This window comes from Neobacillus sp. C211 (genome assembly GCF_051842875.1).
In the GTDB taxonomy this organism is placed as follows: Bacteria; Bacillota; Bacilli; order Bacillales; family Cytobacillaceae; genus Neobacillus.
Map to the genome: position 1 here is coordinate 1 of NZ_JBPXRO010000005.1, position 229,225 is coordinate 229,225.

Consider the following 229,225-nt stretch of genomic DNA (forward strand, 5'->3'; position numbering starts at 1 on the left):
TTCAATGAGGTCTTCTACGTCTTCTAGGCCTACTGAGATTCTTACTAGACCATCGGTAATCCCTAGTTCAGCTCGGCGCTCTGCTGGAATTGACGCATGGGTCATCCTTGCTGGTACTGAGATTAAGCTTTCAACTGCTCCAAGGCTTTCTGCCAAGGTAAAATATTTCACTTTACTAAGTAATTTGTCTGCATTTTCGGCACTCCCGACATCAAACGAAACCATACCGCCAAACCCTCTTGTTTGTTTTTTAGCGATCTGATGATTCGGATGTGTTTCAATTCCAGGGTAGTAAACTTTTTTTACATTTGTGTGCCCTTGGAGGAATTCCACAATTGCTTTCGTATTTGCTTCCATCTCTTCCAAGCGAATTCCGAGTGTTCTAATTCCGCGAATTAACAGCCATGAATCCTGCGGTCCCAAGATCCCACCGGTAGAATTTTGAACAAAATGGAGCTCCTCAGCAAGCTTTTCACTATTTACCACAGCTAAACCTGCGACTACATCACTGTGCCCGCCAAGGTATTTTGTGGCACTATGCAAGACAATATCCGCCCCAAGTTCGATAGGGTTTTGCCAATATGGCGTCGAAAATGTGTTATCAACAATAGTTAAAAGATTATGTTCTTTTGCAAGCTTTGCGACAGCTTCAATATCTGTAATCTTTAGAAGCGGGTTTGTAGGTGTTTCTAAATGAATGGCTCTTGTATTTGGTCGAATCGCGCTTAATATCGTTTCAGATTTACTTGTATCCACAAAGGTAGAGTCAATTCCCAATCGATTCAATACTTTCGTCATTACCCGAAACGAACCGCCGTAAACATCATCAGTTAAGATCACATGATCCCCACTGTTAAACAGCATCATCACAGCTGTCATGGCTGCCATTCCAGAGCCAAAGGCAAATCCAGCTTTGCCTCCTTCAAGCTCTTTGATCAATTCCTCAAGCGCATGTCTGGTCGGATTTCCTGTTCGTGAATATTCGAAGCCTTTATGCCCGCCGACACCTTCTTGCTTAAATGTACTCACTTGATAAATGGGAAAGGTAACTGCACCAGTAGCTGGATCGTTACTAATTCCTCCATGAATTAATTGCGTTTTTCTTTTCATGCTAAATCCCTCCTTCAAAAATCTTCTTACTTAAGTAACGCTCACTGCCGTCTGGAAAAATGACCACAATATTTGTTCTAGGGGTTGCCTTTTCTGCCTCTTTAAGTGCAGCATAAAAAGCGGCACCAGAAGAACTGCCGACTAGAAGTCCTTCCTTTACAACTAATTCCTTTACATGGTTGAAGGCTGTCGCATCCGGAACAGTATGGATTGCATCAAAGTAGTCCGGGTCCATATACCCTGGCAGGAATTCCATTCCGATGCCTTCTGTCCGATGCGGACCAGATTCCCCGCCATTTAGGATCGATCCTTCCGGTTCAACGATAACCGTTTTAACTGCTTTTTTATGGTCCTTTAAATACCGAGCAGTCCCCATAAATGTTCCGCCTGTACCTGCGCCAGCAACAAAGATATCAATATGACCGTCCATTTGATCCCAGAGTTCAGGGCCAAGCGTTTTATAATACGTAGCGGGGTTAGCAGGGTTGGCAAATTGCTGCGGGCAATAAGACCCTGGAATTTCTTTTAGAAGCTCCTCAGCCTTTGCAATCGCGCCCTTCATCCCCATTTCTGTTGGCGTGTGAACGATTTTGGCCCCTAGTGCTTTCATCAGCTCTTGCTTTTCGATACTAAATTTTTCCGGAACACATAATATTACTTGAATTCCTTTATTTATAGCCGCTAGCGCTAGGCCAATCCCGGTATTCCCTGCCGTTGGCTCAATAACTGTTCCGCCCGCCTGCAATTTCCCACTTGAAAAAGCTTCGTTTAATAGTTCGATCCCAAGGCGGTCTTTTACACTGCCTCCAGGGTTCATAAATTCTAGTTTTGCAAAAATACGAACTCCCTCAGACAAAGGAAATTGTGTAATTTCAACAATAGGTGTATGCCCAATTAGTTCATGTACATTTTTGTAAACCTTCATTTTTTCACCTCTTCTAACTATCGTAAAGCTGCCACCATTTTCATAACCAATGTCGCAGAATTAGTTGCCGCTTTATCGATAAATTGGTCAAAAGAAACTTCAGATTCTTTTCCAGCAATATCAGAAAGTGAGCGAATAATGACAAAAGGTACGCCAAAACGATGAGCCACTTGTGCGATTGCTGCTGCTTCCATTTCGACGGCTTGCAGGTCATGAAATTTTGACCGGACAAACTCGACACGTACAGGGTCCTCCATAAAAGAATCTCCAGTGACTATTAGGCCTTTGACAATTTGGAAGTTTTCAAGTTCTGATGCTGCTGCTTCTGCGACTGTAATTAATTTAGCGTCCGCCATAAAGGCAGCTGGCAACTGCGGAACCTGGCCATATTCATAACCAAAAGCAGTTACATCTACATCATGATGGCGAACCTCCGTTGAAATAACGGCATCACCTACATTTAGTGCAGGATTAAAGCCACCAGCAGACCCTGTATTGATGATGCAATCAGGCTTATATTTTTCAAGCAGAATAGTAGATGACATGGCAGCGTTGACTTTACCAATTCCAGAACGAAGCAGAATGACATTCACTTCATGCATTTTTCCAAAGGTAAATTCACAGCCTGCTATAGTTTCCTGTGTTTGATTGTCGATATTGTCTCTAAGTAAAGTTACTTCTTCTTCCATTGCTCCAATGATTGCGATTTTCATACTGTGACCTCTTTCTTGTATTCATAATTATTATCAGATTTACTGCTTATAATCTTCCTCGGAACCATACATTGTATCCGCAAACACTATTCTACCGCTTTTGTAATAAGCATGCTACAATGTGCTGCACCTTCTTACCTATTCACTCCTTATTGAATACATCAATCCTATGAGTATACTATGGGTTCGTGAAAAACCTGTTCCCAACTTATCATATTTTGCAAATTCGTCAATATTTTCGTTGTGAGAATGCCTCGAAATGTCTAAAATGCGCAAAAAACCTCTCGAGATTTCGAGAGGTTTTTTCAATATCGATTACTGATTTAATTCAGCCAGTTCTTCCACCTTGGTAGGTTTCCAACCTTGACCATCAACCCATTGGAGATATACATTAAACTTTTGCTGTTTATCTTTTGAAGCGACGGTTCCAAATGAGCCATTTGTGGTAGACCTATCTCTTCCCAGCCAATAAACGGTCATATTACCTTTGTCTAAACCAGTTGCATAAGAAATGGCATTCAACATTTCTTGCCAGTCAGCCGAAGACTCGTCATAAACTGGAGTATGCTCGCCTGATTGCGATGTACCAACAGGCTGCCAAGCAGGATTTTCAGTTGCTTTTATCACATTCGAATTGCCGTCTCCCTCTGTCACGACAGCCTGTGATTCATCTGCTTCCTCTGGTGTCGTAGTTTCCTCAGATGTGGAAGAATCCTCTGATGTCGCAGCATCTTCACTTAGTTCTTCTTCTTTGGCAGCAGGATCAGTTACACTGTCATCGTCATTTGTAGTGACAGTTTTAGACTCCTTTTGTTCATCTTTATTTTCCTTTTGCTCTGTTTTTGTACTTTCCTTTTTTGGTGATGCATTGTCATTTCCAGTAGCAAAGATATTATATGCGACAAAAATAATTAGTAAGAGCACAACGATGATTAAACTATTTAAGACAATATTGGTCTTTTTTCTTTTTGAGCGGTAACCTGAACGCGAATTAGAATTCAAATCATTAGTCAAATTAATTCCCTCCTAAAATAAAATACGGAAGCTCCCCTTGGTACAAGGAGCCAGACATTTATAGACTCTCAATATTCTAACATGATTTTATGAGAACTTGAAGGAAAAAACATTACCTATTGCATCCCATTATCTTTTTCATACAGCATTTTAACCATATCAGCAAACAACAAATTTACCCCGCCCTCTGAATCTAGTACATCCAAATTCACTGCCACAAGTACATATTTGGGATTCTCGTAAGGAAAATAACCAGCGAACCATTTATTATGCAACTGCCTGCCTGCTTCATATTTTCCTGTTTCCGCTGTGCCTGATTTTCCTGCTACCTCATAAGGCAAGTCCTTAAACCATCTTCCTGTGCCGTTCGGGTTCAAGACAACTTCCCGCAATAACTTTTGCAACTTCATCGCGGTATAGGGAGAAATGGTATCTCCCTTTAAGCTTTGCTCCGGAAAATTGACCATTGTCGTACCGTTTTTGTATTCAATTTTTGATACGGCCCTAACCATCTCTTTTTCACCACCCCTTGCAATCGTCGCCATCATATTAGCGACGGCTAAAGGGGTAGCCCGTACTTCATGTTGTCCAATCCCGGACATCGCGGCGAAATTAGCGTCCTTCCTTGCGTCCTCAGAAAGAAACACTCTTCCTTTGTCCTCATCCGCGAGCTGTTTAAAATCATTCGTATGATAGATATCCCCCTGCCAGCCAACCGAACCGGTAAGCGACAATTTTTCTGCATAATCTTCTAAAAGGTTGGGATTCATTTTTTGTAATTCACTAGCTAGCTCTCCAAAGGTACGATTACAACTCCTTGCAAAGCTATTCGTGAAATCCAACATTCCATAATTGTATTTTAACTCTGGTTTACCATTGATTTTCTTACTGCAATCAAATAGACGCTTCGGGTCATCAAGATTATGGTCTATGGCCGCAGCCGCTACAACCGTTTTGAAAACTGAGCCCATTATCTGTTGTTTCAACATCATATTTGTCATTCCAGCACCATTGTAGGGGTCATTTTTATTAATCGTTGGCCGCGAAACAAGTGACAACACGCTATTATCCTGAATATTAAGGAGAACCAAGCCCCCTTTTTTTATCTGATAGTGGTCAACTAAATTCTCCGCTTTTTGCTGAAGTGTCCTATCCAGGGTTGTCCGAATATTGACAGGATAAAACGGATTTGCCGGATCCACATATCTTACATTAATTCCAAAAAGCGGTGCACCACCGCCGTCTACATGATAAACCAGCTTTGATTTACCTTCAGGGAGCAGAAATTCATCAAAACTTTCTTCCAGCCCTGACACGCCAATTAAGGTTTTCTCCGACAATTCCTTACTCGGATATCGCTTCTTTAACTCTTTAGAATTTTCACCTGTCATCCCAAGCAACTGTTCCGCTGGTACTTGGGCACGTTCAAACTTTTTTTCTATCGCAAATACACCAGGTATTTTTAAGCTATTGATTCTTTCCATTTGTGAACTAGTAAGTTCATATGGTTCAGGGTCACCATAGGCAAAAGGCTTTTTTGCCCCTTCCACAGCCATCTTAAGGACAGTTATTGGTATTCCAGAAATACTTGAAACCTTGTCGGCCTCCCAATCCATTTTTTTTAAAAAGGGAAAAAGGACGAGAACTGCCACTTTTTTATGTGTGAGCATTGCACCATTTCGGTCAAGAAAGTTACCTCTGCCATTATCAATTACCAGTTCTTGAGTTCTTTGTTTGACACTTTCTTCGAGTAAATTTACGTTATGTTTAGAAAAGGTTTCTGTCTCAATTAACTGAATTTGCATTAAACGTACTAAAAGCAACAACAAACCTGTAATAGAAATAATAAGCCACCCAATGGCTCGTCTTCGCCACATAAAAAACACCTCGTCAAAAGTTTTGACGAGGATTTCTTATTTCAAACAATTATTTATATAATAGATTTTTATAATTTCATTGAACTTTGATTACTGTCTAGCTCCAGTGCCCAGCGACTAGTGTACTTCGCTCTCCTCCTACGATAAGTCAACATCGAATCGCTAACGCTCTTCGTGTTTCCTTTATCTCGTTCGGAGCGCTCCAGTCCATACGTCGCTAAACGGGCCCTTCCGCTTTTCTTATTTAATGCTGACGATACGGACGCTCATTTCACCGCCGGGAGTTTGAACCGAAACTTGGTCGCCTACTTTTTTACCTAAAAGGCTTTTGGCGATTGGTGAATCGTTTGATATCTTCCCTTCAAATGGATCAGCTTCAGCGCTTCCAACAATGGAATACGTTTCTTCATCCCCATCTGGGAGCTCAACAAATGTAACGGAACTTCCTAATGTTACAGAGTCACTCGCCATAGCGGCCTCTGCAATAATCTTCGCATTGCGAACCATATTTTCTAAAGTTGTTATACGCCCTTCAACAAAAGCCTGTTCTTCTTTCGCAGAATCATACTCAGAGTTTTCAGATAAATCCCCGAAACTTCTTGCGATTTTAATTCTTTCAACCACTTCTTTACGTTTCACTGATTTTAAGTATTCAAGTTCTTGGACAAGTTTTTCTTTACCTGCTTGTGTCATTGGAAATACTTTCTCTGTTGCCAAAACCCTCACTCCTTCTAGTCATTAAGAATTGTGTATGTAAAATATGTAATATTATGCCAACCGGCATAATAGATAGTAGCGCGTCCTTTAATAAAAGGGCGCGCAACAAAAATAATTTTTCCAGTCTGAATTTTTCTAATTAGACTTTTCTTTTGCTATTGTTTCATAAAATTGACTTTTGTTCAAGAATTGTTTGAATTTTTGTGACCATTAAATCAATCGCCACATGATTATGGCCGCCTTCAGGGATAATAATATCTGCATATCGTTTCGTAGGCTCAATAAATTGGTTATGCATCGGACGAACAACATTTAAGTATTGGTCAATGACAGAATCAAACGTCCGACCGCGATCTCTAATATCACGAGTCAAACGGCGGATTATTCTTAAATCAGCATCTGTATCAACGTACAATTTGATGTCCATTAAATTCCGTAGCCGCTCGTCCTCAAGTACTAAGATTCCCTCTAAAATAATAACATCTTGGGGTTGAACTGGAATCACTTTGTCAGAACGGGTGTGAATTGAATAATCATAAACCGGTTTTTGAATCGTCTCATAGCGTAAAAGCTTTTCGATATGTTCGATCAATAAGTCGTTATCAAAGGCAAGTGGATGATCGTAATTTGTTTTTAAACGTGCTTCAAATGGTAAATCACTCTGGTCCTTATAATAATAATCCTGTTCTAGCACCAAAATGGAATGATCTTTCAAACTTTCATAAATTGCTTTTGTTACACTGGTTTTTCCGGAGCCGGAGCCGCCGGTTACACCAATAACAACGGGTTTGCGCATCATGCTAGTTCTCCTTTCGCATCATGTTGTTAGGGTAGACCGGTTTGTCCACTTTAAATTGTACAATTTGAAGTGGATGTCTTGCTGCGTCCAATTCAATACCTTTTTCATCCCAGATTTTATCAATGACATGGGTAAAGTTTTGAATTTCAGGTCCGAAAAACTCTACTTCTTCCCCTGGTTTAAAATGATTACGTTGTTGAAGTGTAACCATTTTTGTTTCTTCGTTATAATCCAGTACAAGGCCTACAAATTCAAAATTTGTCTTCTTGCTATGATTACCAAACATTTGCTCTTTATACCCTGGCACACCTTCAAAAAATGCAGGAGCCGTTTCCCGGTTTGCACATTTGTCGAGTTCCAATAGCCAGTCTTTCTGAATGACAAAATTCTCAGGATCCGCGCAATAGGCATCGATCACTTTACGATAAACACTGACAACTGTTGCGATATAATGAATCGATTTCATTCGGCCTTCGATTTTCAAACTATCGATACCTAGTTCGATCATTTGTGGAATGGCTTGAATTAGATTAAGATCCTTCGGGCTCATTGCAAACGGTGCGTCACCTTCTTCATAAAGGGCAACTTCCTGGTTGCTGCCTTCTAACTTGTAAAGGTCATAATCCCAGCGGCATGATTGACAGCAGCCACCGCGGTTCGAATCCCTTGCAGTCATATGGTTGCTCAATGTACAACGTCCGGAATAGGCAATACACATCGCCCCATGAATAAAGGTTTCAATCTCAACATCGACCTTTTCTTTCATTTCTCTAATTTCTTCTGCACTTACTTCCCGTGCCAAGACAACACGTTCTGCCCCTGCCTCTTTCCAAAACTGGGCAGCTTTCCAGTTGGAGAGTGATTGCTGTGTGCTTATATGGATTTCAATTTCCGGAGCAAGACGGCGGCAAGTTTCAATTATTAACGGGTCAGCGACAATTATTCCCGCAATCCCAGTTTCTTTCAACCCAAGTATATATTCATCTAAACCGTCCAAATTTTCATTATGAGCGAAAATGTTGGTGGTCACGTAAATTCTTGCTCCGTATTCTCTCGCAAACTCCACGCCTTCCTTCATTTCTTCGAAGGTAAAGTTATCGGCATTTGAACGAAGTCCATATTCTTGGCCACCGATAAATACGGCATCTGCACCATAATGTACAGCAATTTTTAATTTTTCAAGATTACCTGCTGGAGCAAGGAGTTCCGGCTTCTTTACAATGACACGTTTTCCGTCGATAATTTCAGAAATCTTATCTTTAACTGTATTCACAGCTGAACCCCTCCTTAATACACCGTCTCTTTGAAATAAAATCCTGTATCTAATGAACGATTGGCCGGCTGAATTTCTTCAATTGCCGCTAACAACTCGTCCTTTTTATCTTCATAAGCATCCGGATCTTCGCTAAACAAATCAATTGCTTCACGGTAAGCCTTTGTTACTGCAAGAATATATTCAGAGCTTTTTAGGATTCCGTCGATTTTAAACGAGTCGACACCCGCTTCAAGCATCTCTTGAAGTTCATCAATGATACAAATATCATTTGGACTCATAATATGTGTACCGTTTTCGTCTTCAAAGATTGGATATTTATTTTCTCGTTCCTTATCATGTAAAAACATGTTTTCTTGCATATTTCGATTTTCAATTTCCATAACTTTTCCTTGATACTCATAATAATTTCCTAGCAGCGAACGTTTGGATTGGAACATACAGCTCATGCCGTGAACCTGTACTTCGATTTCCACTTCCGCATTTTCTTTCATTTCAACGATCGCATCCATATTAATTTCTCGTGCTAACACTGCCCGTTTCGCACCTTTTCTACCCCAATAATTGCAAGTGTACCAGTTTGTTCCTGTTGTTTCGGTGCTCCAGTGCAGTTTCATATCTGGGGCAACTTCTCTTGCCGTCATTAAAACGGCCGGATCACCAAAAATTATCGCATCAGCCTTTGCCGCTGATACAAATTGAATATAATCGCCGAGCTCTTCAATTTTTTCATTATGAAAAATCGCATTCATGGCTACATATACTTTTTTCCCTTTTGAGTGGGCTAGTTCGATCGCCTTTTGGACATCTTCTCGGTTAAATTCCCCTGCAAGTCGTAAGCCATACCGTTGTTCACCGACCACAAACGCGTCTGCACCAGCTTCACATAATGGCAAGATATCATTGACAGTCAAAGGAGTTACCAGTAATTCTGATTTTTTCATATCCTACCACCTCTCCTTTTGCTTATCGCAACCCCGTCCCCGACGGGTAATATAACAGAATCAAAATCCGGATGATTCATTAACCAGTGATTAAATTCATTAATCTTTTTGACGAGATTACGTATTCTTTTTGTTTCAATAACAGGTTCAGCAACCAGGCCTTTAAACAAAACATTATCGGTAATAATCATTCCATTATTCGTTAGATATTTAGAATAGATTTCAAAAAACTTTTTATATTGACCTTTCGCTGCATCAATAAAAATCGCGTCAAAAGAGGCATGTCCACTTACGGCATCCTCAACCTCTAGTGCATCACCCTTGATTATAGTGATTTGATGACTATGTTCCGAACGACTGATAAACTGTTCAGCCAAGTGTATACGGTCCACATCGCGCTCGATTGTAACAATTTGGGCATTTGGGAGCGCCTCTGCCATTCGTAAAGCAGAATAACCTATCGCTGTTCCCACCTCAAGTATTTTCTTTGAATCGTGAATTCGTAATAATTGCAGCATCGTTTCTATACCTGACAGTTCCATAATAGGAACATTATGAACACTCGCATAGTTTTCCATTTCTGTAAACAATAGATTTCGTTCAGAAATAAGACCTTCAATATAAGAATGCAGCTTCTCATTTAACAAGCTGCCCTCACCTCTATCCCTAATAAGAATTGCGCTTAGGCTAGCAATTCTCTAAGTCAAATACTTTTATTATCTCTATAGATAAAACTATTTAGACATGAAAAAATAGCGTTCACAGTAATCTTCAGCATTAACGGGTAGAATTCCGACATAATGCGTTCCAGGCAGCTATGGCCAGGTTACCTTACTGTGAGTTACGCTATGGATCATTTATTAAAACACTTGAACTATTTTAACATAGATCAGTATAATATTTCAATAGAAAAACGGAGGAATGATAACATTTCCTCCGTAATGCAATTAATTTTTACTTGTAATATGCTTTGCTTTTTCCTTATTATGCTCTTCCAGAGTTTTTGTAAAAATAACATCACCATCTGCCGTTGCCAAGAAATAATAATAGTCAGTCTTCTCAGGCTCAAGTGATGCTTCAATCGAAGATTTTCCGGCATTGGCAATTGGACCTGGAGGCAGACCCGTATTTTGGTATGTGTTATATGGTGAATCCACTTCAAGATCTTCATATAACACCCTTTCCTTGTGTTTCCCTTGAGCATAGAGAACGGTTGGATCGGTTTGCAGCATCATACCCTTTTCGATCCGATTATAAAAAACACTCGCAATCGTTTTACGGTCCGCTTTTTCGGTCGCTTCCTCTTCAACCAATGAGGCCATGGTTAATAGTTGATGAACAGATAGCTTTTTTTTCTTACTTTGCTCTGAATAGGCAGATACAATCGTCCGGGTTTTATCAAGCATAGCAGTGACCATTTCTTCAACAGAGGGATTATGTTTGTAGAACGGATAGGTCGCCGGGTATAAATAACCTTCCAGTGGATATTTTACTGAAGAATTTAAGATTTCCTCGGTTAAAATATCCGGATATTTTGCCATTAGCGTTTTAATAAATTCTTTGTCATTTAATTTATTAAAAACAACATCTTCCTTCTGTTTTGTTGCTTTCGCCATCATGGCCGCAATTTCTTTCAGTTGTTTTCCTTCAGGAATGGTAATTTTGAAACTAGCCTTAGCCAGTACCTTACCGGTTTTTAGACGGCTAACGATTTCGGGGACATCCATGGAAGGACTTAGTTGATACTCCCCTGCCATAAACCCGCCTTCATTCTTAAGCTTTACATAATATTTAAATACTTTTGCACTTTTTATGATCCCACTTGATTCTAACTTTTCGCCGATACCTGTGACTGATGAGCCAATCGGAATATCCACTGTTTTCAGTTTCTTACTACCTGCGTCAACAGGATTAAGTGCTGATTCTATGTACAAATATCCTCCACCACTAATTAAGACTATTAATAATAGCAAAAAAATTGAAATAATCAAAACAATTTTTCTGACAACTTTTGCTTCTTTTTGATGTTCAAGCATTTTTTTACGGATAACATCTTTTTTGTCTGTTGTCATTTGACTCCCCCTTCCCTTTATACCAACGCATATATAGGTTTTGTAAACTATTAATGTGTAACATTAAAAAAATAGACATCTTAATTATTTCAGCACATAGTACGAAAAATGTCAATTTAACAATAAATTTGTCAGTTTTTAATACAGTAAAGACAAAAAAAAACCGGCTATTAAATCAGCCGGTTTATCCATATTCTATTCTTCTTCCGCTTCTTGGTCCTCATTGAAGGTATTGAACACTTCTTCAACCATGTCCCATTCCTCGTCCGTTTCAATTTGCAATAACGGACCATATCCGCCATCTTCCGTAGGAATATAAGCGTAAACATGAATATCAACATCTTCTTCATCATCATCAAAAGATCCTACAGGATAAAAGAATACATAAGATTTTTCGAACTCATCAGAATCAAAAGTAAAAAGCACTTCATGTAATTGTTCGTTACCATTTTCGTCTACCAGTGTAATAAATTGTTCTTCATCATGTTCTTGTTCGTGATCGTGTGCCATTTCTTCACCTCATTAATTTTTACTATCCAGATAGCCTTGCAGGATCATCACTGCAGCCATCTTATCAATTACTTTCTTACGTTTTTTCCGACTCACATCGGCTTCAAGTAATACGCGCTCAGCTGCCATTGTTGTTAAACGCTCATCCCAAAGAACAGTTGGCACTGCAAATTTACTTTCAATTTCTTTTGCATATTGCATACTCGCTTCTGCGCGCGGTCCAATCGTCCCGTTCATGTTCTTAGGCAGACCGATGACAACCGTATCTACTTGATACTCTTTTATTAATTTACCAATTTCCTCAAAACCAAACACATTTTTTTCTTCATTGATTTTGAGAGTTGTAAGGCCTTGGGCAGTCCAGCCAAATTCATCGCTTAAAGCGACACCGACTGTTTTAGTGCCTACATCTAAACCCAATACGCGCATTCATTAACCCTCTCGCTGTTGTTTTAGATAGGATTTCACTAATTCTTCAATAATTTCATCTCGTTCAAGTTTGCGAATAATATTGCGGGCATCGCGATGACGCGGAATATAGGCAGGATCTCCTGATAAAAGATAACCAACAATTTGGTTGATCGGATTGTAGCCTTTTTCCTGCAAAGCTTCATAAACTTGAAGAAGAACGTCATTTATATCATGCTCAAACGGTTCTTCAGGAAAATTAAATCGCATCGTTTTGTCAAATGAGCTCATTGCATACACCTCGCTTTTTATTTGAGGAGAGAATTGTATTGTCTAGCGGAAGCGCCTGGGCACTTCCGCTTTTTAGCTTAGTTACCTACATTTTACACTACTTTGTTCTATTATCAAATGGATTTTACCCATTCATCAACGAATTGAAGTGCAGCATCCAATTTTTCCGGATCCTTACCACCTGCTTGAGCCATGTCAGGACGACCGCCGCCGCCGCCGCCGCAGCGAGAAGCAACTTCTTTGATTAACTTTCCAGCATGAAAACCTTTTTCAATTAAATCCTTGGTAACTGCTGCAATTAAGTTAACCTTTCCTTCATGGGCACTACCCAGAACAATTACGACCGAGCCCAGTTTTTGCTTCAAATCATCAGCCATATTTCTTAAATTATTCATATCAGCACCTTGAACATTTGCAGCTAACACTGTTACCCCATCAATTTCTTTCGCTTTTGATACGAGATTTCCGGCTTCAATATTCCCAAGTTTTGTTGAAAGAGATTCGTTTTCTCTGTGAAGTTGTTTGATTTCTAGCATTAAACTATCAATTCTATTCACAATTTCTTTCGGATTGGTTTTTAGTTTCTCAGCTGCATCCTTTAACAAGCTCACTTGCTCATTTAATGATTTGTAAGCTGATTCCCCGGTTACCGCTTCAATCCTTCTCGTTCCAGCACCAATTCCGCCTTCAGAAATAATTTTAAACAACCCAATCACAGATGTATTTGGAACATGGCAGCCGCCGCAAAGCTCTAGGCTATAATCGCCAACCCTTACTACACGGACAATATCACCATATTTTTCTCCAAAAAGAGCCATTGCCCCCATTTCTTTTGCTTCAGCAATTGGCTTTAAGCTGATATCAAGCTCGATGTTTCTCCAGATTTTTTCATTGACGATTTTCTCGACTTGTTCAAGTTCTTCTGGTTTAATTTGACCAAAATGCGAAAAGTCAAAGCGGAGACGATCTGGTTCTACAAGGGAACCAGCTTGGTTCACATGTTCGCCTAGAACGTCTTTTAAGGCTTGGTGTAACAAATGGGTTGCTGTATGGTTTTTAATAATCTTCACGCGGTTTTCAGCATCAACCTCAGCAGTCACCTTGTCGTTCGTTGATAAGGTTCCTGATTTAACTACTACTTGGTGAAGGTTTTGACCATTTGGTGCTTTTTGAACATCCTTAACCGTTATGCTAGAATCTACACCTGTTATCAAACCGCGGTCAGCAATTTGCCCGCCGCTCTCTGCATAAAACGGTGTCACATCTAGAATTAATTGTACTTCCTCGCCACTAGATGCTTTGTCGACAAGTTCACCATTTTTAATGATTGCTGCCACAGTAGAATTCGTTTTAAGTTCGTCATAGCCGACAAACTTACTTTCAACCTTAACATCTCTAAGGACACCGCCTTGGACCTGCATCGAGTCAACATCTTGTCTTGCTGCCCGGGCACGCTCACGCTGTTGCTCCATTTCTACTTCAAAGCCTTCATGATCAACCTTCATGCCCTCTTCTTCAGCATATTCCTCTGTTAATTCAACCGGGAACCCATATGTGTCATAAAGTCGGAAAATATCAGCACCAGTGATGGTTTCACTGCCTTTCTCTTTTTCCTTCTTAATCACAGTTGCTAAAATCGCTAAGCCTTCATGAAGTGTTTCATGGAAACGTTCTTCCTCACTTTTGATTACTTTTTGAATAAAATCAGTCTTGTCTTTCACTTCCGGATAGAAATCATCCATGATTGCGCCTACGACAGGAACAAGTTCGAACATAAATGGACGATTAATATTAATTTGTTTAGCATACCGAACAGCCCTGCGAAGCAAGCGGCGCAGTACATAGCCACGACCTTCATTTGAAGGCAATGCCCCATCGCCGACCGCAAAGGCAACCGTACGAATATGATCTGCAATTACTTTGAACGCAACATCGGTCTCTTTGTTCTGTCCGTATTTTTCGCCGGAAATCTCTTCTGTTGCCCGAATAATAGGGATAAATAAATCTGTATCAAAATTGGTAGGGACGTTTTGAACAACGGAAGCCATTCGTTCTAAGCCCATCCCCGTATCAATATTTTTCTTTGGCAGCGGTGTATAAGTACCATCCGGGTTATGGTTAAATTGAGAAAATACTAGGTTCCAGACTTCAAGATAACGGTCATTTTCTCCACCTGGGTAGAGTTCAGGATCCGTAGGATCATTTCCATACTCTGGACCGCGGTCATAGAAAATTTCTGTATTCGGACCGCTTGGACCTTCACCAATATCCCAGAAGTTCCCTTCAAGACGAATAATCCGCTCCTCTGGCAGACCAATGGTGTTATGCCAAATTTCATAGGCCTCGTGATCTTCAGGATGGATCGTAACTGAGAGAAGTTCTGGATCCCAGCCAATCCATTTCTCAGACGTTAAGAATTCCCATGCCCATTCAATAGCTTCTACTTTAAAATATTCACCGATTGAAAAGTTACCAAGCATTTCAAAGAATGTATGGTGGCGAGCTGTTTTTCCGACATTTTCAATGTCATTGGTTCTGATAGATTTCTGCGCATTTGTAATTCTAGGATTTTCAGGAACGACACGTCCATCAAAATACTTCTTTAAAGTTGCGACCCCACTATTAATCCATAATAGTGATGGATCATCATGCGGCACAAGTGATGCACTCGGTTCAATGGTGTGACCTTTTTCTTTACTAAAAAACTCTAAAAACATCGAACGAATTTGTGAACCTGTTAAATTTTTCATTAGTAGACCCTCCTTTTTTATAAAAAAGCATACAAAAAAGCCCTCATCCCAAAAACAGGGACGAGAGCTTGTCTCGCGGTACCACCCTGATTACGGATACAAAACACGTATCCATCTCTCAATAATCCCTTAACGCAGGAATACGGCAGTGGTTAGCTGCACTCCAGATTAGCTTTCTGTCGTCCTTCATCTAGAGCTTCTTTCAGCCAGGGAAGCTCCTCTCTTCTACGCAAATGCGTTACAGATGGTCTCTACAACATACTCAATCCTTCAACATTTTAATACAAATAATCATTCTATATCACGAATTATAGCTACCCGAAAAAAGTTTGTCAATCTATCACCCGCTTATGTGGAAGGTTCTTTTGCTTTCCTGCGAATAAAATGATTTTTCGCATGAATAATAGCCACTTTTATTACCACTAAAACAGGAACAGCCAGAATAAGTCCAAGTATTCCACCGACTTCTCCCCCAGCTGTTAACGCCATCATGATTATTAAGGGGTGCATATGAAGACTTTTACCTACAATCAATGGAGATAGGATGTTTCCTTCTAGAAATTGAAGCCCAAAAACAATCACCATTGTAATCACAACTAATTTTACGGACGATGTGGCAGCGATGATGACTGCTGGTACAGCTCCGATGATGGGTCCAAAATAGGGAATGACATTGGTCACTCCAACAATCAATCCTAAAATTAAAGAGTATTTTAGATGAAATATCCAAAACAAAAGGGCTGAGACACTGCCAATGATTACACATACCAGAAGTTGCCCTCTTATGTAACTGCCCAGCGATTCATCAACGTCTTTTAGGAAAAGTGTCCCCTTCTTCCGCCACTGTTTAGGGGTAATATACCATAGAGATCGTTTAATCAATTGAAAATCCTTTAGCATATAAAAGGCAATGAACGGAATGATCATCATTATTAAAGCAGAATTAAAAAAACTAATTAAAATATTTACAATGACTGACAAAAGAGAATCGAGCTTTTTTTCAAACGCATCAATACCATCATTAATTCTAGTTTGCAAGCCGTCGGGCCATTCTCTTGTGTGCGATTGAAGCTTATCAATCCATCCTCTGTATTGCTCTGCTAAAACTGGCGCGCTCTCGGAGAGGTCTTTTATTTGGTCGATCATCGCCGGAACTCCCTTATATACGCAAATACCCAGACCACCAAAAAATAAAATATAGATAAGAAAAATAGCGAGTCCTCGATGCATGCCTTTTTGGTGTAATTTTTCGACAATTGGATGCAGCAAATAGGTGATAAATCCTCCAATCACAAAAGGGAGGATAATAATTGTTGCTGCCCTAAAGACAGGCATCCAAACAAAGCGGATTTTTAGAAACACATAGATGGCAATTAATAAAAGGAGTAAAAACCCGATGCGGTAATACCATTTCATTTGAATCTCCACGTTTTATGCCTCCTTTTCATATTAGTTTTAGAGACACTTGGTGGAATTATGCATCAGAAAAGCGGTAGCGCATGTTAACAGGTATGAACCGAAACGCAAAAATCCCCCTCGAATTTGAGGGGGATTCAGTTCTAAAATATCGCGCGCCTTACTTTCTTTGTCATTCTTTTCATATTTCGGGCTGACATCATATTATTTCTTGAGGCCACAGAATAGGCAGCCATCCCAGCACCAATAGCAATCATCGTCGTCGTCATCATTTTATTCATACGTTTCACCTCTTTAATAGACGTTAAATAAGTTTACATGGTTAACTTTGATAACGGTCTAACACAAGCGCTTCCGCTTTTTTATCTTAAAGGGTGTAACGACGCTCTTCTTCTTCAAACAAATCATCTAAGGAACTAAGTGACCCGTCTTCTTCGACTTGATGGGTACTGATTAGGCCTTTGTTTACTGTAAGTTCAATAAAGCAATTCCAGCAATAATATTGGTTGATACCAATTTTACCGATATCCTTGCTTTGACAATTGGGACACTTAAACATGGAAAGACACCTCACGTATTATTTACATCTACGATAATGGCATCCTTTCCGATAGCTAAGGGCTTCCCGGATTGAATGACTTGTTTGCCTTCCGTAAGATCCGAAAAGAAGCCATCCGTGATTTCGTACCCTATGATTGTGCCCAATTCTTCCTGGAAATATACATCTTTTAACAATCCAAGCGATTCCCCGCTCTTAGATAGCATCATCATTCCATCTAGAGAATGTTGATGAGTAAGTGTATATTCTAGGTCATCTTTCAGTTTTATCAAATAGCCGTCGTCATCAATCATTATTCCATCTAAGCCGAAGGAAGCCACTTTCTCGATGTCCAGAAAAAAGGATTGTTTGAAAAAAACGCCTTTTTTAATCAGTAAGCCATTTACCTTACCGTTACTTGAGATACATAAATCACAAACCTCACCAATTTTCTGGCCGCTTTTTGTATTAAAAACAGGCTGTCCTTTCAGTAACGAAAATGTCCGCAAAGAGTGTCCCACCTCCTGTGAACATTTATAGTGTTAGTCATTTAACATAAAATCATAAGGTGAAACGTTTTCCATGCCAATCATTGGATCTTCCTGTATGAAAAGATCCTCGTAGGACAAGCCATCGGTAGAATTTTCACCTTCTACTGTTTTAGGAGCGATTGGTTCATGATTTTCTCCAGCATTTGGTCTAGCTGTAATTGATTCCTGGAGCTTTTGGCATAGGGTTGTTTGTCTAGAGAGTTCATCCGCTCTTTCAACGCCCAGTTTGAGTGCATCTACTTCTCCGCAAAGGATCAAGGATTGTTTACTTCTGGTAATCGCTGTGTAGATCAAATTTCTACGTAACATCCGATAATAACTTCTCGTCACTGGTAAGATGACAATCGGAAATTCACTGCCCTGCGATTTATGAACAGAACAGCAATATGCATGCGTGATTTGATTTAAGTCCTGCTTTGTATACTCGACTTCATTCCCTTCATAGGAAATATAAATCATATCCTGCTTTTCGGTATTTTCCTTCGCATAAATAATCGAGATGATTTCCCCAATATCCCCGTTAAAAACATTACTTTCTGGTTGATTTACAAGCTGTAGAACCTTATCACCGATCCGATACTTTACCTCACCAAAAGCAATTTCCTTCCGCTTGCCGTCAGGGTTTGGATTAAATATTTCTTGCAGCAATACATTTAAACGGTCGATTCCAGCAGGCCCTCTATACATGGGGGCTAATACTTGAATATCCTTTGCCGAATATCCTTTATTCTTGGCATTTAGAGCTACTTTTTCTACAACCTGAGATACCTGCGCTGTTGAACATTTGATAAATGAACGGTCTGCTTGCTTCACCGTAATATCGGCAGGTAAATAACCCTTTTTGATTTCATGGGCTAGCTCAATAATGGAAGAACCTTCTGCCTGGCGATAAATATCGGTTAGGCGGACCGTGGGAATCCGTTCAGATTCCAGCATATCCTTTAAAACCTGGCCTGGTCCTACGGAGGGCAATTGATCTTCATCCCCGACTAGAATGACTTGAATATTTTCAGGGAGTGCCTTAAACAGTTGATTAGCAAGCCAAATATCAAGCATCGACGTTTCATCGACAATGATAATTTTCCCTTCAAGCGGGCTCGCGTCCTCACGGTCAAATCCTTCCTGCCCATTAAATCCGAGGAGACGATGTATGGTTACCGCTGGAAGTCCCGTCGATTCACTCATTCTTTTTGCCGCTCTACCAGTCGGTGCTGCAAGCAAAAATGGGAATGGCTCCCCCTTTTTATGGTAATCCTTAGGCTCTAAGGTACAGCCATGCAATTCGGCATAAAGCTCAACAATCCCTTTAATAACAGTCGTTTTCCCTGTTCCAGGTCCACCTGTTAAAATCAACATCGGCGACATTAACGCCGTTTGGATGGCTTCTCGCTGCGTCGGTGCATATTGGACCCCAAGCCGTTCCTCTAAACTTCCTAACGATAGCAGAAACTCAGATTCGGGAAATTGATCTTTATATTCGGTTTGTTCAAGGATTCGGTGGATATTCGTCACAAGCCCTTTTTCTGCAAAATATAAAGAAGGCAAGTAAACGCGTTTTTCTTCCCCCATTAATTTACCCTCTTCTTGCAGCTTAATGACCTCATTGGATATATCTATGTAGTCGATTTGATCACGCTTGTTATCTTCTAATAATGCTTTTACTTGCTCCAATAAGTCTTCAGCATTTATGTATACATGCCCTGTTTGCATGCTTTCATTTTCAAGGATGTAGAGACAGGCTGCTTTGATCCGGTCAGGATGGTTTCCGGAAATACCCAGCTGGTAGCCAAGCTCATCGGCCCGGCCAAACCCGATTCCTTCAATATCCTCAACCAGTTGATAAGGATTTTTCTGCATAATGTCAAGTGTTTCATCTTTATAGGCTTGATAAATCCGCATAGAAATCTGCGGTCCAAATCCATATTGATTTAAAGCAACCATCACTTGCTCGAGTCCTTGATGCTCCATCAACGTATCGTAAAGTAATTTTGCTTTTTCAGGAGGAAGTTTTGGTATGGAGTCAAGCAATGACGGCTGATTGAGAATTTTGGAAATGGCGTCTTCTCCTAAGGTTTCTACAATGTTTTCAGCGGTCTTTTTTCCAATCCCCTTGAACATTTCTCCAGATAAATAGTTGATAACCCCTTGTTTCGTTTGGGGCATGTCCTTGCGAAAATGATTGGTATGAAATTGCATCCCAAACTTTGGATGATCCTTAAATTCTCCGAAAAAGATATAGGTCTCTTGTTCATGAATTTTCGGAAAATAACCGGTGACCACTGCTTCTTTGTCCTCATAAGGATGATTTGTTTCATCGACGCGAATCCTTAGCACGGTGTAAAGGTTTTGATCATTGTGAAAAATGGTCACAATCGGTCTTCCTTTTACGAATTTTCCTTGTTCAGTATATAAATCAAGTGTATCTTGCTTTTCCATTTGGCTCCCTCCTTTCTGAAAAAATAAGAAAAATTACTGGTTACCTTCGATTAACTTTTTCGCGTGACCAGCAAGTAAATGGTCTGGTTGAATTTCAAGTGCTTTATTAAACATTTCAACTGCTTTCACAGGATTTTCTTGAAAAGCGCAAGTGACACCTAAATTATAATAGGCATCGGAATGTTCCGGATCTAGTTCGATACATTTTTCAAATTGAATCAGCGCTTCAGAAATTAACTCAAGCTGCGCAAGACATAACCCATATTGAAAACGTGCTTCCGCATCATTTTCATTTAACTCGACGCTTCTTTGTAAATATGGAAGCGCAAATTTCCCTTGATCCAACTGAACAAGTGTCAGCCCCAACATGAAGTAATTGTCACTTGATTGCAGACCTTTTTTCATAGCTGTCTCAAACATATTCTTGGCTTCGTTGAAGAGGTCGTTACTAAATAACAAGGTTCCAATACTATAATAAGCCGCCGCAGCGTTTTCATCTATTTCAATTGCTTTTTGATAAAAATTAAGTGCCTTTTCGTCGTCCCCAACAGCGGAAAGTACATTTCCGAAATTAATATAGGCAACTGGGTCGTTTGGGTTTTCTTGAATGGCTTCATTAAAGGCCTTTGCCGCCTCTTCCAAATTGCCATCCTGCATGTATTGCACACCTAATTGGTTTTTATCCATTTAAATCAGCTCCAATCCTAAGTGAAAGTATATCATATTTTATTAAAAAAAAAGCCTGACTCCTAGAAAAGGAATCAGGGTCTTTATTAGCCAACATATGTTAATCGTTCACGATTTTTAAAGACGTGGTCAATTGTCCCTCCGCCCAGACATTCATCGCCATTGTAAAAAACAACGGCTTGTCCTGGAGTGATGGCACGAATCGGCTCATCAAAAACGACCTCAACTTGAGCATCTTCTAAAAGACGCACGGTTACTTTATGGTCTTCCTGACGATAGCGGAATTTTGCCGTGCATGTAAATTCAGCTGGCTTTTCTCGGTCCGATACCCAGCTTACGCCGACAGCAGAAATGGAATCTGAATATAGTTTTTCATGATGAAAACCTTGGCCCACATAAAGAACATTTCGTTCTAAGTCCTTACCGATGGCAAACCACGGTTCACCCGCTCCACCAATTCCTAAGCCATGTCTTTGACCGATCGTATGATACATTAACCCCTCGTGCTTGCCTTTGACCTCACCATCGAACGTCTCCATGTTTCCTGGCTGAGCCGGCAGATATTGACCTAGGAAATCTTTAAAATTTCGTTCCCCGATGAAACAAATCCCTGTGCTATCTTTCTTTGTAGCAGTGGCAAGATTCGCTTCTTTGGCAATTTCACGAACTTTTGGTTTTTCAAGATTACCTATCGGGAACATAACTTTACTAAGCTGCTCCTGCGTCAACTGGTTCAAGAAATAGGTTTGGTCCTTATTTTCGTCAAGACCGCGGAGCATCTTATATTCTCCATCACGATATTCAACTTGTGCATAATGACCAGTAGCCAGATAGTCCGCACCTAATTTCAATGCATGCTCTAAAAAGGCTTTAAATTTAATTTCCTTGTTACACATTACATCCGGATTAGGTGTCCTGCCTGCTTTATATTCTTCAAGGAAATAGGTAAATACCTTGTCCCAATATTGTTTTTCAAAATTTACCGCATAATAGGGGATCCCGATTTGATTACAAACGCGAATGACATCCTCATAGTCTTCGGTTGCCGTACAAAAACCGGTATCATCCGTGTCATCCCAGTTTTTCATAAAAATTCCGATGACATCGTAGCCTTGCTGCTTCAACAAAAGTGCTGCCACAGAAGAATCTACTCCCCCTGACATTCCAACAACAACCCTTGTGTTTTTTGGATCTTTTCTTTCCATTGATTTTCACCTCTCTTATGCTGCAAAGTCGTCGAAGATTTATTTTTTCAGACGAGTAACAACTTTAGCTGTTTCCTCAGCCGCCTTGATTACTTCCTCGGTAGTCGTATTAAAGCCAAAGCTGAAACGAATCGAATTAGTTAATCGCTCCGATTGTTTCCCAAACATGGCAACAAGCACGTGGGAAGGTTCAATTGAACCCGCAGTGCATGCCGAACCGCTCGAAACAGCAATTCCCGCTAAGTCGAGATTCACTAGCAACGCTTCCACACTTGTTCCAGGAAAGCTTAAGTTTAATACATGTGGCAATGAATATTCAAGCGATCCGTTTCTGTCAAATTCTACATCTAACTGACGGAGCCTTTCAATCAAGGTCTTTTTCAAATCAAAGAATCTATTACGCTTAGCTGTACGTTCTTCATTTGCAATCAACACAGCTTCATGAAATCCAACAATCGCCGAAATATTTTCCGTCCCAGCACGTCTTTTTCTTTCTTGCTCACCGCCGAAGGAACGAGGAGACAGCTTCACAATGGACCTGGAATAAAGAAATCCTGCTCCTTTAGGCCCGTTTATTTTATGGGCAGAGACAGATAACAAATCAATCTGGCTTTCATTGACATCAATGTTTTCGACACCGTAAGCCTGAACGGCATCGGTATGGAATATCGCTTGATGATCTTTTAATAACTGTCCAATCTCGGTAATTGGTTGGAGTGTGCCTACTTCATTATTACCATACATAATCGACACCAAAATGGTATCTTCCCTTAAGGCAGCACGAAGTTCAGTCATTGATATTCGCCCTGTTTCATCCACAGGTAAATACGTGACTTCAAAGTCCATTTTTTCTAACTTTTTGCAAGCATGAAGAACCGCATGATGCTCCGCTGCGGAGGTAATAATATGCCTGCCATTTTGCTGATAGGTTTCCGCAACCCCAAATAACGCCATATTATCTGCTTCGGTTCCTCCACTTGTAAAAATAATCTCGTTTACCTTTGCACCAATGCTGTCCGCTAGCACCGCTCGCGCTAAGTCAATCTGGTGCCGTGCTTCCCTGCCAAAAGAATGGATGCTTGAGGGATTTCCGAAAGTTGATTTCATCACCTCGAGCATTTTTTCAATAACCCTTGGATGCATGGGAGATGTGGCAGCATGGTCGAGATAGATTCGTTCCACATTTACACCTTCTATCAAAATAATTCTCCAATGTTACTTTTTACCCTAAATATAAAACATATAACCATCCGGCTCTTCATCATTACTATGATTTGCTAAATCTTCTAACGTAGTGTTTTCCAAAACATCTTTAATAGCATCCCGAATCCGAATCCACAGCTCCCGTTTGGCCGGTTCTTCATCTTCAATACCTTCAACAGGTGTGATCGGTCCTTCTAGGACACGAATGACATCCCCTGCCGTAATTTTAGATGGAATGTCTGTTAAGATATAGCCACCGTATGCACCCCTAATGCTTTTTACTAAACCTGCATTACGCAATGGGGCAATTAATTGTTCCAAATAATGTTCCGATAAATCATTTGCTTGCGCAATCGTTTTTAATGAAGTCGGGCCCTCACCATGTTTTTTAGCAAGTTCAATCATGATCGTCAGACCATAGCGACCCTTTGTTGAGATTTTCATACCGCACCTCTATTTCATATCTATATTAAAAATAAAAATCCTTAGTAATTTGATAGGCATTAAAATTATATCATATTCTTCTTTAATATGCTTTTTCAAGGAAAAATGATAATGTAAAGCTATACATAATCTAAATGACAATAGAAAAAACCTTTTTTTGGAGAGATGTAACATGCAGCAAAAGCCTTTAGCCTTTCGGATGCGTCCTCGAACGATTGATGAAGTTGTCGGACAAGAGCATCTGGTAGGAGCAGGAAAAATAATTTCAAGAATGGTGAAGGCCAAACAGCTGACCTCGATGATTTTGTATGGACCTCCTGGTATTGGCAAGACTTCCATTGCCAGTGCGATTGCCGGCAGCACAAAGTACGCCTTTCGAACACTGAACGCAGTGACGAATAATAAAAAAGATATGGAAATTGTTGCTGCTGAAGCAAAAATGTCAGGAAAAGTTATTCTGCTCCTCGACGAAGTCCATCGTTTAGATAAAGCAAAGCAAGACTTTTTATTACCTTATTTAGAAAATGGAATGATTGTATTAATCGGTGCTACGACTAGTAATCCCTACCATGCTATTAATCCTGCGATCCGGAGCCGCTGTCAGATTTTTGAGTTAAAGCCGCTAACTCCGGATGAAGTCAAGCAGGCCTTGATTCGCGCCCTTGAGGATGACGAACGCGGTTTTGGTAAATTAAAGGTTGAAATTGAGGATGCCGCGTTAATGCATTTTGCACAAGGTTCGAATGGTGATGTAAGGAGTTCTTTGAACGCACTAGAATTAGCAATCCTTTCAACAGATAAGGATGAATCTGATATCATCCTTATCAATGTCGAAACCGCCGAAGAATGTTTGCAAAAGAAAAGCCTTGTTGCCGATAAAGACGGGGATGGCCACTATGATGTCTTGTCAGCCTTTCAAAAGTCGATTCGGGGCAGCGACGTCAATGCTGCACTTCATTATCTAGGCCGATTAATTGAGGCCGGTGACCTGCCGAGTATCAACCGCAGATTGATTGTCATCGCCTATGAAGATATCGGACTAGCCAACCCACAAGCCGGCGCGCGCACGTTAGCGGCGATTGAAACCGCCGAAAGAATTGGTTTTCCAGAGGCAAGAATTCCACTTGCAAATGCCGTGATTGAACTATGTTTATCACCAAAATCTAACTCGGCTGTCTTAGCCATTCAGGCCGCGCTCGAAGATATTCAAAAAGGCATCGTCGGCGAAGTACCTGACCATCTAAAGGATGCCCATTATAAAGGGGCAAAAGAGCTTGGCAGAGGAATTGACTACAAATACCCACATGACTATGAAAACGGCTGGGTACCGCAACAATATTTACCCAACAAATTAAAACACAAACAATACTACCAACCAAAGAAAACCGGAAAATTCGAGCAGGCACTTGCGATTGTCTATGAAAAACTATCAAGGAAGAAATAATAATAAGGGTGTCAGGCACCATGTGAAAAATTCACATGGTGCCTGACACCCTTTTCTTTATCTAGGCAGCCACGTCTCGTTTTTTAAAGACAAGAAAGGCTAATAATTGGAATATTACAAAGTAGATGAGGAGCATGATGACTGAAAATGACATCGACATTCCTTCCATCATGGGTGTACCGTCCACATATTGCATTAAGTCGGTGTTGGCAAACAAGATGTATTTAGCCCAGCTAAATTTTATCGAAAGCAATACTGTAAATTGAGCCCCTGTGAATAACAAAAATAATGATAAGCCAATTGCTAGAGAACTGTTCCGGAAAACTGATGAAATCATAAACGCCATCGTCGCAAGCATTATCATGTCAATGGATCTAAACCCATAATAAATCATTAGATAAACAATGATATTTTGCTCCGTTACCTGCCCATTGGCATAACTCAAATACGGCACAGGATGGTCAGGCGTTCCAAACAGGATGGAACCAAGTAAAGTAGAGAATGCAAATAGGATGGCCAACATCATCAACGCAAACAACATAACGGTAAGATATTTGGATGCTAAGATTTTGCTGCGATTAATCGGCCGGATTAATAATAGCTTGATGGTACCCCAGTTGAATTCACTCGCAACAATCCCTGCCGAAATAATTATCGTAAATAATCCTGCTAGGATAATCAGTTGTGAAGCGTCTTTCACGAACGTCCAGACATTATATTTTTCATTATAGGGAATATGATGCTTTATTCGGTAGTCATTAATAGCAATTTCTTCCTTATAAAACTGCTTCTCCAGCTTCGAATTGCTTTGCTCCAACTGCTTTTTTAGTGCATCATTTTCCTGCTGTAATGTTTGTTCCCAGTTTTTATCGAGGTTGAAATCCTGTTCCTGGTACTTGTGAAAAATACCAAAAATAGAAATGATAACGATTAGGATCGCAATCATCACATACGTTCCAGGGCGTCTAAAAATTTTCATCCATTCATTTTTTATTAAATTAACCACGACTTGGCGCCCCCTTTTCGGTGGTCAGTTCAAGGAAGCGATCTTCTAAAGTCTTGGCTACTTCTTTGATCGCAAAAACTTGAATATCCTCTGAAACAAATGTTTTCACTAGATTCGGAATTTCTTCTTTTGGAAGCTCCACATTTATACCATTCCTTGAACGGTTTGCTCGAACATTGGGATAGTGGGTCTCCAAAAGAGCCAAAGCCTTATCACTAGGGGCCACTTCGAGTTCATAGGTCATTTCAGTTTCACCGTGGACTAGCTCATGAACAAGCTGCACATCGATCAAGCGCCCATTTTGAATAATCCCAATCCGGTCACACATCATTTCCATTTCTGAAAGCAAATGACTTGAAACGATCACGGCTAGGTTTTTTTCACGTGCCAGGAGGCGGACATAGTCACGAATTTCCCTTATTCCAGCAGGGTCTAAACCGTTGGTTGGTTCATCAAGGATTAACACCTGTGGATCATGCAATAGACACTGCGCTAACCCTAATCTTTGTCTCATACCCAGGGAGTAGGTTTTTACCTTGTCATTTATGCGGTCAGTTAATCCCACAAGTTCCACTGTTTCGGCAATCTTCTCCTTGGAAATTCCTTTTGACATTCTTGCATAGTGGACCAGATTTTGATAGCCAGTTAGAAATTTATACATTTCCGGATTTTCAACAATCGCACCAATATGCCGCACCGCGTCTTCAAAATCACTTTTAATACTTGAACCGCCAACACTGATATCACCTGCTGTTATACCCATTAAACCAACTATCATTCGAATAGTTGTAGTTTTCCCTGCTCCATTTGGACCTAAAAAACCAAATACCTCTCCTTTATTTACTTGAAAGCTAATATTATCTATTATTGTTCTTCCTTTAATTACTTTTGTAACATTTTTTAACTCAACGATTTTTTCCAACCTCTCACTCCTCTCAATGTATCCTCACCTAGTTTATCTTATTGCAGAAGTATTTACCTCATAATAAGGTTATTACCAAAAATGATTTCGGAAAATTTTAACAAAATATTCATATACTTTCCACTAAACGTACCCTCTATTTTGTAAAATAAGATTAGGTTCTCTTAAAATGAGAGGAAGTGGACTATGGCATTAAAGTCTCGTTGTGAGTCGAAGGAATTAAAATTCCTACGTTGCTTTTTCCATTTAGCCCGAGTTTAAGTAAGCCTTGTACCTACTTCGTAAAAAAAATAACCCTAAACCAATAAAAGTTTAGGGCCCCCATACAATTCTTATTTCTCATCAGATACTCGTTGGATTTTTATGCTGCTTAATAATTGTCCTACCACATAGCTTGCCATGATCAGACCTGCAGCAGATGGAACAAAGGCATTGGACGCTGGAGGCATCTGTGCTTTGCGGATAGGTGCATTTTCATTGCCGACTTCCTTTTTAATATCCTCACGAATAACTATCGGACTTTCATCGGAAAAAACAACCGGAATCCCTTTATGGATTCTTTCCTTGCGCAGCTTCGTGCGGATGACTTTTGCGATCGGATCCGTATGAGTTTTCGAAATATCAGCAATCTTAAAACGGGTTGGGTCCATTTTATTGGCTGCTCCCATACTTGAAATAATTGGGATATTTCTCTTCAAGCATTCCTTCATTAAATGAATTTTATAGACAATCGTGTCAGAAGCATCGACGACAAAATCCAAATTATGGCTAAAAATCTGTTCATATGTCTCTTCTGTATAAAACATTTTTAATGAAATGACTTCACAATCTGGATTGATATCTTTGATCCGCTCTTCCATAATCTCTACTTTAGGTCGACCAACAGTTGAAAGCAAAGCAATCAGCTGTCGGTTGATGTTGGTAATATCAACATCGTCTTTATCAATTAAAATTAACCGGCCAACGCCAGAACGGGCAAGAGCTTCAGCAGCAAAGGAGCCTACCCCGCCGATACCTAAAACAGCAACCGTGCTATTTTTCATAATATCAAGGCCTTCTTTGCCGATGGCAAGTTCATTACGTGAAAATTGATGCAGCATTATGTTCACTCCAATATATTAAATTCGTTAAGTTTCTTTTTCCCGATTAAAAATATATCATACACTCCATTAAAAACAAGTATCTTGATAGGAATAATAAAGTTGGAAAGCAAAATAAAACCTCCCGCAACGTTCAGGAGGTTGATTTTAAGCAAATAGAAAAGAGTCCCAATTATGCCGTCACTCTTAATTCCTTAGTTTTGATCCCGCCCTCAGCAGGTGGGTGTCCTGTTCTCGAAATTGTAAGTCCCCTTACCCGTATAAGGGTGAGGCATTTACGCAATCAGGAAACTCTAGACTCCCGTATAAATAATGTTCGGTCAAAACTTCAGGCAACGCAACGTACATTTCAGGACTCTTCTTTGATGCTTTTATAATAGCATATTAAAAATCGGTATTCAAGGTTTCATGAAAGCGATTTCCTGCTATTTTTTGACACTTAGTGACAAATTTAATTCCTTTAATTGCGCCTCAGAAACTTCACCAGGAGCGTTCGTTAACAAGCAGCTTGCACTTGCGGTTTTTGGAAAAGCAATCGTGTCCCTTAGATTCGTACTGCCAGCAAGCAGCATGACTAATCTATCAAGACCGAGCGCGATACCGCCGTGTGGAGGTGTCCCATATTCAAACGCATTTAACAAGAAACCAAATTGTTCCTTTGCTTCTTCAGGTGTAAACCCAAGTACGCTGAACATCTTTTCTTGGATATCACGTTCAAAAATCCGGAGTGACCCACCGCCTAGTTCATACCCGTTTAAGACAATGTCATACGCTTGGGCACGTACTTTTGAAGGATCTGAATCTAAATACTCTAGATCTTCCCTAAACGGCATGGTAAACGGATGATGGGCAGCGTAATAACGACCATCCTCTTCATCATACTCAAGAAGCGGCCAGTCTGTTACCCATAAGAAATTGAACAAACTTGGATCAATTAAATCTAAATCTCTTGCTAGCTTTTGTCGAAGTGCACCTAAAGCATCGGCGACAACCTTCCTCTTATCAGCAACAAACAGAAGCAAATCCCCTGCCGAAGCTTCAAGCGTACTCGTAAGTGCTTTTACGTCTTCCTCAGAGAAGAATTTTGCAATCGGACCTTTTAGTCCTTCAGCGTCCACCTTAAGCCAAGCCAGCCCCTTCGCGCCATACACAGCAACGAAGTCTGTTAAGGCATCAATGTCTTTACGAGAGTATTTCTCAGCCGCACCTTTTACATTGATCGCTTTTACTTGACCGCCATTTGCCACTGCCGAAGCGAATACTTTAAAGCCTGAGTCCTTGACGATTTCTGAAAGATCGACAAGCTCTAGTCCAAAACGAGTATCAGGTTTATCCGATCCAAACCGGCTCATTGCTTCGTCGTAAGTCATGCGTGGGAAGGCAGCAGGTACGTCTACTCCTTTTACTTCTTTCATTAACTTCGTCATCATTTTTTCCATGATACCCATGATATCTTCCTGGCTTAAAAAGCTGGTTTCAATATCGATTTGTGTGAATTCCGGCTGACGGTCGGCACGTAAGTCCTCATCACGGAAACAGCGCGCAATTTGATAATAGCGTTCAATTCCCCCCACCATAAGTAACTGTTTAAAAAGTTGGGGTGATTGTGGTAACGCATAGAATTCTCCCGGATGAACACGGCTTGGCACTAAATAATCACGTGCACCCTCAGGCGTACTTTTTGTCAAAATGGGTGTTTCAATATCTAAAAAGCCTTCACCGTCCAGGAAATCCCTGATCTGCTTTGTTACTTGGTGACGCATTTTTAAGGTTTCAAAAATCACCGGACGGCGGAAGTCTAGGTAACGGTATTTTAACCGAACATCCTCTGAGGCATCGGTTTTGTCAGAAATCATGAATGGCGGTGTTTTCGCTTCATTAATGATCGTTACTTTTTCCGCTTGCACTTCAATTTTACCTGTTTTCAAATTATCATTGAAGGTTGCCTCATCGCGGGCTACCACAGTACCCACAATATCTAAAACAAATTCGTTACGGATCTTTTCAGCAATTTGCAACGCTTCTTTAGATAAATCAGGGTTAAACACTACTTGAACAACTCCTGAACGGTCGCGAAGGTCGATAAAAATTAATCCGCCTAGGTCGCGTCTTTTTTGGACCCAGCCTTTCAGGGTTACTTTTTCACCAACTGCTGATTCAGGTATTTCCCCACAAAAATATGATCTGCCAAACATAAAATATCCTCCCCTTATTCCTGCAACTCTTGGAATTGTTTAATAAAAGTTGCTAAATCGATTTCTACTTGCTCACCAGTCGCCATATTTTTCACATTAATCTTATTATTTTTAAGCTCCTCATCGCCAAGAACCGCCACATATTTTGCTTTTAGACGATCGGCTGCTTTAAATTGAGCTTTAATTTTTCGATTTAAATAATCTCTTTCTGCTGAAAAGCCCGCCCTGCGCAGCTGCTGCAAAAGTCCGACTGTGTAATCCTTAGCTTCTTCCCCTAGTGCAGCGAGATAGCAATCAATGCTTTCGTTAATCTCCAGCTCGATTCCTTCTGCATTAAGAGCAGCAATAAAACGTTCGATACTTAAGGCAAAGCCGATTCCAGGAGTTTCAGGACCGCCAATTTCTTCTGCTAACCCGTTATAACGGCCGCCACCACAAAGCGTGGTAATTGCACCAAAGCCTTCCGCATTACTCATAATTTCGAATGCGGTGTGGTTATAATAATCCAACCCGCGTACTAAGTTGGCATCCACTTCAAAGGGAATATCTAGTTGGGTTAAGTAGCGCTGTAATTTTTCAAAATAATTCTTTGAAAAATCATTCAGAAACTCAAGAATCGATGGCGCTGTTTCCATTAATTCATGCTCACGGTCCACTTTACAATCCAGAATACGGAGCGGGTTTTTTTCAAGACGATTTTGGCAATCATGACAAAACTCGCCAATTCTTGGTTTAAAGTGATTGACTAACGCATCGCGGTGGGCGTTCCGACTTTCCTTATCACCCAAACTATTAATAATCAGCTTCAGCTTTTTTAAGCCCATTTCTTTATACAAGTTCATCGCGAGCGAAATAACTTCTGCATCGATGGCAGGGTCATTACTGCCTAAGGCTTCAATTCCAAACTGGACAAACTGGCGAAACCGTCCTGCTTGTGGGCGTTCATATCTAAACATGGGCCCCATATAATAAAGCTTTACAGGCTGATTAGGCAGCCCAAACATTTTTTTCTCAACATAGGAACGAACTACCGCTGCAGTTCCTTCTGGTCTAAGTGTGAGACTCCTTTTGCCCCTGTCTTCAAATGTGTACATTTCCTTTTGAACAATATCGGTGCTATCGCCAACGCCTCTTGAAAAAAGATCGGTATGTTCAAAAATTGGGGTGCGAATCTCCTTGTATTGATATTTCTCACAAAGTTCTCTCGCTTTTTCTTCAATCAGCTGCCACTTTTCAACCTCTCCGGGTAAAATGTCTTGCGTTCCCCGTGGAATGCTTATTGACATAGTGGAAAACCTCCTCATTTAATCAGTTATGTAAGTATTATGTTTAGCTCCATTAGAGTAATCTTCGAATTCGATACCTCGCACGATAGAAAACCGTTAGCTTTTCTGAAGATCGTCCAGCGTCTAATGAACTTCGCTAAACGGACGCTTCCGCTTTTCTTTTAAACAACAAAAAACTCCCATCCCTTGTATGAATACAAGGGACGAGAGTTATACTAATCCCGCGGTGCCACCCTAGTTGAAGGCATAGACTTCATGCACTTCCTCTTTAACAGTTAACGCCTGCTACGTTCTTCTCCTACTAGAGTTGATCCTTTTTCAGAGAGAAGCCTACGGAGTGTTTCTTCATTAAGTTCCATGTAGAAATGCTTTCAGCCTAGGGCATTTCCTCTCTTTTCATGACTGTGCTTAATTACTATGCTCCATCATTGGTTATGTCGCAATATGTCATTTTATTTTATTTATATTACGGAGCATCGAAGGTATTGTCAAGAGTGTTTTAAGATCTTTCTAAATGTTTTTTTAACTTTCTGACATCACCGATCGTTAATCCAAATTCAGATGCCAGTTCAAACGGGGTAGTATTCTGTTCCTTTTGAATAAAATCATGAAAATCAACGCCGAAAAGTCGTCCATCCATTGACTGGATGTTCATTCCTTTTTCACTTGCTCTCATTCTTAATCACCTCTGCCCTTTCTCCAATACTGATATTATTTCCACCATTCGTGAAAAACTTGCATAATCAATAAGTATTTCTCAATTTATTGGATTATATTAGCAATTTAGGAATGATTTTCAGCTTTTAATACGTTAAAATTGAATTAATAGAAAAGGAGGGTGTTATGGTCAAGAAGCATAGTTTATTGCTATTATCTTTTATTCTTATTTTTGGAGCCTTCCTGCCTCAAGGGAAAAGTGTAGCAGCTTCAGGTTCCATTACTATTTCCACCGATTTAGTCAATGTCCGCGGCGGCCCAGGCTTGAGTTATCCCCTTGTAAAAATAGTTAATCGGGGCGAGAAGTATCAAATTGTAAAGGAGCAAGGTGATTGGATTCAAATTCAATTATCATTTGGTCAAACTGGCTGGTTAGTTAATTGGCTAGTCGCAAAAGATAACGATTTCCAACAAGAAAGTAAACCAGAAAGTACTGCTACGAAAAATAATACAGGGATTGTCAATGGTGATACATTAAACATAAGACGTGAACCCTCCACATCGAGTCCCGTTATTGGGAAATTAACAGGTGGGACAAGCGTAACCATTTATTCTAAACAAAATAATTGGTTAGAGGTTGGCTTTTCTAATGTAAGGGGATGGGTCATTTCTGAGTTTATTGACAGCCAATCATCAAGTACTCAAAATGGCACGACTCAAAACGAAAAGACTGCCATTACCGTCACCGGAACCGTAACAGCGAATAGTCTTAGTGTTCGCTCAGCGGCCTCATTAAATTCAAACCTCATTGGAACTGTAACCTATGGTTTAAGTTATAAGATAGTAGAAGAGAAGAATAACTGGGCAAAAATAGAATACAAGACTGGTAGTTTCGGATGGGTTGCCGGATGGTATCTTGATAAAAAAACAGTGAAATCCCAATCTGGCCAAGCTGTGAAGGAAAGTATCATTACGATAATACATAACGGGACAAATATCCGAAAAGAACCAAACGTGCAGTCAGGTGTCCTCGAGCGTGCAAACAAGGGCAGTAATTATCCCGTTAAAAGGGTAATTAATGACTGGTATGAGATTAAGCTGAAGAACGGAAATGCAGGGTATGTTGCTGGCTGGCTTGTTTCCATTAACGGAACGAAACAACAGATTGAAAAGCCCGGAGCCGAATTATATCTTAAAAATAAAACCATTGTTCTGGACCCAGGACATGGAGGAGTGGATAAAGGGGCTACTGGTGCGAGCGGAACATATGAAAAAGAGCTTACACTTAGGACTTCCCAGCTTTTATCTAATAAATTAAAAGCCGCAGGAGCCAATGTCTACGTAACGAGAAAAAATGATTCTTACTTACAACTCGCTGCTCGAGTGAATATGGCAAGTAATTACAAGGCGGATGCTTTTATCAGCCTTCATTACGATAGTAATTTAGATCGCAGTGTTCGAGGAATGACTGGCTTTTATTATCATTCCTATCAAAAAGCCCTGGCTGAATCCATTTTTACATCAACCATTGGACAAACAAAATTGATAAACCGTGGGGTGCGTTTTGGCGATTTCCATGTGATCCGTGAGAATAGTCAAAAAGCCGTTTTAATAGAACTTGGCTATTTAAGTAACCCGGAAGAAGAAATGACGATAAAATCCAGTGGATTCCAAGAAAATGCCGCTTCTGGTTTGTTTATTGGATTAGCCAGATATTTTAAAGAGAATGAATAAGGACCCTGGCAGGTTTCTACAAATTCCTCGAACTAGCAAACGCCAAAATTATAGGTACTCCTAGGAGAAAAAAGATAAATATTTCCAAATCACTGTAAGGCACCCTTTGCTAACCGTTACTTTAAACTGCAAAAAAATAGTATAAGAAATACAAACAAGCACACGACAATAACGTGAGCTTGTTTTGTTGTGGGCTACCGAGGCTGCTCTCCACCCATAATTTGGATCGCCTATAGGCTCCATTACCCAGGTTCGTAAAACAATTAGAATGTTACTATAACATCACAGTAAAGCTGCTTAATCGATCTTCCATTTGTTTTTTAGCATCATTCATCATGCCGTCGAGCAGTTCTTTCACGGTTGGAATATGTTCAATGAGTCCGGCCACCTGCCCGCTATTCATGAAACCATTCTCAGCATCTCCCTGGATCGCACCAGCAATGTGATGGTCCTCTGATGTCATTTCGAGATATTGCTCTGAAGCCACTCCACTTCGTTCCGATTCGATAATGCTATCAGCATATGGTGCTTTTAAAACGCGTCTTACTTGTCCGACTGACCGGCCTAAAATAACGGTTTCGTTATCCCCAGCATCAAGAAGCCTTTGTTTATAGGTTGAATGAAATGGTGCTTCTTTCGTTGCTATCAAGCGGGTACCTAACTGTACACCAGCTGCTCCGAGCATCAAAGCCGCTGCCAGACCTTGACCATTTCCAATTCCACCCGCTGCCATAACCGGGATTGTGACATGGCGGCTTATTTGTGGAATGAGCGTAAATGTGGTTAATTCCATACTTGAATTAATACCGGCTGCTTCAAACCCTTCTGCCACCAATACATCTGCCCCTGCAGCCTCTGCCTTTTGAGCTTGTTTGACTGACGCGACAACCGCAATTACTTTTATTCCTTTTTCATGCAGGAGTGGAATAAAAGGAGCAGGATTGCCAGCCGATAATGAAACAATTGGTATTTCATGCTTAAACACAAGTTGAATCATTTCTTTTGTATAAGGACTAACATTAATTGGTATATTCAATGCAAAACTGTTATTCGTTTTATCTTTCGTTTCAAGAATAATGGCTTCGACCTGCTCAAGGGACATCGTTCCACATCCTATCGTACCAAGACCTCCAGCTTCAGATACAGCAGCCGTAAGTTGAGCATTGCTTATATTCCCCATTCCCCCCTGAATGATTGGATATTGAATAGAAAAAAGTTCGCAAATATATTTCATTTTTTCAACCCCCTATTAATTTCATGTTATACTATAATCAATAGAAAAACAATTCTGATTTTTTTAAAGGAGCGAAAGAAATGATCATCCCATTCAATGGCATAACCCCTTCCATTCATAAAACAGTTTTCGTGGCACCTGGTGCTCACTTAATTGGCGATATTACGATTAAAGAAGAATCTTCCATCTGGTTTAATGCTGTGTTACGAGGGGATGAGGATTCGATTATTATTGGCGCAAGGTGCAGTATTCAAGATAACTCTACCATTCATTTATTCGAAGGATGTCCTGTTATCATCGAAGACGAGGTTACAGTCGGGCACAACGTTATTCTGCACGGCTGCAAAGTGGGTAAACGTTCAATTATAGGTATGGGCTCTACCATATTAGACAACGTAGAAATTGGCGAAGAATGCATTATTGGTGCGAATACACTGATTGCCGCGGGCAAAAAGATACCGCCTCGCTCACTTGTCGTTGGATCACCGGGAAAAGTCGTCAGGGAATTAACCCATAAAGACCTAGAACTTATTCGCCTCTCTACTGATTCATATGTACAAAAAGGACGGGAATTTAAAGAGATCCTTAAATAGATAATTTAAGGTTTTAAGAACAAAAGGCGGAAGCCCCTTGGCGCTGAAGCTAGACAACACGGAGCTGCAGAACAAAAAAAACTGCCTCGAAAGTCTTCCATTAAAGACTTTTGGGGCAGCTTTTATTTTTTTGAATGAATAATTAAAGGATGATTTTTCGCGTCATAGGAATGATCCTTTCTGCGCAAATCATTATCCGCTTCAAAGACATTTTCAAAAAACCTGCTAGCTGGTTCCGCTAAAAGTTGATAATACTGACTAAACAGCAGCGCCGCATGATTACCACTCCACATTGGCGGTAAAAGTTCCTTTGGAAGACCTGGATCAATGAACAGAAATTTTCTGTATTCATGAACAAGATTTGTTCTCTCCACAAAGCACTCTGAGTCGGACATTTCTCCTTTGCTTAGCACACTTTGATGTACAATGAATTGCTTACTGTACTTTGAGATAAACTCCTCATACTTATTCTCGATTTCCTTAAGCGGCCAGCTTTTTTCCACAAGGGATTGACTATCTTTTGGCCCTTTATAGTCAGAGACGAAGAAATCAACGTATTCACTAGTATCATACTTTTCGATTAAAAGATTCACTTCTTTTTCAAGGTTATTCGGTGAAATCCAGCAGGCATTAGAGAAACTGCCAAATCCACTCCACAATAGTTCCTGTCGAAGCTCATCACGAATCTGCCGTTTTTCTTCCGGAATCGAATACATTAAAATACGCCATTTTCTGTCCCATTCATGCGGGTTCAGTTTAAAAATTCGGTTGGCGGCCTCATCCATCCGGGAAACACCTCGTTCAGTCAAAAAGTAAAAACTTTTGTTTCCCTGCTTTTCTGACTGAATCCACCCTTGCTTCACCATTCGCGAAACAGCGACACGAACGCCCTGTTCATTATGCCCAAACTCTTTCAATAAACGAACCAAGCTGCCAATCCAAATTTTATTTCCATAGTGACGTAAATAATCTCCATAAATGGTGAAAATCATCGATTGTGTGTTTGCACCCATAACCTCTTCACTCTTTCTTTTTCCCTGTCCATTACTAATTTTGAACGAGACGTTTTTTTCTATTATATCATAAACGTCAATATCATCTCCCTGAAAATTGAGGTATTCTCCGCTCACTAAATGCATCGAGCGCCTCGATTCGATCTTCTGTTGGAATCGTCAGTTCATACGCTTTCGCTTCAATTGCAAGCCCCGTCTGTAAATCTGTGTTCATTCCCTGAATAATCGCATATTTCGCCTGTTTTAATGCAACAGGCCCATTTTTCATCATGTTTGCCGCAAATTGTTTACACTCTTCAGAAAGCACATCACGCGGCACCACTTTTAATACAATACCAAGGTCGAGCGCCTCCTCAGCTGAGATTTTTTTCGCCGTTAAAATTAATTCTTTGGCCTTCATTTCTCCAATCAGTCGTGGAAGGCGCTGTGTTCCGCCTGCACCCGGAATGATTGCCCAGCTCGTTTCGGTCAACCCCATGGATACACCTTGTACCGCAATCGCAAAGTCACACGACAGTAGCCACTCAAATCCTCCGCCCAGCGCGTAACCATTAACCGCTGCGATTGTCGGCTGCGGCAAGCTGGCAATACTATTAAACAAATCACGAATCGCTTTCACATTTCTTCTTACCTCTGACTCATTTAAGGTTTTTCTTTCTTTCAAATCAGCACCGGCACTGAATGCTTTTTGGCCGGCTCCTGTAAAAATAACAACGCGTACCTCAGGATTTACATGAATGGAATCAACAGCCTCCTGCAGTTCACGAAGTGTATCATAGTTAAAACAATTCAATACGTCCGGTCGGTTTACTGTTACATATCCGATATGACCTTTCACTTCATATAATACGTTTCCCATGGCCATTCCCTCTCTTTTTTTTAAATAAAGGCCATCTCACATATTCGAGACAGCCTCTTTAGTTCTAGTCTATATTTTCAATAATCGCCGCTATCCCCTGACCGACTCCTACACACATTGTCGCCAGTCCATATTGAACATTTTGTTTTTTCATTTCATATAAAAGCGTCGTCAAAATACGGGCTCCACTTGCACCAAGTGGATGTCCAAACGCAATAGCACCGCCGTTTACATTGACCTTTTCCTGATCAAACTCAAGCTGGCGTATGCATTCCAGCGACTGTGAGGCAAAGGCTTCATTTAGTTCTACAAGACCGATATCGTTTACCGATAAGTTTGCCCGATCAAGCGCTTTTCTCGTTGCATAAATTGGACCAAGGCCCATAACCGCAGGCTCAAGACCGGCAACCGCTCCAACCACATATTTTGCAAGGGGCTTCAAACCAAGTTCTTTTGCTTTATCCGCACTCATTAATAACAAAGCGGATGCACCGTCATTTACTCCGGATGCATTACCAGCTGTTACTGTGCCGCCTCCAAAAATCGGACGCAGTTTAGCAAGTTTTTCAATCGTTGTATCTGGACGTGGATGCTCGTCTTGATTGAAGACAACCTCGTTTCCTTTCCGATCATGAAAACGAACGGGTACAATTTCTTCCGCAAAACGATTGGATTCCATTGCTTTTTTTGCCCGCTGCTGACTTTGAAGTGCAAACTGATCCTGATCTTCCCGTGAAATTGAGCAGCGTTGCGCCACATTTTCAGCTGTCTGAGGCATGGAATCTGCCCCATACATCTCTTCTAGCTTTTTATTCGTAAATCGCCATCCAATCGTTGTATCCTGAAGCTCCATCGATCCCCGAGGGAAGTCACTCTCAGGTTTTGCCATGACATATGGTGCTCTTGTCATACTTTCCGTTCCCCCTGCGATGTAAATATCGCCTTCCCCTACAGCTATAGATCGTGCAGCATACATAACCGCATCAAGTCCTGATCCGCACAAACGATTAATAGTAGTTCCACCAACGTTCACTGGAAGACCAGCTAAAAGTGCGGACATTCTCGCTACATCTCGGTTATCCTCTCCTGCCTGATTAGCATTTCCGAAGATGACATCTTCAATTTGTTCCGGCGGCAGCCCTGGATTCCGCTCTGTCAGCGCTTTAATGACAATTGCTCCGAGATCATCTGGACGTACACTTTTTAATGCTCCTTTATACTTCCCGATAGGTGTTCTTACCGCATCAACAATGACAACGTCCCTCATTTTCCCACCAGCTCTTCAATTTTTGTATAGTCGTACACACCTTTACCAGACTTACGGCCCAGCCTTCCCGCTTTTACATACTGTTCAAGCAGTGGGGCTGGACGGTATTTTTCACCAAGTTTTTCATGTAAATATTTTAAATTATTTAAACGGGCATCTAGTCCTACTAAATCCCCCAGCTCAAATGGGCCCATCGGATAATTCAATCCTAGCTTGATTGCTTTATCAATTTCTTCAGGTGTTCCTAACCCTTCTTGAAGCATATAGAATGCTTCATTCCCAACCAGGCAGCTGATCCGGCTTGTTACAAAACCAGGAAATTCGTTAATGACGACTGTCTCTTTCCCCATCTTCTCAGCAACCTGTTTTATGACTGCTGCTGTTTCATTACTCGTTTCGAGGCCGCGTACAATTTCGACTAGCGGCATTTTCTGTACAGGATTGAAGAAATGCATCGCAATCGTTTTTTCAGGACGCTTTCCATAAGAACCAATTTCTGTCGGGCTCATAGTGGAAGTATTAGTAGCAAAATAGCAGTGATCCTGTGCATGTTCTTCTATTGTTTCGAAAACAGCTTTTTTAACTTCTGCACGCTCTGGAACGGCCTCTATAATTAAATCAGCTTTAATAGCAGCTTCTTTTAAATTGGAAGAATATAATAATCGACTTTTTCCTGCATCCGCTTCTTCAGAAGTGATTTTTCCGTAACGTACACCTTTTTCAAAAATAATATCAATCTCTTTTTTCGCGCTATCTAATGCAGATGGATTCACATCTACTAATGTTATGTCAAATCCTCCAGTTGCTCCTACATAGGCGATCCCTCTGCCCATTACTCCAGAGCCTACGACTACTATGTTTGTAATCATCTAACTTTCTCCTTCCACATAATAGAGGCTGACTGCGATAGAATCAGATTTGCATCCAGCTATACCCGAATGACTTTTCTGAAATATGTTTCAGCCAGCCTTTATTCACTATTTTGTATCTCGGTTTAATATCCATCAACGGCAGGCCCCTGATAGAAGTCTCAACGTATTAAATGCCGAAAGGATTTAATGGGCGGCTTCCATAATAGGAAATAAAACTTTTCGTTTCAGTATAAAGATCTAATGTCTCAATACAAAGCTCCCGTCCGAAGCCTGATTGTTTATAACCGCCGAAAGGTGTTCCTGGGAAAGCTGAGAATGGGCAGTTTACCATGACAATCCCTGCTTGGATTTGGTTACCCACACGAGTTGCACGGGCACCATCTTTCGTCCAAAGAGCTGAACCAAGGCCGAACTCTGTGTCATTTGCTAGTTTAATTGCCTCTTTTTCATCTTTGAATTTCATGATTACAACAACTGGTCCAAAGATTTCTTCTTTCACTACTTTCATATTATGATTTACATTACCAATGACCGTCGGCTCATACCAATAACCGCCTTCGAATCCTTCAACTACTGCCGGCTTTCCACCCACTAAGATTTCAGCTCCATCTGCAATAGCTGATTGAACATAACTATCAACAACATCTAATTGACCTTGATCGATAACTGATCCAACATGTGTTTCTTTATCTAATGGATTTCCTAATTTAAGCTTTTTCGTTTTTTCTACGAATCTAGTAACAAATTCATCATAGATATCCTCGTGCACGTATAAGCGAGATCTCGCCTCACAAGATTGTCCTGTATTATAGAAAATACCGAATAGTGACCCATCTATAGCCGCTTCAATATCAGCATCCTCGAACACGATATTCGGAGATTTCCCGCCAAGCTCCAATGTTACACGCTTTAATGTTTTAGAAGCCTTACCCATGATATCTCTACCAATTGGTGTAGAACCTGTGAAAGCGACTTTATTTACATTCGGATGTTCAACAAGATAATTTCCAACGTCAGAACCAGAACCAGGAATAATATTAACAACTCCCGCAGGAACTCCTGCTTCAATACAAATTTCCCCTAAAACAATGGCAGTTAACGGAGTTAATGAAGCTGGTTTCACAATGACAGAACATCCAACCGCGATTGCAGGTGCAATCTTCCACGCCGCCATCATCAATGGGTAGTTCCAAGGAATAATTTGTGCACATACACCTACAGGTTCTTTCTCTGTATAGTTATGGAATTGACCTGCCATATTATTTACGGAGCCACTATGTCCTACAATGGCACCTGCATAAAATTCAAAAACTTCAACAGCTTGCATAACTTGACCTTGTGCCGCTGAAATGGATTTACCACTATTTAAGACTTCTAATTCAACTAATTCATTAAAACGGGAACGCATAATTGCCGCAATTTTATTTAAAATTCGAGAGCGTTTATTAACAGGTGATTTTTTCCATTTCCCGTTTTCGAAAGCTCCAAGAGCTGCTTGTACTGCTCTTTCAGCATCTTCTTGTGTAGCTTTTGCAACCCTGGCAATGATTTCACCAGTGGCAGGATTGTAAGCATCAATAGTGGCTCCATTAGAACTTTCCACTCTTTCACCATTAATAACTAGATGGTAATAATCACGCTTCATTTCTACTTTTTCAAAAGTTGCTGCTTCTTGTACTTTTACCATTTCATCCCACTCCCTTTTTTATGTTACTCACCAATAAATTGAGCTTTGCGTTTCTCTGTAAATGCCGTTACCCCTTCAACATAATCTTTCGTTAAGCCGGCAATTCGTTGTCCTTCCGCTTCTTCTTTCAAATATTCTTCAAAAGAAATATGGTAGGAGGCTTCTAAATATCTTTTGATTAAGCCGATTGCTTTCGTTGGTCTGCTGGCAATATTTTCTGCAAAAGCTGTCACTTGTTCGTTCCAGTCCTCTACTCCGATTACTTTTGTAGCAAGACCCATTTTTTCTGCCTCAGCAGCAGGTATTTTTTCTCCCAATACAGATAGCTCTAATGCCTTTGCATGACCCACAATTCGTGAAAGGAAATACAGATTACCCGAATCAGGAATTAACCCAATATTGACAAAGGCATTTAGAAAGCTTGCTTTCTCAGAGATAAGACGGAAATCGCAGGCTAATGCCAGACTGAAGCCTGCCCCTGCAGCCACACCGTTTACTGCTGCAATAATTGGTTTTTCACAACTGACGATTTCCTTCATCATCGGACCGTAATCGTCACGGAGCATTTGCCCTAAATTCATGCTGTCATCCACATCTGCTAAGTCTTGACCGGAACAAAAGGCCCTTCCTTCTCCGGTAATGACAATCGCACGCACCTCATGAGAGTTTGACGAGTGTTTAATTGCCTTTTGGATTTCTTTATTCATTTGTGATGTAAAAGCATTCAGTTTATCAGGTCGGTTTAGACTGAGCCAAGCTACCCCGTTTTCAATCCGAAAAGAAATTGTTTCGTACATAGCATAACTCCTTATCTGCCTGTAAAATTAGGCTTTCTTTTTTCTACAAACGCTTCCATGCCTTCCTTTTGATCTTCAGAAGCAAAGAGCAAGTAGAAATTCTTTCTTTCATATTGCATTCCTTCATATAAGGAGTAATCCACTGCCTTATTAACAGAGTCTTTAATTATTCTGACTGCTAAAGGCGGCTGTGCCGCAATCTTTCTTGCGAAGCCAATTGCTTCCTCCATCAATAATTCAGGTGCGACAATTTTATTAATAATGCCATATTTTAACGCTGTTTCTGCATTGATTCTTTCGGCGGTCAAGATCCATTCAAGTGCCTTTGTTTTACCCACTAGCTTCGTCAGTCTTTGTGTCCCTCCTGCTCCAGGCATAACTCCAAGTGTTACTTCTGGAAAGGAAAACAGTGTATCTCCAGCAGCTATAAGTAAGTCACATGATAAGGCAAGCTCAAAGCCACCGCCGAATACAAAGCTTTTGACTGCACCAATGATAGGCTTTTTAACGAAACTTAACCGGTCCCAATCAGCAAATTGATTCAACAATTCCAATCTAACAGGATTGTCATTGGCCATCTCATCAATATCCGCTCCAGCAGAAAATGCTTTTCCATGACCGGATAATAAGATTACTTTCACTTGGGTATCACGGTCGAATTCTTCTGCTGCAGAAACAATTTCACCGACCATCGTCCGGTTCAGCGCATTCAATTGTTTCGGTCGGTTCAAAGTGATAAAGCCTATCCCATCCCCAATTGATGTCTCAATAAATTGAAACTCGTTCATTTTATACTTCCTCACCGATCATCATGGTTACAAGTTTCCCAGCAAAACCCATCAAGTCTTTTCCTGATGCTTTTCCTTCAGGGGAACGCATACCTTGTTGAAGTGCTTCATGATTTTCATAATACATTTCGCATAGAATGTGATATTCAGAGTCTTTCCCCATTGGTGTTCCGACTATTTTCGTAACGACCATTTTTTGAAGACCTGGGATTTTTTCTGTGATAGGACCGTGAACACTGAAATAATGTTCATCAAATTCTTCTTTATTTTCCGGCTGCTTATATAGAGCAATTAACTTTACCATTTTATTCCCTCCGTATTTTACATAAATTTAATCATTGGTTTCATTGCTTCAAATGGGTTTTTACATGATTTGCAATATAAAATGCTGCGGCACGCTGTTGGTCCGAATATGTTTTCCATCGTGACATACGTGGATTCACAATACGGACAATCTATATGCCACGATCCATCTTCTTTCATTTGTCGAGGGGGAGGGGAGATTCCGAATACCTTTAGTCCCGCTTTCCCCTTTTCCGTAATCCGGTCAGATGTCCAGGATGGGGAACGTAGGAATTCTACGCTCACTCCTCCAACGCTTGGCAGCTGTTTAACGGCTGTTTCAACATTTTTTTGAATGATAGACAAAGCTGGACACCCTAGAAAGGTAGGCAGTATTTTTACTGAAACATCTGATCCTGATATCTCTACATTCTCCACCATTCCTAAATCTAGAATGCTGACTGTATTAATTTCAGGATCTTTTACGTTTTCCAGTAGTTTATATATTTCTTCTGATGTTAATAACACGGTAGACATAGTCCCCTCCCCCTTTTCCTCTTGTATTACCAGGAAGCCGCTTTATTACTAGCGTATACTTCACTTAAAGTTTCGAGTGCCTTCTCTAAATCCTCTGTGTGCTTCCCATTTCGTCCATCTCCTTGAGCCATTCCTACTTCAATGGTTCCTTGGAGCCCAACACTTTTCAATACAGGCGCAACGGCCTGATTCCACTTATTCAGTAAAACCGCTTCGCTTTCAATTAAACCTTGTTGCACGATTTTATTTCGATGTTCTCCAAGAGAAAAAACTCCTTGAAAATCTTGAAACGTTTTTTCAATAGCTGCTTTCATTCGGGAAACAGCTTCTTCATGACCTGAACCTAAAAGTTGAACGAACCATGTTTTCCAGTGCATTAAATGATAGTAAAGTTCCATTTGCACCTTTGCGGCAACTTCGGCCAGCGGCTCATATGAACTTGAATGTAGTGATTGAATCTTAATCATTTTAGCTTGGGTATAAAAATAATTTCGTACAACTGCAAAAGCCCAATCATAATCCGGTTCTTCCATATAATAGCCAGGTCCATTCACGAGTTCCAAGATAATCGCATTGCGCCTTGCATTCGCTGGACGGTCATGGGCCAGCTGATTTGCATTCCCTTCACCGAGTTCTTCTAACAATTGATAGAATATGGCCGCATGACCCATTGTATCTTGGGTGATGGATGAAGTTGCTACGTCTTCTTCAATGTGAGGAGCGAGACCCAGCCATTCAGATCCACGATAGGAATGGATAAAATCATCGTCTGCTAGTTGAAATAGCAACTCTTTAATTGCCGTATTCTCTACTGATGAATTATTTGCCATTTTTTACGCCTCCTGCCCAAGACAAAATTTCCTTCTCATCAAGCATTTCTTGTTCATATTTCCGCCATTTTTTCTTTAAATAGCCATACCCTTTTGTTGTGCGGTATTCTTTATTATCTAAACGTTGAAGCGTTTTCTTTTCTTCCGAAGTCATTTTACGTATATTCTGACGTTTCACAACCCAGATATCATCCACTGCTTCACGTCGCATAAAGTTTTCCTGTGCCATCAGGATCGCAATATCCTCATTTGGTGCGAGCAAGCTAAAATGATATTGTACTGGTGCAGTTGGGGTCTTGCGGCTAAATACTTCAAACTCTTCAAAATATGATTCTTGCCTAGTTTCCATGTTCCTTCCCCTCCCTTAGACAGTCTTTGGTGACAATGCTTCACGTACCCATTGGTTATTTTTGTAAGAAATTCTTCTAAGATTCAAGCGCTCTTGTGAACGAGGTCCTTCATTTCTAGCAATCTTCTTCAATTTATTCCAGTCAGGCTGTTTATAAATCCATTTTCCTGTTTCTTCATCAAATCGCAGCGTTTCATCCGGAATGGTAAAACCAAGTGAATGAATCCGCTTAATATACTTGCTAAAGAAAGATTGACGAAGTCCTTCATTCGTGCCTGTTCTGATTCTATACTTTAAGGTAACATCTTGTTTTGAAGCACCCATTTCATTCTTGCTTGGCGGTCCGAAGAAAAGCAGCAAAGATTCCCACCAATAATTAAGGGCATCTTGCACCATTTGTCTCTGTTCTTCTGTCCCTTCAGCTAAAGCCATAATAATGGCTTCTCCGTGTTGAGCGTGGAAAACCTCTTCTGCACAAATTCTGTGTAAGGCACGGGCATATGGACCGTAAGATGCACCAAGCATATCCGTTTGGGTGATAATGGCCGCTCCATCAACTAACCAGCCAATCAGCCCTGCATCTCCCCATGATTTAGCTTCCATATGGAAAACATTATGGAACTTTAAATCTCCAGTAAAAAGATCCTGCATCAGATCGTCCCGCTTTTTTCCATATGGTTTCAATAAATCTTCCGCCACACGAAGCAATAATTGTCCGTGTCCCATTTCGTCTTGTACCTTCGCCATAATCCCAAGTTTTCTATGCAAAGTAGGAGCTTTTGGTACCCATTCCTTTTCAGGAAGTGCTCCCATTATTTCGCTCATACCATGCATGGAAATTAATTTGATTAATGTATTCCGATATTCATCTGGCATCCAATCATCTGCTTCAATTTTATCTCCAGCTTCGATCCTAGCTATAAATTGCTCCAGCTTTTCCTGTTCTGTTATTTCATTTAAAAGAACGCTCATTTCAAATCCCCCTTTTCTAAAAGCAATATAACGTTTATTTAACGTAATTATATTTTATTGTTATATAAAAAGCAAGAATATTGCGTCATTTTTTTAAAATAAAAGAATGGGCGATACTCTCCTTTATTTCAACGATACTTTGAACCGTGACGACCTACTTTATCTTCGCTAAATCGTGGATGCGGTGCACGGGCACCAGAAATTTTTGGTTACAATGACAAGGGAATGGCATTTGTTCTTCTTGACGAAAATGAAGGAACAGCATGCACAATTCCCTGCTGGGATAATGACAGATTCATTATACGCTGATCATAGCACTTTTTCGCTTATCAACAATACGAATGGCCTTTCCTTCAGAACGCGGGATGCCTTTTGGAATGTTGACAACGATATCCATCGTCACTAGACATGTGTTTTTCATATGGTGCTGGACCGTCTTCTTCAATTTCTGAACATTGGCATGTGTTAAGTCTCCATCAATTCCAGTATAGAAATCGCTTTCAATTTCAACATGTAATTCAACACTGTCCATTGCACCTTTCTTAACAAGGTGAATCTGATAATGAGGAACGAGTCCCTTCACTTGCAACAATGCCCGTTCAATTTCAGAAGGGAAAACGTTTACACCTCTGACAATGAGCATGTCATCTGTTCTGCCTTTTACCCTGGACATTCTCGTTGTCGTACGTCCACATTTACATTTTTCTCGGGTAATAGCGGCAAGATCCCCAGTTCGATAACGAATAATTGGTAGGGCTTCCTTCGTTAAGCTAGTAAAAACAAGTTCTCCAACTTCTCCATCTGCTACCGGTTCGAGTGTATCTGGATTAATCACTTCAATCAGGAAGTGATCATCTGCGATATGAAGTCCATCCTGTGCTTCATGACATTCTATCGCAACACCCGGTCCCATAACTTCACTTAGGCCGTAAATATCAACCGCTTTCAATTTTAGTTTCTTTTCAAGTGTCGCTCTCATTTCTTCCGACCAAGGCTCAGCGCCAAAAATACCATATTCAATTCCATTATCAGCAGGGTCTATCCCCATTTCTTCCATCTTTTCAGCCATATTTAGAATATAAGATGGCGTTCCGCAAATACCTCTCGGTTTCAAATCATTAATAAGTGTAATTTGTCGATCTGTGTTTCCCCCCGAAATTGGTAATGTTGCAGCGCCTAGCTTTTCCGCTCCGTAATGAAGACCAAGCCCGCCTGTAAACAATCCATAGCCATAGGCATTATGAAAAATATCAGATTTCCGACCGCCTGCAGTGACAATTGCACGGGCAACCATTACTGACCAGTTTTCAATATCATTTTTTGTATATCCTACAATTGTCGGCTTTCCGCTCGTTCCAGATGATCCATGAACGCGGACAACCTCATCCATGGGAACTGCAAATAGACCGAATGGGTATTGCTCACGAAAATTCTGTTTTTTGGTAAATGGAAGCTTTGTCACATCGCTTAACTGTTGAATATCTTCTGGCGTAATACCCAGTTCATCAAATTTCTCTTTGTAAAATGGTACATTGTTAAATACATTTCTAACCGTTTTTTGAAGTCGTGCCAGCTGCAAACTTTCCATTTCAACACGGGTAGCAGTTTCAATTTCTGGATTGTACATTTTGTCAGTCCCCCTCATTTGCTTTTCATTGTTCCTGAAATTACATAACGGAATTAAAACGAAAATAAAAAATCTAGTAATATACTTTTTCAGATTAATACGACATTTCCACGTTGTCAATAGTGTTAACTTTGAATTTTAATAGAAAATATAAAATTTTATTAAATATTTTAATTTACTTAATATTCTAATTATGATAGCTTTAAAACGAGAGTGACATATATCACTTTTTATCATTACCGTTTTAAAATCGTTTTATTCAAGGAGGGGTTATTATGGAATCACCAGTAAAAAAAAGCTACTTAACCGAAGAACATGTCGAAAAGAAGCCCTATTATCAATTGGTTGAAACCGAAGATTTTAAGGATTTACTTCAAAAGAAAAAAGCATTTATTATCCCTGTCACCACTTTCTTCCTGACGTTCTATTTTGTTCTACCTGTGTTAGCTGCTTATACATATCTATTAAAAGGAGAAGCTTTTCTCGGTATAACATGGGCATGGGTTTATGCACTTCTTCAGTTCGTTGTGGTTTGGATCGGTGGAATTGTCTACCTTAAGAAATCAGAGAAGTATGACAAAATGGCCCAAAATATTTTAACTAAATACCGGAAGGAGCTTGGCTGATGAGTACATTATCTCTTATACTTTTTTTAGGCATTATCTTGTTAACGCTTACAATAACCTATTATTCTTCTAAGAAAACGAAAAACGCGAGCGATTTTTATACAGCTGGCGGCGGGTTGACTGCATGGCAAAATGGATTGGCTGTAGCTGGTGACTTTATGTCTGCCGCTTCTTTTCTCGGTATTACAGGGGCTATCGCTCTGATTGGTTTCGATGGATTTTATATGAGCATTGGCAATCTTGTCGCGTTCCTTGTCTTATTATACTTTGTTTCGGAGCCGCTTCGTAATCTTGGAAAATACACGTTAGCCGATATGATTTCTGCTCGGTTTAAGTCCAAAAAGGTACGTGGGATCGCTGCAGCGAACACTCTTGTCATTTCTATTTTTTATATGATTGCTCAACTTGTTGGTGCGGGCGGATTGATTAAACTTCTTCTCGGGATCGATTACGGTCTTTCCGTTCTTCTCGTTGGTGTATTAATGACAATTTATGTTATTTTCGGTGGGATGCGGGCGACAAGCTGGGTACAAATAACAAAAGCTGCGCTTTTACTGGGCGGTTCTTCCGTTTTGACGTTTATTGTATTTTCCCGATATAACTTTAACATCTCAGAAATGTTCCACCATGTTAAGACAGCAACACCCCTTGGTAATGACTTTTTAAATCCAGGTAATAAATACACGAATGGACTTGATATGATTTCATTTAATATGTCACTTGTCCTCGGCGCAGCAGGACTTCCGCATTTACTTGTCCGTTTCTTTACTGTAAAGGATGCGGCGACGGCACGAAAATCTGTTGTATATTCAACATGGTTTATTGGAGTATTTTTTATTATGACGATTTTCCTAGGGTTCGGTGCTGCTTCATTCGTCGGTTTTGACCGCATTGTTGAGGCTAACCCTGCTGGAAACATGGCCGCGCCGCTTCTCGCATTAACCGTAGGCGGTGAATTCTTGTTTGCATTCGTCTCAGCTGTCGCATTTGCCACTATTTTGGCGGTAGTATCCGGCCTTGTTTTAACGTCAGCATCCGCCTTTGCACATGACATTTATGGAGAAATTATTAAAGACGGAAAAATGACTGAAAAGCAGCAAGTTCTTGTAGCACGTATCTCGGCAATTAGTGTTGCGTCTATTTCAATCGTGCTAGCCTTGTTCGCACAGTCACTGAATGTTGCTTTCCTTTCGGTACTTGCATTAGGTATTGCAGCAAGCGCCAACTTGCCGGTTATTCTTTGCACAATTTACTGGAAACGATTTAATGCAATCGGAGCGATCACCGGCATGCTGTTTGGGTTAATCAGCTCTCTAGTTTTAGTTTTGCTTAGTCCGAATGTATGGAATCCCCAACCTGGAATGGGTATTTTCACAGGAGACCCTATTTTCACAATGAGCAACCCGACCATTTTCACCGTGCCTCTTGGCTTTATAGGTGCCTATATAGGTACAATGTTGTCTAAAGCAAAAGACGAAAATAAATTCGCAGAAGTATTGTTTAAATCAAACACTGGGTATGGCATTAGCTCAGCAAAAGATCATTAAGGAGAGGAAAATTCCATGACAATTCAATTAGATGATCAGGCAATTCACGATTTACATTACGATGAAATTAAGCAAGTTCTGAAAGACGAACCATTTGCATCTTTTCTTGGCATGAAGCTGACAAATCTCGGACCCGGCACAGCGGAAGCGGAATTAATTCCTGACGACCGGATGCTTAATGCACATGGAACAGTTCACGGTGCCATTATCTTTTCACTTGCAGATTACGTATTTGCCGCAGCGAGCAACTCATATGGCAAAACAGCTGTGGGTGTCACAACCAATGTTAACTTTATATCAGCTGGCAAACGTGGCAGGACCTTAACTGCAAATGCAAAAGAAATAAAGAAAAATCACAAACTCGCTTGGTACAAAATCGATGTCCAAAGTGAAAATGAACTAATCGCAACAATGGAAGCGATGGTTTACAGAAAGAGCCATTATTTTGTTAAACAGGATAAATAAAGCTTTTATTAACCGGACAAATCAATCGATTCGTCCGGTTAATTTTTACAATGGAAGTAATAAGTAAAAGCGAAATTAATGGTACTCAAATTAAAGACGAACGATTTGTGATTCATATGGTCTTATATTGTTTCTTGATTTTTTTCTACTTGAGTGTTGTAATTTGAAATAATGATTTCCCTGCCTTCAATTAAAAGGGCTTTTCCAATACAAAAACAAAAAAGACTTAGCACCTAATCGAAAGTGCCAAGCCTTTTTTATGATTTACTTTCAAGTATCAACGTCACGGGACCGTCATTGATGAGTTCGACATCCATCATCGCACCGAATATGCCGGTTTCAACACGAATCCCTTTTTCTAACAGCAAGCTGTTAAGTAACTCATATAGTTGAACAGCTTGGTCTGGCCGGGCCGCATCCATGAAGTTTGGCCTTCTCCCCTTTCGGCAATCACCGTAAAGAGTAAATTGCGAAACAGAAAGAATTTCACCGCCAACATCTAATAAAGATAGATTCATCTTTTCATCAGCATCCTCAAAAATACGGAGGTTGGCAATTTTATCGGCTAGGTAGATGGCATCCTCTTCCTTGTCAGCATGGGTGATACCGACAAGTAAGACAAGCCCCTTTGTTATTTGACCAGTTACTTCCCCGCCAACAGTTACGTTGGCACCTTTACTTCGTTGAACAACTACACGCATTTTTTGAAACTCCTTAATTCATCATTCGACGGACGGAATAAATATCGTGGATCTGTTTAATTCGTTCAACCACCTTTTGCAAATGGTTCACATTGTGTATGGCAATCGACATGCTAATCGTCGCCATTTTATTCCGATCCGATTTGCCTGAAACGGCAGAGATATTTGTTTTCGTTTCATTTACAGCTTGAAGTACTTCATTCAGAAGCCCTCTACGGTCATAACCGTTAATTTCAATATCAACATTATATTCTTTCCGATCATTTAAGGATGATTCCCACTCTACCGGGATTAACCTAGACTGAGCATCATTAGAATCAATGTTCGTACAGTCCGAACGATGTACAGAGACCCCGCGGCCTTTTGTAATAAAACCAACAATTTCATCGCCTGGAACCGGATTACAGCATCTTGATAACCGAATCAGTAAATTATCAATCCCGGAAACTCGGACACCGGATTCACGTTTTTTGGAAGATGGGAAGGTTTTTAGGTCCGTTATGGCATTGGTAATATTCGAACTCTGCTCCTGATCCCTCTTTTTGCGCCATTTCTCGGTTAATCGGTTGGCGACCTGTAAAGCCGTTACACCATTATAACCAACCGCTGCATACATATCTTCTTCACTGGAGAAATTAAACTTTTCAGCAACCTTTTTCAGATTGTCAGAGGTCAATATTTCTTTGATATCAAACTCCATATTACGAATTTCTTTTTCAACCATCTCTTTGCCTTTATCGACATTTTCATCGCGGCGCTGCTTCTTAAAGAAGGCCCGGATCTTGTTTTTCGCTTGCGATGTTTGCGCCAGCTTCAACCAATCCTGACTTGGACCGTATGAATGTTTCGATGTAAGGATTTCGATGATATCACCAGTTTTAAGCCGGTAGTCCAGCGTCACCATTTTGCCATTCACTTTTGCGCCTATCGTCTTATTGCCAATTTCGGAGTGAATTCGATAAGCAAAATCAATAGGAACAGAACCAGACGGCAACTCCATGACATCACCTTTTGGTGTAAACACAAAAACCATATCCGAAAATAAGTCAATTTTCAATGACTCCATAAACTCTTCCGCATTGGCGGTATCATTTTGGAACTCCAGTATTTCTCTGAACCAGGTTAATTTCTGTTCAAACGAAGTGCTCTCGTTAAGTGCTTCTTTGCCCTCTTTATAAGCCCAGTGTGCTGCCACCCCGAATTCAGCAATCCGATGCATCTCATACGTTCTAATTTGAACCTCAAGCGGATCTCCTTTTGGGCCGATTACGGTAGTATGCAAGGATTGATACATATTAGGCTTCGGCATCGCGATATAATCCTTGAAACGGCCGGGCATTGGTTTCCAGCAAGTGTGAATAATCCCTAAAACAGCATAGCAATCTTTAATACTGTTTACGACGATTCGAACAGCTAGCAAATCATAAATTTCACTGAACTGCTTGTTTTGCAAAGCCATTTTCCGATAAATGCTATAAATATGCTTCGGACGGCCAGAAAGCTCTGCTTTAATCGACACTTCACCCATTCGGTTCTTTACTTCTTCAATGACATCCACTAAATATTGCTCACGTTCAGCGCGCTTCTTTTTCATTAAGTTAACAATTCGATAATATTGCTGCGGATTTAAATACCTTAAGGCTGTATCTTCCAGTTCCCATTTAATCTTAGAAATACCAAGACGATGTGCCAAAGGCGCAAAAATTTCAAGTGTTTCATTTGAAATCCGACGCTGCTTTTCTAAAGGAAGATGTTTAAGTGTCCGCATATTATGCAAACGGTCGGCAAGCTTAATTAGGATGACCCGGATATCCTGGGCCATTGCCACAAACATTTTTCTGTGGTTCTCTGCCTGCTGTTCCTCGTGAGATTTATATTTAATTTTCCCTAATTTGGTTACGCCGTCGACAAGCATGGCCACTTCGTCATTAAAAGAAGACTCAATATCTTTTAAAGATATACTCGTATCTTCAACGACGTCATGAAGAAAACCAGCTGCAACCGTGGCAGGATCCATCTCCAAGTCAGCTAGAATGCCAGCAACCTGGATCGGATGAATAATGTACGGTTCGCCCGATTTTCTATATTGTTCACGATGAGCATGTTTTGCAAATTCGTATGCTTTTTCCAAAAATTTAACATGTTCATCATTTAAATAATTCCGAGTCTTGTCGATGACTTGGTCGGCTGTTAACACTAGATCATTCGCCATGAAATCACCTTTATTTTCGTCTCATTTTATTTATATAAATGTCATTCTCTAAAAATTTGTTCTAAATAGGAATGATTGTTATTATTATCGAAAAAAAAAGCCAAGATGTAAAGAGATTGAGAGTCTTTTTCCACACTATTCAGTAAAAATTATGCTAAACGGGCGCTTCCGCTTTTTTATATAAAGAGAGCACTCGCCCTGAGTGCCCTCTTTAATGGTTTAATAATGCATCAATGTTAAAACATCATAACCATCAAGTTTTTTTCTACCTTCTAAATAACTTAACTCAACTAAGAAAGCAATTCCTGCAACCACCCCGCCAAGTTGCTCCACTAATTGAATCGTCGCATCGATTGTTCCGCCTGTAGCCAATAAATCATCCGTGATTAAGACACGTTGGCCTGGATGGATGGCATCTTTATGGATGGTTAGAACATCTTTGCCATATTCAAGCCCGTAACCAACTTTAATCGTTTCCCGTGGAAGTTTACCTTCTTTACGGACTGGGGCAAAGCCTACGCCTAAGGCATATGCAACCGGACAGCCAATAATAAATCCTCGGGCTTCAGGTCCAACAATCAGATCAATTTGTCTTTCTTTTGCATAAGCAACGATTTGGTCTGTTGCATATTTATAGGCCTCACCATCATTCATTAAAGGGGTGATATCTTTAAATTTAATTCCTTCTTTTGGCCAGTCAGGTACGATTGTAATAAATTCTTTTAAGTCCATTCTTCAATTGCCTCCTCAGTTTCAACCGACTCTTTAATAACTTGATCGAACCAGGCTTTTAAATCCTGGAAGGATGAAAACAATAGTTCTCTTTCAAGTTCATATTGTGCTTGTTTTATTTGGTAGGTTCGAGAGTCAGTTAGGTCACGCTTTTGCGCTCCGGTGTTTAAAGTTATAAATCCATTGTTTATTGTAACAAAATCCAGGTCAGAAAACACCTTTGACATAAAGTTTATCGTTTCCTGCGACCAACCGCGATGCTTTGCGAGGTCACCCCCATGTCGTTTAAGATCGATAGGACCCTTTTTTAACAGAAAAGCATAAAACCATTTAAAATGGTCACGAGTCGGGACAGTACTAAAGAAATCACTGGATTCTTTATAAAAATAAGCATAAATCCTAGCTGGTTGTTTCCCTTTAAATAAAACCTTTAGGATTTCTTTTGATGAAGGAAAGTCAACCAGAACAATATTTGCCTTGTTCCCATCGAACGATTTTGCATCTTCCACATCTTTAATAAAAATGGTCTCATCGATTATATTAGGATTTATTTTTTCAAGGTGTTCTTGATTAAAAATAATAAATTTCCTGTTATCAGCTGGGACAGCATTTGAAAGGCTGTTGATCCGCTTTTGTCCGCGATAATCAAATAATTGCCATGACTCCACGGCAATATCGTGGATGAAAATTTGTGGTTTACGTATATTGTTCCATTCGTTAACAGATAATTCTCCAATTAACGAAATTTTTGATGCAGGTGATATATGATCCACTAAGGGTCCTAAACCAAAGCCTACCCCATCCAGATTAGCACCACTTTCATTCACTAATACCTTTAAGTGGTTTTGCTCACTGCCAATTTTTCTGATATTTGTAATATCGACATTGTTTATTAAAACCTTTGGTTTGGGGTTGTCCATTCCAAAAGGAGCAAGTAGACTCATTTCATCTAATGATGATAGATTCACATGTTGAAGTTTAATTTCCTCATCGAGAAATGTTACTGGAATTAAATCCTCAGGAGTCAGTTGTTCTTCTGCCAGTAAATTTAACCTTGTGCGGAGTTCCGCAACATTCTCTAGGTTTAAGGTCATCCCTGCTGCCATGGGGTGACCGCCAAAATGCGGCAAAATATCACGGCAGGTTGATAAATTTTTAAATAGGTCAAAACCTGCAATACTGCGGGCCGACCCCTTTGCCACTCCCTTATCCGGGTCAAAATTCAGTACAATCGTTGGCCGGTAATACTTTTCAACGAGTCTTGAGGCAACAATTCCGATGACTCCGGCATTCCAGCCTTCCTTACCGATGACTAGAACTTTATTAGACTCGATTGGGAAATTCTTTTCAACCTCTTCCATCGCCTCAGTCGTAATCGAATTAACAATCGACTGTCTTGACTTATTGAGAGCATCCATTTCTGATGCTAGGCTTTCTGCTTCAAGTGGATCATCGGTTAAGATCAGCTGAACGGCTAAGTCAGCATCTTCTAAACGCCCCACGGCATTAATCCTTGGCGCGAGGGTAAAGCCAATTGTTTCTTCATTTATCGACATGGGATCGACCCCTGCCAGCTTTAAAATGGCTCTAAGGCCAATATTATTCGTTGTTTTTAGTTTTTCAAGTCCTTTTTTAGCGATCAGGCGATTCTCATCCTTTAACGAGACTAAATCCGCAATCGTCCCAATCACAGCTATTTCTAACAAATGCTCCGGAACCTCCCCGTAAAGCGCATGGGCAAGTTTAAAGGCTACACCCACTCCTGCCAGTTCACGAAACGGATAGGTACTATCAGGAAGCTTGGGATGAATAATCGCAAGCGCCTCAGGTAATACCGGCCCAGGCTCATGGTGATCGGTAATGATGAGATCCATGCCTAGCTCTTTTGCAACGGATGCCTCATAGGTAGCTGATATTCCAGTATCCACAGTAATAATTAAATTTATTCCATTTTCTGCTGCACTCCGGAATGCGGCCTCATTCGGGCCATATCCTTCAGTAAAACGATTAGGGATGTAAAATTGAACATTTGCACCAAGGTCACGAAGCGTGATCATTAATACTGATGTGCTGCTTACTCCATCAGCGTCATAATCGCCGAATATGAGGATTGGCTCTTGGTTTTCGATGGCTTCACGAATTCTCGTAACTGCAATATCCATTCCTATTAGGAGAAAGGGATCGTGGAACTCTTCCTTTCCAAATAAAAAATACCGTGCAGACTCAACGGTATTAAAGCCACGGTTGACAAGCAGTGAAGCGACAAGAGGCGTTATTTTCAATTCAGTTTCTAGCTTTTTGATCAGTTGTTCATCGGATTTCCGAACAATCCATCTTGTTTTCGAACTTAACATGTGTATGTTCACCCCTCAGACCTTCTTATTATACAGGAGTAGGATACAGCTTTCAATCAAAAGAAAAACCGCAGGATATCTGCGGTTTCAACTAAATTTATACTTGTGGTTGATCAGAGTACTTTCTTTTCTCTTTTACCGTTTTAATAACGCCCTTCTTCTTCAACTCTTTACATTTCATCACATACCATAAAGAACCTGCGACAAAGACGGAGGAATATACCCCAATAATTAATCCAACGAATAAAGCGATAGAGAAATTGCGTATCGCCGGGCTTCCAAAAATCATTAAGCATACTGTCGTAATGAGCACTGTTAAAACGGTGTTAAACGACCGTGTTAAAGTTTGGCGAATACTAACATTTACCACTTCAGCAATATCCTGAACCGTTTTAAGCCGTTTTTTCTTTTGCATATTCTCGCGAACCCTATCGAAAGTAACAATCGTATCATGGTTTGAGTAACCAATAATGGTCAAAATCGCGGCGATAAAGTTTAAATCTACTTCAAGTCTTGTAATACTAAAAATAGCAATCATGAAAAATGCATCATGAAGGATCGCAGCAATCGCGGCGATTGCCATATAAGCTTCAAATCGAATCGAAACGTAGAGAATGATACCAATTGAGGCAATCAAGACGGCAAAAAAGGCATTTTTCGCTAGTTCTTTTCCAATCGTCGGAGAAACGGTACTAACATTCGGCTCATAGCCAAATTGCTTTTTAAAATCTGCTTTTAAAGTTGAAATCTCATCTTTTGACAGTACCCCAATCATTCGGACGGCACCAATTTGCTTTTTATCACCAGAAATGACGACATCATCTGGAGTTAAATGAAGTTTGTTAAAAGCATTTTCCACCTGGGTAGTGGTTAAAGGTGTTTTTGATTGAACCTCTACACGTGTTCCGCTTGAAAAATCAATTCCTAAATTCATACGGAAAATAGCGAGAATGATTACACCTGCAACTAGAAGAACACCGGATAGGATGAATACTTTATTCCTAAGTCTAACAAAATCAATTTTATCAAATCGAGTCGGAAGATCGATTGTATCTACATTATCGTTAATAGATTTAATTTGGGACTTGCGTACTGAAAACCAACCAGGTTTATTATTTAACAAACCGCTTTGGACCCATAGCCCCAGCAATAATCTTGCACCGTAAACATTTGTGAGGAAGCTCATCAGGACACTCACTATTAACATTGTCGCAAACCCTTTTACAGAGCTTGTCCCGTAAAAGAATAATACACAAGCTGTTAAGATTGTTGTTAAGTTTGCGTCAAGAATAGCTGTAAAAGCATGCTGCTCACCAGCTTGGAACGCTGATTTAATGCTTCTGCCTACCTTTAGTTCTTCTCTAATCCGTTCATAAGTAATAATGTTGGCGTCGACAGCCATTCCGATTCCGAGAATGATCGCGGCAATTCCCGGCAAGGTCAGAACCCCATTCATCCAATCGAAAATTAATAAGACGAGAAATATATAAATTGATAACGTAACAGTAGCAATGAAACCTGGAAAACGGTAATAGAAAAGCATGAAAAGATATATGATGACAACACCAATGATTCCAGCTAAGACCGTATCATGCAATGCCTGTTCCCCGAACTTAGCTCCGACGGAAGTTGAGTACACCTCTTTTAACTTAACCGGTAAGGAGCCTGCATTTAAAAGTGAAGCCAAGGTTTGAGATTCTTTTGCAGTAAAACTGCCAACAATCGAAACTGTATTTTGATTAAATATTTGCTTTACTGTTGGGGCTGATAAAAATTTTGGGTTCGCTTTTGTTACTTCCTTTTTAAAAGAGTCTTTTCCTTCTTCAAAATCCAGCCAAATAACTAGAACATTGTTTGGTGCCATTTTCATAATTTCTTCGGACACCTTGCGGAATTTATCGGCACTTTTTAATGTTAAAGAAACGCTTGGTGCACCATTTTCATCAAAAGTTTGCTTAGCTCCGCCTTGTTTTAGGTCAGAACCATCCATCATCAGACGGTCATTAGCATCACGGAAGGTTAGATTTGCTTGAGTAGATAAGATTTCGCGAGCTTTATTCTGGTCTGTTACCCCAGCAAGCTGCACACGAATCCGGTTCTTTCCTTCAATTTGAATACTAGGTTCACTCACCCCAAGGACATTGATCCGCTTGTCGAGTGCCTCAGCGGTACTTGCCAATACCTCTTTGTCAATCTTTTGACCTTTTTTCGCTTCCTTAACATCGTACAAAACCTCAAATCCACCTTGAAGGTCTAGTCCTAGCTTCATATTGTTTAAGATGTTCTTAGTTGTTGCTCCCATTGTGCTTCCTATAATTAGGACGACAAGAAAAAAAGCAACAATTCTACTGCGCTTTACCATTATGTATTGTTCCTCCTTAGTGCATGTGCATTAGCACTGTTCCGTATAATCCTTATATAAATTACCAAAAAGTCACTTCCTTCATTATGAAAGAAGTTAGATTGGCTGTCAATTTACAATAATATGAATTCATAAGGCATTTTTATTTTAAAAGCTCTTTCAATTCATCTTCATCATCAAATGAGAATTCGGTCGTTTTATATGCTTCAATCGTCGCGAAGCTGAGATAATCGCTCGCCTTAACAGACAGGATTTCTTGGATAATTTCGTACAGTTTCATTTCTTCCTTTACCTTTTTCCACTTTTTCTTAATTAAAAAATCCCAAAGTTCCTTCTCCGTTACAGAATCAATCCCTAGCAATTGAAACTCCGTGAGTTTACTTGCTACTGCTGGTTGGACCTGGGTGCGAAAATGTTCGAATCTGTGACTATTATCCATTATGACTGCCTCCTTGGGAGCTCTCCCAACTGAATTGAACTTTTCAAAAAGCTTTTACTACTTGTCATGCTTTGTCCACCATTAGGCATATAGATAATTGTATATGAATTCTTCTTATTTGAGAAGGTGGGAATCTGCATGTCGAAGTTTTTAAAGGGGACTTTTATCCTATTAATCGCAGGTCTTGTTACAAGAGTCCTTGGTTTTATTAATCGGATTGTAATAGCAAGGAGTATTGGGGAAGAAGGTGTTGGCTTATACATGATGGCGTTTCCTACATTCATCCTAGTAGTGACGCTAACTCAGTTAGGGCTCCCTGTTGCTATTTCAAAAAATATCGCGGAGGCAGAAGCAAAAGGAAATTTTGCAGAGATAAAAAAAATTCTTGTTGTATCCCTAGCGACGACTATTTCTTTATCACTTATATTTACGCCAGCGCTAATCTTACTTGCACCGATTCTATCAAAAACATTGTTTACTGACCCAAGAACCTTTTATCCTTTAATTGCAATAGCTCCTGTGGTTCCAGTAATTGCGATTTCCTCTGTGCTTCGGGGCTACTTTCAAGGCAGACAAAACATGCGTCCCTCGGCAATCTCACAAATTTTAGAACAATTTGTGCGAATTACTTTGATTGCTGTGATGACAAAAGCGTTCCTTCCTTATGGAATTGAATATGCCGCTGCAGCAGCAATGGTTTCATCTGTAATCGGCGAACTTGTCTCACTCATCTACTTAATGACTGCCTTTAAATTAAAAAAACGTTTTAGGCTTAGGAAAAATTTCTTTCAATTTGTCCACAGCGGGAAACAAACCTTCAAAGAACTCATGGATATCGCCTTACCGACAATGGGGAGCAGAATGATTGGATCTGTGGCATGGTTCTTTGAACCCATTGTTGTCGTCCATAGCTTAGCCCTTGCTGGTGTCATCACTGTAGAAGCTACCAAACAATACGGTGCCTTAACGGGTTTTGCGATGCCACTGTTAATGTTACCGTCTTTCATCACCTTTTCTTTAGCTACATCACTTGTGCCTGCGATTAGCGAAGCCAATACGCAGAACAACAAAAAATTGATTGAATACCGGTTACAGCAAGCATTGCGCTTTGCCTTTTTATCGGGTGGACTGGCCGTTGTCGTTCTATATGTGCTGGCTGACCCATTGATGGAACTCATGTATGGCTCAGCAAAGGGCTCTTATTTTATTAGATTAATGGCTCCCTTCTTTTTATTCTATTACTATCAAGGACCGTTACAAGCTGTGTTACAAGCATTAAATCTTGCACGAGCAGCGATGATTAATAGTCTTATTGGTGCCATCGTTAAGACAGCTGTGATTTTTTTACTGGCTTCGCAAGCCTCATTTGGAATTAACGGGGTGGCATTAGGAATTATCGTTGGCTTTGTATTAGTCACTGTTCTTCATTTTGCAACGGTATTAAAAAAGATTTCCTTCTCATTTTACGTTCGCGATTATCTGAAGGGACTTCTAGTCATGGGAGCTACAGGTTGGTTAGGCTATTGGTTATTTAAGAACACCTTCCTAACTGAACCGTTAACCATTAAGGTAATATTTTCGTTAATGGCCATGTCCATTTCCTATTTGATCATGATTATTTTGTTAGGTCTTATTAAAAAGGAAGAGCTAAAACGTATTCCCTGGCTTCGAAACTTGTTTGCCTAATTACTTTCTAAATAATAAGACACGCATTCTTAGCGTGTCTTTTGTTCATTCATCCTGTAGATCAATAAAGAATTTCCCATTTTCATAACTGCAAAAAGAAATCTTCTTCACATCGCGATAGCCCTGTTTTTTCAATTCCTGCCGAAGCCAGAGATTTGTTTTGTTAATTCTTTTTAAACTTTCTTCTTCAATGTTTCCATCTAGGATTAAAGGGATGGTAATATCGCCTAGTTCAGATTCATTATTATTATTCTTTAATTTTTCAATGACAGACAAACTTCCGGAGGATTCTAATATTGCAAACTCCACGTCTGCAATACTGCGAATGTTCTTTTCTCGGAGCTGGGTCATTAAATCATCAAAATTGTACCGCTGCTTCCGCATTGCGTTCTCATCTATTTTCCCCCTATTAATAATAATGCTTGGCTGCCCATCAATCAGATTACGAAATTTTTTACTTTTCAACGAAAAGATGGCTAAGGTTATTTGAATCAACATGAGCAACACCATTGGAACCACCGTATGGAACAAAGGTGTATGAATTCTTTCGATGGCCACAACTGCCATCTCACCAATCATAATAAAAACAACTAGATCTAAAATGCTTAATTCCCCAATTTCCCTTTTCCCCATGACTCGAAAAATGACAAGGATAACTGCATAAAATAAAAGCGTTCGAAATACAATCGTTAAATAATCCTCCACAACCGTCGCCCCTTTTTTTACGTTCAACGGTATTATTTGCAGAAATGGACAAAAAATTAGCGGAATAAAATACCAACCCGCTCTTACATTTGAAAAATTTACGGAAACTTATTCTACTTTCCGCCTTCTACGAATACGCTTGTACTAGGAGTGAAACATGTATCTAGGGTCTGGCGGTACTTTACATTTAGGCCTATTTGCCGGCCTGAAGGCGACTGAAGGGGGAGAGTTAAAATCGAATCGAAAAGCTTTGGTACTTCAATTCTGTACGGATTAATTTTTATTCTTGTATTTGCCGTGATATGCAGCATTATTTTTGCGTTTATTCTCAAATTTACGTCTGCTCGTGAAGTATCACTACAATATGTCGTCACGGCATTATCATTCATTGGGCTATTCGGAGGCGGTTTTCTATCTGGCGGGAAAAGAAAAGAAAAGGGTTGGCTTATTGGTGGACTAACTGGACTTATCTACTCGATCGTTGTCTTTTTATTCCAATACTTAGGATATGATCGCCTGTTTAACGCCGAACAAGTAATTTATCATACTTGCTATACCTTAATTGCGATGATGGGTGGAATTTTAGGGGTAAACATTTCTACCAACAATTCACGGAGATCCGCTTAACATCGAAAAGAGGAAGGGCTGGGGCTGCTTGGCGCTGGAGCTAGATAATTAATAAATTAAAGGAAGCCATACAGGACGGCTTCCTTTTCGTTTGTTCCTATTTTGTTAGATTGACGCTTCCTTCACTTGCATCCGCTGTGACTTCACGAATGGCATTACGGTCAAATGTAAGACGGCTTCCGTCACCACATTTAATTACGGCTTTATTCTCATCAATTGAATCTATAAAACCATGTAATCCACCAATCGTGACAACTTTATCACCCTTTTTTAAATCACTTTGCATTCTCTGAACCGCTTTCTGGCGCTTTTGCTGCGGGCGAATTAATAGGAAATAAAATAACACAAACATTAATATTAATGGAACAATGGTACCAATTCCTCCTGACATCTTGTTTCCCTCCTTTCAAAAATTATCTATTAGAAATTTTTCGCATTCGGTTTGTTAAAACCATATTGCTCAAAAAATTCTTCTCTAAAATCACCAAGCCGGTCTTCCATGATGGCTTGTCTGACTTTCTCCATTAATCTTAACAGAAAATAGAGATTATGGTAAGACGTTAAACGAATTCCAAATGTTTCGTCACATTTAATTAAGTGACGAATGTATGCACGGCTATAATTTCGGCAGGTATAACAATCGCAATTTTCATCCAGCGGGCCAAAATCTCTCGTAAATTGTGCATTTTTTACAACAAGTCGACCAGTGCTTGTCATCAATGTACCATTTCTGGCAATTCGTGTAGGCAGCACACAGTCGAACATATCAATTCCGCGAATCGAGCCATCAATTAATGAATCAGGTGATCCAACACCCATTAAATACCTTGGTTTATTTGTAGGTAAAAGTGGTGTCGTGTGTTCAAGCATGCGATTCATAATGTCCTTTGGTTCACCCACTGATAAACCGCCAACTGCATAGCCAGGGAAATCTAACGAAACAAGATCTTTCGCACTCTGCTTGCGAAGCTCCTCATATTCTCCCCCTTGGACGATTCCAAATAAGCCTTGGTCATTGGGGCGTCCATGTGCATTTAAACAGCGCTCCGCCCATCGTGATGTTCTCTCGACAGACTTCTGCATGTACTCATATGTTGCAGGGAATGGAGGGCATTCATCAAAGGCCATCATAATATCGGAACCAAGGGCATTTTGAATTTCCATCGCCTTTTCTGGTGATAAAAATAATTTTTCACCGCTCATATGGTTACGGAAATGGACTCCTTCTTCCTCAATTTTACGGAATTCACTTAAACTAAAAACTTGGAATCCGCCCGAATCTGTCAGGATAGCTCGATCCCAGTTCATAAATTTATGTAGTCCGCCTGCTTCTCTGATGATTTCGTGCCCCGGCCTGAGCCACAGGTGATAGGTATTACTTAAAATGATCCCCGCTCCCATTTCTTTTAAATCTTCGGGGGACATTGTTTTCACAGTTGCCAACGTTCCTACCGGCATAAATGCAGGGGTATCAAACGAACCGTGAGGAGTATGGACTCTGCCTAGCCTGGCCCCTGTTTGTTTACATGTCTTGATTAATTCATAACGAATCGCAGTCAAATTTTTTTCTCCTTCCTTATGTACCTCTTAGATGATGAACATTGCATCGCCAAAGCTAAAAAAACGATACCGCTCTGTAACGGCAGTTTGATAAGCATGTAAAACATGTTCTCTGCCTGCTAACGCACTGACGAGCATAATCAGGGTTGATTTTGGCAAATGAAAGTTCGTTATCATGCCATCAATGGCTTTAAATTCGTACCCTGGGTAAATAAAAATATTGGTCCAGCCGCTGCCCTCGATAAAACGGCCATCATTTGCGGAGGCAATCGTTTCAAGGGTTCGTGTTGAGGTAGTCCCAACGGTAATAATTCTGCCTCCATTGTTGCGTACCTCGTTAAGCAGACGTGCTGTCCCCTCAGTGACGATATAAAATTCGGAGTGCATATCGTGTTCCAATACATCATCTACACTTACAGGACGGAAGGTTCCGAGCCCTACATGAAGGGTAATAAACGCGATATGAACACCTTTTTCTTTAATCGCTTCTAATAAGCTGTCTGTAAAATGAAGCCCTGCCGTTGGTGCCGCGGCTGAACCAGGTTCACGGGCAAACACGGTCTGATACCTATCCCGGTCCTCGAGCTGCTCTTTTATGTAGGGAGGAAGCGGCATTTCACCTAATTGGTCAAGGACCTCATAAAAAATACCCTCATATTTAAAATCTAATATTCTCCCGCCATGGTCCGAGGTCCCAGTGCAAACGGCCGTAAGAAGACCATCACCGAAATCTATTTCCGTTCCTTCTTTTACTCTTTTTGCAGGCTTGATAAGTGTCTCCCATTGATCGCCTTCCAGCTGCTTCAAGAGTAAGACTTCGATTTTTGCACCTGTATCTTTTTTGACGCCAAAAAGACGTGCAGGAAGTACCTTGGTATCATTTAAAACAAGGCAATCTCCTTCACGCAAATAGTCGATAACATTTTTAAACACTTCATGCTTTATTCCGCCTGATTCCTTATCTAGAACCATTAATCTGCTATCCGTCCGATTTTGAAGCGGAACCTGTGCAATTAATTCCTCAGGCAAATGAAAATCAAACAAATCTACCTTCATATTATGACACCCTAATCTAAATTTAATAATCAATCAGTGGCAGGCGAATCCATCCCAAAATGGTGATAGACTAATGGGGTTACCACCCTGCCCCGTGGAGTTCTTTGCAAAAAGCCAATTTGTAATAAATATGGTTCATACACATCTTCAATCGTTTCGGCTTCTTCCCCAATCGATGCGGCAATCGTATCAAGGCCGACAGGGCCGCCGCGGAATCTTTCGATAATACCCTTCAGCAGTTTATGGTCGATATGGTCTAAACCAAGTCGATCAACTTGTAGGAGTTCGAGTGCTTCTCGTGCTAGGGCCAGCTCAATCGTCCCATTCCCTCTTACTTGGGCAAAATCTCTAACCCGGCGAAGAAGACGATTCGCAATTCTCGGGGTCCCTCTTGATCTCCTGGCTATTTCTCGCGCTGAAAGGTCATCGATTTCGGTACCGAACACTTCCGCTGTTCGAAGGACAATATTTTTTAATTGATCTTCCTTATAATACTCGAGTCGGCTTAAAACTCCAAACCGGTCTCTTAAAGGAGCTGATAGGGAGCCTGCCCTCGTAGTCGCTCCAACAAGCGTAAAGGGTGGGAGGTCGAGGCGGACTGATCTCGCACTTGGGCCTTTACCAATGACAATATCAAGACAAAAATCTTCCATCGCTGGGTAAAGTACCTCTTCAATCGTCCTTTGCAGGCGATGAATTTCATCAATAAATAAAACGTCCCCAGGTTCGAGTGCAGTAAGAATCGCAGCTAAATCACCAGGCCTTTCAATCGCAGGTCCTGATGTGGTGCGGATGTTCACACCCATTTCATTGGCGATAATCACAGCGAGTGTTGTTTTCCCTAATCCCGGCGGACCATAAAGGAGCACATGGTCTAACGTTTCCTTACGCATTTTTGCTGCCTTAATATAAATATCAAGATTTTCCTTTACTTGATCCTGTCCGATGTATTGTCTTAAGGTTTGCGGCCTAAGGCTTTGTTCTATGCTGATTTCACTTTCATTGACTTCACTCGAAATAATTCGGTCATCCATGAATCATCACCTATTTTAAAAGCCGCTGAAGGGCTATCTTAATGTATTGGTCCGTTGACATTTGTTCTTTTCTTAACTCAGGTGAAATCTTTTTGATTTCCTTTTCGGAATAACCCAATGCTTTCAGAGCAAGAATTGCTTCTTCCAAGTTCGAGTTGGTTGCTTGTGTATGTAAGTGAAGTTGGTCGGTATTAAATAAATTGGGGAAATAGTCGGGAACGATATCCTGCAATTTTCCTTTTAAGTCCAATATCATTTGCCGGGCTGTTTTTTTGCCGACCCCGGGGAATTTGACTAGGAAGCTTTCATCTTCATTTTCAACGGCAGTAACCACCTGTTGTACTTCACCGGAAGCAAGGATGGCTAACGCCCCTTTTGGACCGATTCCAGATACATTTAGTAATTTTGTAAAAAGCTTTTTCTCTTCTCTTGTTTCGAAGCCGTACAGGGCCATTACATCCTCACGAACGTAGTGGTAGGTATAGACTGTTACCATTGTTTCCATTTTACTAGCATAAATAAACGGATTGGGTGTAGATATCTGGTAGCCAATGCCGCTGTTCTCAACAACTATATATTCTGGTCCGACAAAATCGACGGTCCCTTTTATAAATTCGTACACTACATTCTCTCCCCTAGTTTTTCACTGTATTTTATTCTATCATACAATTTTAGGTTAGTTGTAGAAAATAGGCTGGTAGACGAAACATCAAACTATTCGGAATTCGGGATTCGCTGATAGAACTGTGGGATTCGCTGATAGAAGTTTGAGATCCGCTGATAGAACTGAGAAATTCGCTGATTGAAATTTGGGATTCGCTGATAGAACTGAGAAATTCGCTGATAGAAGTTTGAGATCCGCTGATAGAGTTGGATTCGCTCATTGAATGACGAAATTCGCTCATTAAACCTCAAAATTCGCCCATTGGACTGCGGAATTCGCCCATTAAACCTCAAAATTCGCCCATTAAACTCTATTTTCCGCTAATAAATCATTAAGATTCACAAAATTACGACTCGAACAAGGAGAATTCAAAAAAAACCAGGCTGAAGTGGCGGCATCAGTCTGATTCGGTGATATTACTATTCTTTTTTTAAAGAATAAGGCTTAAATGTCTCTAAAACTTCAACAAATCGATCTTTTGTTTTGATTGGTATACCTTGAAGAAGTTCTTCTTGCTTCGTACTTTCCAACTTCTTAATATCTATTTGAAAAAATGATTGAATAATTCTCAATTGGTCCGGTCTTCCATTAAAAATGCTCAAAACACCATCTTCTGTTATCCCAAAAAAGCCATTCGCTTTAAGCAATGGTGATATGTCATTGACCTGTCTCCGAAATACCATGGTCGAATCATCGATATCAGCCAGCTGCCATTGGTCATATTTTGCCCAGAAATTCTCGGCAGACCAGCAAGTCTCGTGGACTACTTCTTGACTTATTTCCCCATCTAAATAGACCCTTTCCAAAATAACGGTTACATGTAAAGGTTCAGTCTTTTTATGGGTATCCATTTGTGAAGCAGCGGCGATAATGGTCATTCCTTTGGCATTAAAAATAAACATGAAGAGAAGAACAGCGAATCCGGCGAGACTATACCGATACCATGCCATCCACTTATACCTCATGCTACTCACCTCTTATTGTTAAAAATTGAACAATCTATCCAGTACTAGTTTAGCCTTATTTTGCCTTTTTATCCTTCATGCAATATTAAAAGGGCAAAGCTCGAAAGCTTTACCCTCTACCATGGATGGAATTACCTTCCGCCCTTTTCGTGTTGATTATCTTTGTTGAAATTGCGGTCGCGGCCAAGGGTTCCTTCATCGGTTATGACCTTTACCGTTCTTCCGTTTGCGTAAGGCCTCACAGCTCTCTTAATTGCACTTTTTGTAACAGAGGCTTTATCTTGATCATTTAACACCACTGAAACAATGACAGTATTTCCATAAGCGACGGATCTTACGGTCTGTACGTTCGGAATCGCTTCTACTTTGTTTCTGACTTTATTAGTAAAATTATCCTGGAAGTCAGGATCCGTAACAACCCCGGCATTTCCATTTTTTACATTCAGATGACCATGATAGTTCATATCGCTTGTACTAAAACGATTATCGCGTTGGAAAAAATTACGGTCTTTGGAAGCTAAAGGTAATGATGGATTTTTTGGATTTCCATTTTCGTCTCGTGATTGAAGCTGCCTTCTTCTGTTTTCATTTGTAACTTGATCCTCATCCCCAAGAGAATGGTCCATCATTTCCGTTATTGCCCCGTCATCATCCCTAAATAAATCGTTATCTGAAGTTGGGTGGTTTTCATTGGAATAATATCCAACCGGGCTTAACGAGTTGTTATTGTTTTTATTAACACCCGCACGATTATTATCATTTACGCATCCAGCCAGCCCCAACATTAATGCGGCTGAAAGAGGAATCATCCACTGCTTCTTGTTCAAGCGAAAAACCCCCTCCATTAACATCCTGAGCATGAGCTTAACATGCTCATTAATAGGGTGTTATTTTCGAGGGGATTTCATTCAGACGGAAAATTCCAAAGCTGCTCAGTCCAATAACTCCCTTAGGTGGTCAATAAACTTTTTTCTTGCATAAAACTGACTAATGGTTAAGTCCATTACCTGTTTATATTTTGTATGATCTGTGTACGATTTTTCACGGATCATTCGATTCCATTCCCGAAAAATATCGGCGGGATAGGCTAAGGCAAATAAAAAAGCCTCTTCGTGTAAGTATTTTTTAATTTGTTTAAGGCTCGACAGTCTGTCAAATGACCAATCGATAAAAGGCAAAATTCGGTTTGCATATTGTAAATAATCAAATGATGCGGGCCCGATACTAATTAAATCAAAATCAATGAGATGTAACTGCCCCTCTGTATCCCTTAAAAAGTTATGATGGGCTACATCCCCATGCAATATGACGGTTGGTTCTTTTTGAAAAAAGACACGATTATTTTCCATACCTTCAAGTGACCATTTTGCCCAAGACAACATTTCCGAGATGAAGAGCTCATTGATAAAATACCCAAGATAGGGAAGATTATTGGAGAAAACATTTAACCTTTCTGTCCATTTTTCAATAAGGTGCCCTTTTGGCAGTAAGGTTCGATAGCGTGATTCAAACGAAGCTGTGGTTTGGTGAAATTGCTCTAATAACTCCATTCCTTCTTGGCGATTTTTATGAGTATGAAAAGAAAATACGTTTTTATTCGGCGGAATGTACTCCATACATCCGAAGTAAGTTCCCTCAAAAAAAAGCTGGTCTCTCACTGGGGATGTTAAAAACAAATATGTCTTTTTAAACCCTTCCTTTTTCAATGTTGCTGTAAAGGCTTCTTGGAGTCTAAGTCTACTGTTGGTATGATACCCTTTTATGACATAATCATTTTTATTCGTTCTTAAAAAAATAACGGATTTTCGAATCGGAATCATCTGAAGGATTCTATCATAGAACTTTGATTGAAAATAAGAGAGGAGACGATCAAAATAATCATCGTCTCCCTTTTTATTATTTGCTGTATTAAAGGCTCTCATCTTCGTAACCCGGCATACCGTAAGGACTTGTTCCAACCGGACCCATACCATATGGATTCATATAAGGAGGCTGTGCAGCATTAACAGGTCCTGTATATGGTGCGCTATAGATTGGCGGCGTTGGCGGTACAAAGTTTGGTGGCATGGCTGCTGGCTGCGGTGTGGCTTCCGGTCTAGGCATTCCAGCTGGTGCAGCTCCACAGCCGCAATCCCCCATCGCTCCGGTTCCTACTGGTAACCCCTGTGTTGGATTTGGCTGCTGCATGAATGGACCTGGTCCCTCCATTTCTGGTGTTCCAAAGCCTGCAGGTGCACTCATTGGACCACCCATATGCGGGTATCCGTATGGCATTTGGCCATATGGTGCACCCATTCCATACGGATTAGCCATTGCTGGATTTCCGAACGGGTTTCCAGGCATTACTGGATGTGGAGCAAAGTCAGTTGGGTTGTGTAGTGTCTCGAATCCTGAAGGGCTTTCCATTGGATAACCTGTTGGCATTTGACCATATCCTCCTGGCATTTGCTGCTCATAGCCCGCTGGCATTTGGCCATATCCTGCTGGCATTTGCTGACCAATGCCCGCTGGCATTTGACCATATCCTCCTGGTATTTGCTGACCAGTGCCCGCTGGCATTTGACCATACCCTGCTGGCATTTGCTGCTCATAGCCCGCTGGCATTTGACCATACCCTGCTGGCATTTGCTGCTCATAGCCCGCTGGCATTTGACCATAGCCTCCTGGCATTTGCTGCTCATAGCCCGCTGGCATTTGACCATATCCTCCTGGCCCTTGTTGGCCATATCCTGCTGGCATTTGACCATATTCTCCTGGCCCTTGTTGGCCATACCCTGCTGGCATTTGCTGCTCATAGCCCGCTGGCATTTGACCGTATCCTCCTGGCATTTGTTGTCCATAGTCCGCTGGCATTTGACCATAGCCCGGTGGCACTTGTTGGCCATAACTTTGTGGCATTTGACCATAGCCTGCTGGCATTTGTTGGCCATAACCTTGTGGCATTTGACCAAAAGCTGCTGGGGCCATTGAAGGGTAACCGATTGGCTGCTGTGGTGATTGCGCACCCATTACAGCACTCGGATTATACGCTGGGTTCATAACAGGTAGCTGCGGCATAAAGGATGATGATTCATCATCGAAATGCGGCGCTACAAACGATGCACCTGCAACTGACGGAGCATTACCAGGATACCCACTTGGCTGCATTGGCATCGACATACCACCATCTTGCATTTGTTGATAAGGCATTGGCATCGGCATACCACCATCTTGCATTTGTTGATAAGGCATTGGCATTGACATACCACCATCTTGCATTTGCGGGTAAGGTATTGGCATCGGCATACCCCCACCTTGCATTTGCGGGTAAGGCATGAATGGGTTCGGGTTCATTTCCATCGGGAAACCCACTCCAAATGGTGGACAGAATCCAGGGCCAGGCATAACTGGCGTAATAGGTACACAAAAATCTTGTTGCGGTGCCACTTCTACAGGTGCTTCCATGACTGGTGGTGGAGCATAAACAATATTCTCTTTTATTGGAGTCTCTTTTATTGGTACTTCTTTGATTGGTACTTCTTTGATTGGTACCTCTTTAATTGGTACTTCTTTTTTTGGTACTTCTTTTATCTCAGGAAGTATATTGGCAGGTTTAGGCGGCTGTTGAACAGTCATATTTTGCATGTTCATCATGTAATAATTGTTGATATCTATTTCTGGGACTATTTGTAGAGGCATTTTTGGAGTATAAGGTACTTTTGGTGCTTCCTTAATTGGAGCTTCCTTGATCGGTGCCTCCTTGATTGGCGCTTCTTTTATCGGTGCCTCCTTGATTGGAGCTTCTTTAATCGGTGCTTCTTTGATTGGCACTTCCTTAATCGGTGCTTCTTTTACGGGTTTCTCTTTGACTAACGGTTGCTCAGCAAGCGGCTTTTCTTTCTTAACTCCTAAGTTGATTGTAGTACCAGGTTTGGTCCCCATCGGTGCTTCTTTTTTTATCGTTCCACCTGAAGTTGGGACTTTTATTTTCATACCGGGCATAATCATATCAGGGTTGCTGAGCTGTGAATTCATCTTTTTCAGCTCTTCAAAATTCACGCCGTACTTCTTGGCAATCTTCCAAAGAGTATCCCCTTTCTGTACGATATGGATCTTCACTCTGATTTCCCCTCCTATGGCATAAGTCCATATAGTCTATGTGAAAATGGGCAAAGTGCTATCCTTCTTCACAAAAACTTATGCTATTTTTCAAAAGAATATGAATCCCCCCTAAAATATAAAAAAGATGCAATCTGGTAAATTGCATCTTTTTTAATATTAATTATGAATTTAATAACATCCGTTCAAGCGCTAATTTTGCATTTTCAGCAATCTCAGGACTTACTTTAATGATATTATTTGTCTCTTCTAGTGTATCTAGACTCCAAACTAAATGCGGCAGATCGATTCGGTTCATGGTTAGACATGGACACATATGCGGATTTAACGAGATGATCTTTTTATCCGGGTGATTTTTTATTAAGCGATTAACAAGATTCATCTCCGTTCCAATCGCCCAAGCTGTTCCGGGCTCAGCACTTTCAATCGCTTTGATAATATAGCTTGTTGATCCGGCCATATCCGCTAGCTCCACTACCTCACGGCGGCATTCCGGATGAACAATAATTTTCATATCAGGATATTGACTGCGTGTATCGCTAACATTTTGGACAGTGAAATTCTCATGAACCGAGCAATGCCCTTTCCAAAGGATTACTTTAATTTTTGAAAAATCACCCTCGTATTCCAACACATGATTAATTGGATTCCAAATCGCCATTTCGTCTAAACCTACGCCTAAATCAGCGGCAGTATTTCTGCCTAAATGCTGATCTGGTAAAAATAATATTCTTTCCTTCATTTCAAATGCCCACTTTACCATCGTCTCGGCATTGGATGAAGTGACCGTAGCCCCGCCATGTGCACCGACAAATGATTTAATTGCTGCGGTTGAATTGACATATGTTAATGGAAGAATCGTGTCTCCGAATATTTCCTGGAGCGTTTCCCATGCTCTTTCTGTTTGCTGGATATCCGCCATATCAGCCATCGAACAACCTGCGCGCATATCAGGCAAGATCACCTTTTGCTTTTCACTTGTTAAAATATCTGCCGTTTCTGCCATGAAATGTACACCACAGAAAACAATAAATTCAGCTTCTGTATTTTCAGCTGATAATTGTGCAAGCTGCAGGGAATCACCTGTCGCATCAGCAAACTGAACGACCTCGTCCTTTTGATAATGATGACCTGGAATAAACAGACGTGAACCGAGCTGTTTCTTTACCTCCGTCACACGGTTTTCAAGTTCTTCTCTCGTCATTTGCTTGTATTTTTCAGGAATCATGATATTTTTTTGTAATGTAGCCAAAATATTCATTTTACTCATCTCCCTTATTCCAAAGTACTTTTACACTGATGTCGAGTGCTTTATATGAATGAGTTAAGTACCCAAGTGAGATATAATCTACACCTGTATCCCGAAAATCAGCAATATTGGCTAATTGGATTCCGCCTGAGGCTTCGGTAATGATGTTAGCCGGGACTAATTTTATCAATTCCTTAATTTCATCAGGGGTCCGATTATCAAACATGATGACATCCGCCCCTGCATTTACGGCTTCAATCACCTGTGCTTCAGTCTCCGTTTCCACTTCGACCTTCACCATATGACCGGCATTTTTGCGAATCGCTTCTACCGCCTTGGTAATCGAGCCGGCAAACGAAATGTGGTTGTCTTTAATCATGACCCCATCGTATAATCCAAAACGGTGATTAAAACCGCCCCCAGTGCGAACAGCGTATTTTTCAAGCATTCGTAGTCCTGGCGTAGTTTTCCGAGTATCACAAACTTTTGTATGTCCACTATCAAGGGTGTGAACTGTTTGACGCGTTAAGGTAGCAATCCCGCACATTCTTTGAATAAGATTAAGGATGACTCTTTCCCCTTTTAATAAATCAGCTATTTTTCCAGAGACATGTGCTAACTTGTCGCCGTATTTGATTGACTGACCATCCTTCACAAACACTTGAGTTGAAATTTCGTTATTTAACAGCTGAAATCCAGTTTTGATAATTTCTTCTCCACAAAAAACACCATCATCTTTTGAAAGAAAAACAATTTCCCCATTTGTGCTATCACCAAAGATTAGATCGGTCGTAATATCCTGTTCCCCGATATCTTCCATAAAAAATTTCTCAAGTTGCGAGCGCAGTTTCAATGTGTTCATTGGACTTCTCCATTCCCTGATTATAGTTATGAATAATTGATTTCCTTAACCAACTGTGATTTTCTTCTTTCGGATAATCACTTCTGAAGTGACCGCCCCGACTCTCTGTCCGCTTCAATGCAGATTCTGTGATTAGATTGGCGATGATCAGCATAAAAACCTTGGTCATGTCTTGTGTTGAACAAGTATCTAAATGGATCTTTTCGGCCTTATATTGAGAAACCCAAGCTTGCTGCTTTTTCAGATTTGCTTTATTTCGGACAATTCCAACCCGTTCCATCATTAATGCTTTAATTTTTTCAATGGTTGGCAAATTCATTTTTTCTTCCTTCGTTGGATAATAAAAATAATCCTGCACGAAAACTTGTGTTTCTTTACCCGCTTCATTGATCCATTTCGACAACTGTTCCCCTTGAAATAATCCCTCTAATAATGAATTACTAGCTAAACGATTTGCACCGTGCAATCCGGTGCAGGAGGCCTCACCGATCGCATAAAGCCCATCAATCGAAGATCGTCCAATTAAATCGGTTTTAATTCCTCCCATTAGAAAATGACTTCCGGGTGCGACAGGGATTTTCCCATCCGAGATACGGATTCCATTGTCCTCACAAATAGAGGTAATCGAAGGAAATCTTTTACTAAATTCTTCAATTTTGCTTATATCTAAATAAATTTGTTTGCCTTTTTTTATAAATTCATAGATCTTTTGCGAGACCACATGCCTCGGGCCAAGATCTTTTAAGGGGTGGACACCCTCCATAATAGGAGTACCATCCTCGGTAACTAGGGTCGCCCCTTCTCCCCTAACGGCTTCAGAAATTAACCCCTTTGTTTCACCGTTTATAGATAAAAGCGTAGGGTGAAATTGAATAAATTCCATATCAACGATATCAGCACCGGCTAAATAAGCCATCGCAATTCCATCGCCGCTGACTGTTTTAGCGTTCGAAGTGTAGGTATATAATTGTCCGCAGCCGCCTGTCGCGATAATGACATGATTGCCGTAAAACCTTTGAATCGCACCTGTTGATGTTTTGGCTTTAACACCTATACAACGTTTCTGTTCGGAATTTAGCAGTAATTCATAGGCGAAGACATTCTCTTCGACCGTGATATTTTTCTTACGCTTAAGCTGACTGATCAGAAACTCCATGACGTTTTTGCCAGTGGCATCGCCACCGCCATGTACAATTCTCTTTTCGCTGTGAGCCCCTTCCATCCCAAGAAACAATTCCCCCGTTTGATCTTTATCAAATATATCCCCTTGGCAAGCAATGTTCTTGATCAGATCTGGTGCGGCATTAATGACTTGCTGAACAGCATCTCGATTGTTGTGAAATCTTCCCGCTTCCAGCGTATCGACAATATGTTTAGAAGGATGGTCATTTACACCCACCGCTGCCGCAATTCCACCTTGGGCCAGATACGAATTCGCCGTTCGTAATTTCCCCTTTGTGAGAACTCTCACATTCAATTCATTATTTAATTGTACAGCCAGCTGTAAAGCGGCTATTCCACTTCCAATAATTAATATATCGTCATTTGTCATCTAATAATCCTCCTGACCTAACAGGTGTCTTGACATATATATTTACATAGATTTAAACTAAAAACAAGTATTTTTATAGAAAAGTAGAAATCACAGTGTTAAACATGGCTGTTGATTGCAGCGAAGGGCGCTTCGATCAACGTATGCTTTAAAATCAACAATGACCTTTACCACAACCAAAAAAATTCGAGTATTGGAGATGTATGATGAAATATTTTGATTTTGCAGCAACAACTCCATTAGATCCTGAAGCAGCCGAAGTGTATTTGAAAGTTGCCACTGAATACTTTGGCAATTCCAGCAGCCTCCATGATATCGGAGGACAATCAGCTGCCTTACTTGAAAATTGCCGTGAAGAACTGGCTAATCTAGTTGGGGTTGATAAAAATGGAATATTCTTCACTAGTGGAGGATCAGAAGGGAATTTTTTAGCTATAGAAGCCTTGTTATCCTCCCCTAAAAAGAAAGGGAATCATATTATCGCAGGTATGGCGGAACATTCATCCATCCATGGGGCCCTTAACAGACTAAAGGAAGCTGGCTATGACATCACATTGCTTCCGTTAAATTCAAATGGTTTGATCAATCTTGAACAACTAGTAAAGTCGATTACACCAGAAACCATACTAATGACCCTGCAGCATGTTAATTCTGAGATTGGGACGATCCAGCCAATCACTGAAATCGCTAAAATTTGCCAGGATCACAATATTCATCTGCACAGCGATTTTGTTCAATCTTTTGGAAAAATGGATCTAAAATCAATTGCTCCGCATGTCAGCAGTTTTTCTTTTTCCGGGCATAAAATCTATGGACCCAAAGGGATTGGGGGCGTCTATGTTGATCCCCGTATTAAATGGCAGTCTTTTTTTCCAGGAACCTCTCATGAAAAAGGATTCCGTCCAGGCACGGTCAATGTCCCTGCAATTGCCGCGATGACAGTTGCCGCACAGAAAATAACCGGAATCTTGCAAGCGGATCATAATAAATATCGATTGCTGCGGAAGGCTTTTATGGATACGCTTGAGCCCATTAAGGAACAAGTGAAGATTTATCAAGGTGACGAAGGTTCGCAGCTCGCTAGTATTATCGGGCTTCGGATTTCCGGAATTGAGGGCCAATGGATGATGCTGGAATGCAATCGATTAGGGTTTGCGATTTCAACGGGCAGCGCCTGTCAGATTGGCATGCAGTCCCCGGCCAAAGTCACGCAGGGACTAGGACTATCGACTGAAGCAGCTAAAGAGTTTATCCGCATCTCTTTTGGCCAATCCACTAGCTTGGAGGATGTTATTCAACTTGGGGAAAGTATCGTTAAAATCGTGAATGCCTTCAAGGCTGCTTCCGTTATATAAAAAATTTAAACTATGCTAAAATAGGTAAACAGCAATAGGAATAGGAGGAATTATATGGTCGAGCAAAAAAAAATATTGGGAGAGGAAAGGAGGTCTTTAATTCTACAACAGTTAAAAGATAGCCCTGTCCCGCTGACAGGAAGTGAACTTGCCAATCGAACCAATGTAAGCAGACAGGTGATCGTCGGGGATATCACTCTTCTTAAAGCTAAAAATGAACCCATTATTGCAACCAGCCAAGGTTATATTTATTTAAAGCAAAACTCCAGCACTTATTCCTTTGAAAGAACAATCGCATGCAGACATTTACCGGAAGACACAGAAAGGGAGCTAAATCTGTTAGTTGACCATGGTGTGTTAGTGAAAGATGTAAGAATTGAACACACGGTTTACGGAGATTTGACCGCATCGATTATGGTTTCAAATCGCCAAGAAGTTAAACAATTCTTGGAAAACATGCAAAAAACCAAAGCTTCCTTATTATCTGAGTTAACGGAAGGAATCCACCTTCATACCATTTCAGCCTCAAGCACCCAAGTCTTAGATAAAGCCGAAGCAGCCCTTAAGGCAGAAGGTTTTATGATTGAATAGCGCCTTGATAGACAGAACAATAAAAGGACCCGAAATACTCGGGTCCTTTCGTTATTAATCCAATTTCACCATAACGGATGGATAGCTTCCTAATAATTTAACACTACAGCCTAATGCCTCTAGCTCTGCCATTGCTCCAGGTATCAATACCTCATCAAATTCCATTTCGATATCAATAATGAAAAAATAATTGCCAATTCCAGTTTTCATCGGCCGAGATTCAATTTTTGATAAGTTTAACTTTCTCCAGGCGAACGCTGATAACACCTGATGAAGGGCTCCCGCTTGGTCGTCCTCAGGCAATGTAACCATCAGTGTCGTTTTGTAATGGGATGAACCACTCATGGCCTGGAAATCAAATTTCTCTTTTGTTAGAACCACAAACCGCGTGTGATTATAGTCAAAATCATGGATGTTCCTTTGGACAATCGCCAACCCATATTCTTTTGCCGCTAATTCATTCGCAATCGCGGCCGCTTTTAAGGCAGGCTGCTCCATTACCATTTGCGCCGCTGCTGCAGTGGAAGACACACTCTCAAACGGCACTCCTTTTAATTGATTATGTAAAAATTTATGGCACTGAGCAATCGCATGAGAGTGGCTGTATACCTTACTCACATCACGCCAATTGTCCATATTATCAGGATGAACCATCAAATGCTGCTTAATAGGTAACGTAATTTCACCAATAATCGGAATCTGAACAACATGTGTTAAATAATCAAGTGTAATATTGACTGAGCCTTCCAAAGCGTTCTCAATTGGAACGACTGCAAGATCCACTTCTTTATCTACGATGGCATCGACACTTGCAGGAATCGTCTGATAGGGCACAAGTTCAAATCCTTGAAAAACCTTTTTCACGGCTAACTCTGTGAATGTAGCCTTTGGTCCTAAATATCCAACCTTCACTATTTCCCCACTCCTTATTTTTTTAAAAAGAAAGCTGAGAGCCGGTAGTAGTTTTTCACCTACACACCTGTTCCCAGCACTTCTACCTTCTCTACAAATTCGAGTTTCCTTAGTTCTTTAAGTAACTCATCTATTTCCATCGTAATGTTTGAAGTGTTTAATGAGAGAGTCACATTCGCCCTGCTTTGCAACGGAATCGTTTGGTGAAGGGTAACAATATTGCAGCCTGAATTGGCCACAACACTGAGCAATTTTGATAGCGTGCCTGAACGATCTTCTAGGTGAAAGAAAAGCGAGATAATCTTTTCCTTTTTAATGGACGAGAAAGGAAAAACAGTATCTCTATATTTATAAAAGGCACTTCTGCTTAAATCCGCTTTATGAACTGCATCTGCAATTGATTCTGCTTTACCTCTCTCAAGCATTTCCTTGACATCAAGCGTTTTTTTCATCGCTTCTGGCAACACATCTTCACGTACTAAGTAAAATTTTTTATCAGCGTTTTCCATTTTTATCACCCTACCTTGATCTCTTCAGGGCCTTTCCTTCTACTCAATAAACTCGAATTCAAACTCCATTAATTTCACAATATCCCCGTCTTTTGCTCCTCTTTCCCTTAACGCTTCATCAACACCAAGACCACGAAGTTGACGTGCAAAACGGCGGACGGATTCTTCTCTTGAGAAGTCTGTCATCTTAAAGAGCTTATCTGTTTTTTCACCAGAGACAACAAATGACCCATCAGGTTCTCTCGTAATTCTAAATGCTTCCGGCTCTGCTTCGTGCTTATAAAGAACACGATGGACACCTGTTATTTCCTCTTCTTCATGTTCAAGTGGAAATTCTGGTGTTTCCTCGATCTTATCAGCTACAGCAAACAATAGCTCACGCAGTCCTTTTCTTGTTACGGCTGAAATAGGGAAGATTGGATAATCCTCTTCCAGCTGCTCCTTAAACTTTTTCAAGTTTTCCTCAGCTTCAGGCATATCCATCTTATTTGCAACGATAACTTGTGGCCGTTCTGTCAAGCGCAGGTTGTACTCTTTTAATTCCTTGTTGATTGTAAGGTAGTCCTCATAGGGGTCTCTGCCTTCCATCGCTGCCATATCAATGACATGGACAATAACCCTTGTCCGTTCTATATGACGTAAGAATTGATGGCCGAGGCCAACCCCTTCACTTGCCCCTTCAATCAAACCTGGAAGGTCTGCCATAACAAAGCTTCTGCCGTCTTCCGTTTCTACCATACCAAGATTCGGAACAATTGTGGTAAAATGGTACTCGGCGATTTTCGGTCTTGCCGATGATACAACCGATAATAATGTCGACTTACCAACACTTGGAAAACCAACTAATCCGACATCAGCAAGCAGCTTCAATTCAAGAATGACTTCACGTTCTTGGCCCGGTTCTCCATTTTCAGATAGCTCTGGTGCTGGATTGGCCGGGGTTGCAAATCGTGAATTTCCACGTCCGCCACGGCCGCCTCTTGCAATAATTGCCTGCTGTCCATTCTCGACTAAATCAGCAATAACTTCCTTCGTTTTTTCATCAATGACCACTGTTCCAGGCGGTACCTTAACAATCATATCCTTTGCACCGGCACCGTGCTGGTTCTTGGACATGCCATGCTCGCCGCGCGGTGCTTTAAAGTGACGCTGATAACGGAAATCCATTAAAGTCCGCAAGCCTTCATTTACTTCAAAAACAACATTGGCACCTTTACCGCCATCACCACCGGCTGGACCGCCTTTTGGTATATATTTTTCCTTACGAAACGCAACCATACCATTTCCGCCATCTCCGGCTTTTACATAAATCTTCGTTTGATCAACAAACATCTTATTCCTCCAGTCTGCATATCGAATTAACTTTTGTCACGAAAAATATCTCAGCTTTAGCCTATTTTTTTTGAATAGGGATAAAAACTTCTACTGTAAGTTCGCTTTCTGAGAATTCCTTGACCACTACATCCAGTAGAATTTTGGAGTCTGCAAGGAATGCTTCAATTAATTCACTTTTTATTATTATCCCGCTAAAATCAAAAAAGAAACGAACTCCCTCTGATTGGGGATCAATTGATATTGATAAATGATTTTCTTGGAATGCTTCAATTGCCTCATTTAAACACTCAAAAAAAAGGTAAGTCCACTTTGTGATCTGTTCTTCATTAATTTGAAAGGATTCCGAATCTTGAAGAACTTCATATTCAAGCTTAAAAGAGGAATTCTCCCAATTAGACTTAAACAGCAGTGAGGCAAATAAAGGCATTTTTAAATTTGTTAGTTTTGACTCATGCTGTGCTTCAATAATAATTTCGTCAATAACCGCTTTTGCCCGGTCGATTCGATTTAAATCCAAGTTCCCCTTAATTAACTGAAGCCTATTTAACCAATCATGTCGAGAGTGCCGGAGCACCTCAACAATATCCCATTCTTTCTCCATACGTACACTCCCACATTAAGTGTCACAACACTATTTTGCTGATAGTATATCAAAAAAATAACCCTGAGTAAGCAATTTTATGTGATGAAAGATCATTAGAGGCAAAAAGAAGCATCTACGAAGTAGTTTTCCTGAAGAATATATGGAAGGAAAAATTCGTTAGCAAAAAGAAAACTCTAACCAAACAGGTTAGAGTTTTCGCTAGTTACCTTAAGCTTCTTGAGCTACTGGATAAACGCTCACTTTTTTGCGATCACGACCGAAACGTTCAAATTTCACAACGCCGTCAACTTTTGCAAAAAGAGTATCGTCTCCTCCACGGCCAACGTTTTCACCTGGATAAATCTTTGTACCGCGTTGACGGTATAGGATTGAACCACCAGATACAAATTGTCCGTCTGCACGCTTAGCACCAAGACGCTTAGCGTGTGAGTCACGACCGTTCCTTGTAGAACCTACACCTTTTTTAGATGCAAACAACTGAAGATCTAATTTTAATAACATTCATTCCACCTCCTACTTTTTGAAGGTAATCTTTATGTGCTTTCCGTATTCTTCTTCAATCGTACGCAATGAAACAGTCATACCTTCTAGAAGAAGTTGTACTTTCTCATAAATGTCTTCCGAAAGATGTTCCGGTACAACACAGCGGAGAAAGCCGCCCTCATGCTCAATCTCGGGCGTGACACCTGTTAGGGCGTGCACAGCGTTGATTGCTCCAATGGATACTGCAGATACGCCTGCACAGACGATATCCTTGCCTCGATTGGCGAAAAATGCATGACCACTTATTTCGAATGATTGAATAAATCCGGACTCTGTACGATTAATCGTAATTTGAATCATCTATGATTCAACACCTTACGCGTTGATTTTTTCGATGACTACTTTAGTGTAAGGTTGACGATGACCTTGCTTCTTGTGGTAGTTTTTCTTCGCTTTGTACTTGAAAACAGTAATTTTCTTTTGACGACCTTGCTTTTCAATTTTAGCTGTAACCGTAGCGCCTGCAACAACAGGGCTTCCTACTTTTACGTTTTCACCGCCAACGAAAAGAACTTTATCAAAAGTAACTGTTTCACCAGCTTCTGCATTAAGTTTTTCAATGTAGATAGCTTGGCCTTCTTCGACTTTCACTTGTTTACCACCAGTTTCAATAATTGCGTACATGAACTGCACCTCCTTATAAACTCAGACTCGCCATATACAGGCGCTTATGCTTTCACACAAATCTTACTACCTGTTCTGTGCGGTTGTAGCACGGGTGCTACAAACATAACATTAAAATCCTAACATAAAATAGGCAAAAGTGTCAATAGAAATTTAGGAACATGATTAGGAATCAAATGCTTTTTGTGAGATCTCACTCACATTGCCGAACTGCTTTAATATATAATAATGGCGGGCTGAAGGCTGAACTGAAAAATATAGTTTAATATGCATTAGCTCCTCTAATGCTTCCCGGTGGGCTTCATTCGGTCCTAACAATTCCTCTTTCACCGCTTGAGTTGTTTCGACCAAGACTGCCTCAAATTCCGAATAGCGGTGCTCTAACAGCTCCCGTTCAAGCCTAAAGCCAACCGTTTCAGGACTAAGGACTCTTCCCGTTCCATCACAAACAGGGCACTTCACCTCAAGTGCCTCAGAAAGAGTAACCTTTGTCTTCTTCCTAGTCAGTTGGAGAATGCCTAGCGGTGTAAAACCAATCATTTTTGTTCTTTTCTGATCCTTGGTTAATTCCGTTTCAATCAGCGAGAGAATCGATTGCTTGTCCTCAGCGCGTGTCATGTCAATGAAATCAATGAGAACAATTCCGCCAATATCACGCAGACGCAGTTGCCTTACCACTTCTTTTGCGGCCAACTGGTTTGTTTTTAATACCGTGTCTTGATAATTTGTCTTTCCGGAAAATTTCCCGGTATTCACATCAATAATCGTTAACGCTTCAGTTTCGTCAAAGATAAGGTAAGCACCATTATCAAGCCAGACAATACGCTTAAGGGCTTTATCAATTTCATGTTCCACTTTATGTATAGAAAAAATATTCTCTTTTCCATTGTAGTAAATGGATTTGAGTTGATCATTTTTTTCCTCAGCTAGCTTTTTTAGCGCTAAATCATCGACGATTACTTCCCCGCTAGTCATTCTAGCTACTTGGTCCATAATCATTTCGATAAAGGTATCTTTTTGAAAAATGATCCCTGGTTTTTTCATCGTGGCCACTTTTTGTAACAGTTCTTGATGGTTCTCGCGCAGGGTCATTAGTTCTGCAAGGATTTCATCCTCTGTACTCGTTATCGATGAGGTCCGGAAAATGATTCCCTCTTCCTCTGTTTTTAAACGACTGCCGCTCCGGCGAAGTTTTGCTTTTTGACCTTCGTCAGCGATTTTTTTAGAAACCGCCACATAGCGGCCTTTTGGCATGTAGATGAGATTGGGCCCTTGTATTTCAATAATTCCCGTCACGCGAGCACCTTTCGTCCCCGTTGCATCCTTATCGACCTGAACCAGCATTTTTTCACCTTGGTGGGCAAACGAGGTGACAGACTTTTGTTTTTCAGCAGATAAGAGATAGGAAGGAAGTACATCACGGTGTAAATACGCATTTTTCTCTTCCCCTATATCAATGAATACGGCATTCATCCCCGGCAATACTTTTGTCACAGTCCCAAAATAAATATTACCGACCAGTGATCGATGTTCTGGTCGGTCAAAAACGATATTTTCAACGCGGTTATCTTTCAGATAAGCAAATCGCTTTTCGCGTGAATTGTAATTAATAATAAGTGTTTCCAATCATGCGACCTCACTTTTTTCTTTTCATTATACCTTTTTAGTTAGGCTATGTGAAACATGCATGTTGATTTCCGCTCCAGGCGCTTCGCTTTCCGCGGGCGGTCTAGGGAGCCTCCTCGGCGCTCTACGCGCCTGCGGGATCTCCCCTGCCTCGTCCTCCCGCAGGAGTCTCGCGCCTTCCGCTCCAATCAACATAGGGTTTAATAAGAAAAAAGAAGGTCGCTGATTTTATCGGTTAGACGTTTTTCGGTAAAATAGGCGTGCAATAGTTCATTTTCATCTAACATCCCTTTTTCTTTGCCGTCTGCTTCGACGATGATTGGATGTTTACAGCCACGTTGAAATTTTTCTAGGACGTGAATAAGTAACTCCTGTTCATTGGCCTCAATTGGTTTCAAGGTCTGAAGACTGGATTTTTTCCCATAATAACGCTCAAGCAAGAATCTCATGAAAATATAACGCCGCTGCTTCCATTCATGGTAAAGCGAGAAATAAAGGAAGGCGATGATGACCCAGACATTGATATGTGTCGGGGCAGCGATCACAATCACCAGCGAAAAGATGGAAAGACTGACCAACGAAAGGATGAGCGTTTGGCGATGAGCGATCGGGAAGGAACTTTTTAATGAGAGCAGTAAGAATACAAGTTTCCCGCCATCCAGCGGCCAAATTGGAAAAAAATTAAAAACAAAAATCATGAGATTATAGCTTAAGAAGAGCTGAAAAAGGTCTTCAGGCATTAAATTGACGGTAACCAACCCATAGGCTAGGGCTACCATCCACACATGCTGAAGCGGCCCTGCAAGGATGACTATCGTCTCTTCCCTTAACGGCCGATTGCCATGCTCATCCATTTCGGCAACCCCGCCAAACGGGAGCAGGGTAATTTTCCTGATTCTCCATGAAAAAAAAGAAGCTGCAGCAGCATGCCCCATTTCATGAATAAAAATGATTCCAAGCAACAAGCAAACCTCAAGGAAATGAGCGGTCACAATTGAAAGTCCAATCACAATCCACAATAAGGGATGGATAGAGATAAGTTGGAATAAATTCATGGCTCTATTCAAAGCGTATCACCTGAATTGGGTCGATGAAATCATCGCCTTTTTTTATGGCAAAGTAATATTTTCCTTTGGTTTTATCTTCTCCTGCCGACACTGAGACCGTGCCAACTACTTTTCTTTTATCGATATATTCATATAAGTTAACCTTGATTTGGTCCAAATTACCGTACCAGGTTTCGGTCGCATCGGAATGCTGAATAATGACAGTTTTCCCTAATCCTTCCTTCACCCCTGCAAAAGTAACGATGCCATCATTAATGGTTTGGACGGACGCCCCTTTTCCTGTTTCAATCATGATACCTTGGCCATTTTTTTCAAAGTTTTCAAGGATTTTTCCCATTGCTGGTACGGAAAATTCCTTTTCAACTACTTCTTTTTTCCCAGTTTGATCTTTTTCAGAAAATGGCAGTAGGGCCAATGGTTTCCCAAACTTGCTTTCGTACCAGTTTGAAACGGTCGCAAATTTAAAATCCTTGTCCATTGTTTTCATGACCACGTCTCTTGCTGGCTCAAAAGTAGCGGAATGGTTCCTAAATAGTATCGCTATCACTAAAAACAGGAGGACAGAGGACAATATTTTGAAAAAAAATACTTCCTTCTTAAACAATGGATGCCCATCATCGCCATTACTGCTTCCTGATGAAGTAAACTGATTGAATCCATATTTTTCATCGTCACTAGGCCAATCAATTTGGCGGTCGGGACTTTTTACAGATGTTGTCCCAGTATCATTTTTCCGCTTTGCGATTCGCCGCCTAATTTCTTCCGGTGTAGACCGCGCCATCCCCATCACCCCTTTTCCCACTAATTTGTACAAGTCTATGAGGGAAAAGGGAAGAGTATGTCTGAAAAAAAAAGCCTGTCCACAAGTTAGTGGGCAGGCTGTTTGAAAAAAGTAGGCGCTTCCGCATTTCTAATTAACGAACGCCGAAGAATTTTTTAATTTTTTTGAAGACACCTTTATCTGCATCTTCGAGTGACTGGAGCGGGATGGATTCACCGAGAATCCGTCGGGCAATATTTCGATAAGCAATCGATGCTTTGTTATTCGGATTCAGGGCAATCGGTTCACCATGGTTAGAAGCTTTAATTACCTCGTCATCATCCGCTACAATTCCAATGAGCTCGATGGAAAGATGCTGGGTAACTTCATCAATCTCAAGCATATCACCAGTCTTCACCATATGATTTCGAATCCGGTTGATCACTAATTTGGGCGACTCCATATCGGGTTGTTTTTCGAGCAAGCCAATAATTCGGTCTGCATCGCGTACAGCAGATGCCTCTGGCGTTGTAACAACAATCGCTTTATCTGCTCCAGCAATGGCATTATGAAAACCCTGCTCAATTCCAGCAGGACAATCAATAATGATATAATCGTAGTCTTGCTTTAATTCTAAAATCAAATCTTTCATCTGTTCTGGCTTCACAGCGGATTTATCCACCGTTTGCGCAGCTGGCAGTAAGTATAATAACCCGTCAAATCGTTTGTCCTTCACAAGGGCTTGATGGATTTTGCATCTTTTTTCAACGACATCGACCAGATCATAAATGATTCTGTTTTCAAGTCCCATTACGACGTCCAAATTCCGAAGACCGATGTCTGTATCTACTAAACATACTTTTTTTCCTTGAAGGGCTAATGATGTGCCGATATTAGCAGAAGTTGTTGTTTTTCCTACTCCACCCTTACCGGATGTAATTACTATTGCTTCTCCCACTTTAATGTCCCCCTTCTAATCTTGTTAAATTAGGTCTTAATTGGATTAAAACTTGCAATCTATCAACAATGATTTGACGCTCATCATCTATATATGCACATTCCATTTCCCGTTTTTCATTGCTTTGGACACTGTCTGGTGCTCTATTTAAACAATCACTAATTCTAAGCTGGGATGGTTTCATATTTGACGCAGCAATGACTGCTTGCTCATTGCCATAGCAGCCGGCGTGGGCCATACCTTTTAATGTCCCCATGATAAAAATGTTACCGCCGGCCATCACCGTTCCACCTGGATTGACATCGCCAATTAATAGCAGGTCCCCAGGCACTTCGAGGACTTGTCCAGAACGAATGATTCTAGAAACCGTCATGACCTCTGTTTCGGCTATTAGACGCTCCGCTTCTTCCTTCGTGATTACGTTTGATACAATCTCATCAACCACAAAATTCTTCTTTTTGAGAATTAAGTTTTTTAGCTCTTCCCGTTGCGATTCCGTAATATAGCGGTTGCCGATTGCAACTTTGACAGAGGTTAACTGACGCTCATCCTGAGTCCTGGAGTTCGCTGAAAGCTTATGATCGAGTTCCCTTTTTAGTTCTTCATAGGAACAGGTATCATCAAGATGAAGGACGAGACCTTCCTTCGTTCCTTTTATTGTAACATTTTGCCGTTTTTTCATGGAGAAATTTTCACCTCATAATAAGAAAGCAATTTCGAAACAAGCAAAATTCGTTGTTTCAATGGGATTTGCAAGCCCTTATGCTTATTCCGAATCAAAAGTACATACTATCTTAATAAAAATTCGACACGATGCGTCCATTCTCCTCTTTTTATAAAAAAATCATTCATCCCTTAATGCTTCCGAATGTTTTTCAAATAGCCACTTTAATGGATAGGCGATAATTAGAGTAATAGCTGCATTTAATAAAAGGGTAGGGTAAAAACGCAAGTTAATAAAGCTAATAAAATCAAGGTCTGTTACATGGATTAAATAATTCATTTCATAAACACCCATCTCTAATAACGAGATACCGAGAAGGGCAGCAAGAAAAGCAGTGATTATATTTGATTGCAAAACCTGCAATAATTTATAAATAAGATAGGAGATAAATGGATATAGAAAAAAATAAATACCGATAATTTCGACATAAACAATGTCAAATAAAAGCCCCAAAATGGCCGCATAAATAATTCCGTGTTTTTTTCCGACAAAAATCGTTAAAAACAAAATGGCTGTAAACAGAAAGTGAGGGACAAATATTCGCTCAAAACCAAAAATCTTTGCAGGTAAAAACTCGACAAAAAGGCTTTCTACGATAAAAAGAAACAGAAATAAAAGAGGTAGAAGGAATTTTCTCAAAACTCCCTCACCTTCCCATCTGATAAATCACTTTTAACTGGCTGAGTCATTAATCTTTTTATGACAATCACATTTTCAATATCGTAAAAGTTCGCCCCTGGTTTCACTAAGGCCGTTTGATTTAAGCCATACTGATCGGGTTTAACATCAACCACTTTTCCAATCATCAGCCCTTTTGGAAAAACTCCGCCTAAACCGGAAGTAATCACGGTTTGGCCTTTTTCAATTTTTGAGCCAGATGGAATCGCCTTAATTAATAGTAATTTTTGTTTGTCATCAAAACCCTGTACAAATCCATAAACATCTTTTTTGCCTTGAACGACAGCAGAAATTCGATTCTTAGGATCCATTGCACTTAACAGTTGTACAGTAGAACTGAATTGTGTCACATTTTTTACTTTTCCAATGAGACCGGTTGCCGTAACGACAGCCATATTTTTTTCGATGCCATTTAGTTTGCCTTTGTCGATAATAATCATTTCATGCCAACGATCAGGGTTTCTGCCAATGACGGTAGCTGGTAATGGTTTAAAGTCTCTCAGGGTCTTTTTTTCACCGAGAATGTCACGCAATTCTTCATTGTCATTTTTCAACTCTTGGACTTGTGCTTCAAGATTGACAAGATTTTCGATCCGCGATTTTAATTCTTTATTCTCATCGTATGTATTTTGCAAATCCTGGAGATTTTCAAAAAAGCCTGCAACAAAATGGGTAGGCTTTGAAACCAGGGATTGAACCCAGCCGGTTGTATCTTTGACAAATTGCTCCGGCCAGGATAGTTTACTTCTCTCCCTTAAAGAAAACCCAATCAATGCCACGAGAACAATGATGCTGACAAGCAAAATAATCAGACGTTTATTCAGAAAGAACTGTGGCATGATTATACACCTCTATTTTCCTAGATAAAAAGTATAGTTTTAAGCTTTGATAGTTATCTTGCTCCAGCGGCTAACGGGCGCTGCCGCTATTCTTAGCGTGAATCTCTCGTTTTGTTTTTAAATAAATGAATATGATCGAGAGCTTTTCCTGTTCCAATCGCTACGCAATCGAGTGGATTCTCGGCAATCAGAACAGGCATTTTCGTTTCTTCACTAATCACTTTGTCTAAATTGCGGAGCAGTGCCCCCCCACCTGTTAGGACAATCCCGCGATCCATAATATCGGCAGCGAGTTCCGGCGGTGTTTTTTCTAACGTATTCTTGACCGCTTCCACAATCGCAGAAACCGTATCGCGTAATGCTCCAGCAATTTCTTTTGCGGAGATTTCGATTGTCTTTGGCAGACCCGTTAATAAATCCCGGCCGCGAATCTCCATATTGTCGACACCTTCAGGATCCCCTGCTGAGCCAATTTCCATTTTAATCGCTTCAGAAGTCCGGTCCCCGATCATCAAGTTATAATTTTTTCGAATATAAGAAACAATCGACTCGTCCATTTCATCGCCAGCAACACGGATTGAAATGCTTGTAACAATTCCACCTAACGAAATAATCGCCACTTCGGTCGTTCCCCCGCCAATATCGACGACCATGCTGCCAGTTGGTTCCCAAACAGGCAAATTGGCGCCTATCGCCGCAGCAAATGGCTCTTCAATGGTATAGGCATCCTTTGCCCCTGCTTGTCTAGTGGCATCGATCACCGCTCTTTCCTCGACCGCTGTAATCCCAGAAGGCACACAAACCATCACGTATGGATTACCCGTAAATACGTTCTTCCCTTTCTGTGCTTGACGAATATGGTACTTCATCATTGCCGCTGTGGTTTCAAAATCAGCGATGACTCCATCCTTCATCGGTCTTAAAGCGACGATATTCCCCGGCGTTCGTCCAATCATATTTTTCGCGTCGTTACCAACTGCGACAATATTCTTCGTATCTGTCTGCATCGCCACAACGGATGGCTCGCGTAAGACAATTCCTTTTCCTTTTACATATACAAGGGTATTTGCTGTCCCCAAGTCAATCCCAAGATCTCTAGCTCTTATTCCAAACATAATTTTGTAGCTCCCTTTCTGATACGTAATACAAAAACTCCAATAGGTTGGTAATTACTTTTATATCATGTCTTTTTTCTCAATATTTATCTAGTTAAGTCTTAAGCAGTCCTAAAAAACCATAAGCAATATTATAACTTAACGTCAAATAAAATCATAGTTATAAATACCCTTTTTCCTTGAGACTCACAAACTTGTTCTCCCCGATGATTAAATGATCGAGTAAATCGATGCCAATAATTTTTCCGCATTCGACCAGTCGCTTGGTTACCTCAATGTCCTCGCGGCTTGGTGCCGGGTCACCGCTCGGGTGATTATGCGCTGCAATAACGGAAGCAGCTGACCGCTTTAACGCCTCGCGGAACACCTCCCTTGGATGAACAATCGAGGCGTTTAAGCTGCCAATAAAAATCGTTTGTTTATGGATTACTTGATTCTTAGTGTTTAAATACATACAAACAAAATGCTCTTGTGATAAAAAGCGCATATCATTCATCAAATACTTCGCACCGTCTTCCGGCGAGCGGATGACATATCGGTCCTTGTAATCCAGGTTGGTAATCCTTCTGCCAATTTCGACAGCAGCAAGAATTTGAATGGCCTTAGCCGAACCAATCCCTTTTATCTCAGTCATTTCTTCTAACGTAGCCGCTTTTAATAGTCGTAACCCTTCAAAATGGGTCAGCAGTCGATTCGATAGTTGCAGAACCGATTCGTCCTTTGTTCCGGTTCGAAGTAAGATGGCAATCAATTCATGATTGGATAAGCTTTGTGGTCCATGCTGAATAAAGCGTTCTCTAGGCCTTTCATCTTGAGGGAAATCACGGATCATTAATGTATTGGTGGACACTTTTTTTCCTCCCTTTTTTAAGGGAGTTAATGAACTAAAAAAGTTTAATACGGCAACTGGTAGCCAGCCTTTTTCAATTCTCTTATTGTTCTTGAAACAGGCAGACCGACAACCGCAAAATAGTCTCCATTTATTTTTTTGACAAGCATACTTCCGAGCTGCTGAATGCCATATGCACCTGCTTTATCAAGCGGTTCACCACTTTTTACATACGCCCGTATTGAGTCGTCAGTTAACTCCCAAAACCAAACTTCTGTTCTTTCATAAAACGTTGTTGTACCTGTTGGAGACACAATCGAAACTCCAGTAAAGACATCATGCTGCTTTCCTGACAAGCTTTTTAACATCGTAAATGCTTCTGCTTCATCTGCAGGCTTTCCTAAAATTTGATTATCCGCCACAACTATTGTGTCCGAGCCAATCACAAAGGCGTTCTGGTTTTCTTTAAAAACCGCCTGGGCCTTTCGGTCGGCTAACTCCATCACTACTTCTTTAGGAGAGAGAGCTGGGTCAAAACTTTCATCAACTTCACTACTTGAAATCGCGAATGTTAAACGGAGAGTTTCTAGAAGTTCTTTTCGCCGTGGAGAAGAAGAGGCTAAAATGAGGTTCTGCATTCGATCACCTTACCTTTTGGTACGTATTAGGGAGATACAATTCAATCGTATCAGAAATTGTAGTAGCAAACAATTTTTATACGAAAAAAATTTTGATGGAATTTGTAAAATTATGCAGAATAATTCTTTTTATGACATATAAAAAGGCCTATCCAGATTCGATAGGCCTTATTTCCCGGAAAATATCGAGCTTTGTCAGATATTGATTACTTTGAAAAATACAACGACATGAAGTTTAGTAAGTGCTGTTGGGCATCACTAAGATTCCTTTCGGATTTTGATTCTTGAAATGCCTTTAGCTTCTCGTTCGCACTAACTAATTCTGCTTTTAGATCTTTTAACTTTTTGTTTTTAACACTACTCTTTAATTGTTCTTCAATCTCTAGGAGGGCCTTGCTGGAATCCTCAGAAAGCGACTTGGTCAGGAGAGCAGTCGAAGATGTAAGAGATAACGTTTGATACATGGTCGGTACAGCTTTTAAAAAGGTTTTTTCTTTTTCACTAACACCGGTAAACTTCTGTTCATCTAATAACAGCGGCTTGGCAAACACATCCTCAATTCCATTTTCTTTATATTGAGCCCCAAGTTCTTTAGCCGCTTCGATGGAATCCGCAACACCAAGGAATAAAAAGTACTTGCCATCCATTTCAACGGTTTGGGATGGTATGCCTTTCGAGTCTAAATTAGAAGATGTCTCCTTGGCACCAGCTTCCGATGAAAAAACTCCGCCCTGAATGACGTAAGCTGTTACTTGGGATATAGCTGCTGACGAGTTCTTGCCCTCCGTAGTTTTGGTTTCAGTGGTGCTAGCAGGCTTGTCAGTGACTACTGTAGGTTCGGTTACAACAGTCTTGTCAGTTGGAGTAGTTATCACTAACTTTAGCATCACAACCCCGATCGTGGTTCCGATAAGGATGGCGAAGACGGCAGAAATTAAAATGGTTCCTAACGGCCGGCCATTTTTCTTTTTTGAATTAGATGAACTGGATGAAAAGGTTGTTATTTTGGGAAGGGCAGATTTTTTGCCACCTTGACTTGGTACAATTTTAAACTCCTCTATGTCATTTTCGGAGGATTCAGGAATAATCCAATCAAAACTTTCGTCGACAGACTCTTGTGCTGCCGCTGTCTCCATTAAGTTATCCGATTCTGAGAGATTCGAATTTATTTTTATCACTTTAGGAATGGGGTCGATGCTGGCTTCGACTTCTTTTGGAGGAACATCCAGATGGGGCGGGTTTTCTCCATTTAATTTGATCTTGATTGTATTGCCTTTATTAGGCTTGTCCACTAAACCGTACTCCTCTCTCTACCACGGGTAATTTGTTCCATCCTATCATAAAGGCAAAAAAAAATAACAAGACTTTTGTCGTCTTGTTATCGTAGACTTTCGCCAAATTATTTACAGTTTACGATGGTGTTAATTATGGCTGCGCCCCGGTCGTGGCAGAAAACTGACTTAGTGGATTGTTTTTACCAGCTGGTGCGGGTGCATCAATTTTTGGAAGCTCTGCGGCTAAGTCTGTTAAACTCGGCATGTAGAAGGCAGAAATTGTCAGACTATAGGATAATGGCTCATCTTCTTGTTCTAAACTGGTGATCTCTTGCCCGCCTGAATAACTTATCGATTCAACCACGACAATGCGGTTTAAAGATTCTAATGTATCAATAAACTTCTCTAAATCTTCATAGCTTGGTGATTCCACACTCAACGAAACGGTAAGCTTCTTCAAACCCGCAATTTGGGCAGAAGCGGTTTGTTGTGCCGCTGTGTCCTGATTGGCAGTGGCTTGACTAGTATCAGCTTGATTCGTTGTAGTTTGTTGACCATTTGCATTTTCGGCAGTTGCTTGGTCAGCGGTAGTATTTACATCCGCGTCTTTTGAAAAACCCATCGAACTAATTTTACTTTTTGAAAGGTTTTCTGCCTTTTCTAAGTCTAAGATCAATTGTTCCTGTAACGGCTTGACAGGTAATTTCTTCTGTAATTCCCGCGTATCTACAGTCGTTTTTTTCGTATCTTCAGCCTTTTTCTGACTAACGATTTCCAACAGCTTTTGTTCGGACTCAAGCGACTGCTGCTTGTTCGCTAAATCTGATTTTAAAGGTGAGAGTTGAAAGAACTGAGCATAAACAAGGAATAAGACTACTAAAAGAGTTACGATCCCAATTATTAGGCTTTGTCTTTTTGAGAAACGGAGCTTCATGAACCAGTCACTCCTTCCTCATTCTTGTTGCTCTTTTTAATATTCTTTTTAACCACTTCTTTATCGAGTTTTATTTCAAACTGACCTGTATAGCGAGGAAGTATATTATCGCTTACCATTTTACTTTCGCTACTAGTTGAAGTCGTGGTTGAATTGTTGACAGTACCTGTAGTTGCTGTCGTGTTCGACGTATTGGTTTGAACACCAGTTCCAGTTGTTCCTGCAGCTGAATTCGTTTGACTATTCGTATTTGGAGTTGAACTTTGGTTAGTAATCGTTTGGTCCGAATTAGCTGTGTTGGTTTGGTTCGTTGTTTGAGTCGTTGAATTGGTTGCATTTGTTTGGCTAGTCGACGTTGTTGCACTAGCATTATTACCTGCCGATTCTGTGATTGAGGCTGCTGCTAGTGAGCTTAAGCTTGCTTCCTCGATCCATTTTGATTCATTTAGATTATCTAAAAAGTACGCAGCTTCTCTAGCACTATCAAATTGAACGGTTAACGAGATTGTCCCAGCTTCTGTATAGGCAAAGCTCTGGATAAAGCCACGCTCAGGTAATAATGAAGTCAGATGGCGCATGACAGGAATGGTCTGAATCGGATAATCGTTGGCCCAGTCAATTGCACTCTTTAATTGGCTAACAGAGCTAGTAGCATCAGCTGTTTCTGTACTTTTATTTTCTTTTTCAGCAATCTTTTTTGTCATCGAGATTTGTCTATCTAAAGACGCAATATTACTCTTAGCAGTATGGGTTTGCCAAATGTAATAGGCGCCAGTAAGTAACAATAAGGCAACTAAACACGATAAAGTTATAATAAAGCCGATTTTTTTCGGTTCCTTTTGGGGAAGCAGGTTAATTTCTACTAACATTATTGCACCCCTTTTAACGCGAGACCTAAAGGTAGTAATAGACTAGGAGGCAGACTATCTTTCTTTCCGGGTTCGAGAGAAATCATATCGACAGGGACGTCAAATCGCTCTTTCATTTCATCATAGATCACTGTAAGCATTGGATGGTCACCGTTCAATAAAAACTTGGTGATATCACTTTTTTCATTGTTAAGTGTATAGCGGTAAAAGTCGCTTAACTTATTAATTTCTCTAAAAATATCCTCAAATTGAATCCCTAACTCTTCTGTATTACCTGTATACTTAAATGCCAATTTGCCAGCCCTGTCAACCTTTACATCCCATAGATCAACATTAAATGGGATAGCAAATTGACGCATAACAAGGGGAACATTTTGTTCAAATATAGATAAATTGACACTCGTCAAATCAAATTGAACAGAGAAAAGGACTTCATTTGTACTAGTTTGATCAAGTTGATGATACAAGCGGTACAGTGCAAGCGGAGAAATATCTGCAGCAATCGGGTTAAGCTTTAGTTTAGAAAGTAAATTTACATACTCCATTACCTGCTGCTCCGGTGCTACAAATAAAAGTAAATCCCTTGTTTTGCCATTACTTTCTAATGAATAAAAATCAAAGACCGGTTCTTCAAACGGTAAGTGGATACTCGAACCAAGTTCTAAATACAGGTAGCCCTGAATTTCATCTTCCTGAATTTCAGCAGGAATCGAAACTTTCCGGATGATTACGAGCGGGTCTGGTACTAAAAAGCGAACTTTACGTCTTTGAATCTTCCATTCTCCAATACACTCTTCTAAAATATTTGCCAAGGAATCGATATCAGTAATTTTCCCATCACTTATAATGCCTGGTGGGAGGAAGCGTTCGCACCATCTTTGAGCAGCAGGTGGATTCGCCTGTTTTAATTCAAGCAGACGAATCGAATGATCATTCAAAACGAGATTAATTATTCGGTTTTTAGATGTAAACAGGGAAAAAGCCATATAAAAAACCCCTTAGTTAAAATACTTGATTAAGGAAATGTAGATACAAATTAATTAAATCCGATCCCCAATAATACGCTGTTAATGTTCCGGCAGCAATAAATGGTCCAAATGGAATAGGCTGTCGTCTTTTGACAATCCTAAAAAGTAATGCCAAACCGCCAATAACAGCACCGAACAATGTGGAAAGAAAGAAGGACAAAAGTACTAGTTTAAACCCTAATACCAATCCAAGTAAGGCATAGAGTTTAACGTCCCCCCCACCCATCCCACCATTGCTAACGACAGCAATGAGTAAAAGGAGGATGAAACCTGTGACTGCACCGAGAATACTGTCCCACCATGGGTTTAGCGGCCAAATGATCCGTTCCAATAAAAAAATCCCTGCAAACCAGATCAAAATTTTATCAGGGATAAGCATATAGTGAATATCTGAAACAACGATAATCATAAACAAGGAGATTAGTGTTAGTGCAACTACTAATTCTCCTGACCATCCAATAACTAATGGTGCAGTCATAAACAGTAATCCAGTAAGCAATTCAAAAAATGGATAGATTGGAGAAATCCGCGACTGACAGCCGCGGCATTTTCCCCTTTGTAGCAAGTATGAAATTACCGGAATAAGTTCATATGGTTTCAATTGATGACCGCATGCTGGACAAGAAGAGCGCGGTTTTACAATAGATTGTTTTAATGGAATTCTAATTCCTACGACGTTAAAAAATGAACCTAAAATTATGCCATAGATTATTAAAAAAAATTCTACTAACATTATTTTAGTGTTACATCGCCTCTCACAAGTGTAGATACATCTTTATAACTATTAGTGGCTCCAATATAGTCTGTAGGAGAATCTCCTTGTGAAACTAGGTAAATTTTATATACATTTTTATACTTTTTAGGATTAAAAGATGCATTGTTATTGCTACTATCTTTTAGCTCTACCCTTTCAACTGACACTTTTGAATTATCAAGGTTATAATTTTTACCACTCGGGTCCTTTATATCTTCTAAATATCCATTACTAATCAATTCTTGAACTGGGAAAGATATTAATGCTGAAATGTCTTTCTTTTCATCAGCAACGTAAATTTTAGCTGAATTAGCAATTTGTTGAGCATTTGCAATGTGAGCATCTTGTTTTGAATGGTCAATTATACTTAAAATTGACGGAACTGCAATTGCAGCGATAATCCCTAAAATAACGATAACTGCAAGTAATTCGATTAATGTAAAACCTTTTTGATCTTTAAACTTATTTTTTAAAATTTGAAACATTAATTTCATCTCCCTATATGGTTCTATGAACCTAGTAATATTGTCTCTTGTAGTATACATTAATTGACAAAGGAAAGAAAAGAATTTTTTGGTATTTTGTCCAATATCCTCAATATTTTTGTTTTCTTGTCATACTATTGATTCATCTGTTGAAATTGGTCGAACATGCTAAACATTGGAACCATGATAGACGTGACTATAGTCCCAACTAAACCTGCCAAAAAAACTATCATAATTGGTTCGATTAACGATTTTAACCGATCTGTACCATTCTCTACTTCTTTTTCATAGAATTCTGCAATTTTTGATAGCATCGCGTCAAGTGCTCCCGTTTCCTCCCCGATAGCAATCATTTGAGTAACTAAAGGCGGAAAGGCCCAGTGTCTTTGCATCGGATCCGTCATGGAACGACCTTTCTCTAGTGAATCACGTGACTCTCGAATGACCTTTGCTAGGACTTCATTTTCGACTACTTTCTCAACAATGGACATTGCTTGTAGAATTGGAACGGAGCTTGAGAACAATGAGCTGAGTGTTCTCATCATTCGAGCAAGCGCTGCTTTTTGTAGTAAATTACCAAATATCGGCATCTTCAATATAAAAAAATCAAAATAATATTTTGTTTGGTTATTTTTTTTAAGATACGTAACTAAAAAGACAATGGCAAAAATCATCAGTATTACAATCCACCAAAACGACTGCATAAAGCCACTTGCTGATAGGACGAATTTTGTAATTGCGGGCAGTTCCCCGCCCATATCGTCAAACATCGAAACAAATGTTGGTACAACGGCAACAAGTAAGAAAATTACTACAATGATAGCGATAATTCCAACTGCTATCGGATAGGAAAGAGCGGAAACTATTTTTTGCCGTGTGTAGTGTTGTTTTTCAAAATGCTCAGCCAAACGATCAAGCGTTTCGTCTAAATTCCCGCTGATTTCTCCTGCTTTAACTAGGTTAATAAACATTTGATTAAATATTTTCTTGTGTTTAGCCACAGCTTCTGAAAGAGGATTACCTTCCCGCATCTCCTGTTCCACATCTAGTAAAGCTTTCTTTAAGGCTTTGCTCTCGGTTTGTAAAGCTAAGATGGCTGTTGCATCGACAACAGTTACGCCAGCCTTAATTAAAGTCGAAAATTGTCTTAAGTAAATAACAAAATCCTGAAGTTTCACTGGAGTTCCAATTGTTAGATCCTTTGTCATTAGAGTCTCTGGCACTTGGGTCATTTCAATTACCCTAATTCCCTCTTCTTTCAGCTTTTCCATCGCTTCTCGCTTGGAAGCTGCGTTCACGGTGCCCTGCCGTTTTCCTTTTCGATCACGTCCAGCGTATTTAAATCTAGCCATTCATCATCATCTTTTCATGTAAGTACTGTGATGCCGCTTCTTTTTGAATTAGGTTACGCTCAAGAAGGTCCTTAATACTCATTTCAAGTGTATGCATCCCTTGGGCTCGGGAGGTTTGCATCGTGCTTTGAATTTGGTGTACCTTTTCATTTCTAATCAGGTTGGCAATTGCAGCATTGTTGACCAATATTTCAGTGGCTGCTTTTCTACCCTTTTTATCACTAGTAGGGAATAACCGTTGCGAAATTACCCCTACTAAGACAGACGCTAATTGAATTCGGATTTGAGACTGTTGTTCTGACGGGAACACATCGATAATCCGATTTATTGTTGTTGGTGCACTAGACGTATGAAGTGTTCCTAAGACAAGGTGCCCCGTTTCTGCTGCTGTAATTGCGATCGACATGGTTTCTAAGTCCCGCATTTCCCCTACAAGAATGACATCAGGGTCTTGACGAAGGGCAGCCTTTAAACCACTTGCGTAGTTATTTGTGTCAAAGCCGACTTCACGCTGATCAATAATTGAATTTCCATGTCGATGAAGATATTCAATTGGATCTTCTAAGGTAATAATATGTTTCCTCATCGTTCTGTTCATGTAATCAATCATCGAAGCTAAGGTAGTTGATTTCCCGCTTCCTGTTGGTCCTGTAACAAGTATAAGGCCTTGGGGTTTTTCGACCAATTTTGAAACAATATCTGGCAAGTTTAATTCCTCAATCGATGGAACCTTTGAAGCAACTACCCTTAGCGCAATTGACACGCTTTTCCGTTGATGGTAGGCGTTGACACGGAAACGAGAACTGCCTGGTACACCATAGGAGAAATCAAGTTCACCTTTTTCAATAAATAAATCCCACAAATGCTCTGGAATAATTGCTTTTGCCATACCTTCTGTATCAACAGGGAATAATTTCTCGGTTCCATACCTTCTTAAGTCACCATTGATCCGCATGACAGGAGGAACACCGACGGTTAAATGAACATCAGATGCTTTATATTCAATTGAAGCTCGTAATATTGCGTCAATTTTTTCTTTCATTTTAATGCTCTCCTACTCCAGAATTGCTACTTTTAATACTTCCTCGGTCGTAGTTAAACCTTGTTTTACTTTTAGTAAGCCATCATCAAGTAAAAAGATGGTTTTATTTTTATTAGCCAATTCCTTCATCTTTTGAAACGATTCGCCGTTCATCATTGCCCGGCTCATCTCGTCATTTATGACCAACACTTCTTGAAGAGCAAGCCTGCCCTTATAGCCTGTCATACTGCAGGATGAACACCCTTTTCCTCGTGTGATTTTGTCAATCTTCATCCCACGCTTGGCAAAAATCTCAATCTCACGCTTTGATGGTTCTTGAGTCTCCGCACAATCCCGACATACTTTTCGGACAAGGCGCTGAGCAACAATACCGCTTAAAGATGAAGCTAGTAAAAATGGTTCTACCCCCATATCAATCAGCCGGGTAACTGTCCCGATTGAATCATTTGTATGAAGGGTACTTAAAACTAAGTGACCCGTTAACGATGCACGTATCGCGACCTCAGCTGTTTCTTTATCACGGATTTCTCCAACCATGATAATGTTCGGGTCTTGACGAAGAATCGATCTAAGTCCGGCTGCAAAGGTCATGCCAACATTCGGGTTTACCTGAATTTGATTGATCCCTTCCAATTGATATTCAACTGGATCCTCAACCGTAATTATGTTAACTGCTTCACTGTTAAGCCTATTTAGCGCTGCATATAAGGTCGAAGATTTTCCTGACCCTGTTGGACCCGTAATGAGGACAATACCTGTTGGCTTTTCAATCATCTCAGAGAATCTCTTCATATTTAAGGAATTGAAACCAAGTTTGCTTAAATCATTTAAAGTCGATCCCATGTCTAAGAGACGCATAACGATCTTCTCACCGTAAACAGTTGGTAGCGTTGAAACACGGAGATCAACAGGATGAAAGTCGAGATTCAGCTTTATTCGTCCATCCTGAGGTACTCTATGCTCAGTGATATCAAGATTAGACATGATTTTAATTCTAGCGGTTAATACGCTTTGCATGTTACGTGGAAGGATTCGTTCATTCCGTAAGACACCATCCACTCGGTAACGGACAACTACCTTTGTCTCTTGTGGATCGATATGAATATCACTAGCTCTCTGAATGACAGCATTGATCAAAATTTGATTAACCAAACGAACAATCGGTGAATTTTGATCGGTTACATCCTCATTTCTGTCCCGATCATTAAGTGGAAGTTCGTCTAGTAATTCATCGAGTCCATCATCAACATCATAATATTTATTAATGGTACGGAGAATATCAGCCTTCGTAGCAATGGCGGGCTCAATATGAAAACCTGTCGACAAACGTAAATCGTCAATCACGATAAAGTCCATTGGATTTGCCATCGCTACAAAAAGTTTATTTCCATCCCTTTTTAACGGAATGATTAGATTCCTTTTTGCTGTTTCTTTTGTGATAAGTGAAAAAAGATTGGTATCAAATGGATAGTGAAACAGGCCGACATGTGGAATTCCAAGTTGATACTCAAGGACTTCAACTAATTGCTGTTCTGTTAAATATCCTCTTTGTAAAAGAGCATCTCCAAGTTTTTGAGCAGCATCTTTTTCATCTAAAGTGGTCTGGAGTTGCTCAGGAGTAATCAGTCCTTCTTCAATTAACAAATCACCAAGTTTTTTTCGTGCTTGCCTCATTTTACATCCCTGCTTTTATTTTGGTTGTTCATTTGGTTTTCCCCAGAGGTCATTATCTGTAGATTCCTGCTGGGTAATATCTGAAGTTGTCTTCGTTTGATTTGCATCAGGACTGGTTGTATCGACAATCTGGTTACTGTTATCAACCCGATTACCAGATGTATCAGTAGTTTGGGGAGTTTTTTGTACGCTTCCAGCAAGACCATGAATTTCAATCCGATAGGTTGGGGGATAATAATCCTCAGATACTAATTCGGTCTTTAGGGATTGGCCTCCTTGATAGACTTCCCGATAAACCTTAATAATTTGACCCTGTTCACCATTTGTTTGTACCTTTGTTTTTCCAGGTAGAAGCAAAGGGCTATATTGAATGATTGTTTTAGGTACTAACTTTTGTTCGTCCTTTGTGGTTATTTGATATTTATAAATTAACTTTTCTCCGGTCAAAGTAACCTTCAATTGTTTATTTTCTAAGGTAAGTTTAAGAATATACTTCGCCTTATTTGGATTTGCTATCACTAAATCGGCCTTTTTAGTTAAATTAACTTTAGCTTCGAATCCCAAACTCGAATAATTCGGCAAAGAGCTGCCAATGTTTCTTTCCACAATTTTAAAATTTGAAGGTAAGATCGCTTGATAAATTCCAGTGGCAATCACATTTAGTGAATCCGGATCTTCAATTTTTTGTTTTCCAGCAAAATCTAAAAGTGAAAAAGTCGATCCTTCTGAAATTTCAATTTTAGGGTTTTTATCAATTACAGTTTGCAAAGCAAACGGAACTTCATTCATGGTGATTACTGCTGTATTTAAGACAGCATCCTTATTGATATGACCTGCAAGTAAGAAGTCATGATGAAGGTCTAAGGTCTGTGAACGGGATTCGAATAGTCCAGCTGTTGAATTTAAGTTAGTCGTAAGCTTTTCTAAGTCAAAATCACTTGTTTTTAATTGAGGAAATAAAATCTCTAGTTGTTCTTCCACTTGTAATTTATCTATGGTAATAAAAGCAGAATTTTTTTCTCCACCCTTGATTGAATGGACTGTTTGCTCGGAATAAAGATGGAATTGGTTTAAATCAAAGGGAACTGTTTTTTCCCCATACTGCAGTTCAATGGATGTATCTTTAAGCCAAGAGACGTACTTTTCCTCTAACAAACTTTTTGCTTCATCTTCAGTCTTACCTGAAACATCTAATGCACCGATCGCAGTACCATCAGAGAATTTCCCGTCTGCATTTATTATTTTCTCAAATGCTTTAGCGCCATAATGGGAGAAACTAAATATAAATGCCGTACAAAAAAGTAAAACAACAAACAATTTGATCATTTGCTGATTCTTGCCCAAAATATCTGCCTCCCTTCAAACACACACATTATACTTCAACATGAAATCTATTATATTTAACAATTATTATTAGTTACTTTTGTAAACTAACCTTTTCCTTCGGTACAATTTCATCTAGGATATCATCTCGTTCTGAAGCTACTTCTTTTTGCGCGAGAAGAAAATCGAATAGAGAGTCATCTATTGGCTCTTCTTCCTCATCAAGTTGTACAGGGAATTTCTTTTCTACCTTGATAGGCGAAAGTTCATGAATTTCTTCAAGCAAATCCTCTTGCACCATTTTTTCTTCAATCTCCAGTAAACTCTCAATATCTAATACATAGTCGTTTTCCTTGTTGTTATCTTTATTTTGCTCGTATTCTTCTACTTCTGTATTTCTTTCTAAGAAAAATGAAAGATCCTCACCGATTGTTTCCGATTCATTAGCTGTTTTTTCTTCAATACCAGACATTACTGGAGAAGGAATTAATTCGCTCACTGCATCTTTTTCTTTATTAATATTTGATGAAATAGGTAACGCTAACTCTTCGTCAATTTTCACCAAATTAACATCTTTTAGACTTTCTATTTCGTAAACGGGTTTGTAATTCTCAAATTCCTCATCAAAAGCTTCACCAACGACAGAATTTTCATTGAAAATTAATGTCCCGATATGTTTATTCATAAAGTAAGATGCAAAAAAGATGAGAGCAAAAAGCATTAATGTTATCTCCCACAACGGTAAAATCGAAATAGCTGCAAGTCCACCAAGTGACAAGATAAAACTAGTTAAGACTAAAAGGAACTTCCCCTTAAAGGAGTAACCTAAAGGTAAAAAGGATATTATTAACATCAAAACAATCATAGAACTATTGGCCCATAAAATCATTTGCATTTATGCACTCCTCTTTATATAGTCTATTTATACTATTAAACTACATTTTTCATCAAGAAAGTAAGTTTTTTATTGATTTCTATAAAAATCAGACAAAATTCGCCTACTAAATATTGTATAATACTTTTAAGTCATTTAATAGAAGATGAAAAATATTTATGGGTAGAAATTACTAAATATTTTTAATTCTATTTGTACAAATTTGCTATCATTAAGGAACTGATCGAAATGAAATTTATTCAAAATGAAAAAGGTGTTACGCTTATAGAGGTTCTTGTATCCATTGTTCTTCTCTCAATAATCTTTTTATCTTTTATGAGTTTTTTCCCACAAATGGGCCTAATGAATAATCAAAATCAAGATAAAGCGAAAGCCATTAACATTGCTAAAGAAGTTCTTGTTAATTGGCAAGAATCGAGTGATGTGAAATGGTTTCTGGTTAAAACGGATCAAGTCACTGGTTTTACACCAACAGAACCGAAAGTGGCTTATAGCAGGTTCGCCTATGATGTTAACTATTATAATTTCGAAACAACTAAAGATAATTACGACGTTAATATTAAAATTAATAGGTTTCCTGAAACAAGTTCAAGATTATCAAGTATCAATTCGATTGTTGTTCAACTGTTAGATAAAAAGAATAGACATGTCGTTAGTGAAACATTCGGATATGTTAAAAGATAGGAAATGAGATATATGAAGAGAACAGAAAATGGTTTAACACTAATTGAAGTACTTGTTACTCTTTCAATTCTTTCCTTTATAGGTATTATTGCTTGGAGTGTTTTTTTTCAAGGCTATAATTTTTCGCAAAAAGCAATCTCAAAAAACTCAATGATTCAAGAAACCAATCTCTTAATCACCAACTTAAATAAGATTCACCAAACGATGATTAAGTACGAATTTAAAAGTGAAAATTGTGAAATCAAAGTTACAAATCTAAATTCTACTCCTCAACAAACTCAAATATTTAATCATTCAAATATATGCTTTAAAATACTTGAAATTAATGCAGTGCTAGGTCAGGGACCAAAAACAGTGGAACCAAATAAAACCGCAAATGATGTGTCTTTAAAAATTAGTGCAAGTGATAAGAACAATCCACAAAACAGCATAACTCAAGATACTTTTCTTTATCGAATGAAGGGTGCTGATTATCAATGAAGAATTTAATGAAGAATGAACGAGGATATGCACTTGTAACGGTATTATTAATCATAACCGTTTTTATGGTTGTTTTCCTCTCCTTCATGGGGCAAGCTTTTAGCAGTGTGAAACAAAATCAGGTTGTAGAGAAGAAATCTCGTTCGGTTGCCGCAGCTGAAGCGGGGATTTCGTATTACCAGGTTGATGTTCAAAAAACTTTTGAATCTAAACAGCAATTGGTAAGTGATTACATTAGGGATCGACCAGCGCTAATTCAGGACTTTAAAAAGGAAGCTGCTAAAAAAATGGCAGAAGTACTTCAAGGAACACCCATTGCCACTCCTACAAATGCACCATATCGTATGAGCAATTATGTTGTAACTGCAGACCCTGTTCAGAGCTCGAGTAAAGTAATTATTAGTTTCAATGTTGTAGGCAGCGATAACGGTAAAGAATCCACCCTTATTACAAAAATGACCATCGACTTTGCTTCTATCATTAATCTAGCAACACTGGATACCAATAACAATTACGTGTTGCCAACATTCGAGACGGTTAAACTCACATCAGGATGTACCACGTTAGCTTGTAATGAGGTATATATAAACGGTAATGGAGATTTTTCAGGTAATAATAATATAAACGATAACCAAACAATTTTCACTACAGGTACACTAACTTTTGATGGAAATGGTAACGAAAATAATATAACGAATGTTAAAATCCATTCTGATGGTGCATTTACTAATAACAAAAACATGAATAGCGCTGCCAATGTTATTATCGAAACAAAAGGTGATGCTAAATTCATGCAAAATGTAAAAATAAGTGGAACATCAAAAATACTAGTAAATAAAACATTGGATGTTGACCAAAATTTGGAGCTAGCGAATAATTCTTTTGTGTATGTTGGAGGTACAGATGCTCCGACAACTGATATTAATTATAAGATCGCAACCATTGATAATAACTTAAATATTTTCTCTTCCTCAAAGATGTGTGTAAAAGGAAATTTATCAGCTAAAATGATTGATGTTGCATCGTCAAGTAATCCGCCAAGTAAGTTATATGTATTAGGAAAAGTGTGGGAAGACGGTACGTTAAAAACTAATTATACAGTTGATATAGACACATTTACTAGAGAGTGTGGATCACTAATACCGCCAGAATTCAAAATTAAATGGGGTGACAATGTTAATACAATAATAAATTCAGTTGAATATAATTAAACCCAAATATAAGGTGTGACCGTAGTTGAAATAAACAACTCGACCACACCTTTTTTTAACAAGAAGAATACTCCGCCACCCGATTCCTACCAGCCCTTTTCGCCACCCATTGGATTAAAAAAATAAGCATCTCATTAATGACAATTGGCATGGATGCAACCACACAGGTTAATAACAAAAATGCAAAAATATCTAACAAATGTCCAGTGAAATTGGGAGGATATGCCTTATAGATGAACCAGGTTCCTGCAGGGACAAACAAGAGCTAGGCAAGAAAAATAGCATTCTTGAAGCTCGGTTTTACGTTCATGCTTATCCTCCTCTCAGTCTTATTTAAATATAATTATTTTACCATCATAAAAATTAACTTGTCATAAAGAATTTATCGTATTTTTCAAACAGTTAGTCAAAAATGGTTTTACCTCTGAAATAAAGTAGAGGGAACCCGTTATGACTAACATGCTGTTGTTATCTATATTTTGGATCTCTTCTATAAGAAAAGGACCCCAGTCATTGACTGCCAATTTGTTGGGTGATTGGCTAATTTTGAGTAATTCTTCCGCTTTTGCTGCACGTGGAAAATCGAAGCTGACAAAGGTAAGTTGGGAAGCCAATTGGTCCAGCTTGGCAATCATTTGATCAAGTTTTTTATCCGATAGCGCGGCAAACACGATCTGAATACTGCGATTTTGATATCTAGTACTTAATTCGTGTGTTAGAGCGGAAATTCCCTCGTCATTATGGGCCCCATCAATAATCACAAGTGGACTTTCAGAAACGATTTCAAATCTCCCTGGCCAGTACGCCTTTTTTAAGCCCGTACGAATAGATTTCTCTGTAATCAGGAATGAACCTTTTTGATTTAAAAATTGGGCGGCCATGACAGCAAGTGCGGCATTTTCTGTTTGATGCTGACCGATCATCCTGATTTCTAATTGGGCGATGGGTTGAGGTTGAGTGATGACATCAAACACTTCACCATTAGAAAGGGATTTATGAGCACTAATCGAAAATTCCTGATTTAAGCGGTAAAGAGGTGCTTTTTTCTTATTTGCTTGGTCCTCAATTACCTCGATCGCCCCTGGATGTTTGACAGCCGTAAAAATGGCGGTATGCTCTTTAATTATCCCTGCTTTTTCAAAAGCAATTTCCTCATAGGTGTTGCCGAGGATGTTCGTGTGATCAAGACCGATATTGGTAATGATCGAGGCTAATGGCTGGATGATATTCGTTGAATCAAATCGACCGCCTAGACCGACTTCAAAAATGACAACGTCAACCTTGTTCATAGTTGCGAAATAATGGAACGCCATCGCGGTGATGACTTCAAACTCAGTCGGCCCGCCAAGCTCTGTTTCTTCTAATTCGTCCGCCAATGGGCGAATGATATTTGCTAGTTGGAGCAGCTCCGCATCTGATATGGCTTTCCCATTTACACTAATCCGCTCATTGAACTGTTCAATATAGGGCGAGGTGAAGGTACCCACTGAATACCCACCTGCTTCAAGAATTGAACGCAGAAAAGTAACGGTGGAGCCTTTACCATTTGTACCGCCAATATGAACCGTCTTCATTTTCGTTTCTGGATTACCAAGCTTGTCCATCATCCATTCCATCCGCTTTAACCCCGGCTTGATTCCCAGCCTTAACCGCGCATGAATCCATTCTAGGGCTTCTTTATATGTAGCAAACATTCGTAACACCCCATCTATATTTTAATGTTTGATTAATATTTACTTCTAAAGTGGAATCTATTTTTTGATTCGCTGATAAAATCCAATTTTCGCTGATATATTAGACGTTTCCGCTGATATATTCCTGAAAACCGCTGATAAATTGTAATCTCTGGCATATTTGCATCAAACATGTTGATATTGTTTTCAATGTCTTAGTAATAAGGCGAGACGAATCCTCAGAGAATTCGCCTCGCCAAACTAATTATTACCCTCTTAATTCTTTAATTCGTGCTTCGACAATCGCTCTTTTTTCGCGATAATCATCTTCCTTGGCACGCTCTTCGGCTACAACACTATCAGGTGCCTTTTTCATGAAGCCTTCATTGCTTAGTTTCTTCTGAACTCTGTCGACTTCTTTATTTAAGCGTTCAAATTCTTTTTCCAGTCGGGCAATTTCTTCATCAATGTTAATCAAGCCTTCAAGCGGCAGGATGATTTCTAATCCAGTAATCACGGCAGTCATTGCTTTTTCAGGCGTATCAAGTTCAACACCCATTTGTAATTCTTCTGGATTACAGAAGCGTTCTATATAGCCGCGGTTATTCTCGATAGCTTTGAGAACTGTTTCATCCTTCGCTTTAACAAGCATTTTGATTTTCTTACTCATTGGTGTGTTTACTTCAGCACGAATATTCCGAACCGCGCGAATCATCTCGACGAGCAGTTTCATTTCTTGAGCTGCTTGGTCATCAGAATGAGCTGGATTTACTTCAGGCCAAGCTGCAGTCGTAATTGATTCACCTTGGTGAGGAAGGTTCTGCCAAATTTCCTCGGTGATAAATGGCATGAATGGATGCAATAATCGCATTGTTTGATCTAATACATGTGCCAGAATCGAACGAGTTGTTTTCTTCGCTGCTTCATCTTCACCATATAGCGGCAATTTCGCCATTTCAATATACCAATCACAGAAGTCATCCCAGATAAAGTTGTATAATGCACGGCCCACTTCACCAAATTCATAACGGTCAGATAGTCTTGTCACATGTTCAATCGTTTCATTTAAACGTGTTAAAATCCACTTGTCAGCAACCGATTTTTCCCCGCTAAAATCAATCTCTTCGTAGGTCATTCCGTCCATATTCATTAACGCGAAACGGGAGGCATTCCAAATTTTATTGGCAAAGTTCCAAGTTGACTCTACTTTTTCAAAGCTGAAGCGTAAATCTTGACCAGGTGAACTTCCTGTTGACAGGAAATAACGCAATGCATCAGCACCGTATTTTTCGATGACATCCATTGGATCGACACCGTTTCCAAGTGACTTACTCATTTTGCGTCCCTGTTCGTCACGAACGAGACCGTGGATGAGAACATCTTTAAATGGTCGTTCCCCTGTAAACTCGATGCTTTGGAAAATCATTCTGGATACCCAGAAGAAGATAATATCATAGCCTGTTACTAAAACATCGGTTGGGAAGTAGCGCTTGTAATCGTTCGCTTCAGTATCAGGCCAGCCCATGGTTGAAAAAGGCCATAGCGCGGAGCTGAACCATGTATCAAGTACGTCTTTATCCTGCTCCCAGTTCTCAGCGTCTGCCGGTGCTTCTGTACCAACGTATACTTCACCTGTTTGCTTGTGGTACCAAGCTGGAATTCGGTGACCCCACCAAAGCTGTCTCGAAATACACCAGTCGCGGATATTCTCCATCCAACGTAAGTAGGTCTTTTCAAACCGGTCTGGGACAAAGTTTACTTTTTCATCTTTACTTTGCAGGGCAATCGCTTCATCTGCGAGAGGCTGCATTTTAACAAACCACTGGGTGGAAAGATACGGTTCAACAACTGCACCGCTTCGTTCGGAGTGCCCTACGGAATGCGGATGCTCTTCAATTTTGAAAAGAACACCTTGTTCCTGCAAGTCCTTAACGATTTGCTTACGGCATTCAAAACGGTCGAGTCCTTTATACTTGCCAGCTCTATCATTCATCGAACCGTCTTCGTTCATTACGAGAACTCGCTCTAGATTATGACGATTACCCACTTCAAAATCGTTCGGGTCGTGTGCTGGCGTAATTTTTACCGCACCAGATCCGAATTCCATATCCACATAGTCATCACCAACGATTGGAATTTCACGGCCAACAATTGGGAGGATAACAGTTTTGCCAATCAGGTGCTTGTAGCGGTCGTCTTCTGGATGAACAGCAACCGCAGTATCACCAAGCATCGTCTCAGGACGGGTCGTAGCCACTTCAATCTGTCCAGAACCATCGGCAAGCGGATAACTCATATGATAAAAAGCACCTTGAACATCTTTATAAATGACTTCAATGTCGGATAGAGCTGTTTTAGTGGACGGATCCCAGTTAATAATATATTCACCGCGGTAAATGAGACCTTTTTTATAAAGGGTAACAAACACCTCTTTAACGGCATCAGATAAGCCTGCATCCAGCGTGAAACGCTCGCGGCTATAATCTAAGCCTAAGCCCAGTTTCGACCACTGCTGGCGGATATGGGAAGCATATTCTTCCTTCCACTTCCATGTTTCCTCAACGAACTTCTCTCTTCCTAGATCGTAGCGGCTTTTTCCTTCATTGCGAAGTTTTTCTTCTACTTTAGCTTGGGTAGCAATCCCAGCATGGTCCATCCCTGGCAACCAGAGAACGTCATACCCTTGCATCCGCTTCATCCGGGTCACGATGTCTTGAAGCGTTGTATCCCAGGCATGACCTAAATGAAGTTTCCCGGTAACGTTTGGCGGCGGAATAACAACTGTGTACGGCTCTTTGGCCTCATCGTTTTTTGCTTCGAAAAACTTACCCTTTAACCACCATTCATAACGGCCTTTTTCAATCGTTTGCGGATCGTATTTGGTAGGCATTGTTAGTTCCTTTGTTTCCATTGTAAAATTCCTCCTTTGATTCCTTTTCCACATAAAAAACCCCATTCGTCATAAAAGGACGAATGGAGTTTGCTTCGCGGTACCACCTTTTTTCCAATCCAAAAAACGGATTGGCACTTATGTAGATAACGGATTTAGTCCGTCTTCAACTATTAGGATTTTAAAAATCCGTTCGCAGAAGAAGCTCGTGGGCGACCTTCCGACTTTCTGCTTAGGAAAACTTCCAGCTAGTGATTTCCCTCTCTTGAAGCAGGTTTGTATCGTACTCTTCCCTGTCTTTGCTTATATAATTAAATTATATAGTTATACTACCGAAAAAAAGGGTTTGACGTCAATAATGATAACCACTTTTTTTATTTTTTATACTATATGCCGTTTTTTTGGAGAGTTCTCCGCACTTGTGGAATATACATAAAGAAAAATATATGCCAGATTTGTAAAGGGGGGTTGTCGATGAAAAGAAATTTCAATAAATTTAAATACCAACCCTGGTTTAGAACCTGTCGGAGAGTTTGCGCACAGTTAATTATTCCGTTTGTGATCTTCCAATTTATTCGAACACTCATCATTCCAACGTTTTTTGATATCTTATTATTAACAGTTTTTGTTGCCATAGCCGTGTCACTATATTTCGAAATCGTTTAAGGAGCCCATTTTGCAGATGATTACTGCGGCTGGGCTCCTTCTTTTGCTGCGGCGGCGGCTGCCTGCGCATCCATTTCGGTCATTCTCATGACGACATATTCGGAATTTTTCAAATGCCAGTAGCGGTGCTGCAGCTGACGGACATATTTTAATTCATTCTTTGGACGCGACTTTCGATAGTAGCTTTCTGCCACTTGAATGATTGGAATCGGAAGCGCTAAATAGCTGTAGAATAATAGCTTTTCATCTGCTTTAAATGGAAAGTATTTAAAGTAATGGTATACCCAGTCAATGGCTGTGTCGCTGCGCTTCGGGTTGGTATTTAAGGCACGTGATAAATAGGGAAGGAGATCGTGAATCGGTGAGCCGTAGTGAGCATTCTCAAAATTAATAAAATAACCGTACCCTTTATCATCATACAAGAAATGCTCGGGTGACAATTTTCCGTGCGTAATAACCATACGGGCCTTTTCATCGTCTTTCGTTTTTTCATACCATTCTTCAAATTTCGTTTTCGAAAATCGGAGCGCCTGGCTGATTTCATTGTAATAAAGGCAATATAACAATTCAAACGGCGACATATAGGTCTTTTTTTCACATTCGTCGATGAAGCCATCGAGAAATGCCTGTTGTTTTTCATGCTGTTGAATCGTCTTTTCATAGTGCTCAGTCCGCTCTTCTTTGTTCAAGGTAATTTCTTGGGCGGATAGGGTATGAAGACGAGCGAGTTCACGAAAAAGCTGTTGATCTTTTTGCTGCCGGTCTTCCTTGTGTTCATTCGACATCCACGGCATTAAGTAATAAAGATTGTTCTCGTGTAAGACCGCATACCTGCCGTCCATCGTAGGGTAAATGGGAACGATGCGATTATACCCTTTTTGGTAGAGAAGATGAACATGGCGAATGAAGTCGGTCCCGGTCGCAGGGTCGATTTTTTTTAAGGCAAACGTCCCTTTATTTGAATAAATCTTCTGAACGCTGCCGAAATCCTCTACAAAATGAGGCTCAACAAGGTAGTTTTTTAAGATGTGAGCAAATGTGTTTAGTTGATTCGGGTTACTCAAGAGTACTCAACTCACTTTCAAATATAAAAGCGTATGCGCCCGTTTAGCGGCGTATGGACTGGAGCACTTTGACTGTGTATGAAAAGAAGGTGAGCAGGTCAAAGTAACCCGCTCATCTTTTAATAATTATTTTTTTGTAAGGCTGCCGGGAATATATAATACTTGACCTTCAAATATGTCTTGGCTAAGTTCAAGATTGTTGATGCGCATGAGGTTTTGTACCGAAACATCATATCGATCTGCCACGCTGTTAACGGTATCACCCTTTTGGACGATACAAACTTTTACTTTCGCCTGGGCAGAACTTTCATCCTTCCTTGCAAAAAATTCAGTTAATGTCATGCTTTTCTTTTTTGGTGTTTTTTTCTTTTTTATATTCTTTGGTGGTGCTTCTTCATGTACGGAAGAGCTTTCCTCTGCTGGATTCACTTCTTCCTCAAACTGGACAGTTGAAGGTGGCGCTGGCTCTACTCCAACCACTTCTGGCTGGATGGTCTCAGCTGGCTGGCTAGCTTCACTTCTTGCTTCTTGGAAATTCCATGTAGGTTTGCTGGCTTCACTTCTTGTTTCTTCGAATTCCCAGGCTGGTTTGCTGGCTTCACTTCTTGCCTCTACGAAATCCAAGGATGGTTTATTGGCTTCACTCCTTGCCTCTACGAGATCCAAGGATGGTTTGCTGGCTTCACTTCTTGCCTCTACGAAATCCAAGGATGGTTGGTTAGCTTCTTCCTCAACGTCTTCCTGTGGTTGATAATTGAAGGTCGGAAACTTCGGTAAAATTTCCACACTCTCGTCTTCTTCTTGTGGTTTTCTTGCCTCAGCTTCAAACAAGAAGTTATCTTGGTAACTGCTATGAACTGATGCAAGTTCGTCTTCAATTTCCTCGTCATCTTCCTCAAAGAACTCAATTTCAGAGCGAGGGATAAGCTCAAGTTCAACTACTTCTTCCTGCGGTTGTTGTTGTTGCTTCTGTTGTTGCTCAATTCCGTATAAGCCGCTAATGGTCAGTTCAGCTGCTAGCTTGAGGCAGCTGCGCTCAGGAATCGAATAATCAAAGGATTCGACGAGGACATCGATATCATAGATACTTTGGATTCGATTATTGGGGATCGTGATATCGACAGGGAATCGATGTGAAAACTCACAGTTTCCTCCCTCTCGTGCATCGACCCTCTCTACAAACTTTTGCGATGTTACATTTTCATCTTCGTTTTCATTGGTAGGTTCGTAACTTTTATATTCGCCTGTGAGTTCTAGCGAACCTCTTATGGTTACGTACTGATCGTTTTCTTGGATGGTAATGTCTGGGTCTAGAGAAATGGAAACAAGCTCTTCGACTTCCTGTCCTTTTCTAAACCACAATGACTCCTCCAAAGAAAATCGTAGGCACGATTGATTCTCCTGAGACAAAGCGACTCCTCCTTTCGTTTCCTTCACTCAAAATCACTATGTCACTTACACTCTATGAACCAAGGCTTTTATTTATGATAAAAAAGAGAGTTTCGTCTGGAAAAGAATCGAAGTATTTAGGAATGGAGGGGGATTGGAGTTTTATTTAGGGGTGGGAGCTGGTTTGGGGTTTGGGTTTCGGATGGTGGGGGGGATGTATTGGGTGGATTCCGCCAAGTTGCGTTCGGATTCCGCTGAATTTCTGAATGATTCCGCCAAACTTGGACTTTATTCCGCCAACTTTAACAATAATTCCGCCAAAACTCGGATGATTTCCGCCAAACTGCTTTTTAGTTACCTATTTTTAGAGTACTCAGACCTTGATTTCTTTGATTTCCAGGGGATTGCTCTTCTTATAGTGAGGGCGGATTCCGCCAAGTTGCGTTTGGATTCCGCTGAATTTCTGAATGATTCCGCCAAACTCGGACTTTATTCCGCCAACTTTAACAATTATTCCGCCAAAACTCGGATGATTTCCGCCAAACCCCATTTTTGAGCTACTCTCGAATGTTATAAAAGCCGGTCCCCGAACTGCCTCAACTAATTAAGTTTCTAACTACACAAAAAAACACCCACCAAAAAAGTGGGTGCCGGGAACCATCTTATTTAAGCTTCGAAAAAGCAATCTCTGCTGCACGGATTGTCTTTTCAATATCCTCATCGGAATGCTCCGTAGATAAGAACAAACCTTCAAATTGTGAAGGCGGCAAGAAGATCCCTTGAAGAGCCATCTCGCGATAATAGGCTGCGAAGAATTCCAAATTGGATGATCTTGCTACCTCATAATTAATGACAGCTTCATTGGTAAAGAAGAAGCCAATCATCGAACCTGCACGGTTAAATGTTATTGGAATATCATATTTTTCAGCAGCAGCCTTAAAGCCTTTTTCCAGTAAGTCACCCTTACGGATAAACTCCTCATAATGTGCTGGTGTTAATTGGCTTAACGTTTCATAGCCAGCTGTCATTGCCAATGGGTTACCAGACAGGGTTCCTGCTTGATAAATCGGACCGCTTGGAGCAATTTGCTTCATGATTTCCGCTTTACCGCCATAAGCACCAACAGGAAGGCCGCCGCCGATTACTTTTCCAAGACATGTAATATCCGGAGTGATATTGAAATAGCCTTGTGCACAATTGTAGCCTACACGGAAGCCAGTCATTACTTCATCAAAAATAAGCAATGCGCCGTGATCGGAAGTAATTTCACGTAGACCTTCTAAGAATCCTGGCAGTGGTGGAACTAGTCCCATATTACCGGCCACAGGTTCAACGATAATACACGCGATATCGTCGCCAAATTGTTCGAAAGCAAACTTCACGCTCTCAAGGTCATTGTATGGCACTGTGATCGTATTTTTCGCTACACCTTCTGGAACACCAGGGCTGTCAGGTAAACCAAGTGTTGCCACGCCTGAGCCCGCCTTAATCAAAAGGGAGTCCCCATGACCATGGTAACAGCCTTCAAATTTCAAAATCTTATTCCGGCCCGTATAGCCTCTGGCTAAACGAAGCGCACTCATCGTTGCTTCTGTACCTGAAGATACCATCCGAATGACTTCGATTGATGGTACACGCTCAATGACAAGATTAGCTAGTTTATTTTCCATTAAAGTAGGTGCACCGAAACTTGTCCCAAGTTCTGCAACCTTTTTTAAGCCTTCTACCACACGGTCATTCGTATGGCCGAGGATAAGCGGCCCCCATGAAAGAACATAGTCAATGTATTCATTGCCATCTATATCATAGATTTTAGAACCTTTTCCTCTTTCCATAAAAATCGGGTCCATATTCACGGATTTAAATGCACGAACCGGGCTATTCACTCCGCCTGGCATGATGGTTTGGGCTTCTTTAAATGCTTCAATCGACTTCGTATAAGAACGCATTCTGTTCCCTCTTTTCAAATTATTGGTCTTCTTTTAACCAGCGAACTGCATCTTTGGCAGCATAAGTAATAATAAGGTCAGCACCTGCACGTTTCATACCCATTAACATTTCAAGAACCGTGTTTTTCTCATCAATCCAGCCGTTTTGGGCAGCGGCTTTAACCATTGCATATTCTCCGCTTACATTGTAAATAACAATCGGTAAATTAAAGGTATTTTTCATATCACGAACAATGTCAAGGTATGGCATACCCGGTTTCACGATTAGGAAATCGGCACCTTCCTCCACATCGGATTCTGCTTCTCTAAAGGCTTCCATCCGGTTAGCAGGGTCCATTTGATAGGTCTTGCGATCGCCAAATTGCGGCGCACCTTCCGCAGCTTCACGGAAAGGTCCGTAGAATGCCGATGCATATTTTACGGCATAAGACATGATCGGAATCTCTGTAAAGCCTGCTTCATCCAATCCCGCACGGATCGCCGCAACAAAGCCGTCCATCATGTTAGATGGCGCAATAATGTCTGCACCTGCTTTCGCTTGAGCAACTGCAGTTTTTACAAGCAATTCAAGTGACTGATCATTTAGAACCTTCTCCCCTTCAACTACTCCGCAGTGCCCATGGCTAGTATACTCACAAAGACATGTATCCGCAACGACAATGATCTCTGGGTATTTTTCTTTGATAAAACGGGTCGCCACCTGGACAATTCCATGGTCATGAAAGGCTTGCTCACCGCATGCATCTTTCGTTTTTGGAATCCCAAATAGGAGAACGGATTTAATTCCATGGGCAACAATATCTTCCATTTCAGCTTCCAAATGATCCATCGATACTTGGTATACTCCAGGCATGGATGAGACTTCCTTGCGAATATTCTCACCTTCATAAATAAATAACGGATAAATAAAGTCCTCCGCTTTTAAGTGATTTTCTCTAACAAGTGAGCGCATGCTCGCACTTGAGCGTAAGCGGCGATGACGTTTAAATTGAAGTTCCATTTATTATTCCTCCATATCTAAATAGGCAATCGTACTGTTAATCATTTCTTTTACGGTGTACTCTTTTGGTGAGGCATGGACCATTAATCCATAAGCACGTAATTTTTTCTCGGTAACCGGACCGATACAGCCAATGATGCAATTTTTCAGCTGCTCATCCAATCGATACTCCTTCACGACATCCATTAGATGGTCCACCGTTGAAGGGCTTGTAAACGTGAGGATATCCAGTTGGTTATCTGCTAGCATATTAGCCAGCCTCAGGCGGCTTTCGTCGGGCATATAGGTTTCGTAGATCACAACCTCATCGACCAAGGCACCGGCCCCTGTTAAGGATCTGGCGATATATTCTCGGGCAAGGTTTCCTTTTGGAACGAGCACCCGTGAACCCTTATCAATCAATGGGATAAATTCCTCTACAAACGTTTCCGCAACATAAGCTGACGGGACGAACGCTGGAGATAGCCCTCTTTCCATCAAAACCTCTGCTGTCTTTTTGCCAATAACAGCGATTTTCGGAAACGCTTCGCTAACCCCTTCCTCCTTTAAAAAAGAAAAGAAGGTTTCAACGGTTACGTTACTCGTAAAAATAATCCAGTCATATGTATCAAGAACCAGCAAAGCTTCGTGAAGGCGCTGATTTTTTTCTATCGGACGAAAGGCAATAAGAGGGATTTCGATTGGAATCCCTCCATACCTTTCTACAAGTTGTGAAAAGGATTTTGCTTGATTTTCTCCTCTTGGAATAAGAACGGTTTTATCAAGCAAAGGTAACGATTGGATCATTGACCTTCGAGCTCCCGCTTTACCTTATCAATTAGGTCTTTCCCACCTTTTTGAATTAGTAAGTCAGCCGCCTGAACACCAAGCTCTTTTGGATTTTGTCCTCTAACTTCTTCTTTAATGATTTCATGTCCTTCTGGTGAAGCCACTAAAACATTTAGGACAATTTCATCATTTTCAGCTACATAGGCGAAGCCGGCAATTGGTACCTGACACCCGCCTTCCATTTTTTGAAGGAAGGCACGCTCTGCACGAACTGCTCTTTCCGTTTTCTGGCAAGTGAATTTTTCAAAAAGTTCGAGAAGTTCTTTATCATCTTCACGGCATTCGATCGACAATGCTCCTTGACCGACAGCAGGAATGCATAGATCGGCATCGAGGAATTCGGTGACAACATCAGAAGCCCAGCCAAGACGGTAGAGGCCAGCTGCAGCTAAAATAATCGCATCGTATTCTTCTGTTTCTAATTTTGCTAATCTTGTATCCACATTCCCTCGGATCCATTTAATCTCTAAATCTGGACGGACTGCTAATAGCTGTGCACTGCGGCGAAGACTGCTTGTCCCGATAATTGCACCTGGTTTTAAATCTTTTAACTTCACATGACCTCTTGAAATTAGCGCATCACGGTGGTCCTCACGAAAAGGAATGCAGCCAATTGTAAGTCCTTCTGGTAAGACAGCTGGCATATCTTTCATACTATGAACGGCCATATCAATCTCTTTATCAAGCATTGCTTGCTCAATTTCTTTTACAAAAAGTCCTTTGCCGCCAACTTTCGAAAGGGTAACGTCAAGGATTTGGTCCCCTTTTGTGACGATTTCTTTTACTTCAAAATCAAAGCGAGGGTCCAACTTTTTTAGCTGATCCATCACCCAATTAGTTTGTGTTAATGCCAATTTGCTTCGCCTAGAACCTACAATTATTTTTCTCATGATTGCGACCTCCTGAGGTTATGCGCTACGCATACCATAAATGAAAAGATGATAATTGACCAAATAAGAAAAAGTTAATTAAAACAATTAAAAAGGCAGCTGTATTCCAAATTGCTAATTTTCTTCCCGATAGATTTTTCACAATTCGAAGATATAAAAGAATACTATAGACGGTTAATAACAGAAATGAACCGATGATTTTCATATCGTACCATGGCATCCCGGGTACCTTAAGAAAGGCCCACTGCAATCCTAAGATGAGACTGAGCAGAAGCATCGGAACACCGATTACGGCCAATATGTAGGATGATTTTTCAAGCTTATCTAAGTCGGCCAGTCGTAAGAGTCTAGTTCCCCATTTTTTCCTTTTTAATAAATCATATTGAAGCAGATATAATGTCGAAAAAACGAATGATAATGAAAAGGCCCCGTATGAGAGGATCGCCATCGTAATATGAATCAAAAGCAGTTCAGAAACAAGCTGCTTCGCCATGATATGCGAACCATATTGCATCGGGGCAAATGTATGAATCGCCATGACCGTAAAGCCAAGTATATTCGTGAAAAAGACGATAAAATCGACTCGTAATAAATGATTTATACCAATTGACAATGTGACTAATATCCAAGCATAAAAATAGAGTCCCTCAAAGATAGTTAACACAGGGAATCTGCCTGTTTTATACATATAGATTCCGAGAAAGACGGTTTGCAAAACCCATACAAATGCAAGTAACCAGAAAGCAATACGGTTTGCCTTCCGGTTATGATGTAGAAAATCGAAAAAATATAACAACACACTGAAGGCATATAGAACAACGGTTAATTCATGAAGCCTTGTCATAAAGACATTAAACATAGAACATACCCCTTATGACTGAAAGGAAGCCTGCGGTGTTGTAACCGGTATTTGATTGGTTTCGGCTGCTTTCGAATGTTGTTCTTCAACAAGCTCTTCAATATTAAAGATCTTCATGAAAAGGTCCATTGCTTGATTTGCATCAGGTCGCGCAGCCAATTCTTTCGCTTGTAATATAGGGTCTTTTAAGAGCTGGTTGATGATACTTTTTGTATGTTTATTTAACACTTTTAGATCACGCTCTGATAAATTTGGCAGCTTTCTCTCCAAACTAACCATGGTTTCCGATTGGATTACATGTGCTTTTTCTCTAAGCGCCGAGATAACCGGGACCACTCCAAGCATACCTAGCCATTGCTTGAACTCAACGATTTCTTTTTCAATCATGAGCATGATTTTTTCAGCCGCCTTCTTACGTTCTTGCAGGTTGGCCTCAACAATCCCCTCTAGATCATCGATATCGTATAAAAAAACATTTTCAAGTTCAGCTATTCTTGGATCCAAGTCGCGCGGTACTGCAATGTCCACCATAAATAACGGCTTACCCTTGCGCTTTTTCTCGACCTTGACCATCATTTCTTTTGAAATAACAAAGTCTTTTGCACCGGTTGAACTGATCAGGATATCTGCTTCCGCCAATGATTTCTCTAATTCAGCTAAGGATCTTGCTTTGCCGCTGAAACGATGAGCTAAGTCTTGTGCTTTTTCATAGGTCCGATTGATAACTGTAACTTTCTTCACACCGTTACCATGCAGGTTTTGGGCAGCCAATTCGCCCATTTTTCCTGCGCCAAAAATTAACACATGTTTATTAGCAAGTGAACCAAAAATCTTCTTCGCCAATTCCACTGCGGCATAGCTGACAGATACAGCATTCGCACCAATATCCGTTTCTGAATGCGCGCGTTTGGCAACGGTAACCGCTTGTTTAAATAAGTGGTTAAATACGGTCCCCGTAGTTCCAACTTCCTGCGCTAGTATAAAGCTCGTACGAACCTGGCCAAGGATTTGTGTTTCTCCTAAAACCATGGAATTAAGTCCACAAGTAACGTTAAATAAATGATCAACTGCGCCATCGTCTTCATACACAAATAAAAACGGAGAAAATTCTTTTTGTTCTATCCCGAACCATTCTGACAGAAATTCTTTAATATAATAGCGGCCTGTATGTAATTGATCCACAACCGCATAAATTTCCGTACGATTACATGTAGACAAGATGATATTTTCTAGGATGCTTTTTTTGGTATTTAATTTTTTTATGGCCTCCGCAAGATCAGCTTCATTAAATGACAACCGCTCACGAATTTCCACAGGGGCAGTTTTATAGTTAATACCGATCACTAATGTATGCATTTGAAAGGACACCCCCAATAGATATTGCAACTTAACTAGTATGATTATATCATGAGCAATTTCGACTTTTGCTCGAAAAATGTGAACAGAAAACGAAACTATATGGTAATATATTTAAGTAAAGTCGAGTAATGCTGATCCCGATAGGGACACATTAACAAAGTTTCCTTTAGACTTTCTTAATACCCATAACTATTTTTTTAAATACTTCCTTATGTACAGTACCAAAAAAATGGACGAGATTCAAGTGAACCTTACTGGAAGCGGTGTTTTTAATGAAGAATCAACGAATTTTTCCTGGGATCATTCTTATAGGCTTTGGAGCTTACTTCCTATTGCAGCAAACTGGGATCACTATTTTCCAACAATTTTTCACATGGCCGACCTTACTTATGATTGTTGGAATTGCCTTTTTAGGTCAAGGGTATTCTGCTAAAGAGTCTGAGGCAATACTTCCTGGGGTCATTATGGCTGGATTTGGACTTCACTTCCATCTTGTCGGTAAGGTGTCCTTTTGGCCTAGTAACAATATTGGTATGTTAATTTTAATCATTTCAATCGGTTTTTTTCTGCGATTTCAAAAGACGAATTCAGGATTGTTCCAAGCATTCCTCTTTCTTATTTTAGCAATCCTTCTGTTATTTTATGATAAAATTACTGCCTATTTTGATTTACTTCAAAATGGGATGAGTTTTGTGTGGAAATTTTGGCCCGCTCTTCTCATTGTGGTTGGTATTTATTTTCTCCTAAAGAAGAAAAAATAACGCCTGGCGCTTATGCCCAGGCGTTTATTTTTTACATAAAACTCTGTAGAACAGACCATGCTTCGTCTTTTCCTAAACCAGTTTCCGATGAGAAAAGAACCATTTGGTCATTTTTATCAAGATCTAAGGTTTCTCTTACTATTTTTAAATGCTTTTGCCATTTGCCTTTGGGGATTTTATCTGCCTTGGTAGCAATGATGACACAGGGAATTTCGTGATGCTTTAAAAAATCATACATCATGACATCATCCTTTGATGGTGGATGTCTAAGATCAACAATTTGAACCGCCGCTTTTAATTGCTCCCGCGATGTAAAATACGTTTCAATCATTCTTCCCCAAGCAGCCCGCTCAGATTTTGAAACCTTTGCGTATCCATAACCAGGAACATCGACAAAATGCAGCATTTCGTTAATTAAATAGAAATTAAGCGTTTGTGTTTTTCCTGGCTTGGAGGATATTCTCGCCAAACCTTTTCGGTTTAGCATTTTATTGATAAAAGAAGATTTACCGACATTGGAACGACCTGCAAGCGCAAATTCAGGTAAGTCTGTTTCCGGGTATTGTTCTGGCTTTACTGCACTGATGACTATCTCTGAGCTGACTACCTTCATTTCACTTCACCTTCCAACAGGGCATGCTTCAAGACTTCGTCCACATGGGAAACAAGGACAAAATCCAGTTCATTCCTAACGCTTTCAGGAATATCATCAATATCTTTTTCATTATCCTTTGGAAGAATAATTTTTGTTAAGCCCGCTCGATGGGCACTAAGTGTTTTTTCTTTTAAGCCGCCAATTGGAAGAACTCTTCCTCTTAAAGTAATCTCTCCGGTCATTCCTACTTCTCGGCGAATGGCTCTGCCCGACAAGGCTGATACAAGCGCCGTTGCTATGGTAATACCGGCCGATGGTCCATCCTTAGGAACTGCACCTTCTGGAACGTGAATGTGGATATCATATTTTTCATGGAAATCCTCATCAATCCCTAGTTCCTTAGCTTTGGATCGGATATAACTAAACGCCGCTTGTGCTGATTCCTTCATTACGTCGCCAAGCTTTCCAGTTAACACAAGTTTCCCTTTACCTGGTGCTAAAGAAACCTCAATCTGAAGAGTGTCTCCACCCACCGTTGTATAGGCTAACCCAGTTGCTACTCCAACTTGATCTTCTGACTCGGCCATCCCATAATGGAATCTTGTTTTTCCTAAAAACTCTTCAATATTCTTTTCGGTAATGATGACACGCTTCTTTTGACCGGAAACAATGATTTTTGCCGTTTTCCGGCAAAGTGTTGCCATCTGACGCTCTAAACTTCGAACGCCTGCTTCACGTGTGTAGTAACGAACCACTTTTAGAATCGCATCATCGCGGACCTTAAGAATTCCTTTGGAAAGACCATTTTCTTTAATCTGTTTTGGAAGTAAATGATCTCGGCAAATATGGACTTTTTCAAGTTCCGTGTAACCGGCAATCGTGATAATTTCCATTCGGTCCAAAAGCGGACCAGGAATTGTTGATAAGTTATTGGCTGTCGCTATAAACATGACCTTGGAAAGATCATAGGTTTCTTCTATATAATGGTCGCTAAAGTTACTATTTTGTTCAGGATCAAGTACTTCAAGCATGGCGCTTGATGGATCCCCGCGGAAATCGCTTGACATTTTATCGATTTCATCAAGTAAAAAGACCGGGTTAATCGTACCCGCCTTTTTCATTCCTTGGATGATTCGTCCTGGCATTGCACCCACATAGGTTCTGCGATGTCCACGAATTTCAGATTCATCACGAACACCGCCAAGTGAGATGCGGACAAAATTTCGATTGAGTGATGTCGCAATCGAGCGGGCAAGGCTTGTTTTCCCAACCCCTGGAGGTCCTGCAAGACAAAGGATTGGTCCTTTTAACGAATTCGTCAGCTTCTGAACAGCTAAATATTCGAGGACGCGCTCCTTTACTTTTTCAAGTCCGTAATGGTCCTGATTTAATATCTTTTCAGCACGGAGAATATCAATGTCATCCTCTGTTTTTTTCGACCAAGGGATGGAAATGAGCCAGTCGATATAATTGCGAATTACGGCACTTTCTGCCGAGCTTGCTGGCACCTTTTCATAACGTTCAAGTTCTTTTTGTGCGGCTTGAAGAACATGTTCAGGCATACCTGCTTGCTCAATTTTTTTGGTAAGTTCAGCAATTTCGCCAGTTTTGCCTTCCTTATCGCCTAATTCCTTTTGGATCGCCTTCATTTGCTCACGCAAATAATACTCTTTTTGCGTCCTTTCCATGGAACGCTTAACACGCTGACCAATCTTTTTTTCTAAATTCAGGACTTCTTTTTCGTTATGAATGGTATCAATTACTTTGTTTACTCTTTCTTTAATATCTGTCATTTCAAGGATTTCTTGCTTTTCCTTCAATTTGATTGGTAAATGGGAAGATATGATATCCGCCATTCTGCCAGGTTCTTCAATATCCGCAACTGAAGCATAGGTTTCTGCAGAGATCTTTTTCGATAATTTTATGTATTGCTCGAAATAATCAAGCATCGTTCTCATTAAGGCTTGGTCTTCGACATCTTTCGTATCCGGGTCTTCGTGGGTAATAATCGTAACTGCATAGTGGTCTTCTTCATCATGAAATGAAACAATTTCCCCGCGATTTAATCCTTCAACCAATACTCTTATCGTCCCGTTTGGCAGTTTAAGCATTTGTTTAACTTTCGTTAAGGTTCCAATCGTGTATAAATCCTCCTCAGAAGGGTCATCAATAGAAACTTCCTTTTGAGTGGTTAAGAATATTAAATGGTCATCTACCATTGCTTTTTCAAGTGCTTGTACTGATCTTTCACGTCCTACATCTAAATGAAGGACCATAGTCGGATAGACGAGCAATCCTCGAAGCGGCAGGAGGGGGACGATCAATTCGCTCTTTTTCGTCAAAATACTGCACCTCCACATGCAAATCATTTTTTTACTGCAAAATCAGAATGGTCTTTGTACAATTCTATCCTATTTATTTTTAAGTGTCTATTTTTAGAGATGGTGTATGAAACCTCATTTTCAGCATGAATTTATTTTCCCCAAACATAAAGAATTCTTTCTATGTTTCTGTTAGATTTCTCACATTAATTATTATGCAATAAAAAACTTCGGTTTGCCTATTGAACCACAAACCGAAGTTTTTCGTTAGATACTCTCTTTTTTTGATAGTTCAATCGATGCAGGGATCGCATCCATTTTCTGATAGTCATTTACTAGGGCAATCTCAAATACCTCGTGTAGATGGGTAACGGGAATAATATTGATTCCGTCAATTTCTTTAAGAATTGTTTGCATATTTTCTTCTGGGATGATCACCGTTTTTACTCCTGCTTTTTTCGCTGCCTTCACCTTTGGATAGACACCGCCAATCGGCTTTACATTTCCATGGATGCTTATTTCTCCTGTCATTGCCACGGTGTTATCGATTGGAATTTTATAAATAGCGGAATAAATTCCCGTCGCCATTGCGATTCCGGCCGATGGTCCGTCAATGGGAACACCACCTGGGAAATTCACATGGATATCATAGTCATTTGCTGGTACACCCATTGATCGCAAAACAGTGATAACGTTTTCAATCGAACCGCGCGCCATACTCTTCCGACGAATCGATTTCCCTTGTCCGCCAATACTTTCTTCATCTACGATTCCAGTAATATTGATCGATCCTTTATCTTTTGCTGGGATCACAGTCACTTCGATTTCTAGTAATGCACCTGAATTCGGACCATAGACTGCCAGTCCATTGATAAGTCCGACATGAGAAATATCATTAATCTTTCTTTCCATTCTTGGTGACATTTGACTAGCATGAATGACCCATTCAATATCTTCATCCTTGATAAAATTACGGTCTTCCGTAATCGCAAGTCCTGCAGCGATTTGAATCAAATTGACTGTTTCACGGCCATTTCTTGCATAGTTTGCGATGGTATTCACACCAAGTTCGCTTATTTGAAGGTTAACTTTTTTCGCGGCATTATTGGCAATTTCCACAATTTCTTCCTGATTTAAATCCCTGAAGAAAACCTCCATACAGCGCGATCGAATCGCAGGCGGGATCTCACTCGGCGTTCTTGTTGTCGCGCCGATTAAACGAAAATCAGCCGGAAGTCCATTTTTGAAAATATCATGGATATGCGTCGGGATTTGGTTATTTTCCTCGTGGTAATACGCACTTTCCAGGAAGACCTTGCGATCCTCTAATACTTTTAACAGCTTATTCATTTGAATCGGATGCAATTCGCCGATTTCATCGATAAACAAGACACCGCCATGGGCGTTGGTAACTGCCCCTTGTTTCGGCTGTGGAATTCCTGCTTGTCCCATCGCTCCCGCACCTTGATAGATTGGGTCATGAACGGAACCAATTAAGGGATCGGCAATACCTCTTTCATCAAATCGTGCCGTTGTTGCGTCTAGTTCAATAAACACGGATTCAGGTTTAAATGGTGATTTACGGTTTTTTTTAGCCTCTTCTAACACAAGCCGTGCAGCTGCTGTTTTTCCAATTCCTGGCGGTCCATAAATGATCACATGCTGCGGATTTGGTCCACATAGTGCTGCTTTTAATGATTTGATTCCATCTTCTTGGCCGACAATGTCTTGAAAACTTGTAGGACGAACTTTTTCAGCTAATGGTTCTGTAAGTGAAATGGATCTCATTTTGCGAAGCTGATCCATTTCCTTTCGGGATTCCCGATCAATGGATACTTTTTGTGTCCGCTGATTCCTCAGCAAATTCCAAAAATACAGCCCAATGATGATTCCGAAAAATAGCTGTATAAATAAGGCAATCCCCGTCCAACTCATACATTTCCCTCCTGCATTTCAACTTATTACTAAATATATATTAATAAGTATTTCCTGCAGTGGGGTGGAATAAACCACAAATTGTAAGAAACTGTTCGGAGGGACGATACAACTAGAAAAGACCCGGCCTAAGCCGAGTCTTCGTCAATTATTATGCAGATTTTTCTTCAGCAACAACAGTTCCATCTTCCAAAAGAAGTTTTGGAACACTATTGTTAATAACCGTTTCTTTAGTAATGACACACTTTGTAATGTCATCACGTGAAGGTAGGTCAAACATAACATCGAGCATAATTCCTTCGATAATCGAACGTAAACCACGGGCGCCGGTTTTGCGTTCAATTGCCTTTTTGGCAATTTCAGTCAATGCGCCTTCTTCAAATTGAAGTTCAACCTCATCGATTTCAAGCATTTTTTGATATTGTTTAACAAGTGCATTTTTTGGCTTTGTTAAAATTTCAATCAATGCTGCTTCGTCCAATTGCTCAAGACTTGCGATTACAGGAAGACGTCCGATAAATTCAGGAATTAATCCAAAGCGTAATAAGTCTTCAGGTAATACTTTGGAAAGAAGTTCTTTTTGTCCCACTTCCTGCTGCTTAATATCTGAACCAAAACCAATAACTTTTTGGCCTAAACGACGCTTAATAATCGGTTCAATCCCGTCAAATGCTCCGCCGCAGATAAATAAAATATTCGTTGTATCGATTTGGATAAATTCTTGATGCGGGTGTTTTCTTCCCCCTTGTGGTGGAACACTTGCAACCGTACCTTCAAGAATTTTTAATAATGCTTGTTGAACACCTTCACCAGAAACATCCCTTGTAATCGAAGGATTTTCGGATTTTCGTGCGATTTTATCAATTTCATCAATATAAATAATTCCTTTTTCTGCCTTTTCAACATCATAATCAGCAGATTGAATTAATTTTAATAAAATGTTCTCAACATCTTCCCCAACATATCCAGCTTCGGTAAGGGAAGTTGCATCTGCAATCGCAAAAGGTACATTCAGAATACGTGCCAGTGTTTGTGCTAGTAAAGTTTTACCGCTTCCTGTAGGTCCAATCATACAAATATTACTCTTTGCAAGCTCAACATCATCTATTTTGCTATTAGAATTGATGCGCTTATAGTGATTGTAAACTGCAACAGAAAGAGACTTCTTTGCTTGATCTTGACCAATAACATATTCATCAAGAATTTCACAAATTTCTTTTGGCTTTGGTACATCTTTAAATTCTACTTCTTCTTCCGTTCCAAGTTCTTCCTCAACGATTTCGGTGCAAAGTTCAATACATTCGTCACATATGTAAACTCCTGGCCCGGCAACCAGTTTACGAACTTGGTCCTGCGTTTTACCACAGAAGGAACACTTTAATTGTCCTTTTTCATCATTAAATTTAAACAATCCTTTCACCCCTTAAAACGTGTTAAAACCCTATTGTAACTTGCGAATCACACAACCAAAATTCGAGTCTTTTTCTAATAATTGAATAGTATGTATGTTGCATTGTAACACATAAAGCCAATGGACTGGAAATAAAAAGCTTAGGGTAAATATGTTTTTCAGAACTCTCATTTTGTTAGGTGTGATTCATTTTAAAAACTTATGTACTCATTAATCTTAACCATTATGAGGAAAATAAATCTCAAACCTGTCTGGAAATTATTTATTGTTTATTCGCTATGTCTAACTTGTTTTCCTGCCCATTGTTAAAAATGTTCCCACTTCTTATTATAATATGTAATTGAAAAAATGTATAAAACAAGGCACGATTCAAATCGTGCCTTGCAATATTTTAAACATTACTTCTTGTTTTCAACAATAAAGTCAACTGCTTTTTTAAGTTTAAGGTCTGATTTGATACCTTCAAGTCCGCCTAATGCTTGTTTAATGCTATCAACGGTCATGTTGTACATTCCAGCCATGTTCTCAAGTTCTGCATCAACTTCTTCTTCAGTTACTTCAAGGTTTTCAGCCTTAGCAATCGCTTCTAATGTTAAGTTCGTACGAACGCGAATTACAGCTTCTTCTTTCATTTGCTCACGTAAAGCATTTTCGTCTTGACCTGAGAATTGGAAGTAAAGTTCAAGGTTCATACCTTGCATTTGTAAGCGTTGTTCGAATTCTTGAAGCATACGATTTACTTCGCTGTTGACCATTACATCTGGAATTTCCACTTCTGCATTTGCAGCAGCTTTTTCAACAACTGTATCACGTAAATGATGCTCAGCTTCGTGCTTTTTGCTGTTTTCTAAACGAGTTTTGATTTTCTCTTTAAGTGCGTCTAATGTTTCAACTTCATCATCCACATCTTTAGCAAACTCGTCATCTAATGCAGGAAGTTCTTTACCTTTAATCTCATGAATCGTTACTTTGAATACTGCAGGTTTACCAGCAAGCTCAGCTGCATGATATTCTTCAGGGAATGTAACTTCCACGTCTTTGGATTCGCCAGTAGCTAAACCTACTAATTGCTCTTCAAAGCCAGGGATGAATGATCCTGAACCAATTTCAAGTGAATGGTTTTCAGCTTTTCCACCTTCGAACGCTTCGCCATCAACGAATCCCTCGAAATCTAGAACAACAGTATCACCATTTTCAATTGTGCCTTCTTCTTTAACTACAAGCTCAGCTTGACGCTCTTGAAGAGTTTTTAGTTCGTTAGCAACGTCTTCGTCAGTAACGTTTGTATCGAGTGCTTCTACTTCTAAGCCTTTGTATTCGCCTAATGTTACTTCAGGCTTTACTTGAACAGTAGCTTTGAAGATAAGTTCTTTGCCTTTTTCCATTTGCTCGATGTCGATATCTGGACGGTCGATTGGCTCGATGCCTGTTTCGTCAATTGCACTTCCGTATGCTTCTGGAAGAAGAATATCTAATGCATCTTGATAAAGTGATTCTACACCAAAACGCTTTTCAAACATTGGACGAGGCATTTTTCCTTTACGGAAGCCTGGAACATTTACTTGCTTAACAACTTTGTTAAAAGCCGCAGTTAGTCCTTCATTTACTTTTTCCGCACTTACTTCAACCGTAAGAACGCCGCGGTTACCTTCTAGTTTTTCCCATTTTGCTGACATACATTTTCCCTCCAACAATCTATTCTCATATCATTCGTAACGAATTTGAGTTTGGAAATAACTTGTCCATCAAGCTATTATCCTTCTTTTAAATGTGTTTTTTACACAATGCAACCACTACATTATAACATAGGTTTGTTTTCTTTCAACAGCGAAGCCTATATATTAGGATAAGAAATTTTCTCAATTACCTCAATCATTGCGATAGCTTCTTCTATTTCCTCCACCGGAACTTCATATTCTCCGGACAAGTGATGTATCTTTATGTCCATACCTAGGTAATATTCGGCCAAGTGGTGAAAGGCTGCAGCCCAAGCAGCAGTGCTTTTCGGCTGCAATTCGAAAGGATAGCTTATAAAAAAATTTCGCTCTGCCATTCTGAAGCTGTTTTCAAAAAGAACGGGGTCTTCACTTTCCAATTGAGCCTCTAATAAAGCCTTTACCTCTTTCAATCTTGGTTCTTCCCTAACTTCTGGAAGATGTGTTGGAATAACTTTTTTCTCCATCTCAAATTTCATGACAGATAATTCTCTATCAATTTCCTGTTCTTTTAAAAGAGATAACAGGATTGTTTTAAGGAATGGATGTCCAGCTTCTGCTGCCAAATATTCGGCAATCTCAGGGAGGTAGGGGCGAATGTTTTTCTCAGCCAAGCTCGAAACGAGGAGCATTTGTTCGTTTAGATTATCAATCGAAAAAAGGTTTAGTTCATGAACGTTTGTTTCCTCTGGGGTGATGTCATATGTAATTGATTCAGTTTCTGTTTCTGTGTCTGGTTGACGGTTTTCTGCCATTCTCCTGCTGAATTGCAGGATGGTTAAAAAGTGGTCATGTTTTTCAGGCGGAATCTCTTTTTCTTCTAATAAGACTTCAATTGTTGTTACAATTTCCTGGTATTCATGAAGCTGGATCAGGACCGTCAAATAGAGATCGACCATTTGCAAATAGTCCCCAATTCCTTTATGAAGCATTTCTTTGGCAAGTGCTTTTGCTTTTTGAAAAGAAGATGCTTCAAAATAGGCCAGAACCAAACCAATCAATATTTCGTCATTGTCAGGATCGTGCTCTCTGGCTTCTTCCAAAAGGTTTATCGCTTCATTGAATTTTTTCTTTTCAAGGTTTTCCAGACCTTTGTCAGTTAATCTTTTTTCAAGTCCGGGAAAAAAGATCACATTATCTATTCTTTTCACAGGTTCCCGTTTTTTCATAAAATCCGTCCTTATGATAGTCTTGGAACATAGTTTAGCATAAATAGAAGGCAAAAAAAACTCACTTATAAAAGTGAGTTTTTTTCTACCATGTAGTATAGCGTCCCAGGAGAGATTCGAACTCCCGACCCACGCCTTAGAAGGGCGTTGCTCTATCCAGCTGAGCTACTGGGACATATAAGTTGTTTAAGACAAGATTTATTATATTACCGTAATAACAAAAAGTCAACAGACTTTCGATTATTTTTTTAAAAAAATAAAAGGGAGAGGAAATCTCCCTCTCATTTATCGAGGGGTAAATTCACGAGCAAGCTCTGGAATTTCCCGTCCATCCGCTTCAAACACTGACATTTTAACTTTCTCATCCTGCAAATCAAGAATAACATAGGTTTTTTCTAAGCGTTCCCTTGGCAAACGAATGCTGCCTGGATTTAAAAATAAGGTACCATCGATCACTTCCGCACCAAGGACATGCGAGTGGCCAAAACAGACGATATCGGCGTTTACTTCCTGTGCTTTATATTTAATATTCATCAAAGAAGATTTTACTGAATAAAGATGCCCATGCGTAATGAAGAATTTCTTCCCCGCCTCCTCAGCCATCATCTCCAACGGATATCCGCTGCCGAAATCACAATTTCCCCTTACCGTTATATAACCAGATATCGCTTGATCATCAGGCATCAATTCCGAATCGCCACAATGAATCATTAAATCAACATCTTCAGAATGCCTTTCTCTTAACACTTGGAGTTCTTTCGTCAACCCATGGCTATCACTAACCACTAAAATCTTGCTCATTACTTCTCCGCTCTTTCTAAAATAGAATCCAAGACCACATCGAGCTTTTTCAACGCATTTGCACGGTGGCTGATTTTATTTTTTTCTTCTGATGATAATTCGGCCATGGCTAGACCTTTCTCAGGCACATAAAAAACAGGATCATAGCCAAATCCATTGGTACCTCTTTGTTCTTCAAGAATACGACCTTCACAGGTGCCTGACACTGTTATGGTTTCTTGACCTGGAACGGCGACAGCTAAAGCACAGTAGAATCGTGCGGATCGCTTTTCATCTGGAAGTGCTTTTAATTCTGACAGCACTTTATTTGTATTGTTCTGATCATTTTTTGGTTCCCCAGCATAGCGTGCTGAATAGATTCCTGGTCTTCCTTCAAGCGCGTCCACCATCAGGCCAGAATCGTCGCCTATCACCATTTTCCCAAGTGCTTGGGAGACAGCCTCCGCCTTCAAGATCGCATTTTCTTCAAAGGTCGTACCCGTTTCGTCTACGTCCGGGATTTCAGGAAAATCAAGCAAGGTTCGGACTTCGATCCCTCTTGATGCAAAGATATGCTCAAATTCCCGCGCCTTTCCAGGATTTTTCGTCGCAATAATAACTTCTTTCACTCATAACCGCCCCTTATTTTTGTCTTCGAGATTCTATTTTTCGGGTAATCTCTTCACCTAGAACCTCTTTTTGTCGTTCAAATAGGTCCATAAGCCCAGTTTGAGCAGCACTAAGCAGACCTTGAAGCTGCTCGTAGGAGAATGTTGATTCCTCGCCCGTTCCCTGCAGTTCAACAAATTCGCCATTTCCAGTCATGACTACATTCATATCGACCTGTGCCTTAGAATCCTCTGCATAATTTAAGTCAAGAACAGTTTGGTCATTTTGTAAAATCCCCACACTTGTTGCCGCTAAATAATCCGTAATCGGAAACCTTGCAAACGACTTTTTCTCTGCTAAAGAATTTAAAGCGAGGGTCATCGCCACAAATGCACCGGTGATCGAGGCTGTTCGTGTCCCGCCATCCGCTTGGATCACATCGCAATCGATCCAAACGGTTTTTTCACCCAACGCCCCTAAATCGACAACTGCTCTAAGGGCACGCCCGATTAACCGTTGAATTTCCATTGTCCGGCCAGAGACCTTCCCTTTTGACGATTCGCGAATGTTTCTTGTTTCTGTCGCCCTTGGCAGCATCGAATACTCGGCAGTAATCCAGCCTTTGCCTTCCCCTCTCATAAAATGAGGAACTCTCTCTTCAATACTTGCAGCACAAATTACTTTCGTATCACCAACAGAAATAAGGACAGAACCTTCAGGGTGCATTAAATAATTTGGTTCAATATGTATGGGCCTTAGTTGGAGCGGCTCTCTTCCATCAACACGCACAAATACTACCTCCTTCAACTTTGTAAAGCATTTTTAAATTGGTACATGAATTTTACTTATACCAAATAAAGAAGAGGCGGGCTTAAAGCCAACCTCTTTCTTGGTCACTATATAGTATAACAAATAATTTTTTTTAAAAACTACCTGTATTGACTTTTTCTGGTCGAGTTACTGGTTCAGTTAATTTTTTGCCATTGTCATTTTTGATGTCTGCCTTGCCATTTACTTGAACAGCCACTTTTTCAACACCCTCTTGTTCCGTTAAGGAAAGCACGAGTGCATCTAGTAAATGCTGTGAAATTTCCTTTTCTTCAAAGCTGCCAAAAATATTCTCATTAAAGTTCAAGGTTACTTGTCCGTCCTCGTACTTTGGCGCCTCTAGGAGTTTAACATCTGACATAAATTCAGATACGAGTGGTGATTTCCCACTAGGTCCTTTTATTAATTCATTGACGACTGCAACATAGGGATCTTTCTCAGTGTTGCTAACCCGGCGCGTCACAGGTACATAATAGTAGGAGCCTTCTTCACCGCCAATATAATAGACAGTTACTGGTTTGGTATTGGTGATATCAGTTACATCCGCTGTATCATAGTTAATACCGGTGGCTCTTGAAAGGTTTTCACTTATTGGTGTTCCATTAACAGGCATTTCCGTTAAATCATGACCGTTCATTTTTAGCTTAACGGTTTTAACATTATCAAACTGAGTCAGCGTCCAAGTGACCGATTGGAGGATCTTCATCTCATCTTCAGCTTGGTAATTCTTAAACTCTTTTGAAAAATTAACCGTGGCCACGCCATCTTTATCAATATTCACAGACAGATCCGTGTCCTCTGGGAGGACTGCTCGAAAATCATTTGGTAGTTGATCTGTAACAGGTCCATTCGCCACTAAATATTCAAGGGCTTGTTTAGCAACTGATGTTGTTTTCGGTAGGTCCAACGTTTGCGGTACAACATAGCCATCTTTATCAATCAGATAAAGCTCCGTTTTGACTGTGTCTTCTTGCTTAGCCGTTTCTTTAGCCGTCGGTTCCTTACTCGTTGTTTTTTCCGCAATCGTCGTACTCTTTGGTGGATCAATTTTCTTCTGTGTTTCCGACCCTAATAATCCACAACCTGACAGTAGAACTGTTGAAGTAAGCACAGTCGACAAAAGGATCTTTGCTTTATTTTTAGACATAACTATTTCCCCCTAAGACAGTTTGTACTAACATGTATACGAACCTAGAGAGAAATTAGACCGACTTACACAAGAAAAATAGAACAATATTTAAAAAAATAACATAAATAGTAACAATAGTAACAATGGTAAAATTGGTGTCAGGCACCACTCGTGTACAAATGTCCACGAGTGGTGGACGTTATCGTTTTTTCAGCAAAATAAAAACGAGCCTCTTATTTAAAGAAGGCTCGACTTATAGCTTGATCTTTTGCACATTGTTAATTGGATTCCCCAGCCATTGTGAGGCGATTTTTGAAAATATCCGCCTTGAACCGGTTGTGTAAAATTCATGCTCTGGTTCTTCTTCACACGAATCAAGTAACCCATTAAATTGGAGGATTGCACTTATTTCTCGAGCGGTCTCATCACCAGAGCTAATTACGCTTACAGACTCACCCATGACATTTTTTATGACAGGCTCAAGCAATGGGTAATGGGTGCAGCCTAAAATAAGGGTATCCAGGTTCTGATTCTGCATCGGCTTTAAAGCCTCGTCGACAATTCTTTCCGCAATCGATCCACCAAATTCATCACTCTCTACAAGAGGGACAAATTTTGGACAAGCATGTGCTTTGACAAAAAGCCGGCTATTTAATGATTTCAAGGCTCTTTCATAAGCACCACTTTTTACTGTACCCACTGTGCCGATAATTCCGACACGGTAGTTTTTTGTCTTTTTGATTGCCGCCCGTGCTCCAGGATTAATTACCCCTAAGACTGGGATGGACAATTCCTTACGAATCTCGTCTAGTGCCGCTGCTGTTGCCGTATTGCAGGCAATTACGAGCATCTTAATCTTCTTTTCTAATAAAAAAGAGGTCATTTCCCAAGTGAACCTCTTTACTTCCTTTGTTGTTCTCGGACCATATGGGCAACGTGCGGTATCCCCCAAATAGATGATTTTCTCATTTGGAAGCTGTCTGATTACCTCTTTGGCAACAGTTAATCCGCCAACGCCGGAATCAATAACACCAATTGCTTGTTTCAAACTTATCGCCTCTTTTAACGCATTTCCTGATGCAATTTCGTTAAGCTTTTTTGAAGAAGTTGAATTTCTTCAGATGAGAAATCGACCAACACTTCTTCTAAATAGACTTGACGCTTTTTAATCACTTCATCAATGATTCGCTTGCCCTCTTCAAGTAGATGAATTCTGACAACACGACGATCGTTTGGATTTTTTACCCGCTCTACGAGTAAATTTTTCTCCATTCGATCAACAAGATCTGTCGTCGTACTGCATGCCAAATACATCTTATTAGAGAGCTCCCCAATTGTCATATCACCATCTTCAAAGAGCCATTGCAATGCAATGAATTGCGGTGGAGTAATCGTATAATTACTTAGCATTTCTCTTCCTTTTTGCTTGATGATCCCAGAGATGTAGCGTAAATCCTTCTCAATGTTGGCAACAATGTCACCATTTGCTTCTTGTGAATTTTCGTGTTTCATCTCATAACACTCCTATAAAAAGCTTCTCTTCTCCTCAAGACCATATCTATTTAAACATATTGTTTAAAAGTTAAATATCTAAATACTTACCTTATTTTCTACTTTTTTCGCTAAAAATTCAAGTTGAAACTATTAGAAATATTAGTTTAAGACTCTTTGGAGTATAATAAAATAGAAATTAGAATAATCGACCAAAGGTGAGATAAGAATGGAAATTGTAATCAGCAAGACAGCACTAAAGTGGTTTAAAGACGAAGTAGAGTTAAAAACAGGAGATAAGGTGAAGTTTTATCCAAAGGTTTATGGAAACAGCCCTGTGCAAGAAGGTTTTTCGCTCGGTTTCACAGTAGATAACGAGCCAATCGATATGATAACTAAATTCGAAGCAGAGGGCATGTGGTTTTATGTTGAAGAAAGGGACTTGTGGTTTTTTAATGAACATGATTTACAGGTAAATTTCAATGAAAAAACAGATGAATTAGAATATAGTTATACCAAGTCACCGGAATAATAGAATACTCAACAAAAATAGGAAGGTTGTTCTCAGCCCTCCTATTTTAGTCTTTATTAAAACTCCTGCCTATTTTATTTACCATTTTTTCGAAAAAACTCTCCCCCTCTGTTTAGACCTTTCCATCTTATCTCCATTAATTGGCAGTATCACTTCGATTAGCGTTCCTTTTTCATCGCTCCAAAAATGAACGGTCCCATGGTGATTTTCTACAATTTGTTTGGAATTCATAATTCCTAATCCAGTGCCGCTCTCTTTTGTAGTAAAAAATGGTTCCCCTACTCGTTTTAATACATGGTGCGGCATTCCACTTCCTGTATCCTTAATTAGCATCTTTACTTGATTAAAACCGTGCTTCTTCAGCTCAATAGTGATCACCCCACCATTCGGCATCGCTTCAATCGCATTTTTTAGAAAATTTATAACCACTTGTTTTAGTTGATTTTTATCGCCGTTGATGATTAAATTTCCACAATCATTAACAAATTCAATCTGCACATTATTCATAATTGCCTGGGTATCAATCAGAGTTTTCACATCTTCAATCAATGCTTGTAAAAGCACAGGCTCAAACTTTAGATCTTGTGGTTTTGCGAGTATCAATAACTCACTGAGAATGAGTTCTATTCTATCAATTTCCGATTGGATAATATCAAAGTAAGATTTATGGTCATTTATCTTTGTTTCTATTAATTGAAGAAACCCTTTAATCGCAGTAAGTGGATTTCGTACTTCATGTGCAATCCCTGCTGCCAATTGGCCAGCTACATTTAATTTCTCAGCATTTAGTAATAGTTCTAGTGTTTTTTTTCGATCAGTTATATCCCTGATAATAACATGCCTTGCTGGTTTATTTTGAAATATCGTGGGAATTCCTTTTACTTCCGCCTCAAACACAGTGCCATCCAACCTGATCAATTTATATTCAAAAAAGTCTGTTGCATCCCCACGCGTTACTATTTCCACCCGTTCTTTAATACGCCCATGATAATCAGGATGGATGAGATCGACTATTTTCTTTTGTTGAATTTCTTCTTTGTTTGATGCTCCAAATAATCTTGCACCCGTTTCATTTATAAAAAGAATGTCATCTTCACAGGCAATGATTACGGCGTCAGGTGAATTGTCAACTAAATCCCGATAGGATTCTTCACGTTTTTCTAATTCTTCTTCTATATTCGTTTGAATTGATCCATTATAAGTTGCTTTTATTAAACTGCCCATCTCTATTTATCTATTCCTTCCCCCATAAAATAAAAGCCAAGATAGGAGTCATCCCATCCTGGCTTATGTCTAGCTCAATTGAAATTGTCTAGTTCACTTCCGCCTTTATGCTGTTGGTGATAATATTAGTACGATTACACTTTTATCGTGATAAAAATCCCAATCCACAAATATATCATTCACTTTCGTTTGTAGAATCGATTCAAAATTACCGCTATTATGTAATAATCGCTTCTCTAGATTCCTTTTCGCAATCCTTAATATCTCAAAATTCCCTAAACGAATTAACTCCTTCTCAATTGGCACAAGAATTCCATTTCGAATAACTACCAGCGTTCTTTCATTTAATAAATAGGAACCGACCTCTTCAGGCGTTTTTTCCGCTTGAAGGCTTATTCTATTAATTTCTTGGTGAAGAGATTCTTGACCATGATAATTACAGGTTTTTTCATTATTAATTTCGATTTCGGTCGAGGTAGAGCCAATACAAACAAATAATCCACTTTTATTATGTAGATCCCAATCATAATAAAACTCATTAACTTCCATACTTGTCAAAATTTTAATATAGGCTTTAAACTCAGGGATTAATTTTTGCATCAACAAATCTCTTGTTGTTTGGATCATCGCTTCTTGTTGCTGCCCTAACAAAACACTTTCAGAAGGCGAAATAAAGTTTCGTAAATAAACAGTCAGTATCGTGTGATTATAGGAAACATAAACAGATTCGGGACCTTTGCCGAAGTTTTCACGGAGTGTTCTCCCAATATAACCCGCCAGTTCTGTTTGCACTTGTTTGTATTCCAAGAAAAACATCCTTTGATGAGATAAAAGCATTATTTCTTTTATCCTAGGTTTATTTTAAATGTCTATAACTAGATTATCAATTTATTTATGAAGATTTATTCGCAATTTTTGTAACAAATTTACTTTTCGTTGACAATTTCGCACTGAATTCGTGGTTATTATCACACACAACCTGAATAAAATTATTTCCTAGATTAACAATAACCTTAGTGTTACTTTTTAACACGAATCTTCAATGTGGAGGGATATGCTTTGAATATTCTCTTTAGCTTATTCTCAACCTTAATTATTATGGGGGTTAGAGCAGCCTTCTTATTTAGTCATACCACTTCTCGGCTAATATTGTGGTTTAGAATGCCTGCTTTCAAGTAAGCATAAAAGTATTTTTCAAGTATCGCTGATCTGCATTGTAGACAAAAGGGTAAGCATTTTGTTTGCTTACCTTTTTTATGGCTATCTATTCAAAATTAAACCGGCCTCCCCAAGAGGATGCCGGTCATAATTAAAGTTCTAGCTCTCCCATTCGAAGGAGCTCTACAACTGCTTGTGAACGCCCCTTTACACCAAGCTTTTGCATGGCATTTGAAATGTGATTCCGAACCGTTTTTTCGCTTATAAATAATTCACCAGCGATTTCTTTCGTTGTTTTGTCTTGTACTAATAACTCGAATACTTCTCTTTCTCGTTTGGTGAGTAACGGCTTGTGATTATAAACATTCTCCTTCAAGTACTGTAACCCTCCTTGCCTTCGCCAGTATGAACACGGGGTGGGTATATATTTAGTCAACATATCTTATGTGAACAGTTCTAATGTAGTGACTATATTTACAAACAGATGATTGGTTTTTATAAAAAAAACTCCTAGCGATTAGGAGTTTTTGGGCTTTGCATAAATAATGTATCGTTTTGGGGCATTTCCTATATAACTAAACGGGTAACAAGTTGTTAAGATTAATTCCTCTTTATTATGTTGGAGCGTAATAATGCTCGTATCATCAGACTTAACAATTTTGGTATCAATTATTTCATAAGTATAGGATCCATACGGCATTTCCATCTTCAGTGAATCGCCAATCTCAAGTTCCCCTAATTTACGAAAAACGGTGTCTCGATGTCCTGAAAGAACAATTTGTCCTTGATCACCAGGATAATAGGCTCCTTTATAATGGCCGACACCTTTTTCGAGATCATCGGGGTCGGTTCCTTCGATGATTGCTAACTCTGCTTTGATTTTTGGAATGGCTAAAAGACCAACTGTCTCCCCCATTTTTGGCGGCTTGCTGTTTACTTCCCTCTTTTTAGAGGCATCTTCAGGCTGGTCTGCTATTAGTTCCTTAGCTTGCTTGAGTGAAGCATGTGTTTGCGTTTTCACATCTATAAATTGCCAAAGCCCAATACCTACTAATATTAATCCTGTAAGAATAATTAACAGCGGAAATTTAGATTTCACCTGTATGTACCTTCCTTTTTCAACGAACTAACGTTATTAATAAGAGTATAACAAATCACTACTGAAAGAACCATTGCAATTATAGCCCATAGACGACAAAAAACCTTCTTTTCAATGATAGAAAAGAAGGTTTTTTGAATCACATTTTAATTAAACGAAAAGTCTTCCGCCATTCTATGCGTGATCGCTTCCAAAGAAGCTTCTGAAGGCTTGAATGGTTGTATCACGATTTAATGCAGCAATTGAGGTAGTCAACGGAATACCTTTCGGACAAGATTGAACACAGTTCTGTGAGTTCCCACAGTTTGCAAGTCCGCCGTCGCCCATTATCGCTTCAAGTCTTTCTGCCTTATTCATTGCACCAGTTGGATGGGCATTGAAAAGACGAACTTGAGAAAGCGGCTGTGCCCCAATAAAGTTTGATTTGCTGTTTACGTTCGGGCATGCCTCAAGGCAAACCCCACATGTCATACATTTAGAAAGCTCATAAGCCCATTGACGCTTTGTCTCAGGCATACGTGGTCCTGGGCCCAAATCATAGGTACCATCGATTGGGATCCATGCTTTCACTTTCTTTAAGGCATCAAACATTCTACTCCGGTCAACCTGCAAGTCACGAACGACTGGGAAAGTTTTCATCGGAGCTAATCGAATCGGCTGCTCCAATTGGTCGACAAGTGCTGAACAGGCTTGACGAGGCTTCCCGTTGATCACCATGGAACATGCACCGCAAACTTCTTCAAGACAGTTCATATCCCATGCAACAGGACTAGAATCTTGTCCTGTTGCGTTTAATGGGTTCTTACGGATTTCCATTAACGCCGAGATGACATTCATATTCGGACGGTAAGGAACCTCAAATTCCTCCTGATAAGGAGTAGTATTTTCGTTATCTTGACGTGAAATAATAAATTTAACCATTTTAGTTTCAGACATTCTTCCTACTCCCCCTTAACTTTTTGCGTAATTGCGTTCGCGTGGCTTGATCAATGAAACATCAACATCTTCATAATGGAAAGCCGGTGCTGATGAACTGTCAACAAATTTCGCCATTGTTGTTTTTAAGAATTCCTCATCATTACGTGTAGGGAAGTCAGGCTTATAATGAGCGCCACGGCTCTCATTCCGGTTGTATGCACCAATTGTAATAACACGAGCCAATTGCAGCATGTTTTGAAGTTGACGAGTAAAGGCTGCCCCTTGGTTGCTCCATTTGGATGTATCATTAATATTGATGTTTTGGTAACGTTCTAGAAGTTCCTGAATTTTCTCATCTGTCTTTAATAGCCTGTCGTTATGACGAACAACCGTTACATTATCTGTCATCCATTCCCCAAGCTCTTTATGAAGAACATAAGCATTTTCATTTCCATTTAGGGACATAATTGAATTCCACTTATCTTCTTGTTCTTTCACATGTCGGTCAAATACGGTAGAAGAAACTGCATCGGAACTCTTCTCCAAGCCTTTGATATATTTAACTACGTTTGGACCTACAACCATTCCACCATAAATGGCTGAAAGCAAGGAATTGGCACCTAAACGGTTCGCACCATGCTGAGAATAATCACATTCACCCGCTGCAAATAGACCAGGGATGCTTGTCATTTGGTCATAATCAACCCAAAGTCCACCCATTGAATAGTGAACAGCAGGGAAGATTTTCATTGGAACTTTACGAGGATCATCACCCATAAATTTTTCATAAATTTCAATAATCCCGCCAAGTTTAATATCTAATTCATGTGGATCCTTATGAGAAAGATCGAGGTATACCATGTTTTCGCCATTGACTCCGAGTTTTTGATTAACACAAACGTCAAAAATTTCGCGAGTGGCGATATCACGTGGTACCAGGTTTCCGTAAGCAGGATATTTCTCCTCTAAGAAATACCATGGTTTCCCATCTTTATATGTCCAGATACGGCCGCCTTCACCACGAGCCGATTCACTCATGAGGCGAAGCTTATCATCACCAGGTATGGCCGTTGGATGGATTTGGATCATTTCCCCGTTAGCGTAATAAGCACCTTGCTGATACACAATCGATGCTGCTGAACCTGTATTAATAACTGAGTTTGTAGATTTTCCAAAGATAATACCAGGGCCGCCGGTAGCCATGATTACGGCATCCCCTGAGAACGATTTAATTTCCATGGTTTTTAAATTTTGAGCAACGATACCGCGGCACACACCATCGTCATCAACGACTGCACCTAGGAATTCCCAGCCTTCGTATTTGGTTACAAGACCGGCAACTTCCTCACGACGAACTTGTTCATCCAAAGCATAAAGTAACTGTTGACCAGTGGTCGCTCCTGCAAATGCTGTCCGGTGAAACTGTGTTCCCCCGAAACGACGGAAGTCCAATAGTCCTTCTGGAGTACGGTTAAACATAACTCCCATACGGTCCATTAAGTGAATAATACCAGGCGCTGCGTCACACATTGCTTTTACTGGAGGCTGGTTTGCTAAGAAGTCTCCGCCATAAACGGTGTCATCAAAGTGAATATATGTTGAATCGCCTTCACCTTTTGTATTTACAGCTCCATTAATACCACCCTGGGCACAAACAGAGTGAGAACGTTTAACGGGAACAAGAGAAAACAACTCTACAGGTGTTCCTGTTTCTGCAACCTTAATCGTTGCCATTAAGCCAGCTAAACCACCGCCGACAATAATTACCTTACCTTTACTCATTCGTGACTCACTCCCTTAATCCAAAATCCAATATTTTTCCGATCAATCATTAATTTGTTATACAAAAGCTAATAAAGTCGTTACTCCAACATAGGATAGAGCTAAGAAAATAACGATTGTCACGTATGTAGAAATAACTTGAGAACGTGGAGATACTGTGATGCCCCAGCTAACAAAGAATGACCACAATCCGTTTGCAAAGTGGAAAATTGCTGAAATAATCCCAATGACATAAAACGCAAACATAAACGGTGAGGAAAGAATATCTTGCATCATTTGAAAGTTAACTTCATTTCCAAACGCCGCTGCTACCCGTGTTTCCCATACATGCCATGTGATAAAAATAAGTGTAATCACACCAGACACACGTTGAAGCATAAACATCCAATTTCTAAAGAATCCATATTGGCTTGCATTGTTTTTGGCTGTAAAAGCAATATACAGCCCGTAGATTGCATGGAATAAAATTGGTAAATAAATAATTACAGTTTCTAACACGTAGCGAAAAGGAAGATTTCCCATAAAATTCGCAGCTTTGTTGAAGGATTCTACCCCAACTGTCGCATAGTGGTTCACAATCAGATGCTGGATGACAAAGATCCCGATTGGAATAACCCCTAGCAACGAATGCAATCTCCGATAAACAAACTCTCGATTACCTGCCATAAATTTACCCCCCTATAATGTTTAAAAAAATGATGTTCAGTTTCTAGCATTTAAGTTTCCTTATATGAAACCTAGCATCAGTGTGACAATAATGTGACATGTCCATTTTACTCCCATCATCTTAGAGCGTCAAGAAAACGGATACACATAACTCTCATAAAACTAAAATTTTTTAAATATATTGATATTATAATAATTTATATATTCTCGCTAAAAAAATGGGTTTTTTCTCAACATTTCTTGAATTCCTTCAATTAATTACCAAGAAATAACGGTTGTTATTATTTCTTTATCGGGAATGATAATTATCATGGAAAACAAGGTAAGATATTGCAAAATACTAAAAAAAATAAGCTATTTTTCATCCTATTTTCTAGAAAAACTGTACTGACACCTAACAAAAAGCGTATATAATAGAATGATAGAAAGAGGGGAAGCTTGTGAACGATAGTACAGTTGTTGTTGAGACTATAGATACCGATGAACCAAAAACCATATCTATTTTCGGGTATGAATTAATCAGAGAAATTCTTTTACCTGAGATTTTAGGAAAAGATACACCTGAAATTTTATATTGGGCCGGAAAACGCCTCGCACGTAAATTTCCACTAACTGATATTGCTCAGATTATGGATTTTTTCACCAAAGCCTCTTGGGGCCAACTTGAAATTAAAAAAGAAAATAAAACTGAGATCCAATTTGAACTAATGAGTCCAGTTATTGTCCCGCGTGTGAAATCAAAAGCTGAGCACTTTTTCCAACTCGAAGCGGGCTTCCTTGCCCAACAAATTGAACTTCAAAAAGAAGCCAATGCAGAAACCTTTGAACATCCTGTAAAGAAATCAAATAAAGTCCTTTTCACTGTTAAATGGGAAAAGAACTAAACGTGGGAATAGGGTGTCAGGCAACGCTTGGTGCCTGACACCCTTTTTTTATTTGTTTGCCAGTTCGAAGGCTTCGTGCAAGGCTTCTACTGCTTTTAACATATTTCTTTCTTCTACTACTGCTGATACTTTGATTTCGGATGTGCTGACCATTTTAATTTGGATGTTGTTAGCAGCGAGTACCTCAAACATTTTTGCTGCTACACCAGGATTAGAAATCATTCCTGAGCCAACAATTGACACCTTTGCTAATTTATTTTCTGCATCAAGCTGCTCATAAGCAAGCACTGCTTTATTATCTTCTAATACCTTTAATGTTTCTAATAAATCATTAGTATGGATAGAGAAAGACAAATTAGCCGTATCGCCCTCTGTAGTACTTTGAATAATAATGTCAACATTCAGGTGATTTTCCGCTAGTGTTGAAAAGATGGTAGATAGACTTGTTAATGAATTCGCCAATCCTAATACTGTTACTTTTGTTATTTCGTCTTCAAATGCGACACCGCGGACTACTAAGTTTTGTTCCATTGCTGCTTCCTCCTCAATAACTGTTCCTTCTACTCTCTCCATGCTCGAGCGTACCTCAAGCCGCACCTGATAGTTTTTAGCAAATTCTACTGCTCTTGGATGGAGCACACCAGCTCCTAAATTAGCTAACTCTAGCATTTCATCGTACGATACTGATAATAATTTGCGAGCATTCTTGATATATCTTGGATCCGTGGTGAAAACCCCAGTAACATCGGTATAAATATCGCATTTATCTGCCTTTAAGGCTGCCGCTAATGCCACAGCTGTCGTATCAGAACCACCACGACCGAGCGTCGTAATTGCGCCTTCTTCCGTGATTCCTTGGAATCCTGCCACAATGACAACCTTACCCGTTGCGAGCTCCGTTTCAATTGCAGACGTTTTAATATTCGAAATGCGGGCATTTCCATGGACAGGTTCTGTGATGATTCCTGCCTGCCAGCCTGTAAAAGAGACGGCGTCAAGCCCTTGCTGATTTAAAGCCATTGACAATAACGCAATGGTTACCTGTTCTCCTGTTGATAACAGCATGTCCATTTCCCGCTTATTTGGCTGTGCGGAAATTTCTTTTGCTAATCCGACCAGTGTATCCGTTGATTTTCCCATCGCAGAAACAACAACGACTACATTATTGCCACGGTCTGTCTCCTCTTTTACACAGGATGCAACATTTAGTATTCTTTCTACATTCGCAACGGAGGTGCCTCCGAATTTTTGTACAATAATCCCCATGTTTGTTTCTCCTTCTTTTAAGTGAATACCTTATTTATCCCCCAAAAAACAAAAAAGCAATGAGAAGGGCATCTCATTGCTCTAGAACACGAAAAAATATTCTCGCACCTACAATGTAAGATAGCTCTCCAAGACATTCGTCTTGACAATCCGGCATTTATTCAATACAGGACCAGCAAAGAAAGAAATGAGACTTTCTTTACTTCGGCGAACATTCCCTTTCATGATCCGTCTTAGAAGCTCATCCTTCTCAGAACCATTACTCTTGAAGCTCGCACCTCTACCTTCACTTTAATACGTAAAAGTGATAGTAAATTAAATTTTCACTTATTATAGCATGTTCTATTTTTTCTTACAATCACTAGGATTGAAGTTTTTTAATTAATTCTTCGGCTACATTCATAGGAATTCCGATATTTGTAAATTCCTCCATACTAGCCTCTTTCATTTTTTTCACAGAGCCAAATTGTTTTAGCAATAGCTTTTTCCGTTTCTCCCCGATTCCAGGAATATCGTCGAGCAAGGATTGAAAGGCACTTTTTCCACGAAGCTGACGATGAAATGTAATGGCAAAGCGATGGACCTCATCTTGAATTCTTTGCAGTAAATAAAACTCCTGGCTGTTTCGGCCTAATGGAACAATTCCCAAAGGATTGCCGTACAGCAATTGGGAAGTTTTGTGTTTATCATCTTTGACGAGTCCCGAGAGTGGAATATCCAGTCCTAGCTCATTTTCCAACACATCTCTTACGGCTTCAACATGACCTTTACCACCATCGATGATGATTAAATCAGGGAGGGGAAGTTCTTCTTTTAAGGCGCGTGAATACCTTCTTCTTGTCACTTCACGCATGGATTCATAATCATCAGGTCCTTGAACGGTTTTAATTTTATATTTCCGGTACTCCCGATGATTTGCCTTCCCATCAATGAAAACGACCATGGCTGATACTGGGTCTGTCCCTTGAATGTTGGAGTTATCAAATGCTTCAATCCGGTGCGGAGTATAGATTCCGAGTAATTCCCCCAAGTTCTCGACCGCCTTAATGGTGCGGTCTTCATCCTTTTCGATCAAGGAAAACTTTTCATTTAAGGCAATTTTTGCATTTTTGATTGCCAATTGGACAATATCCTTTTTCTGCCCCCGTTGTGGCTGGAGCACTTTTACTTCAAGCAGTTGTTCCGCCAGACTCAAATCGACTTCATCTTGAATCAGGATTTCCTTCGGCTTGAAGTGATTAGCTTTCGAATAAAATTGTCCGAGGAAAGTTAGTATTTCTTCCTCAGGCTCATTATAGAAGGGGAACATGGAGACGTCCCTCTCAATTAGTTTCCCTTGGCGGACAAAAAAGACTTGCACACACATCCAGCCTTTATCGACTGCATAGCCAAAAACATCACGATCCGTAAAATCGTTCATGGTAATTTTCTGTTTTTCCATGATGGTTTCGATATGAATGATTTTATCACGGAACTCCTTCGCTCGTTCGAAGTCTAACTCTTCAGCAGCAGCTGACATTTTTGCCTGAAGCTCTTTTTTTATTTCCTTATAACCGCCATTCAAAAAGCGGGTAATTTCATCCGTCATTTGTTTATACTGTTGTTCCTGAATTTCATTGACACATGGTGCCAGGCACTGCCCTAAATGGTAGTATAAGCAGACCCGATCAGGCAGGGTTGAGCATTTCCGCAGCGGATAAATTCGGTCAAGAAGCTTTTTGGTTTCATTGGCAGCCGTCGCATTTGGGTACGGACCAAAGTATTTACCTTTGTCCTTTTTTACTTTTCTTGTAATGATGAGTTTCGGATGCTTTTCAGCTGTCAGCTTAATAAATGGATAGGTTTTATCATCCTTGAGCATGATATTGTATTTTGGATCGTATTTTTTTATTAGGTTGAGTTCAAGTAGAAGTGCTTCAATATTTGAAGAGGTTACAATATATTCAAAGTCCTCAATCTCATTGACTAGTCTAAGCGTCTTTCCATCGTGTGACCCGGTGAAATAAGAACGTACGCGATTCTTTAATACTTTTGCCTTCCCCACATAAATAATCGTACCCTGACGGTCCTTCATTAAGTAGCAGCCAGGTTGATCCGGCAGCAGCGTCAGTTTTTGCTTGATTATTTCATTCATTCCGGCCACTTCACTCCCGTCTATATATATAGTGTCTGTTAAAATTTTAAAGGAAAAGGCTCATAAATGAAAGTGGTAGTCATTTGCAAAAAGAAAAACCTTAGCTGGATTGGCTCCAGCTAAGGTTTTGTCTTTCTATACTTACACGTGTTTTTCTAAAACACTTGCTAATGCATCTTTTGGTTGGAAGCCGACTACTTTGTCTACCACTTCGCCATTTTTCATTACTAATAATGTTGGAATGCTCATAACACCGAAATTTGCTGCAGTTTGCGGGTTATCATCCACATCAAGTTTAGTGATTTTAACTTTTTCGCCCATTTCTAAGTCAAGTTCTTCAAGAACTGGAGCTATCATTTTACAAGGTCCGCACCATGGTGCCCAAAAATCTACGAGAACAAGGCCTGAACCTGTTTCTGCAGAAAAGTTTTGATCTGTTAAGTGTGAAATTGCCATTTATATTGCCCTCCTAATGATTACTGAATTTCTTACCGAAAGTATAACATCGTTTGGAAAATCAAGCTAATAAATTGCTTCATCGATCATTTTCCCCCGATTTACTTCAATTTATCCTTAAATAAAGCGAGCGGAACCCTTCCGCTCGCCTTTATATTGTCTAGCTACAGCGCCTAGGGGCTCGAAGGTCTACAGCCAATCCTTCAAGAAGGTTAAAGAGCAACCTTCTCGCCGGCTCGTCTTATGCCTGTCGCCCCTGGACAAGGCGCTTCCGCTTTTCTTATTATGAGTGCACTTTCAGTTTTTTAAACTCTTCAGTTAGTAATGGCACCACTTCAAACAAGTCGCCTACGATTCCGTAATCAGCTACTTTGAAGATATTAGCCTCTGGATCTTTGTTAATGGCCACAATTACTTTTGAGTTAGACATGCCGGCTAAGTGCTGAATTGCTCCTGAAATACCACAAGCAATGTAAAGGTCTGGTGTAACTACCTTGCCAGTTTGACCAATTTGTAAAGAGTAATCGCAATAGTCGGCATCACAGGCACCACGTGAAGCTCCTACCGCTCCGCCAAGGACATTCGCAAGTTCTTTAAGCGGCTCAAAACCATCTGCACTCTTAACCCCGCGTCCTCCTGAGATAACCACTTTTGCTTCACTTAGGTCCACACCTTCGCTTGCTTTTCTAACCACTTCTTTAATAATGGCACGTAAGTCTTTGATCTCTATAGAAAGGGTAGAAACCTCGCCGCTTCTGCTTTCATCTTTTTCCAAAGGCGCAATATTATTTGGACGGACCGTTGCAAAAATTAAGCCATCCGTTACAATTTTCTTTTCAAATGCTTTCCCAGAATAGATGGGTCTTGTGAACACGACATTTCCACCTGCAACCTCAACAGCAGTCGCATCTGATATTAAACCTGATGCTAATTTTCCAGCAATTCTTGGAGATAGGTCTTTGCCTAGTGAGGTATGACCTAACACTAACCCTTCTGGTTTTTCCTGGTCAAGCACGGCTAACAGCGCCTGAGCGTATCCATCTGAAGTATATAGATTTAATTTTTCATCTTCAACAACTACTACGCGGTCGGCTCCGTTGTGGATCAACTCCGTACCTAAAGCGCTTACAGAAGCACCTACTAAAACACCAACCACTTCTCCGCCCTCAGCAACCGTTTTTGCTGCTGCAATCGCTTCGAAAGAAACATTACGTAATGACCCGTCACGAGCTTCTCCTAATACTAAAACTTTTCTTGACATTCCATATACCTCCTGAAAACATATTTGTAATAAGTCGATTAAATTACTTTTGCTTCGGTATGAAGTAGCTGAACAAGTTCTTTTACTTGATCATTCAAATCGCCGGCTAATACTCTGCCTGCTTCTTTTTTAGGCGGCAAATAAATTTCGATTGTTTTTGTTTTTGCTTCCACATCGTCTTCTTCAAGATCAAGGTCGTCTAATTCTAATTCCTCAAGCGGCTTTTTCTTTGCCTTCATGATCCCAGGTAATGAAGGATAGCGCGGCTCATTTAGACCTTGTTGTGCAGTTACTAATAGAGGAAGGCTCGTTTCTATAACTTCGGAATCGCCTTCAACATCTCTGGTAACGGTTACATTTGTACCGTCGATTTCTAACTTTGTGATTGTTGTTACGTAAGGGATGTTAAGTAGTTCCGCTACACGTGGTCCGACCTGACCTGTACCACCGTCAATCGCCACATTTCCACCAATGATTAAATCAGCATCTTTATCCTTTAAATATTCAGCAAGGATTTTTGCTGTAGTAAATTGATCCCCATTTTCCACATCATCTTCTATATTAATAAGGACGGCTTTGTCAGCGCCCATCGCAAGTGCTGTACGTAATTGCTTTTCAGACTCTTCCGTACCAACAGTAATGACAGTTACTTCTCCGCCCTTAGCATCGCGAACTTGGATGGCTTCTTCAATCGCATATTCGTCATAAGGATTGATAATAAATTCAGCACCGTCCTCATTGATTTTTCCGCCGCTAATCGTAATTTTTTCTTCAGTATCAAAGGTTCTTTTCAGTAATACATAAATATTCATGGTTTCCCTCCTAATAAAATTTCGAGCATTCGCTCAGTTTGAAAGATTAAGAAAATTTCCTAGAAAAAAAGGGCTTCCTTTACAATTATACTACAAAGATACGTTTATTCACCTTTAAATTGTGGTTCCCTTTTTTCAATAAAAGCTTGAATGCCTTCTTTACCATCGCTAGAGACAAAAACTTGACCAAATAACTCAGATTCTCTTTTCGAACCTTCATAGAACTCTTCTGTTTTTGCATAATTTAATAATTCGATGGCTGCTTTAATAGAGCCTGGACTTTTCTTAGCAATTTTTCCAGCGAGCTTATACGCCTGCTCTAATACTTCTGCCTCTACATAGGCATGATTCGCTAAGCCATATTTTACGGCCTCAATACCTGTAATTGTCTCGGATGTGAACAGCATTTCAGCAGCTCTTGCCACACCTACATATTTCGGCAGACGCTGCGAACCGGCAAATCCAGGAATTAAGCCCAGTTGCAGCTCCGGAAGACCGAGTTTTGCGGTTTCACTGACAAGGCGAATGTGACAAGCCATAGCAAGTTCGAGACCACCGCCAAGCGCCGCGCCATGGATTGCCGCAATGATCGGTTTTGGGAATTTTTCCATCCGGTCAAATAAATCCTGTCCAAACTTACCAAGATTAGAAAAACCTTCAGCTGAAGAAACCGTTGTAAATTCTTTAATATCTGCCCCAGCCGAGAAGAACCGCCCTTCCCCGTGAATGACAAGGACCCTAATTTCACGGTTTGGTTCGATTTCATCAAGCACTGTCGACAATTCCCTTAAAAGACCTGAAGAAAGGGCATTTGCCGGTGGACGATCAATCGTGATCGTGGCAATACTGTCTTGATAGGACCATTTTAAATATTCCAAAATAACTCCCCCCTATTTTAAATTCTACCGGCTTCCGCAGCCATTGATCAAGAGGCGTTGGACTGGAGACGCCAGTGCAAGCAAATCATACTTTTCCTCATTCATCACCCACGATGTAACGGTTTCATCAATTGTACCGAATATCATTTGCCGGGCCAGACGAATATCGAGGTCGATTGAGAACTCTCCTGTTTCTTTACCTTCAATAACAATCTTTTCGATTACCTTTAGGTAACCTTTTAGAACATCATTAATTCGGAGTCGCAATTCTATATTGGATTGCCGTAACTCCAATTGCGTTACGATCGCCATGTGATGGTCGTCAGAAAGCATACTAAAGTGAGCTTCTATCATCATTAATAATTTCTCTGCCGCCGTCCCTTTTCCTGCTATCATTGTATCTATTTTTTCAATGAAACTTCCCATTTTTTCTTCAAAGAGAGAGATAAGGATGTCTTCCTTGTTTTTAAAGTATAGATAAATGGTGCCATCAGCCACTCCTGCCTGTTTGGCAATTTTTGAAACCTGGGCTTGGTGATAGCCATTTTCTGCGATTACAATCACCGCAGCATCAATAATTTGCATGTATTTTGGTTTATTTTTTTTCAACTATATCCCTCCTTTGAAGAAAATTCTGTTAACGTTTATACTGTTGATCTTGACTAAATAAAAGAAAAATATGAATGAATAATCATTCATATTTTCATAATAATTATTATTCGTTTATCTGTCAAGATATACTCTATACCTTTTTCATATTCCCAACATTGGGACAGGCTTATTCTGTCAAAAAAAAGAGGAAGCAATTATGCGTGTTTTTGGTTTTCTTCTTCTATTTTTTGTTTTTCTTCTTCCACAAGCATTCTTCTTAAAATTTTCCCTACAGCTGTTTTAGGCAATTCTTTTCTAAATTCATATAATCTCGGGGCTTTATATGCAGCAAGATATTTTCTTGAAAATTGGTTCATTTCATCTGCGGTAACCGATGAACCTTCTTTTAAGACAATATATGCTTTTACCGTTTCTCCGCGGTACTGGTCAGGAATACCTGCTGCGACCGCTTCAAGAACATCTGGATGTTCATATAATACTTCCTCTATCTCTCTAGGATAAATATTGTAACCTCCTGCAATAATCATATCCTTTTTGCGGTCCACCACATAAAAGTATCCTTGTTCATCCATATAACCAAGGTCACCCGTATACAGCCATCCATCATGTAAGACTTCCTTAGTATCTTCTGGACGATTCCAATAACCTTTCATGATTTGCGGACCTTTTATGGCAAATTCGCCTATTTCCTTTACTGGGACGGGTTCACCTGTTTCGATCGATACGATCTTTACCTCAGTATCAGGCCAAGGCACACCAATACTTCCCTTCACCCTTGGTACGTCCCATAAAAAGTTCGAATGTGTTACAGGAGATGCTTCCGTTAAACCATAACCTTCAACTAATTTCCCTCCTGTTACGGCCTCAAACTGCTCTTGTACTTCAATTGGCAACGCAGCTGAACCACTTATACAAGAATGAATGGATGATAAATCATATTTTCTTAGATCAGGATAATTCAATATTCCAATATAAATCGTCGGTGCACCAGGAAACAGAGTCGGGCGCTGTTTTTGAATGGTTTTTAATGTGGTCTCAACATCAAATTTAGGTAATAATATCATTTTATTTGCCTGCATCACAGATAAAATAAGAACGGTTGTCATTCCATAGACGTGAAAAAACGGGATAATCCCGAGAACTGATTCCTCTCCTGGCTTGGATTTGTAAAGCCATGCCTGGCACATCTTTGTATTGGCTATTAAATTTTTATGTGTTAACATCACGCCTTTTGGAAATCCTGTTGTCCCTCCTGTATATTGGAGGAGTGCTACGTCTTCCTCAGGGTTGAAATCATAATTTCTTACTTTTTGAGGCTCCATTTTTAATATTTCCGAAAGTAAATGCGTGCTTCCTTTGTGTTGAACATTAACGACAATTCCATATTGTTTTTTCTGGATGTAGGGATAAATTAGATTTTTAGGGAATGGTAAGTAGCTCTTGATAGCGGTTACAATTACATGCTGTAAATCTGTTTGAGGCATCACTTTAGAAACGCGTGGGTAGAGGATGTCGAGTGTGATGATAGCCTTTGCTCCCGAATCTTTCATCTGGTATTCAAGTTCACGTTCCGTATATAATGGGTTGGTTTGAACGACAATTCCTCCTGCCATTAATATGGCAAAATAACTAATTACAGCCTGAGGTGTGTTTGGAAGCATAATAGCAACGCGGTCACCTTTTGAAATGCCTAGGTTTCCCTGTAAATAACCAGCAAAATTCATTACTTCATTATAAAGTTTCTTATAGGTAATTTCTTTCCCCATAAAATGAATGGCCACTTTTTCTGGATATTTTCGAACAGAATTAACTAAGTATTGCTGTACTGGCTCTGAGGAGTATTCCAGTGTGGCAGGAATTTCTTTTGGGTACAGAGCCAGCCACGGTTTTGATTCATACATAAGATCCCCCTTTTCTATATGGATAATTTTAAAAATTCACACTTTTCTTTTATTATAGTACAGTATTTTACAATTAACAATTGAAGTTGTAAGAAAAGCGAAGGACTTATTTGTACACTCTAGTTTGTCCTCCATCTAAAGACATCTGCGGACTTAACGCAATTGTTTAATCTTTATGTTCCATTTTCTGATATGCATACCTATTCAGTGGATAAATGTTTTAGATGTGACAGGAGTATACCAGAGGACTCCTTATAGAAAAATCCCCAATTTCGCAGTTGTAATCATGACAACTGCGAAATTGGGGATTAAGCCTTTTTGAGTTATTCTCTTGCTTTTGGATTAAAATAATAATTGTTAACTATGCTGATTGAACTTTATCTTTTTCAGATAATTGTTCTCCAAAGCTTCGTGTTAATAGACTTACAGCAATCGTAACAAACACGTTTAAAATGAGGGCAATAATTCCTGTGTTTAATTCTTGTACCCCTTGAGGCAAAGACGGGAACAACGTGCCAATTGATGCTTTGGTAAGTGTTATATACCCTACTACGAACATTCCGACAATCATACCGGCAGCGGCTCCTTGTTTCGTTACAAAGGTTTTCTTCACTAAACAAGCGAGTAGCGCCGGGAATATTTGTGTAACAAAACTATAGGCCATCAAGAGTAAAGTAACAATTCCCTCTCCGCCATTTAACGTAAAATATACTGAAATTAGTGCGATCACAGGGACTAACGATTTTGAAAGAGTTAATACTTGCTTATCCGTTGCTGATGGAATCATCACTTTATAAACATTTTTTGCTAGTGCACTAGAGGAAGTCATTAACATCATCGATCCAGGGACTAATGCTGTTAATAAACCCGCTGCCCCGATTACACCGACAAACCATGGATCAAATGTTTGAATAGAAACGCGGAGCAGAGCAAGATCGATTGCAGCTCCCTCTAAACCAGGAACTTGACCGATTGCGGCAAAACCGACTAAGAAAACGAAAAGCAGCATCACAACATAAAGCGGTGTGAATATAGCGTTCTTTCTAATGGCTTTTGCGCTCTTTGCCGAATACGCGGAAACGAATATATGAGGCCACATTATCGCACCAAATACAGTCATAATAACGGTAGAGATCAACCAATACATGCTTAATCCTTTATCAGGTATCGTTAAAAATCCTGGATTAGCCTCATTAATTTGCTCAAACATTGGCTGTATTCCTCCATAATAGTGAAAAGGAATATATAATCCGATAAAAATAACGATTCCAAAAATCATAATATCCTTAATAACAGCTGTCCAAGCTGAGCCGTGAATACCAGAAATCATTACATAAATGGTCACGGAAATTGCTGCAATCCAAATCGCAATAGTTGGAGAAATCGTTCCATATGAAGCTTCTGAAACAATAATCCCAAGCCCTTTTAACTGAAGGACGATATAAGGGATCATCGATATCACACCTATAAAAGTTACAAGTACTCCAAGATATTTACTTTTGTACTTACTAACAAAGTAGTCAGATTGCGAAACTAAATTATGGTCTTTTGCATATTTCCAAACGGTAGGAAATACCCAGTAGATTAAGACATATAAAAGACTTAAATAAGCGAGAATGTATAGAGCAGGCCCACCTTTCCCGTAGGCCCAAGAACTTGCACCAAGGAACGTAAAAGTCGTGAATGATTCACCCGCCATTAAAAGGAAGACAAAGATTGCACCAAAACCTCGTCCACCCACAGTCCACTGTTCAAGGTTCATTTCTTTTCCTTTCTTTGCCTTTATTCCTAAATAAAGTGCAAAAATTAAAAAACCAAAGATAACTAAAAGGGCAGAATTCATCCTATATCACCTTCCTTATTCGTAGGGTCAAGTTTATAAACGATTGCTAATATGATCGATGTCAAAATAACCCAGACCATAACCCAAAAAAATATAAATGGTAATCCTAAAATATATGGTTCTACCTTGTTTACAAATGGCAGAACCCCTAACATACCAATAAACGGAAGCAATGAAAGCAGCGCAATTACAGGCTTCATTAATATTCCCCCTCGTATAAAGTTGAACGCCGCTCCCTCCCCAGTATGCTTTAACCTAAGAGGGAGCACTTATAACTTTTTTGTTAATTTAATTTACATAGGATTTACCTTGATTTACATTTGAATGTTCAGATAAATAATCAAAAACAGCACTTATAAATAGTTTTCCAATATTAATCATAGCCCGTTCATCAACATCAAATCTTGGATGGTGATGTGGGTATGTCGCATTGATTTCGGGGTTTGCTCCGCCAACCCAAATAAAAGTTCCAGGTACTTCTTTTACATAGTAAGCGAAATCCTCCATTCCCATCATCGCTTCTATATGCTGAACATAGTTTTCTCCAAACAATGCTGTGGCTAATTTTTCAATTCGTTTCGTTTCCTCAGGATGGTTCCATACAGCTGGGTAGCCTCGAGTATATTTAAAGTCGGCAGCTGCTCCAACCCCTTTGCATGCATTTTCGACAACTTGTCCCATTTGTTCCTCAATCATATCCCTAACATCTTCATCAAATGTCCGAACTGTCCCAATAATTCTCGCTTTATCCGGGATCACATTAAAACCGCTGCCGCTATTAAATGCTCCAACTGTAACAACTGCTGTTTTAATAGGATCAACTCGTCTGCTTACAATTTGCTGCAAATTCATGACGATCTGGCTGCCAGTTACAATCGGATCAATCGTTAAATGAGGCGTCGCTCCATGACCGCCTCTACCTTGAATTTCAATTTCAAATGTATCTCCACAAGCGCAGATGTACCCTTCTTTAATACCAATTGATCCGTACGGATGCATAGAAGATACGTGTGCTCCGAAAATCACATCTACTCCATCTAAACAGCCATCCTCAATCATCGATTTCGCCCCGCCAGGTATCACCTCCTCGGCAAACTGATGAATAAACACAACATTTCCTTCTATTTCGTCTCTTACTTTACTTAGTACTTTTGCAACACCAAGTAAGGAGGCAGTGTGGATATCATGTCCACATGCATGCATTACACCTGGAACCTTAGATTTGTATTCAACATCTTTTTCGTCTTGAATCGGCAATGCGTCAAAATCAGCTCGCAAAGCAACAGTTTTCCCTGGCTTTCCTCCCCGAATCAATCCCGTAACACCTCTGCCGCCAATTCCTGTTTTCACTTCCAAACCTAAGTTAGTTAAAAACTCTGCTACTTTCTTCGGTGTATTCACCTCATGAAAAGATAGTTCAGGATGCATATGCAGATCTCTCCGAATTGCAACCATTTCTGAGTACAGTTTTTCCAAATCATCAAAAAGTTGTTGTTGCATTAGATAACCTCCTTTTATTGATAACAAAATATAAATTTTCTAACTTTTCTAATACTTGTAAAAATTATAAATTCACTATACAATTATTACAATGTAGGCTTTTACAATATATTGCCGAAATAATGTATGTTTTTACACTTAGGGGTTGTGATGGGACATGATAGAATCGGTCTTGTTTTTTTTAGAAAACAATTTCATTGATTCTTCTTTTCAAATTTGGGCAGGTCAGCAGCATGAGCAAAAACATATTTATAGTAGAGGCGTAAATGCTCCATTATCACCACCAAGTTTTTCACTTTTAAAACCACTTAAAACTTATAAGATTCATAGGCAAAATGGGATGACCTTCCTCTTTTTTTACTATCCGGAAGAGTTTCATATTTGTGTATGTATTTTCAAAGAAAATTTGCTAATTACCGATGAATCACTTGATCAGCTGCACTTTTTTTTCTATCCATTATATAGTCAGGAAATACTTCAAAAAAGAGATCATGAGTGGAAAATAGTGATGGAAACAACAAGATCCATTAATTCATCAATCAATACCGACGAGTTGTTAACGAATATCGTCCGAAATGCTATAAAGGTGATCCCTGCCGCAGATGCAGGGTATTTACAGCTATATGACGAGAATCGGGAACGACTTGTTCTAAAGGCCTCTGTTGGTTTCAATGAAAACATTAACTACTTCCAGCCAAAATGCGGCGAGTCCATTACCGGAATGACTTTTCTGGATGAAAAAACGAGAATTTACTATTCTAGAAAAGAAATATTGGATGCGATGAGCGAACAAAAGATTACGGAGGAAAATTACCGTTATATTATTTCTTCTATTGATGACCATTTTCTTAGAGGAGGTATTTGCGTAGCTGTTTCAATTGGAGAGAAACGAATTGGCGTCATGATGGTACACCAATTTTCCGCGAAAGGAAGGTTAACAAAGAGAGATATCATTTTACTACAAGGGTTTGCAGCACAGGCAGCGATTGCCATTCAAAATGCGGCTCTTTTTTCAGAAGTAAAGAAAAATGTAGCTGAGTTGACAGATCTAAGTAAGCAATTGAAAGAAAAGAATGCTGTGCTACAAATGCGTAATCAAGTTCATGAAACGTTAACGCAAATTTCACTAAAAAATAAAGGGGCAAAAACAATTATTTCAGAATTAAGCAAAATGATTGAAATCCCCATTTCTTTTTACGATTGTATCCAAGATGAGTTTTTCTGCAGCCACCAAAACCAGTATCATATTTTCAATACTGAAGAAGTGAGGAAAAGAATTAGTACGTATCAGTCCCCACAGTACGTTGAATTACATAAAGATAAGAATACCCATTATTATCTTTATCCAATCAAGAATGGAACAGCTTATTTCGGTTGCTTAATTGCTGCTACAAATCCGCTTAATAAAATGGATATTGTTACGATTGAACAAGGAGGGGCTGTCCTTGCATTAGAATTAGTAAAAAAACATACACTCACAGATATTTTTTATAAAAAAACGCATGAGTATTTTTCTGCACTCATTAAAAATACGAATCCACAATCGCTTTATCAACAAGGATCAGTTCTTGGGTTAATTCCAACGTCCTATATATGTGCTGGGGTATTTGAAATAAAAACATATCATGACTTGCAGCAGTTAGAGGCAAACATTCATCGCCTAGTATCGTTTATTAGAAAAAGCTTTTCAGCGACAAACTTATTAATCTATGGCTTTCATAATAAAGTCAATCTTCTCATCTCTTCTGATAATCCAATTACACAAACTAAAATAACAGAAAAACTCGGACATTTAATCACATTGTGGAAAAATAATGGAGGCCCGGATTTAACGGCTGGCATTGGTTTAACTTATAAAGGGATTGAAAATATTTCAAAGAGCTATGATGAAGCGGAAAAAGCGCTCGCCTATTTAAGGAATCGAAACAGTTCGAATATTATTCATTATGAAAACATTGGAGTAAACCGTTTATTTATCCACCAACAACCACAGGAAATCGATCAATTTTTACAGGAAACATTCGCACCGCTCTTGTCAGATAAGAACACTCGTGAACTCGAACATACACTCCTTACATTTATTCAATTGAACAGGTCAGCTGCTGAAACGGCAAAACAGCTTCATATTCATATTAATACCCTATACAAACGGTTAAAAAGGATTGAGGAACTATTATCGATAAGTTTTAACAACCCCGAAGATAACTTACAAATACAATTAGCATGCCATCTCAAAGGTTCATACAAAACAAATACTGCGTTTTAGGCCTAGTGACAGGGTTGCTGCTGCGATCCGCAAAGTATTTTACAATATATGGGGTGCTACCAGCGAAATTACTATAGACCGCAATCAGCGAATTAATACCTGTCAAATGCTTTTGATTTTGGTCAAGATTACTCTGGAAAACGATCTGAATGTACTTTCCAATAACCATCAAAGTGGTCCTTTAATATTTGTTTGATGATTCCACTCTTTTAAACGATAAAAAAATCACCGCTGATATATCTCAGCGTTGATTTTGAGTTAAGCAAAAAACAACATATAGATCAAGCCGATTAGCAAAAACAAGCCGCATAATCCAAGAAGTACTTTAGCTAAGGTCTCCACTTTTTTATTCTCCCTTTACGTAATTCCTGCACCGATTACAATCGATAAGCCAATAGAAATAACCATCGAAATAAAACCAACTGCGCGGTTATCCTTTTGGATTTCTTCGTCAATTTTGAATTTTGGCGTTAAAAATTCAAAGATAAAATAACCGACTATTAATAGTATAAAGCCATAGATTCCCCAACCAACCATTGCAAGCAGCGAATTATTCTGCTCAATTGTATAGCGAAAGATATTGGCGACGCCCAAAATTTTCCCTCCGGTTGCCATCGCCACAGCTACATTACCTTTTTTGATTTCTTCCCAATTTTTATATTTGGTTACCATTTCAAAAATCGCTAAAAAGACAACCAAGCATAAAATCACAACGCTATAATTAGCAGCTATTTGGATATATTCATTCTCCCAAAACTGGTCCATTGCCAAAACTCCCCGGACATTATTTAAACTCCACGATGGTTACGCCTGATCCACCTTCGCCGGCTTCCCCAAAGCGAATTTTTTTAACTTGACGATGGTTTCTTAAGTATTCCTGAACTCCCTGTCTTAATGCACCAGTCCCTTTCCCGTGGATAATCGAAACACGCGGATAACTGGATAGCAGGGCATCATCAATATATTTTTCCACCTTAAGAAGCGCATCTTCATACCTTTCCCCGCGTAGATCTAACTCCAGTTTAACAAATGAATCCCGACCTTTTACAATCGCCATCGGCTTGGTTTCTACTTGTTTCGGGGTACTCATATATTCGATGTCTTTTTCTTTTACTTTCATTTTGAGAATTCCGATTTGAACCTGCCATTCATTCGAAGAAACTCTGTCAACCAGCGTGCCTTTTTGACCAAAGGTAAGCACTTTCACCTCATCACCAGGCATATACGTATGTTTTTTCACTTTCTTATTTGCGAGCTTGGCTGATTTTGGGACTTCCGGTACTGCACCTTCTAGACGCCGCTTTGCATCAATTAATTCATGCTCCTTAATTTCTGCGTGCTTTTCTGTTCTCATTTTACGCAGGTCGCGGATTACCTTGTCGGCCTCACTTTTCGCCTCTTCCACGATTTCTCCAGCTTTTTCTGCTGCCTTTTCGAGCATAGAGTCTTTTTTCTCGTAAAACTCCATCAGTTGGTTTTGCAGGTCTTGATGAAGCTTTTCAGCAGATTTTAAATAATCGCGGGCTTCCTCCTGCTCTTTTTCTGCCAGCCGTTTGCTGTCTTCCAAGGATGCTATCATCTTATCGATTTGGTTCGTATCTTCACTCACATGGGAACGTGCAGCCAGAATGACCCGTTCATTTAAGCCCAGCCGTTTCGAGATTTCAAAGGCATTACTCCGGCCTGGGACTCCTAGCAGTAGTTTATATGTAGGGCTTAATGTTTCAACATTAAATTCAACACTCGCATTTAACACACCCTCACGATTATAACCATATGCCTTTAACTCCGGATAGTGGGTCGTAGCAATCACCCTTGCCCCGCGTTTGTGGACCTCATCTAATATCGAAATAGCTAAGGCAGCGCCTTCCTGTGGATCCGTTCCCGCACCTAGCTCGTCAAATAACACAAGGCTATTAAAATCCACTCTATTTAAGATTTCGACGATATTGACCATATGGGAGGAAAATGTACTTAAGCTTTGTTCAATCGACTGTTCATCGCCAATATCAGCATACACAGCATCAAAGACGGCAAGCTCAGATCCGTCATAGGCTGGAACCTGCAATCCCGCCTGAGCCATTAATGTACATAAGCCCAGTGTTTTTAAGGTAACTGTTTTACCGCCCGTATTCGGGCCAGTAATCACAATAGTAGTGAAGTCTTTCCCAAGCATGATATCGTTAGCAACCACTTCATCGATCGGAATGAGCGGGTGTCTTGCCTTATATAAAGCAATTCTCCCCTCATTATTCATAATCGGCATTGATGCTTTTATTCGTTTCCCATATCTTGCTTTTGCAAAAATAAAGTCCAAATTAGCCAGGACTTCCACGATCACTTTGAGTTCGCTCTCATGCTCGGCTGCTTCAGCTGATAGTGCTGTTAGAATTCGATCGATTTCCAGCTGTTCCTTGACACGAATATCCTGCAGCTGATTATTTAACTGGACAATGACCTGAGGCTCGATAAACAGTGTTTGTCCGGATGCACTCTGGTCATGAATAATTCCGCCGTAGTGACCGCGGTACTCCTGTTTAACAGGAATAACAAAGCGGTCATTACGAATGGTGACTATGGCATCGGAAAGCATTTTGCTGGCATTTGATGACCGAATCATACTTTCAAGTTTTTCCCGAACCCGTGACTCATTGGACCTGAGTTGATGCCTTAATGAACGAAGCAGGTCACTTGCGCTGTCTAACACCTCGCCGCTTTCATCAATCGCTTGTTTGATCGATTGCTCGAGATTGGTGAGCGGAATAATCCGCTCTGCTTGTTCAGATAAAATCGGAATTTCTGTTCTTTCGTCAGCGAAATCCTCAATAAATCGTTTCATTTGCCGGCTGGCATGGATGGTGCTAGCAATTTGGACCAGTTCATGCGGACTTAACACACCGCCAATTACGGAACGTTTGATGTGTGCAAGAATATCATGGACACCTGAGAGTGGAACATTTCCTTTTACACGAAACACGGTTGCCGCCTCATCTGTTTCTGCTTGAAGTTTGACCACTTCATCAAAATCAGTGGAGGGGACTAAGTCCTTTATTTTTTTTCTACCAAGTGACGATGCAGCATGTTCTAAAAGCTGCTCTTTTACTTTAGTAAATTCTAATACCTTTAAAGCTTTTTCTTGCATGGAGATAACCTCCTTATCCTCGATTATGCAAAAATTCTAGCAGGTCATTTTTATCTAGTGCATTTATTACGGATGATTTTTTGATCCAGCCCTTTTTGGCTGCAGAAACACCAATTTCCATATGCTTTAATGTATCCATTTTATGTGCATCGGTATTGATGAGAATTTTCACTCCTGCATCCTGTGCTCTTCGTAAATATTCAGCTGCAAGGTCAAGCCGGTTGGGATTGGCGTTTAATTCTAGCGCCGTATTGGTTTCTTTGGCGAGTTGGATAAGTAAATCAATATCGACATCGTACCCTTCGCGGCGGCCGATTTTTCTGCCGGTAGGATGGGCAATTAAATCCACATGAGCATTCGTCAACGCGTTTTTAAGACGCTCCATAATTTTTTCCTTTGATTGGGAAAAAGCAGAATGTATGGAGGCAATAACGAAATCCATATCAGCTAGAAATTCGTCGTCATAGTCGAGCGTGCCATCAGGAAGAATATCCATTTCCACACCGGCTAGGATAAGAAAATCGTCGTACTTTTCATTTAATTTTTTAATTTCTTCTCTTTGTTTTAAAAGTCTTTCACGAGTTAGACCATTCGCCACCTTTAAATACTGTGAATGGTCAGTGATCGCCATATATTGATAACCTCTAGCCCGGCAGACTTGAGCCATTTGTTCGATCGAATGGGCACCGTCACTCCAAGTGGAATGCATATGAAGGTCACCCTTGATATCTTCGAGCTCAATTAATTCCTCAGTAGCAGAGAACGTTTCCACTTCCCTACCGTCCTCTCTAATTTCCGGAGGAATGAATGGAAGATCAAAATGCTTGAAAAATTCTTCTTCAGAAGAAAACGTACGAATTTCCCCCGTCTCCACGTTTTCAACGCCATACTCACTGATTTTTTCACCGCGTTCCTTCGCTAATTGTCGCATCCGGACATTATGTTCTTTTGATCCGGTAAAGTGGTGCAAGGTGGTTGTAAATTCTTCCGGCTTAACCAGACGGAAATCAGCGGAAATATCATAATCATATCCAAAAACTACCGAAACCTTGGTATCGCCCGCACCAATCACTTCTTTTATATTTGGCAATTCCAATAGATGCCCGCGCACTCGTTCCGGTTCATTAGTGGCAATAATAAAATCAAGGTCTTTGATCGTCTCTCTCATCCGGCGCAAACTTCCGGCACGTGAAAACCGATGAATATCTGGTAATTCGGTTAAGGTTGCTTCAATTTGCTCTGCAATCGGAAGCATGTAAGCTAACGGCAATCGATCCGGTCTTGAGCCGACATTGGCAATTGCGCTTAGAATTTTTTCTTCTGTTTTTTTACCAAAACCAGCGAGCCCTTGTACTTGCCCTGCTTCACAAGCTTCTTTTAAACTGGAAACATCAACGACTTTTAATTCTTTGTATAGTTTAGCAATTTTCTTTCCGCCAAGCCCCGGAAGCTGCAATAACGGGATTAGACCTGTTGGGACTTCCTCCTTCAACTCCTTTAATACCGAAGAAGTACCATCCTTTATGTATTCATCAATGACAGCGGCCGTGCCTTTACCGATTCCAGAAAGAGCGGTAAAGTCTTCAATCTCCGTTACGTCGCGTTCGTCGGCTTCCAAAGCGTTAGCCGCTTTCCGAAAGGCTGAAACCTTGAAAGGGTTTTCCCCCTTTAACTCCATATAGACCGCAATCGTTTCTAGCAAACGAATGATTTCTTTTTTATTAACTTCCATTTAATTATCCACCTACCTATTATTTAGCATTTTCATTTTATCCTACTTTAAGGCATGAATAGAAAAACTTCTCTGCTACAGAGAAGTTAAAGCAGCTGTATATTCAATCCACATGCTCTTTATTTGCTGTGAAAGGATAGGAGTGTGATTCACAATTGCTTTTGCCATAATCGAATGATCCAAAGCATTTTGTAAAAATTCAATTGGTACCAGGGCTGAAATATATAATAAAATAAAAATAACTAAATATATTTCAATGAAACCAAAAAGGCCTCCTGCCCAAACATTTAACTGCCTAAGTACTGGCAAATGGGCAATAAAGTCAAGCATTGAACCAATAATTTGCAATAACACTTTTACAGCAACAAAGATAATAACAAAGGCAATCGCTCGGTAAAAAGCTGCCTCCATATTACTGCTATCAGTTAGAAGTTTTAATGTGGCAATATTTCCAAAGTTTGGATAAGGAATCCATAATGTTAACTTGGGGGCTAACTGTTCGTAGTATGAATTTGCCACTACATATGCAATAATAAAACCTATTAAATGAACAAGCTGCAGTATTAAGCCTCTTTTTAGGCCTACAAAGAATCCAATAATTAAAAAGATGATAATTGCTAAATCCAACATATTTTTTAGTCCTTTTCTTTTAGTATTTCTGATTGAAGCCGATCCAATTGGTCTTTCATTTTGAGATAATCATTGACTGCGTTTACGGCTGTTAAAACGGCGAGTTTACTTGCGTCTAAATTTGGATTCTTAGAACTGATTTCGCGCATTTTATTGTCAACTAATGAAGCCACATGCCGGATGTGGCTTGGACTTTCCGTGCCCATAATAACGTAAGCTTGACCGTATATATCTACGGTTGTTCTATTTTTTTGATTATTCGACAACGTCCTGCCTCCATTCAGAGAATCCTACTCTATATCATAACATGAACCGTTATCTGTGGAAAAGTTAAAGCATATTTTATATTATTTAGAAATGTGGTGTTTGTAGTATGGGTAATGTTGTATTGAATTTAGAAATGAATAAGATAATGGAAATGAGAAACTTTTACGGAAAAAATTTATTAGATAAAAACATCCCTGGAAGTGTGTTTGCAGCGAAAACGTCTGCTTGTATGATCACAGCTTATAAATCAGGTAAAGTTTTATTTCAGGGAAATGATAGTGAAAAAGAGGCAGGTCGATGGGGCAGTGCAAGCGCCTCCTCAAAGAAGCCGAGCTCTTCCCATTCGAAATCTGTTGCGAAGGGTGACCTTCCAACTGGCATCGGACAAATGTCTGCCATTGGTTCAGATGAAGTCGGTACGGGAGACTTCTTCGGGCCGATTACAGTGGTGGCAGCCTACGTGAAAAAGGAAAATATCCCTTTATTAAAAGAATTAGGTGTCCGCGACTCGAAGGATTTAAACGATGAAAAAATCATTGCGATCGCAAAGGTCATTAAAGATATTATTCCATTTAGTTTGATGACGTTAAAAAACGAAAAATATAATCAGGTTCAGCAGTCAGGCATGTCGCAAGGGAAAATGAAGGCAATTTTACATAATCAAGCGATCTTAAATGTGTTAGACAAAATTTCACCTGAGAAACCTGAGGCGATTCTCATCGACCAATTTGTTCAAGCTAGTACCTATTTTCAGCATTTAAAAAGCCAAAAAGCGATTGCCAAAGAGAATGTTTATTTTAGTACGAAAGCTGAAGGTATCCATTTGGCTGTCGCTGCTGCAAGTATTCTCGCCCGCTATGCCTTTATCCAATATATCGATAAACTTAGTGAGGCGGCCGGCTTTAAGATCCCAAAAGGTGCCGGGGCACAGGTGGATGTAGCAGCAGCCAAGCTGATTATGAGCAAAGGCCGCGACATCCTCCCATCTTTTGTTAAGCTCCACTTCGCTAATACCGACAAAGCGACGGCACTTGTTAATAAAAAACGAAAATGACATGTTTTTTGGAGTTGTTACGAATAGAATAGATATATAGAATCGGTTTTTGGAGGGATAGTGGTGGCAAATCGACTAAGTGAAGCGGAGATTACTTCCGCTGTTGCGGAATTATCAGGCTGGAAACTGGACGGAAAATTCATCGTGAAAAAGTACCGCTTCCGTGAGTTTTTACAAGGCGTGGCGTTCGTGAATGTCATTGCCCAGCTCTCGGAAGAAAAAAATCATCACCCATTTATTGCGATCGATTATAAATTAGTGACATTAAGACTAACCTCGTGGAATGCAGGCGGATTGACCGATTTAGACATGGTCTTAGCGAAAAACTATGACTCCATTTTTGAGAAAATATAATTTAATGCGGAATTTGAAGGAGGTTTTCCTTTGGTGCAACCTCTTTTTGTGATTTTTAGCGATTTTTTTTAATCCCTCAGAAATACAAAAAAGCCAGCCCGAAAATCTACACATCCGGGCTGGCTTCTATTAATTTAACCTCTTAGAACGGCTCCTGCCTTTTCTTTCAAGGTATTAAGCACTTTCTCATGAACCTTCGTTACCTCTTCATCAGTCAACGTACGCACTGGATCAACATATTTCAAAGAGAAAGCGATCGATTTCATGCCCTCTTCCATCTTGTCTCCCTCATATAAATCAAACACGTTAACCTCTTTCAAGAGCGGTGCACCAGTTGTTAATATAATTTCCTTTAGGGTGCCTGACACCGTTTCTCTGTTTACCACAAGGGCAATGTCTCTTGTGATTGACGGGAAGCGCGGGATGGCTTCGTATTGTAATGCCGGTGTTTCTGCTTCAAGTACTGCTTTTAATGAAAGTTCAAATACGTAGGTATCTTTCAAATCCAGCTCTTTTTGAACCGTTGGGTGGACTTGCCCGATAAAGCCGATTTTCTCACCGTTTAGGTGAATTTCCGCTGTACGGCCAGGGTGCATACCATCTATCTGTGCTTGAACAAATTGAACTTGTTCAAGTAAGCCAAGCTTAGCAAACATTCCTTCTAAAATGCCTTTAACAACGAAGAAGTCAACAGCCTTCTTCTCCCCTTGCCAAGAATGACTGGACCAAAGCCCGGTAACGGCTGCTGCTAAATGTTCTTTTTCAGTTGGAAGAGTGTCTGTGCCATTTGCTAAGAACACCGCACCTGTTTCATATACACCCAAACTATCGTTTTGGCGAGCACTGTTATATTTTAATACTTCCAAAAGTTGTGGCATGATGCTCAAACGAAGGATGCTGCGCTCTTCACTCATTGGCATCGCGAGACGGATTGTATCACGTTTCTCAAGTGCAAATTGGGCTGCCTTTTCCTCACTTGTCAGTGAATACGTAACAGCTTGGTATAAGCCTGCTCCCTCAAGATATTGACGAACCACACGGCGCTTTTTCTGATACTCAGACAAACCACCTGGTGTAGTTGATCCAATCGGCAACGTTTTTGGAATATTATCATAACCAAAAAGGCGAGCTACTTCTTCCAGTAAATCTTCTTCTATCTTAATATCTCCGCGGCGTGTCGGTGCCGTTACGGTGATGGTATCTTCTTCGATACTTACACCGAATTGAAGACGATCAAAGATTTCCTTCACGTCCTTCATCACAAGGTCTGTGCCAAGGACACGATTGATTTTTTCTAAAGTAATCGAAATAACTGCCGGCTCAACCGTCATTGTGTCTGCTTCAGCAGCACCTTCTAATACTTCACCGCCCGCGTATTTTGCCATTAGATAGGCGGCACGCTCTCCAGCAGCACGAACACGATTCGGGTCGACACCTTTTTCAAATCGAGCGCTCGCTTCACTTCTTAAACCATGATCTTTCGAAGCTTTTCTGATCGTAGCCCCGTTAAAGTAAGCTGATTCAAGTAAAACAGTCGTTGTGTCTGAAATTACTTCTGAATTTGCTCCCCCCATAACACCAGCTAGGGCAACAGGTTCAGTTCCATTTGTAATGACTAAATGATCAGCTGTAAGTGTGCGTTCTGCATCATCGAGCGTGACAAATTTCTCCCCATCTGCTGCACGGCGGACAAGGATTTCTTTTGAACCTAAGCGGTCATAATCAAACGCATGAAGCGGCTGACCGTATTCAAGAAGAATATAGTTAGTAATATCAACCACGTTATTGTGTGGACGAATTTCTGCTGACATCAAGCGCGTTTGCATCCATAAAGGTGATGGACCGATTTTTACATTTTTAATGATTTTTGCCACATATAATGGATTATCTTCTTTTGCCTCAACGACAATTTTCACATAATCAGATGCTTTTTCAGTTGCAGACTGAAGATTCGTTTCCGGAAGTTTAACCTCTCTCCCAAGGATCGCCGCCACTTCATAGGCAACTCCTAGCATGCTTAAGCAATCCGCACGATTTGGAGTCAAGCTCAGCTCAAGGATCTCATCGTCACGATTTAACATGGCAAGTGCATCAACACCCACTTCAGCATCCGCTGGAAAAACAAAGATTCCCTCAGAATATTCTTTCGGTACAACTTTTCCTTCCATCCCTAACTCAGTAAGCGAACAAATCATTCCGTTCGATTCTTCGCCGCGTAGTTTCGCCCGTTTAATTTTAAAATTACCTGGAAGAACTGCACCAACTGTGGCCACTGCAACCTTTTGACCTTGGGCCACATTCGGAGCACCGCAAATAATTTGGACCGGTTGTTCTCCGCCGACATCAACAAGACACTTACTTAATTTATCAGCATTTGGGTGCTGCTCGCGTTCAAGGACATGACCAACGACTACGCCTTGGATGCCGTCGTTAAGGATTTCTACTCCTTCGACCTCAATACCGCTTTTTGTAATTTTTTCAGCTAATTCAGATGCAGTTACTCCAGTTAAATCAATATAATCCTGGAGCCATTTATATGAAACGAACATGTCGTCATCCTCCTTTATTTTTATCAAGCTTCAACGGCTTGGGTTGAAGCATTCAGTTTCACTCGTGTTTTGAAAATTGTTTTAAGAAACGAACATCATTTGTATAGAAATGCCTGATATCATCCACACCGTACTTTAACATCGCAATCCGCTCTGGTCCCATACCGAAAGCAAAGCCAGTGTATTTTTTAGAGTCATATCCAGCCATCTCAAGAACGTTAGGATGGACCATACCGGCACCGAGAATTTCGATCCAGCCTGTTCGCTTACAAACGCTGCAGCCATGACCGCCGCAGATTTTACAAGAAATATCCATTTCTACTGAAGGTTCAGTAAATGGGAAAAAGCTTGGACGCAGGCGGATTTCACGATCTTCGCCGAACATTTTTTTCGCAAAAACTTCTAATGTTCCTTTTAGGTCACTCATGCGGATGTTCTCACCGACCACAAGACCTTCGATTTGCATAAATTGATGGGAGTGTGTCGCATCATCATTATCACGACGGTACACCTTTCCTGGGCAGATAATTTTGATAGGACCCTTGCCTTGGTGCTTTTCCATCGTACGAGCTTGAACAGGTGATGTATGGGTACGGAGCAGGATATCTTCTGTGATATAGAAAGAGTCCTGCATGTCGCGGGCCGGGTGCCCCTTCGGTAAATTTAGCGCTTCGAAGTTATAATAATCCTGCTCTACTTCAGGACCTTCCGCTACCTGATACCCCATGCCAATGAATAAATCCTCAATTTCTTCGATGATTCTTGTCAGTGGATGGTGGTTTCCAACCTTAACTGGTCGTCCTGGGAGGGTAACATCGATGCTTTCAGAAGCTAATTTTTCTAAAACAGCCGCCTCTTCTAACCCCGTATGTTTGGCTTCAATTTTAACGGCAATCGCTTCACGGACTTCGTTTGCTAATGCCCCCATAACTGGACGCTCCTCAGCAGAAAGCTTTCCCATTCCGCGTAGTACTTCCGTGATTGGGCCCTTTTTACCTAGGTAGGCAACACGAATGTCATTTAATTCTTTTAAGCTTACCGACTTTTCAATTTTTTGAATAGCCTCTTCCTGCAATTCCTTTAAACGTTCTTGCATGTCAATTCCTCCTTAATATTAATCAGTTGATCGGTGTCAGGCACCAATGAAAAAACAAAAAAACCCCATCCCTGGAAAGGGACGAGGTTTATAGTTCGCGGTACCACCCTTGTAAACACGTTATGTAAAGAAACATTGTGTTCGCTTCATTCGGATAACGGCATCTGCCGGTGCATCTTTACACGAAAAGCGGAAGCGCCCTGGTCAGCCCCGACAAGCATAAGACAAGCGCTTCGGAAGGCGTGCATTTTGCCTTCCGTAGTGATTGGCTTATGACCTCGAGGGGCTGGGCGCTGTAGCTGGACAGTAATCTACTCTCAAGCTATTGCTATTTATTGTGGTCCCGATGCCAACTCAGGAGGTGAACTTCGCTTATCCTTTCCATAAAAGTGCTTTCAGTCGCGGCACTTTCTCCCTAAATGGTCACTAAATAAGGTACTTTTCTCCGTCATCGTTCTTTAATATTCAATATTGTTCATTATTATATAATAATTTCCCTGTAAAGGTCAAACTAGTTTCCGCCTATTTTTTCAAATAATAGAGCAGAATCCCTGTTGCAACGGCAACATTCAAGGATTCACTTTTGCCGTAAATCGGGATATACAGGTTGGCTGTGGTGCTTGAGAGTATGTCTTTCCCGACGCCATTCCCTTCGTTTCCAACGATCAGGGCAAACGAATCACCTGTGGAAATGTCAGTATATTCAGATGCCCCTTCAAGTGCTGTACCGTATACAGGAATATTTTTTTCCTGAAGTTTGTCCATCCATTCATGAAGGTCGCCGCTTATAATCGGAAGGTGAAAATGGCTTCCTTGTGCCGACCTAAGGACCTTTGAGTTGTAAATATCCACACTTCCCCGTCCTACCACAACGGCGTCGATCCCTGCTGCATCTGCTGTGCGAATCATTGTTCCGAGATTTCCTGGGTCCTGAACGGCATCAATAAATAGGAAGGTCTTGGCATCTACCACTTCAGCATTTGCTATTTGGCAAACCCCATAAACTCCTTGTGGTGCCTCTGTATCTGTTAATGCATTCGATATCTCTTCCGTGACTTGTATTACTGGCGTCGAACCAGTATCGAAGCGGGAAGGTAAATCTACTTTTTCAGAAACGATGATTTCTACAATTTGCTCTCCTTGTTTTAGCGCTTCCTCCACTAAATGAAAGCCTTCAACTAAAAATGTTCCTGACTTATCCCGTTCTTTTTTGGTTAAAAGCTTTTTCCACTGTTTTACTTTAGGGTTATTTATTGATTCAATATATTTCAAAGCCCGCTCTCCTTTTAAAATTACGATGATTTTTTAATTATAGCCTAATAAAAATACATAATAAAACCAAAAGTAGAAAAACTATTTAAGAAATACAGGATAAAAAGGAGTGCATATACATGAATTTAAATTTACGTAATGCCATTGTTCACAATGTTTCGGGAAATACACAAGATCAATTAGAAGATACCATTGTTGATGCCATTCAAAATGGGGAAGAAAAAATGCTCCCAGGTCTTGGTGTTTTATTTGAAATCATTTGGAAAAATTCATCCGAAGATGAGAAAAAGGAAATGCTTACAACCCTTGAAAGCGGGTTAAAGTAATCATTTGTTGAAGCTGCCGATTACCCATCGGCAGTTTTTTATTTAAAAAAATCCCCGGCAAAGTTCATCCGGGGACCCCACAAAAAGTTATTCAAACGTAATTTTATCAACAGTCTCTCGGTCTAAGCGCTTAATAACTTCGACAATCAACTTCACTGCGTTTTCATAATCATCACGATGGAGCATAGCCGCATGTGAATGAATATAGCGCGTCGCAATCGTAATCGGAAGCGCCGGAACCCCATGATGTGTCAAGTGGATTGACCCTGCATCTGTACCACCGCCAGGAATGGACTCGAATTGATAAGGGATGTTCAATTCATCGGCTGTATCGGTCACTAAATCACGTAAACCTTTATGCGCTACTAGTGAGGCATCATAGATAACAACTTGTGGTCCCTTCCCCATCTTACTCATTGCTTCTCTTTCCGAAATTCCAGGTGTATCTCCGGCAATACCGACATCAACAGCAAAGCCGATATCCGGTTTGATTTTTGCAGTGGCTGTCTTAGCACCGCGCAACCCTACCTCTTCTTGAACATTACCTACCCCATAAACAACGTTCGGATGATTTACAACCTTTAATTGTTTCAGGACATCAATGGCAATTGCACAGCCAATCCGGTTATCCCAAGCCTTGGCTAATAGCATTTTTTCATTGTTCATCACTGTAAATTCAAAATATGGCACAACCATATCGCCCGGACGAACGCCCCATTCAGCGGCTTCCTCACGGCTAGATGCACCAATATCAATAAACATGTCTTTAATTTCAACCGGTTTCTTGCGAGCTTCCGGTGATAAAATATGCGGAGGCTTAGAACCGATAATCCCGGTTAAATCTCCTTTTCTTGTAACAATCGTCACACGCTGTGCAAGCATTACCTGCCCCCACCAGCCGCCAACCGTTTGAAAACGAAGGAAACCTTTGTCATCGATTTGAGTAATCATAAACCCGACTTCATCTAAGTGACCAGCTACCATGATTTTTGGGCCGCCCTCTTTACCTACCTTTTGAGCAATCAAACTGCCAAGTCCATCGGTTGTGATTTCATCAGCGAATGGAGCTATGTATTTTTCCATGACCTCGCGAACTTCACGCTCATTGCCGGGAATCCCCTTGGCATCAGTTAACTCTTTTAACATCGTCAAGGTTTCATCTAGTTTTTCCATTATTTCGCCCCCTTTGTATAGGTACAATTTTATTATACAGAAGTAAATTGTAAAGTTACAAATTTCGCTCTGATTGGTTTAAATAACTCAGCATCCTTTGATTCTTTAAGAGGTTCACGGAATCTAGTCTTCATGGATAACATGTATCTTTATGGAGAATATTAAGTAAAAAGGAATACTTTGTTAAGGACGGGTTTGCTTTTGTATGTCATAAGCCTTTTTTACTGCAAAAGGGAGATAAATTAATGATTAAGGAAAAAATCAGTGCAATCCAGCTTTTTTATTTAATGGCAGGCTATGTATTAGGCACCGCGATGATTTTGGGATTAGGGGCAGACACGAAGCAGGATGCATGGATCTATATCTTAATCGGAATGGTATCCAGTCTATTATTAATGGTTGTTTATACGCAATTATCAACCTATTATTCAGTGGATACACTCGTTCAGATGCTTCCAAAGATAATCGGAAGGTTTCTTTCCTATCCCATTATCCTGCTTTATATTGCGCATTTTACCTATTCTGCTGCAAGAGCGTGCAGAGAATTGGGGGATCTGATTGTCTCAACCATCCTAACTGAAACCCCAATCTTAGTGATAATAGGAAGCTTTATGGTGTTAATGATATATTGCTTGTTGGGCGGAGTAGAGACTTTGGGGCGAATGGCCGAAATCGTCTTTCCTATATATATTTTTGCACTTATCCTGATTTGGCTTCTATTACTAAGTGTTGATCCATTTGATGTAAAAAATCTAACTCCTGTATTAGGTAATGGTGTAACGCCCCTATTGAAAAAAGCAGTTCCAAAAGCCATAAACTTCGCATTTGGCGAAACCGTTGTTATTATGATGTTTTTTCCTTTTCTAAGTAATAAACAAAATATAAGAAAGATAGGATTGTTCAGTCTAGTTATCGGAGGAATCCTGTTAACAGTTAATTCTATTATGATGATTTCTACATTAGGACCGGAAATTTACAGCCAGGACCTTTTTACACTGCTTGCTGCAACTCAAATGGTTTCTGTTGCAGACTTTCTTGAGCGGTTTGATGCCCTTGTTATTTTAATGATGGTAGCAGGAGTATTTTTTAAGGTGGGAGGATTTACATTGAAGTCCCAAAGGAAAAAGGCGGGGGAAATATTAGTTTTGATATTATTAGATCAAAAACCAAAATTCTTCCCCATCTTGAACATGGACAAATGAAACTTACTGTAAATGTTACTTCAGAACTGAGTGCAATTGAAAATTCTTCAAAGCTAGTATTATTTAATCCAAAAGTAATCGAAGATACCCAAAAAAAAATTGAAAAGGAGATTAAAGCTCGAATTCAATTGGTAGTAAATGGGGCTCAAAAAGACTTTCAATCAGACATATTTGGATTTGGCCAAGCCGTTTACAGAGAATATCCAAAAGCATGGAATACGTTTTATAAGAAGAATTGGAACCAGGAGTTTTCACAAGTAGACGTAACCATCCATTCAAAAGTTTTTATAAGAAGAATTGGCTTAAGTAAGTGAAGAAATACTTCATAAAAAAAATAGAAAATGTTCTAATCTTTTTTGGTATAAAAGGGGAACCATACCTATTTTTATTCTCAGAAGATTATCGATTAAAATAGTATGAAAAGGGACATTCTCACCTTATTAAAGAAATTTGATGCTGCAAAGCCCAAATTCTAATTAAGGAACGAATGTCCAATAATACTTTTATTTACCGGAAGAACCGAATCCACCTTCTGATCTACCCGTATCCGATAATATTTCTGTTTCTATAAGGTTAACTTTTAATACTGGGGCAATAACCATTTGGGCAATTCTCATTTGTTTTTCAATTGTAAAATCCTCTTTCCCATGATTAATAAGGATAATTTTTATTTCCCCTCGGTACCCTTCATCAATAGTCCCAGGACTATTAAGCACAGTTATGGAGTGATTTAAGGCTAGACCGCTTCTAGGCCTAATCTGCGCCTCGGTTCCTTTAGGTAATTCAATTTGTATACCCGTTCTTATTAAACCAGCTTCCCCTGCTTTGATTATTTTTTCCTCTATAGAAAATAAATCTAATCCAGCATCACCTTCATGTGCTCGATAGGGTAATAAAGCATCATCGTTTATTAATTTAACTTTCAATTTATATTCCATTTCGAACCTCGTTTCAAGAAATTTTTATGTAGCTTAATTGTTGATTAATATATTGTCTTTTTTTTACTATTGTTTAATAATCAAGCCCGCCAATTTCTATAAATGATAAAAGTGAAACTTTTTTCCTGATGAATCGTATTAGAAGGAAAAAAGGTGTAGGAGGCTTAGCCATGATATGGTTGCTGCGCTTCGTATTGTTGTTTTTCCTATTCTTCTTATTTAGCTATGTGTTAAAATCCCTTTTTACATCGAAACGAAAACTAGAAGCTGCCCGTAAACATAACCGTTTTTTATTAATTGATGATCAGGATGTCAGAAAAAATTTCTTACTTACTTATAAAGGTGCTATATTTGCTGGTGAGAAATACATGGGTGCTGCTGACAACACCTTTGACGTCGTCTCGATCATCATCTCTCCTGAAAATGAAGTCTCGCTAAAAGGGCTAGTTAAGGATGACTTCTTTTATATGGATAAAAAAATCCTTGAGTGTTATCCGAATGCTGAAATCCATTGGAAAAGTCCGGTGAAGGAATTTTTGCAGGATTAGCCGCCATTCATGCTCTTTTTAGAGCAGAAACTTAATGAGAAGAACGAGTTCGATTACTGCTAGGACAGGAAAACCAATCTTAAACGATGTATGCTTCGTTTTATGGCGGTAAAGCTGCATCCCTGCCGTCGTACCGACAGCGCCCCCAAATAATGCCACCAGCCACAAGGTCCTCTCTCGGATTCGGTACTCATGTTTTTTTGCCCGCTTCTTATCCTCCCACATAATCACGAGTCCTGCGATATTCATGATTAGATAGGCCAATAACCATATTTTCATATCCAATACCCCCTTATAGAAAAAGCCATCCTCATCTAAGAGAATGGCCTTTACATATGTCTAGCTCCAGCGCCTAAGGGCGCTTTTAGCTTTTCTAATTACTTGTTAATGTTTTGTTTTGCAGCGTTTGCTAATTCAGCAAATGCGTTTGCATCGCTTACTGCTAATTCAGCAAGCATCTTGCGGTTTACTTCGATACCAGCAAGCTTTAAGCCATGCATTAAACGGCTGTAAGAAAGACCGTTGATACGAGCTGCTGCATTGATACGAGTAATCCATAATTTACGGAAGTCGCGTTTTTTCTGACGACGATCGCGGAAAGCATACATTAATGATTTCATAACCTGTTGGTTAGCAACTTTGTATAATGTATGTTTTGAACCGTAATAACCTTTTGCTAATTTAAGAACTTTTTTACGACGCTTGCGCGTAACTGTACCGCCTTTTACACGTGGCATGTAATTTCCCTCCAATATATAAATCGATCACTAAATTTTTACTTCATGTAAGTTAACATTTGACGAATGCGTTTGAAATCACCTTTAGAAACAAGGGATGCTTTGCGAAGCTTACGCTTTGCTTTTGTAGATTTGTTAGCAAATAAGTGGCTTGTATAAGCGTGGTCACGTTTAAGTTGACCTGAACCAGTTTTCTTGAAACGCTTTGCAGCGCCACGGTGAGTTTTCATTTTTGGCATTTGGGATATCCTCCTTATTACTTGTCGATTTTAGGTGCTAAAACCAGGAACATGCTCCGGCCATCCATTTTAGGATGGGATTCGATCGTTGCAACTTCCTTGCACGCTTCTGAAAAACGGTCTAACACACGTTGACCAATTTCTTTATGGGTAATCGCCCGGCCCTTGAAACGGATTGAAGCTTTTACCTTGTCGCCTTTTTCCAAGAACTTAATCGCATTACGTAACTTTGTATTAAAGTCATGCTCATCAATCGTTGGGCTGAGACGAACTTCTTTAGTAGTAATGATTTTTTGATTCTTCCGAGCTTCTTTTTCTTTCTTTTGCTGTTCGAATTTAAACTTGCCATAGTCCATAATTCTGCCGACTGGAGGCTTTGCATTTGGTGCTACTAGTACCAAATCAAGATTCACTCTTCCAGCAATCTCTAAGGCTTCAGTTTTGGTTTTAATCCCTAACTGTTCGCCATTTTGATCAATTAGGCGGATTTCGCGAGCGCGAATGCCCTCATTTAACAACATGTCTTTGCTAATAATTAGCCACCTCCAAGGTTTTATCACGAATACAACGTTTTGGTCAAGAAAATCATAAGGAACCCTTTTCAACCTAAACGTCTGACACCCTATTGAATCAACAGGTAGTAAAGCTTTTTAGCAGTGCTATTAAGTGAACAAACAAAAAAGTGCGGATGAATGCACCCACACTTTACAGAACATAAGTAATAAAACCAAAAAGTTCACGTAAACCTGCCAACTGCCAATTGCGTCAATCAGGTGAGAAGCGGGTGCTTCTTCTTTTCCCAAAAACAAGTATTCAATTTTTCACCTTAGTTAATATAACATAAGCAAAGACGTAATGTCAAACAAACTATTTCTTTGACAACGAAATTTATTTTAGCAAGAAACTGAAAATTATTCAATATATTTTTTTATTTTAAAAAAAGAAAGAGAGATTACTCCCTCTTCCGAATAAAAATTATCCTCTTTTCACTTCAGCAACGATTGCTGCTAAAAACTCTGAAAATGGCTTTGTTTCTGAGTTTTGTTCACCATATTTACGGACATTGACAGCTTGGTCTTCGACTTCTTTATCACCAACAACCAGCATATATGGTATTTTTTGCATTTGAGCTTCGCGAATTTTATAGCCGATTTTTTCATCACGGCCATCCAATTCGACACGTAATCCTTCATTTTGAAGTTGCTCCTGTACTTGCTTAGCATAATCATAATGTGCACCAGGAGATACTGGAATAACCTGTACCTGTACTGGAGCCAGCCAAGTAGGGAAAGCGCCTTTGTATTCTTCAATTAAGAAGGCAACAAATCGTTCCATTGTTGACACAACGCCACGGTGGATAACAACTGGACGATGCTGCTTGCCGTCCTCACCAACATATGTTAAATCAAAACGTTCCGGTAATAAGAAGTCTAATTGAACAGTGGAAAGTGTTTCTTCTTTCCCTAGAGCTGTCTTAACTTGAACGTCAAGCTTAGGACCGTAGAATGCTGCTTCTCCTTCTGCCTCATAGTAGTTAAGACCAAGATCATCCATGGCATCCTTCAGCATCGATTGTGCTTTTTCCCACATCGCGTCATCGTCAAAATACTTTTCAGTATCTTGCGGGTCACGGTAAGATAAACGGAAGGAATAGTCATTAATATCAAAGTCTTTATAGACTGCTAAGATTAGGTTAACAACCCGTTTGAATTCATCTTTAATTTGATCAGGACGAACAAAAATATGTGCATCATTTAAAGTCATTCCACGAACACGCTGTAGTCCTGAAAGGGCACCAGACATTTCATAGCGATGCATTGTTCCAAGTTCGGCAATTCGAATTGGAAGTTCACGATAGCTGTGAATGCTGTTCTTGTACACCATCATATGATGTGGACAGTTCATTGGACGAAGAACTAATTGTTCATTGTCCATTTCCATGATTGGGAACATATCTTCCTGGTAATGATCCCAGTGACCTGAAGTCTTATATAAATCAACACTGCCCATGACCGGTGTGTATACATGGTCATAACCTAGACGCTGTTCTTTATCAACAATATATCGTTCAACCACACGACGAATTGTTGCGCCTTTCGGAAGCCATAACGGTAATCCCTGTCCTACCAATTGGTTACTAGTGAAAAGGTTTAACTCTTTACCAATTTTACGGTGGTCACGTTCTTTCGCTTCTTCAAGCAAGCGAAGATGCTCAGCTAAATCCTCTTTCTTAAAAAAGGCTGTTCCGTAAATACGTTGTAACATTTTATTTTTGCTGTCACCGCGCCAGTATGCACCCGCAATGCTTAACAATTTAAATTCTTTAATTTTTCCTGTCGATGGAACATGGACACCACGGCAAAGGTCAAAAAAGTCACCTTGCTCATAGATTGTCACTGTTTCCTCATCAGGAATGGCCTCGATTAGTTCCAGCTTATAAGGGTCACCCGCTTCTTTAAATTGCTGAACAGCGTCCGCACGGCTTACTTCCTTGCGAACAATTTCAATATTTTCATTGACGATTTTCGCCATTTCCTTTTCAATCCTTGGCAGATCTTCTGGAGTTAATGATTCCTCAAGGTCCATATCATAATAAAAACCACCCTCAATAACAGGACCAACTCCTAAATTCACACCAGGATAAAGCCTTTTAACAGCCTGTGCCATTAAGTGTGCTGTACTGTGCCGTAAAATCTCTAAAGCATCATTGGAATCAGGGACGACGATTTCTATTGAACCGTCTTCATTAATTGGACGGCGAAGATCATAAAGTTGACCGTTCCATTTACCGGCAATCGCTTTTTTCTTTAGGCCGGGGCTGATGGAAGCGGCGATATCTTCCGTTGTTGTTCCACGTGGGAACTCCTTTACTGCCCCATCTGGAAACGAAATCTTAACAACGTCTGACATGGTAATTCCTCCTTTGTAATTAGAAAAGCGGAAGCGCCTTGGTCAGGGGCGACAAGCATATGACGAGCCGGCGGGAAGGTTGTTCTTTAACCTTCTCGACGGATTGGCTTATGACCTCGAGCCCCTAGGCGCTGCAGCTAGACATTTTTCCAAGTTTTTTTGAAAAATAAAAAAACCCGTCCCTGGAATAGGGACGAGTTTTGATAAACACGTGGTTCCACCCAATTTTTCATTTTCGAATGACACACATTGAAAATGACTTTGGTCAGTTAACGGCTGTGGCCGTCAACAATTACTGACTTCATGGAAACATGAAGTGTTCACTGCTGAAGTTTAAAGGTGGTAAGTATTATTTTCGTGTTAGGAGGCTTTCAGCCCTGTCCTCCCTCTCTAGAAACCGTAAAAAATACTGTTATCCTTATCATTACTTTTGCTATGAATATTCTATGTACGTTATTATAATGACTAATTTCCTAAAAATCAAGGGACATCAACCTACAAAAACAAATTATTACAAAAATTCTTGTATCTCAAGCATGGTTTTCCGAATTATTATCTGCCGCCCATTTTTTAACTTCACGGAGGGACGCAAACGATTTCACAGTTACTCTTTCTTCAAAGATGTTTTTGATTGTTCGAACTAAGGGTTCTTCTGGGTCTTTTGTATACAGAAATATAGTTGTAGGCGCAAGTGATAAAAGTGGTGCAATGGAAGCAGAATCGACATAAACAGGATGATTAACAAGTAACTTTCGGTCAATCAATCTAATTAATTCAGCTCTTTTCATCTCTACAAACTGGTCGTTATAAAAAGTAATTTCCTCGTCAAACAATAAATGAAGAACGTCCATTTTGGGTTCCCTGTTCATTAAAAAGTCCCTGAGCATTTGCACAAACATTTGATACTCCTGCTCCATTTTATATTCATCAATGGCAATCTCAACATAACCTTCCAGTAACTGGAGGTATGGCCGCAAACGAAATTTATGAAAGGAGTCAAACGAAAAAGAAATATCATCCTGAAAGATATACTCGATGGCTGCTCTAATATTAGGCTCTTCATTTGTATCCTTCAAAAAGACAATCAGATCTTCTCTTTGACCTTCAAGAATGGAATAAATAATTTCCATTATTTGTTGCTGCACTTCTAGATCCTCATAAAAATAACGGTTTTTTAATATTTCCCTGAACCAATCGTCACGTTTTATGTTCGTAATAAATTCGTAAAATGCATTTTTAACCATAGTAGAAATTTCAATGGATAAGAAGCTACCTAAAAATTTTACTATATGTTGATCTTCTATTAGAAGAATAGTTTCTTTATCATAATTATTTGGTAAGTACTCCAGCAAGTGGTAATAAAACTTTTGAGCATCCAGCTTGCTTTGGAAGATGATTTCCGCCAACCAAATCCCCCCTTTAAGCCAATCTTTGTTAATATATATGGGGGACTTGGCTAAAATAGAAGTTAGCTGACAGTTGCTTTTGTTATTTACAGAAAAAAATCCAAAAAAAAGACTGCTGACCTGTTTCAGCAATCCGGAAAACACGTTTTATTCCCGTCTGTTTGGACCATCGACCATCACTGGCACACTCAGGGAGCGGATTCTCTCCATGATTCTTCGGGCTTTCATTTTCTCTTCTTCGCCCCGCTGGCTGTAGGTTAAATGATGCTCTAGCTCCCCAAAATTAAAGTTTGAGGTAAAAAATGTCGGCAGGCTTTCAAGCATACGGAACTGTAAAATTGGCCCTAAAACTTCATCCCTTGTCCAACTTGAGACAGCTTCTGCGCCAATATCATCAAGCATTAGGATCGGTTCTCTTTTTAATGCTTCAATTTTTTCATTCAAAGTCGAATCAGCAATCGAACTTTTCATTTCCCTTAATAGTTCAGGGACATAGACAATCATCGAAGAAATCTGTTTTTTTGCCAATTCATTGGCGATTGCCCCTAATAGATAGGACTTTCCGACACCGAATTTCCCGTAAAGAAAGAGGCCCTTTGGTTTTTTACCTGCCTCATAATTCATTAAAAAGGTTGCAGCCTTATCTCCAGCATCCAGCCTGCCTGAGTCTCCTTCAAAGTCTTCAAAGGTGGCCTCAAGTATGTCTCTTGGCACATATAGACTTTTGATTAGTTTTTCATTTTTCTTTTTTTCATCTGCCATGATTTTTCGAGGACAGCGTTTATAAACAACATCAATGGAGTTTCGGGATAATACCAATTCTGGGTGATATCCCTTCATGAAATTGATGCAGCTATCCAGACTTTCACATTTGTGGCATTCTTTGCTTTGGTTCGTATACTCGTACAGTTTACTCATGCTTTTATCAATCATGGATTGATCAATCTCATTTTGATGTTTTGCTAAAAAGGCTTGAATATCCGGATTTTCAAGGACTTGCCTGCGTTGTTGCTCATATCGCTTTTGAAAGCTTTCATTAGAAGCTAATCTTTTCAATGTTCGATTGATTTTTTCCAATTTTGGTCACCCCCTATTTGCGAAACGCTTTTAACTTTTCTTCAATCGCACGCTTTTTCGCTTCAACTTCACTGTTGTTTCCTTGCACGTGATCTTTGCCCGCATCTTTCGTACTTTCATCAAACCATTCAGGAATTAACTCTGTCCGAATTGGTTTTTTATTAGACGATCTTGTAGTTTTTTTGCTTTCTGTTACCTTGTGTTCCTCATTCTTCGCGAGCTCCATCGCTTCTTTCACCGTTTTCACTTGTTTCCTTGCCCAATGACTAGCGATTGACTCGACAAAACCCTTTGTAAATTTCATGTCCGTTTTTCTCATAACCACTTCAATTAGGACATTTACCACACCTGGGGGAAGTTTATATTTAATCATGATCTCTTCTAAGGTTTTCAAATTGGCATTCGAAGGTTCAACACCGCCTGAGATTTCTTTAAAAACGATGAGTGGCGGGGTCGTCTCATACGAGCGAATTAATTTTTCTTCCTGTGTTTTAGGTTCGGTGATTTGAGTTTGATGAACAATTGGTTGTGTTCGGTTAATAAGACTAGGAAGTTGGTCGTAATTGACAAATTGATACCAATCACGAGCCCCCTTTCTCAAGTCCTCTATATCAATTTCTTCATGCTCATTAATAGCACCTAAGATGAAATTTTTCATTTCGATTGCATCAATTTGGTACAGAAATGCAAGATTACTAATTACACTTTTTACTTTTGGCGTTAGCGCTTTTTTGGGAACAAGTGATTCATTCAGCCCTGCAGTTAACAAATCAAAATCAAACGTGTCCACACCAATTTGGATCGGACTCGGCTCATTTCGACCGATAAACTGTTGATTTTCTTCCTCTTGTAATTCTTCGGAAAGGGCTTGAATATATTGCATACTGCCAGGGGCTGCTGATGCAAACACGTCCTGAAAGGCTCTCGTAACATCTACATACTCGTCTTCCCTTGGCTTTTGTTGATCACTAAAAAAGCGCTTCAGACGAGAGAAATGGTTTTTTCCAATTTTTCGATAAAGATAAATATTTAACATCCCATCTAAAAAGAATTGCTCAGGACTTAAAGGTGGATGCAGTTCATAGATGAAGGACCGTCCCCCTTCATCTGTTTTGACACGAGTCTTTAATAAACCAATGCCTTCTAGCTTCAATCTGGCTTCGTAAATATCCTTTAAGTTCATCTCTAAGAGATTCATCAATAAATGATGAGTGGAAGACTCAGACCAGAGCCGATTTTCCTCTAACTCCGCCCAGAGCGTCATATACAAACTAAAGCAAGTTGACCCAATCAAGGGCTGATATAAAAACGTCAGCACTTTACGGTCATACTCATGCAGCAGCCCATCAGCCGCAACTATATAACGGTCGATAGGGAGAATTTCCTGCCAATGCTGCACCATATCACTCCAACCTTTCTTGTTATAAAATCAAAAAGAGCCAAAAACTCTTTAGCTCTTAAGATTTTTCTTTTTTGATTAATTCTTTTAATTCATCAATAAAAACATTAATATCTTTAAACTGACGGTAAACGGATGCAAACCGTACATAGGCGACTTCGTCCACGTGTGCCAGCCTGTCCATGACCATTTCACCGACTGCTTCACTTTTTATTTCAGAAATCCCCTGACTCCGTAGATCCTTTTCAACACCATGCGTTATATCTTCTAATTCCTTTAAGGCTACCGGCCGCTTCTCACATGCCTTAATCAAGCCACGTAATATTTTATCACGGCTAAACTCTTCTCGGGTCCCTTCTTTCTTGACTACAATCAGTGGAATCTCTTCAATCTTCTCAAACGTAGTAAAACGATACCCACATTCTTCACATTCGCGTCTCCTCCGTGTTGCTCGACCTTCATCAACTGGGCGAGAGTCGAGGACGCGTGTACCATAATTTTGACAAGATGGGCATTTCATTGTAATCAACTCCAAATCTACACTTTACTCCCGAACAAAAACGCTTACTTTCATCTTATAAAAAAGACTATCTTTATACAAGTAGTAGTACTAGGAGTTTTTTATTCCTATAAAGGTATGTAATTGATTAATTCGCTCGTAATAAGAATTAATCCGCTTTTTTAAATCGGGATAGGTGCCGAGTAAGGAAAATTTTTCAGATGAAATATTAAAGTCTACCGCTGTTTCCATTGGCTTTACTCCCACAATTGTAACAATTAGAAAGCAGGGGATGGGTTTACTGATTTCAACAGCAATTTCTCCATGTTCTTTAGAAACCGTGGTGACCCGGCAATCAGCATCTTCATGGAATAACTTTTCAACAGATGCAAATAATTGATTAAACATCGCCTTATAATAATGCGTTTTTAAGGAATCATCCTTAATCTGATCTGAAGTCTCAATTTGCTTTTTAAAACGAACAAATAGGTTACCTAACATAGCCATACTATTCCTCCCATGATGTAGCTTTGTTCTTATTGTACAACATTAGTCTAGAAAATATAAAAAGAGGTGTATGTATAAATACACCTCTACGTTGATTATTTTTATAGTGATTATAAAACCTTTGCCTGTTTTACATGAACAGGACCCATGCCACGCGGAATTTCAATATTTTCACGTGTTTGTGCATTTAATGCCTCAGCAATATAATCGGCCGCAACATTAGGATTCAAATCGCCGCAAGTGTATACATCTATGCTAGCATATCCATGTTCAGGGAAGCTGTGAATGGTAAGATGTGATTCAGAGATAATAACCACACCACTTACACCTTGTGGGGCAAATTTATGAAATGCTACTTCACGGATTTCCGCACCTGATCTAAGAGCTGCTTCAACAAAAGTTGTTTCAATAAAATTCATATCATTTAATTTTTCAAAGTCGCATCCCCAAAGCTCAGAGATTACGTGACGTCCCATTGTTTCCATATTCATTTTTCCCCCTCTAACCTTTTATGTTCTTTCTTGAAATCCTGTTATTGACGGTATCCGAGTAACTACCACGGGGGAAAGTTAGTCCAGAGAGGTCCTAACCCTTTAAGTAATTAATAGCTACCTGATTTCAAGAAGTTCACGATGACTAGTATACTTTGTTTATATTTTTTTTGCAACCTATCAATATAAAAAACTTTATATGTTAATTTTGTAACAAGGTTAATGGGCATGTTCCATTTTTCATTCGATAAAAAAACACTAAATCAAAGCTATTTTATGCAAAAAACACCCAAATGGCTCAAGAAAGGCAAAAAAAATGCTGTCTATCGACAGCATTTTATCCAACCTTTATTTGTGATGATTTTGCTATTTCCTCTGCAACATACATGGTGAGATCCACGACACGTGAAGAATACCCCCACTCATTATCATACCATGCTAAAACCTTTACTTTTCTTGTTCCCATCACCATTGTGGAAAGACCATCAATGATGGCAGAATGTTCATTAGTATTAAAGTCAACGGATACTAATGGTTCCATCGTCAAATCTAAAATGCCTTTTAATGGGCCATTTGCCGCTTCAATAAATGCGTTATTGACATCATCAAGGGTCACATCTTGATTAAGATCAACTACTAAGTCAACAAGTGAAACGTTTGGTGTTGGCACACGAAGTGACATCCCATGTAATTTACCTTTTAAGTGCGGTAATACAAGTGAAATTGCCTTGGCCGCTCCTGTTGTTGTTGGTATGATAGATTGTCCACATGCACGAGCCCTTCGTAAATCTTTATGAGGGTTATCGATATTTTTTTGATCATTTGTATAGGCATGAATCGTTGTCATTAATCCGCTTTCAATGCCAAATTTTTCATCTAACACCTTTGCAACAGGTGCAAGGCAGTTGGTGGTACATGATGCATTTGAGATAATGTCATGATGATTGATATCAAGCATTTCTTCATTAACACCCATTACAATTGTGACATCCTCATTTTTCCCTGGTGCAGTTAAGATCACTTTCCTGGCTCCTGCTTCTAAGTGCAGTGCAGCCGCTTCACGAGCATTAAACTTTCCTGTCGCCTCTATAACAATATCAATACCAAACTCTCTCCAGGGAAGCTCCTCTGGATTACGACTGCTTAATAGTTTAATTCTTTTGCCATTGACGATTAACTCATCATCTAAAGGGATAACTTCTCCCTGAAATGGTCCATGATTTGTATCATATTTAAGTAAATGTGCTAAAGTTTCCGCTGGATAGCTTGCATTTATGGCAACAACCTCAAGCTTATTTTCAAGGATCGCTTTTCTAAAAACCATCCTGCCAATTCTCCCAAATCCGTTTATTGCAACTCTCGTCTTCATTTTACATCCCCTTTTTGTATTAATGTCATACTTAATACTTGTATTGTTGTAATTAGTATAACATATTTAGGTTTAATTGTGATGAATAAAATGCGGATTTTTAAAATGTTTTATAATTCAGGCAACTTAGAAACAGAAAAAAAGAGAAGGTTGCCCTTCTCTCCCATTACTTATGATTATTTATATCGATGCCAAACTGGGCTAAACATTCAAGAAGTTGTTTTTTTGTATCTGCGATCGAACCATTATTATCAATTACAGCATCCGCAAGCTTTATTTTTTCAGACAGGGGCATCTGAGAACGAATCCTTGCTTCGGCATCCTCAGCTGATAGATTATTTCTCTCGATTAATCTTTTTAATTGTGTTTCATCGTCAACATAAACAAGTAACGTTTTATCCACCATATACGAAAGTTTACTTTCAAATAATAAAGGGATATCAAGAACAACCACTTCTTTACTGTTTTTTATTGCCTGATCGACTTGATCCCTCATTCTTTTTCTAACCTCAGGGTGGACGATTTCGTTTAAAATTTGCCGTTTTTCAGCGTGGTGGAAAATAATTGCGCCAAGCTTTTGCCTGTCAATTTCATCATCTTCCAATAAAATATCACGGCCAAACTCTTCAATAATCTTAAAATAAGCGGATTCACCTTGCATTACCGCTAGGCGTGATTCTATATCAGCATCGACTACAGTGATATCCATTTCTTTGAAAAAGTTTGAGACTGTGCTTTTTCCACTGGCGATTCCGCCTGTTAAACCGATAACTAATGACATGATCTTTTCCTTTCTAGATTCATAACTTCCATATTCCAATTATGATTAATAAAATCCCTGGCAAAAACGTGAACTTTTGGATCCAATCAAACTTATGAAAAAAAGTTCCGCTTTTTATCCCTAATAGAACAAATAATGAGCTCATAATCGCGACAGTAAATGCTAAATAAAAAGGAGAGAAACCAAGCATCGCTGCACCAATCCCGGCTCCAAAGGCATCTAGCGACAAAGCAAAGCCTAACATTAAAGCTTCGATCCCCGTAATCGTACCCGATTGGTCAAAGTCAGCCGACATCGGCTTTTTCAAGATGTTGATGGCTAATCCTAGGGATTTAATTTCAAAATTTACGATTGTTTTTTCATGTTCTAGTACGTCTTTTTCCTTTTCTGGTTTGAAATATTGAAACAAAACCCATGCACCAAGAGCAATTAGAATGATTCCCCCTAGGCTTGCCGTAATACTTGGAGATAGAACTTTTTCAAGTCCATGCCCAATTGACACGGCAATCATTAAAGAAATAGCCGAGCAACTTGCAATAATAATCACTGATCGGATCGGCATGACCATTTTCCTTAGTCCATAGGTAAAACCCACGCTAAAGCTATCAAGGCTGAGAGCAAAAGCAAGTATGAGAAGTGAGAACAACTGAACCATGATGTCTAGGGCTCCTTCCTCCAAAATCATTACGATAGTATATGGCAGGAGCCTATCAAAGGTTAATATTATTCAATTCTCACTTTTTCTACTTTTTTTCCCACTTAAATCTTTTGGCACTGCGGGCAGTAATGGGTCCCTCTGCCCCCTACGGTCGTTTTTTCTAATGGTGTTCCACATCGTTTACACTCTTCCCCTTTACGACCATAAGCGTATAATTCAAGCTGAAACATACCTATTTCCCCTTGGGAGTTAACATATGAGCGGATCGTACTTCCGCCCTTTTTGACGGCTTCGCTTAAGGTCGCAACAATTTCACGGTGAAGTAGGGCAAGTTCATTTTTATTTAATGTATTAGCAATACGTTCTGGGTGTATACCTGCCCGAAAAAGTGCCTCATCCACATAGATATTACCGAGCCCCACAAAAAGTTTTTGGTCCAATAGAGCTGTTTTAATTTTTCGATTCGTTTTTTCAACCTTCTTAGTCAAGTACTCTACCGTAAATTCCTCTGAAAAAGGTTCAGGACCAAGCCCTATGAGCGGTTCCGTTAAGAATTCGTCCCCTTTTTTGTATAAGTGCATCGTTCCAAATTTCCGAACGTCCCTATACCTTAATTCTGTTCCATCTGTAAAGTGAAAGAGTACATGTGTATGTTTATCAAAGGGTTCTTCCTTTGGATAAAGCCCGTACTTTCCCTCCATTCTCAAATGCGATACTAACGCGAAATGATCCGTATAAATGATTAAAAATTTCCCTCTTCTGCCTACATCAACAATGGTCTCCCCTGCTAAAGCATCAACAAATTGTTCCACTTCAAGTGGGCTTTTAATGATTTTTGGCCAAAAGACGGTTATATCTTTGATGGTTTTATTGAAAACTAATCTTTTTAACGTTTTCCTTATGGTTTCTACTTCTGGAAGCTCCGGCATTGCTGAGGGGTCCCCCTTTTATTTGGCGTCAAACCATGTTGGTCCATAGGCATAGTCCACTTTCAACGGCACCTTTAATTCGAGGGCATTTTCCATCACGCCTGGGACTAACTTCTTTAAAATTTCCAATTCGTCCTCAGGTGCTTCAAATATCAATTCATCGTGCACTTGAAGTAAGAGGCGCGTCTTTAAACCCTTGTCCTTTAAAGCATCGTCCATATCAATCATTGCTTTTTTTATGATATCAGCGGCACTGCCCTGAATTGGTGTATTCATGGCTGTCCTTTCTGCAAAGCTTCTGATGTTAAAATTACGAGCTGTAATTTCAGGAAGGTATCTTCTTCGCTGCATCAAAGTGGAGACATAGCCCTTTTGTTTTGCCGAGTGAATAATATCATCCATGTATTCTTTGACACCTGGATAGGTATCTAGATAACGATTAATGAATTGACCAGCTTCCTTCCTTGTAATTCCTAAGGATTGGGACAGACCATAATCACTGATTCCATAAACAATTCCAAAGTTAACAGCCTTGGCCTGACGCCTCATATTGGAAGTTACCTCATCTTTATTGACATGAAAAACTTCCATTGCTGTTTTTGTATGAATATCCATATCTTCTTTGAAGGCCTGAATCAGCTTTTCATCACCAGCAATATCCGCAAGGACACGCAGTTCGATCTGTGAATAGTCGGCTGCAAAAATGATCCAGCCTTCCTCTGATGGAACAAAGGCTTGGCGGATTTTACGTCCCTCTTCAAGGCGAATCGGTATATTTTGCAAATTAGGATCAATTGAACTTAATCTGCCAGTCGCAGTTAAAGTTTGTTGATACCTGGTATGGACTTTTCCCGTTTTAGGATTAATAACCTTCAGTAATCCTTCTATATAGGTGGATTGAAGCTTACCTAATTGTCTGTATAGAAGAATATGCTCGATGATTTCATGATCTTCTGCTAATTTTTCCAATACATCTGCTGAAGTTGAATGACCTGTTTTCGTTTTCTTAAGCGAAGGAAGGTTTAATTTTTCAAATAAAATTACACCTAGTTGCTTCGGTGAATTGATATTAAACTTTTCACCTGCTAATTCACAAATCTTCTCTTCAATCTCGACGAGTCTATCATTTAGCTCCTTACCCATTGCCTGAAGACGTTCCTGTTCCACCTTGATCCCGCACGATTCCATATCAGCCAAAATCAGCGATAAAGGCATTTCAAGCTCAGTAAATAATTCATATTGTTCATTTTTTCGTAATTCATCTTCTAGTTTTTCTTTAATATCAGACATTGCAAGGCTTTTCCGAACTAGATGTTCAGCGAGCTTAGACACTTCGGGGACTTTTCGTTTCGCCCCTTTCCCATAAAACGATTCATCAGATTGAATATTATGTAGATCGAATCTTTTCGTTATTGCAGCGAGGTCTTCAATGTTTTCTGAAGGATTTATGATATAGGAAGCCATTAGAATATCAAAATTGGCCCCTTTTAGATGAATATCATGTCTTCTTAATGAAACTTCAGATCGCTTGGCATCATAAACTATTTTCGTTTTACTCTCATCTTCCGCCCATTTTTTAAAAGCTTCTGACTGTAATACCAAGTCAGTTGGCAAGTAGAAATGTCCTATTTCATTGACAAGAGAGAAACCGATAATCTCTGCATAATGATAATTATCATCCAGCATTTCAACGTAAAAATAATTAGTGTCTGCAAACAGTTCTTCTGTTATTTCAGTTGGAATTTGAAAATCAATATCTTCAAGTTCCTGCTCTTCAATAGTATCTGGACCTTCTCCAAGCTTGCCCAATAATGAATGAAAGCCTAATTCTTTAAATAAGGCTACTAATTTTTCCCGCGTAAAGCCCTCGTATGCGACGTTTTCTAAATCCACTTCGACAGGTGCTTGTCTTTCAATCGTAGCAAGTTCTTTACTCATTAATGCTTGGTTCTTAAATTCTTCTAGCTTCTCTTTCAACTTGTTTCCAGTTACTTGTTCAACGGAGTTTAATAAATTTTCGAGGGTTGAAAACTCCTTCAACAATTTGATCGCTGTCTTTTCACCTACCCCAGGAACACCAGGAATATTATCGGAAGGGTCCCCCATTAGCCCTTTCATATCAATGATTTGTTCTGGTGTTAGTCCATATTTTTCAGCTACATGTTCAGGGGTATATTCTTCAATATCCGTAATTCCTTTTCGAGTAATTCCGACGGTTGTAGTGGCGGAAGAGAGTTGGGTTAAATCTTTGTCTCCTGAAATCACTTTTACTTCGTACCCATCCTTTTCTGCAGTTAATGAAAGGGTACCTATGATATCATCGGCCTCATAATTTTCAAGCTCATATCTGGAAATCCCATAAGCATCAAGAAGGTCACGGATAAACGGAAATTGTTCGGATAGTTCGGGTGGGGTTTTTTGCCTTCCACCTTTATACTCACTAAAGGTTTTATGGCGAAAAGTAGTTTTTCCAGCATCAAATGCGACAAGTATATGTGTTGGCTTTTCATCTTCAAGAATTTTCATCAACATCATCGTAAAGCCATATACCGCATTCGTGTGGATTCCTTTATCGTTATTAAGCAGGGGTAATGCAAAAAATGCTCGGTAAGCAATACTATTACCGTCAATCAGGACAAGTTTCTTTTTTTCCATTTATATCCACCTTCCAAAAATCACATCAAATATTTATGTAGTTCAATAATAAAGTCGCTTCCTTCACCCAAATTACTTCTAACACTTATGTTACCATGATGCGCTTCTATTAAGTGTTTTACGATTGCTAATCCAAGGCCTGTCCCACCCGAGTTACGACTTCTGGCACGGTCCACTCGGTAAAATCGTTCAAAAATACGTGGAATCTCTTCTTTACTAATTCCTACCCCTGAGTCTTTTACATGGATCCGTACGTTCTCACCATGTTTGAGAAGGATAATTTTCACGTCCCCTTCTGGCGGGGTATAATTAATTGCGTTGCCGATTAAATTGATAAATACTTGTTTTAAACGGTCCGAATCGCCATTGATTAACACTTGATTTTGCTTGCTGTAAAGTTCAAGTTTGATATTCTTTGCTTCTGCTTTTCCTGTAAGAATCGTGATTACTTCTTTTAATAACATATGCAAATCTATTTCTTGAATGTTTAATCTGAAGCCTTGCTGCTCTATTTTTGAAAGCTCTAACAGGTCTTGTATAAGTGTTTGCAGGCGATCACTCTCTTTTAAAATGATCGAAAGAAACGCTTCTAATGTTTCTTTATTGTTCATGGCACCGTCCAGCAATGTTTCAGTAAATCCTTTAATAGAAGTTACTGGGGTTTTTAATTCATGCGAAACATTGGCGACAAAATCCTTCCGCATTTGCTCGAGTTTTTTTATTTCGGTGATATCATGAAAAACAAGCAGTACCCCTTTCCAAACATTATTTGTTCCAATTATCGGGACACCATACACAACAAAATACCTTCGTTCGATCAAGAAAGGCACAAGTAATTGTTCACTAACCTTCTTTTCAGTCCGAAAAACCTCTGCTACTAAATGACAAATTTCTTCATATTCAATCACTTCATAGTAGAGTTTATTTAAATAATCAGTTGGATTCACCTGAAAAATATCAATAAACCCTTTATTAATGAGATTAATGTAACCGCGACTGTCTATTAAGATTAATCCTGCTCCCATATTTTCAATTAAAGCACTTAACCGGTCCTGTTGCATTTCTTGTGCTTTAACAAGTTCTTGGAGGTTTTCGGCCAGCATATTGATCGATGACCCAAGCATGCCGGTTTCATCCAATCGATCTACTTTTGTTCGTGCCCGGTAGTTTCCGTTTGCCAGTTCAATCGCTACATTTGTGGCAGCTTCAATTGGTTTTGTATACTTTGAGGTGATTCTAATGGATAGAAAAATAATTATTATTATTGCAATCCCTAGACAGATAGAAAGGACCCAAAAGATTTCAACTTTAAAATGTTCATTTAGAGACTCTAAGTAATAGCTTTTAAAAAATTGGCCCAGCAATATTCCTAATCCAACTAAAACCGCCATAATCAATAAGATTAGTGTAATTAGCAGACCTTTTCGGTATTTGGTCATTCTCCTTTCGGCTCCTCCAATTTATAGCCCAAGCCCCGTAACGTTTTAATATAGGCCGGCTTTTTCGTATCCACTTCAACTTTCTCTCTTAAATGTGATATGTGTACATCCACAATTCTAGTATCTCCAGCAAAGTCATAATTCCAAACAGCACTAAGTAATTGATCACGAGTCAAGACGCGGCCTTTATTTTGCGCGAGATAGAGAAGTAATTCAAATTCCTTTAAGGTTAACTCCAAAAGTTGGTCGTTAAAATAAGCCTCATATTTTTCAGGATCGATTCTTAAATTAGCGATCACTAGTTGCCCTGTCTCTTTTTCACTTACGTCAATTGCCTCCGTTTGGACTTGTGTCCTCCTAAGAATTGCTTTCACGCGAGCGATCACTTCTCTAGGACTAAAGGGCTTCACCATATAATCATCTGCACCAAGCTCTAAACCTAATATTTTATCGAGCTCATCATCTTTTGCAGTTAACATTAAAATTGGTGTCATTATACTCTTTTGACGGAGCTGCTTACATACTTCCATTCCATCCAACTTCGGTAACATGAGGTCTAATACAATGATATCAGGGCCTTGTGTCTCTGCAAGATGTTTCCCCTCTTCACCATCCATTGCAGTGATCACTTCATACCCGGCCTGCTCCAAATTATATTGAAGCAAAGTAACAATTGACTGTTCATCATCGACAACAAGTATTTTATTTTTCATAATATCCCCCACTAAATTAGTTACTTCCATTATAATAATAAACATTACATATTATCTAGTTTTACAAAAATTTAACATTAAAGGATGTTCACATACCCATCGAAATGAGTTTGAATTTTTTTAAAATAATTAACAAAATATCCACTTTTGGTGTCAAATTTCGCCATAATTTTTTATAAAATTAACTATGAAAGGGAGTGGAATATGGATGTGAGTGCTTCATTTTAAACGATCTGCTGCTTGAGGTTAACAATTCTAAATTCCAAATTGATACCACTATTATTTTTCAAGAAACGATTTACCCTTTTGAGGTAAAAAATTATGAAGGCGACTTCATTTTCAAACCTGACAGGCTTGAGAGGATTTCCGGTAAAGATTATAAAAATCCACTAGACCAATTGAAACGCACCAAATTCATGCTCCGCCAGTTACTGCAAAATCTAGGATATAATATCCCCATTGAGGGAACCGTTGTGTTTATTAACCCCGAGTTTACATTATATCAAGCGCCCCTAAACGAACCCATTGTTTATCATTCACAACTACATCGATTCATGAAAAAATTAGATATGCAGCGCTCAAAACTAACTAGTCGGCATAAGAAGCTAGCTGACAAGCTTATTTCCTTACATCAAGTTGAATCACCTTATAAGAGGCTACCACCTTATAAGTATGAGCATCTAAGAAAGGGGGTTACTTGTGCGAAATGTAATTCATTTTCACTTTTTGTAAATGGAAAGCATTTAGCGTGTAACCAATGTGGGCACCAGGAAGGGATAGAGTCGGCGGTTTTGTGCAGCATGGGGGAAATTAAACTACTATTTCCGGAAAAGAAGATTTCCACCAATTGTGTTTATGATTGGTGTGGGGAGGTTGTGTCTAAAAAGAAAATCAATAGGATATTAACAAGATATTATAAAAGAATGGGGCAAGGTAGGTTTTCTTACTATGTTGATAAATGAATGTAAGCGACTAGACCCACTAGTTTTCCTTTAGGGTTATGTTTTTTTAATTAATTACAACTCATGAGGACAACTTTGGCTCTTCTCTTGCGGTTTTTGTCCTCATGAACCCCTCATGAGGACAACTTTAGCTCTTCTCTTGCGGTTTTTGTCCTCATGAACTCCTCATGAGAAAAATTTTAGCTCTTCTCTTACATTTTTTGTCCTCATGAACCCCTCATGAGGACAACTTTAGCTCTTTCCAAACCTTTTTTGTCCTCATGGACCACTATTGAACACAGGTATTACTTAGTGATCCAGTTTTCCAGCATCATTTCAGTAAAAATACTGGATCCTTATCAACTTTATTAAAAATTATCCAGAGTCCTACCATGTATTTCCTCCAAACGATGTGGAGGACAAACTTTAACCCTTCCCAGTATGACAGTTTCATTTTTTTCATTCATTCCAATGACACTGATTACAATGGTATGCTCATCTCTTACAACCTCAATCACTTCAAACAAAAACTCGACGGTTCCATAATGATATACCGGCTTAGGAAACTCAATTTCTTGGCTTAAGATATGGCTCCCAGGACCGGGTAAATATTTTGAGATGGCAGAGGTTATCATTCCCGTAAGCATAATGCTAGGAACGATTGGTTTTTCAAAAGGAGTCTGTGAAGCATAATCATGTTGAATATAGAGAGGGTTGGCATCGTCTGTTAATCCTAAATAAAGAAGGATATCCTTGTCTTCTATCTTTTCAGACATAGACAATTTTTCACCGACAGTAATTTCTTCAATCCTTCTGCCTAACTTTCTTTTTTTACCTAAAAGCATATAACTCCACCCCTGTTGTAAACGATTTCATTTGAATGCAAAGAAATTCGGGGAAATCCTTGCAGCCCCGAATTTCTCTATTATAATATTTTATGCTAATACTTGCATTACATTGCGAACGGATTCCGCTGATTTATCTAATGCTGCTTTTTCGTCAGCCGTTAACTCAAGCTCAATTATTTTTTCAATACCATTTGCACCAAGGATCGTTGGTACTCCGAGGTAAATGCCATCGTAACCAAATTCGCCTTCAAGATAAGCAATGGAAGGAATCACTCGACGTTGATCTTTGAGGATTGCTTCACACATTTCTACTAAAGAAGCTGCAGGCGCATAATAAGCACTTCCATTACCTAGAAGGTTTACAATTTCACCGCCGCCTTTTCTTGTGCGTTCTACAATTGCTTCTAGACGGTCTTTAGGAATTAATGTTTCTAATGGAATACCACCAGCATAGGAGTAGCGTACAAGAGGAACCATGTCATCTCCATGTCCACCCAATACAAATCCTGTAATGTCTTTAACAGAAAGATTTAATTCTTGAGCAACAAATGTGCGGAAACGAGCACTATCTAGAACCCCAGATTGACCAATTACACGGTTTTTAGGGAATCCTGATTCTTTAAATACAGTATATGTCATTGCATCTACTGGGTTGGTTAGAACAAGAATCGTACAGTTTGGAGAATACTTTACAATCTCCTGTGTAACACTTCTCATTACCTTTTGGTTTGTCTGGACTAAATCATCGCGGCTCATTCCAGGTTTACGGGCAATACCAGCAGTGATAACGACAATATCAGAATCACGAGTATCTTCATAATTTGAAGTACCTGTAATATTAGAATCAAAACCTTGTACTGGACTCGCTTCAAGCATATCTAACGCTTTACCTTTTGTTGGGTTTTCCATTTGTGGGATATCAACTAGAACTACATCGCCAAGTTCCTTTTGTGCCAGTAAAAATGCAGTGGTTGCTCCTGTAAATCCGCCGCCGATAACAGATACCTTTTTACGTTTTAATGACATTTTAATTCTCCCCCTTGAACTTTTTAATGTTTCACTTGAATCTAGAAAAGGCAGAAAGGACTATTTTTATTAACAGCCCTCATCTGCTCTTTACTTTCCCTTCTTATTCCATGTTCTTAATTAGCTCGTCACCGAATTCAGAAGTTTTTACTTCAGTTGCTCCGTCCATTAAACGAGCAAAATCATAAGTTACAACTTTAGAAGCAATTGTTTTTTCAACAGATTTAATAACCATTGTAGCCGCTTCATTCCAGCCTAAGTGCTCAAGTAATAACACTCCTGATAAAATGACAGAAGAAGGGTTTACTTTATCAAGACCCGCATACTTAGGTGCAGTACCATGTGTTGCTTCAAAAATTGCATGTCCTGTTTCATAGTTGATGTTGGCGCCTGGAGCAATACCAATACCGCCTACTTGCGCTGCAAGTGCATCAGAAATGAAATCTCCGTTCAAGTTCATTGTTGCAACCACATCAAACTCACGTGGACGTGTAAGGATTTGCTGTAAGAAGATATCAGCAATAGCATCTTTTACGATGATTTTGCCTGAAGCTTCTGCATCAGTCTGAGCCTTATTAGCAGCTTCAGAACCTTGTTCCGCTTTAATGCGGTCATACTGTAACCATGTAAATACTTTGTCGCCGAATTCCTTCTCAGCAAGCTCATAACCCCAGTTTTTAAACGCGCCTTCAGTGAATTTCATGATATTTCCTTTATGCACGAGTGTAACGGATTTACGGCCTTCTTTAATAGCATAATTGATCGCTGCACGTACTAGACGGCTTGTTCCTTCTTCCGAAACTGGTTTAATACCGATACCTGAAGTTTCAGGGAATCTGATTTTCTTAACACCCATTTCGTTTTGTAGGAAGTCAATAACCTTTTTAACTGCTTCAGTACCTTTTTCATATTCAATACCCGCATAAATATCTTCAGTGTTTTCACGGAAAATAACCATATCCGTATCTTGTGGGCGCTTAACAGGGGAAGGAACACCTTCGAACCATCTAACTGGACGTAAGCAGACAAACAAATCTAATTCTTGTCTAAGAGCAACATTTAATGAACGAATTCCTCCGCCAACAGGAGTGGTTAATGGACCTTTAATGGCAATTAAATACTCTCTGATCACGTCAAGCGTTTCACTTGGAAGCCATTCACCTGTTTTGTTAAATGCCTTTTCTCCAGCTAAAACTTCTTTCCAAATCAATTTACGCTCGCCTTTATAGGCTTTTTCAACTGCTGCATTTAAAACTCGCTCGGAAGCTGCCCAAATATCTGGACCGATACCGTCACCTTCAATAAATGGGATAATTGGATTATTTGGTACATTTAATACTCCGTTTGTAACCGTGATTTTTTCGCCTGACATAGTTGATTCACCCTCCTATTATGTAAAAGAAAACTAAAAAACTTACACCCTTTGTCTTATCAAAGGTTAGAGAGGTTAGTCTCTAACCTTTTCATACATATCTATTAGACCAATTATTCTAACAAAAGTAAAATATTAGCCTCGTTGCTCGATTGGAACATATTTTTGCATTCCTGGACCAATATAATCTGCACGCGGTCGAATTAACCGGTTGTTCTCATATTGTTCAAGAATATGTGCAAGCCATCCTGATACCCTGCTGACAGCAAAGATTGGTGTCATTAAGTCATGATCAATCCCTAAACTGTGATAAACAGAGGCTGAATAGAAATCCACGTTAGGTGGCAAATTCTTTTCACCTGTGACAATGCTTTCAATTTTTTCAGACATATCATACCAATGTGGTTCGCCCGTTAGTTCAGTTAACTTTTTAGACATTGCTCTTAAGTGCTTGGCACGTGGGTCACCTTGTCGATATACACGGTGGCCAAAGCCCATGATTTTTTCTTTCTTCTCAAGTTTACCACGGACGAATGGCTCTACATTTTCAAGCGTGCCAATTTCTTTTAGCATTTTCATTACAGCTTCATTTGCCCCACCGTGTAGTGGTCCTTTTAGGGCTCCAATTGCGGCAGTTACTCCAGAATAAACATCTGATAACGTAGCTACACAAACACGTGCTGTGAATGTAGATGCATTCAATTCATGGTCCGCATGTAATACGAGCGCTTTATTTATTGCTTCTTCAGCAATTGGTTCTGGTTCCTTGCCAGTTAGCATGTATAAGAAATTCGCTGCAAAGCTTAATTCCTTTTTAGGAGGAATTGGCTCAAGTCCTTTTCTAACACGTGCAAATGTTGCAACAATGGCTGGCATTTTTGCTTGAAGGCGAATTGCTTTTCGGTAATTTGATTCTGTGTCCATTAAATCAGCTTCTTCGTCATATAAACCTAAAAGGGAAACGGCTGAACGAAGGGCTGCCATTGGGTGGACCTTTTGGATTGGGTACATTTTAAAATGCTCAATTACTTCCTGTGGAAGTGCTGCATTCTCAGAAAGTTGTTTTTTCAATTCTGTTAACTGCTCTGCATTTGGAAGCTTTAAGTGCCATAATAAATAAATTACCTCTTCAAAACTAGCATTCACAGCTAGATCATCAATGTCATAGCCAACATATGTTAGCGTGTCATCAATAATTGAACTGATTGAGGAAGTTGTTGCCACTACCCCTTCTAAACCGCGTGTTACTGTCATAGTATATCTCTCCTTCACATTCTAAATTTCCCCACACCTTTTTAAAAAATTATTCCCTTTATTCCATCCTTTAAATTGACTGAGCGATTGCTCGGGTAAAAAGCAAATAGTTAAAATGAGATTCCTTTTAGAGGCACAAATTGATTTATAAACAATTCAGCACATCTATGTGGTTTATGTAAAAAAGGATACGCTTACAAGCCTATTATAAACAATTATCAGATTTTTGTGAATGAAAAGGAACCGAAAAATGCAAAAAAATATTATTTTACAAAAAATCTAGGTAAAAAAACTAAAAATTCTCATTGCTGTATAGGCAATTCCAGCTCCAATTAGAGGGCCAACTGCGACCCCTTTAAAAATTGACACAGATAAAATAGTGCCAAGAATTAGTGCTGTTGTAATCTGTGGATCATCTGCTAGTAACTTAACCCCTCCTTTTGCCAGCATAGCGACAATCATGCCCGAGATCAGGGCAATCCAAGCATATGATGATTTAAATGCTCCTGTTAAGTCTTTAAAACCAATTTCTCCACTTGCAATCGGGACTAATACCGCAATTGTAATAATTGTGACACCCCAATTAATACCTTTGGACTGTATAAATGAGAATGCCTTTGTATCCAATCCTACTACCTTTAAGGTAATGAGCACTGCAATGGCAACCAGTAAGGAACTGTTTTTCGCAATAAAACCAATAACGAGCAATAATAGTAAAAATAAAAATGACTCATTTAGCATGTTCTCACCATCCCATATCCAAATTATCGTAACATAATACCTGCTAAAGCATGAAATTAATGATTACAATAAGTTTCTGTTCAATCTCCTTGCGAATCCTTCAAATAAAATGTTCGTAATATTTTTAAGACTATTATATTTACCTGGAAAAGTTATGCAGTTTATTTCATAAAATGTTAAACTAGAACTACCAAACATACATATAAAGGAGGTTTGTCTTTGAATCTAAAGTACTTATACCGGACAATACGATTCTTAATTGTAATAGGTGCTATTGTTTTGGCGCTTTACTCTTTTTACTTTCTGTCAAAAGTGACCTATCCATTTTTAATTGGACTAATTATTGCGTTTATGATTAATCCACTTGTAGATATTTTTGAAAAAAAGGCTAGAATGCCTCGTGTATTAGCTGTTTTTATTGCACTTATTCTTATTTTTGCCTTATTTGCAGCTTTAATTACACTACTAATAGCCGAGATTGTCTCTGGTGCAAATTATTTGTCTACGGTAGTCCCCGAACATCTAGATACGTTAATTGAATATATAGAGAAATATTTTACTGCTCAAATTCTTCCGATATATGATCAATTAACAAGTGTGTTTAATAAACTTGAATCAGGGCAGCAGGATACGATTATTGGAAATATACAGAATGTTGGGACGAGAATTGGCTCAACCGTTGGCAATTTTATTCAGAACCTATTTGGTATTATCCCAAATATCATCGCTTGGCTTCCCAATGCAGCTACCGTATTAATCTTTTCCTTATTGGCTACTTTTTTTATCAGTAAGGATTGGTACCGTTTATCGACATTGGGCGGCAGACTCTTACCTGAGAAAGCAAAAACAAGCAGCCGGTCAGTTTTTGTTGATTTAAAAAAGGCGCTGTTTGGTTTTATTAAAGCCCAATTAACACTGATATCGATTACCACGGTTATTATTCTAATTGGCCTACTTATTCTTCGTGTTGATTACGCGATTACTATCGCTTTAGTAACAGGAGTAGTGGATGTTATTCCTTACCTGGGTACGGGTGCTGTTTTTGTCCCATGGATTATTTATGTGGCGATTGGAGGCAATACAGGTCTTGCCATTGGCTTAGGGGTTCTTTATATTGTTGTCATCGTTCAACGGCAAGTCATGGAGCCCAAAATCCTTTCTTCTAATATTGGACTTGATCCATTAGCCACACTAATTGCGTTATTTGTCGGTTTTAAATTGATTGGTCTTTTAGGATTAATTGTTGGCCCCGTCACCCTTGTCATTATTAGCACCTTGTATCGTGCGAATGTTTTTCATGATTTATGGGTTTTTATTAAAGGAAAAGAGGTTTGAGACTTCTTAATAAGAAAAGTCAGCCCCAATTGGATGCTGACTTTTCTTATTTTATGATTTTAATATTTCCTTTATTAATCCGTCTTCGCCACGCTTTGAGGATTAGAAATTTTATCGGCTTTCTGGTTGGCGGGAAAAGAAATAGGAACCCAGTAACATCAGTGATAAATCCTGGCGTTAATAAAAGTGTTCCGCCAATTAAGATACAAATTCCATCTAAAAGAGCTTCGCCTGGAATCTGACCGTAGCTTAGTTGTTCCTGCACCCTTCTAATTGTCTGGAGTCCCTCTCTTTTAGCTAAATACGCCCCAATGATTCCTGTTAATAAAATTAGGGCAATGGTTGGCCAAACACCGATAGCTTTACCTGAAAAAAGTAAAACACCAATATCCATAGCAGGAATTACAATGATCAATAAAAATAAATAACGCATAGATTGTCCCCTTTCAAACGGCTTATTCTTATGATATTACCAATGGGGATGATTTTGTGGTTATTAAAAAAAGAAGGGGTCTCCCCTTCTTTTTTCCTTATCTCTTATAAGACACTAGCATGACCGTTGTAGATAACTCCACTAGTAGCATCTACGGTTATTTCTTGGCCATCTTTAAACAATTCTAAGGCATTATCTACCCCAACAACAACTGGGATGCTTAGGTTTAGTCCAACCACTGCTGCATGGCTCGTTAATCCACCCTCTTGGGTAATAACGGCCGCACATTTTTCAAGTGCTGGCACCATATCACGGTCCGTACCAATTGTCACAAGAATCGAACCTTGCTTTACTTTTTCTAAAGCTTCTTTCGCATCATGGGCAACTACCACTTTCCCAAAGGCTGACCTACGGCCAATTCCTTGCGCTTTTGTAATAATATCGCCGACAACATGGATTTTCATTAGGTTTGTTGTACCGGCTTCACCCACTGGCACACCAGCTGTAATGACAACTAAATCACCACGGTTAACGATACCGCTATTTAAGCTTTCTTCAACGGCAATATCTAACATTTCGTCTATTGAGGTAGCGACTCTCCCAAATTGCGGGTAAACACCCCAAACAAGGGATAAACGGCGGCATACATGTTCAACGGAAGTTACCGCAACGATGGAAGCTTTTGGACGATATTTAGAAATCATTCTAGCAGTATGGCCGCTTTCAGTAGGGGTAATAATTGATTTTACTTCAAGATTTAAAGCAGTATGTGCAACAGATTGTCCAATCGCATCTGTAAGATTATGTTCTGTATCTTTACTGCGGCTTGAGAGTATTTCTTTATGATCTAAAGCTGATTCTGCTCTGGAAGCAATATTGTGCATCGTTTGGACTGCTTCAACAGGATATTGTCCAGCAGCAGTTTCACCAGAAAGCATAATTGCGTCAGTCCCATCAAAAATCGCATTCGCTACATCACTAGCTTCTGCACGAGTTGGTCTAGGATTTCTCTGCATGGAATCAAGCATTTGAGTCGCAGTAATAACTGGTTTGCCCTGCGCATTACATTTCTTAATTAACATCTTTTGGACAAGTGGAACCTCTTCAGCAGGAATTTCTACGCCAAGATCTCCACGAGCAACCATTAAGCCATCAGAAATTTCTAAGATTTCGTCAATGTTATCGACGCCTTCCTGGTTTTCAATCTTAGGAATAATATGGATATGTGCAGCATTATTTTCTTCTAATAACTGACGGATTTCTAAAACATCCTTTGCACGTCGAACGAAAGAGGCAGCAATAAAATCAACACCTTGTTCAATTCCGAAAAGAATATCTTGAGTATCTTTTTCTGTAATTCCAGGCAGGTTCACTGATACACCTGGAACGTTAACGCCTTTTTTATTTTTCAATGTACCGCTATTTAAAATTTTGGTATGGATTTCATTTGCCGATTTATCCACATTCGTTACTTCTAAGCCAATTAAGCCATCATCTAAAAGAATCTTTGAGCCTACATGGACATCTTCAATTAGCCCTGGATATGTAACTGAAAACTTTTGAAGCGTTCCTTCTACTTCGGTCATGGAAACGATAATATTTTCTCCAGCCGTTAGCTCAAGTGCACCGTTTTCCATGTTGTTTGTCCGAATTTCAGGACCTTTTGTATCTAATAGGATAGCAACGATTTTGCCAGTTTGTCCGGATGCTTCGCGAATATTTTGGATTCGTGCACCATGTTCTGCAAAATCTCCATGTGAAAAATTTAATCGAGCTACGTTCATACCCGAATTGATTAATTGTGTTAATTTTTCAACGCTCTCACTAGCTGGACCAATCGTACAAACGATTTTTGTTTTTCGTAACATTCTTATTTTTCCTCCCGTATTAGAAAAGCAATTTTGCCATTTCTTAAATTCATAATTCCTTAAATCGATAATTCCATAGAAAGTTTGTAAAGATCATGATCTAAAGTATGGTGTCGGCCAAGCGCTTCAATAATGTCATAATCTACAAGCTGATTCTTTTCAATCCCTACTGCTCGGCCGCCTTTCCCTTCAATAAGAAGCTCAACTGCTCTTGCTCCTAATCTGCTTGCAAGAACTCTGTCAGCTGCAGTTGGTGAGCCGCCGCGTTGAATATGACCTAAGACAGAAACTCTCGTATCAAAGTTTGTTGCCTCCTGAACTTGCTTCCCAAGCTCAACACCACTGCACACACCTTCAGCAACAACAATAATACTATGCTTTTTACCGCGTTCCTGCCCTTTTCGAAGTTTTTCAACGATATCATTCATGTCATAGCCTTCTTCAGGTATTAATATCGTTTCTGCGCCGCCAGCAAGTCCTGCCCAAAGAGCAATGTCCCCAGCGTTTCGCCCCATTACTTCAATAATAAAAGTTCTTTCATGAGAAGTCGCAGTGTCACGAATTTTATCTAATGAATCTATAACTGTATTTAAAGCTGTGTCAAACCCAATCGTAAGTTCTGTCCCTGGAATATCATTATCAATCGTACCCGGAACCCCAACGCACGGATAGCCATGTTCTGTTAACGCTTTTGCCCCACGGTAAGAACCATCTCCACCGATAACCACTAGGCCTTCAATTCCATGTGCTTTTAGCTGCTCGATCCCCTTTTGCTGTCCTTCTTTTGTTTTAAATTCTGGGCAGCGTGCCGATTGGAGCATTGTCCCGCCGCGCTGAATAATATCTCCGACAGAACCAAGTTCAAGCTTTTTAATATTTCCAGAAATTAATCCCGTATAACCACCATAAATACCATAAACCTCAAGATTGTGATAAATTGCTTTCCGAACCACAGCACGAATGGCTGGATTCATCCCTGGGGAATCTCCACCACTTGTAAGTACTCCTATTTTTTTCATGGTTACCACCTCAATTTTTAATTTAAAAAAATATGTATATCCTCATTTGAAAGAGAAAATAAAGTTACGATCTTATTAAAAATTACTTCTTTTATTATTTACTTAAAACCCTCGAATATTTATAAAATAACATGAAGAAATAACTATAACAACCTTCTGGTATTAGTATTTATAATAGGCAGAATAGTCTATCAACTGGAAACGCTTTATTCACTCTTGTAAGCGTCATCAGCAAACTTTTTATGGATTTCTGGTGAACATTTTGTGAATTAAACAAAAAAAGTGCCCATCGTAATGAGCACGTTAAATTAATTAACCCCGATGTATTCATTGACAATTGCAAATTCACCAATAGTCCTGAAACGGTTGTAACGATCAGCAATTAATTCATCTTCTGAAAGCTTAAGCAGCTGCTGCAACGCTGTCTTAAGTACATTATCAATTTCTTCTGCTTGCTTGATTGCGTCTCTTTGGGCACCGCCCTTAATTTCGGGAATGATCCCGTCAATGACGCCTAGTACTTTTAAGTCCGGTGCGGTTATTTTCATTGTTTCGGCTGCATTTTTAGCCAGAGCTGCATCTTTCCATAATATTGCCGCAGCACCCTCCGGTGAAATAACCGAGTAGGTTGAATTCTCCAGCATATAGATACGATTACCAACTCCAAGTGCAAGAGCGCCGCCACTCCCGCCTTCACCAATCACTATACAAACCACCGGAACCCTAAGACCAGCCATTTCAAACAAATTACGAGCAATTGCTTCACTTTGCCCGCGTTCTTCTGCTGCCTTTCCAGGATAGGCACCCTTTGTATCAATGAAACAGATAATCGGTCGATTAAATTTATCTGCTTGTTTCATTAATCGAAGTGCTTTTCTGTAGCCTTCTGGATGTGGCATTCCAAAGTTTCTGCGAATATTCTCTTTCGTGTCTCTTCCGCGCTGATGGCCAATCACTGTTACAGGTAATCCTTTATATTTAGCAATTCCGCCCACTATTGCCTCATCATCAGCAAAGGTTCGGTCGCCATGACATTCAAAGAAATTCTCAAACAGATAGGGAATATAATCTAGCGTTGTCGGCCTGTTCGGAAGACGAGCAATTTGTACCCGATCCCAAGGCTTAATGTTTTCATAGATACTCTGCTCAAGCTTTTCAAGCCTAGTCTCTAATTTGCTAATTTCTGAACTTAAGTCAACATCAGCGGTTTTGGTGAACTCTTTTAAATCAGTGATTTTCTTTCTCAGCTCGATGACCGGGCGTTCAAATTCTAATTCTCCTACCATCTGAGCACACCTCCAGGTTGATGGATTTCTAGAATGTTTGTGACTTTCTCAACTAAGTCATTTCGAACGATAATTGCATCCAACTGACCGTGTTTTAACAGAAACTCTGACGTTTGAAAATCCTCAGGCAATTCTTCGCGGATGGATTGTTCAATAACTCTCCGTCCAGCAAATGCAATGAGCGCACCTGGTTCAGCTAGGTTGAAATCTCCCAATGATGCGAAGCTCGCAGATACACCACCAGTTGTCGGATGCGTCATAATCGAAATGATTAATCCACCATTATTACTAAACCTTTTTAAGGCAACACTTGTTTTTGCCATTTGCATTAAGCTTAAGGCACCCTCTTGCATCCTCGCTCCACCTGATGCGGTAAAAATAATAAACGGAACATTTAACTCATCCGCTTTTTCAATAGCTAGCGTAATTTTTTCGCCAACAACTGAGCCCATGCTTCCCATTCGGAACGATGCATCCATAATGGCGAGAACAATTTTATGACCGTTAACTGTTCCAATTCCAGTGACAACAGCCTCGTTCAATTTACTCTTTTGTCGGTCTTTTTCAAGCTTTTCAAGGTAGTCAGGAAAGTTTAATGGATTTTTTGAAATCATATTATCATTCATTTCCACGAAACTTCCTTCATCTATGAAAGTGTCAATCCGTTCTTTTGAGTTCATTGGAAAATGATGACCGCAATGCAAACATATTTTTAAATTTTTCATTAATTCTTTTGTATACATAATCTTCTTACATGAAGGGCACTTTGACATAATTCCTTCGGGAACATCATTTTTTGCAGTTTCAGTCGGTATTTGAGCATATTTCTTCTTTTTTGTAGGATTTTTTGAAAAAAGATCTTTTAGCGCCAAAAATTAAACCTCCCTTGTGTTACGATAACTCTGGCAAGTTTCTCCAATTAATACTATTTAGAAGTTTTTCTATTCATACTAAACTTCATACATCCATTGTGGTCAGACCACCATTGAAATAAAAATACCCTATCTTAGGGCTTGGTTAACCTACACTATAAATTAAAATGGGTTCAAAATCTGTTAGTATTTGTCGTTAAAAAACAGACAAATTCCGTAGATCGTAATATGCAGATAGTGTTTTGACTTCATTCTTTTCAGACAGGGCCTCAATTAGTAATAGATAGTCTTGACGAGGATTGACGATTTTTTTTGATTCAAGCGAATGGTAATACTCTTTTAAAATAGACCAAATTCTAGAGAAAAGATGGTTATCTGCGATCTCAATAATTTGATAAAAAAACTCATCATCATTTACGCTGTTATCTTGATTTGCCCATTCTTTCAAATTCACTATATTTTTGTTATCTATTTTTTGCAAAGCTAATCTTAGGCAGTCCATCTCAATATAACACTTTGTCTCAAATACATCACGTTTCGCTTTTTCATCCTGTAAAATAAATGTACTAAGAAGCTGGACGAGATGATTGCCCCGAAAGTCGCGAATAAACGTCCCTTCGCCCCTCCGTGTTTCAATTAACCCAAGCAATTCTAATGCCCTAAGTGCCTCTCTAACGGAAGAGCGCCCGAAATTCAGGCGCTCCGACAACTCTCGTTCAGATGGGATCTTATCTCCGGATTGTAATCCATCGATTGTAATCATTTCTCGTAACTGCTTAACAATCTCTAAATATACCTTAGTATTGTTTCCCACTAACGTATCACTCACTTTTGCCAATAATTGCGAGCCTCTTTGTTTTTTCCTTTATTTCTTCAGGATCAACCTTAATGCGGGCAACCCCGGTTTCCATTGCTGCTTTTGCGACTGCTGCTGCAACATCTGGAGCAACTCTCGGGTCAAAAGGTCCGGGAATGACATAGTCGGCATTCAGCTCATCTGGACTGATTAAGTTGGCAATAGCTTCTACAGCCGCGACTTTCATTTTTTCATTTATATGGGTGGCACGAACATCGAGTGCCCCACGGAAAATTCCTGGGAATGCGAGAACATTGTTCACTTGGTTTGGAAAATCTGAACGGCCTGTTCCAACCACTTTTGCTCCTGCTGCTTTTGCCTCATCAGGCATAATTTCAGGGTCCGGATTGGCCATAGCAAAAATAATAGAATCTGGATTCATTGATGCTACCATTTCTTTTGTAAGTGCACCTGCAACTGAAACTCCGATAAAAACATCCGCACCCTTAATTACATCTGCAAGGCTGCCTGTTAGGTTATCTCGGTTTGTATATTTCGCTACTTCAGCTTTAACTGCATTCATACCCTGTGGACGCCCTTCGTAGATGGCGCCTTTTGTATCACACATAATTATGTCCCTAACACCGTAACTATATAACAATTTAATAATGGCAATTCCCGCTGCACCAGCACCGTTTGCGACCACTTTAATTTCTGTCATTTTTTTGCCGATAAGCTTAAGTGCATTGACAAGACCTGCAACCGTAACAATTGCTGTCCCATGCTGATCATCATGAAATATTGGAATATTTGCTTCCTTTTTTAATCTTTCCTCAATCACGAAACAATTTGGAGCAGCAATATCTTCAAGATTTACGCCTCCAAAAGTAGGTTCAAGTAATTTTACAGTTTCAACAATTTTGTCAACATCAGTTGTGTTCAAACAGATGGGAAAAGCATCAACACCAGCAAAGCTTTTAAATAGTACTGCTTTACCTTCCATAACAGGGAGAGCTGCCTCAGGTCCAATATTACCAAGTCCAAGAACAGCGGTGCCATCCGATACAACTGCAACCATGTTCCCTTTCATGGTATATTCGTAAACCAATTCTGGTTTCTCATAAATATCTTTGCATGGCTCTGCAACACCTGGTGAATAAGCTAAACTTAAATCATGTGCATTTCGGACTAAAACTTTTGATTTCGACTCTAACTTTCCCTTATTAATTCGATGCATATGTAATGCTTCTTCCCGTAAAGTCAAGATAGTTCCCCCTCAAATTTTCACAAAAAATTATTTAACATCCCGCTATATGTAGTCCTATTTTTTTGGTGGTCAGACCACACTTGTCTCATTATCACTATAACATATCTTCGAAAGTTGTAAAGAATTATTCCTTCAAAACAACATTTTTTGCACCTAGCACATTTCTTAATAATTGCAGTAATTTTGGGGTAGGATTGATATTATTTTCTGACCCCAGTCTAATTGTTTTCCGGTTTTTTTCATAGTGTAAGATCACCGCTGCTGTTCCTTGATATTCTTTTAGCAGCTGATTTAATTGCTGAAGAGAAGATTCATCCTGTTTATCCTCAACTATTTTCAAATATAAGACTGACTGTTTAACAGTTTTAGTTTGTAACCACTCTTCTAAGTTTGAAACTTGTTGAATGATAAATTGCTGCTTCCCTTCACGTTCTTCTATTTTCCCTTCAATCAATAAAAATTTCCCGTGCCCTAATAGATGCGAATATTTTTTGTATACATTCGGAAATGCCACTGCTTCCATTTCGCCGCTTGCATCACTTACCGTTAAAAAGGCCATTGAATCGCCTTTCCTGGTACGAATGGATTTCATAGAGGTGATATAAACGCCTGATGAAATCCTTTGGGTTTGATTTTTGATCCCAAAAAGGGCGTGTGCCCCTGCATGTTTGAGTTGCTCTTCATAAATAGAGACCGGATGGTCCGATAAATAAAAGCCAAGTGCTTCTTTTTCAAATGTCAGCTTATTCTCCAGACTTATGGGATCGACTTGCATATAGTTAGGCTTTGGTATGAATTCTTCTTCAAATAAATCAAATTGGTTATTTTCAGATGGTTTAAATATTTGTGCATGCTCCATCGCTACATCTAAACTAGCGAGCAGAACGGCACGATCCTCTCCAAATTCATCAAAGCAGCCAGAATGGACCAGGAACTCAAGTGTTTTTCGATTGATGGCTTTTGAGGAAACCCGAATGCAAAAATCAAATAAGTCTACAAATCTTTTCTTTTTCCTTGCCTGAAAGATCTCTTTTAAGGCGGCAGCCCCTACGCTTTTAATGGCCGCTAAGCTGTAACGTATTCCTTCCTGTTCTACTTGAAAGGAGTAACCACTATTATTGATGGATGGAGGCAGGACCTTGATGTCCTTTTGTTTTGTTTCCATGATGTATTGAGCTATTTTCGTATCATTTCCGATTGCCGATGTAAGAAGGCCGGCCATAAAATAAACCGGATAATTTGCTTTTAAAAAAGCTAACTGGTATGCAATCATACTATAGGCAACAGCGTGGCTTCGGTTAAAGCCATAATTAGCAAAACGAACAATTAAATCGTAGATGTCATTGGCTAGTATTTGTTCATACCCTTTTCTTAGCGCTCCCTGGACAAAATGACTCCGCTCTTTATCAAGAATCTCCTTTTTCTTTTTCCCGACCGCTCTTCTTAAAAGGTCGGCTTCACCAAGTGAAAAACCAGCCATTTTCGAAGCAATTTGCATGATTTGCTCTTGGTAAACAATGACGCCATATGTATTCTCAAGGATAGGCTCCAAATCAGGGTGTGGATATTCTACTTTCTTTACGCCGTGTTTTCTATCAATAAAGAGTGGGATATTTTCCATTGGTCCTGGACGGTACAAGGCATTGACTGCCACAATATCTTCAAATCGGGAAGGTTTTAAGCGGGTTAGAACTTTGCGCATCCCTTCAGATTCCAGCTGAAATATACCTGTCGTTTCTCCGTCTGCTAACAGGTTGAAGGTCACAGTGTCCTCTAATGGAATCGAGTTGATGTTTACTTTCTTACCAGTTTTCCGATAGATAGAAGATAAAATTGAATCGATTAATGTAAGGTTCCGTAAGCCTAGAAAGTCCATTTTCAAAAGGCCGATCTCTTCGAGATGTTCCATTGAAAATTGCGTTAAATATACCTGGTTAGACCCGCGTTGAATGGGGATTAAATCAATTAGCTGCTTCTCACTTATGACCACACCAGCTGCATGGGTGGAAGTGTGGCGCGGTAGACCTTCTAGTTTTAAAGCCGTTTCAAAAAGCCGTTGATTCATCGGGCTTTCCTTAATAAATCTTCTAAGTGGTTCCGATTCTTTATAGGCTCCTTGCAGGTTTATTCCTAATCGCGACGGAATCGTCCTTGATAAATGTTCTAGTTCCTTTGAATTTAACCCGAATACCTTACCGACATCCCTTAATGCAGCTTTTGCTGCGAGGGTTCCAAATGTTACGATTTGCGCGACATGTAGTTCACCGTATTTCGCCGAAACGTAATTAATCACCTCATCGCGCCGATGATCTGGAAAATCAATATCAATATCTGGCATCGAAATTCGCTCAGGATTTAGAAATCGTTCAAACAATAGATTATGCTTTAATGGGTCCACATCAGTTATGTATAAAACATAAGCAACAAGCGATCCTGCTGCCGAGCCCCTTCCTGGACCTGTTAGAATTCCCTGCGCGCGGGCATATCTCATAAAATCCCAAACAATTAAAAAGTAGTTGCTAAATTCCATTCGCTTAATAACTGATAGTTCATAGGACAAACGATCAAAATATTCCTGAGATGGGGCAGAAAAACGTTCGCTTAATCCCTGTTTGCATAACAATTCCAAATACTCCGAAGCTTGCATTCCATTCTCCGTTGGGAATGCTGGCAGATAAGTCTTATTTAGTTCAATGTTAAAGTCGCATCTGTTTGCAATCCTGAGTGTATTTTCTAATGCATCCGGGACATCAGAAAAGCGATCCACCATTTCACTTGCAGTTTTTAAATAGAACTGATCGTTTTCCAACTTTTCTCTGTGATCGTCCTGCAATTTATCGCCATTTTTTATGGCTAATAAACACTCTTGGGCAAACATATCTTCTTTTTCTAAATAATAGACCTGATTTGTCGCTGCCAGCGGGACATTCATTTCTTTTGAAATCAAGTTAAACTGATTTCTGATGGTTGTTTCTTGTTCGAGTTGATGATTTTGAATCGCTAGAAAAAAGCAGTCTCTGCCGAAGATGGAATCTAGTTTTCTTATTATATTTCTGGCAATTTCTTCTTCACCATTTAAGATGGACTGCTCAATTTCACCTTCTAGTCCAGGTGTAATTGCTATAAGCCCTTCCGAATAATGTTTCAACCATCTGAGCGGAATCCCATGATCCGTTTTTGTTTGAACCGTACTAGATATCTTTAATAGATTTTTATAGCCATGATCATTTTCTGCGAGTAAGACCAATGGATAAGACTCGTTATTGTTGTTTTCACTTTCTACATCCACAGTTAACCCGATGATGGGTTTAAGATTATTTTTCTTACACAACTTATAAAATTCAATTGTTCCGTACATGACGTTTCTGTCGGTTAAGGCGATCGCAGAAAAGCCTTTTTTTTGTGCATTTTCAATTAAATCCGGGACAGATGCCGTACTTGTTAATAAACTATATGCACTATATACATGTAGGTGAATAAAAGACATATTGTCACACCCTTAATTCCATAATCTCTCCCTTTATTATAGAACGTTATTGATAAAAAAGAAAATATGTTCTCATTTTTAAAAAACATATTTGTAAATGTTTGTCCATATAAATGAGTATTGGAATTGATTATGGGTAAGGGCGGTTGACGAGATGAAAGAAATTGGTTTTTTTCCTGCTTTTATAGAAAGTTACTTTATTGCCTTAGGTGTGGTGCTTGGTGGTTCGCTTATTGGTGGGATAGCCTCATTTCTAACCGGACAGCCACCGCTAACGACCGTTTACCGCTTATCATCAGCGCTTCGAATTTGGGCGATTGTTTCGGCGATTGGCGGGACATTTGACGCGGTTTATACGTTTGAAAGAGGCTTATTTGATGCGAATACAAAGGATCTTTTTAAACAATTTTTATTAATACTCTCTGCCTTAGGCGGGGCCCAGACTGGTGCCCTCCTGATTAATTGGTTAACCCAGGAGCATATCTCATCATGAGAATCCCGCCATTATATCGAAGACCTTCCTGGCAGCGTTTTTTTGGAGGAATGGCCGTAGGCGGTGTGATTAGCTGGTGTATTTTTTTATATATTTATGGGGTGTGGCAGGAAAAGAACACCGAATTAATTCGGACACAAGCGAAGGAAATTATTGACCTAAACGGAGAGAAAAAAATTTGGCAGGAAGAATATAAAGAAATTAATAAGCGAAATATTGAACAACTTACAGTCCAGAAAATCAACATTAGAATTGCAAACTGGGAAAAATATAAACTTGATTCTTTAAGTGTATTAGAGACAGAGGACTCGGTTAGAGATGATATTAGCATGATGATTGCAAAAGATATCGAAACCGTCTACAAAAGTAAGGACCTTTTGAAAAAAATTATTGAAAATAAACCGATTAAAATAAATGATAAAAGGTATAAACTAAAGGTTAAAGAAATGGTTTTTTATACAAACCTATCGATCCAATTAGAGATTCATTTTGAATAATAAAAAATCGACCCTCACTCTCACAAGGGCCGATTTTTCTATTTATTAAAAGAATAATTTTCACATACTTCTTCAAGTGCTTTTAATACATCGTCCACTTCGTTCCAAGAATAGATGGATGCTCCTGATGCCAGTGGATGTCCCCCACCTTTAAACTGCCTTGCAACTCCATTGATTACAGGACCCTTTGAACGCAGACGTACCCTTATCTGTTCTGCTTCCTCGATGAAGAATACCCATGCCTTTATTCCTTTTACATTTCCTAATGTTCCAACTAAGAGGGATGCCTCTGCGGGTTTTGCATTGTATTCTTGTAATAGTTCTTTTGTTAGCTTAACGGAGGCAACACCGTTATTCTGTAACTCAAAATTTTGGAGTATAAAACCGTTTAACTTAATGATATTGGTATCCAATTCATACATCTTGTCAAATAGCTCAGTCCGTGAAAAATTATAATGAATTAATTCCCCAGCATACCCCAGTGTTTTTTCCGTCGTACTCGGGAAAAGAAATCTTCCAGTATCACCGACAATGCCAGCGTATAACAATCTCGCTGCTGCATCATTCATTTTTAGCCCTTTGTCTTTTCCGTTTAAATAAAATTCATAAATCATTTCGCTGCAAGAGCTAGCGCTTGTATCCACCCATAATAAATCACCATACGGGTCCTCATTTGGATGATGATCAATTTTTATTAACTTTTCACCCAGAGAATAACGCTTGTCACAAATCCTTTCAGCATTTGCGGTATCACAAACGATCACTAATGCACCCTTATATACTTCATCTTCAATCACATCAAGCCTGCGCATGTAATGAAGGGTTGGTTCCTCTAGACCAACGGCATAAATCTTTTTATTTGGGTAGGATTCTTGAAGAATCGCTGCCAATCCACCTTGTGAACCGTAGGCATCGGGGTCTGGACGGACGTGACGATGAATAATGATGGTTTCAAATTGTTCAATCTCTGCTAAAATCTGCTCAATCATGTGCAATGCTCCTTTACCAACTAATAAACCAAATGTGGTATTTTTTTGTTTTTACAGTTACAATAATAGAAGATTTTCTATGCTTGGAGGAAATAATATGTTTGTACTTGTTGTATTAATTGCTATACTATTTGCTTTCTATCTATTTTATAAAACAAAATACATCAGAAGCAACCGTTTAGTAGAAAAGAAATGGCTTGCTGCTAAATCAAATATTGCCCTAGGGCTTTTTGTCTTTTTATTTGGAGTTAATCACTTGTTATTTATTTCCGAAACAACGGTTATGTATATAGTTGCCGCTGTATTTATTGTTTATGGAGCATTATTCAGCTGGATCGGTTTCAAAAAATACAAACATTACCTTCCATTCGCAATCGAGGAAGCAAAAAATTTTGAACTGCAAAAATAATTATTGAAGCCGCTTCTCCATTAGTGAAGCGGCTTTTTTTATTGATATAAATTTGATAGCTGTCTAATTTCTATCAAGCAATTGACACATCATCATTGCTTTTCCAACTAATATTCCTTCATTGAAAACTTCTACATCCACTTTTCCAAATTTACGTCCGACTTCAAGAACTTTCGGATAAATTTCTAATATACTCTCCATTTGAACAGGTTTAATAAAGTAAATAGTCATATTTTCAACGACAAGATCGCCTTTTTTATAACTCCGTAATACACGGTTTGCTGCATCAGAGACAATCGTTGTAAACACACCGTAAGAGATTGTTCCAAGTTGGTTGGTCATTTGCGGGGTTACTTCGCAAGAGTAAACCTCTTCTCCTTTTGCTTTTCCCTGCATTAATACTATTTGATTTGTAACGATATCGTCGAGAGTTTCCCCGACCTGTGGCTGCCGCTGGTTCATTTGTAATGCTTTTAAAACATCCTGCCTGCTAATAATACCTTCCAAACGGTTTGAGTCATTTGTAACAGGAAGTACTTCAATTCCTTCCCAGACCATGGTATGGGCAGTTGAAGCCACACTTGTCTTCCCATTTACCGACATGGGGTGCTTGGTCATAATTTTATCGATGGATGCTTCTAAATCCTGACCTAAAATGTCCTTACTTGTTACCATCCCTTGAATCTTCATGTTTTGGTCAACTACTGGGTAGCGGCTGTGTGCAGTTTGTTGGTTAAATTCATGCCATTTTGACACCCTATCCGTCGTTTTTAGATAAAAAGTATCAGCAAGAGGGGTTAAAATATCTTCGACTAAAATAATTTCTTTTTTGATTAATTGGTCATAAATCGCCCGGTTAATCATGGTTGCGACCGTAAACGTATCATAGCTCGTTGAGATGACCGGTATTTCTAGTTTATCTGCTAGCTTTTTGATATAATCGTCAGCATCAAATCCACCGGTTATGAGCACAGCGGCTCCAGCTTTTAAAGCAAGTTCATGCGCCTGAGTCCGGTTCCCGACTATTAATAGGTTACCAGCCTCAGTGTAGCGCATCATGGCTTCTAATTTCATGGCACCAATAACAAATTTATTTAGGGTTTTATGCAAGCCCGTTCTTCCGCCCAATACCTGACCATCAACAATATTTACTACCTCAGCAAAAGTGAGTTTTTCAATATTCTCTTTCTTTTTCCGTTCTATTCTAATCGTTCCAACTCGTTCGATGGTACTTACATATCCTTTATTTTCCGCTTCTTTAATCGCACGGTAGGCTGTTCCTTCACTAACGGACATCGCCTTGGCAATTTGTCTGACAGATATCTTTTCTCCAATAGGGAGACCATCAATATATTGTAAAATTTGTTCATGCTTAGTGGCCAAGACCTTCACCCTTTATAGTCAAATTCCAATTATTCCATTTAGAATAACCCGGATTACATATAATTTTTATTATAGAGTGTTGAAAGCCTTGATTCAATGCGGATTCTTACATTACTCTTAATTCTCAATGATAGAACCTAGATTTCTTCCTAGATCGTCGCTCCGATTGAAGTTTATGTCCTTGCTTTTTGGGGCTATAAAGAAGGCCAGTAAGATTTCCAGCGATAACGATTAAGGCAAATGAGAGCCAGGCTAATGAAAATATCCCTTGAGCCCCATCAGCATAAATAGATAATCTTGGTGCTCCATAATAAAGCAAGATGCCACAGAGTAACAGGCAAAGTAAATATCTGTTCTTTTTCAATTGTATTTCCTCCTCCTAAAAGACTGCTTGTTCCATATTTATGCATAGTGGAAGGAAAAAAGTATGTAAATCGCCTAAGTACAATTAAATTTCGATGGCTTCGCCTGGTTGGAGTACTTTACCGTTTTTATCTTCCAGCATCTCAATAAACTTAAACGGGTCTTGTTTGATTGGCGGGAAGGTATTGTAGTGGATTGGCACAACTGTATTAGCTTTTAACAGCTTTGCTGCGTATGCTGCATCTTCAGGCCCCATTGTAAAATTATCACCTATGGGCAGGAAGGCTACTTCAATCGGATGGCGCTCACCAATCAACTTCATATCTGAAAATAACCCCGTATCCCCAGCATGATAAATCGTCTTTCCTTCATTCATAAATAAGATTCCAGCAGGCATGCCGCAATAGATGAGTTCATTATTTTCTGTTGTAAAGCTTGATCCATGGAAGGCTTGCGTTAGTTTAACTTTGCCAAACTCAAATTGATGGGCACCACCGATGTGCATACCATGGGTATGAACTCCCTGCCAGCTTAAGTAAGTAGAAATTTCGTGGTTAGCAACGACAAGTGAGTTATTTTTCTTTGCCAGCTCAACTGTATCCCCGACATGGTCATTGTGACCATGCGATAAAATAATGACATCTGGTCTTAGTTCCTCCACCTTCAAGTCCGTCAATTGATTGCCATTTATGAAGGGGTCAATTAAGATGGTTTTCCCGTTTGTTTGGATTTGTACAACTGAATGTCCATGATACGAAATTTTCATTCGACTTGCTCCTCTCGGTTTTCATATAGTATATACTTCCATACGATAACTAGAATTCCTCCCATATCTCTAGTTTAATCCTAATATATTGATTTTAAGCAAGGAGAAGTATAAGGTGGTCAGTTAGTTTACATTTCAAGTTTTAATTGATAATCTCATCATAGGACATGAATTACATAGGGGGAGTAAAAATGAATCAGCGATTAACTAAGCTTCAAACATGGATGAGAGAAAACGATATTGAAGTTAGCTTCCTAACCTCATCAGAGAATGTATTTTATTTAAGCGGATATTACACCAATCCACATGAACGCTTGCTCGCACTAGCAGTCTTTCAAACAGACGAGCCCTTCCTTGTTTGCCCAGGGATGGAAGTCCACGATGCCAAACGTTCTGGCTGGGCCAATGAAATTCTCGGCTATAGCGACATTGACAATCCGTGGGAAATGATTCTAAATTCCATCAATAAAAGAATAAACAGCGTGTCAAAAGCAGCTATTGAAAAAGAACATATGAATGTGGAACGTTATGAACAACTCTCAAAGTTATTCCCGCAGGCATCATTTGTTTCTGCTGAAGAAAAATTACGAATGCTTCGAATGATTAAGGATGCCAAGGAGTTAAAAACTATTGAAGAGGCCTGTGCCCTTGCCGATTACGCAGTTGAATTCGGTGCTAATGAAATCAAGGAAGGCAAAACGGAGTTGGAAATACTTAATGCCTTAGAATACGCCCTAAAACAAAAGGGTGTGACCGAAATGTCGTTTTCGACAATGGTGCTTACCGGAGCAAATGCAGCTTCTCCACATGGAAACCCTGGAGAAACAAAAATTCAAAAAGGCGATCTTGTTTTATTTGATTTGGGTGTGGTGGTTGACAGGTATTGTTCTGATATCACTAGAACGGTTGCTTATGGGGACATTAATGACAAGCAAAAGGAAATCTATGACACCGTATTAAAAGCCCAGCTTGCTGCCATTGAAGCAAGCATTCCAGGGGTTCGTGCAGCCGAAGTGGACTTAACTGCCCGTCGAATCATTGCTGAGGCAGGATTCGGAGAGTATTTTCCACACCGCCTTGGGCATGGTCTCGGGATAAGCGTGCATGAATACCCATCATTAACTGAGACAAATGACCTTATTATTGAAGAAGGTATGGTATACACGATTGAACCAGGTATCTATGTACCAAATGTGGCTGGTGTTCGCATTGAAGACGATGTGTTTATTACCTCAGACGGGGCAAAAGTCCTCACAAAATTCCCAAAAGAGTTACAAATCATTAAATAATTTCTTTTGGACTTTTTTTACATTGAAATCTGTGAAGAGTTGGTATATTATATAAATACAAGCTGCGTTGTTCGTAGTCATAATAAAGTTTTAACCTTTAAGCTGTAAAAGGGAGTTTAACCATTGGAGCTCGAATGACAAGCCTCTGTCTATAAGACCTGGAGGACATGCAGAAAAGTTTCTGAGAACACCCACTTTGAGGAGTGGTGGTTTAAAACTTTCTTATATTAATACGGCAAATGCGGCTACATATTTAGTTTTATTAAACCAGTTCCTTTTTAGGAGCTGGTTTTTTTTTTGAACAAACATGCGCGATTTCGGGTAACCAATACCACAGATTACCGACACACATACATATGAAGAACAAAACTTAATAAAATTGCGGAAGAATTGTCTATCATACCGCCGATAAAGGACAAAACTCATAAAAAAACCGAAAAATTGTCCTTCATAACGTCGATGAAGGACAAAACTCACAAAAAACCGGAAAGAATGTCCTTCATACCGCCGATGAAGGACAAAACTCACAAAAAACCGGAAAGAATGTCCTTCATAACACCGATGTCCTTCATAATGCCGATGAAGGACAAAACCCACAAAAAACCGGAAAGAATGTCCTTCATAATGCCGATGAAGGACAAAACTCACAAAAAAACCGGAAAATTGTCCTTCATAACACCGATGAAGAACAAAACTCACAAAAAACCGGAAAGAATGTCCTTGATACCGCCGATGAAGGACAAAACTCACAAAAAACCGGAAAGAATGTCCTTCATAATGCCGATGAAGGACAAAACCCACAAAAAAAACGAAAAATTGTCCTTCATAACGCCGATGAAGAACAAAACTCACAAAAAACCGGAAAATTGTCCTTCATAACGCCGATGAAGGACAAAACTCACAAAAAACCGGAAAGAATGTCCTTGATACCGCCGATGAAGGACAAAACCCACAAAAAAAACGAAAAATTGTCCTTCTTAACGCCGATGAAGGACAAAACTCACAAAAAAAACGAAAAATTGTCCTTCTTAACGCCTATAAAGGACAAAACTCACTAAAGACCGGAAGAATTGTCCTTCATAACGCCGATGAAGCGTGAATGAACAAACCCCTCTTCTTTTCTATTTTTCCAGCAATGTTTTGGTATCTAAAAATTCAAGTCCATGTGCGTCTGCTACTGCTTCGTAAGTTACATACCCGCCTAGTGTGTTGATACCCTTCAATAATGCTTCATTGCTAAGACATGCTTGTTTGTATCCTTTATTTGCAATTTGAACCGCATATGGTACGGTTACGTTTGTTAACGCAATGGTTGATGTTCTTGGTACCGCACCTGGCATATTGGCAACAGCATAATGGACAACATCATGCTTCACATAGGTTGGATTATCATGAGTAGTAATCCGATCAGTCGTATCAAAAATACCGCCTTGGTCGATTGCAATATCGACAACGACACTGCCAGGTTTCATTGATTGAATCATCGCTTCCGTTACAAGTTTCGGTGCTTTGGCCCCCGGAATAAGAACAGCACCAATGACCAAATCCGACTCCCTTACTGCTTCGGCAATATTATAAGGATTGGACATTAAGGTTGTCACATCGGATCCAAAAATATCATCTAATTGACGAAGCCGATCTGGATTTAAATCAATAATGGTCACCTTTGCCCCTAAACCAATCGCCATTTTAGCCGCATTCGTTCCAGCCACACCTCCGCCAATAATAGTTACCGTTCCTCTTTGGACTCCTGGGACACCAGAAAGAAGAATACCCATCCCTCCATGAACCTTCTCAAGGAATTGAGCACCAATTTGAGCAGCCATTCTTCCAGCGACCTCACTCATCGGTGTTAATAATGGTAAACTTCTATTAGGTAACTGAACCGTTTCATAGGCTATACCCACTACTTTTTTATCAATCAATGCTTTGGTTAATTCTGGTTCAGGTGCAAGATGTAAGTATGTAAATAATATTAAGCCTTCTCGGAAGTATTTATATTCACTAGGAAGCGGCTCTTTAACCTTCATTACCATTTCCATGGACCATGCTTCTTCTGCTGTATCTACTAATTTTGCACCAGCAGTTTCATAATCCTCATTTAAAAAACCAGAGCCTAGACCTGCTCCTTTTTCAATAAAAACCTCATGACCAAATTTCACTAGGTTGACCACTCCAGCAGGTGTCATGGCTACACGGTTTTCATTATTTTTGATTTCCGTAGGTACTCCGATCCGCATGTGTTTTCCTCCAAGTATTATTATTCATAGAAAAATAGACCAAGCCAATTTTATTATAACCTTTTTCATAAGATAGATGTATTCTCATTGATGATAACAAATACACATTTTAATTCCATAAAAAATATAGCAAAAGCTTTGCCGATTATGGCAAAGCCTATGTTTTAATGATTCATTAATACCAAGGATAATAAGGGTATGGGTACGGGTATGGGTACGGTGGATAGTACGGATATCCGTAACCGTAACCGTATCCGAAACCTGGAGCTAATAAGGCACCTGCTGCTAACCCAGTTAAGAATGGGAACCCAAATCCAAAACCAAATGGTCTGCCGAAGCCAAAACCAAATGGTCTTCCAAAGCCGAATCCAAATGGTCTTCCAAACCCAAATCCAAATGGTCTGCCGAAGCCACCAAATCCAAATCCTGGCCGGCCAAATCCACCAAAGTGTCCGAATCCTCCGTGGCCGAATCCACCAAAGTGGCCGAATCCCCCATGAATTCTTTCATCTGCTGGGTTCATCACATCATATTGCACATCAATGTTATTAGGCATTCCATACATTTCTGTACTCATAATTCTCCTCCTCATTTTCTAATTAATTGACACATTAAAGAATATGCAAGTGTATATGCATATTCTTGGGTATTTGCCTGTAACCTTAAAAATTCCCAAGACACATGTCCAGAAAAAAAGACTGCCCAATATTGGACAGTCCCTCAGTATCTATACATTTTTTACTTAGCTCTCTGTCCCAGAAAAATCCTCACTATCAGCAATCGCTGTTCCTTCGCCAATAAAACCACTAGTATACGAATTCATAATTTGTTGGCTTACTTCAATCGTACCCTGTTCGTCAAACTCAAACAAAAACTTTTTATTCTGGTCATGGTTTACCATCCGACAATCTCCTTTCCTTTGTAAACTACCTCTTTATTGTTCGAAAAATTGTAACAGTTATTCCTTGTTAAATAATGTATAATTTAAGTAAGGAGATGATAAATCATGGGACTTAAATATCAGAATATTTTAGTCGCTATTGATGGTTCAAAAGAAGCAGATTGGGCTTTTAAAAAGGGCATTGAAATTGCCAAAAGAAATGACGCCACCCTATCATTAGTCCATGTTATTGACACTAGGACGTTTGCTTTAATTGAGGCTTACGATACAGTTATTGGTGATCGGGCAGAAAAGCTTGCAAAAGATATGCTTGAAAATTATCTAAAACAAGCGGAGGATGCAGGATTAACAAAAGTGCAATATGAAATAGACCACGGCTCTCCTAAAATAAGAATTCCTAGAGATTTGGCTAAAAAAAACAATATTGATTTAATTCTCTGCGGTGCTACTGGATTAAATGTAGTGGAAAGGTTCTTTATCGGCAGTGTTTCTGAACATATCACCCGATATGCAGCTTGTGACGTTCTCGTCGTACGCACAGACAAAGATTCCGAATAAATATGAAATTTTCAAAAGCACGCAGCAATATGCTTCGTGCTTTTTTATACACTAAATTCACCTTAAAAATAGGTTTGTAGAGAATGGTTTATACATGTATAGTATAATAAAATACTAATAAATAGATTGGAGGCAACTATATGAAAGAATATTTTTCATTTGATGATCGTCTTGGTATCCAGCTCCCCGATTTAACAATGGAATTGGCTGATTACAGCATAGAATCACAGGAAGAGATTCTCTTATATTGGGAACAAGTTCGCGGCTCTATCCCGGACCGGATTGGAGAACTAGAAAATCAAATTAATCAGAAACAAGCACTTCTTTCGAATGAAAGTAATTTCCCTCGCTCCTGTCAACTGAACACCGAAATTGCGGAACTAGCTTCGATTATTAATGATTTATGGCTATGGTACCGAGCAAACGAAGTTCTTTCAACAAAAGTCCATCAATAAAAAACTCCCTTTCCATCGAAAAAGGGAGTTTTCTCTATTAAAGGTCTTTTTGTATTTCTCTCACTACATGGCCAAGTTCAGGTAAAATTAATTTATTCATCGCTAGTTTCACTGCACCAGTTGAGCCTGGGGTGGAGAATACAGCTTTATTTTTTATCACCCCCGCAATGGCCCTTGAAAGAATTGCAGCGCTGCCAATATCGTCTTGATAGCTCAACATCCTGAACAATTCTCCAAATCCAACAATTTCTTTATCTAGTAAATTTTGTACAGTTTCTATCGTTACGTCTCGCTTTGCAATCCCTGTGCCGCCATTTGTTAAAATGACATCAATTTCTTCTCTTGAACAGCCCTTTACTAATTCATCATGAATTGGTGCGGCCTCATCTTTTACTATCACGTAATCTATAATTTTGTGACCTGCTTGTTCAAGCAGTTCCATCATCAGTTTACCACTTTTGTCTGTTTCACTATTTCTTGTATCACTAACTGTAATTACTTTACAATTTACCGTTTTTGGGGCTTCCTTTTTATGTTCATGAGAACTCATCCAATATACTCCTCTTTTTCTTTTAGGTAACGAAGTTGATAATATTTATGCGCTAAATCAGTTACCTTTCTCGTTAACTGATAATTGGCGCCTGCACCAATCGCCATACTTACAAGCGGGATACCTTGTATCACCTTTTTTCGGAACAATGTAATAACCAACGCTTTCAATAGTTGCTGTACTGGCTGTTCAATCCATGTAATATCAATAATTTCTTCATTTCCTTTATAAAAATAATAGTCATCCCGATTCTCCAATTCATCCATCAACAAGGTCCATCCCTCTAGTTGAAGCCTTGGCGGCAATGTTGCCGTATGAAACACCTTCAGAGAGGTCATCATTTCAAACGGGGTATTAACCTCAATCCCATAGGTCATTGCAATTAATTGGACGGCCCTTAAATTAATAACGGCTATTGCTGGTATGTCTGTGCTTAGAAGAAGTGGACCACCAGTCCCAGCTAAACCACCTTGAGCAAAAGAGTATAGACGATGCCTCGCAATTTGCTGCTCTGCAATGTATTGTAATTGCTCAATTTTTAATTGGCGTAAGTCTTCTACTTTTTCTAAGTCTTTATGAAATATCCGCCCCGCAGAAAGAATTCTCTCCTTTGCATCCATCTGTAGCTGCGAGCCTTGTATCATACTATGTAAATGAAACAGCCAACTATCAATAACAGTAAAGAATTGCCGTTGAACCTTTTCGGGTAATAATAAGAATGATTGTTGCAGATATTTTCCATAAGTTAATTGGAAATCATTGGGCTCAAATTCACGTAAATTTCTTTCCCAATCCTGTATTTCATTCAAGACCTTTGCTTCACGGTCTGTTAATGGCATGATCGATTCCCCTCCACAGCAAGGCTTTCTATTTCCAGTATATCACAATGAAATAAAAGGATAAAAAGGCAAAAGCCATTAAATTAGCTTTTGCCTTCTGTTTATTAAAGAGTATTTGCTAAGCGAACGACGTCTCTAGCAATCATTACTTCTTCATTAGTCGGTATAATTAATACTTTAACTGGTGAGTGTGGATAGTTGATGAATGTTTCTTCGCCTCTCACTTTGTTCAAAGCAGGGTCCCAATAAACACCCATAAATTCAAGGCCTCTTAAGATTTTCTCCCTAATCGTATCACTATTTTCACCGATACCAGCTGTGAAAATAATTGCATCTACACCATTCATTCTTGAAGCATAGGAACCAATGTATTTATGGATACGGTTTGCAAATACATCTAGAGCAAGTTGAGCGCGGTCATTACCCTTTTTTGCTTCAATTTCAATATCCCTTAAATCACTAGAGAAGCCTGACATAGCGAGCATACCACTCTTTTTATTCAAAACATCAAGGACTTCATCCGCTGTTTTATTTGTTTTCTCCATAATATATGGAATGAGTGCAGGGTCAATATTACCTGAGCGAGTTCCCATCGTTACCCCTGCAAGTGGTGTGAAGCCCATAGATGTATCAATCGACATACCGCTTTCAATCGCAGCAATACTTGCTCCATTCCCTAAATGACACGAAATAAGGCGAAGTTGTTCAACGGGTCGACCTAATAACTCTGCAGCACGTTGTGAAACATATTTATGTGATGTTCCATGAAAGCCATACTTACGAATGCCATACTTTTCGTAATACTCCATTGGCAGGCTATACAGGTAAGAACTTTCTGGCATCGTTTGGTGGAAAGCCGTATCAAAAACAGCTACCGCAGGAACATTTGGGAGCACACTCATGAAAGCTTTAATTCCTGTAAGATTTGCTGGGTTATGCAAAGGTGCAAGTTCTGATAATTCATCAATTTTCTTTAATACTTCATCTGTGATAATCACTGAGTCATTAAATGTTTCACCACCATGGACTACTCGGTGTCCCATTCCAACAATCTCATCAAGTGATTTGATAATCCCTAAAGTGGTTAGTTTATCCAAAAGCATTTTAACCGCGACTTCATGATCAGGAATATCACTGATTTCTTGGATTTTCTCTCCATTTACTGTAATATTAAAAATCGAATCATTCAATCCGATTCTTTCAATTAATCCTTTTGTAATAACATCTTCGCTTGGCATTTCAAACAATTGAAACTTCAAGGAAGAGCTTCCTGCATTAATTGCAATAATTTTTGCCATTTTTGTTACCGCTCCTTTTATATAACAACACTGGTTTGGAGTAATTTTTGTTAGTACAACATTATTTTGCTCAAACCGCTCTTGATTATTTCCTTCCTCATTTAATCATTGTGTATATTATATTTCAAGGTATAATTCACATGGCAGCGTTTACATTACGAATGTTAATATATTCACATATTTCGGTAATTTTATAAGATTTATAACACTCAGAAAAAAAGGATGAGCAGGGTTTAAACCCTGTTCATCCTTTGTTCTCTTGGAACCATTTTTCCATTTTAGATAGTATTTTATCCATTTCTACTGCATTCGAAAGGCTAGGCAAATCGACAAGTAATGCCTGCTTTGGCGGTTGCACGCCTAAACCCTTTTTTTGGAGGATGATGATACTCTTAGCTGTATTTTTATTATTAAACATGCTCGTGGGTAATTGTAACAATCCTTGCACAATGACATGCTCTTTAAAGAATTCACTTAGTTGAGAGGCTTGTTCACTTTCAAATAAACCATTAGGAATAATAAAGAATAAATACCCACCAGGTGCTGTATACATGACACTTTGCTCAATGAATAAATGATGGGAATAGGTATGTCCCTCATCTGCCTTTACTTGATACTCCGCTGCTCTGACATCATTCGGATAATATCCAACAGGTAAATCACCGATGACCGCATCTACGGGGTCGATAAGCAGTGGCTCTAGGCTGTCTTGATTGAAGAGTTGAATAGGGTGCTCTTGTAAATTTGCATTAACATAGGCAAGCTTAATTAACAGGTCATCAATCTCCACACCGACAGAATCTACTTTTTTTTGCAGGTGATTTAATACAGTTGTTAACAAATTACCGGTTCCTACTGCTGGGTCAAGCAAGCGGAATGTTGACTGTTTCATAAATCTATTTACTAAATAACCGACAAGCATCCCCACTGTATCAGGTGTCATTTGATGGTTAGGCTGAACACTTTCTTTCATCCCTTTTAAAATGACAAGCTGATATGCCTTTCGAAGTTCCTCGTTTGAAAATTTGTTTAAATTGATCTGTTCATATTGTTTCTTAATCCTTTTTTCTGTTAGTTCGCTGACCTCAGACTGAAGGATAGAGCCATGAAATAAATTCTCGCCAGTTTCTGCAAGTGCCTCTAAATATGTACAATTAAGTTCTTCCTGTAAAAGAAGTGCTGTTTCATTAAATAACGTAAAAAGTTGTTCTACTGGAGAAACGTTCATCTTTTCCCCTCCCTCTTTAAATTCCTTATCCATTTTAATCGAGTATAGCTATTTTATACAAGTTTTAACCAAACAAAAAGGCCTCGTAATACCGAGGCCTTCTGCTTTACTATTTCGCAGCCTTTGCAGCTTCAATTGCTGCTTCGTAGTTAGGGTGGTTTGTTGCTTCACTAACATACTCAACATATGTCACTGTTTCACTTGAATCAACAACAAATACAGCACGAGCCAATAGTCTTAATTCTTGGATAGCAACCCCATATGCTTCTCCAAAAGAAAGGTCACGGTGATCAGATAACGTTTGAACGTTTTCTATTCCGCTTGCAGCACACCAGCGCTTTTGTGCAAATGGTAAGTCCATGCTTACAGTTAAAATTTTCACGTTGCCTAAGCTATTTGCTTCTTCATTAAACCGGCGCGTTTCTGCATCACACACACCCGTATCCAAAGATGGGACGGAAGTAATTAAACGCACTTGACCCTTTGTATTCTCTAATGTTACTGCTGATAAGTCATTCGCTAGGACTGTGAAGTTAGGTGCTTTGTCCCCTACCTTTACTTCATTGCCTAATAGAGTAATTGGGTTTCCTTTAAATGTTACATTTGCCATAATACATCCTCCTTTGTCGTATCCAAGTTCAAGCGATTGTTGTAAACCACTTCACTTCAAATATGTACAGTGTAAATATATCTTTTCAATATCTATTTTGCAATTATTTAGACTTATTGAAAATTGCTAGCGCCCCGTTAGCGACATGAAAAAAGTTAATCTTCCTAGTCTTTTGGAAGATTAACCTTTCCTACTATAATTCAAGCTCTTCTTTTGGTTTATGCTCGTTTTTAGATCCTTGCGAACTATTTTGCTGTTGCCCTTGGTCCTTTTTTGAGAACATTTGCTGAACTTTATCAATCGCTGAAGGAGCAAGTTCAAGTATTTTCTCATACAAATGGGTGCTTTCATCTAAATGCAGCATTTTTACTCCATGAGAGTTGACAATTAAAAAAGCAATTGGGGTAATAGAAACACCGCCCCCGCTCCCTCCCCCAAATGGATGGGATGAACCTTGACCTTGACCTTGACTTTGTCCTTGACCTTGTTCTTTTCCTTGCCCTTGACTTTGAGACCCTTGGAGCTTAAATTCACTACCACCTGCAGCAAATCCAAAGCCTACTTTCGATACTGTCAAAATAACACTGCCGTCTGGGGTCTCAACTGGGTCCCCTATAATCGTATTAACGTCAATCATTTCTTTCAAACTTTCCATTGCAGTTGTCATCAAACCTTGAATTGGGTGGTCAGACATGGCTGTTTCCTCCTTTTTCAAACGGATTTTGTTTTATCATTTGCAAAATTAGTTTTCTTTTTAAAGTGCGGAAGTCCGCCCTTCCAGAATCTAAACAGTTTTAATCCTGCTAGAATAGCATACCCGATACGAAACTGAATAATACATGTAAATCTTGTTTGAATTACGGCAGCTTGAAAGTGTGGAGTAACCGATATTTTGGGCATTTCTTTAAGTTTGAAATAATGACTGAGTAGCCCTATGATGCTCCCCTTAAAGGCCCATATTGCTCCGGTTATTGTCCCAGTGTGCGCCGCATCTCCGAGACCAATCAGCGTATTCCATTCTAAGCCTTTCATTGTGACCTTCCGAAAAAACTTCCTGACAATACGATGTAATCCGAACACATGATTGAGTAATTTTTTGGCATTTGATGCATTAGTCTCCACCTCATCTGTTGTAATATGATTCGTGTCTTGTTTAGTTGATTCTCGTGCGGAATCTCCCATTTTAGTATTACTTTCTACAACTATGCTAGGAGAATTATCATCCACTTTTATTAACGGAACATTTATTGTATATTTTATTAACCCGAACCAAATCTTTAATTTTATCTTTAGATCGTCATTGTCATTATGATGATAATAATTAATAAGGATTGTTAATTTAGTAAAAAGAATGAGAATGAAAAAGAGCAATAGAATGGACAAAATCAGGAGCACCCAAAACAATTTCAATCACAACCTTTCAGCGGGTAGTATTTGCTTTTATATAAAAAAATAAACCTACCAACAATTGTTGATAGGTTTATTTTCACCGTTCCACATGGATAACTGTTGTGTCAGTGAAGAGATCATGCAAGCCCTGTTTTTTTGGTAAAAAAGCGACAATGATATATCCGAAGATAATCGTTGCTGATATAAATCGGCCGATCCATTCACGAAAGAGTATGGTTCCCCAGGTCAATTGATCATTCTTTAAATCGACTACCTTCAATCCAAACACCATTTTCCCAAGGGTTTGATTAAGATATTTTGTCATCAAGACGAAATATAAATAAAAGATGACCGCCGATGAAATGGAGACTGGCGCAAACATATTGGTTTCTGATAAAGGAATATCCAATAATCGAAATATAGGTTTAATTAGCAGCCGAATAATGCTTCCCACGACCACTAAATCAAGCAGATACGCCCAAAAGCGCATCCAGAAGCCCGCATAACGAACGATATAATTTTCCTTTCTGTCAGGCGTGGTTTCTTGATATTCATTTATATCCATTAATTAGCCCCCTTATTCTGCATACAGATACATGAGACGTGGAGAATTCGGCTTCGAAAGTATTTGCATTAATCCAGCCATTTCAACGTTTTCACCCATTAATTTCTTTGCCTGCATAGTAAATAAGGAACCCAAACCAAGTGAATCTGAATAACGAACCACCTGCGCTCCTTTGAGCTTTTCTTGTTTTTTCATAAGATTCACTACATCGTCTAAGTAGCCGAACCCATCGATTAGGTGTAAATCCTTCGCTTGTCGTCCATCGTAAACACGGCCGTCAGCAATTTTTTTCACCTGGGCGACGGGCAAGTTACGCCCTTCTGAAATCACTTTGACAAATCCTTCATAGGAATTATTGATCATCGACTGTAATATTTGCCGTTCTTCATCTGTCATTTTTCTTGTTGGGCTCATAATGTCCTTATGCTTGCCACTTTTTATGGTGACAAAATCAACCCCATACTTATCGGCAAGACCTTCATAATTGATGCCTTCCATAATAACTCCAAGGCTGCCAGTCATCGTCTCAGGACTTGCATAAATCTTTTTTGCTGCAGTTGAAATATAATATCCTCCTGATGCTGCCATTGAACCCATCGAGATATAGACTGGTTTTTTACTGTTTTTTTGAATTTCAACGAGTCTATCGTGAATTTCTGCACTTTCAACGACACCACCGCCTGGTGAGTTGACCTTTATTATTATCCCTTTTACAGAATCATCTTTTTTTATATAGTTTAACTTTTTCATAAAATCCTGATGATTGTAGCCTGCACTTTGTAGGAAGGAACCAGTTTCACCAGTGTCCTGTATGACACCATTGACATCGAGAATCACAATTTTCTTTAATTCGTTCCCTTCATTGACTACCTCTTCTGTAAAAGGTTGCTCAGCTGATGCCATAAAGTCGGTAAAATCAGTTTGAATCCCTTTAAAAGTAGTAGCTGATAAAAAATTAATTACCACAGAAACAAAAAATAACGCTGCCGCAATCCCTAAAGCAGCCCACCGTTTTCCATTCATAGATAAGTTAGTCCCCCTTTTTCTTTTAGTCTAAAATTTATGTCCTGCTTTTATATTGTTTCAATAAAATGCTAAACTAATTTCAGACTAACATTATTTTAGCAAAGATTATTTTTGGGGTGGGTAATCATGTTACAATTATCTCATCTTTTTCCAGGGGGTACATAAAATGGCAAACAGGCGCAATATTTACTTTTATCATAAACGGGATGAGGATATGCTTTCAAAAATGGCTCCTCTTTTTGATGTGGCCGACCGTTATGGTTTTACGATTGTCACTGATTACCGAAATGCTAATATCATTGCCAGTGTTGGAGATGACGGAACATTTCTACAAGCCGTCAGGAAAACCGGCTTCCGTGATGATTGCCTTTACATGGGGATTTCAACTAAAGATAGCTTGAATATGTATTGTGATTTCCGAATTAATGATATTTCAAAAATGATTGACGCTATTATTACAAATGAAAATTTAAAAGTCCGTCGTTATCCATTAATTGACGTATCCGTTGATGGTCAGGGTACTTTTACTTGTTTAAACGAATTCAGCATACGTTCTTCGATTATAAAAACACTTGTGGTAGATGTCTTTATTAATAAGCTCCATTTAGAAACCTTTCGCGGGGATGGGTTGATTGTTGCGACACCAACCGGAAGTACTGCTTATAATAAATCGGTGAAGGGTTCGATTGTTGACCCTCTTATCCCCTGCATGCAGGTGAGTGAAGTAGCATCCCTAAATACAAATCTTTACCGAACACTAGATTCCTCCTTTATTGTTGGAAGTGAACGAACACTTACATTAAATGTAATATCCGAAGGCAATGATTATCCTACCATGGGGATGGATAATGAAGCATTAAGTATTCGTCACGTTGAGAAAATCAGCATAAGAATAAGTGATAAAAAGTTAAAAACACTAAAGCTTAAGGACAACTCCTTCTGGGAAAAAGTGAAACGGACTTTTTTATAAGAAAAGCGGAAGCGCCCGTTTAGCGAAGTAATAAGTTTTTCTTAAGAATAAAAAAGCCTTATCCTATTAAAGGGATAAGGTCAGATTGTCGAGAAAGGGTATTTTTCTCGGCAATTTTTTATTCT

The 229,225-nt window shown here is 39.6% G+C and carries 222 protein-coding genes, 1 tRNA gene, 2 other RNA genes, 2 pseudogenes, 1 riboswitch and 6 other annotated features; of the genes and pseudogenes, 37 read left to right on the forward strand and 190 right to left on the reverse strand.

Going from position 1 to position 229,225, the window contains the following annotated elements; genetic code table 11:
* From ACSU6B_RS06495 to cymR, 24 genes are all read right to left on the reverse strand, one after another.
* Positions 1 to 1,110 (reverse strand): bifunctional cystathionine gamma-lyase/homocysteine desulfhydrase (locus tag ACSU6B_RS06495; RefSeq protein ID WP_410883754.1); only part of this gene is annotated, 1,110 nt, incomplete at its 3' end.
* A gap of 1 nt (position 1,111) precedes the next feature.
* Positions 1,112 to 2,035 (reverse strand): PLP-dependent cysteine synthase family protein, encoded by a 924-nt coding sequence (locus ACSU6B_RS06500; protein WP_410883756.1) that lies wholly within the window; start codon positions 2,033 to 2,035, stop codon positions 1,112 to 1,114.
* Between the two features lie 17 nt (positions 2,036 to 2,052).
* Positions 2,053 to 2,748: a 5'-methylthioadenosine/S-adenosylhomocysteine nucleosidase gene (mtnN, locus tag ACSU6B_RS06505; RefSeq protein ID WP_410883758.1), complete on the reverse strand. Its 696-nt coding sequence runs from the start codon at positions 2,746 to 2,748 to the stop codon at positions 2,053 to 2,055.
* A gap of 315 nt (positions 2,749 to 3,063) precedes the next feature.
* Positions 3,064 to 3,762 (reverse strand): YrrS family protein, encoded by a 699-nt coding sequence (locus ACSU6B_RS06510; RefSeq protein ID WP_410883760.1) that lies wholly within the window; start codon positions 3,760 to 3,762, stop codon positions 3,064 to 3,066.
* Between the two features lie 116 nt (positions 3,763 to 3,878).
* Positions 3,879 to 5,639 carry a peptidoglycan D,D-transpeptidase FtsI family protein gene (locus ACSU6B_RS06515; RefSeq protein WP_410883762.1) on the reverse strand — a complete coding sequence of 587 codons (1,761 nt, stop codon included), beginning with the start codon at positions 5,637 to 5,639 and terminating at the stop codon, positions 3,879 to 3,881.
* A 240-nt stretch (positions 5,640 to 5,879) separates the two neighbouring features.
* On the reverse strand, positions 5,880 to 6,356 hold the full coding sequence (greA, locus tag ACSU6B_RS06520; RefSeq protein WP_098934406.1) for a transcription elongation factor GreA: 477 nt from the start codon (positions 6,354 to 6,356) through the stop codon (positions 5,880 to 5,882).
* 163 nt (positions 6,357 to 6,519) lie between these two features.
* Positions 6,520 to 7,155 carry a uridine kinase gene (gene udk, locus ACSU6B_RS06525; RefSeq protein ID WP_088089069.1) on the reverse strand — a complete coding sequence of 212 codons (636 nt, stop codon included), beginning with the start codon at positions 7,153 to 7,155 and terminating at the stop codon, positions 6,520 to 6,522.
* Position 7,156: 1 nt separating this feature from the next.
* Positions 7,157 to 8,428, reverse strand: coding sequence for a peptidase U32 family protein (locus tag ACSU6B_RS06530; RefSeq protein ID WP_410883765.1), 1,272 nt, complete (start codon positions 8,426 to 8,428; stop codon positions 7,157 to 7,159).
* Between the two features lie 14 nt (positions 8,429 to 8,442).
* Positions 8,443 to 9,372, reverse strand: coding sequence for a peptidase U32 family protein (locus tag ACSU6B_RS06535; RefSeq protein ID WP_215014685.1), 930 nt, complete (start codon positions 9,370 to 9,372; stop codon positions 8,443 to 8,445).
* The gene (locus ACSU6B_RS06540) at positions 9,369 to 10,019 is read right to left on the reverse strand and encodes an O-methyltransferase (RefSeq protein WP_410883768.1); all 651 of its coding nucleotides are present in this window, start codon (positions 10,017 to 10,019) and stop codon (positions 9,369 to 9,371) included. Before ACSU6B_RS06540 ends, ACSU6B_RS06535 begins: the two co-directional genes overlap by 4 nt.
* 300 nt (positions 10,020 to 10,319) lie before the next feature.
* Positions 10,320 to 11,444, reverse strand: coding sequence for an endolytic transglycosylase MltG (gene mltG, locus ACSU6B_RS06545; RefSeq protein ID WP_410883770.1), 1,125 nt, complete (start codon positions 11,442 to 11,444; stop codon positions 10,320 to 10,322).
* 195 nt (positions 11,445 to 11,639) lie between these two features.
* On the reverse strand, positions 11,640 to 11,954 hold the full coding sequence (locus ACSU6B_RS06550) for a DUF1292 domain-containing protein (protein WP_214998437.1): 315 nt from the start codon (positions 11,952 to 11,954) through the stop codon (positions 11,640 to 11,642).
* Between the two features lie 12 nt (positions 11,955 to 11,966).
* The gene (gene ruvX, locus ACSU6B_RS06555; protein ID WP_410883772.1) at positions 11,967 to 12,383 is read right to left on the reverse strand and encodes a Holliday junction resolvase RuvX; all 417 of its coding nucleotides are present in this window, start codon (positions 12,381 to 12,383) and stop codon (positions 11,967 to 11,969) included.
* 3 nt (positions 12,384 to 12,386) lie between these two features.
* Positions 12,387 to 12,653 carry an IreB family regulatory phosphoprotein gene (locus ACSU6B_RS06560; protein WP_066257787.1) on the reverse strand — a complete coding sequence of 89 codons (267 nt, stop codon included), beginning with the start codon at positions 12,651 to 12,653 and terminating at the stop codon, positions 12,387 to 12,389.
* A gap of 113 nt (positions 12,654 to 12,766) precedes the next feature.
* Positions 12,767 to 15,403 (reverse strand): alanine--tRNA ligase, encoded by a 2,637-nt coding sequence (alaS, locus tag ACSU6B_RS06565; protein ID WP_410883774.1) that lies wholly within the window; start codon positions 15,401 to 15,403, stop codon positions 12,767 to 12,769.
* Between the two features lie 53 nt (positions 15,404 to 15,456).
* Positions 15,457 to 15,686: a binding site (T-box leader), on the reverse strand.
* Between the two features lie 65 nt (positions 15,687 to 15,751).
* Entirely contained in the window at positions 15,752 to 16,831 is a 1,080-nt protein-coding gene (locus ACSU6B_RS06570; RefSeq protein ID WP_214998434.1) for an AI-2E family transporter, read from the reverse strand.
* Between the two features lie 131 nt (positions 16,832 to 16,962).
* A complete protein-coding gene (locus ACSU6B_RS06575) occupies positions 16,963 to 17,100 on the reverse strand; it encodes a YrzQ family protein (protein ID WP_410883776.1) in 138 nt (45 codons plus the stop codon).
* An 86-nt stretch (positions 17,101 to 17,186) separates the two neighbouring features.
* Positions 17,187 to 17,378: a hypothetical protein gene (locus ACSU6B_RS06580; protein ID WP_168245164.1), complete on the reverse strand. Its 192-nt coding sequence runs from the start codon at positions 17,376 to 17,378 to the stop codon at positions 17,187 to 17,189.
* Positions 17,379 to 17,389: 11 nt separating this feature from the next.
* Positions 17,390 to 17,866 carry a PRC-barrel domain-containing protein gene (locus ACSU6B_RS06585; protein ID WP_410883778.1) on the reverse strand — a complete coding sequence of 159 codons (477 nt, stop codon included), beginning with the start codon at positions 17,864 to 17,866 and terminating at the stop codon, positions 17,390 to 17,392.
* 33 nt (positions 17,867 to 17,899) lie between these two features.
* The gene (recD2, locus tag ACSU6B_RS06590) at positions 17,900 to 20,344 is read right to left on the reverse strand and encodes an SF1B family DNA helicase RecD2 (protein WP_410883780.1); all 2,445 of its coding nucleotides are present in this window, start codon (positions 20,342 to 20,344) and stop codon (positions 17,900 to 17,902) included.
* A gap of 33 nt (positions 20,345 to 20,377) precedes the next feature.
* A complete protein-coding gene (locus ACSU6B_RS06595) occupies positions 20,378 to 21,031 on the reverse strand; it encodes a tetratricopeptide repeat protein (protein WP_214998430.1) in 654 nt (217 codons plus the stop codon).
* An 86-nt stretch (positions 21,032 to 21,117) separates the two neighbouring features.
* On the reverse strand, positions 21,118 to 22,236 hold the full coding sequence (mnmA, locus tag ACSU6B_RS06600) for a tRNA 2-thiouridine(34) synthase MnmA (protein WP_410883782.1): 1,119 nt from the start codon (positions 22,234 to 22,236) through the stop codon (positions 21,118 to 21,120).
* Between the two features lie 39 nt (positions 22,237 to 22,275).
* Positions 22,276 to 23,418 carry a cysteine desulfurase family protein gene (locus tag ACSU6B_RS06605; RefSeq protein WP_410884065.1) on the reverse strand — a complete coding sequence of 381 codons (1,143 nt, stop codon included), beginning with the start codon at positions 23,416 to 23,418 and terminating at the stop codon, positions 22,276 to 22,278.
* Positions 23,419 to 23,463: 45 nt separating this feature from the next.
* Positions 23,464 to 23,883: a cysteine metabolism transcriptional regulator CymR gene (gene cymR, locus ACSU6B_RS06610; protein WP_088089084.1), complete on the reverse strand. Its 420-nt coding sequence runs from the start codon at positions 23,881 to 23,883 to the stop codon at positions 23,464 to 23,466.
* A 172-nt stretch (positions 23,884 to 24,055) separates the two neighbouring features.
* On the opposite strand from cymR, the gene ACSU6B_RS06615 reads away from it, so the two are divergent.
* Entirely contained in the window at positions 24,056 to 25,327 is a 1,272-nt protein-coding gene (locus ACSU6B_RS06615; protein ID WP_410883784.1) for a replication-associated recombination protein A, read from the forward strand.
* Positions 25,328 to 25,388: 61 nt separating this feature from the next.
* On the opposite strand, the gene ACSU6B_RS06620 is transcribed toward ACSU6B_RS06615, so the two are convergent.
* The 7 genes from ACSU6B_RS06620 to ACSU6B_RS06650 form a co-directional block, all read right to left on the reverse strand.
* Complete coding sequence (locus ACSU6B_RS06620; RefSeq protein ID WP_410883786.1) at positions 25,389 to 26,333, reverse strand: ABC transporter permease; 945 nt, start codon at positions 26,331 to 26,333, stop codon at positions 25,389 to 25,391.
* Complete coding sequence (locus tag ACSU6B_RS06625) at positions 26,326 to 27,255, reverse strand: ABC transporter ATP-binding protein (protein WP_410883788.1); 930 nt, start codon at positions 27,253 to 27,255, stop codon at positions 26,326 to 26,328. The genes ACSU6B_RS06620 and ACSU6B_RS06625 overlap by 8 nt, the downstream gene beginning before the upstream one ends.
* 332 nt (positions 27,256 to 27,587) lie before the next feature.
* Positions 27,588 to 28,355, reverse strand: a complete 768-nt coding sequence (locus ACSU6B_RS06630; protein WP_168245173.1) for a tRNA threonylcarbamoyladenosine dehydratase — start codon at positions 28,353 to 28,355, stop codon at positions 27,588 to 27,590.
* A gap of 161 nt (positions 28,356 to 28,516) precedes the next feature.
* A non-coding RNA gene (gene ssrS, locus ACSU6B_RS06635) (6S RNA) lies at positions 28,517 to 28,714 on the reverse strand.
* 66 nt (positions 28,715 to 28,780) lie between these two features.
* A complete protein-coding gene (aspS, locus tag ACSU6B_RS06640) occupies positions 28,781 to 30,550 on the reverse strand; it encodes an aspartate--tRNA ligase (protein ID WP_410883790.1) in 1,770 nt (589 codons plus the stop codon).
* Between the two features lie 14 nt (positions 30,551 to 30,564).
* Entirely contained in the window at positions 30,565 to 31,836 is a 1,272-nt protein-coding gene (gene hisS, locus ACSU6B_RS06645) for a histidine--tRNA ligase (protein ID WP_215000708.1), read from the reverse strand.
* A gap of 196 nt (positions 31,837 to 32,032) precedes the next feature.
* Positions 32,033 to 32,274: a binding site (T-box leader), on the reverse strand.
* Positions 32,275 to 32,335: 61 nt separating this feature from the next.
* Positions 32,336 to 32,512, reverse strand: a complete 177-nt coding sequence (locus tag ACSU6B_RS06650) for a hypothetical protein (protein ID WP_410883792.1) — start codon at positions 32,510 to 32,512, stop codon at positions 32,336 to 32,338.
* Between the two features lie 167 nt (positions 32,513 to 32,679).
* On the opposite strand from ACSU6B_RS06650, the gene ACSU6B_RS06655 reads away from it, so the two are divergent.
* Complete coding sequence (locus ACSU6B_RS06655; protein ID WP_410883794.1) at positions 32,680 to 34,227, forward strand: N-acetylmuramoyl-L-alanine amidase; 1,548 nt, start codon at positions 32,680 to 32,682, stop codon at positions 34,225 to 34,227.
* Between the two features lie 274 nt (positions 34,228 to 34,501).
* Here ACSU6B_RS06655 and ACSU6B_RS06660 read toward each other — a convergent pair whose 3' ends face one another.
* Positions 34,502 to 35,461 carry an NAD(P)H-dependent flavin oxidoreductase gene (locus tag ACSU6B_RS06660; protein WP_410883796.1) on the reverse strand — a complete coding sequence of 320 codons (960 nt, stop codon included), beginning with the start codon at positions 35,459 to 35,461 and terminating at the stop codon, positions 34,502 to 34,504.
* A gap of 80 nt (positions 35,462 to 35,541) precedes the next feature.
* Here ACSU6B_RS06660 and ACSU6B_RS06665 point away from each other — a divergent pair, with 80 nt between their 5' ends.
* Complete coding sequence (locus tag ACSU6B_RS06665) at positions 35,542 to 36,054, forward strand: gamma carbonic anhydrase family protein (RefSeq protein WP_410883798.1); 513 nt, start codon at positions 35,542 to 35,544, stop codon at positions 36,052 to 36,054.
* A gap of 122 nt (positions 36,055 to 36,176) precedes the next feature.
* Here the strand turns inward: ACSU6B_RS06665 and paaX are convergent, their stop codons facing one another.
* The 13 genes from paaX to ACSU6B_RS06730 form a co-directional block, all read right to left on the reverse strand.
* The gene (gene paaX / locus ACSU6B_RS06670; protein ID WP_410884067.1) at positions 36,177 to 37,067 is read right to left on the reverse strand and encodes a phenylacetic acid degradation operon negative regulatory protein PaaX; all 891 of its coding nucleotides are present in this window, start codon (positions 37,065 to 37,067) and stop codon (positions 36,177 to 36,179) included.
* 82 nt (positions 37,068 to 37,149) lie between these two features.
* Positions 37,150 to 37,926: an enoyl-CoA hydratase-related protein gene (locus tag ACSU6B_RS06675; protein ID WP_410883800.1), complete on the reverse strand. Its 777-nt coding sequence runs from the start codon at positions 37,924 to 37,926 to the stop codon at positions 37,150 to 37,152.
* A gap of 64 nt (positions 37,927 to 37,990) precedes the next feature.
* Positions 37,991 to 39,193 (reverse strand): thiolase family protein, encoded by a 1,203-nt coding sequence (locus ACSU6B_RS06680; protein WP_410883802.1) that lies wholly within the window; start codon positions 39,191 to 39,193, stop codon positions 37,991 to 37,993.
* Positions 39,190 to 40,062: a 3-hydroxyacyl-CoA dehydrogenase gene (locus tag ACSU6B_RS06685; protein ID WP_410883804.1), complete on the reverse strand. Its 873-nt coding sequence runs from the start codon at positions 40,060 to 40,062 to the stop codon at positions 39,190 to 39,192. Before ACSU6B_RS06685 ends, ACSU6B_RS06680 begins: the two co-directional genes overlap by 4 nt.
* 169 nt (positions 40,063 to 40,231) lie before the next feature.
* A complete protein-coding gene (locus tag ACSU6B_RS06690) occupies positions 40,232 to 41,752 on the reverse strand; it encodes an aldehyde dehydrogenase family protein (RefSeq protein WP_215000725.1) in 1,521 nt (506 codons plus the stop codon).
* Between the two features lie 23 nt (positions 41,753 to 41,775).
* Complete coding sequence (locus tag ACSU6B_RS06695) at positions 41,776 to 42,549, reverse strand: enoyl-CoA hydratase-related protein (RefSeq protein ID WP_410883806.1); 774 nt, start codon at positions 42,547 to 42,549, stop codon at positions 41,776 to 41,778.
* 11 nt (positions 42,550 to 42,560) lie between these two features.
* On the reverse strand, positions 42,561 to 43,337 hold the full coding sequence (locus ACSU6B_RS06700) for an enoyl-CoA hydratase/isomerase family protein (protein ID WP_215011265.1): 777 nt from the start codon (positions 43,335 to 43,337) through the stop codon (positions 42,561 to 42,563).
* A gap of 1 nt (position 43,338) precedes the next feature.
* Complete coding sequence (locus ACSU6B_RS06705; RefSeq protein WP_215000730.1) at positions 43,339 to 43,641, reverse strand: EthD family reductase; 303 nt, start codon at positions 43,639 to 43,641, stop codon at positions 43,339 to 43,341.
* A gap of 17 nt (positions 43,642 to 43,658) precedes the next feature.
* Positions 43,659 to 44,156, reverse strand: a complete 498-nt coding sequence (gene paaD / locus ACSU6B_RS06710) for a 1,2-phenylacetyl-CoA epoxidase subunit PaaD (RefSeq protein WP_410883808.1) — start codon at positions 44,154 to 44,156, stop codon at positions 43,659 to 43,661.
* A 26-nt stretch (positions 44,157 to 44,182) separates the two neighbouring features.
* Complete coding sequence (gene paaC / locus ACSU6B_RS06715) at positions 44,183 to 44,986, reverse strand: 1,2-phenylacetyl-CoA epoxidase subunit PaaC (protein ID WP_410883810.1); 804 nt, start codon at positions 44,984 to 44,986, stop codon at positions 44,183 to 44,185.
* Positions 44,976 to 45,335 carry a 1,2-phenylacetyl-CoA epoxidase subunit PaaB gene (paaB, locus tag ACSU6B_RS06720; protein ID WP_088089105.1) on the reverse strand — a complete coding sequence of 120 codons (360 nt, stop codon included), beginning with the start codon at positions 45,333 to 45,335 and terminating at the stop codon, positions 44,976 to 44,978. The genes paaC and paaB overlap by 11 nt, the downstream gene beginning before the upstream one ends.
* 15 nt (positions 45,336 to 45,350) lie before the next feature.
* Positions 45,351 to 46,307, reverse strand: a complete 957-nt coding sequence (gene paaA / locus ACSU6B_RS06725) for a 1,2-phenylacetyl-CoA epoxidase subunit PaaA (RefSeq protein WP_215011259.1) — start codon at positions 46,305 to 46,307, stop codon at positions 45,351 to 45,353.
* Positions 46,308 to 46,605: 298 nt separating this feature from the next.
* Positions 46,606 to 47,934, reverse strand: coding sequence for a phenylacetate--CoA ligase family protein (locus ACSU6B_RS06730; RefSeq protein ID WP_410883812.1), 1,329 nt, complete (start codon positions 47,932 to 47,934; stop codon positions 46,606 to 46,608).
* A gap of 275 nt (positions 47,935 to 48,209) precedes the next feature.
* Between ACSU6B_RS06730 and ACSU6B_RS06735 the strand changes: the two genes are divergently transcribed.
* Genes ACSU6B_RS06735 through ACSU6B_RS06745 form a run of 3 tightly spaced genes read left to right on the forward strand, consistent with a single transcriptional unit; the run spans position 48,210 to position 50,572 of the window.
* Positions 48,210 to 48,560: a DUF485 domain-containing protein gene (locus tag ACSU6B_RS06735; RefSeq protein ID WP_410883814.1), complete on the forward strand. Its 351-nt coding sequence runs from the start codon at positions 48,210 to 48,212 to the stop codon at positions 48,558 to 48,560.
* Positions 48,560 to 50,107: a solute symporter family protein gene (locus ACSU6B_RS06740; protein WP_410883816.1), complete on the forward strand. Its 1,548-nt coding sequence runs from the start codon at positions 48,560 to 48,562 to the stop codon at positions 50,105 to 50,107. The genes ACSU6B_RS06735 and ACSU6B_RS06740 overlap by 1 nt, the downstream gene beginning before the upstream one ends.
* A gap of 15 nt (positions 50,108 to 50,122) precedes the next feature.
* Positions 50,123 to 50,572, forward strand: a complete 450-nt coding sequence (locus ACSU6B_RS06745) for a PaaI family thioesterase (protein WP_410883818.1) — start codon at positions 50,123 to 50,125, stop codon at positions 50,570 to 50,572.
* 257 nt (positions 50,573 to 50,829) lie between these two features.
* Here ACSU6B_RS06745 and dtd read toward each other — a convergent pair whose 3' ends face one another.
* The 6 genes from dtd to ACSU6B_RS06775 all read right to left on the reverse strand — a co-directional run bounded on the left by dtd (position 50,830) and on the right by ACSU6B_RS06775 (position 59,372).
* A complete protein-coding gene (gene dtd, locus ACSU6B_RS06750) occupies positions 50,830 to 51,273 on the reverse strand; it encodes a D-aminoacyl-tRNA deacylase (RefSeq protein ID WP_410883820.1) in 444 nt (147 codons plus the stop codon).
* A 13-nt stretch (positions 51,274 to 51,286) separates the two neighbouring features.
* Positions 51,287 to 53,485: a RelA/SpoT family protein gene (locus tag ACSU6B_RS06755; protein WP_215000756.1), complete on the reverse strand. Its 2,199-nt coding sequence runs from the start codon at positions 53,483 to 53,485 to the stop codon at positions 51,287 to 51,289.
* A 219-nt stretch (positions 53,486 to 53,704) separates the two neighbouring features.
* Positions 53,705 to 54,217 carry an adenine phosphoribosyltransferase gene (locus tag ACSU6B_RS06760; RefSeq protein WP_410883822.1) on the reverse strand — a complete coding sequence of 171 codons (513 nt, stop codon included), beginning with the start codon at positions 54,215 to 54,217 and terminating at the stop codon, positions 53,705 to 53,707.
* Positions 54,208 to 56,571, reverse strand: a complete 2,364-nt coding sequence (recJ, locus tag ACSU6B_RS06765) for a single-stranded-DNA-specific exonuclease RecJ (protein ID WP_410883824.1) — start codon at positions 56,569 to 56,571, stop codon at positions 54,208 to 54,210. Before recJ ends, ACSU6B_RS06760 begins: the two co-directional genes overlap by 10 nt.
* A 97-nt stretch (positions 56,572 to 56,668) precedes the next feature.
* Positions 56,669 to 58,933, reverse strand: coding sequence for a protein translocase subunit SecDF (gene secDF / locus ACSU6B_RS06770; protein ID WP_215000762.1), 2,265 nt, complete (start codon positions 58,931 to 58,933; stop codon positions 56,669 to 56,671).
* A gap of 142 nt (positions 58,934 to 59,075) precedes the next feature.
* Positions 59,076 to 59,372, reverse strand: a complete 297-nt coding sequence (locus ACSU6B_RS06775; protein WP_168245199.1) for a post-transcriptional regulator — start codon at positions 59,370 to 59,372, stop codon at positions 59,076 to 59,078.
* A gap of 138 nt (positions 59,373 to 59,510) precedes the next feature.
* On the opposite strand from ACSU6B_RS06775, the gene spoVB reads away from it, so the two are divergent.
* Positions 59,511 to 61,058 carry a stage V sporulation protein B gene (gene spoVB, locus ACSU6B_RS06780; RefSeq protein ID WP_410883826.1) on the forward strand — a complete coding sequence of 516 codons (1,548 nt, stop codon included), beginning with the start codon at positions 59,511 to 59,513 and terminating at the stop codon, positions 61,056 to 61,058.
* Positions 61,059 to 61,103: 45 nt separating this feature from the next.
* Here the strand turns inward: spoVB and ACSU6B_RS06785 are convergent, their stop codons facing one another.
* Positions 61,104 to 61,763, reverse strand: coding sequence for a DUF421 domain-containing protein (locus tag ACSU6B_RS06785; RefSeq protein WP_215000771.1), 660 nt, complete (start codon positions 61,761 to 61,763; stop codon positions 61,104 to 61,106).
* A gap of 297 nt (positions 61,764 to 62,060) precedes the next feature.
* Between ACSU6B_RS06785 and ACSU6B_RS06790 the strand changes: the two genes are divergently transcribed.
* Positions 62,061 to 62,390 (forward strand): TIGR04086 family membrane protein, encoded by a 330-nt coding sequence (locus ACSU6B_RS06790; protein ID WP_308162505.1) that lies wholly within the window; start codon positions 62,061 to 62,063, stop codon positions 62,388 to 62,390.
* Positions 62,391 to 62,487: 97 nt separating this feature from the next.
* On the opposite strand, the gene yajC is transcribed toward ACSU6B_RS06790, so the two are convergent.
* The 8 genes from yajC to ACSU6B_RS06830 all read right to left on the reverse strand — a co-directional run bounded on the left by yajC (position 62,488) and on the right by ACSU6B_RS06830 (position 69,591).
* Positions 62,488 to 62,781, reverse strand: a complete 294-nt coding sequence (gene yajC / locus ACSU6B_RS06795) for a preprotein translocase subunit YajC (RefSeq protein ID WP_088089120.1) — start codon at positions 62,779 to 62,781, stop codon at positions 62,488 to 62,490.
* 29 nt (positions 62,782 to 62,810) lie between these two features.
* Complete coding sequence (gene tgt / locus ACSU6B_RS06800; RefSeq protein WP_410883829.1) at positions 62,811 to 63,950, reverse strand: tRNA guanosine(34) transglycosylase Tgt; 1,140 nt, start codon at positions 63,948 to 63,950, stop codon at positions 62,811 to 62,813.
* Positions 63,951 to 63,977: 27 nt separating this feature from the next.
* Entirely contained in the window at positions 63,978 to 65,006 is a 1,029-nt protein-coding gene (queA, locus tag ACSU6B_RS06805; protein WP_410883831.1) for a tRNA preQ1(34) S-adenosylmethionine ribosyltransferase-isomerase QueA, read from the reverse strand.
* 29 nt (positions 65,007 to 65,035) lie between these two features.
* A complete protein-coding gene (gene ruvB, locus ACSU6B_RS06810; RefSeq protein WP_410883833.1) occupies positions 65,036 to 66,040 on the reverse strand; it encodes a Holliday junction branch migration DNA helicase RuvB in 1,005 nt (334 codons plus the stop codon).
* A gap of 10 nt (positions 66,041 to 66,050) precedes the next feature.
* Positions 66,051 to 66,662: a Holliday junction branch migration protein RuvA gene (gene ruvA, locus ACSU6B_RS06815; RefSeq protein WP_410883835.1), complete on the reverse strand. Its 612-nt coding sequence runs from the start codon at positions 66,660 to 66,662 to the stop codon at positions 66,051 to 66,053.
* Positions 66,663 to 67,123: 461 nt separating this feature from the next.
* On the reverse strand, positions 67,124 to 67,669 hold the full coding sequence (locus tag ACSU6B_RS06820) for a BofC C-terminal domain-containing protein (RefSeq protein WP_410883837.1): 546 nt from the start codon (positions 67,667 to 67,669) through the stop codon (positions 67,124 to 67,126).
* A gap of 131 nt (positions 67,670 to 67,800) precedes the next feature.
* A complete protein-coding gene (locus ACSU6B_RS06825; RefSeq protein WP_410883839.1) occupies positions 67,801 to 68,496 on the reverse strand; it encodes a YhcN/YlaJ family sporulation lipoprotein in 696 nt (231 codons plus the stop codon).
* Positions 68,497 to 68,601: 105 nt separating this feature from the next.
* A complete protein-coding gene (locus ACSU6B_RS06830) occupies positions 68,602 to 69,591 on the reverse strand; it encodes a phosphotransferase (protein WP_215000791.1) in 990 nt (329 codons plus the stop codon).
* 1,817 nt (positions 69,592 to 71,408) lie between these two features.
* On the opposite strand from ACSU6B_RS06830, the pseudogene ACSU6B_RS06835 reads away from it, so the two are divergent.
* Positions 71,409 to 71,465: pseudogene (locus tag ACSU6B_RS06835) on the forward strand (hypothetical protein); the annotation flags it as partial.
* 167 nt (positions 71,466 to 71,632) lie between these two features.
* On the opposite strand, the pseudogene safA reads toward ACSU6B_RS06835, so the two are convergent.
* From safA to nadB, 4 genes and pseudogenes are all read right to left on the reverse strand, one after another.
* Positions 71,633 to 71,767 (reverse strand): annotated as a pseudogene (gene safA, locus ACSU6B_RS06840) (SafA/ExsA family spore coat assembly protein); the annotation flags it as partial.
* Between the two features lie 163 nt (positions 71,768 to 71,930).
* Entirely contained in the window at positions 71,931 to 73,028 is a 1,098-nt protein-coding gene (gene nadA / locus ACSU6B_RS06845) for a quinolinate synthase NadA (RefSeq protein ID WP_410883841.1), read from the reverse strand.
* A 1-nt stretch (position 73,029) separates the two neighbouring features.
* Positions 73,030 to 73,878, reverse strand: a complete 849-nt coding sequence (gene nadC / locus ACSU6B_RS06850) for a carboxylating nicotinate-nucleotide diphosphorylase (RefSeq protein ID WP_410883843.1) — start codon at positions 73,876 to 73,878, stop codon at positions 73,030 to 73,032.
* The gene (gene nadB / locus ACSU6B_RS06855; RefSeq protein WP_410883845.1) at positions 73,847 to 75,430 is read right to left on the reverse strand and encodes an L-aspartate oxidase; all 1,584 of its coding nucleotides are present in this window, start codon (positions 75,428 to 75,430) and stop codon (positions 73,847 to 73,849) included. The genes nadC and nadB overlap by 32 nt, the downstream gene beginning before the upstream one ends.
* Before the next feature lie 203 nt (positions 75,431 to 75,633).
* Here nadB and ACSU6B_RS06860 point away from each other — a divergent pair, with 203 nt between their 5' ends.
* Both ACSU6B_RS06860 and ACSU6B_RS06865 read left to right on the forward strand, forming a co-directional pair.
* Positions 75,634 to 76,785, forward strand: coding sequence for an IscS subfamily cysteine desulfurase (locus ACSU6B_RS06860; protein WP_439276631.1), 1,152 nt, complete (start codon positions 75,634 to 75,636; stop codon positions 76,783 to 76,785).
* Positions 76,786 to 76,839: 54 nt separating this feature from the next.
* On the forward strand, positions 76,840 to 77,376 hold the full coding sequence (locus tag ACSU6B_RS06865) for a transcription repressor NadR (protein ID WP_215000809.1): 537 nt from the start codon (positions 76,840 to 76,842) through the stop codon (positions 77,374 to 77,376).
* A 54-nt stretch (positions 77,377 to 77,430) separates the two neighbouring features.
* Here ACSU6B_RS06865 and pheA read toward each other — a convergent pair whose 3' ends face one another.
* From pheA to ACSU6B_RS07005, 28 genes are all read right to left on the reverse strand, one after another.
* Positions 77,431 to 78,288, reverse strand: a complete 858-nt coding sequence (pheA, locus tag ACSU6B_RS06870) for a prephenate dehydratase (protein ID WP_410883849.1) — start codon at positions 78,286 to 78,288, stop codon at positions 77,431 to 77,433.
* Positions 78,289 to 78,347: 59 nt separating this feature from the next.
* Complete coding sequence (locus ACSU6B_RS06875) at positions 78,348 to 78,797, reverse strand: ACT domain-containing protein (RefSeq protein WP_168245215.1); 450 nt, start codon at positions 78,795 to 78,797, stop codon at positions 78,348 to 78,350.
* A gap of 39 nt (positions 78,798 to 78,836) precedes the next feature.
* Positions 78,837 to 80,129 carry a GTPase ObgE gene (obgE, locus tag ACSU6B_RS06880; RefSeq protein WP_410883851.1) on the reverse strand — a complete coding sequence of 431 codons (1,293 nt, stop codon included), beginning with the start codon at positions 80,127 to 80,129 and terminating at the stop codon, positions 78,837 to 78,839.
* Between the two features lie 61 nt (positions 80,130 to 80,190).
* Positions 80,191 to 80,733 (reverse strand): Spo0B C-terminal domain-containing protein, encoded by a 543-nt coding sequence (locus ACSU6B_RS06885; protein WP_215000818.1) that lies wholly within the window; start codon positions 80,731 to 80,733, stop codon positions 80,191 to 80,193.
* Between the two features lie 210 nt (positions 80,734 to 80,943).
* Positions 80,944 to 81,237 (reverse strand): 50S ribosomal protein L27, encoded by a 294-nt coding sequence (gene rpmA / locus ACSU6B_RS06890; protein WP_066257887.1) that lies wholly within the window; start codon positions 81,235 to 81,237, stop codon positions 80,944 to 80,946.
* A gap of 12 nt (positions 81,238 to 81,249) precedes the next feature.
* Positions 81,250 to 81,579 carry a ribosomal-processing cysteine protease Prp gene (locus ACSU6B_RS06895; protein WP_168245218.1) on the reverse strand — a complete coding sequence of 110 codons (330 nt, stop codon included), beginning with the start codon at positions 81,577 to 81,579 and terminating at the stop codon, positions 81,250 to 81,252.
* A 15-nt stretch (positions 81,580 to 81,594) separates the two neighbouring features.
* Positions 81,595 to 81,903 carry a 50S ribosomal protein L21 gene (rplU, locus tag ACSU6B_RS06900; protein ID WP_168245219.1) on the reverse strand — a complete coding sequence of 103 codons (309 nt, stop codon included), beginning with the start codon at positions 81,901 to 81,903 and terminating at the stop codon, positions 81,595 to 81,597.
* A 13-nt stretch (positions 81,904 to 81,916) separates the two neighbouring features.
* Positions 81,917 to 81,998 (reverse strand) — a sequence feature (ribosomal protein L21 leader region).
* 70 nt (positions 81,999 to 82,068) lie between these two features.
* Positions 82,069 to 83,529 carry an Rne/Rng family ribonuclease gene (locus ACSU6B_RS06905; protein ID WP_410883854.1) on the reverse strand — a complete coding sequence of 487 codons (1,461 nt, stop codon included), beginning with the start codon at positions 83,527 to 83,529 and terminating at the stop codon, positions 82,069 to 82,071.
* Positions 83,530 to 83,729: 200 nt separating this feature from the next.
* A complete protein-coding gene (locus ACSU6B_RS06910; protein ID WP_410883856.1) occupies positions 83,730 to 84,596 on the reverse strand; it encodes a M50 family metallopeptidase in 867 nt (288 codons plus the stop codon).
* Entirely contained in the window at positions 84,589 to 85,377 is a 789-nt protein-coding gene (locus tag ACSU6B_RS06915) for a peptidoglycan DD-metalloendopeptidase family protein (protein WP_410883858.1), read from the reverse strand. The genes ACSU6B_RS06910 and ACSU6B_RS06915 overlap by 8 nt, the downstream gene beginning before the upstream one ends.
* A 133-nt stretch (positions 85,378 to 85,510) precedes the next feature.
* Positions 85,511 to 86,314, reverse strand: a complete 804-nt coding sequence (gene minD, locus ACSU6B_RS06920) for a septum site-determining protein MinD (RefSeq protein WP_088089143.1) — start codon at positions 86,312 to 86,314, stop codon at positions 85,511 to 85,513.
* Between the two features lies 1 nt (position 86,315).
* On the reverse strand, positions 86,316 to 86,996 hold the full coding sequence (minC, locus tag ACSU6B_RS06925) for a septum site-determining protein MinC (protein WP_215000832.1): 681 nt from the start codon (positions 86,994 to 86,996) through the stop codon (positions 86,316 to 86,318).
* A gap of 162 nt (positions 86,997 to 87,158) precedes the next feature.
* Positions 87,159 to 87,677, reverse strand: coding sequence for a rod shape-determining protein MreD (gene mreD / locus ACSU6B_RS06930; RefSeq protein WP_410883860.1), 519 nt, complete (start codon positions 87,675 to 87,677; stop codon positions 87,159 to 87,161).
* The gene (mreC, locus tag ACSU6B_RS06935; protein ID WP_410883862.1) at positions 87,674 to 88,555 is read right to left on the reverse strand and encodes a rod shape-determining protein MreC; all 882 of its coding nucleotides are present in this window, start codon (positions 88,553 to 88,555) and stop codon (positions 87,674 to 87,676) included. The genes mreD and mreC overlap by 4 nt, the downstream gene beginning before the upstream one ends.
* Positions 88,556 to 88,647: 92 nt before the next feature.
* Positions 88,648 to 89,670, reverse strand: a complete 1,023-nt coding sequence (locus ACSU6B_RS06940; protein ID WP_214731769.1) for a rod shape-determining protein — start codon at positions 89,668 to 89,670, stop codon at positions 88,648 to 88,650.
* Positions 89,671 to 89,830: 160 nt separating this feature from the next.
* Entirely contained in the window at positions 89,831 to 90,520 is a 690-nt protein-coding gene (radC, locus tag ACSU6B_RS06945) for a RadC family protein (protein WP_088089148.1), read from the reverse strand.
* A gap of 44 nt (positions 90,521 to 90,564) precedes the next feature.
* Positions 90,565 to 91,137: a Maf family protein gene (locus ACSU6B_RS06950; protein ID WP_088089149.1), complete on the reverse strand. Its 573-nt coding sequence runs from the start codon at positions 91,135 to 91,137 to the stop codon at positions 90,565 to 90,567.
* A gap of 206 nt (positions 91,138 to 91,343) precedes the next feature.
* The gene (locus ACSU6B_RS06955; RefSeq protein WP_410883865.1) at positions 91,344 to 92,429 is read right to left on the reverse strand and encodes an SPOR domain-containing protein; all 1,086 of its coding nucleotides are present in this window, start codon (positions 92,427 to 92,429) and stop codon (positions 91,344 to 91,346) included.
* A 133-nt stretch (positions 92,430 to 92,562) separates the two neighbouring features.
* The gene (locus ACSU6B_RS06960; RefSeq protein ID WP_410883868.1) at positions 92,563 to 93,345 is read right to left on the reverse strand and encodes a pilus assembly protein PilO; all 783 of its coding nucleotides are present in this window, start codon (positions 93,343 to 93,345) and stop codon (positions 92,563 to 92,565) included.
* Positions 93,342 to 94,214, reverse strand: a complete 873-nt coding sequence (locus ACSU6B_RS06965) for a PilN domain-containing protein (RefSeq protein ID WP_410883870.1) — start codon at positions 94,212 to 94,214, stop codon at positions 93,342 to 93,344. The genes ACSU6B_RS06960 and ACSU6B_RS06965 overlap by 4 nt, the downstream gene beginning before the upstream one ends.
* Positions 94,214 to 95,200, reverse strand: coding sequence for a type IV pilus biogenesis protein PilM (pilM, locus tag ACSU6B_RS06970; protein ID WP_410883872.1), 987 nt, complete (start codon positions 95,198 to 95,200; stop codon positions 94,214 to 94,216). The genes ACSU6B_RS06965 and pilM overlap by 1 nt, the downstream gene beginning before the upstream one ends.
* 16 nt (positions 95,201 to 95,216) lie before the next feature.
* Complete coding sequence (locus ACSU6B_RS06975; protein ID WP_410883874.1) at positions 95,217 to 95,975, reverse strand: prepilin peptidase; 759 nt, start codon at positions 95,973 to 95,975, stop codon at positions 95,217 to 95,219.
* The gene (locus ACSU6B_RS06980) at positions 95,975 to 96,481 is read right to left on the reverse strand and encodes a type II secretion system protein (RefSeq protein ID WP_410883876.1); all 507 of its coding nucleotides are present in this window, start codon (positions 96,479 to 96,481) and stop codon (positions 95,975 to 95,977) included. Before ACSU6B_RS06980 ends, ACSU6B_RS06975 begins: the two co-directional genes overlap by 1 nt.
* Positions 96,482 to 96,615: 134 nt before the next feature.
* Positions 96,616 to 97,833, reverse strand: a complete 1,218-nt coding sequence (locus tag ACSU6B_RS06985; protein ID WP_410883878.1) for a type II secretion system F family protein — start codon at positions 97,831 to 97,833, stop codon at positions 96,616 to 96,618.
* Entirely contained in the window at positions 97,826 to 98,875 is a 1,050-nt protein-coding gene (locus ACSU6B_RS06990; RefSeq protein ID WP_410883880.1) for a type IV pilus twitching motility protein PilT, read from the reverse strand. Before ACSU6B_RS06990 ends, ACSU6B_RS06985 begins: the two co-directional genes overlap by 8 nt.
* A gap of 12 nt (positions 98,876 to 98,887) precedes the next feature.
* Positions 98,888 to 100,549, reverse strand: coding sequence for a GspE/PulE family protein (locus tag ACSU6B_RS06995; RefSeq protein WP_410883882.1), 1,662 nt, complete (start codon positions 100,547 to 100,549; stop codon positions 98,888 to 98,890).
* Between the two features lie 15 nt (positions 100,550 to 100,564).
* Entirely contained in the window at positions 100,565 to 101,893 is a 1,329-nt protein-coding gene (locus ACSU6B_RS07000; protein WP_410883884.1) for a G5 domain-containing protein, read from the reverse strand.
* Positions 101,894 to 101,966: 73 nt separating this feature from the next.
* Positions 101,967 to 102,767 carry a hypothetical protein gene (locus ACSU6B_RS07005; RefSeq protein ID WP_410883886.1) on the reverse strand — a complete coding sequence of 267 codons (801 nt, stop codon included), beginning with the start codon at positions 102,765 to 102,767 and terminating at the stop codon, positions 101,967 to 101,969.
* Between the two features lie 228 nt (positions 102,768 to 102,995).
* On the opposite strand from ACSU6B_RS07005, the gene ACSU6B_RS07010 reads away from it, so the two are divergent.
* Genes ACSU6B_RS07010 through ACSU6B_RS07020 form a run of 3 tightly spaced genes read left to right on the forward strand, consistent with a single transcriptional unit; the run spans position 102,996 to position 105,142 of the window.
* Positions 102,996 to 103,451 carry a type IV pilus modification PilV family protein gene (locus tag ACSU6B_RS07010; RefSeq protein ID WP_410883888.1) on the forward strand — a complete coding sequence of 152 codons (456 nt, stop codon included), beginning with the start codon at positions 102,996 to 102,998 and terminating at the stop codon, positions 103,449 to 103,451.
* A gap of 12 nt (positions 103,452 to 103,463) precedes the next feature.
* Positions 103,464 to 103,931, forward strand: a complete 468-nt coding sequence (locus ACSU6B_RS07015; RefSeq protein ID WP_215000874.1) for a PulJ/GspJ family protein — start codon at positions 103,464 to 103,466, stop codon at positions 103,929 to 103,931.
* Complete coding sequence (locus ACSU6B_RS07020; RefSeq protein WP_410883890.1) at positions 103,928 to 105,142, forward strand: hypothetical protein; 1,215 nt, start codon at positions 103,928 to 103,930, stop codon at positions 105,140 to 105,142. Before ACSU6B_RS07015 ends, ACSU6B_RS07020 begins: the two co-directional genes overlap by 4 nt.
* Before the next feature lie 371 nt (positions 105,143 to 105,513).
* On the opposite strand, the gene ACSU6B_RS07025 is transcribed toward ACSU6B_RS07020, so the two are convergent.
* Positions 105,514 to 106,836 carry a bifunctional folylpolyglutamate synthase/dihydrofolate synthase gene (locus ACSU6B_RS07025; RefSeq protein ID WP_410883892.1) on the reverse strand — a complete coding sequence of 441 codons (1,323 nt, stop codon included), beginning with the start codon at positions 106,834 to 106,836 and terminating at the stop codon, positions 105,514 to 105,516.
* A gap of 247 nt (positions 106,837 to 107,083) precedes the next feature.
* Complete coding sequence (locus ACSU6B_RS07030; RefSeq protein WP_410883896.1) at positions 107,084 to 109,726, reverse strand: valine--tRNA ligase; 2,643 nt, start codon at positions 109,724 to 109,726, stop codon at positions 107,084 to 107,086.
* A gap of 51 nt (positions 109,727 to 109,777) precedes the next feature.
* Positions 109,778 to 110,014 (reverse strand) — a binding site (T-box leader).
* A gap of 165 nt (positions 110,015 to 110,179) precedes the next feature.
* On the opposite strand from ACSU6B_RS07030, the gene ACSU6B_RS07035 reads away from it, so the two are divergent.
* Positions 110,180 to 110,371, forward strand: coding sequence for a hypothetical protein (locus ACSU6B_RS07035; protein ID WP_168245236.1), 192 nt, complete (start codon positions 110,180 to 110,182; stop codon positions 110,369 to 110,371).
* Positions 110,372 to 110,391: 20 nt separating this feature from the next.
* On the opposite strand, the gene ysxE is transcribed toward ACSU6B_RS07035, so the two are convergent.
* Together ysxE and spoVID are read right to left on the reverse strand one after the other, a co-directional pair.
* A complete protein-coding gene (gene ysxE, locus ACSU6B_RS07040; protein WP_410883898.1) occupies positions 110,392 to 111,435 on the reverse strand; it encodes a spore coat protein YsxE in 1,044 nt (347 codons plus the stop codon).
* Positions 111,436 to 111,561: 126 nt separating this feature from the next.
* Positions 111,562 to 112,872, reverse strand: coding sequence for a stage VI sporulation protein D (gene spoVID / locus ACSU6B_RS07045; protein ID WP_410883900.1), 1,311 nt, complete (start codon positions 112,870 to 112,872; stop codon positions 111,562 to 111,564).
* A gap of 106 nt (positions 112,873 to 112,978) precedes the next feature.
* Here spoVID and ACSU6B_RS07050 point away from each other — a divergent pair, with 106 nt between their 5' ends.
* A complete protein-coding gene (locus ACSU6B_RS07050; RefSeq protein ID WP_410883902.1) occupies positions 112,979 to 113,380 on the forward strand; it encodes a hypothetical protein in 402 nt (133 codons plus the stop codon).
* Positions 113,381 to 113,486: 106 nt separating this feature from the next.
* Here the strand turns inward: ACSU6B_RS07050 and hemL are convergent, their stop codons facing one another.
* From hemL to hemA, 6 genes are read right to left on the reverse strand one after another with little or no spacing between them, the layout of a single operon-like run.
* On the reverse strand, positions 113,487 to 114,773 hold the full coding sequence (gene hemL, locus ACSU6B_RS07055) for a glutamate-1-semialdehyde 2,1-aminomutase (protein ID WP_410883904.1): 1,287 nt from the start codon (positions 114,771 to 114,773) through the stop codon (positions 113,487 to 113,489).
* 19 nt (positions 114,774 to 114,792) lie between these two features.
* Positions 114,793 to 115,773, reverse strand: coding sequence for a porphobilinogen synthase (gene hemB, locus ACSU6B_RS07060; protein WP_410883906.1), 981 nt, complete (start codon positions 115,771 to 115,773; stop codon positions 114,793 to 114,795).
* Between the two features lie 3 nt (positions 115,774 to 115,776).
* Positions 115,777 to 116,559: a uroporphyrinogen-III synthase gene (locus tag ACSU6B_RS07065; protein ID WP_410883908.1), complete on the reverse strand. Its 783-nt coding sequence runs from the start codon at positions 116,557 to 116,559 to the stop codon at positions 115,777 to 115,779.
* Complete coding sequence (hemC, locus tag ACSU6B_RS07070; protein WP_410883910.1) at positions 116,556 to 117,491, reverse strand: hydroxymethylbilane synthase; 936 nt, start codon at positions 117,489 to 117,491, stop codon at positions 116,556 to 116,558. Before hemC ends, ACSU6B_RS07065 begins: the two co-directional genes overlap by 4 nt.
* Positions 117,492 to 117,516: 25 nt before the next feature.
* On the reverse strand, positions 117,517 to 118,350 hold the full coding sequence (locus tag ACSU6B_RS07075; RefSeq protein WP_214731798.1) for a cytochrome C assembly family protein: 834 nt from the start codon (positions 118,348 to 118,350) through the stop codon (positions 117,517 to 117,519).
* 12 nt (positions 118,351 to 118,362) lie between these two features.
* Complete coding sequence (gene hemA / locus ACSU6B_RS07080) at positions 118,363 to 119,706, reverse strand: glutamyl-tRNA reductase (protein ID WP_410883912.1); 1,344 nt, start codon at positions 119,704 to 119,706, stop codon at positions 118,363 to 118,365.
* 275 nt (positions 119,707 to 119,981) lie between these two features.
* Here hemA and ACSU6B_RS07085 point away from each other — a divergent pair, with 275 nt between their 5' ends.
* Positions 119,982 to 120,470 carry a LiaI-LiaF-like domain-containing protein gene (locus ACSU6B_RS07085; RefSeq protein ID WP_214731802.1) on the forward strand — a complete coding sequence of 163 codons (489 nt, stop codon included), beginning with the start codon at positions 119,982 to 119,984 and terminating at the stop codon, positions 120,468 to 120,470.
* 31 nt (positions 120,471 to 120,501) lie between these two features.
* Here ACSU6B_RS07085 and yihA read toward each other — a convergent pair whose 3' ends face one another.
* The 13 genes from yihA to ACSU6B_RS07150 all read right to left on the reverse strand — a co-directional run bounded on the left by yihA (position 120,502) and on the right by ACSU6B_RS07150 (position 134,474).
* Positions 120,502 to 121,083, reverse strand: coding sequence for a ribosome biogenesis GTP-binding protein YihA/YsxC (gene yihA / locus ACSU6B_RS07090; RefSeq protein ID WP_168245246.1), 582 nt, complete (start codon positions 121,081 to 121,083; stop codon positions 120,502 to 120,504).
* Positions 121,080 to 123,407, reverse strand: coding sequence for an endopeptidase La (gene lon, locus ACSU6B_RS07095; RefSeq protein ID WP_410883914.1), 2,328 nt, complete (start codon positions 123,405 to 123,407; stop codon positions 121,080 to 121,082). Before lon ends, yihA begins: the two co-directional genes overlap by 4 nt.
* Before the next feature lie 246 nt (positions 123,408 to 123,653).
* Positions 123,654 to 125,321: an ATP-dependent protease LonB gene (gene lonB / locus ACSU6B_RS07100; RefSeq protein WP_215000905.1), complete on the reverse strand. Its 1,668-nt coding sequence runs from the start codon at positions 125,319 to 125,321 to the stop codon at positions 123,654 to 123,656.
* A gap of 151 nt (positions 125,322 to 125,472) precedes the next feature.
* Positions 125,473 to 126,732, reverse strand: coding sequence for an ATP-dependent protease ATP-binding subunit ClpX (gene clpX / locus ACSU6B_RS07105; protein ID WP_088089168.1), 1,260 nt, complete (start codon positions 126,730 to 126,732; stop codon positions 125,473 to 125,475).
* A gap of 398 nt (positions 126,733 to 127,130) precedes the next feature.
* Positions 127,131 to 128,408 carry a trigger factor gene (tig, locus tag ACSU6B_RS07110; RefSeq protein ID WP_410883917.1) on the reverse strand — a complete coding sequence of 426 codons (1,278 nt, stop codon included), beginning with the start codon at positions 128,406 to 128,408 and terminating at the stop codon, positions 127,131 to 127,133.
* 158 nt (positions 128,409 to 128,566) lie between these two features.
* Positions 128,567 to 129,616, reverse strand: a complete 1,050-nt coding sequence (locus tag ACSU6B_RS07115; protein WP_410883919.1) for a tetratricopeptide repeat protein — start codon at positions 129,614 to 129,616, stop codon at positions 128,567 to 128,569.
* A gap of 101 nt (positions 129,617 to 129,717) precedes the next feature.
* Positions 129,718 to 129,791 (reverse strand) — tRNA-Arg (locus ACSU6B_RS07120).
* A 110-nt stretch (positions 129,792 to 129,901) separates the two neighbouring features.
* The gene (locus tag ACSU6B_RS07125; protein ID WP_410883921.1) at positions 129,902 to 130,417 is read right to left on the reverse strand and encodes a metallophosphoesterase family protein; all 516 of its coding nucleotides are present in this window, start codon (positions 130,415 to 130,417) and stop codon (positions 129,902 to 129,904) included.
* Entirely contained in the window at positions 130,417 to 131,025 is a 609-nt protein-coding gene (locus ACSU6B_RS07130; protein ID WP_410883923.1) for an XTP/dITP diphosphatase, read from the reverse strand. Before ACSU6B_RS07130 ends, ACSU6B_RS07125 begins: the two co-directional genes overlap by 1 nt.
* Before the next feature lie 13 nt (positions 131,026 to 131,038).
* Positions 131,039 to 131,794, reverse strand: a complete 756-nt coding sequence (gene rph, locus ACSU6B_RS07135; RefSeq protein ID WP_215000920.1) for a ribonuclease PH — start codon at positions 131,792 to 131,794, stop codon at positions 131,039 to 131,041.
* Between the two features lie 133 nt (positions 131,795 to 131,927).
* Positions 131,928 to 132,980, reverse strand: coding sequence for a GerMN domain-containing protein (locus tag ACSU6B_RS07140; RefSeq protein WP_410883925.1), 1,053 nt, complete (start codon positions 132,978 to 132,980; stop codon positions 131,928 to 131,930).
* A 235-nt stretch (positions 132,981 to 133,215) separates the two neighbouring features.
* Positions 133,216 to 134,010, reverse strand: a complete 795-nt coding sequence (racE, locus tag ACSU6B_RS07145; RefSeq protein ID WP_410883927.1) for a glutamate racemase — start codon at positions 134,008 to 134,010, stop codon at positions 133,216 to 133,218.
* Between the two features lie 14 nt (positions 134,011 to 134,024).
* Entirely contained in the window at positions 134,025 to 134,474 is a 450-nt protein-coding gene (locus ACSU6B_RS07150) for a MarR family winged helix-turn-helix transcriptional regulator (RefSeq protein ID WP_215000924.1), read from the reverse strand.
* A gap of 208 nt (positions 134,475 to 134,682) precedes the next feature.
* Here ACSU6B_RS07150 and ACSU6B_RS07155 point away from each other — a divergent pair, with 208 nt between their 5' ends.
* Positions 134,683 to 134,985, forward strand: coding sequence for a HesB/YadR/YfhF family protein (locus ACSU6B_RS07155; protein WP_410883929.1), 303 nt, complete (start codon positions 134,683 to 134,685; stop codon positions 134,983 to 134,985).
* Between the two features lie 78 nt (positions 134,986 to 135,063).
* Here the strand turns inward: ACSU6B_RS07155 and ACSU6B_RS07160 are convergent, their stop codons facing one another.
* From ACSU6B_RS07160 to ACSU6B_RS07190, 7 genes are all read right to left on the reverse strand, one after another.
* The gene (locus tag ACSU6B_RS07160; protein WP_410883931.1) at positions 135,064 to 136,209 is read right to left on the reverse strand and encodes an ATP-binding protein; all 1,146 of its coding nucleotides are present in this window, start codon (positions 136,207 to 136,209) and stop codon (positions 135,064 to 135,066) included.
* 105 nt (positions 136,210 to 136,314) lie between these two features.
* On the reverse strand, positions 136,315 to 137,016 hold the full coding sequence (locus ACSU6B_RS07165; RefSeq protein ID WP_410883933.1) for a Na-translocating system protein MpsC family protein: 702 nt from the start codon (positions 137,014 to 137,016) through the stop codon (positions 136,315 to 136,317).
* A 502-nt stretch (positions 137,017 to 137,518) separates the two neighbouring features.
* On the reverse strand, positions 137,519 to 137,743 hold the full coding sequence (gerE, locus tag ACSU6B_RS07170) for a spore germination transcription factor GerE (RefSeq protein ID WP_026563391.1): 225 nt from the start codon (positions 137,741 to 137,743) through the stop codon (positions 137,519 to 137,521).
* 141 nt (positions 137,744 to 137,884) lie between these two features.
* Positions 137,885 to 138,466: a class D sortase gene (locus ACSU6B_RS07175; protein ID WP_410883935.1), complete on the reverse strand. Its 582-nt coding sequence runs from the start codon at positions 138,464 to 138,466 to the stop codon at positions 137,885 to 137,887.
* 174 nt (positions 138,467 to 138,640) lie between these two features.
* Complete coding sequence (gene sdhB / locus ACSU6B_RS07180) at positions 138,641 to 139,402, reverse strand: succinate dehydrogenase iron-sulfur subunit (protein ID WP_410883937.1); 762 nt, start codon at positions 139,400 to 139,402, stop codon at positions 138,641 to 138,643.
* A 15-nt stretch (positions 139,403 to 139,417) separates the two neighbouring features.
* Positions 139,418 to 141,166 (reverse strand): succinate dehydrogenase flavoprotein subunit, encoded by a 1,749-nt coding sequence (sdhA, locus tag ACSU6B_RS07185; RefSeq protein ID WP_168245261.1) that lies wholly within the window; start codon positions 141,164 to 141,166, stop codon positions 139,418 to 139,420.
* A 57-nt stretch (positions 141,167 to 141,223) separates the two neighbouring features.
* Positions 141,224 to 141,832: a succinate dehydrogenase cytochrome b558 subunit gene (locus ACSU6B_RS07190; RefSeq protein ID WP_088089182.1), complete on the reverse strand. Its 609-nt coding sequence runs from the start codon at positions 141,830 to 141,832 to the stop codon at positions 141,224 to 141,226.
* Between the two features lie 440 nt (positions 141,833 to 142,272).
* Between ACSU6B_RS07190 and ACSU6B_RS07195 the strand changes: the two genes are divergently transcribed.
* Entirely contained in the window at positions 142,273 to 142,716 is a 444-nt protein-coding gene (locus ACSU6B_RS07195) for a YslB family protein (RefSeq protein WP_215000934.1), read from the forward strand.
* A 48-nt stretch (positions 142,717 to 142,764) separates the two neighbouring features.
* Here the strand turns inward: ACSU6B_RS07195 and ACSU6B_RS07200 are convergent, their stop codons facing one another.
* The 11 genes from ACSU6B_RS07200 to ACSU6B_RS07250 form a co-directional block, all read right to left on the reverse strand.
* Positions 142,765 to 143,982 carry an aspartate kinase gene (locus tag ACSU6B_RS07200; protein WP_410883940.1) on the reverse strand — a complete coding sequence of 406 codons (1,218 nt, stop codon included), beginning with the start codon at positions 143,980 to 143,982 and terminating at the stop codon, positions 142,765 to 142,767.
* Between the two features lie 113 nt (positions 143,983 to 144,095).
* A riboswitch (Lysine riboswitch) is annotated at positions 144,096 to 144,273 on the reverse strand.
* Between the two features lie 70 nt (positions 144,274 to 144,343).
* Entirely contained in the window at positions 144,344 to 146,116 is a 1,773-nt protein-coding gene (gene uvrC / locus ACSU6B_RS07205; protein ID WP_410883942.1) for an excinuclease ABC subunit UvrC, read from the reverse strand.
* A gap of 141 nt (positions 146,117 to 146,257) precedes the next feature.
* Positions 146,258 to 146,572, reverse strand: coding sequence for a thioredoxin (gene trxA, locus ACSU6B_RS07210; protein ID WP_088089186.1), 315 nt, complete (start codon positions 146,570 to 146,572; stop codon positions 146,258 to 146,260).
* Between the two features lie 283 nt (positions 146,573 to 146,855).
* Positions 146,856 to 147,833: an electron transfer flavoprotein subunit alpha/FixB family protein gene (locus ACSU6B_RS07215; protein ID WP_410883944.1), complete on the reverse strand. Its 978-nt coding sequence runs from the start codon at positions 147,831 to 147,833 to the stop codon at positions 146,856 to 146,858.
* Positions 147,834 to 147,871: 38 nt separating this feature from the next.
* Positions 147,872 to 148,645, reverse strand: a complete 774-nt coding sequence (locus tag ACSU6B_RS07220; protein WP_410883946.1) for an electron transfer flavoprotein subunit beta/FixA family protein — start codon at positions 148,643 to 148,645, stop codon at positions 147,872 to 147,874.
* Positions 148,646 to 148,749: 104 nt separating this feature from the next.
* The gene (locus tag ACSU6B_RS07225; protein ID WP_410883948.1) at positions 148,750 to 149,523 is read right to left on the reverse strand and encodes an enoyl-CoA hydratase; all 774 of its coding nucleotides are present in this window, start codon (positions 149,521 to 149,523) and stop codon (positions 148,750 to 148,752) included.
* 24 nt (positions 149,524 to 149,547) lie between these two features.
* Positions 149,548 to 150,132, reverse strand: a complete 585-nt coding sequence (locus ACSU6B_RS07230; RefSeq protein ID WP_410883950.1) for a TetR/AcrR family transcriptional regulator — start codon at positions 150,130 to 150,132, stop codon at positions 149,548 to 149,550.
* A 197-nt stretch (positions 150,133 to 150,329) separates the two neighbouring features.
* Positions 150,330 to 152,036, reverse strand: a complete 1,707-nt coding sequence (locus ACSU6B_RS07235) for an AMP-binding protein (protein ID WP_410883952.1) — start codon at positions 152,034 to 152,036, stop codon at positions 150,330 to 150,332.
* 361 nt (positions 152,037 to 152,397) lie between these two features.
* Positions 152,398 to 153,879, reverse strand: a complete 1,482-nt coding sequence (locus tag ACSU6B_RS07240) for a sodium:solute symporter family protein (RefSeq protein WP_410883954.1) — start codon at positions 153,877 to 153,879, stop codon at positions 152,398 to 152,400.
* On the reverse strand, positions 153,876 to 154,079 hold the full coding sequence (locus ACSU6B_RS07245) for a DUF3311 domain-containing protein (protein WP_410883956.1): 204 nt from the start codon (positions 154,077 to 154,079) through the stop codon (positions 153,876 to 153,878). The genes ACSU6B_RS07240 and ACSU6B_RS07245 overlap by 4 nt, the downstream gene beginning before the upstream one ends.
* An 88-nt stretch (positions 154,080 to 154,167) precedes the next feature.
* A complete protein-coding gene (locus ACSU6B_RS07250; protein WP_410883958.1) occupies positions 154,168 to 155,379 on the reverse strand; it encodes a M20 metallopeptidase family protein in 1,212 nt (403 codons plus the stop codon).
* A 157-nt stretch (positions 155,380 to 155,536) separates the two neighbouring features.
* On the opposite strand from ACSU6B_RS07250, the gene ACSU6B_RS07255 reads away from it, so the two are divergent.
* Positions 155,537 to 157,645, forward strand: coding sequence for a helix-turn-helix domain-containing protein (locus ACSU6B_RS07255; protein WP_410883960.1), 2,109 nt, complete (start codon positions 155,537 to 155,539; stop codon positions 157,643 to 157,645).
* Between the two features lie 357 nt (positions 157,646 to 158,002).
* Here the strand turns inward: ACSU6B_RS07255 and ACSU6B_RS07260 are convergent, their stop codons facing one another.
* From ACSU6B_RS07260 to zapA, 5 genes are all read right to left on the reverse strand, one after another.
* Positions 158,003 to 158,410: a DUF350 domain-containing protein gene (locus ACSU6B_RS07260; protein WP_215000965.1), complete on the reverse strand. Its 408-nt coding sequence runs from the start codon at positions 158,408 to 158,410 to the stop codon at positions 158,003 to 158,005.
* Between the two features lie 19 nt (positions 158,411 to 158,429).
* Positions 158,430 to 160,787 (reverse strand): endonuclease MutS2, encoded by a 2,358-nt coding sequence (locus tag ACSU6B_RS07265; protein WP_410883962.1) that lies wholly within the window; start codon positions 160,785 to 160,787, stop codon positions 158,430 to 158,432.
* A gap of 13 nt (positions 160,788 to 160,800) precedes the next feature.
* Entirely contained in the window at positions 160,801 to 162,519 is a 1,719-nt protein-coding gene (gene polX / locus ACSU6B_RS07270; protein ID WP_410883964.1) for a DNA polymerase/3'-5' exonuclease PolX, read from the reverse strand.
* A gap of 75 nt (positions 162,520 to 162,594) precedes the next feature.
* Entirely contained in the window at positions 162,595 to 163,149 is a 555-nt protein-coding gene (locus tag ACSU6B_RS07275; protein WP_410883966.1) for a CvpA family protein, read from the reverse strand.
* Positions 163,150 to 163,154: 5 nt separating this feature from the next.
* Positions 163,155 to 163,415 (reverse strand): cell division protein ZapA, encoded by a 261-nt coding sequence (gene zapA, locus ACSU6B_RS07280; RefSeq protein ID WP_410883968.1) that lies wholly within the window; start codon positions 163,413 to 163,415, stop codon positions 163,155 to 163,157.
* Between the two features lie 107 nt (positions 163,416 to 163,522).
* On the opposite strand from zapA, the gene rnhC reads away from it, so the two are divergent.
* Together rnhC and ACSU6B_RS07290 are read left to right on the forward strand one after the other, a co-directional pair.
* Positions 163,523 to 164,470 (forward strand): ribonuclease HIII, encoded by a 948-nt coding sequence (gene rnhC, locus ACSU6B_RS07285; protein ID WP_410883970.1) that lies wholly within the window; start codon positions 163,523 to 163,525, stop codon positions 164,468 to 164,470.
* A 63-nt stretch (positions 164,471 to 164,533) separates the two neighbouring features.
* Positions 164,534 to 164,824 carry a 4a-hydroxytetrahydrobiopterin dehydratase gene (locus ACSU6B_RS07290; RefSeq protein ID WP_410883972.1) on the forward strand — a complete coding sequence of 97 codons (291 nt, stop codon included), beginning with the start codon at positions 164,534 to 164,536 and terminating at the stop codon, positions 164,822 to 164,824.
* Between the two features lie 134 nt (positions 164,825 to 164,958).
* Here the strand turns inward: ACSU6B_RS07290 and pheT are convergent, their stop codons facing one another.
* The 3 genes from pheT to ACSU6B_RS07305 all read right to left on the reverse strand — a co-directional run bounded on the left by pheT (position 164,959) and on the right by ACSU6B_RS07305 (position 169,741).
* Complete coding sequence (pheT, locus tag ACSU6B_RS07295) at positions 164,959 to 167,373, reverse strand: phenylalanine--tRNA ligase subunit beta (protein ID WP_410883974.1); 2,415 nt, start codon at positions 167,371 to 167,373, stop codon at positions 164,959 to 164,961.
* Between the two features lie 58 nt (positions 167,374 to 167,431).
* Positions 167,432 to 168,469, reverse strand: coding sequence for a phenylalanine--tRNA ligase subunit alpha (gene pheS / locus ACSU6B_RS07300; RefSeq protein ID WP_410883976.1), 1,038 nt, complete (start codon positions 168,467 to 168,469; stop codon positions 167,432 to 167,434).
* Between the two features lie 522 nt (positions 168,470 to 168,991).
* Positions 168,992 to 169,741, reverse strand: coding sequence for a TrmH family RNA methyltransferase (locus ACSU6B_RS07305; RefSeq protein ID WP_410883978.1), 750 nt, complete (start codon positions 169,739 to 169,741; stop codon positions 168,992 to 168,994).
* 119 nt (positions 169,742 to 169,860) lie between these two features.
* On the opposite strand from ACSU6B_RS07305, the gene sspI reads away from it, so the two are divergent.
* On the forward strand, positions 169,861 to 170,067 hold the full coding sequence (gene sspI, locus ACSU6B_RS07310) for a small acid-soluble spore protein SspI (protein ID WP_088089203.1): 207 nt from the start codon (positions 169,861 to 169,863) through the stop codon (positions 170,065 to 170,067).
* An 87-nt stretch (positions 170,068 to 170,154) separates the two neighbouring features.
* On the opposite strand, the gene ACSU6B_RS07315 is transcribed toward sspI, so the two are convergent.
* The gene (locus ACSU6B_RS07315) at positions 170,155 to 171,240 is read right to left on the reverse strand and encodes a M42 family metallopeptidase (protein WP_410883980.1); all 1,086 of its coding nucleotides are present in this window, start codon (positions 171,238 to 171,240) and stop codon (positions 170,155 to 170,157) included.
* 245 nt (positions 171,241 to 171,485) lie between these two features.
* On the opposite strand from ACSU6B_RS07315, the gene ACSU6B_RS07320 reads away from it, so the two are divergent.
* Together ACSU6B_RS07320 and ACSU6B_RS07325 are read left to right on the forward strand one after the other, a co-directional pair.
* On the forward strand, positions 171,486 to 172,442 hold the full coding sequence (locus ACSU6B_RS07320) for a GerAB/ArcD/ProY family transporter (protein WP_410883982.1): 957 nt from the start codon (positions 171,486 to 171,488) through the stop codon (positions 172,440 to 172,442).
* Positions 172,394 to 172,756 (forward strand): Ger(x)C family spore germination C-terminal domain-containing protein, encoded by a 363-nt coding sequence (locus tag ACSU6B_RS07325; RefSeq protein WP_410884069.1) that lies wholly within the window; start codon positions 172,394 to 172,396, stop codon positions 172,754 to 172,756. The genes ACSU6B_RS07320 and ACSU6B_RS07325 overlap by 49 nt, the downstream gene beginning before the upstream one ends.
* Before the next feature lie 189 nt (positions 172,757 to 172,945).
* Here ACSU6B_RS07325 and dut read toward each other — a convergent pair whose 3' ends face one another.
* On the reverse strand, positions 172,946 to 173,380 hold the full coding sequence (gene dut / locus ACSU6B_RS07330) for a dUTP diphosphatase (RefSeq protein WP_410883984.1): 435 nt from the start codon (positions 173,378 to 173,380) through the stop codon (positions 172,946 to 172,948).
* Between the two features lie 170 nt (positions 173,381 to 173,550).
* On the opposite strand from dut, the gene ACSU6B_RS07335 reads away from it, so the two are divergent.
* Positions 173,551 to 173,928, forward strand: a complete 378-nt coding sequence (locus ACSU6B_RS07335; RefSeq protein WP_410883986.1) for a sigma-w pathway protein ysdB — start codon at positions 173,551 to 173,553, stop codon at positions 173,926 to 173,928.
* A gap of 18 nt (positions 173,929 to 173,946) precedes the next feature.
* Here the strand turns inward: ACSU6B_RS07335 and ACSU6B_RS07340 are convergent, their stop codons facing one another.
* The 18 genes from ACSU6B_RS07340 to ACSU6B_RS07425 form a co-directional block, all read right to left on the reverse strand.
* Positions 173,947 to 174,207, reverse strand: coding sequence for a DUF1294 domain-containing protein (locus ACSU6B_RS07340; protein ID WP_168245285.1), 261 nt, complete (start codon positions 174,205 to 174,207; stop codon positions 173,947 to 173,949).
* A 98-nt stretch (positions 174,208 to 174,305) separates the two neighbouring features.
* On the reverse strand, positions 174,306 to 174,665 hold the full coding sequence (rplT, locus tag ACSU6B_RS07345) for a 50S ribosomal protein L20 (protein ID WP_168245286.1): 360 nt from the start codon (positions 174,663 to 174,665) through the stop codon (positions 174,306 to 174,308).
* Between the two features lie 38 nt (positions 174,666 to 174,703).
* A complete protein-coding gene (gene rpmI / locus ACSU6B_RS07350) occupies positions 174,704 to 174,904 on the reverse strand; it encodes a 50S ribosomal protein L35 (RefSeq protein WP_066258063.1) in 201 nt (66 codons plus the stop codon).
* Between the two features lie 17 nt (positions 174,905 to 174,921).
* On the reverse strand, positions 174,922 to 175,425 hold the full coding sequence (gene infC, locus ACSU6B_RS07355) for a translation initiation factor IF-3 (RefSeq protein WP_142292242.1): 504 nt from the start codon (positions 175,423 to 175,425) through the stop codon (positions 174,922 to 174,924).
* 149 nt (positions 175,426 to 175,574) lie between these two features.
* Positions 175,575 to 175,706: a sequence feature (ribosomal protein L20 leader region), on the reverse strand.
* 173 nt (positions 175,707 to 175,879) lie between these two features.
* Positions 175,880 to 177,814 carry a threonine--tRNA ligase gene (thrS, locus tag ACSU6B_RS07360; RefSeq protein ID WP_410883989.1) on the reverse strand — a complete coding sequence of 645 codons (1,935 nt, stop codon included), beginning with the start codon at positions 177,812 to 177,814 and terminating at the stop codon, positions 175,880 to 175,882.
* A gap of 186 nt (positions 177,815 to 178,000) precedes the next feature.
* Positions 178,001 to 178,248 (reverse strand) — a binding site (T-box leader).
* 96 nt (positions 178,249 to 178,344) lie between these two features.
* Positions 178,345 to 179,220: a sporulation protein YtxC gene (gene ytxC, locus ACSU6B_RS07365; protein WP_410883991.1), complete on the reverse strand. Its 876-nt coding sequence runs from the start codon at positions 179,218 to 179,220 to the stop codon at positions 178,345 to 178,347.
* 147 nt (positions 179,221 to 179,367) lie between these two features.
* On the reverse strand, positions 179,368 to 180,297 hold the full coding sequence (dnaI, locus tag ACSU6B_RS07370) for a primosomal protein DnaI (protein ID WP_410883993.1): 930 nt from the start codon (positions 180,295 to 180,297) through the stop codon (positions 179,368 to 179,370).
* Positions 180,298 to 180,310: 13 nt separating this feature from the next.
* The gene (locus ACSU6B_RS07375) at positions 180,311 to 181,699 is read right to left on the reverse strand and encodes a replication initiation and membrane attachment family protein (RefSeq protein WP_410883995.1); all 1,389 of its coding nucleotides are present in this window, start codon (positions 181,697 to 181,699) and stop codon (positions 180,311 to 180,313) included.
* Between the two features lie 55 nt (positions 181,700 to 181,754).
* Positions 181,755 to 182,216 carry a transcriptional regulator NrdR gene (gene nrdR, locus ACSU6B_RS07380; RefSeq protein ID WP_144564449.1) on the reverse strand — a complete coding sequence of 154 codons (462 nt, stop codon included), beginning with the start codon at positions 182,214 to 182,216 and terminating at the stop codon, positions 181,755 to 181,757.
* Between the two features lie 90 nt (positions 182,217 to 182,306).
* Positions 182,307 to 182,702, reverse strand: a complete 396-nt coding sequence (locus ACSU6B_RS07385; protein ID WP_215001018.1) for a hypothetical protein — start codon at positions 182,700 to 182,702, stop codon at positions 182,307 to 182,309.
* A 110-nt stretch (positions 182,703 to 182,812) separates the two neighbouring features.
* The gene (gene speD / locus ACSU6B_RS07390; protein WP_088089215.1) at positions 182,813 to 183,187 is read right to left on the reverse strand and encodes an adenosylmethionine decarboxylase; all 375 of its coding nucleotides are present in this window, start codon (positions 183,185 to 183,187) and stop codon (positions 182,813 to 182,815) included.
* Positions 183,188 to 183,530: 343 nt separating this feature from the next.
* Positions 183,531 to 184,562: a glyceraldehyde-3-phosphate dehydrogenase gene (locus ACSU6B_RS07395; protein WP_410883997.1), complete on the reverse strand. Its 1,032-nt coding sequence runs from the start codon at positions 184,560 to 184,562 to the stop codon at positions 183,531 to 183,533.
* Between the two features lie 166 nt (positions 184,563 to 184,728).
* Positions 184,729 to 185,343: a dephospho-CoA kinase gene (coaE, locus tag ACSU6B_RS07400; protein ID WP_410883999.1), complete on the reverse strand. Its 615-nt coding sequence runs from the start codon at positions 185,341 to 185,343 to the stop codon at positions 184,729 to 184,731.
* Between the two features lie 19 nt (positions 185,344 to 185,362).
* The gene (gene ytaF / locus ACSU6B_RS07405; RefSeq protein ID WP_410884001.1) at positions 185,363 to 185,998 is read right to left on the reverse strand and encodes a sporulation membrane protein YtaF; all 636 of its coding nucleotides are present in this window, start codon (positions 185,996 to 185,998) and stop codon (positions 185,363 to 185,365) included.
* A gap of 104 nt (positions 185,999 to 186,102) precedes the next feature.
* The gene (mutM, locus tag ACSU6B_RS07410; protein WP_410884003.1) at positions 186,103 to 186,930 is read right to left on the reverse strand and encodes a DNA-formamidopyrimidine glycosylase; all 828 of its coding nucleotides are present in this window, start codon (positions 186,928 to 186,930) and stop codon (positions 186,103 to 186,105) included.
* An 18-nt stretch (positions 186,931 to 186,948) separates the two neighbouring features.
* Positions 186,949 to 189,585, reverse strand: coding sequence for a DNA polymerase I (gene polA / locus ACSU6B_RS07415; RefSeq protein ID WP_410884005.1), 2,637 nt, complete (start codon positions 189,583 to 189,585; stop codon positions 186,949 to 186,951).
* A 20-nt stretch (positions 189,586 to 189,605) separates the two neighbouring features.
* The gene (pnpS, locus tag ACSU6B_RS07420) at positions 189,606 to 191,024 is read right to left on the reverse strand and encodes a two-component system histidine kinase PnpS (RefSeq protein ID WP_410884007.1); all 1,419 of its coding nucleotides are present in this window, start codon (positions 191,022 to 191,024) and stop codon (positions 189,606 to 189,608) included.
* Positions 191,021 to 191,737 carry a response regulator gene (locus tag ACSU6B_RS07425; RefSeq protein ID WP_410884009.1) on the reverse strand — a complete coding sequence of 239 codons (717 nt, stop codon included), beginning with the start codon at positions 191,735 to 191,737 and terminating at the stop codon, positions 191,021 to 191,023. The genes pnpS and ACSU6B_RS07425 overlap by 4 nt, the downstream gene beginning before the upstream one ends.
* A gap of 197 nt (positions 191,738 to 191,934) precedes the next feature.
* Between ACSU6B_RS07425 and ACSU6B_RS07430 the strand changes: the two genes are divergently transcribed.
* Entirely contained in the window at positions 191,935 to 192,699 is a 765-nt protein-coding gene (locus ACSU6B_RS07430) for a nuclease-related domain-containing protein (protein ID WP_410884011.1), read from the forward strand.
* Between the two features lie 347 nt (positions 192,700 to 193,046).
* Here ACSU6B_RS07430 and ACSU6B_RS07435 read toward each other — a convergent pair whose 3' ends face one another.
* The 5 genes from ACSU6B_RS07435 to ACSU6B_RS07455 all read right to left on the reverse strand — a co-directional run bounded on the left by ACSU6B_RS07435 (position 193,047) and on the right by ACSU6B_RS07455 (position 197,919).
* Positions 193,047 to 193,523: a MaoC/PaaZ C-terminal domain-containing protein gene (locus tag ACSU6B_RS07435; RefSeq protein ID WP_215001033.1), complete on the reverse strand. Its 477-nt coding sequence runs from the start codon at positions 193,521 to 193,523 to the stop codon at positions 193,047 to 193,049.
* Between the two features lie 90 nt (positions 193,524 to 193,613).
* A complete protein-coding gene (gene mdh, locus ACSU6B_RS07440) occupies positions 193,614 to 194,552 on the reverse strand; it encodes a malate dehydrogenase (RefSeq protein WP_215001035.1) in 939 nt (312 codons plus the stop codon).
* Between the two features lie 103 nt (positions 194,553 to 194,655).
* Entirely contained in the window at positions 194,656 to 195,924 is a 1,269-nt protein-coding gene (gene icd, locus ACSU6B_RS07445) for an NADP-dependent isocitrate dehydrogenase (RefSeq protein WP_215001037.1), read from the reverse strand.
* 135 nt (positions 195,925 to 196,059) lie between these two features.
* Entirely contained in the window at positions 196,060 to 197,178 is a 1,119-nt protein-coding gene (gene citZ / locus ACSU6B_RS07450; RefSeq protein ID WP_215001039.1) for a citrate synthase, read from the reverse strand.
* 279 nt (positions 197,179 to 197,457) lie between these two features.
* Positions 197,458 to 197,919 (reverse strand): DUF441 domain-containing protein, encoded by a 462-nt coding sequence (locus tag ACSU6B_RS07455; protein WP_410884014.1) that lies wholly within the window; start codon positions 197,917 to 197,919, stop codon positions 197,458 to 197,460.
* A 219-nt stretch (positions 197,920 to 198,138) separates the two neighbouring features.
* On the opposite strand from ACSU6B_RS07455, the gene ytvI reads away from it, so the two are divergent.
* Positions 198,139 to 199,254 (forward strand): sporulation integral membrane protein YtvI, encoded by a 1,116-nt coding sequence (ytvI, locus tag ACSU6B_RS07460; protein WP_410884016.1) that lies wholly within the window; start codon positions 198,139 to 198,141, stop codon positions 199,252 to 199,254.
* A 46-nt stretch (positions 199,255 to 199,300) separates the two neighbouring features.
* Here ytvI and ACSU6B_RS07465 read toward each other — a convergent pair whose 3' ends face one another.
* The 8 genes from ACSU6B_RS07465 to dnaE form a co-directional block, all read right to left on the reverse strand.
* Positions 199,301 to 199,687: an FxsA family protein gene (locus tag ACSU6B_RS07465; RefSeq protein WP_214731903.1), complete on the reverse strand. Its 387-nt coding sequence runs from the start codon at positions 199,685 to 199,687 to the stop codon at positions 199,301 to 199,303.
* Positions 199,688 to 199,791: 104 nt separating this feature from the next.
* Entirely contained in the window at positions 199,792 to 201,555 is a 1,764-nt protein-coding gene (gene pyk, locus ACSU6B_RS07470; protein WP_410884019.1) for a pyruvate kinase, read from the reverse strand.
* A 59-nt stretch (positions 201,556 to 201,614) separates the two neighbouring features.
* Positions 201,615 to 202,574, reverse strand: a complete 960-nt coding sequence (gene pfkA, locus ACSU6B_RS07475) for a 6-phosphofructokinase (RefSeq protein WP_215001047.1) — start codon at positions 202,572 to 202,574, stop codon at positions 201,615 to 201,617.
* A 308-nt stretch (positions 202,575 to 202,882) separates the two neighbouring features.
* Positions 202,883 to 203,860: an acetyl-CoA carboxylase carboxyl transferase subunit alpha gene (accA, locus tag ACSU6B_RS07480; RefSeq protein ID WP_410884021.1), complete on the reverse strand. Its 978-nt coding sequence runs from the start codon at positions 203,858 to 203,860 to the stop codon at positions 202,883 to 202,885.
* Positions 203,854 to 204,732, reverse strand: a complete 879-nt coding sequence (accD, locus tag ACSU6B_RS07485; protein WP_410884023.1) for an acetyl-CoA carboxylase, carboxyltransferase subunit beta — start codon at positions 204,730 to 204,732, stop codon at positions 203,854 to 203,856. The genes accA and accD overlap by 7 nt, the downstream gene beginning before the upstream one ends.
* A gap of 196 nt (positions 204,733 to 204,928) precedes the next feature.
* Positions 204,929 to 205,570 (reverse strand): FadR/GntR family transcriptional regulator, encoded by a 642-nt coding sequence (locus ACSU6B_RS07490; protein WP_410884025.1) that lies wholly within the window; start codon positions 205,568 to 205,570, stop codon positions 204,929 to 204,931.
* Positions 205,554 to 206,792 (reverse strand): NAD(P)-dependent malic enzyme, encoded by a 1,239-nt coding sequence (locus tag ACSU6B_RS07495; protein WP_168245308.1) that lies wholly within the window; start codon positions 206,790 to 206,792, stop codon positions 205,554 to 205,556. Before ACSU6B_RS07495 ends, ACSU6B_RS07490 begins: the two co-directional genes overlap by 17 nt.
* A gap of 127 nt (positions 206,793 to 206,919) precedes the next feature.
* A complete protein-coding gene (dnaE, locus tag ACSU6B_RS07500) occupies positions 206,920 to 210,282 on the reverse strand; it encodes a DNA polymerase III subunit alpha (protein WP_410884027.1) in 3,363 nt (1,120 codons plus the stop codon).
* Between the two features lie 154 nt (positions 210,283 to 210,436).
* On the opposite strand from dnaE, the gene ACSU6B_RS07505 reads away from it, so the two are divergent.
* Entirely contained in the window at positions 210,437 to 210,775 is a 339-nt protein-coding gene (locus ACSU6B_RS07505) for a YtrH family sporulation protein (RefSeq protein WP_088089236.1), read from the forward strand.
* Positions 210,772 to 211,272 carry a sporulation membrane protein YtrI gene (gene ytrI / locus ACSU6B_RS07510; protein WP_215001056.1) on the forward strand — a complete coding sequence of 167 codons (501 nt, stop codon included), beginning with the start codon at positions 210,772 to 210,774 and terminating at the stop codon, positions 211,270 to 211,272. Before ACSU6B_RS07505 ends, ytrI begins: the two co-directional genes overlap by 4 nt.
* A gap of 38 nt (positions 211,273 to 211,310) precedes the next feature.
* Here ytrI and ACSU6B_RS07515 read toward each other — a convergent pair whose 3' ends face one another.
* Positions 211,311 to 212,261 (reverse strand): DHH family phosphoesterase, encoded by a 951-nt coding sequence (locus tag ACSU6B_RS07515; RefSeq protein WP_410884030.1) that lies wholly within the window; start codon positions 212,259 to 212,261, stop codon positions 211,311 to 211,313.
* A gap of 97 nt (positions 212,262 to 212,358) precedes the next feature.
* Here ACSU6B_RS07515 and ACSU6B_RS07520 point away from each other — a divergent pair, with 97 nt between their 5' ends.
* A complete protein-coding gene (locus ACSU6B_RS07520; protein ID WP_168245312.1) occupies positions 212,359 to 212,670 on the forward strand; it encodes a YtpI family protein in 312 nt (103 codons plus the stop codon).
* Positions 212,671 to 212,733: 63 nt separating this feature from the next.
* On the opposite strand, the gene ACSU6B_RS07525 is transcribed toward ACSU6B_RS07520, so the two are convergent.
* The 3 genes from ACSU6B_RS07525 to ACSU6B_RS07535 all read right to left on the reverse strand — a co-directional run bounded on the left by ACSU6B_RS07525 (position 212,734) and on the right by ACSU6B_RS07535 (position 215,182).
* Complete coding sequence (locus tag ACSU6B_RS07525) at positions 212,734 to 214,053, reverse strand: DRTGG domain-containing protein (RefSeq protein ID WP_410884032.1); 1,320 nt, start codon at positions 214,051 to 214,053, stop codon at positions 212,734 to 212,736.
* Positions 214,054 to 214,177: 124 nt separating this feature from the next.
* Complete coding sequence (locus ACSU6B_RS07530; RefSeq protein WP_088089241.1) at positions 214,178 to 214,417, reverse strand: hypothetical protein; 240 nt, start codon at positions 214,415 to 214,417, stop codon at positions 214,178 to 214,180.
* 84 nt (positions 214,418 to 214,501) lie between these two features.
* On the reverse strand, positions 214,502 to 215,182 hold the full coding sequence (locus ACSU6B_RS07535) for a metal-dependent hydrolase (RefSeq protein WP_215001060.1): 681 nt from the start codon (positions 215,180 to 215,182) through the stop codon (positions 214,502 to 214,504).
* A 191-nt stretch (positions 215,183 to 215,373) separates the two neighbouring features.
* On the opposite strand from ACSU6B_RS07535, the gene ACSU6B_RS07540 reads away from it, so the two are divergent.
* The 3 genes from ACSU6B_RS07540 (at position 215,374) to ACSU6B_RS07550 (ending at position 217,350) form a co-directional block, all read left to right on the forward strand.
* Positions 215,374 to 216,471 carry a M24 family metallopeptidase gene (locus tag ACSU6B_RS07540; protein ID WP_410884034.1) on the forward strand — a complete coding sequence of 366 codons (1,098 nt, stop codon included), beginning with the start codon at positions 215,374 to 215,376 and terminating at the stop codon, positions 216,469 to 216,471.
* Positions 216,472 to 216,527: 56 nt separating this feature from the next.
* A non-coding RNA gene (ssrS, locus tag ACSU6B_RS07545) (6S RNA) lies at positions 216,528 to 216,723 on the forward strand.
* A 138-nt stretch (positions 216,724 to 216,861) separates the two neighbouring features.
* Positions 216,862 to 217,350 carry a hypothetical protein gene (locus ACSU6B_RS07550; RefSeq protein WP_410884036.1) on the forward strand — a complete coding sequence of 163 codons (489 nt, stop codon included), beginning with the start codon at positions 216,862 to 216,864 and terminating at the stop codon, positions 217,348 to 217,350.
* 242 nt (positions 217,351 to 217,592) lie between these two features.
* On the opposite strand, the gene ald is transcribed toward ACSU6B_RS07550, so the two are convergent.
* The 3 genes from ald to ACSU6B_RS07565 form a co-directional block, all read right to left on the reverse strand.
* Positions 217,593 to 218,711: an alanine dehydrogenase gene (ald, locus tag ACSU6B_RS07555; RefSeq protein WP_215001063.1), complete on the reverse strand. Its 1,119-nt coding sequence runs from the start codon at positions 218,709 to 218,711 to the stop codon at positions 217,593 to 217,595.
* A gap of 175 nt (positions 218,712 to 218,886) precedes the next feature.
* On the reverse strand, positions 218,887 to 219,288 hold the full coding sequence (locus tag ACSU6B_RS07560) for a hypothetical protein (protein WP_410884038.1): 402 nt from the start codon (positions 219,286 to 219,288) through the stop codon (positions 218,887 to 218,889).
* Positions 219,289 to 219,453: 165 nt separating this feature from the next.
* A complete protein-coding gene (locus tag ACSU6B_RS07565) occupies positions 219,454 to 219,612 on the reverse strand; it encodes a hypothetical protein (RefSeq protein WP_410884040.1) in 159 nt (52 codons plus the stop codon).
* 105 nt (positions 219,613 to 219,717) lie between these two features.
* Here ACSU6B_RS07565 and ACSU6B_RS07570 point away from each other — a divergent pair, with 105 nt between their 5' ends.
* Both ACSU6B_RS07570 and ACSU6B_RS07575 read left to right on the forward strand, forming a co-directional pair.
* Complete coding sequence (locus ACSU6B_RS07570; RefSeq protein WP_410884042.1) at positions 219,718 to 220,170, forward strand: universal stress protein; 453 nt, start codon at positions 219,718 to 219,720, stop codon at positions 220,168 to 220,170.
* A gap of 140 nt (positions 220,171 to 220,310) precedes the next feature.
* Entirely contained in the window at positions 220,311 to 220,625 is a 315-nt protein-coding gene (locus tag ACSU6B_RS07575; protein ID WP_410884043.1) for a hypothetical protein, read from the forward strand.
* A 37-nt stretch (positions 220,626 to 220,662) separates the two neighbouring features.
* Here ACSU6B_RS07575 and ACSU6B_RS07580 read toward each other — a convergent pair whose 3' ends face one another.
* The 9 genes from ACSU6B_RS07580 to sppA all read right to left on the reverse strand — a co-directional run bounded on the left by ACSU6B_RS07580 (position 220,663) and on the right by sppA (position 228,127).
* Entirely contained in the window at positions 220,663 to 221,175 is a 513-nt protein-coding gene (locus ACSU6B_RS07580) for a MogA/MoaB family molybdenum cofactor biosynthesis protein (RefSeq protein ID WP_410884045.1), read from the reverse strand.
* Positions 221,172 to 222,014 (reverse strand): EcsC family protein, encoded by an 843-nt coding sequence (locus ACSU6B_RS07585; protein WP_410884047.1) that lies wholly within the window; start codon positions 222,012 to 222,014, stop codon positions 221,172 to 221,174. Before ACSU6B_RS07585 ends, ACSU6B_RS07580 begins: the two co-directional genes overlap by 4 nt.
* A gap of 104 nt (positions 222,015 to 222,118) precedes the next feature.
* Positions 222,119 to 223,312 carry an acetate kinase gene (locus ACSU6B_RS07590; RefSeq protein ID WP_410884049.1) on the reverse strand — a complete coding sequence of 398 codons (1,194 nt, stop codon included), beginning with the start codon at positions 223,310 to 223,312 and terminating at the stop codon, positions 222,119 to 222,121.
* A 244-nt stretch (positions 223,313 to 223,556) separates the two neighbouring features.
* Positions 223,557 to 224,540: a class I SAM-dependent methyltransferase gene (locus ACSU6B_RS07595; protein WP_410884051.1), complete on the reverse strand. Its 984-nt coding sequence runs from the start codon at positions 224,538 to 224,540 to the stop codon at positions 223,557 to 223,559.
* Positions 224,541 to 224,649: 109 nt separating this feature from the next.
* Positions 224,650 to 225,150, reverse strand: a complete 501-nt coding sequence (gene tpx, locus ACSU6B_RS07600) for a thiol peroxidase (RefSeq protein ID WP_410884053.1) — start codon at positions 225,148 to 225,150, stop codon at positions 224,650 to 224,652.
* A gap of 193 nt (positions 225,151 to 225,343) precedes the next feature.
* A complete protein-coding gene (ytfJ, locus tag ACSU6B_RS07605; RefSeq protein ID WP_410884055.1) occupies positions 225,344 to 225,844 on the reverse strand; it encodes a GerW family sporulation protein in 501 nt (166 codons plus the stop codon).
* A 17-nt stretch (positions 225,845 to 225,861) separates the two neighbouring features.
* Positions 225,862 to 226,533 (reverse strand): DUF2953 domain-containing protein, encoded by a 672-nt coding sequence (locus ACSU6B_RS07610; RefSeq protein ID WP_410884057.1) that lies wholly within the window; start codon positions 226,531 to 226,533, stop codon positions 225,862 to 225,864.
* A 103-nt stretch (positions 226,534 to 226,636) separates the two neighbouring features.
* On the reverse strand, positions 226,637 to 227,104 hold the full coding sequence (locus tag ACSU6B_RS07615; RefSeq protein ID WP_410884059.1) for an RDD family protein: 468 nt from the start codon (positions 227,102 to 227,104) through the stop codon (positions 226,637 to 226,639).
* A gap of 12 nt (positions 227,105 to 227,116) precedes the next feature.
* Positions 227,117 to 228,127 carry a signal peptide peptidase SppA gene (sppA, locus tag ACSU6B_RS07620; protein ID WP_410884061.1) on the reverse strand — a complete coding sequence of 337 codons (1,011 nt, stop codon included), beginning with the start codon at positions 228,125 to 228,127 and terminating at the stop codon, positions 227,117 to 227,119.
* A gap of 169 nt (positions 228,128 to 228,296) precedes the next feature.
* Here sppA and ACSU6B_RS07625 point away from each other — a divergent pair, with 169 nt between their 5' ends.
* A complete protein-coding gene (locus tag ACSU6B_RS07625; RefSeq protein ID WP_410884063.1) occupies positions 228,297 to 229,100 on the forward strand; it encodes an NAD kinase in 804 nt (267 codons plus the stop codon).
* Positions 229,101 to 229,225 lie beyond the last annotated feature (125 nt).

Bases quoted from the DNA above. Each gene is read 5' to 3' on its own strand.
- sdhB (WP_410883937.1), bottom strand. From the start codon at position 139,402: ATGTCTGAAACTAAAATGGTTAAATTTATTATTTCACGTCAAGATAAC.
- ACSU6B_RS07015 (WP_215000874.1), top strand. From the start codon at position 103,464: ATGAAGAGAACAGAAAATGGTTTAACACTAATTGAAGTACTTGTTACT.
- ACSU6B_RS07035 (WP_168245236.1), top strand. From the start codon at position 110,180: ATGAAAAGAAATTTCAATAAATTTAAATACCAACCCTGGTTTAGAACC.
- nrdR (WP_144564449.1), bottom strand. From the start codon at position 182,216: ATGAAATGCCCATCTTGTCAAAATTATGGTACACGCGTCCTCGACTCT.
- ACSU6B_RS06685 (WP_410883804.1), bottom strand. From the start codon at position 40,062: ATGATTACAAACATAGTAGTCGTAGGCTCTGGAGTAATGGGCAGAGGG.
- ACSU6B_RS07085 (WP_214731802.1), top strand. From the start codon at position 119,982: ATGAAGAATCAACGAATTTTTCCTGGGATCATTCTTATAGGCTTTGGA.
- ald (WP_215001063.1), bottom strand. From the start codon at position 218,711: ATGCGGATCGGAGTACCTACGGAAATCAAAAATAATGAAAACCGTGTA.
- secDF (WP_215000762.1), bottom strand. From the start codon at position 58,933: ATGGTAAAGCGCAGTAGAATTGTTGCTTTTTTTCTTGTCGTCCTAATT.
- ACSU6B_RS06755 (WP_215000756.1), bottom strand. From the start codon at position 53,485: ATGGCGAATGATCTAGTGTTAACAGCCGACCAAGTCATCGACAAGACT.
- ACSU6B_RS06990 (WP_410883880.1), bottom strand. From the start codon at position 98,875: ATGAAAGAAAAAATTGACGCAATATTACGAGCTTCAATTGAATATAAA.
- ACSU6B_RS06885 (WP_215000818.1), bottom strand. From the start codon at position 80,733: ATGGAGAAAGAATGGGATATTGTTGAGGTGCTCCGGCACTCTCGACAT.
- ACSU6B_RS07465 (WP_214731903.1), bottom strand. From the start codon at position 199,687: ATGCGTTATTTATTTTTATTGATCATTGTAATTCCTGCTATGGATATT.
- ACSU6B_RS07275 (WP_410883966.1), bottom strand. From the start codon at position 163,149: ATGTTGGATTTAGCAATTATCATCTTTTTAATTATTGGATTCTTTGTA.
- ACSU6B_RS06660 (WP_410883796.1), bottom strand. From the start codon at position 35,461: ATGAAATATATTTGCGAACTTTTTTCTATTCAATATCCAATCATTCAG.
- ACSU6B_RS07010 (WP_410883888.1), top strand. From the start codon at position 102,996: ATGAAATTTATTCAAAATGAAAAAGGTGTTACGCTTATAGAGGTTCTT.
- aspS (WP_410883790.1), bottom strand. From the start codon at position 30,550: ATGTTTGGCAGATCATATTTTTGTGGGGAAATACCTGAATCAGCAGTT.
- rplT (WP_168245286.1), bottom strand. From the start codon at position 174,665: ATGCCACGTGTAAAAGGCGGTACAGTTACGCGCAAGCGTCGTAAAAAA.
- ACSU6B_RS07580 (WP_410884045.1), bottom strand. From the start codon at position 221,175: ATGAGTTCTCATGAACATAAAAAGGAAGCCCCAAAAACGGTAAATTGT.
- ACSU6B_RS07455 (WP_410884014.1), bottom strand. From the start codon at position 197,919: ATGCTAAATGAGTCATTTTTATTTTTACTATTATTGCTCGTTATTGGT.
- ACSU6B_RS06630 (WP_168245173.1), bottom strand. From the start codon at position 28,355: ATGCTGCATCAATTTTCACGTAATGAACTTGCCATCGGCAAAGAAGGC.
- ACSU6B_RS07065 (WP_410883908.1), bottom strand. From the start codon at position 116,559: ATGATCCAATCGTTACCTTTGCTTGATAAAACCGTTCTTATTCCAAGA.
- hisS (WP_215000708.1), bottom strand. From the start codon at position 31,836: ATGTCAATAAGCATTCCACGGGGAACGCAAGACATTTTACCCGGAGAG.
- ACSU6B_RS07245 (WP_410883956.1), bottom strand. From the start codon at position 154,079: ATGAAGCCTGTAATTGCGCTGCTTTCATTGCTTCCGTTTATTGGTATG.
- sppA (WP_410884061.1), bottom strand. From the start codon at position 228,127: ATGAATGGAAAACGGTGGGCTGCTTTAGGGATTGCGGCAGCGTTATTT.
- ACSU6B_RS07025 (WP_410883892.1), bottom strand. From the start codon at position 106,836: ATGTTTGCTACATATAAAGAAGCCCTAGAATGGATTCATGCGCGGTTA.
- ACSU6B_RS06580 (WP_168245164.1), bottom strand. From the start codon at position 17,378: ATGTTTAAGTGTCCCAATTGTCAAAGCAAGGATATCGGTAAAATTGGT.
- pnpS (WP_410884007.1), bottom strand. From the start codon at position 191,024: ATGACCAAATACCGAAAAGGTCTGCTAATTACACTAATCTTATTGATT.
- tig (WP_410883917.1), bottom strand. From the start codon at position 128,408: ATGTCAGCAAAATGGGAAAAACTAGAAGGTAACCGCGGCGTTCTTACG.
- ACSU6B_RS06965 (WP_410883870.1), bottom strand. From the start codon at position 94,214: ATGTTAGTAGAAATTAACCTGCTTCCCCAAAAGGAACCGAAAAAAATC.
- nadA (WP_410883841.1), bottom strand. From the start codon at position 73,028: ATGAATATTTTGGCTACATTACAAAAAAATATCATGATTCCTGAAAAA.
- ACSU6B_RS07425 (WP_410884009.1), bottom strand. From the start codon at position 191,737: ATGAAAAATAAAATACTTGTTGTCGATGATGAACAGTCAATTGTTACT.
- ACSU6B_RS06705 (WP_215000730.1), bottom strand. From the start codon at position 43,641: ATGGTAAAGTTAATTGCTCTATATAAGCAGCCGGAAAATAAAGAAGAA.
- nadB (WP_410883845.1), bottom strand. From the start codon at position 75,430: ATGACAAATGACGATATATTAATTATTGGAAGTGGAATAGCCGCTTTA.
- ACSU6B_RS06960 (WP_410883868.1), bottom strand. From the start codon at position 93,345: ATGAAGCTCCGTTTCTCAAAAAGACAAAGCCTAATAATTGGGATCGTA.
- ACSU6B_RS07140 (WP_410883925.1), bottom strand. From the start codon at position 132,980: ATGTCTAAAAATAAAGCAAAGATCCTTTTGTCGACTGTGCTTACTTCA.
- ACSU6B_RS06665 (WP_410883798.1), top strand. From the start codon at position 35,542: ATGATCATCCCATTCAATGGCATAACCCCTTCCATTCATAAAACAGTT.
- ruvB (WP_410883833.1), bottom strand. From the start codon at position 66,040: ATGGATGACCGAATTATTTCGAGTGAAGTCAATGAAAGTGAAATCAGC.
- hemB (WP_410883906.1), bottom strand. From the start codon at position 115,773: ATGGAACTTCAATTTAAACGTCATCGCCGCTTACGCTCAAGTGCGAGC.
- infC (WP_142292242.1), bottom strand. From the start codon at position 175,425: ATGTTGTTAAATGAGGGCATTCGCGCTCGCGAAATCCGCCTAATTGAT.
- ACSU6B_RS06650 (WP_410883792.1), bottom strand. From the start codon at position 32,512: ATGAGAGCAAGTGAAAAAGGAATGAACATCCAGTCAATGGATGGACGA.
- ACSU6B_RS06500 (WP_410883756.1), bottom strand. From the start codon at position 2,035: ATGAAGGTTTACAAAAATGTACATGAACTAATTGGGCATACACCTATT.
- ACSU6B_RS07200 (WP_410883940.1), bottom strand. From the start codon at position 143,982: ATGGGGATTATTGTACAAAAATTCGGAGGCACCTCCGTTGCGAATGTA.
- mdh (WP_215001035.1), bottom strand. From the start codon at position 194,552: ATGTCATTAAAACGTAAAAAGGTATCTGTTATCGGCGGCGGATTTACA.
- hemL (WP_410883904.1), bottom strand. From the start codon at position 114,773: ATGCGTTCTTATACGAAGTCGATTGAAGCATTTAAAGAAGCCCAAACC.
- ACSU6B_RS07240 (WP_410883954.1), bottom strand. From the start codon at position 153,879: ATGAATTCTGCCCTTTTAGTTATCTTTGGTTTTTTAATTTTTGCACTT.
- ACSU6B_RS07155 (WP_410883929.1), top strand. From the start codon at position 134,683: ATGGAAATTGTAATCAGCAAGACAGCACTAAAGTGGTTTAAAGACGAA.
- ACSU6B_RS07520 (WP_168245312.1), top strand. From the start codon at position 212,359: ATGTTTGTACTTGTTGTATTAATTGCTATACTATTTGCTTTCTATCTA.
- ACSU6B_RS06730 (WP_410883812.1), bottom strand. From the start codon at position 47,934: ATGTACAATCCAGAAATTGAAACTGCTACCCGTGTTGAAATGGAAAGT.
- ACSU6B_RS06690 (WP_215000725.1), bottom strand. From the start codon at position 41,752: ATGGTAAAAGTACAAGAAGCAGCAACTTTTGAAAAAGTAGAAATGAAG.
- spoVB (WP_410883826.1), top strand. From the start codon at position 59,511: ATGTCGAAGTTTTTAAAGGGGACTTTTATCCTATTAATCGCAGGTCTT.
- recD2 (WP_410883780.1), bottom strand. From the start codon at position 20,344: ATGGAAAAGCAAGATACACTTGATTTATATACTGAACAAGGAAAATTC.
- yajC (WP_088089120.1), bottom strand. From the start codon at position 62,781: ATGTCAGGAGGAATTGGTACCATTGTTCCATTAATATTAATGTTTGTG.
- dnaE (WP_410884027.1), bottom strand. From the start codon at position 210,282: ATGTCTTTTATTCACCTACATGTATATAGTGCATATAGTTTATTAACA.
- ytaF (WP_410884001.1), bottom strand. From the start codon at position 185,998: ATGGTTCAGTTGTTCTCACTTCTCATACTTGCTTTTGCTCTCAGCCTT.
- ACSU6B_RS06735 (WP_410883814.1), top strand. From the start codon at position 48,210: ATGGAATCACCAGTAAAAAAAAGCTACTTAACCGAAGAACATGTCGAA.
- coaE (WP_410883999.1), bottom strand. From the start codon at position 185,343: ATGTCATTAGTTATCGGTTTAACAGGCGGAATCGCCAGTGGAAAAAGC.
- ACSU6B_RS06575 (WP_410883776.1), bottom strand. From the start codon at position 17,100: ATGAATAAAATGATGACGACGACGATGATTGCTATTGGTGCTGGGATG.
- cymR (WP_088089084.1), bottom strand. From the start codon at position 23,883: ATGAAAATCTCAACAAAGGGTCGCTATGGTCTGACGATCATGATTGAA.
- ACSU6B_RS07595 (WP_410884051.1), bottom strand. From the start codon at position 224,540: ATGAACGTTTCTCCAGTAGAACAACTTTTTACGTTATTTAATGAAACA.
- ACSU6B_RS07215 (WP_410883944.1), bottom strand. From the start codon at position 147,833: ATGTCAAGAAAAGTTTTAGTATTAGGAGAAGCTCGTGACGGGTCATTA.
- dtd (WP_410883820.1), bottom strand. From the start codon at position 51,273: ATGCGTGTAGTTGTTCAACGAAGTAAAGGTGCCAACGTAACTGTTGGC.
- ACSU6B_RS07005 (WP_410883886.1), bottom strand. From the start codon at position 102,767: ATGCAAATGATTTTATGGGCCAATAGTTCTATGATTGTTTTGATGTTA.
- mltG (WP_410883770.1), bottom strand. From the start codon at position 11,444: ATGACAACAGACAAAAAAGATGTTATCCGTAAAAAAATGCTTGAACAT.
- ACSU6B_RS06875 (WP_168245215.1), bottom strand. From the start codon at position 78,797: ATGGAAAACGCTGATAAAAAATTTTACTTAGTACGTGAAGATGTGTTG.
- ACSU6B_RS07030 (WP_410883896.1), bottom strand. From the start codon at position 109,726: ATGGAAACAAAGGAACTAACAATGCCTACCAAATACGATCCGCAAACG.
- accA (WP_410884021.1), bottom strand. From the start codon at position 203,860: ATGGTAGGAGAATTAGAATTTGAACGCCCGGTCATCGAGCTGAGAAAG.
- mreC (WP_410883862.1), bottom strand. From the start codon at position 88,555: ATGCCACAGTTCTTTCTGAATAAACGTCTGATTATTTTGCTTGTCAGC.
- ACSU6B_RS06975 (WP_410883874.1), bottom strand. From the start codon at position 95,975: ATGTTAGTAGAATTTTTTTTAATAATCTATGGCATAATTTTAGGTTCA.
- pyk (WP_410884019.1), bottom strand. From the start codon at position 201,555: ATGTTACGAAAAACAAAAATCGTTTGTACGATTGGTCCAGCTAGTGAG.
- ACSU6B_RS07515 (WP_410884030.1), bottom strand. From the start codon at position 212,261: ATGATTGAGCAGATTTTAGCAGAGATTGAACAATTTGAAACCATCATT.
- ACSU6B_RS07570 (WP_410884042.1), top strand. From the start codon at position 219,718: ATGGGACTTAAATATCAGAATATTTTAGTCGCTATTGATGGTTCAAAA.
- ACSU6B_RS07375 (WP_410883995.1), bottom strand. From the start codon at position 181,699: ATGGTGCAGCATTGGCAGGAAATTCTCCCTATCGACCGTTATATAGTT.
- mutM (WP_410884003.1), bottom strand. From the start codon at position 186,930: ATGCCGGAGCTTCCAGAAGTAGAAACCATAAGGAAAACGTTAAAAAGA.
- rpmI (WP_066258063.1), bottom strand. From the start codon at position 174,904: ATGCCAAAAATGAAAACTCACCGTGGCGCTGCAAAGCGTTTCAAGAAA.
- paaB (WP_088089105.1), bottom strand. From the start codon at position 45,335: ATGGAAACTAGGCAAGAATCATATTTTGAAGAGTTTGAAGTATTTAGC.
- ACSU6B_RS06700 (WP_215011265.1), bottom strand. From the start codon at position 43,337: ATGAACGAGTTTCAATTTATTGAGACATCAATTGGGGATGGGATAGGC.
- ACSU6B_RS06895 (WP_168245218.1), bottom strand. From the start codon at position 81,579: ATGATTCAAATTACGATTAATCGTACAGAGTCCGGATTTATTCAATCA.
- minC (WP_215000832.1), bottom strand. From the start codon at position 86,996: ATGAAAAAACGGCAAAATGTTACAATAAAAGGAACGAAGGAAGGTCTC.
- thrS (WP_410883989.1), bottom strand. From the start codon at position 177,814: ATGTCAGACGTTGTTAAGATTTCGTTTCCAGATGGGGCAGTAAAGGAG.
- ACSU6B_RS07250 (WP_410883958.1), bottom strand. From the start codon at position 155,379: ATGCAACAACAACTTTTTGATGATTTGGAAAAACTGTACTCAGAAATG.
- ACSU6B_RS07260 (WP_215000965.1), bottom strand. From the start codon at position 158,410: ATGGACCAGTTTTGGGAGAATGAATATATCCAAATAGCTGCTAATTAT.
- speD (WP_088089215.1), bottom strand. From the start codon at position 183,187: ATGGAAACAATGGGACGTCACGTAATCTCTGAGCTTTGGGGATGCGAC.
- ACSU6B_RS06695 (WP_410883806.1), bottom strand. From the start codon at position 42,549: ATGTACGAAACAATTTCTTTTCGGATTGAAAACGGGGTAGCTTGGCTC.
- ACSU6B_RS06860 (WP_439276631.1), top strand. From the start codon at position 75,634: ATGATGAAATATTTTGATTTTGCAGCAACAACTCCATTAGATCCTGAA.
- ACSU6B_RS06535 (WP_215014685.1), bottom strand. From the start codon at position 9,372: ATGAAAAAATCAGAATTACTGGTAACTCCTTTGACTGTCAATGATATC.
- ACSU6B_RS07020 (WP_410883890.1), top strand. From the start codon at position 103,928: ATGAAGAATTTAATGAAGAATGAACGAGGATATGCACTTGTAACGGTA.
- ACSU6B_RS07160 (WP_410883931.1), bottom strand. From the start codon at position 136,209: ATGGGCAGTTTAATAAAAGCAACTTATAATGGATCAATTCAAACGAAT.
- ACSU6B_RS07505 (WP_088089236.1), top strand. From the start codon at position 210,437: ATGAAAGAAATTGGTTTTTTTCCTGCTTTTATAGAAAGTTACTTTATT.
- ACSU6B_RS06980 (WP_410883876.1), bottom strand. From the start codon at position 96,481: ATGTTTCAAATTTTAAAAAATAAGTTTAAAGATCAAAAAGGTTTTACA.
- dut (WP_410883984.1), bottom strand. From the start codon at position 173,380: ATGGAATATAAATTGAAAGTTAAATTAATAAACGATGATGCTTTATTA.
- ACSU6B_RS07385 (WP_215001018.1), bottom strand. From the start codon at position 182,702: ATGGCTATGTTAGGTAACCTATTTGTTCGTTTTAAAAAGCAAATTGAG.
- ACSU6B_RS07220 (WP_410883946.1), bottom strand. From the start codon at position 148,645: ATGAATATTTATGTATTACTGAAAAGAACCTTTGATACTGAAGAAAAA.
- uvrC (WP_410883942.1), bottom strand. From the start codon at position 146,116: ATGAATGAAATAATCAAGCAAAAACTGACGCTGCTGCCGGATCAACCT.
- sdhA (WP_168245261.1), bottom strand. From the start codon at position 141,166: ATGAGTAAAGGTAAGGTAATTATTGTCGGCGGTGGTTTAGCTGGCTTA.
- sspI (WP_088089203.1), top strand. From the start codon at position 169,861: ATGAATTTAAATTTACGTAATGCCATTGTTCACAATGTTTCGGGAAAT.
- ACSU6B_RS07625 (WP_410884063.1), top strand. From the start codon at position 228,297: ATGGCAAACAGGCGCAATATTTACTTTTATCATAAACGGGATGAGGAT.
- ACSU6B_RS06760 (WP_410883822.1), bottom strand. From the start codon at position 54,217: ATGGACTTAAAAGAATTTATTACAATCGTACCTGACTGGCCAAAAGAA.
- ACSU6B_RS07340 (WP_168245285.1), bottom strand. From the start codon at position 174,207: ATGAAAATATGGTTATTGGCCTATCTAATCATGAATATCGCAGGACTC.
- ACSU6B_RS06865 (WP_215000809.1), top strand. From the start codon at position 76,840: ATGGTCGAGCAAAAAAAAATATTGGGAGAGGAAAGGAGGTCTTTAATT.
- alaS (WP_410883774.1), bottom strand. From the start codon at position 15,403: ATGAAAAATTTAACAGGTTCACAAATTCGTTCGATGTTTTTAGAGTTT.
- ACSU6B_RS07125 (WP_410883921.1), bottom strand. From the start codon at position 130,417: ATGAGCAAGATTTTAGTGGTTAGTGATAGCCATGGGTTGACGAAAGAA.
- ACSU6B_RS07565 (WP_410884040.1), bottom strand. From the start codon at position 219,612: ATGGTAAACCATGACCAGAATAAAAAGTTTTTGTTTGAGTTTGACGAA.
- polX (WP_410883964.1), bottom strand. From the start codon at position 162,519: ATGGAAGTTAATAAAAAAGAAATCATTCGTTTGCTAGAAACGATTGCG.
- ACSU6B_RS06560 (WP_066257787.1), bottom strand. From the start codon at position 12,653: ATGAGCTCATTTGACAAAACGATGCGATTTAATTTTCCTGAAGAACCG.
- obgE (WP_410883851.1), bottom strand. From the start codon at position 80,129: ATGTTTGTTGATCAAACGAAGATTTATGTAAAAGCCGGAGATGGCGGA.
- nadC (WP_410883843.1), bottom strand. From the start codon at position 73,878: ATGAACACATTGAAACTGCGCTCGCAACTTGAGAAATTTTTTATGGAA.
- mtnN (WP_410883758.1), bottom strand. From the start codon at position 2,748: ATGAAAATCGCAATCATTGGAGCAATGGAAGAAGAAGTAACTTTACTT.
- recJ (WP_410883824.1), bottom strand. From the start codon at position 56,571: ATGTTAAGTTCGAAAACAAGATGGATTGTTCGGAAATCCGATGAACAA.
- ACSU6B_RS07265 (WP_410883962.1), bottom strand. From the start codon at position 160,787: ATGCAAGAAAAAGCTTTAAAGGTATTAGAATTTACTAAAGTAAAAGAG.
- pilM (WP_410883872.1), bottom strand. From the start codon at position 95,200: ATGGCTTTTTCCCTGTTTACATCTAAAAACCGAATAATTAATCTCGTT.
- ACSU6B_RS07585 (WP_410884047.1), bottom strand. From the start codon at position 222,014: ATGCCATTAACAGACCGTGAAGCAAAGGTCTTGAATGAAATACAGGAT.
- ACSU6B_RS07590 (WP_410884049.1), bottom strand. From the start codon at position 223,312: ATGGCAAAAATTATTGCAATTAATGCAGGAAGCTCTTCCTTGAAGTTT.
- ACSU6B_RS06745 (WP_410883818.1), top strand. From the start codon at position 50,123: ATGACAATTCAATTAGATGATCAGGCAATTCACGATTTACATTACGAT.
- trxA (WP_088089186.1), bottom strand. From the start codon at position 146,572: ATGGCAATTTCACACTTAACAGATCAAAACTTTTCTGCAGAAACAGGT.
- queA (WP_410883831.1), bottom strand. From the start codon at position 65,006: ATGAAGGTAGATTTGTTTGATTTTCATTTGCCTGAGGAATTAATTGCA.
- ACSU6B_RS07190 (WP_088089182.1), bottom strand. From the start codon at position 141,832: ATGGCAGGTAATCGAGAGTTTGTTTATCGGAGATTGCATTCGTTGCTA.
- ACSU6B_RS07535 (WP_215001060.1), bottom strand. From the start codon at position 215,182: ATGAAAATTTCGTATCATGGACATTCAGTTGTACAAATCCAAACAAAC.
- citZ (WP_215001039.1), bottom strand. From the start codon at position 197,178: ATGACAGTAACACGCGGTTTAGAAGGGGTAGTGGCAACAACTTCCTCA.
- ACSU6B_RS06550 (WP_214998437.1), bottom strand. From the start codon at position 11,954: ATGGCACACGATCACGAACAAGAACATGATGAAGAACAATTTATTACA.
- icd (WP_215001037.1), bottom strand. From the start codon at position 195,924: ATGTCAGGCGAAAAAATCACGGTTACAAACGGAGTATTAAATGTACCA.
- hemA (WP_410883912.1), bottom strand. From the start codon at position 119,706: ATGCATACATTAGTGATCGGTATTAACTATAAAACTGCCCCTGTGGAA.
- ytrI (WP_215001056.1), top strand. From the start codon at position 210,772: ATGAGAATCCCGCCATTATATCGAAGACCTTCCTGGCAGCGTTTTTTT.
- ACSU6B_RS07315 (WP_410883980.1), bottom strand. From the start codon at position 171,240: ATGGAAAAACTAGATGAAACCTTGACGATGTTAAAAGAGTTAACTGAT.
- ruvX (WP_410883772.1), bottom strand. From the start codon at position 12,383: ATGCGCGTATTGGGTTTAGATGTAGGCACTAAAACAGTCGGTGTCGCT.
- tpx (WP_410884053.1), bottom strand. From the start codon at position 225,150: ATGGCAAATGTAACATTTAAAGGAAACCCAATTACTCTATTAGGCAAT.
- ACSU6B_RS07235 (WP_410883952.1), bottom strand. From the start codon at position 152,036: ATGTATGAATCAAAACCGTGGCTGGCTCTGTACCCAAAAGAAATTCCT.
- ACSU6B_RS07615 (WP_410884059.1), bottom strand. From the start codon at position 227,104: ATGGATATAAATGAATATCAAGAAACCACGCCTGACAGAAAGGAAAAT.
- ACSU6B_RS06995 (WP_410883882.1), bottom strand. From the start codon at position 100,549: ATGAGGCAAGCACGAAAAAAACTTGGTGATTTGTTAATTGAAGAAGGA.
- ACSU6B_RS06775 (WP_168245199.1), bottom strand. From the start codon at position 59,372: ATGGATAATAGTCACAGATTCGAACATTTTCGCACCCAGGTCCAACCA.
- ACSU6B_RS06615 (WP_410883784.1), top strand. From the start codon at position 24,056: ATGCAGCAAAAGCCTTTAGCCTTTCGGATGCGTCCTCGAACGATTGAT.
- ACSU6B_RS07560 (WP_410884038.1), bottom strand. From the start codon at position 219,288: ATGAGTACAGAAATGTATGGAATGCCTAATAACATTGATGTGCAATAT.
- ACSU6B_RS06680 (WP_410883802.1), bottom strand. From the start codon at position 39,193: ATGAGGGACGTTGTCATTGTTGATGCGGTAAGAACACCTATCGGGAAG.
- lonB (WP_215000905.1), bottom strand. From the start codon at position 125,321: ATGAGTTGGACGGGGATTGCCTTATTTATACAGCTATTTTTCGGAATC.
- ACSU6B_RS07395 (WP_410883997.1), bottom strand. From the start codon at position 184,562: ATGAAGACGAGAGTTGCAATAAACGGATTTGGGAGAATTGGCAGGATG.
- ACSU6B_RS07335 (WP_410883986.1), top strand. From the start codon at position 173,551: ATGATATGGTTGCTGCGCTTCGTATTGTTGTTTTTCCTATTCTTCTTA.
- polA (WP_410884005.1), bottom strand. From the start codon at position 189,585: ATGGAAAAAAAGAAACTTGTCCTGATTGACGGTAATAGTATTGCTTAC.
- yihA (WP_168245246.1), bottom strand. From the start codon at position 121,083: ATGAAGGTAGTCAGCTCAGAGATAGTCATCAGTGCAGTAAAGCCAGAA.
- ACSU6B_RS07320 (WP_410883982.1), top strand. From the start codon at position 171,486: ATGATTAAGGAAAAAATCAGTGCAATCCAGCTTTTTTATTTAATGGCA.
- ACSU6B_RS06830 (WP_215000791.1), bottom strand. From the start codon at position 69,591: ATGAGAGCCTTTAATACAGCAAATAATAAAAAGGGAGACGATGATTAT.
- ACSU6B_RS07075 (WP_214731798.1), bottom strand. From the start codon at position 118,350: ATGTTTAATGTCTTTATGACAAGGCTTCATGAATTAACCGTTGTTCTA.
- ACSU6B_RS06675 (WP_410883800.1), bottom strand. From the start codon at position 37,926: ATGGGAAACGTATTATATGAAGTGAAAGGTCATATCGGATATGTAACA.
- ACSU6B_RS06950 (WP_088089149.1), bottom strand. From the start codon at position 91,137: ATGCAGAACCTCATTTTAGCCTCTTCTTCTCCACGGCGAAAAGAACTT.
- pheS (WP_410883976.1), bottom strand. From the start codon at position 168,469: ATGCAAGAACGTTTAAAGGAATTGCAGGAAGAGGCTATTCAAAAAATT.
- ACSU6B_RS06655 (WP_410883794.1), top strand. From the start codon at position 32,680: ATGGTCAAGAAGCATAGTTTATTGCTATTATCTTTTATTCTTATTTTT.
- rpmA (WP_066257887.1), bottom strand. From the start codon at position 81,237: ATGTTATTAAAATTAGATCTTCAGTTGTTTGCATCTAAAAAAGGTGTA.
- ACSU6B_RS06515 (WP_410883762.1), bottom strand. From the start codon at position 5,639: ATGTGGCGAAGACGAGCCATTGGGTGGCTTATTATTTCTATTACAGGT.
- ACSU6B_RS07435 (WP_215001033.1), bottom strand. From the start codon at position 193,523: ATGCTTTTAGGTAAAAAAAGAAAGTTAGGCAGAAGGATTGAAGAAATT.
- ACSU6B_RS06820 (WP_410883837.1), bottom strand. From the start codon at position 67,669: ATGAGGTATAAGTGGATGGCATGGTATCGGTATAGTCTCGCCGGATTC.
- ACSU6B_RS07115 (WP_410883919.1), bottom strand. From the start codon at position 129,616: ATGAAAAAACGGGAACCTGTGAAAAGAATAGATAATGTGATCTTTTTT.
- paaD (WP_410883808.1), bottom strand. From the start codon at position 44,156: ATGTCTACCGTGTTATTAACATCAGAAGAAATATATAAACTACTGGAA.
- rplU (WP_168245219.1), bottom strand. From the start codon at position 81,903: ATGTACGCAATTATTGAAACTGGTGGTAAACAAGTGAAAGTCGAAGAA.
- pheT (WP_410883974.1), bottom strand. From the start codon at position 167,373: ATGTTCGTTTCATATAAATGGCTCCAGGATTATATTGATTTAACTGGA.
- ytfJ (WP_410884055.1), bottom strand. From the start codon at position 225,844: ATGTCTGACCACCCAATTCAAGGTTTGATGACAACTGCAATGGAAAGT.
- hemC (WP_410883910.1), bottom strand. From the start codon at position 117,491: ATGAGAAAAATAATTGTAGGTTCTAGGCGAAGCAAATTGGCATTAACA.
- udk (WP_088089069.1), bottom strand. From the start codon at position 7,155: ATGATGCGCAAACCCGTTGTTATTGGTGTAACCGGCGGCTCCGGCTCC.
- ACSU6B_RS06915 (WP_410883858.1), bottom strand. From the start codon at position 85,377: ATGGCGCGGTCTACACCGGAAGAAATTAGGCGGCGAATCGCAAAGCGG.
- ACSU6B_RS06595 (WP_214998430.1), bottom strand. From the start codon at position 21,031: ATGGATAAAAACCAATTAGGTGTGCAATACATGCAGGATGGCAATTTG.
- paaC (WP_410883810.1), bottom strand. From the start codon at position 44,986: ATGGCAAATAATTCATCAGTAGAGAATACGGCAATTAAAGAGTTGCTA.
- ACSU6B_RS06985 (WP_410883878.1), bottom strand. From the start codon at position 97,833: ATGGCTAGATTTAAATACGCTGGACGTGATCGAAAAGGAAAACGGCAG.
- pfkA (WP_215001047.1), bottom strand. From the start codon at position 202,574: ATGAAAAAAATAGGAGTACTTACAAGTGGTGGAGATTCCCCAGGGATG.
- mnmA (WP_410883782.1), bottom strand. From the start codon at position 22,236: ATGGAAAGAAAAGATCCAAAAAACACAAGGGTTGTTGTTGGAATGTCA.
- ACSU6B_RS07540 (WP_410884034.1), top strand. From the start codon at position 215,374: ATGAATCAGCGATTAACTAAGCTTCAAACATGGATGAGAGAAAACGAT.
- paaA (WP_215011259.1), bottom strand. From the start codon at position 46,307: ATGAGCGTTCTTTTAAATGAAATAACAGAACAGGAAAAGCTGGAGCAA.
- paaX (WP_410884067.1), bottom strand. From the start codon at position 37,067: ATGGGTGCAAACACACAATCGATGATTTTCACCATTTATGGAGATTAT.
- ACSU6B_RS06940 (WP_214731769.1), bottom strand. From the start codon at position 89,670: ATGTTTGGAATAAGAGCTAGAGATCTTGGGATTGACTTGGGGACAGCA.
- ACSU6B_RS06740 (WP_410883816.1), top strand. From the start codon at position 48,560: ATGAGTACATTATCTCTTATACTTTTTTTAGGCATTATCTTGTTAACG.
- ACSU6B_RS07150 (WP_215000924.1), bottom strand. From the start codon at position 134,474: ATGAAACACGAAAATTCACAAGAAGCAAATGGTGACATTGTTGCCAAC.
- rnhC (WP_410883970.1), top strand. From the start codon at position 163,523: ATGGGTAATGTTGTATTGAATTTAGAAATGAATAAGATAATGGAAATG.
- ACSU6B_RS07575 (WP_410884043.1), top strand. From the start codon at position 220,311: ATGAAAGAATATTTTTCATTTGATGATCGTCTTGGTATCCAGCTCCCC.
- ACSU6B_RS07255 (WP_410883960.1), top strand. From the start codon at position 155,537: ATGATAGAATCGGTCTTGTTTTTTTTAGAAAACAATTTCATTGATTCT.